This is a genomic window from Streptomyces sp. HUAS CB01, from assembly GCF_030406905.1.
GTDB lineage: Bacteria > Actinomycetota > Actinomycetes > Streptomycetales > Streptomycetaceae > Streptomyces > Streptomyces chengbuensis.
The window spans coordinates 4600225-4826869 of record NZ_CP129137.1; the positions used below are offsets into that span (position 1 = coordinate 4600225).

At 72.0% G+C, this 226645-nt stretch carries 209 protein-coding genes, 4 tRNA genes, 3 pseudogenes and 2 riboswitches (1 of these 218 cut by a window edge); of the genes and pseudogenes, 152 read left to right on the top strand and 64 right to left on the bottom strand.

Annotated features, from left to right (window positions below; genetic code table 11):
- Positions 1-158: 158 nt before the first annotated feature.
- The 13 genes from QRN89_RS20415 to QRN89_RS20475 all read left to right on the top strand — a co-directional run bounded on the left by QRN89_RS20415 (position 159) and on the right by QRN89_RS20475 (position 12804).
- Positions 159-560 carry an NADH-quinone oxidoreductase subunit A gene (locus tag QRN89_RS20415; protein ID WP_290350847.1) on the top strand — a complete coding sequence of 134 codons (402 nt, stop codon included), beginning with the start codon at positions 159-161 and terminating at the stop codon, positions 558-560.
- Positions 551-1255 (top strand): NADH-quinone oxidoreductase subunit B, encoded by a 705-nt coding sequence (locus QRN89_RS20420; protein ID WP_290350848.1) that lies wholly within the window; start codon positions 551-553, stop codon positions 1253-1255. Before QRN89_RS20415 ends, QRN89_RS20420 begins: the two co-directional genes overlap by 10 nt.
- Complete coding sequence (locus QRN89_RS20425) at positions 1252-3057, top strand: NADH-quinone oxidoreductase subunit C (protein ID WP_290350849.1); 1806 nt, start codon at positions 1252-1254, stop codon at positions 3055-3057. The genes QRN89_RS20420 and QRN89_RS20425 overlap by 4 nt, the downstream gene beginning before the upstream one ends.
- Positions 3054-4025 (top strand): complex I subunit 1/NuoH family protein, encoded by a 972-nt coding sequence (locus QRN89_RS20430; protein ID WP_290350850.1) that lies wholly within the window; start codon positions 3054-3056, stop codon positions 4023-4025. The genes QRN89_RS20425 and QRN89_RS20430 overlap by 4 nt, the downstream gene beginning before the upstream one ends.
- The gene (locus QRN89_RS20435; RefSeq protein WP_290350851.1) at positions 4022-4663 is read left to right on the top strand and encodes a NuoI/complex I 23 kDa subunit family protein; all 642 of its coding nucleotides are present in this window, start codon (positions 4022-4024) and stop codon (positions 4661-4663) included. The genes QRN89_RS20430 and QRN89_RS20435 overlap by 4 nt, the downstream gene beginning before the upstream one ends.
- On the top strand, positions 4660-5229 hold the full coding sequence (locus tag QRN89_RS20440) for an NADH-quinone oxidoreductase subunit J family protein (RefSeq protein ID WP_290350852.1): 570 nt from the start codon (positions 4660-4662) through the stop codon (positions 5227-5229). Before QRN89_RS20435 ends, QRN89_RS20440 begins: the two co-directional genes overlap by 4 nt.
- Complete coding sequence (nuoK, locus tag QRN89_RS20445) at positions 5229-5588, top strand: NADH-quinone oxidoreductase subunit NuoK (protein WP_290350853.1); 360 nt, start codon at positions 5229-5231, stop codon at positions 5586-5588. The genes QRN89_RS20440 and nuoK overlap by 1 nt, the downstream gene beginning before the upstream one ends.
- Positions 5585-7576 carry an NADH-quinone oxidoreductase subunit 5 family protein gene (locus QRN89_RS20450; RefSeq protein ID WP_290350854.1) on the top strand — a complete coding sequence of 664 codons (1992 nt, stop codon included), beginning with the start codon at positions 5585-5587 and terminating at the stop codon, positions 7574-7576. Before nuoK ends, QRN89_RS20450 begins: the two co-directional genes overlap by 4 nt.
- Positions 7577-7603: 27 nt before the next feature.
- The gene (locus QRN89_RS20455) at positions 7604-9157 is read left to right on the top strand and encodes an NADH-quinone oxidoreductase subunit M (RefSeq protein ID WP_290353793.1); all 1554 of its coding nucleotides are present in this window, start codon (positions 7604-7606) and stop codon (positions 9155-9157) included.
- Complete coding sequence (locus tag QRN89_RS20460) at positions 9154-10704, top strand: NADH-quinone oxidoreductase subunit N (protein WP_290350855.1); 1551 nt, start codon at positions 9154-9156, stop codon at positions 10702-10704. The genes QRN89_RS20455 and QRN89_RS20460 overlap by 4 nt, the downstream gene beginning before the upstream one ends.
- 225 nt (positions 10705-10929) lie before the next feature.
- Entirely contained in the window at positions 10930-11388 is a 459-nt protein-coding gene (gene mscL, locus QRN89_RS20465; RefSeq protein ID WP_290350856.1) for a large conductance mechanosensitive channel protein MscL, read from the top strand.
- Between the two features lie 163 nt (positions 11389-11551).
- A complete protein-coding gene (gene htpX, locus QRN89_RS20470; RefSeq protein ID WP_290350857.1) occupies positions 11552-12415 on the top strand; it encodes a zinc metalloprotease HtpX in 864 nt (287 codons plus the stop codon).
- The gene (locus QRN89_RS20475) at positions 12412-12804 is read left to right on the top strand and encodes a YccF domain-containing protein (RefSeq protein ID WP_290350858.1); all 393 of its coding nucleotides are present in this window, start codon (positions 12412-12414) and stop codon (positions 12802-12804) included. Before htpX ends, QRN89_RS20475 begins: the two co-directional genes overlap by 4 nt.
- A 189-nt stretch (positions 12805-12993) precedes the next feature.
- Here the strand turns inward: QRN89_RS20475 and QRN89_RS20480 are convergent, their stop codons facing one another.
- Positions 12994-14238, bottom strand: a complete 1245-nt coding sequence (locus QRN89_RS20480; RefSeq protein WP_290350859.1) for an APC family permease — start codon at positions 14236-14238, stop codon at positions 12994-12996.
- A 115-nt stretch (positions 14239-14353) separates the two neighbouring features.
- On the opposite strand from QRN89_RS20480, the gene QRN89_RS20485 reads away from it, so the two are divergent.
- The gene (locus tag QRN89_RS20485; RefSeq protein WP_290350860.1) at positions 14354-14623 is read left to right on the top strand and encodes a GlsB/YeaQ/YmgE family stress response membrane protein; all 270 of its coding nucleotides are present in this window, start codon (positions 14354-14356) and stop codon (positions 14621-14623) included.
- 38 nt (positions 14624-14661) lie between these two features.
- Here QRN89_RS20485 and QRN89_RS20490 read toward each other — a convergent pair whose 3' ends face one another.
- The 3 genes from QRN89_RS20490 to QRN89_RS20500 all read right to left on the bottom strand — a co-directional run bounded on the left by QRN89_RS20490 (position 14662) and on the right by QRN89_RS20500 (position 16510).
- Positions 14662-15318 (bottom strand): alpha-ketoglutarate-dependent dioxygenase AlkB family protein, encoded by a 657-nt coding sequence (locus QRN89_RS20490; protein WP_290350861.1) that lies wholly within the window; start codon positions 15316-15318, stop codon positions 14662-14664.
- A complete protein-coding gene (locus tag QRN89_RS20495) occupies positions 15315-15821 on the bottom strand; it encodes a methylated-DNA--[protein]-cysteine S-methyltransferase (RefSeq protein ID WP_290350862.1) in 507 nt (168 codons plus the stop codon). Before QRN89_RS20495 ends, QRN89_RS20490 begins: the two co-directional genes overlap by 4 nt.
- Positions 15822-16021: 200 nt before the next feature.
- Positions 16022-16510, bottom strand: coding sequence for a YajQ family cyclic di-GMP-binding protein (locus QRN89_RS20500; protein ID WP_093656471.1), 489 nt, complete (start codon positions 16508-16510; stop codon positions 16022-16024).
- A gap of 190 nt (positions 16511-16700) precedes the next feature.
- On the opposite strand from QRN89_RS20500, the gene QRN89_RS20505 reads away from it, so the two are divergent.
- Positions 16701-16782, top strand: a tRNA-Tyr gene (locus tag QRN89_RS20505).
- 290 nt (positions 16783-17072) lie between these two features.
- Here the strand turns inward: QRN89_RS20505 and nadE are convergent.
- The gene (nadE, locus tag QRN89_RS20510) at positions 17073-17903 is read right to left on the bottom strand and encodes an NAD(+) synthase (RefSeq protein ID WP_290350863.1); all 831 of its coding nucleotides are present in this window, start codon (positions 17901-17903) and stop codon (positions 17073-17075) included.
- 243 nt (positions 17904-18146) lie between these two features.
- Between nadE and QRN89_RS20515 the strand changes: the two genes are divergently transcribed.
- A complete protein-coding gene (locus tag QRN89_RS20515; RefSeq protein WP_290350864.1) occupies positions 18147-18506 on the top strand; it encodes a hypothetical protein in 360 nt (119 codons plus the stop codon).
- Between the two features lie 272 nt (positions 18507-18778).
- Here the strand turns inward: QRN89_RS20515 and QRN89_RS20520 are convergent, their stop codons facing one another.
- Positions 18779-20014 carry a cation:proton antiporter domain-containing protein gene (locus QRN89_RS20520; protein ID WP_290350865.1) on the bottom strand — a complete coding sequence of 412 codons (1236 nt, stop codon included), beginning with the start codon at positions 20012-20014 and terminating at the stop codon, positions 18779-18781.
- Positions 20015-20609: 595 nt separating this feature from the next.
- On the opposite strand from QRN89_RS20520, the gene QRN89_RS20525 reads away from it, so the two are divergent.
- Positions 20610-22382 carry an FAD-dependent monooxygenase gene (locus QRN89_RS20525; RefSeq protein ID WP_356948643.1) on the top strand — a complete coding sequence of 591 codons (1773 nt, stop codon included), beginning with the start codon at positions 20610-20612 and terminating at the stop codon, positions 22380-22382.
- Between the two features lie 1094 nt (positions 22383-23476).
- Here QRN89_RS20525 and QRN89_RS20530 read toward each other — a convergent pair.
- From QRN89_RS20530 to QRN89_RS20545, 4 genes are all read right to left on the bottom strand, one after another.
- On the bottom strand, positions 23477-23935 hold the full coding sequence (locus QRN89_RS20530; protein WP_290350867.1) for a transglycosylase SLT domain-containing protein: 459 nt from the start codon (positions 23933-23935) through the stop codon (positions 23477-23479).
- Positions 23936-24476: 541 nt separating this feature from the next.
- Positions 24477-24602, bottom strand: a complete 126-nt coding sequence (locus QRN89_RS20535) for a hypothetical protein (protein ID WP_290350868.1) — start codon at positions 24600-24602, stop codon at positions 24477-24479.
- Positions 24603-24997: 395 nt separating this feature from the next.
- Entirely contained in the window at positions 24998-25654 is a 657-nt protein-coding gene (locus QRN89_RS20540; protein ID WP_290350869.1) for an SDR family oxidoreductase, read from the bottom strand.
- 104 nt (positions 25655-25758) lie between these two features.
- Positions 25759-27006, bottom strand: coding sequence for an amidohydrolase family protein (locus QRN89_RS20545; RefSeq protein ID WP_290350870.1), 1248 nt, complete (start codon positions 27004-27006; stop codon positions 25759-25761).
- A 288-nt stretch (positions 27007-27294) separates the two neighbouring features.
- On the opposite strand from QRN89_RS20545, the gene QRN89_RS20550 reads away from it, so the two are divergent.
- The 6 genes from QRN89_RS20550 (at position 27295) to QRN89_RS20575 (ending at position 30200) form a co-directional block, all read left to right on the top strand.
- Positions 27295-27367 (top strand) — tRNA-Thr (locus QRN89_RS20550).
- 47 nt (positions 27368-27414) lie between these two features.
- Positions 27415-27487, top strand: a tRNA-Met gene (locus QRN89_RS20555).
- 86 nt (positions 27488-27573) lie between these two features.
- Positions 27574-27738 carry a 50S ribosomal protein L33 gene (rpmG, locus tag QRN89_RS20560; RefSeq protein WP_003948671.1) on the top strand — a complete coding sequence of 55 codons (165 nt, stop codon included), beginning with the start codon at positions 27574-27576 and terminating at the stop codon, positions 27736-27738.
- A 120-nt stretch (positions 27739-27858) separates the two neighbouring features.
- The gene (locus tag QRN89_RS20565; protein ID WP_290350871.1) at positions 27859-28311 is read left to right on the top strand and encodes a MaoC family dehydratase N-terminal domain-containing protein; all 453 of its coding nucleotides are present in this window, start codon (positions 27859-27861) and stop codon (positions 28309-28311) included.
- Positions 28312-28315: 4 nt separating this feature from the next.
- Positions 28316-28744 carry a MaoC family dehydratase gene (locus tag QRN89_RS20570; RefSeq protein ID WP_290350872.1) on the top strand — a complete coding sequence of 143 codons (429 nt, stop codon included), beginning with the start codon at positions 28316-28318 and terminating at the stop codon, positions 28742-28744.
- Positions 28745-29144: 400 nt separating this feature from the next.
- On the top strand, positions 29145-30200 hold the full coding sequence (locus QRN89_RS20575) for a UDP-N-acetylmuramate dehydrogenase (protein ID WP_290350873.1): 1056 nt from the start codon (positions 29145-29147) through the stop codon (positions 30198-30200).
- A gap of 126 nt (positions 30201-30326) precedes the next feature.
- Here QRN89_RS20575 and QRN89_RS20580 read toward each other — a convergent pair whose 3' ends face one another.
- Both QRN89_RS20580 and QRN89_RS20585 read right to left on the bottom strand, forming a co-directional pair.
- Positions 30327-31346, bottom strand: a complete 1020-nt coding sequence (locus tag QRN89_RS20580; protein WP_093656445.1) for an adenosine deaminase — start codon at positions 31344-31346, stop codon at positions 30327-30329.
- Between the two features lie 185 nt (positions 31347-31531).
- On the bottom strand, positions 31532-32758 hold the full coding sequence (locus QRN89_RS20585; protein ID WP_290350874.1) for a pyridoxal phosphate-dependent aminotransferase: 1227 nt from the start codon (positions 32756-32758) through the stop codon (positions 31532-31534).
- A gap of 204 nt (positions 32759-32962) precedes the next feature.
- Between QRN89_RS20585 and QRN89_RS20590 the strand changes: the two genes are divergently transcribed.
- The 14 genes from QRN89_RS20590 to tuf all read left to right on the top strand — a co-directional run bounded on the left by QRN89_RS20590 (position 32963) and on the right by tuf (position 51339).
- Positions 32963-33035 (top strand) — tRNA-Trp (locus QRN89_RS20590).
- 106 nt (positions 33036-33141) lie between these two features.
- Positions 33142-33429, top strand: coding sequence for a preprotein translocase subunit SecE (gene secE, locus QRN89_RS20595; RefSeq protein ID WP_093656441.1), 288 nt, complete (start codon positions 33142-33144; stop codon positions 33427-33429).
- A gap of 74 nt (positions 33430-33503) precedes the next feature.
- Positions 33504-34388 carry a transcription termination/antitermination protein NusG gene (gene nusG / locus QRN89_RS20600; RefSeq protein WP_290350875.1) on the top strand — a complete coding sequence of 295 codons (885 nt, stop codon included), beginning with the start codon at positions 33504-33506 and terminating at the stop codon, positions 34386-34388.
- A 175-nt stretch (positions 34389-34563) separates the two neighbouring features.
- Positions 34564-34998 carry a 50S ribosomal protein L11 gene (gene rplK / locus QRN89_RS20605; RefSeq protein WP_031076594.1) on the top strand — a complete coding sequence of 145 codons (435 nt, stop codon included), beginning with the start codon at positions 34564-34566 and terminating at the stop codon, positions 34996-34998.
- 82 nt (positions 34999-35080) lie between these two features.
- On the top strand, positions 35081-35803 hold the full coding sequence (rplA, locus tag QRN89_RS20610) for a 50S ribosomal protein L1 (protein WP_290350876.1): 723 nt from the start codon (positions 35081-35083) through the stop codon (positions 35801-35803).
- 152 nt (positions 35804-35955) lie between these two features.
- Complete coding sequence (locus tag QRN89_RS20615) at positions 35956-36900, top strand: SCO4651 family lipoprotein (RefSeq protein WP_290353794.1); 945 nt, start codon at positions 35956-35958, stop codon at positions 36898-36900.
- A gap of 341 nt (positions 36901-37241) precedes the next feature.
- Entirely contained in the window at positions 37242-37772 is a 531-nt protein-coding gene (gene rplJ / locus QRN89_RS20620) for a 50S ribosomal protein L10 (protein ID WP_269728900.1), read from the top strand.
- A 112-nt stretch (positions 37773-37884) separates the two neighbouring features.
- Positions 37885-38271, top strand: coding sequence for a 50S ribosomal protein L7/L12 (rplL, locus tag QRN89_RS20625; protein WP_290350877.1), 387 nt, complete (start codon positions 37885-37887; stop codon positions 38269-38271).
- A 541-nt stretch (positions 38272-38812) separates the two neighbouring features.
- On the top strand, positions 38813-42298 hold the full coding sequence (gene rpoB / locus QRN89_RS20630; protein ID WP_290350878.1) for a DNA-directed RNA polymerase subunit beta: 3486 nt from the start codon (positions 38813-38815) through the stop codon (positions 42296-42298).
- Positions 42299-42391: 93 nt separating this feature from the next.
- Positions 42392-46303 carry a DNA-directed RNA polymerase subunit beta' gene (locus QRN89_RS20635; RefSeq protein ID WP_290350879.1) on the top strand — a complete coding sequence of 1304 codons (3912 nt, stop codon included), beginning with the start codon at positions 42392-42394 and terminating at the stop codon, positions 46301-46303.
- A gap of 679 nt (positions 46304-46982) precedes the next feature.
- Positions 46983-47354, top strand: a complete 372-nt coding sequence (rpsL, locus tag QRN89_RS20640; protein ID WP_003948652.1) for a 30S ribosomal protein S12 — start codon at positions 46983-46985, stop codon at positions 47352-47354.
- 2 nt (positions 47355-47356) lie between these two features.
- On the top strand, positions 47357-47827 hold the full coding sequence (rpsG, locus tag QRN89_RS20645; protein ID WP_006347241.1) for a 30S ribosomal protein S7: 471 nt from the start codon (positions 47357-47359) through the stop codon (positions 47825-47827).
- Positions 47828-47866: 39 nt separating this feature from the next.
- Complete coding sequence (gene fusA / locus QRN89_RS20650) at positions 47867-49993, top strand: elongation factor G (protein ID WP_290350880.1); 2127 nt, start codon at positions 47867-47869, stop codon at positions 49991-49993.
- Between the two features lie 152 nt (positions 49994-50145).
- A complete protein-coding gene (tuf, locus tag QRN89_RS20655) occupies positions 50146-51339 on the top strand; it encodes an elongation factor Tu (RefSeq protein WP_017949669.1) in 1194 nt (397 codons plus the stop codon).
- Positions 51340-51644: 305 nt separating this feature from the next.
- Here tuf and QRN89_RS20660 read toward each other — a convergent pair whose 3' ends face one another.
- The 3 genes from QRN89_RS20660 to QRN89_RS20670 all read right to left on the bottom strand — a co-directional run bounded on the left by QRN89_RS20660 (position 51645) and on the right by QRN89_RS20670 (position 56950).
- Positions 51645-54611, bottom strand: coding sequence for a poly(A) polymerase (locus tag QRN89_RS20660; RefSeq protein WP_290350881.1), 2967 nt, complete (start codon positions 54609-54611; stop codon positions 51645-51647).
- On the bottom strand, positions 54612-56294 hold the full coding sequence (locus QRN89_RS20665; RefSeq protein WP_290350882.1) for an RNA ligase family protein: 1683 nt from the start codon (positions 56292-56294) through the stop codon (positions 54612-54614). It abuts the gene before it with no gap.
- Positions 56295-56488: 194 nt separating this feature from the next.
- Positions 56489-56950 carry a hypothetical protein gene (locus QRN89_RS20670; RefSeq protein WP_290350883.1) on the bottom strand — a complete coding sequence of 154 codons (462 nt, stop codon included), beginning with the start codon at positions 56948-56950 and terminating at the stop codon, positions 56489-56491.
- A gap of 165 nt (positions 56951-57115) precedes the next feature.
- Here QRN89_RS20670 and QRN89_RS20675 point away from each other — a divergent pair, with 165 nt between their 5' ends.
- From QRN89_RS20675 to truA, 32 genes are all read left to right on the top strand, one after another.
- Positions 57116-58243, top strand: a complete 1128-nt coding sequence (locus QRN89_RS20675) for a serine/threonine-protein kinase (protein ID WP_290350884.1) — start codon at positions 57116-57118, stop codon at positions 58241-58243.
- 606 nt (positions 58244-58849) lie between these two features.
- Positions 58850-59158, top strand: a complete 309-nt coding sequence (gene rpsJ, locus QRN89_RS20680; protein ID WP_003948644.1) for a 30S ribosomal protein S10 — start codon at positions 58850-58852, stop codon at positions 59156-59158.
- Positions 59159-59175: 17 nt separating this feature from the next.
- Positions 59176-59820 carry a 50S ribosomal protein L3 gene (rplC, locus tag QRN89_RS20685; RefSeq protein WP_093656392.1) on the top strand — a complete coding sequence of 215 codons (645 nt, stop codon included), beginning with the start codon at positions 59176-59178 and terminating at the stop codon, positions 59818-59820.
- Between the two features lie 8 nt (positions 59821-59828).
- Entirely contained in the window at positions 59829-60479 is a 651-nt protein-coding gene (rplD, locus tag QRN89_RS20690) for a 50S ribosomal protein L4 (protein ID WP_283296194.1), read from the top strand.
- Positions 60479-60793: a 50S ribosomal protein L23 gene (gene rplW / locus QRN89_RS20695; protein WP_018889347.1), complete on the top strand. Its 315-nt coding sequence runs from the start codon at positions 60479-60481 to the stop codon at positions 60791-60793. Before rplD ends, rplW begins: the two co-directional genes overlap by 1 nt.
- Positions 60794-60830: 37 nt before the next feature.
- On the top strand, positions 60831-61667 hold the full coding sequence (gene rplB, locus QRN89_RS20700; RefSeq protein WP_017949662.1) for a 50S ribosomal protein L2: 837 nt from the start codon (positions 60831-60833) through the stop codon (positions 61665-61667).
- A 12-nt stretch (positions 61668-61679) separates the two neighbouring features.
- A complete protein-coding gene (gene rpsS, locus QRN89_RS20705) occupies positions 61680-61961 on the top strand; it encodes a 30S ribosomal protein S19 (RefSeq protein WP_017949661.1) in 282 nt (93 codons plus the stop codon).
- A 42-nt stretch (positions 61962-62003) separates the two neighbouring features.
- Positions 62004-62351: a 50S ribosomal protein L22 gene (rplV, locus tag QRN89_RS20710; RefSeq protein WP_009327087.1), complete on the top strand. Its 348-nt coding sequence runs from the start codon at positions 62004-62006 to the stop codon at positions 62349-62351.
- Complete coding sequence (rpsC, locus tag QRN89_RS20715) at positions 62351-63187, top strand: 30S ribosomal protein S3 (RefSeq protein ID WP_290350885.1); 837 nt, start codon at positions 62351-62353, stop codon at positions 63185-63187. The genes rplV and rpsC overlap by 1 nt, the downstream gene beginning before the upstream one ends.
- 5 nt (positions 63188-63192) lie before the next feature.
- The gene (gene rplP, locus QRN89_RS20720; protein WP_005313579.1) at positions 63193-63612 is read left to right on the top strand and encodes a 50S ribosomal protein L16; all 420 of its coding nucleotides are present in this window, start codon (positions 63193-63195) and stop codon (positions 63610-63612) included.
- A complete protein-coding gene (gene rpmC / locus QRN89_RS20725; RefSeq protein WP_128985131.1) occupies positions 63612-63836 on the top strand; it encodes a 50S ribosomal protein L29 in 225 nt (74 codons plus the stop codon). The genes rplP and rpmC overlap by 1 nt, the downstream gene beginning before the upstream one ends.
- Positions 63836-64120, top strand: coding sequence for a 30S ribosomal protein S17 (gene rpsQ, locus QRN89_RS20730; protein WP_093656384.1), 285 nt, complete (start codon positions 63836-63838; stop codon positions 64118-64120). The genes rpmC and rpsQ overlap by 1 nt, the downstream gene beginning before the upstream one ends.
- 160 nt (positions 64121-64280) lie before the next feature.
- Positions 64281-64649: a 50S ribosomal protein L14 gene (gene rplN, locus QRN89_RS20735; RefSeq protein WP_003956455.1), complete on the top strand. Its 369-nt coding sequence runs from the start codon at positions 64281-64283 to the stop codon at positions 64647-64649.
- A 2-nt stretch (positions 64650-64651) separates the two neighbouring features.
- Positions 64652-64975, top strand: a complete 324-nt coding sequence (rplX, locus tag QRN89_RS20740) for a 50S ribosomal protein L24 (RefSeq protein WP_017949655.1) — start codon at positions 64652-64654, stop codon at positions 64973-64975.
- Positions 64975-65532: a 50S ribosomal protein L5 gene (gene rplE / locus QRN89_RS20745; RefSeq protein ID WP_019329632.1), complete on the top strand. Its 558-nt coding sequence runs from the start codon at positions 64975-64977 to the stop codon at positions 65530-65532. The genes rplX and rplE overlap by 1 nt, the downstream gene beginning before the upstream one ends.
- Positions 65533-65537: 5 nt before the next feature.
- On the top strand, positions 65538-65723 hold the full coding sequence (locus tag QRN89_RS20750; RefSeq protein WP_003956452.1) for a type Z 30S ribosomal protein S14: 186 nt from the start codon (positions 65538-65540) through the stop codon (positions 65721-65723).
- A gap of 211 nt (positions 65724-65934) precedes the next feature.
- Entirely contained in the window at positions 65935-66333 is a 399-nt protein-coding gene (gene rpsH / locus QRN89_RS20755; protein WP_017949652.1) for a 30S ribosomal protein S8, read from the top strand.
- Between the two features lie 22 nt (positions 66334-66355).
- Positions 66356-66895: a 50S ribosomal protein L6 gene (rplF, locus tag QRN89_RS20760; RefSeq protein WP_093656382.1), complete on the top strand. Its 540-nt coding sequence runs from the start codon at positions 66356-66358 to the stop codon at positions 66893-66895.
- A 3-nt stretch (positions 66896-66898) separates the two neighbouring features.
- Positions 66899-67282 (top strand): 50S ribosomal protein L18, encoded by a 384-nt coding sequence (gene rplR / locus QRN89_RS20765; protein WP_093656380.1) that lies wholly within the window; start codon positions 66899-66901, stop codon positions 67280-67282.
- Between the two features lie 40 nt (positions 67283-67322).
- The gene (gene rpsE / locus QRN89_RS20770) at positions 67323-67934 is read left to right on the top strand and encodes a 30S ribosomal protein S5 (RefSeq protein ID WP_093656378.1); all 612 of its coding nucleotides are present in this window, start codon (positions 67323-67325) and stop codon (positions 67932-67934) included.
- Complete coding sequence (rpmD, locus tag QRN89_RS20775) at positions 67934-68116, top strand: 50S ribosomal protein L30 (protein WP_071273185.1); 183 nt, start codon at positions 67934-67936, stop codon at positions 68114-68116. Before rpsE ends, rpmD begins: the two co-directional genes overlap by 1 nt.
- A 2-nt stretch (positions 68117-68118) precedes the next feature.
- Positions 68119-68574 carry a 50S ribosomal protein L15 gene (gene rplO, locus QRN89_RS20780; protein ID WP_290350886.1) on the top strand — a complete coding sequence of 152 codons (456 nt, stop codon included), beginning with the start codon at positions 68119-68121 and terminating at the stop codon, positions 68572-68574.
- 244 nt (positions 68575-68818) lie between these two features.
- The gene (gene secY / locus QRN89_RS20785; protein WP_093656374.1) at positions 68819-70138 is read left to right on the top strand and encodes a preprotein translocase subunit SecY; all 1320 of its coding nucleotides are present in this window, start codon (positions 68819-68821) and stop codon (positions 70136-70138) included.
- Positions 70138-70803: an adenylate kinase gene (locus tag QRN89_RS20790; protein WP_290350887.1), complete on the top strand. Its 666-nt coding sequence runs from the start codon at positions 70138-70140 to the stop codon at positions 70801-70803. Before secY ends, QRN89_RS20790 begins: the two co-directional genes overlap by 1 nt.
- 121 nt (positions 70804-70924) lie before the next feature.
- Complete coding sequence (gene map / locus QRN89_RS20795) at positions 70925-71761, top strand: type I methionyl aminopeptidase (RefSeq protein WP_290350888.1); 837 nt, start codon at positions 70925-70927, stop codon at positions 71759-71761.
- Positions 71762-71978: 217 nt separating this feature from the next.
- Positions 71979-72200, top strand: a complete 222-nt coding sequence (gene infA / locus QRN89_RS20800; RefSeq protein WP_003956442.1) for a translation initiation factor IF-1 — start codon at positions 71979-71981, stop codon at positions 72198-72200.
- Positions 72201-72258: 58 nt separating this feature from the next.
- Complete coding sequence (rpmJ, locus tag QRN89_RS20805; protein WP_003956441.1) at positions 72259-72372, top strand: 50S ribosomal protein L36; 114 nt, start codon at positions 72259-72261, stop codon at positions 72370-72372.
- A gap of 198 nt (positions 72373-72570) precedes the next feature.
- Positions 72571-72951, top strand: a complete 381-nt coding sequence (gene rpsM / locus QRN89_RS20810; RefSeq protein ID WP_290350889.1) for a 30S ribosomal protein S13 — start codon at positions 72571-72573, stop codon at positions 72949-72951.
- A gap of 65 nt (positions 72952-73016) precedes the next feature.
- On the top strand, positions 73017-73421 hold the full coding sequence (gene rpsK / locus QRN89_RS20815) for a 30S ribosomal protein S11 (RefSeq protein ID WP_017949643.1): 405 nt from the start codon (positions 73017-73019) through the stop codon (positions 73419-73421).
- Positions 73422-73616: 195 nt separating this feature from the next.
- The gene (locus QRN89_RS20820; protein ID WP_003956430.1) at positions 73617-74639 is read left to right on the top strand and encodes a DNA-directed RNA polymerase subunit alpha; all 1023 of its coding nucleotides are present in this window, start codon (positions 73617-73619) and stop codon (positions 74637-74639) included.
- A 332-nt stretch (positions 74640-74971) separates the two neighbouring features.
- Positions 74972-75466: a 50S ribosomal protein L17 gene (gene rplQ / locus QRN89_RS20825; protein WP_290350890.1), complete on the top strand. Its 495-nt coding sequence runs from the start codon at positions 74972-74974 to the stop codon at positions 75464-75466.
- A 99-nt stretch (positions 75467-75565) separates the two neighbouring features.
- Positions 75566-76435 (top strand): tRNA pseudouridine(38-40) synthase TruA, encoded by an 870-nt coding sequence (gene truA / locus QRN89_RS20830; protein ID WP_290350891.1) that lies wholly within the window; start codon positions 75566-75568, stop codon positions 76433-76435.
- Between the two features lie 14 nt (positions 76436-76449).
- Here truA and QRN89_RS20835 read toward each other — a convergent pair whose 3' ends face one another.
- Entirely contained in the window at positions 76450-77292 is an 843-nt protein-coding gene (locus tag QRN89_RS20835; protein ID WP_290350892.1) for a hypothetical protein, read from the bottom strand.
- On the opposite strand from QRN89_RS20835, the gene QRN89_RS20840 reads away from it, so the two are divergent.
- Entirely contained in the window at positions 77228-78151 is a 924-nt protein-coding gene (locus tag QRN89_RS20840) for a C40 family peptidase (RefSeq protein ID WP_290350893.1), read from the top strand. The two genes, QRN89_RS20835 and QRN89_RS20840, sit on opposite strands and share 65 nt — an antisense overlap.
- 93 nt (positions 78152-78244) lie before the next feature.
- Here the strand turns inward: QRN89_RS20840 and QRN89_RS20845 are convergent, their stop codons facing one another.
- Positions 78245-79126, bottom strand: coding sequence for a hypothetical protein (locus QRN89_RS20845; protein ID WP_290350894.1), 882 nt, complete (start codon positions 79124-79126; stop codon positions 78245-78247).
- Between the two features lie 47 nt (positions 79127-79173).
- Between QRN89_RS20845 and QRN89_RS20850 the strand changes: the two genes are divergently transcribed.
- The 5 genes from QRN89_RS20850 (at position 79174) to QRN89_RS20870 (ending at position 85149) form a co-directional block, all read left to right on the top strand.
- On the top strand, positions 79174-80802 hold the full coding sequence (locus QRN89_RS20850) for an ABC-F family ATP-binding cassette domain-containing protein (protein WP_290353795.1): 1629 nt from the start codon (positions 79174-79176) through the stop codon (positions 80800-80802).
- 295 nt (positions 80803-81097) lie between these two features.
- Positions 81098-81541, top strand: a complete 444-nt coding sequence (rplM, locus tag QRN89_RS20855; RefSeq protein WP_017949632.1) for a 50S ribosomal protein L13 — start codon at positions 81098-81100, stop codon at positions 81539-81541.
- Between the two features lie 41 nt (positions 81542-81582).
- The gene (gene rpsI / locus QRN89_RS20860) at positions 81583-82101 is read left to right on the top strand and encodes a 30S ribosomal protein S9 (protein ID WP_290350895.1); all 519 of its coding nucleotides are present in this window, start codon (positions 81583-81585) and stop codon (positions 82099-82101) included.
- A gap of 197 nt (positions 82102-82298) precedes the next feature.
- On the top strand, positions 82299-83657 hold the full coding sequence (gene glmM, locus QRN89_RS20865) for a phosphoglucosamine mutase (RefSeq protein ID WP_290350896.1): 1359 nt from the start codon (positions 82299-82301) through the stop codon (positions 83655-83657).
- A gap of 85 nt (positions 83658-83742) precedes the next feature.
- The gene (locus QRN89_RS20870; RefSeq protein ID WP_290350897.1) at positions 83743-85149 is read left to right on the top strand and encodes an alpha/beta hydrolase family protein; all 1407 of its coding nucleotides are present in this window, start codon (positions 83743-83745) and stop codon (positions 85147-85149) included.
- Positions 85150-85228: 79 nt separating this feature from the next.
- Here QRN89_RS20870 and QRN89_RS20875 read toward each other — a convergent pair whose 3' ends face one another.
- Positions 85229-85426 (bottom strand): hypothetical protein, encoded by a 198-nt coding sequence (locus QRN89_RS20875; RefSeq protein WP_290350898.1) that lies wholly within the window; start codon positions 85424-85426, stop codon positions 85229-85231.
- Positions 85423-85656 (bottom strand): hypothetical protein, encoded by a 234-nt coding sequence (locus QRN89_RS20880; protein ID WP_290350899.1) that lies wholly within the window; start codon positions 85654-85656, stop codon positions 85423-85425. Before QRN89_RS20880 ends, QRN89_RS20875 begins: the two co-directional genes overlap by 4 nt.
- Positions 85657-85831: 175 nt before the next feature.
- On the opposite strand from QRN89_RS20880, the gene QRN89_RS20885 reads away from it, so the two are divergent.
- Positions 85832-86077 carry a GntR family transcriptional regulator gene (locus tag QRN89_RS20885; protein WP_290353796.1) on the top strand — a complete coding sequence of 82 codons (246 nt, stop codon included), beginning with the start codon at positions 85832-85834 and terminating at the stop codon, positions 86075-86077.
- A 3-nt stretch (positions 86078-86080) separates the two neighbouring features.
- Here the strand turns inward: QRN89_RS20885 and QRN89_RS20890 are convergent, their stop codons facing one another.
- Positions 86081-87028, bottom strand: a complete 948-nt coding sequence (locus QRN89_RS20890; RefSeq protein WP_290350900.1) for a DUF389 domain-containing protein — start codon at positions 87026-87028, stop codon at positions 86081-86083.
- Positions 87029-87085: 57 nt separating this feature from the next.
- Positions 87086-88078 carry a type I pantothenate kinase gene (gene coaA, locus QRN89_RS20895; RefSeq protein ID WP_290350901.1) on the bottom strand — a complete coding sequence of 331 codons (993 nt, stop codon included), beginning with the start codon at positions 88076-88078 and terminating at the stop codon, positions 87086-87088.
- A gap of 210 nt (positions 88079-88288) precedes the next feature.
- Here coaA and glmS point away from each other — a divergent pair, with 210 nt between their 5' ends.
- From glmS to QRN89_RS20930, 7 genes are all read left to right on the top strand, one after another.
- Positions 88289-90136 (top strand): glutamine--fructose-6-phosphate transaminase (isomerizing), encoded by a 1848-nt coding sequence (gene glmS, locus QRN89_RS20900; RefSeq protein ID WP_290350902.1) that lies wholly within the window; start codon positions 88289-88291, stop codon positions 90134-90136.
- Positions 90133-90501: a holo-ACP synthase gene (locus QRN89_RS20905; protein ID WP_290350903.1), complete on the top strand. Its 369-nt coding sequence runs from the start codon at positions 90133-90135 to the stop codon at positions 90499-90501. Before glmS ends, QRN89_RS20905 begins: the two co-directional genes overlap by 4 nt.
- 77 nt (positions 90502-90578) lie before the next feature.
- Positions 90579-92012, top strand: coding sequence for an NAD(P)H-hydrate dehydratase (locus tag QRN89_RS20910; protein WP_290350904.1), 1434 nt, complete (start codon positions 90579-90581; stop codon positions 92010-92012).
- Positions 92013-92103: 91 nt separating this feature from the next.
- Positions 92104-93288: an alanine racemase gene (gene alr / locus QRN89_RS20915; protein WP_290350905.1), complete on the top strand. Its 1185-nt coding sequence runs from the start codon at positions 92104-92106 to the stop codon at positions 93286-93288.
- Positions 93289-93312: 24 nt separating this feature from the next.
- Positions 93313-94542, top strand: a complete 1230-nt coding sequence (locus QRN89_RS20920) for an alpha/beta fold hydrolase (protein WP_290350906.1) — start codon at positions 93313-93315, stop codon at positions 94540-94542.
- A complete protein-coding gene (tsaE, locus tag QRN89_RS20925; RefSeq protein WP_290350907.1) occupies positions 94514-95038 on the top strand; it encodes a tRNA (adenosine(37)-N6)-threonylcarbamoyltransferase complex ATPase subunit type 1 TsaE in 525 nt (174 codons plus the stop codon). Before QRN89_RS20920 ends, tsaE begins: the two co-directional genes overlap by 29 nt.
- Positions 95039-95231: 193 nt before the next feature.
- Complete coding sequence (locus tag QRN89_RS20930) at positions 95232-95444, top strand: hypothetical protein (protein ID WP_290350908.1); 213 nt, start codon at positions 95232-95234, stop codon at positions 95442-95444.
- Positions 95445-95520: 76 nt separating this feature from the next.
- On the opposite strand, the gene QRN89_RS20935 is transcribed toward QRN89_RS20930, so the two are convergent.
- Positions 95521-96048: a L,D-transpeptidase gene (locus QRN89_RS20935; RefSeq protein WP_290353797.1), complete on the bottom strand. Its 528-nt coding sequence runs from the start codon at positions 96046-96048 to the stop codon at positions 95521-95523.
- Between the two features lie 126 nt (positions 96049-96174).
- Here QRN89_RS20935 and tsaB point away from each other — a divergent pair, with 126 nt between their 5' ends.
- The 5 genes from tsaB (at position 96175) to QRN89_RS20960 (ending at position 99458) form a co-directional block, all read left to right on the top strand.
- Positions 96175-96828, top strand: coding sequence for a tRNA (adenosine(37)-N6)-threonylcarbamoyltransferase complex dimerization subunit type 1 TsaB (gene tsaB, locus QRN89_RS20940; protein WP_290350909.1), 654 nt, complete (start codon positions 96175-96177; stop codon positions 96826-96828).
- A gap of 20 nt (positions 96829-96848) precedes the next feature.
- The gene (gene rimI / locus QRN89_RS20945; protein WP_290353798.1) at positions 96849-97322 is read left to right on the top strand and encodes a ribosomal protein S18-alanine N-acetyltransferase; all 474 of its coding nucleotides are present in this window, start codon (positions 96849-96851) and stop codon (positions 97320-97322) included.
- Positions 97315-98427 (top strand): tRNA (adenosine(37)-N6)-threonylcarbamoyltransferase complex transferase subunit TsaD, encoded by a 1113-nt coding sequence (gene tsaD / locus QRN89_RS20950; protein WP_290350910.1) that lies wholly within the window; start codon positions 97315-97317, stop codon positions 98425-98427. The genes rimI and tsaD overlap by 8 nt, the downstream gene beginning before the upstream one ends.
- Complete coding sequence (locus tag QRN89_RS20955; protein ID WP_290350911.1) at positions 98424-98708, top strand: hypothetical protein; 285 nt, start codon at positions 98424-98426, stop codon at positions 98706-98708. The genes tsaD and QRN89_RS20955 overlap by 4 nt, the downstream gene beginning before the upstream one ends.
- Before the next feature lie 99 nt (positions 98709-98807).
- Positions 98808-99458 carry a hypothetical protein gene (locus QRN89_RS20960; protein ID WP_290350912.1) on the top strand — a complete coding sequence of 217 codons (651 nt, stop codon included), beginning with the start codon at positions 98808-98810 and terminating at the stop codon, positions 99456-99458.
- A gap of 33 nt (positions 99459-99491) precedes the next feature.
- Here QRN89_RS20960 and QRN89_RS20965 read toward each other — a convergent pair whose 3' ends face one another.
- Entirely contained in the window at positions 99492-100796 is a 1305-nt protein-coding gene (locus tag QRN89_RS20965) for a THUMP-like domain-containing protein (protein ID WP_290350913.1), read from the bottom strand.
- 55 nt (positions 100797-100851) lie between these two features.
- Here QRN89_RS20965 and QRN89_RS20970 point away from each other — a divergent pair, with 55 nt between their 5' ends.
- The 3 genes from QRN89_RS20970 to groL all read left to right on the top strand — a co-directional run bounded on the left by QRN89_RS20970 (position 100852) and on the right by groL (position 104290).
- Positions 100852-101949 (top strand): polysaccharide deacetylase family protein, encoded by a 1098-nt coding sequence (locus tag QRN89_RS20970; protein WP_290350914.1) that lies wholly within the window; start codon positions 100852-100854, stop codon positions 101947-101949.
- A gap of 309 nt (positions 101950-102258) precedes the next feature.
- Positions 102259-102567 carry a co-chaperone GroES gene (gene groES / locus QRN89_RS20975; protein WP_017949608.1) on the top strand — a complete coding sequence of 103 codons (309 nt, stop codon included), beginning with the start codon at positions 102259-102261 and terminating at the stop codon, positions 102565-102567.
- A gap of 100 nt (positions 102568-102667) precedes the next feature.
- Positions 102668-104290, top strand: a complete 1623-nt coding sequence (groL, locus tag QRN89_RS20980; RefSeq protein WP_290350915.1) for a chaperonin GroEL — start codon at positions 102668-102670, stop codon at positions 104288-104290.
- Positions 104291-104413: 123 nt separating this feature from the next.
- Here the strand turns inward: groL and QRN89_RS20985 are convergent, their stop codons facing one another.
- The 3 genes and pseudogenes from QRN89_RS20985 to QRN89_RS20995 all read right to left on the bottom strand — a co-directional run.
- A complete protein-coding gene (locus QRN89_RS20985) occupies positions 104414-105106 on the bottom strand; it encodes an ester cyclase (RefSeq protein ID WP_290350916.1) in 693 nt (230 codons plus the stop codon).
- Between the two features lie 125 nt (positions 105107-105231).
- Positions 105232-106290 (bottom strand): hydroxyacid dehydrogenase, encoded by a 1059-nt coding sequence (locus QRN89_RS20990; RefSeq protein ID WP_390701304.1) that lies wholly within the window; start codon positions 106288-106290, stop codon positions 105232-105234.
- A gap of 24 nt (positions 106291-106314) precedes the next feature.
- Positions 106315-106498: pseudogene (locus QRN89_RS20995) on the bottom strand (hypothetical protein); the annotation flags it as partial.
- Between the two features lie 82 nt (positions 106499-106580).
- Here QRN89_RS20995 and QRN89_RS21000 point away from each other — a divergent pair.
- A complete protein-coding gene (locus tag QRN89_RS21000; RefSeq protein ID WP_290350917.1) occupies positions 106581-106838 on the top strand; it encodes a hypothetical protein in 258 nt (85 codons plus the stop codon).
- Here QRN89_RS21000 and QRN89_RS21005 read toward each other — a convergent pair.
- Entirely contained in the window at positions 106801-107574 is a 774-nt protein-coding gene (locus tag QRN89_RS21005) for an SDR family NAD(P)-dependent oxidoreductase (RefSeq protein WP_290350918.1), read from the bottom strand. The genes QRN89_RS21000 and QRN89_RS21005 overlap by 38 nt on opposite strands.
- A gap of 499 nt (positions 107575-108073) precedes the next feature.
- Entirely contained in the window at positions 108074-108742 is a 669-nt protein-coding gene (locus QRN89_RS21010) for an MOSC domain-containing protein (protein ID WP_290350919.1), read from the bottom strand.
- A gap of 80 nt (positions 108743-108822) precedes the next feature.
- Between QRN89_RS21010 and QRN89_RS21015 the strand changes: the two genes are divergently transcribed.
- Complete coding sequence (locus QRN89_RS21015) at positions 108823-109713, top strand: LysR family transcriptional regulator (RefSeq protein WP_290350920.1); 891 nt, start codon at positions 108823-108825, stop codon at positions 109711-109713.
- A 107-nt stretch (positions 109714-109820) separates the two neighbouring features.
- Here QRN89_RS21015 and QRN89_RS21020 read toward each other — a convergent pair whose 3' ends face one another.
- Positions 109821-110144 (bottom strand): WhiB family transcriptional regulator, encoded by a 324-nt coding sequence (locus QRN89_RS21020; RefSeq protein ID WP_290350921.1) that lies wholly within the window; start codon positions 110142-110144, stop codon positions 109821-109823.
- Positions 110145-110524: 380 nt separating this feature from the next.
- On the opposite strand from QRN89_RS21020, the gene QRN89_RS21025 reads away from it, so the two are divergent.
- From QRN89_RS21025 to QRN89_RS21040, 4 genes are all read left to right on the top strand, one after another.
- Positions 110525-111136 (top strand): response regulator transcription factor, encoded by a 612-nt coding sequence (locus QRN89_RS21025; RefSeq protein ID WP_003948568.1) that lies wholly within the window; start codon positions 110525-110527, stop codon positions 111134-111136.
- A gap of 335 nt (positions 111137-111471) precedes the next feature.
- Entirely contained in the window at positions 111472-112059 is a 588-nt protein-coding gene (locus tag QRN89_RS21030; RefSeq protein WP_290350922.1) for a sigma-70 family RNA polymerase sigma factor, read from the top strand.
- 150 nt (positions 112060-112209) lie between these two features.
- Complete coding sequence (guaB, locus tag QRN89_RS21035) at positions 112210-113712, top strand: IMP dehydrogenase (RefSeq protein ID WP_290350923.1); 1503 nt, start codon at positions 112210-112212, stop codon at positions 113710-113712.
- A 127-nt stretch (positions 113713-113839) separates the two neighbouring features.
- Positions 113840-114964 (top strand): GuaB3 family IMP dehydrogenase-related protein, encoded by a 1125-nt coding sequence (locus QRN89_RS21040; protein WP_290350924.1) that lies wholly within the window; start codon positions 113840-113842, stop codon positions 114962-114964.
- A 118-nt stretch (positions 114965-115082) separates the two neighbouring features.
- Here QRN89_RS21040 and QRN89_RS21045 read toward each other — a convergent pair whose 3' ends face one another.
- Both QRN89_RS21045 and QRN89_RS21050 read right to left on the bottom strand, forming a co-directional pair.
- Complete coding sequence (locus QRN89_RS21045; RefSeq protein WP_290350925.1) at positions 115083-115607, bottom strand: hypothetical protein; 525 nt, start codon at positions 115605-115607, stop codon at positions 115083-115085.
- Positions 115608-115717: 110 nt separating this feature from the next.
- Entirely contained in the window at positions 115718-116959 is a 1242-nt protein-coding gene (locus tag QRN89_RS21050) for a nucleotide sugar dehydrogenase (protein WP_290350926.1), read from the bottom strand.
- A gap of 220 nt (positions 116960-117179) precedes the next feature.
- On the opposite strand from QRN89_RS21050, the gene QRN89_RS21055 reads away from it, so the two are divergent.
- The 7 genes from QRN89_RS21055 (at position 117180) to QRN89_RS21085 (ending at position 132659) form a co-directional block, all read left to right on the top strand.
- Positions 117180-118886: a glycerol-3-phosphate dehydrogenase/oxidase gene (locus tag QRN89_RS21055; protein ID WP_290350927.1), complete on the top strand. Its 1707-nt coding sequence runs from the start codon at positions 117180-117182 to the stop codon at positions 118884-118886.
- Between the two features lie 163 nt (positions 118887-119049).
- On the top strand, positions 119050-121812 hold the full coding sequence (locus QRN89_RS21060; protein ID WP_290350928.1) for a protein kinase domain-containing protein: 2763 nt from the start codon (positions 119050-119052) through the stop codon (positions 121810-121812).
- Positions 121813-122085: 273 nt separating this feature from the next.
- Entirely contained in the window at positions 122086-125400 is a 3315-nt protein-coding gene (locus tag QRN89_RS21065; RefSeq protein ID WP_290350929.1) for a serine/threonine kinase C-terminal domain-containing protein, read from the top strand.
- 146 nt (positions 125401-125546) lie between these two features.
- Positions 125547-127148: a serine/threonine-protein kinase gene (locus QRN89_RS21070; protein ID WP_290350930.1), complete on the top strand. Its 1602-nt coding sequence runs from the start codon at positions 125547-125549 to the stop codon at positions 127146-127148.
- Between the two features lie 70 nt (positions 127149-127218).
- The gene (locus QRN89_RS21075; RefSeq protein WP_290350931.1) at positions 127219-128883 is read left to right on the top strand and encodes a serine/threonine-protein kinase; all 1665 of its coding nucleotides are present in this window, start codon (positions 127219-127221) and stop codon (positions 128881-128883) included.
- 267 nt (positions 128884-129150) lie between these two features.
- Complete coding sequence (locus QRN89_RS21080) at positions 129151-130779, top strand: succinic semialdehyde dehydrogenase (protein WP_290350932.1); 1629 nt, start codon at positions 129151-129153, stop codon at positions 130777-130779.
- Between the two features lie 41 nt (positions 130780-130820).
- Positions 130821-132659, top strand: coding sequence for a GMC family oxidoreductase (locus QRN89_RS21085; RefSeq protein ID WP_290350933.1), 1839 nt, complete (start codon positions 130821-130823; stop codon positions 132657-132659).
- 97 nt (positions 132660-132756) lie between these two features.
- On the opposite strand, the gene QRN89_RS21090 is transcribed toward QRN89_RS21085, so the two are convergent.
- Positions 132757-133878, bottom strand: a complete 1122-nt coding sequence (locus QRN89_RS21090; RefSeq protein WP_290350934.1) for an LPXTG cell wall anchor domain-containing protein — start codon at positions 133876-133878, stop codon at positions 132757-132759.
- 821 nt (positions 133879-134699) lie between these two features.
- Positions 134700-135014 (bottom strand): chorismate mutase, encoded by a 315-nt coding sequence (locus tag QRN89_RS21095; RefSeq protein ID WP_290350935.1) that lies wholly within the window; start codon positions 135012-135014, stop codon positions 134700-134702.
- A 306-nt stretch (positions 135015-135320) separates the two neighbouring features.
- On the opposite strand from QRN89_RS21095, the gene guaA reads away from it, so the two are divergent.
- Complete coding sequence (guaA, locus tag QRN89_RS21100) at positions 135321-136928, top strand: glutamine-hydrolyzing GMP synthase (protein WP_290350936.1); 1608 nt, start codon at positions 135321-135323, stop codon at positions 136926-136928.
- Between the two features lie 113 nt (positions 136929-137041).
- Positions 137042-137623, top strand: coding sequence for a Uma2 family endonuclease (locus QRN89_RS21105; RefSeq protein ID WP_290350937.1), 582 nt, complete (start codon positions 137042-137044; stop codon positions 137621-137623).
- Positions 137624-137657: 34 nt separating this feature from the next.
- On the opposite strand, the gene QRN89_RS21110 is transcribed toward QRN89_RS21105, so the two are convergent.
- Entirely contained in the window at positions 137658-138101 is a 444-nt protein-coding gene (locus tag QRN89_RS21110) for a cupin domain-containing protein (RefSeq protein WP_290350938.1), read from the bottom strand.
- Between the two features lie 79 nt (positions 138102-138180).
- On the opposite strand from QRN89_RS21110, the gene QRN89_RS21115 reads away from it, so the two are divergent.
- From QRN89_RS21115 to QRN89_RS21125, 3 genes are all read left to right on the top strand, one after another.
- Entirely contained in the window at positions 138181-138975 is a 795-nt protein-coding gene (locus QRN89_RS21115) for a class II aldolase/adducin family protein (protein ID WP_290350939.1), read from the top strand.
- Positions 138976-139109: 134 nt separating this feature from the next.
- The gene (locus QRN89_RS21120; protein WP_390701307.1) at positions 139110-140351 is read left to right on the top strand and encodes a hypothetical protein; all 1242 of its coding nucleotides are present in this window, start codon (positions 139110-139112) and stop codon (positions 140349-140351) included.
- A 90-nt stretch (positions 140352-140441) separates the two neighbouring features.
- Complete coding sequence (locus tag QRN89_RS21125) at positions 140442-140960, top strand: DoxX family membrane protein (RefSeq protein WP_290350940.1); 519 nt, start codon at positions 140442-140444, stop codon at positions 140958-140960.
- Here QRN89_RS21125 and QRN89_RS21130 read toward each other — a convergent pair.
- On the bottom strand, positions 140867-141130 hold the full coding sequence (locus QRN89_RS21130; RefSeq protein WP_290350941.1) for a hypothetical protein: 264 nt from the start codon (positions 141128-141130) through the stop codon (positions 140867-140869). The genes QRN89_RS21125 and QRN89_RS21130 overlap by 94 nt on opposite strands.
- Positions 141117-142415, bottom strand: coding sequence for a PspC domain-containing protein (locus QRN89_RS21135; RefSeq protein WP_290350942.1), 1299 nt, complete (start codon positions 142413-142415; stop codon positions 141117-141119). Before QRN89_RS21135 ends, QRN89_RS21130 begins: the two co-directional genes overlap by 14 nt.
- A 151-nt stretch (positions 142416-142566) precedes the next feature.
- Between QRN89_RS21135 and QRN89_RS21140 the strand changes: the two genes are divergently transcribed.
- The 3 genes from QRN89_RS21140 to QRN89_RS21150 all read left to right on the top strand — a co-directional run bounded on the left by QRN89_RS21140 (position 142567) and on the right by QRN89_RS21150 (position 145810).
- The gene (locus QRN89_RS21140; protein ID WP_290350943.1) at positions 142567-143841 is read left to right on the top strand and encodes an ATP-binding protein; all 1275 of its coding nucleotides are present in this window, start codon (positions 142567-142569) and stop codon (positions 143839-143841) included.
- Positions 143838-144533 carry a LuxR C-terminal-related transcriptional regulator gene (locus QRN89_RS21145; protein WP_290350944.1) on the top strand — a complete coding sequence of 232 codons (696 nt, stop codon included), beginning with the start codon at positions 143838-143840 and terminating at the stop codon, positions 144531-144533. Before QRN89_RS21140 ends, QRN89_RS21145 begins: the two co-directional genes overlap by 4 nt.
- Positions 144534-144670: 137 nt before the next feature.
- A complete protein-coding gene (locus QRN89_RS21150) occupies positions 144671-145810 on the top strand; it encodes an alpha/beta hydrolase (protein ID WP_290350945.1) in 1140 nt (379 codons plus the stop codon).
- Positions 145811-145874: 64 nt separating this feature from the next.
- On the opposite strand, the gene QRN89_RS21155 is transcribed toward QRN89_RS21150, so the two are convergent.
- Positions 145875-146924, bottom strand: coding sequence for a C40 family peptidase (locus tag QRN89_RS21155; protein WP_290350946.1), 1050 nt, complete (start codon positions 146922-146924; stop codon positions 145875-145877).
- 250 nt (positions 146925-147174) lie between these two features.
- Between QRN89_RS21155 and QRN89_RS21160 the strand changes: the two genes are divergently transcribed.
- Positions 147175-147528, top strand: a complete 354-nt coding sequence (locus QRN89_RS21160) for a hypothetical protein (protein ID WP_290350947.1) — start codon at positions 147175-147177, stop codon at positions 147526-147528.
- Positions 147529-147752: 224 nt separating this feature from the next.
- On the opposite strand, the gene QRN89_RS21165 is transcribed toward QRN89_RS21160, so the two are convergent.
- Positions 147753-148916, bottom strand: a complete 1164-nt coding sequence (locus QRN89_RS21165) for a C40 family peptidase (protein WP_290350948.1) — start codon at positions 148914-148916, stop codon at positions 147753-147755.
- A gap of 7 nt (positions 148917-148923) precedes the next feature.
- A riboswitch (cyclic di-AMP (ydaO/yuaA leader) is annotated at positions 148924-149092 on the bottom strand.
- A gap of 210 nt (positions 149093-149302) precedes the next feature.
- Between QRN89_RS21165 and pcrA the strand changes: the two genes are divergently transcribed.
- Entirely contained in the window at positions 149303-151750 is a 2448-nt protein-coding gene (gene pcrA, locus QRN89_RS21170) for a DNA helicase PcrA (protein WP_290350949.1), read from the top strand.
- 546 nt (positions 151751-152296) lie between these two features.
- Here the strand turns inward: pcrA and QRN89_RS21175 are convergent.
- The gene (locus QRN89_RS21175) at positions 152297-153913 is read right to left on the bottom strand and encodes a M23 family metallopeptidase (RefSeq protein ID WP_290350950.1); all 1617 of its coding nucleotides are present in this window, start codon (positions 153911-153913) and stop codon (positions 152297-152299) included.
- 211 nt (positions 153914-154124) lie between these two features.
- Entirely contained in the window at positions 154125-155018 is an 894-nt protein-coding gene (locus QRN89_RS21180) for an esterase/lipase family protein (protein ID WP_290350951.1), read from the bottom strand.
- Positions 155019-155428: 410 nt separating this feature from the next.
- On the opposite strand from QRN89_RS21180, the gene icmB reads away from it, so the two are divergent.
- Positions 155429-155836: a coenzyme B12-dependent isobutyryl CoA mutase small subunit gene (icmB, locus tag QRN89_RS21185; RefSeq protein WP_290353801.1), complete on the top strand. Its 408-nt coding sequence runs from the start codon at positions 155429-155431 to the stop codon at positions 155834-155836.
- A 699-nt stretch (positions 155837-156535) separates the two neighbouring features.
- Here the strand turns inward: icmB and QRN89_RS21190 are convergent.
- Together QRN89_RS21190 and QRN89_RS21195 are read right to left on the bottom strand one after the other, a co-directional pair.
- Complete coding sequence (locus QRN89_RS21190; RefSeq protein ID WP_290350952.1) at positions 156536-158158, bottom strand: DUF5691 domain-containing protein; 1623 nt, start codon at positions 158156-158158, stop codon at positions 156536-156538.
- A 19-nt stretch (positions 158159-158177) separates the two neighbouring features.
- Positions 158178-159527, bottom strand: a complete 1350-nt coding sequence (locus QRN89_RS21195; RefSeq protein WP_494478357.1) for an SWIM zinc finger family protein — start codon at positions 159525-159527, stop codon at positions 158178-158180.
- 118 nt (positions 159528-159645) lie between these two features.
- Here QRN89_RS21195 and QRN89_RS21200 point away from each other — a divergent pair, with 118 nt between their 5' ends.
- The 7 genes from QRN89_RS21200 to sucD all read left to right on the top strand — a co-directional run bounded on the left by QRN89_RS21200 (position 159646) and on the right by sucD (position 168967).
- Entirely contained in the window at positions 159646-160758 is a 1113-nt protein-coding gene (locus QRN89_RS21200) for an ATP-binding protein (RefSeq protein WP_290350953.1), read from the top strand.
- Positions 160755-163136: a DUF5682 family protein gene (locus tag QRN89_RS21205; RefSeq protein WP_290350954.1), complete on the top strand. Its 2382-nt coding sequence runs from the start codon at positions 160755-160757 to the stop codon at positions 163134-163136. The genes QRN89_RS21200 and QRN89_RS21205 overlap by 4 nt, the downstream gene beginning before the upstream one ends.
- Positions 163133-164323: a VWA domain-containing protein gene (locus QRN89_RS21210; protein ID WP_290350955.1), complete on the top strand. Its 1191-nt coding sequence runs from the start codon at positions 163133-163135 to the stop codon at positions 164321-164323. Before QRN89_RS21205 ends, QRN89_RS21210 begins: the two co-directional genes overlap by 4 nt.
- Positions 164324-164535: 212 nt before the next feature.
- Positions 164536-165390, top strand: coding sequence for a hypothetical protein (locus tag QRN89_RS21215; RefSeq protein WP_290350956.1), 855 nt, complete (start codon positions 164536-164538; stop codon positions 165388-165390).
- 88 nt (positions 165391-165478) lie between these two features.
- Positions 165479-166441 carry a hypothetical protein gene (locus QRN89_RS21220; RefSeq protein ID WP_290350957.1) on the top strand — a complete coding sequence of 321 codons (963 nt, stop codon included), beginning with the start codon at positions 165479-165481 and terminating at the stop codon, positions 166439-166441.
- Between the two features lie 445 nt (positions 166442-166886).
- Positions 166887-168062 (top strand): ADP-forming succinate--CoA ligase subunit beta, encoded by a 1176-nt coding sequence (sucC, locus tag QRN89_RS21225; protein ID WP_290350958.1) that lies wholly within the window; start codon positions 166887-166889, stop codon positions 168060-168062.
- A 20-nt stretch (positions 168063-168082) separates the two neighbouring features.
- Positions 168083-168967 carry a succinate--CoA ligase subunit alpha gene (gene sucD / locus QRN89_RS21230; protein ID WP_290350959.1) on the top strand — a complete coding sequence of 295 codons (885 nt, stop codon included), beginning with the start codon at positions 168083-168085 and terminating at the stop codon, positions 168965-168967.
- Positions 168968-169089: 122 nt separating this feature from the next.
- Here sucD and QRN89_RS21235 read toward each other — a convergent pair whose 3' ends face one another.
- Positions 169090-170745 carry a helix-turn-helix domain-containing protein gene (locus tag QRN89_RS21235; protein WP_290350960.1) on the bottom strand — a complete coding sequence of 552 codons (1656 nt, stop codon included), beginning with the start codon at positions 170743-170745 and terminating at the stop codon, positions 169090-169092.
- Between the two features lie 116 nt (positions 170746-170861).
- Between QRN89_RS21235 and QRN89_RS21240 the strand changes: the two genes are divergently transcribed.
- Entirely contained in the window at positions 170862-173150 is a 2289-nt protein-coding gene (locus QRN89_RS21240) for a cell division protein PerM (protein WP_290350961.1), read from the top strand.
- 284 nt (positions 173151-173434) lie between these two features.
- On the opposite strand, the gene QRN89_RS21245 is transcribed toward QRN89_RS21240, so the two are convergent.
- Complete coding sequence (locus QRN89_RS21245) at positions 173435-174250, bottom strand: hypothetical protein (RefSeq protein WP_290350962.1); 816 nt, start codon at positions 174248-174250, stop codon at positions 173435-173437.
- A 226-nt stretch (positions 174251-174476) separates the two neighbouring features.
- On the opposite strand from QRN89_RS21245, the gene purN reads away from it, so the two are divergent.
- Both purN and purH read left to right on the top strand, forming a co-directional pair.
- Positions 174477-175094, top strand: a complete 618-nt coding sequence (gene purN, locus QRN89_RS21250) for a phosphoribosylglycinamide formyltransferase (protein WP_290350963.1) — start codon at positions 174477-174479, stop codon at positions 175092-175094.
- Entirely contained in the window at positions 175081-176661 is a 1581-nt protein-coding gene (gene purH, locus QRN89_RS21255; protein ID WP_290350964.1) for a bifunctional phosphoribosylaminoimidazolecarboxamide formyltransferase/IMP cyclohydrolase, read from the top strand. Before purN ends, purH begins: the two co-directional genes overlap by 14 nt.
- 119 nt (positions 176662-176780) lie before the next feature.
- Here purH and QRN89_RS21260 read toward each other — a convergent pair whose 3' ends face one another.
- Entirely contained in the window at positions 176781-177362 is a 582-nt protein-coding gene (locus tag QRN89_RS21260; RefSeq protein ID WP_290350965.1) for a hypothetical protein, read from the bottom strand.
- A 359-nt stretch (positions 177363-177721) separates the two neighbouring features.
- On the opposite strand from QRN89_RS21260, the gene QRN89_RS21265 reads away from it, so the two are divergent.
- From QRN89_RS21265 to QRN89_RS21305, 9 genes are all read left to right on the top strand, one after another.
- Positions 177722-178579 (top strand): bifunctional methylenetetrahydrofolate dehydrogenase/methenyltetrahydrofolate cyclohydrolase, encoded by an 858-nt coding sequence (locus QRN89_RS21265; RefSeq protein WP_290350966.1) that lies wholly within the window; start codon positions 177722-177724, stop codon positions 178577-178579.
- 5 nt (positions 178580-178584) lie between these two features.
- Complete coding sequence (locus tag QRN89_RS21270) at positions 178585-179424, top strand: DUF3017 domain-containing protein (protein WP_290350967.1); 840 nt, start codon at positions 178585-178587, stop codon at positions 179422-179424.
- Positions 179425-180036: 612 nt separating this feature from the next.
- Positions 180037-181065, top strand: coding sequence for an XRE family transcriptional regulator (locus tag QRN89_RS21275; protein WP_290350968.1), 1029 nt, complete (start codon positions 180037-180039; stop codon positions 181063-181065).
- 269 nt (positions 181066-181334) lie between these two features.
- On the top strand, positions 181335-182324 hold the full coding sequence (locus QRN89_RS21280) for a malate dehydrogenase (protein ID WP_290350969.1): 990 nt from the start codon (positions 181335-181337) through the stop codon (positions 182322-182324).
- A 578-nt stretch (positions 182325-182902) separates the two neighbouring features.
- Positions 182903-184384 (top strand): aldehyde dehydrogenase family protein, encoded by a 1482-nt coding sequence (locus tag QRN89_RS21285; RefSeq protein ID WP_290350970.1) that lies wholly within the window; start codon positions 182903-182905, stop codon positions 184382-184384.
- A 27-nt stretch (positions 184385-184411) separates the two neighbouring features.
- Entirely contained in the window at positions 184412-185953 is a 1542-nt protein-coding gene (locus QRN89_RS21290) for a GMC family oxidoreductase (protein ID WP_290350971.1), read from the top strand.
- A complete protein-coding gene (locus QRN89_RS21295; protein ID WP_290350972.1) occupies positions 185950-187071 on the top strand; it encodes a quaternary amine ABC transporter ATP-binding protein in 1122 nt (373 codons plus the stop codon). The genes QRN89_RS21290 and QRN89_RS21295 overlap by 4 nt, the downstream gene beginning before the upstream one ends.
- Before the next feature lie 67 nt (positions 187072-187138).
- A complete protein-coding gene (locus QRN89_RS21300) occupies positions 187139-189106 on the top strand; it encodes an ABC transporter permease (RefSeq protein ID WP_290350973.1) in 1968 nt (655 codons plus the stop codon).
- 32 nt (positions 189107-189138) lie between these two features.
- Entirely contained in the window at positions 189139-190101 is a 963-nt protein-coding gene (locus tag QRN89_RS21305; RefSeq protein WP_290350974.1) for an ABC transporter substrate-binding protein, read from the top strand.
- Between the two features lie 471 nt (positions 190102-190572).
- Here QRN89_RS21305 and QRN89_RS21310 read toward each other — a convergent pair whose 3' ends face one another.
- Both QRN89_RS21310 and QRN89_RS21315 read right to left on the bottom strand, forming a co-directional pair.
- Entirely contained in the window at positions 190573-190890 is a 318-nt protein-coding gene (locus QRN89_RS21310; protein WP_290350975.1) for an isocitrate lyase/phosphoenolpyruvate mutase family protein, read from the bottom strand.
- An 8-nt stretch (positions 190891-190898) separates the two neighbouring features.
- A complete protein-coding gene (locus QRN89_RS21315) occupies positions 190899-191396 on the bottom strand; it encodes a carboxymuconolactone decarboxylase family protein (RefSeq protein WP_290350976.1) in 498 nt (165 codons plus the stop codon).
- A gap of 47 nt (positions 191397-191443) precedes the next feature.
- Here QRN89_RS21315 and pdxR point away from each other — a divergent pair, with 47 nt between their 5' ends.
- On the top strand, positions 191444-192880 hold the full coding sequence (gene pdxR / locus QRN89_RS21320) for a MocR-like pyridoxine biosynthesis transcription factor PdxR (RefSeq protein WP_290350977.1): 1437 nt from the start codon (positions 191444-191446) through the stop codon (positions 192878-192880).
- 317 nt (positions 192881-193197) lie between these two features.
- Here the strand turns inward: pdxR and QRN89_RS21325 are convergent, their stop codons facing one another.
- A complete protein-coding gene (locus QRN89_RS21325) occupies positions 193198-194070 on the bottom strand; it encodes a DMT family protein (RefSeq protein WP_290353803.1) in 873 nt (290 codons plus the stop codon).
- Positions 194071-194206: 136 nt separating this feature from the next.
- Between QRN89_RS21325 and QRN89_RS21330 the strand changes: the two genes are divergently transcribed.
- Entirely contained in the window at positions 194207-194482 is a 276-nt protein-coding gene (locus tag QRN89_RS21330; protein WP_290350978.1) for a hypothetical protein, read from the top strand.
- 13 nt (positions 194483-194495) lie between these two features.
- A complete protein-coding gene (locus tag QRN89_RS21335; protein WP_290350979.1) occupies positions 194496-195704 on the top strand; it encodes a glutathionylspermidine synthase family protein in 1209 nt (402 codons plus the stop codon).
- A gap of 334 nt (positions 195705-196038) precedes the next feature.
- Here QRN89_RS21335 and rocD read toward each other — a convergent pair whose 3' ends face one another.
- Entirely contained in the window at positions 196039-197247 is a 1209-nt protein-coding gene (rocD, locus tag QRN89_RS21340; protein ID WP_290350980.1) for an ornithine--oxo-acid transaminase, read from the bottom strand.
- Between the two features lie 211 nt (positions 197248-197458).
- A riboswitch (ZMP/ZTP riboswitch) is annotated at positions 197459-197549 on the top strand.
- Between the two features lie 30 nt (positions 197550-197579).
- On the opposite strand from rocD, the gene glyA reads away from it, so the two are divergent.
- The gene (gene glyA / locus QRN89_RS21345) at positions 197580-198857 is read left to right on the top strand and encodes a serine hydroxymethyltransferase (RefSeq protein ID WP_290350981.1); all 1278 of its coding nucleotides are present in this window, start codon (positions 197580-197582) and stop codon (positions 198855-198857) included.
- A gap of 661 nt (positions 198858-199518) precedes the next feature.
- On the opposite strand, the pseudogene QRN89_RS21350 reads toward glyA, so the two are convergent.
- Positions 199519-199890, bottom strand: a pseudogene (locus tag QRN89_RS21350) (RNA polymerase sigma factor); the annotation flags it as partial.
- On the opposite strand from QRN89_RS21350, the gene trpS reads away from it, so the two are divergent.
- Positions 199889-200902 (top strand): tryptophan--tRNA ligase, encoded by a 1014-nt coding sequence (gene trpS, locus QRN89_RS21355; protein WP_290350982.1) that lies wholly within the window; start codon positions 199889-199891, stop codon positions 200900-200902. The pseudogene QRN89_RS21350 and the gene trpS overlap by 2 nt on opposite strands.
- Positions 200903-201011: 109 nt before the next feature.
- Positions 201012-201599: a 2'-5' RNA ligase family protein gene (locus QRN89_RS21360; protein ID WP_290350983.1), complete on the top strand. Its 588-nt coding sequence runs from the start codon at positions 201012-201014 to the stop codon at positions 201597-201599.
- Between the two features lie 348 nt (positions 201600-201947).
- On the opposite strand, the gene dprE2 is transcribed toward QRN89_RS21360, so the two are convergent.
- Together dprE2 and dprE1 are read right to left on the bottom strand one after the other, a co-directional pair.
- On the bottom strand, positions 201948-202703 hold the full coding sequence (gene dprE2, locus QRN89_RS21365) for a decaprenylphospho-beta-D-erythro-pentofuranosid-2-ulose 2-reductase (protein WP_290350984.1): 756 nt from the start codon (positions 202701-202703) through the stop codon (positions 201948-201950).
- 42 nt (positions 202704-202745) lie between these two features.
- Positions 202746-204164, bottom strand: coding sequence for a decaprenylphosphoryl-beta-D-ribose oxidase (gene dprE1 / locus QRN89_RS21370; RefSeq protein ID WP_290350985.1), 1419 nt, complete (start codon positions 204162-204164; stop codon positions 202746-202748).
- A 151-nt stretch (positions 204165-204315) separates the two neighbouring features.
- On the opposite strand from dprE1, the gene QRN89_RS21375 reads away from it, so the two are divergent.
- The 4 genes from QRN89_RS21375 to QRN89_RS21390 are packed head-to-tail and all read left to right on the top strand — an operon-like array spanning position 204316 to position 207341.
- On the top strand, positions 204316-204969 hold the full coding sequence (locus QRN89_RS21375) for a phosphatase PAP2 family protein (RefSeq protein WP_290350986.1): 654 nt from the start codon (positions 204316-204318) through the stop codon (positions 204967-204969).
- Positions 204962-205939, top strand: a complete 978-nt coding sequence (locus QRN89_RS21380; RefSeq protein ID WP_290350987.1) for a decaprenyl-phosphate phosphoribosyltransferase — start codon at positions 204962-204964, stop codon at positions 205937-205939. Before QRN89_RS21375 ends, QRN89_RS21380 begins: the two co-directional genes overlap by 8 nt.
- Before the next feature lie 20 nt (positions 205940-205959).
- Positions 205960-206433 carry a GtrA family protein gene (locus QRN89_RS21385; RefSeq protein ID WP_390701409.1) on the top strand — a complete coding sequence of 158 codons (474 nt, stop codon included), beginning with the start codon at positions 205960-205962 and terminating at the stop codon, positions 206431-206433.
- The gene (locus QRN89_RS21390) at positions 206421-207341 is read left to right on the top strand and encodes a YihY/virulence factor BrkB family protein (protein ID WP_290350988.1); all 921 of its coding nucleotides are present in this window, start codon (positions 206421-206423) and stop codon (positions 207339-207341) included. The genes QRN89_RS21385 and QRN89_RS21390 overlap by 13 nt, the downstream gene beginning before the upstream one ends.
- Here the strand turns inward: QRN89_RS21390 and QRN89_RS21395 are convergent.
- Complete coding sequence (locus tag QRN89_RS21395) at positions 207289-208548, bottom strand: D-alanyl-D-alanine carboxypeptidase family protein (protein ID WP_356948644.1); 1260 nt, start codon at positions 208546-208548, stop codon at positions 207289-207291. The genes QRN89_RS21390 and QRN89_RS21395 overlap by 53 nt on opposite strands.
- A gap of 190 nt (positions 208549-208738) precedes the next feature.
- Between QRN89_RS21395 and QRN89_RS21400 the strand changes: the two genes are divergently transcribed.
- The 3 genes from QRN89_RS21400 (at position 208739) to QRN89_RS21410 (ending at position 212094) form a co-directional block, all read left to right on the top strand.
- Positions 208739-208984 carry an SCO4848 family membrane protein gene (locus QRN89_RS21400; protein ID WP_290350990.1) on the top strand — a complete coding sequence of 82 codons (246 nt, stop codon included), beginning with the start codon at positions 208739-208741 and terminating at the stop codon, positions 208982-208984.
- Between the two features lie 11 nt (positions 208985-208995).
- Positions 208996-210444, top strand: a complete 1449-nt coding sequence (locus tag QRN89_RS21405) for a metallophosphoesterase (protein ID WP_290350991.1) — start codon at positions 208996-208998, stop codon at positions 210442-210444.
- A 99-nt stretch (positions 210445-210543) separates the two neighbouring features.
- A complete protein-coding gene (locus QRN89_RS21410; protein WP_290350992.1) occupies positions 210544-212094 on the top strand; it encodes an ABC transporter substrate-binding protein in 1551 nt (516 codons plus the stop codon).
- Between the two features lie 42 nt (positions 212095-212136).
- Here the strand turns inward: QRN89_RS21410 and QRN89_RS21415 are convergent, their stop codons facing one another.
- From QRN89_RS21415 to QRN89_RS21425, 3 genes are read right to left on the bottom strand one after another with little or no spacing between them, the layout of a single operon-like run.
- Positions 212137-212982: a TetR family transcriptional regulator gene (locus QRN89_RS21415; protein WP_290350993.1), complete on the bottom strand. Its 846-nt coding sequence runs from the start codon at positions 212980-212982 to the stop codon at positions 212137-212139.
- Positions 212983-212993: 11 nt separating this feature from the next.
- The gene (locus QRN89_RS21420) at positions 212994-213380 is read right to left on the bottom strand and encodes a thiol-disulfide oxidoreductase DCC family protein (RefSeq protein ID WP_356948645.1); all 387 of its coding nucleotides are present in this window, start codon (positions 213378-213380) and stop codon (positions 212994-212996) included.
- A gap of 18 nt (positions 213381-213398) precedes the next feature.
- Positions 213399-213833, bottom strand: coding sequence for a hypothetical protein (locus tag QRN89_RS21425; RefSeq protein WP_290350995.1), 435 nt, complete (start codon positions 213831-213833; stop codon positions 213399-213401).
- A gap of 135 nt (positions 213834-213968) precedes the next feature.
- On the opposite strand from QRN89_RS21425, the gene QRN89_RS21430 reads away from it, so the two are divergent.
- Positions 213969-214793: an alpha/beta fold hydrolase gene (locus tag QRN89_RS21430; protein ID WP_290350996.1), complete on the top strand. Its 825-nt coding sequence runs from the start codon at positions 213969-213971 to the stop codon at positions 214791-214793.
- A gap of 89 nt (positions 214794-214882) precedes the next feature.
- Here QRN89_RS21430 and QRN89_RS21435 read toward each other — a convergent pair whose 3' ends face one another.
- The 6 genes from QRN89_RS21435 to QRN89_RS21460 form a co-directional block, all read right to left on the bottom strand.
- Complete coding sequence (locus QRN89_RS21435; protein WP_290350997.1) at positions 214883-215353, bottom strand: hypothetical protein; 471 nt, start codon at positions 215351-215353, stop codon at positions 214883-214885.
- Between the two features lie 128 nt (positions 215354-215481).
- Complete coding sequence (locus QRN89_RS21440) at positions 215482-216240, bottom strand: succinate dehydrogenase iron-sulfur subunit (RefSeq protein WP_290350998.1); 759 nt, start codon at positions 216238-216240, stop codon at positions 215482-215484.
- A complete protein-coding gene (gene sdhA / locus QRN89_RS21445; protein WP_290350999.1) occupies positions 216240-217994 on the bottom strand; it encodes a succinate dehydrogenase flavoprotein subunit in 1755 nt (584 codons plus the stop codon). The genes QRN89_RS21440 and sdhA overlap by 1 nt, the downstream gene beginning before the upstream one ends.
- A gap of 23 nt (positions 217995-218017) precedes the next feature.
- Positions 218018-218491, bottom strand: a complete 474-nt coding sequence (locus QRN89_RS21450) for a succinate dehydrogenase hydrophobic membrane anchor subunit (protein WP_138053551.1) — start codon at positions 218489-218491, stop codon at positions 218018-218020.
- An 8-nt stretch (positions 218492-218499) separates the two neighbouring features.
- The gene (gene sdhC / locus QRN89_RS21455; RefSeq protein WP_290351000.1) at positions 218500-218880 is read right to left on the bottom strand and encodes a succinate dehydrogenase, cytochrome b556 subunit; all 381 of its coding nucleotides are present in this window, start codon (positions 218878-218880) and stop codon (positions 218500-218502) included.
- Positions 218881-219034: 154 nt separating this feature from the next.
- On the bottom strand, positions 219035-219631 hold the full coding sequence (locus tag QRN89_RS21460; RefSeq protein ID WP_290351001.1) for a 2-oxo-4-hydroxy-4-carboxy-5-ureidoimidazoline decarboxylase: 597 nt from the start codon (positions 219629-219631) through the stop codon (positions 219035-219037).
- Positions 219632-219904: 273 nt separating this feature from the next.
- On the opposite strand from QRN89_RS21460, the gene QRN89_RS21465 reads away from it, so the two are divergent.
- The 3 genes from QRN89_RS21465 (at position 219905) to QRN89_RS21475 (ending at position 222937) form a co-directional block, all read left to right on the top strand.
- Complete coding sequence (locus QRN89_RS21465) at positions 219905-221491, top strand: beta-N-acetylhexosaminidase (protein WP_290353805.1); 1587 nt, start codon at positions 219905-219907, stop codon at positions 221489-221491.
- A 101-nt stretch (positions 221492-221592) separates the two neighbouring features.
- Entirely contained in the window at positions 221593-222306 is a 714-nt protein-coding gene (locus QRN89_RS21470) for a DUF4328 domain-containing protein (protein WP_290351002.1), read from the top strand.
- Between the two features lie 112 nt (positions 222307-222418).
- On the top strand, positions 222419-222937 hold the full coding sequence (locus QRN89_RS21475) for a hypothetical protein (RefSeq protein WP_290351003.1): 519 nt from the start codon (positions 222419-222421) through the stop codon (positions 222935-222937).
- A 302-nt stretch (positions 222938-223239) separates the two neighbouring features.
- Here QRN89_RS21475 and QRN89_RS21480 read toward each other — a convergent pair whose 3' ends face one another.
- A complete protein-coding gene (locus QRN89_RS21480) occupies positions 223240-224922 on the bottom strand; it encodes an FG-GAP-like repeat-containing protein (protein WP_290351004.1) in 1683 nt (560 codons plus the stop codon).
- A 224-nt stretch (positions 224923-225146) separates the two neighbouring features.
- Between QRN89_RS21480 and QRN89_RS21485 the strand changes: the two are divergent.
- Positions 225147-225747, top strand: a pseudogene (locus tag QRN89_RS21485) (maleylpyruvate isomerase N-terminal domain-containing protein).
- Between the two features lie 89 nt (positions 225748-225836).
- Here the strand turns inward: QRN89_RS21485 and QRN89_RS21490 are convergent.
- Positions 225837-226645: the 3' portion of an FG-GAP-like repeat-containing protein gene (locus QRN89_RS21490; RefSeq protein ID WP_290351005.1), read on the bottom strand. It continues 1906 nt past the right edge of the window; the window shows 809 of its 2715 coding nt (coding positions 1907-2715); its start codon lies off the right edge, out of view; it ends in the stop codon at positions 225837-225839.

Sequence of the window (226645 nt, forward strand, 5' to 3'; positions counted from 1 at the left end):
CGCCATGGGGTGCGTGGGTGGGGACGGAGTGGGGATATCCCCACCGGCGGGATGCCCGTTCCGGTCCGATCGGTGACACAGCTGCTTACCGTCTCTTTAACAGGGCCTAGACTCCCGTGCGTACAGATCGTCGAACGGGCCGGGAGCGAGGGGCGGACGTGCGGACACTTCCCGAATCGACCGTACTCGCGGCTGACTACTTCCAGAGCTACTCCGTCGTCGGGCTGCTCGCCCTCGTCGGTGTGCTGTTCGTCGCCGTGGCGTTCGGCGCCGGCCGGCTGCTGCGGCCGGTCGTGCCGACACCGGAGAAGCTGCTCACGTACGAGTGCGGAGTCGACCCCGTGGGAGAGGGCTGGGCACACACCCAGGTCCGCTACTACGTGTACGCCTTCCTCTACGTGATCTTCGCCGTCGACTCGATCTTCCTCTTCCCTTGGGCCACGGTGTTCGCCGCGCCCGGATACGGCGCGACGACGCTCGTGGAGATGTTCATCTTCCTCGGCTTCCTGGCCGTGGGAATTCTCTATGCATGGAAGAAGGGCGTCCTCACATGGACGTGACCCCGCAGAACCCCGGCTCGGAGGCCGCCGTGCCGGCCCCCGAGCCGGTGACGCTGCCGGAGCCCAGGAGGCTGGGAGTCCTCTCGCGGCTGGCACCCGAACCGATGAAGGTGATCCTCAACTGGGGCCGCCGCTACAGCCTGTGGGTCTTCAACTTCGGCCTTGCCTGTTGCGCGATCGAGTTCATCGCCGCGTCGATGGCCCGTCACGACTTCATCCGCCTCGGCGTGATCCCCTTCGCGCCCGGCCCCCGCCAGGCCGACCTGATGGTCGTGTCGGGCACGGTCACCGACAAGATGGCGCCCGCGGTGAAGCGCCTGTACGAGCAGATGCCGGAACCCAAGTACGTCATCTCCTTCGGCGCCTGCTCGAACTGCGGCGGCCCGTACTGGGACTCGTACTCGGTGACCAAGGGCGTCGACCAGATCATCCCCGTCGACGTGTACGTCCCGGGCTGCCCGCCGCGGCCCGAGGCGCTGCTGCAGGGCATCCTCAAGCTGCAGGAGAAGATCGCGCACGAGTCGCTGGGCGAGCGGTACGCCTCCGCACCCGGTCGGGCCTCCGTGGGCGAGCTCCGCAGCGGGCTCGTGACCCCGCCCGCCCCGGCCGGGGACGCTGCGGACTCCGCGTCCGGCGGCGCGCCCTCGGACGCGGCTCCGTCCGGGCCCGGGCCCGACCGGGGAGCCGCCTCGTGAGCACGTTCGAGACGGAGATCGCGGAACGCTTCGGCCCCGAGGCGACCGCCGAGGCGGCGTACGACCTGCTGACCCTGGACGTCCCGGCCGGCACATGGCTCGACGCGCTGCGCACCGCACGCGACGAGCTCGGCTGCACCTACTTCGACTGGCTCAGCGCCGTCGACGAGCCGGGCACGGGCTTCCGCGTCTGCGCACACGTCGTCGCACTGGAGAAGAGCACCGAGGGAACCGCCGTGCGCCGGCTGATGCTGCGTACGACCGTCCCGCACGACGCACCCGTGCTCCCCACCGCGGTGGAGATCTTCCCGGGTGCGGGCTGGCACGAGCGTGAGACGCACGAGATGTTCGGCGTGGACTTCACCGGCCATCCGCACCTGGTGCCGCTGCTCCTGCCCGACACCTTCGAAGGACACCCGCTGCGCAAGGACTTCGTCCTCGCGGCGCGGGTCGCCAAGGCGTGGCCGGGCGCGAAGGAACCGGGCGAGTCCGAGCACGGCGGGCCGAAGCGACGCCAGATGCTGCCGCCCGGCGTCCCCGACCCGAACGAGTGGGGCCCTCTCAAGGGCCAGCTCCCCCCTGCCCCCGCCCGCCCGGCCCGCACCCCGCGCGCCGCGGGCGAGCGCCCGCCGCGCCGTACCCGCAGCGTCTCGGAGGGCTCGGCCAGTCAGGCTGCTTCGGCGGAGGGCGCGGAGACGGCCGGGGCGGAGGCTCCTCCGGTGCGGCGGTCGCGCAGTGCGGCGGAGGGCTCGGCCAGTCAGTCGGCCGGACGAGCTGCTTCGGCGGAGGGCGCGGAGACGGCCGGGGCGGAGGCTCCTCCGGTGCGGCGGTCGCGCAGTGCGGCGGAAGGTTCGGCGAGTCAGGCGCCGGCCCGCCGCTCGCGGTCGGCGTCCGAGGGCTCGGCGAGTCAGAGCCCGGCGTCGGACGAGGCGGCCGCCGCGCCCCGTCGTACGCGCAGTGCCTCCGCGGACGGGTCGGCGAGCCGGTCGGGCGAGGCCGCAGCCCCGTCCGCCCCTGCCCCGCGCACCCGCAGCACCGACGCCCCCTGGCACCATGCGCGCCCGGCCTTCGACGCGTCGGAGCCGACGAAGCCGCCGACGACGGACCCCGAGGGCCGGCCCGGAGCGGGCGGAGAAGGGACGCCATCGGCGCCCGGCACCGACGCTGCGGACAGGCCCGATCCTGCTGCTGAATCCGCCGAGGCCCGGCCCTCGGACGACGCCGCCGTGCGGCCCCCCACCGAGGCACGGCCCCTGACCGGGCCGGCCTCTCGGACGACCGCGCCCACGGAGGCGAAGCCCGAGGCGGAACCCGGCGCCGGCGCTGAACCCGGCACCGAGACTGCGGGCACGCCCGAGGCGGCATCCGGATCTGAGGACGCCGACGAGTCGGAGCGCGAGGCCGCACGCGAACCCGAGGCCGGGCCTGCGGCTGAGCAGGCCGAGCCTGAGGCAGCGGCTGACCGGCCCGGAACCGAGGGCGAGTCCGGGCAGTCCGGACCCGAGGGCGCAAGGCCCGCGCCTGAGCGCGAGGCCGCACGCGGGCCGGAGTCCGGGCCTGCGGACGGGCCGGTCGGGACCCGGCCCGTGCCCGAGCCGGACGGCGCCGAGCCCGAGGCAGCGGCTGACCGGCCCGGAACCGGGACCGTGCCCCAGCCCGAAGGCCCCGAGCCCGCGCCTGAGCAGGCCGGCCCCGAGCCCGGGCCCGAGTCCGAGAGCACCCCACCCACGACCCCGACCCCCCGGCCCGGCGCCGGCCCCGGGCCGGGGACGGACGACGCCACAGGAGGCGACCGCGCGTGAACGACGCACTCGACGTCGCCCTGCGGCTCCTCGCCGTCTTCGCCGTGTTCCTCGTGCTGCCCCTCGTCATCGGGCAGACCGAGCACAAGGTGATGGCCCATATGCAGGGCCGGCTCGGCCCCATGTACGCCGGCGGCTTCCACGGCTGGGCGCAGCTCGTCGCGGACGGCGTGAAGTTCGCGCAGAAGGAGGACGTGGTCCCGGCCGACGCCGACCGGCGCGTCTTCCAGCTCGCGCCCGCCGTCGCGCTCCTCCCGTACCTGCTCGTGCTGGTCGCGATCCCGATCGGTCCGAGCGAGGGAGCGGTCGGCATCATCGTCGACGCGGGCATCTTCTTCGTGCTCGCCGTGATGGGCGTCGGTGTGCTCGGTTCGCTCATGGCGGGCTGGGCCTCGGCCAACAAGTTCTCGCTCCTGGGCGCCCTGCGCACCGCCGCGCAGCTCCTCGCCTACGAATTGCCGATGCTGCTCGCCGCCGCGTCCGTCGCGATGGCCGCCGGCACCGTCTCCCTCCCCGGCATCCTGAACGCCTTCGAGTGGTGGTGGCTGCCGTGGCAGATCGTGGGCGCCCTGGTCTTCTTCGTCGCCGGTCTCGCCGAACTGCAGCGTCCGCCGTTCGACATGCCGGTCGCCGACTCCGAGATCATCTTCGGCGCGTACACGGAGTACACCGGACTGCGCTTCGCCCTGTTCCTGCTCGCCGAGTACGCGGGCATCGTCGTCCTCTGCGGTCTGACCACCGTCCTCTTCCTCGGCGGCTGGCACGGCCCGTTCGGTGCCGACGGCCTCGGCTGGCTGTGGACCCTGCTGAAGACCGCGGTGCTCGCCTTCGTCGTGATCTGGCTCCGCGTGACCTATCCGCGGCTGCGTGAGGACCAGCTCCAGCGGCTCGCCTGGACGACGCTCGTCCCGCTCGCCCTCGCCCAGATCGCCCTCACCGGCGTCGTCAAGGTGGTGATGCAGTCATGACCGGCTCCCATCCGCCCGCCCGGTCCCGTATCCCCGGATCCGGCCTGGCCAAGGGGCTCGCCGTCACCCTGCGGACGATGACGAGGCGGGCCCACACCGCGCAGTACCCCGACGTGCAGCCCGAACTCCCGCCCCGCTCCCGCGGTGTGATCGGCCTGTTCGAGGAGAACTGCACGGTCTGCATGCTCTGCGCCCGCGAGTGCCCCGACTGGTGCATCTACATCGACTCCCACAAGGAGACCGTCCCGGCTGCCGTGCCCGGTGGACGCGAGCGCAGCCGCAACGTCCTCGACCGGTTCGCCATCGACTTCTCGCTCTGCATGTACTGCGGTATCTGCATCGAGGTGTGTCCTTTCGACGCGCTGTTCTGGTCGCCGGAGTTCGAGTACGCGGAGACCGACATCCGCGATCTGACCCATGAGCGGGACAAGCTCCGCGAGTGGATGTGGACGGTTCCGGCGCCGCCGGCGCTCGACCCCGCCGCCGAGGAACCCAAGGAACTGGCCGCGGCCCGCAAGACCGCGGAGAAGCTCGCCACCGCGCGCGCCGAGGCCGAACGGACCGGGACCGAGCAGGCGTCCGGGGCGCCGGACGCCGCGGACCCGGACACTCCGCCGGCCGAGGGAGGCCAGGCATGACCCTCGCCCACGCCGTCAGCCAGACGGGCAACGGCTTCCTGTCCCCGACGGGCGTCGAGATCGCCTTCCTGATCGTCGGCATCGTCACGCTGGCCGCCGCCGTCCTCACCGTCACGACCCGGCAACTGGTGCACGCCGCTCTGTGGCTGGTCGTCGCGCTGGGCGGGCTGGCCGTCGAGTACCTCCTGCTCACCGCCGAGTTCATCGCCTGGGTGCAGGTGCTGATCTACGTCGGCTCCGTGGTCGTCCTCCTCCTCTTCGGACTGATGCTCACCAAGGCGCCCATCGGCCGGTCCGCCGACGCCGATTCCGCCAACCGGCCCGCCGCGCTCGTCGTGGCCGTCGCCTCCGCCGCCGCCCTGGTGTGGGTGGTCGTCGACGCGTTCCGGACGACGTGGATCGACCTCGAGGGGCCTGCCCAGGGCTCCACCCGCGTCTCCGGCGAGATCCTCTTCCGGCACTGGGTGCTGCCGTTCGAGGCGCTCTCCGTGCTGCTGCTGGCCGCCCTGGTCGGCGCGATCGTCCTGTCCCGCAGGAGCCCCCAGGACGGGGAGGGGAAGAGCTGATGCATCTCGCCTATCCAGCGGTGCTCTCCGTCCTCCTCTTCTGCACGGGGCTGTACGGGGTGCTCGCGCGCCGCAACGCGATCCTGGTCCTGATGTCGGTCGAGCTCATGCTCAACGCCGTCAACCTCAACCTCGTCGCGTTCGACGTCTGGCTGCGCGACGCCCTGCACAGCGGCCAGGCCCTGACCCTGTTCACCATCGCCGTCGCCGCCGCGGAGATCGGGATCGGTCTGGCGATCGTCCTGATGGTGTACCGCAACCGCGGTACCTCGGACATCGACAAACTCCGCGACACCGCCGAGGGCCACGAACCGGCCGACGCCACCGCGCCGGCAGAGAAGGCCGAGGCCACCGCGTGACCACGACGACCCTCGCCGTTCTCGTCCCCCTCCTTCCCTTCCTCGGCGCCGCGGCCGGTCTCCTCCTCGGCCGCTCGACCCCGGGGTTCGTCCGGCCCCTGGCCGTGCTGCCGACACTGGCCGCGACCGTGCTCGCCGCGCTCGTCGCCGTACGCCAGGGCGGCGGGCGGCCCATCAGCGCGTCCACCCAGCTCACCCCCACCGGCTCGGTCCCGATCGACCTCGCCCTGTACCTCGACGGCTTCGCCGTCCTGGTCGCCGTCCTCGTCGGCGTCGTCGCCTCCTGCGTGCAGATCTACTCGACCGCCTATCTGCGCGACGACCCGCGCTACCCCTCCTACGCGGCCCTGGTCTCGCTGTTCACCTCCGCGATGCTGCTCGTCGTCTACTCGGGCGACCTCATGGTGCTGCTGGTCGGCTGGGAGATCATGGGCATCTGCTCGTACTTCCTGGTCGGCCACTACTGGGAGACGCCCGAGGCGCGGGCCGCCTCCCTGAAGGCGTTCCTCGTCACCAAGCTCGGCGACGTGCCCTTCCTGTTCGGTCTGTTCGCGCTGGCCGTGGACGCCGGGACGTTCCGTGTCACCGGCGTCCTCGGGGCCGTCGCGGCGGGTGCGCTCGACCACCCGACCCTGGTGGCGCTCCTGCTGCTCGCGGGCGTCGCGGGCAAGTCCGCCCAGTTCCCGCTGCACACCTGGCTCCCCGACGCCATGGCCGGCCCCACCCCCGTCTCGGCACTGATCCACGCCGCGACGATGGTCGCCGCCGGTGTCTACTTCGTCGCCCGTCTCCTCCCCGTCTTCGCCGCCTCCGCGGCGGCGCTGGTCGTCCTCGCCGTGATGGCCGCGATCACCATGGTCGGCTCCGCGCTCGCCGCCCTCGCCCAGGACGACATCAAACGGGTCCTCGCCTACTCGACGATCGGCCAGCTCGGCTACATGTCGGGCGCCCTCGCCGTCGGGGACCGCGGCGCCGCCGTCTTCCACCTCCTGTCGCACGGTGCGTTCAAGGCGCTGCTCTTCCTCGCGGCCGGCGTGATCATCCATGCCGCAGGCACCAACTCGCTGGCCGCCATGTCGCGGATGAGCGGCCTGACCAAGCGGATCCCCGACGCGTACTGGACGATGACGATCGCCCTGCTGGCGCTCGTCGCCATTCCCCCCTTCGCCGGCTTCTTCTCCAAGGAGGCGGTGCTCGTGGCCGCCGAGCACACCGCGCTCGGCGACTCCGCCGTCGCCCCCGCCGCGGCGGGCTGGGCCGTCCTGGTGTCGGGTCTGGTCACCGCCCTCCTCACCGCGGCGTACGCCACCCGGCTGTGGCTGCTCGCCTTCCGCGGCAGGGGAGCCGAGGTCCCCGACCACGGCTGGCAGCCCCTGGCCATGACCGCCGTCCTCTGGGCGCTGGCCCTGCCGTCGCTCGCCTTCGGCCTGACCGCGGGCTTCATCGACGACTGGTTCGACGGCCGCCCACTGCAGCCGACCCTGACCACGGCCGTGCTGGGCACGGGTGTCGCGCTCGTCGGCGTACTCGTCACCTACGCCACCTGGCGGCACACGACCGCGCTGGCCGCCCGCGTGCCCATGGGGGCCGTCGCCGCACACCCAGAGGCCGAACCGGCCGTCTCCGAGGCCGAGGCGATCACCAGCCACGAACCTGCGTACGGCGACATCGCCGCCGCACCCGACCCGGCCGACCCCGGCCGGCTGCTGCTCGGCCCGCTGCACCGGCCCGCGGCAGCCGGCTTCCACCTCGACGCCGTCTACCACGCCCTGTTCGTCCGCCCGGTCACGGCCGGCGCCGAACTGGTCAGGTTCCTCGACCGGGAGGTCGTCGACACGTACGTGCGCGGCGCGGGCACCGGCACCAACTGGCTCGGGTGGCTCGTCCGCCGCGCCCAGACCGGAAACGTGCAGACCTACCTCAGCGCACTGCTGGCCGGCTCCGTCGTCCTGGCGATCGCCGTCGTACTCGTCGCCGCGGGAGTGTGAGCCGTGATCGATATCAGCGAATCCGTGATGCAGTTCCTTCTCGCGTTCATCGTCGTCGGCCCGCTCATCGGCGCCGCCGCGGCCCTCCTGCCCGCCCCGCCCGGACTGAAGGGGAAGTCACCGGAGCAGGCCGTGCTGCGGCACGGTGTGACCGTCACCGGAGCGGTCCTCGCCGCCGCGATCGTCCTCGCGCTGGGCTTCGACCACGACCAGCCGTCGAAGATGCAGGCCACGACGGACATCAGCTGGATCCCGGCGCTGGACGTCCGGATCCACCTCGGTACCGACGGCATTTCCCTCCCCCTCCTGGTCCTGACCGCGCTGCTGACCTTCCTCTGCGCGCTGTACAGCTACTTCAAGATGCCCGAGGGCCCGTCCCCCAAGGCATTCGTCGCACTGCTCCTCGTGCTCGAGTGCGGCACCCTCGCCACCTTCGCCGTCCTCGACCTGCTGCTGTTCTTCCTCGCCTTCGAGACGGTCCTGATCCCGATGTACTTCCTCATCGCCCGCTGGGGCGGTGCGGGCCGCCGCCCCGCGGCCTGGAAGTTCATCCTCTACACGCTGCTCGGTTCGGTCGTCATGCTGCTCGGCCTGCTCCTCGTGGGACTGAAGGCCGGCACGTTCGACATGCTGGCACTCGCCACTGACAACGGCCGCGGCCTGACCCTGTCCGTGCAGGTCATCGCCGTACTCGCGATCGGGATCGGCCTCGCCGTGAAGACCCCGATGTGGCCGCTGCACAGCTGGCTCCCCGACGCCCACACCGCCGCGCCGACGGTCGGCTCGGTCCTCCTCGCCGGCGTCCTGCTGAAGATGGGCACCTACGGCTTCGTCCGGATCGTCCTGCCCGTCGCACCCGACGGCATGCAGGTCTTCGCCCCGTACCTCGCGGCCTTCGCCGTCGTGGGCGTCATCTACGGGTCCCTCGCCTGCCTGGCGCTCGCCAGGCCCGGCTCCAAGGGCGACCTGAAGCGGCTGATCGCGTACTCCTCCGTCGGCCACATGGGCTTCGTGCTCCTGGGCATCGCGACCATGACCCCGACCGGCGTCAACGGCGCGCTCTTCGCCAACATCGCCCACGGCCTCATCACCGGTCTGCTCTTCTTCCTGGCCGGTGCCGTCAAGGACCGCTACGGGACGGCCGACCTCGACACGCTCGCCGGCGCCACCGGCGCCGCGCTGTACGGCCGCGCGCCCCGTCTCGGCGGACTGCTCGCCTTCGCGGCCGTGGCCTCGCTGGGGCTGCCCGGCCTCGCCGGGTTCTGGGGCGAGATGCTCGCCCTCTTCGGCGCCTTCGACCCCGCCGACGGCCTCAGCCGCCCCGCCTTCCTCACCTTCATGGCGATCGGCGGCCTCGGCACCCTGCTCACCGCCGCGTACCTGCTCGTCGTCGTCCGCCGCGTCTGCATGGGCGGCCCCCGGCCCGCCGACGAGGCGCAGCTCGCCGACGTACAGGGGTACGAGTTCGCCGCCTGGACGCCGCTCGTCGCCCTCACGGTCCTCGCCGGGCTCTGGCCCGCGGTCCTCCTCGGCCTCACCGACCCGGCCGTGCAGAAGCTCCTCGCTGGAGGAAAGGCATGACCCTGGCCGCCGCACCGCAGGCGCTCGCCGCGCCCGTCGTCCAGTCCGTCGACTGGCTCGCGATCGCCCCGCCCACCATCGCCGCGGTGGCCGCCCTGCTCATCCTGGTCGCCGACCTCTTCGTGGCCGAGCGGAAGAAGGCGTTCCTCGGCTACGCGGCCATCGCCTCCCTCGCGGTCGCCGTCGTCTCGCTCCTGCCGCTGCGCAAGGCCGACCGCTCCACGTTCTGCCTGACCACGGCCCCCGACGTGTGCAGCTACACGGCGGACCGGTTCACGCTCGTCATCCAGTTCCTGGTGCTGGGCGGCGCCCTCGTCACCGCCCTGATCTCCGTCACCGAGACCAGGAAACGGCTGCCCGCGGGGGAGTACTGGTTCCTGCTGCTGTCCTCGGCCGCCGGAGCGGCCCTGCTGCCCGCCGCGCGGGACCTGGCCACCCTCGTCGTCGCCCTCGAGGTCGCCTCGCTCCCCGCGTTCGCGCTGGTCGGCCTGCGCCGCGGCGACCGGATGTCCAGCGAGGCCGCGCTCAAGTTCTTCCTGTCGTCGGTCACGGCCACCGCCGTGATGCTGCTGGGCGTCAGCTTCGTGTACGCGACGACCGGCAGCCTGCACCTGACCCGGATCGCGTCCCGCATGGACGACGTCCCCGGCCAGCTCGACACCCTGGCGCAGGCCGGTGTCGCGCTCACCCTCGTCGGCTTCGCCTTCAAGACGGCGGCCGTGCCGTTCCACTTCTGGGTGCCCGACACCTACGTGGGCGCGCCGCTGCCCGTCGCCGCGTACCTCTCCGTCATCGGCAAGGCCGTCGGCTTCTCCGGCCTGATCCTGGTCACCGTCATCGCCTTCCCCGCCCACGCGGACGTGTGGGGCCCGGCCGTCGCCGTGCTCGCGGCCCTCACGATGACCGCGGGCAACGTCGCGGCCGTGCGCCAGTCGCCCACCCGTGCGAACAGCGCCGTACGGCTGCTGGCCTGGTCCTCCGTGGGGCAGGCGGGCTACATCCTGGTCCCGATCGCCGCGGCCGCCTGGTCCGGTGACGTCCGGATCGGCTCCACCGTCGCGTACGCCCTCATGTACGCCGTCGTGAACCTCGGCGCCTTCGCCGTGGTCGCCCTGGTCGCCCGCACCGAGCCGCTGAACCGGATCGCCGACTACCGCGGCCTGTACGCGACCCGCCCCGTGACCGCTCTGGCGCTGGCCTTCTTCCTGCTCTGCCTGGCCGGGCTGCCGCCCGGCGTCATCGGTCTCTTCGCCAAGGTCACGGTGTTCTCGGCCGCGGTCGACGCCGGCCTCGGCTGGCTCGCCGTCGTCATGGCCGTGAACGTGGTGATCGCGCTCTACTACTACCTGCAGTGGACCGCCCAGCTCTTCCGGGCGCCCGAGGGGGCGGCCGAAGGGGCGCCCGAGGCCCTGGAGGGCGCCGCTCCGGCGCGGCGCCGCGCCCCGGCGCTGGTCACCGCCGCCATCGCCCTCACCGCCGCCGCGGGCGTCCTGCTGTCCGGCTGGCCGCAGCTGGTGCTGCGCTTCGCCTCGGTCGACCTGTTCTGACCTCGCCTGCCGCACTGACACGCTCCCGGCAGCCGCGCCCCGCGCCGCGCTCGGCCCCGCCCCCGCCCAGCACCGGAAGGGGAGATTCCTTGCGCCCGTGGACGGCGGGCACCCGGTAGGCGGAACCGGCGGTTCGACAAGCGGTGCCCCGAGCGGGCACGGTGTTGACCGCATTCGGACAAGCAGCAGGAACGACATGGCAGCAGAACACAAGGGAGTACCGCTGTGCTGAGCGGGTTCAAGGACTTCATCCTCCGCGGAAACGTGATCACGATGGCGATCGGCCTCGCCGTCGGCTCCGCCTTCACGGCGGTCGTCACGGGGCTCACCAACGCCTTCATCACCCCGCTGATCGGCGTGGCCACACAGGGCGCCGGCGACTTCAGCAAGGCGGCCTTCACGGTCCAGGGGGTGAAGTTCCCCTACGGCCTCTTCATCAGCGCGAGCATCGCCTTCCTGATCACCGCGGCGGTGCTCTACTTCTGCGTCGTCGTGCCGATGCTGAAGGTGCAGAACCGCTTCACCAAGGAGGAGCCGGCCGGTATCAAGGCGGCGGTGCGCGACTGCCCGCGCTGCTACACCGAGATCCCCGCGATCGCCAGCCGCTGCGGCCACTGCACCAGCGACGTGGAGCCCCTCCCCGAGGCACTGGAGAAGGCCGGCCTGCTCCCGTCCCAGCGCTGAGCCCGCCGGGTCACCCGAACGGCCCAACGGTGCCGGAGCCCCCGCCCGTGGCGGCGGGGGAACCCGCGGCTCCCGCCTGGCGTTGACCAGTACGGGAGGGTCCACTGGAGAGCGGACCACGACCGCAGAGGGTTCCCCTGCCGAACCACTTGGAGGGCGTACCGTGCACCGCCGGCACAACGGACTGAGGACCGCCGTTCTCCTCGGGGGGCTGTCCGCCCTCATCATCGTCATCGGCAGTCTGTTCGGCCGTACGGGTCTGATCGTCGCCGTCGTCGTCGCCCTGGGGACGAACGCGTACGCGTACTGGAACAGCGACAAGCTCGCGCTGCGGGCCATGCGCGCCCGGCCGGTGAGCGAGTTCGAGGCACCCGCGCTGTACCGGATCGTCCGCGAGCTCTCCACCCAGGCGCGTCAGCCCATGCCCCGGCTGTACATCTCGCCGACCCAGGCGCCGAACGCCTTCGCCACGGGCCGCAATCCGCGCAACGCCGCCGTCTGCTGCACCGAGGGCATCCTGCGGATCCTCGACGAGCGGGAGCTGCGGGCCGTCCTCGGCCACGAGCTGAGCCACGTCTACAACCGGGACATCCTCATCTCGTCCGTCGCCGGAGCGCTCGCCTCCGTGATCATGTTCCTGGTGAACTTCGCCTGGCTGATTCCCATAGGCCGCTCGGACGACGACGACGGCCCCGGGCTGCTCGGCCTGCTGCTCATCATGATCCTGGGTCCGCTCGCGGCGTCCGTCATCCAGCTCGCCATCAGCCGTTCCCGCGAGTTCGAGGCCGACGCCGACGGGGCCAGGCTCACGGGCGACCCGCTCGCCCTCGCGAGCGCCCTGCGCAAGCTGGAGCAGGGCACCAAGCAGTTGCCCCTGCCGCCCGAGCCGAAGATCGAGACGGCGAGCCATATGATGATCGCCAATCCGTTCCGGCCGGGGCAGAGCCTCACGAAGCTGTTCAGCACCCACCCGCCGATGGCCGAACGCATCGCCCGTCTCGAACAGATGGCAGGTCACCGCCCATGAAGACAATCCTGAACGTCATCTGGCTCATCCTGTGCGGCTTCTGGATGTTCCTCGGCTATCTGCTGGCCGGCGTCCTGCTCTGCATCACCATCATCGGCATCCCGTTCGGCCTGGCCGCCTTCCGCATCGGCGTCTACGCGCTCTGGCCCTTCGGGCAGACGGTGGTGGAGCGCAGGGACGCCGGGGCGCCCTCCTGCATCGGCAATGTGCTCTGGCTGGTCCTGGCCGGCTGGTGGCTGGCGCTCGGGCACGTCGTCACGGGCATCGCCCTCTGCCTCACCATCATCGGCATCCCGCTGGGTCTCGCGAACTTCAAGCTGATCCCCGTCTCGCTGCTGCCCCTGGGCAAGGAGATCGTGCCGAGCGACCAGCCCTTCGTGGCCAGGTGAAACCGGGCCGGCTGTGCCGGTGCCCATACCGTTGAGACCCGGCACGCCGGGCCGGGCCGCCGATGACGGCGGGTGGTGAAGCCGGCGGCCTTCGTCCGGCTCCTCGTCGACCACGAGGACGACCGTGCCGTCGCGGAGAGCGTCCACGCCGAGAGCCCCTGTGCCTGTGAGCCCTCGCGAACGCCTGCGTCAGGGGCGCCCTCGGCTGACCCGTGCCCGTACCGCGTACGCCACCGCGCCCGCCGCCAGCACCGCCGCGCCCGCCACCACCGACGACAGCGGCAGCGCGAAGGCCAGCACCAGACAGCCCGCCAGCCCGACGACGGTGAGCACCCTCCCCCGTGAACCGAGCGTCCAGGCCGACGCGTTGGCGATGGCGTAGTACACGAGCACACCGAACGAGGAGAAGCCGATCGCTCCCCGCACGTCGGCCGTCGCCGCCACCACGGCCACCACCGCCCCCACCGCGAGCTCCGCATGGTGCGGGACCCGGAAACGGGGGTGGACGGCCGCGAGCGTGCGCGGCAGATGGCCGTCCCGGGCCATCGCCAGCGTCGTCCGGGAGACACCGAGGATCAGCGCCAGCAGCGAGCCGAGCGCGGCCACCGCAGCCCCGGCCCGTACGACGGGTACCAGCCCCTCCGCCCCCGCCGCCCGGACGGCGTCGGCCAGCGGAGCCGTCGCCCCGCCCAGCTCGTCCACGCCCAGCACGGAGAGGACCGCACAGGCCACGCCCACGTACACGGTCAGCGCGATCCCCAGGGCCACCGGGATCGCCCGCGGGATCGTCCGGGCCGGGTCCCGCACCTCCTCGCCGAGCGTCGCGATCCGCGCGTACCCGGCGAACGCGAAGAACAGCAGTCCGGCGGCCTGCAGCACACCCCACGCGCCGCCGCCGGGACCGCCCGACAGCAGAAGCCCGGGGTCCGCGGCCGGGGAGGTGAAGGAGGTGACGACCACCGCCGCCAGGACCGCCAGTACGACCGCGACGATCACCCGGGTCAGCCGGGCGGACTTCTGAACACCGCCGTAGTTCACGGCCGTCAGCGCCACGACCGCGGCCACCGCGACGGCGTGCGCGTGTTCCGGCCGGACGTACGCCCCCACGGTCAGTGCCATGGCCGCGCACGAGGCGGTCTTCCCGACGACGAAGCCCCAGCCCGCGAGATACCCCCAGAACGGGCCCAGCCGCTCCCGCCCGTACACGTACGTCCCGCCCGACGCCGGGTGGCGGGCCGCGAGCCGGGCCGACGCCGTGGCGTTGCAGTACGCCACGACCGCGGCCAGACCCAGCGCCAGGAGCAGCAGCGGCCCGGTCCCGGCCGCGGCAGCCGCGGGTGCCAGGGCGACGAAGACCCCGGCGCCGACCATCGAGCCCAGCCCGATGACAACGGCGTCGGACACGCCCAGCGACCTGCGTAGTTCCTGTGTCATGCGCCGCACCCTACTCATGGCCGCAACCGCAGTCCGCACGCCCGTCGTCTGACATGACAACAGCGCGTTACGGGCAGGAGTCCGGGGAAGCGCACGAGGAGAGGCAGGTCATGGCATGGGCATCGTCAGCTGGATCGTGCTCGGTCTGCTCGCCGGGATCATCGCCAAGATCCTGCTGCCGGGTCGTGACCCGGGCGGACTGATCGGCACCACCGTCATCGGCGTCGCCGGCGCGTTCGTCGGCGGCTGGATGTCGTCCCGTTTCCTGGACCGGCCGATCACCAAGGACTTCTACGACGGTGCCACCTGGGTGTCCGCCATCGGCGGTGCGCTCGTCCTGCTCATCGGGTACCGGATCCTCTTCGGTCACTCGCGGTCCCGCTGACGTCCGGGCCGCGGCACCTCCCCGGCCCGCCGGGGCTCTCAGTCCCGGAGCCCGGTCTCGCGCAGGGTGATGTTCAGCCGGCCCGTCAGCCCCAGCGCGGGGTCGGCCGTGCCCGGCAGGACCCTGGGCACCCCGTGGTACGCGAAGCGGGACGGCCCGCCGAAGACGAACAGGTCCCCGGACGCCAACTCCACGTCCGTGTACGGCCGGCCCCGGTTCTCGGTGTTCCCGAAGCGGAAGACACAGGTGTCGCCGATGCTGAGGGACACCACCGGGGCGCCGGACCGCTCGTCCTTGTCCTGGTGCATGCCCATCCTGGCGGCGCCGTCGTAGAAGTTCACGAGAGCGGTGTCCGGTGCGTACGGCTCGCCGCTCCCGTCGCCGTACGCGGCGGTCAGCGCCGCACGCCCCAACTCCGCGAGCCATCCCGGGAATTCCGCGACCCGGGCACCGTTCACGTCATCCGCCGTCCGCGTGTACCGGTACGGCTGCCAGTGCCAGCCGACGCACACCGTCCGCACGGACATCACCCCGCCCCGAGGCAGCCTCGTGTGCCGGATCGGGACCGGCCCGCGCGCCCACTCCCGGCACACCCCGACGAGTTCGCGCTGCCGGTCCGCGGACAGCCAGCCGGGGACGTGCACCGCGCCCGGCGCGACCTCGGCCCGCTCCCGCGGGAACAGCCCGGCGCTCACGGCACCAGCGCGCCTTCCAGCCCGAGGAGCCGCTCCTTGCTCGGCAGCCCGCCCGCATACCCGCGCAGCGCCCCGTCGGCGCCGATCACCCGGTGGCACGGGCGCACGATCAGCAGCGGATTGCGGCCGATGGCCGTCCCCACGGCCCGTACCCCCGCGCCCGCGGCACCGACCCGCTCGGCGATCCGGCCGTAGCTCACCGTCCGCCCGTACGGAATCTCCTCCACCGCCCGCCACACACGCCGCTGGAAGTCCGTGCCGGCGCCCTGCGCGAACTCGATCGAGAAGCTCCTCAGCTCCCCGGCGAAGTAGGCGCGGAGCTGGGCGGCGATCTCCCCGAACGCCTCCGGGGCGAGCCGCCGGTCCTCCCCGGCCCGTGCGGCGCCCTTCTGACCGGGCAGCGAGAGCGAGAGGAGCGCGGTCCCGCCGACGGCGGTCGCGGACTCCTCGCCGACCAGCAGCAGCTCACCGAGCGGGCTGTCGACCGTCGCGTACACCGTCATGGCTCTCTCCTCTCTGCCAGGGGCCGTCCGTTCGCGGCCCCACGCCTACGAGTCTGCGGCGCGGTCGCCGACCGGACCGGCGGTATTCGGACGTCGCTCCGGGCGGCTCCGGAACGCGAGGCGGGGGTGGTGCGGACCGGGCCGCACCACCCCCGGGTGCCTGTTTCCGCTCGGCCGGACGGCTCGGCGGCGGTCATGGCTCAGCGGTAGTTCACGAACTGGAGGGCGAAGTCGAAGTCCTTGCCCTTCAGCAGCGAGATGACGGCCTGCAGGTCGTCACGGCTCTTCGAGCTGACCCGCAGCTCGTCGCCCTGCACCTGCGCCTTGACGCCCTTGGGGCCCTCGTCGCGGATGGTCTTGGCGACCTTCTTCGCGTTCTCCTGGGAGATGCCCTCCTGGATCGACGCGAAGATCTTGTACTCCTTGCCGGAGAGCTGCGGCTCGCCCGCCTCCAGCGCCTTCAGCGAGATGCCCCGCTTGATCAGCTTGGACTGGAAGATGTCGAGGATCGCCTTGACCCGCTCCTCGCCGCTCGCCTGCATCAGGATCTTCTCGCCGGACCACTCGATGGTCGCGCCGGTGCCCTTGAAGTCGTAGCGCTGCGAGATCTCCTTGGCGGCCTGGTTGAGGGCGTTGTCGACCTCCTGCCGCTCGACCTTCGAGACGATGTCGAAACTGGAGTCGGCCATGTCCTGTGGCTCCTTGTATCGGGTGGGTAGAGGCACGGCCGGATACCCGGACCGCCACCGCAAAGCCTAGCCACCCGCACCCGCCGTAGGCGCTGATCAATCCGGTGGCGGAGCACCCCTGGGGATCAGGTATCGTTTACGTCGTTGCCACGGAGCACCGCGCGAAAGCGGCTCCGGAGCGACATCCCATGGCGGTGTGCCCGAGTGGCCAATGGGAGCGGACTGTAAATCCGTCGGCTTAGCCTACCCAGGTTCGAATCCTGGCGCCGCCACGCTTGAGGAACCCCCCTCTGAACTGCGGAAACGCAGCTTCGAGGGGGGTTCTGCGTTGATCGGCACACGCAGGAGGCCGACGGGTGCGTCAACAGCTCTTGTTGCGAGGGCAACACGCGACGCGGTCGACGAATCGGACGCCGACGGTTTCCATGCCCGTCTCCGTGAGCCGGCGCGGCCGACACCCGCACGCCCGGTCGCCGTGCGGGCCGTTGGGGCCGACCCACTGACGAAGCGGCGTCTCGCCGCCGGAGCCGGCGGGTGCCTCGCCGCTACGGGCCGACCGGCATCAGGGAGCGATGGGCAGCGCGCGCTTGTGGCCGGTGGCGCGGTAGCGGCGGACGATCGTGTCGAAGGCGCGTTCGTCGACCGGCTTGCCTTCCAGGAAGTCGTCGATGTCGTCGTAGGTGACCCCGAGCGCGTCCTCGTCCGCCTTGCCCGGGTCGAGGGTCTCCAGGTCGGCCGTCGGGGTCTTCCACACCAGTTCGGCGGGCGCGCCCAGCGCGTCCGCGAGGGCGCGCACCCGGCGCTTGGTCAGACCGGTCAGCGGGACCAGGTCGGCGGCGCCGTCGCCGAACTTGGTGAAGAAGCCGGAGACAGCCTCGGCGGCGTGGTCGGTGCCGACGACGAGCCCGTCGTGCGCCCCCGCCACCGCGTACTGGGCGATCATGCGCTGCCGGGCCTTGATGTTGCCGTGCACGAAGTCCTGGTGGTGGGCGTCGCGGAAGCTCACCTCGGCGGCCGGCAGGGCGGCGAGCGCGGCATCGCTCGCGGGCTTGATGTCCACGGTCAGCACGTGGTCGGCCCGGATGAAGGAGAGTGCGAGCTGGGCGTCGTGCTCGTCGGCCTGGACTCCGTAGGGCAGCCGCATCGCGTGGAACCGGGCCTCGTGGCCGGCCGCCCGGGCCCGCTCCACGGCGAGCTGGCACAGCCGACCGGTGGTGGTGGAGTCGACGCCGCCGCTGATGCCGAGCACGAGGGAGCGCAGACCGGTGGAGATCAGGCGCTCGGTGAGGAAGGCCACCCGGCGCTCGATCTCGCGCTCCGCGTCGAAGGTCTCGGCGACCTCGAGTTCCCGGGCGATCTCCTGCTGCAGGGCGATGGACGCCGAACCGCTCACGTCTGCTCCTTGCTCCGGTCCACGTGTACTGCTGACGCGCCCACCCTACCCAGGGGGTTACGGCGGAACGGGGCCGGACGGCCGGGGCCGTGAGGGGTCGGGGTCCGCGAAAACGGGTGGGAGGGCGGTGCGCCGCCGTGCATGATGGCCGTATGACCGACAGACGAAAGGCCCATGCCGCGTAGGGCTCCCTCGCAGGTCGCACGGGACCTGCCACGTGCACCGCGGCCGTACGACGGCAGAGTGGTGATACCCGGCCTCTCGGCCAGGGCGCTCGCGGGGATCGCCCGGATCGAGCGGAGCCGTTTCCGGCCCGGCGACGCGCACCGGGCGTGGGCGCGATGGCGGGCGATGGCCTACGAGCCCGGCCCGTGGGTGATGTACGCCGCGCCGGAAGACGACCTCCCCTGCTGCGACCCCTTCACGGGCAGTGACGCCCGGGCGTTCCTGGAGGAGCTGTGCTCCGGCCTCTCCCGGGGGCCGGCACGCGAGCTCCGCGCTCTGCTCGGACCGCTGGACGCGCGCTTCCTCGCCCGTACGCTCAACGACCCGTTCGCCTCGCCCCGCGACCCGTGGTGGGACCGCCGGCTCGAAGCCCCGTGAGGCGGGCACGACCGGGGTACAGGGCGGGCACCCCGCGCCCGTCAGGCCGGGCGCTCCTCCGCGAGGTCGCGGAGTTCGTCGCGGACACGGCTCACGCAGCGGTGCGGTCCGTGCGGTCCGCGTCGGGGACTGCCGGTGCCGTCGAGGAGACGGACGCCGAGCCGCACCTGTCCGGCGAGAACCACACCCCGTCCCCCGTGCCGGGCATGCTCATGCCCGGTGCTGTACCGAGCGAGGCCCCACGAAGCCCGGGGCCGCGTTCCCCGCGGTGCTCAGGGGCGGGTGTCGGCCACCGGAGCGGCCGGGGGCCCGGGCTTCGCGGTCCGCCGGGCGTAGAACCGGGCGATCGGCTCGGCGCTCAGTCCGTGGAGCACGATGCTGAGCATCACGGTGATCACCATCACGCGGGAGACGAAGTCCGCGCTCGGGTCCGGGAGTTCGATGACCGCCAGGGAGCCGAAGACGATGGACGTCACCCCTCTCGGTCCCATCCAGCCCAGGAAGAGCTTGTCCGACCTGCTCATCCCGGCGCCGACGAGGACGAGGAGCACGGGGATCATGCGGACCAGGGTGACGGCGAGGAGCGCGTAGAGAATGACCGTGGCCTGGAACCCGGGCCAGAAGGCGTTGTTGACGATCTGCCCGAAGACGAACCACAGCGCGAGGCTCATGAGCGTGACCACGTCGTCGGTGAGCTCCACGGCCGTCTCCGGCAGCTCCCGCACCGCCGGGCCGAAGACGACGCCGGCGATGAAGGAGGCGACGAATCCGTTCCCTCCGACCGCACTGGAGAAGGTGTACGCCACCAACGGGACGGCCAGCACGCCCAGCCGCATCGCCGACGTCTGCGTCCACCCACGGGCCCACGACTTCCGCAGCAGCCAGCCGGTCGTCCAGCCGACGGCGAGTCCGGTGACGAGCGCCCAGCCGGCCGCATCGACGGCCGTCAGCATCGCCTCGCCGTAGTCGGCGTGCAAGTCGTGCGACTCGACGGCCACCGCGATGCAGAGGAGGAAGACCGGCGAGACGATGCCGTCGTTCAGGCCCCCTTCGACGTTGAGGACCTCACGCAGTCGGGCGGGGATCCGCTGGTCGCGGACGACGGACGCGGTGGGGGCGAGGTCCAGCGGCACGACGACGGTCGCCAGGACCGCGAGCAGCCACCCGGACTGACCGGGGAAGAGGAGGAGTCCGGTCAGGAACGCGGCGCCGAGCGTCAACGGCAGCCCGCCGCCGAGCAGCCGGAGGACGAGCCCCTTCTCACGGCCCAGGATCCTGCCGGGGACCTCGATGGCGTCGACGAACAGCAGCAGGGCCAGGATGACTTCCACCGCGTGCTCGAACACGGTCGTCTCGAGCTCGAAACGCAGCGGAGGGTTCGAGCTGGCGGTGAGGGCGATGCCCGCCGCCATCATCGCGATGGGCGCGGTGATGCTCCAGCGCGAAAGCCTGAGGGCCAACAGCGACCAGATGAAGAGAATTCCCGCGATGACCGTGACGGCAAGCATGCGACCCCCGCTTTCCGTTCTCGACCTCGCGTCGTCGGGTTCGGAAACCGAGCTTAGGCCGATCGCTTTCCGCGGCCACGGCCGACGGCGCCGGGGAATGGGGCCTTTGCGTTCCGCGCGGTGAGGTGAATGTTCGGGATTCGCACGCGCTTGGGTATGAAGTCGTGTGCGTGGAAGAGGAATTGACGGGGGAAAGGGGGAGGGGATTCCCGTGGATGCCGGCGAGCCGGCGGTACTCCGGCGAGTACGGACACTCCGGCGAGTACGGACACTCCTGCGCGTATGGACACCTTGCGCGCACGGATCCCGCGCGAGTTCGGAGACCCCCGCGAGCACGAAGGCGGGCCCGCGTCCGTACGCATGCCCGGAAGCCCTTCGCACGGGCCCGGGACCTCGCGCCGCGGCTGCGTCAGGACGGGGCGCCAGGAGCGCGACACGCTCCGTCCACCGGTGGCCCCGGAGTCGACCCGTACACCGGCAGGAAGCTCCCGACCTGCGCGGACGAGATCTCTCCGCAGGACCGAGTCGCCGGACCCGGCCCGGCGGCCGACCATGGAGGGACAGCGCAGCCGGGGCTCTCGGTGGGGAGACGCCAGTGGTGGACACCGATGTACTGATCGTGGGTGCCGGTCCGGTGGGACTGACCGCGGCGGCGGAACTGCGGCGCCACGGGGCGGACTGCCGCATCATCGACCGGCTCCCGGCCCGGCTTCCGTACGCCAAGGCCGTGGGGATCCAGCCCCGGACGCTGGAGATCTGGGACCGGATGGGCATGGTCCGCGAAGCCATGGACGCCGCCGTGCCGATGCGCGGCCAGCTGGTGTACGCCGACGGCGGCGAGCCGATGCGCATCGACCTGCGGCTCCCGCCGGACGTCCCGTACGGCTTCGCCGCGCTGCCGCAGTACGAGACCGAGCGCGTCATCGAGGAGCACCTCGCCCGGTTCGGCACAGGGATCGAGCGCGGAACGGAGCTGGTCTCGTTCAAGCAGGACACGGACGGGGTCATCAGCCGGATCGTCACGGTCGACGGAGGCGAGGAGGAGGTCCGGTCCCAGTTCCTCGTCGGCTGCGACGGCGCCCACAGCATCGTCCGCAAGACGCTCGGACTGGCCTTCGAAGGAGCGGCCTTCCCGGAGGAGTACATGCTCGCGGACGTGGAGGTCGACTGGGGCCTGCCGCCGGGCTACGGCGTGCGCGCCATGCACCACGGCGACGACGGAGCCGTCGACGACCTGCTCGTCTGCATCCCGCTGCCCGGACGCGGCCGCTACCGCATGTCCATGCTGGTCCCGCCGGAACTCTCCGCCGTCCGGCGGGACGCGGGGGAGCAGGACACCGGGGACGGCGTCGCGCACGGCCTGGAGACCGGGCAGCGGGCGCCCGGCATCGAGCACATCCAGGCCGTCATCGACCGCCTCTCTCCGGAGCCCACCACGGCGTCGGCCATGCGCTGGTCCTCCGTCTTCCGCATCAGCCACCGCCTGGTGGACAAGTACGCGGACGGCCGGGTCTTCATCGCCGGCGACGCCGCGCACATCCACCCGCCGACGGGCGCCCAGGGCATGAACACCGGTATCCAGGACGCCTGCAACCTCGCCTGGAAACTGGCTCTCACCGTGCGGGGCGCCGCGCATCCCCGGCTGCTCGACAGCTACGACGCCGAGCGTCGGCCCATCGGCGAGGAGGTCGTCGGGCGCACGGTCCGGCACGCCTCGGAGGGCGTCCAGGCCGACCCCGACGACTACACGACCGTGATGCTGCGGGAGGCCCAGTTGCTCGTCGCCTACCCGGACAGCCCCGTCGTGGGCCCGCGCACCCCGGGCCTGGAGGGACCTGGCGCCGGCGACCGGGCACCCGACTGCGGCGGCCTCACCGGTGGCATCGCCGCCGTTCCCCTGCGGCTCTACGACCTGCTGCGCGACCGCGGCCATGTGCTCCTGCTCCACGCCGACTCGGCCGCCGCGCTCGGCGTGTGCGGCGAAATCGCCGCCGCCGTACGTCATCTGACGGACGGGCAGGCGGCGGTCCTGGTGGTTCTCGCCCCGGACGCGGGCACGGTGACCGATACGGCGACCGGCGCGGGTACGGACGTGGACGCGGACACCTCCGAGCCCGGGGCCGAGGCGGCCGGCCCCGCCGCCGGTGACGCCACCGAGTCCGTGGCCTACGCGACGGACGGGGACGGGCGGCACCTGCCCGCCTTCCTCGACAGCCGGGACGAGTTCGCCCGCGTGTACCGCACGACGGGCGCGACGGCGTTCCTCGTACGGCCGGACGGCTACCTGGGCGCGCGCGTGGCACCGTTGACCGGTCCCGGCGCGGTCGCCGCGCTGTCCGAGGAGCTGGCGCGGGTCTTCCGGCTGTAGACGCGGACCGACCGCATCACACGCCCACCGCCGGGCCGCACGAGCGGACGACCGGCCAGAACGCGCCCCCGGCTGTCCGGATGAACGCCCCCGGCCGCACGACCGCCCGGCCCCACCCGGCCGCACGACCGCCCCCCGGGCGTTACGACCCTCCCGCCCCGTGCCCGGCCGCCGCGTCCGGCGCCCGGCCCCGCCTGCCCTGGTCCGCTCCCACGTTCGGCGGCGTGGGGATCCGGTTCCCGAAGAAGTCGCGGACGACCCCCTCGGCGACCGGCAGGCCCGCGCCGATCGCGGGCGAGCCCGGGCGCGGCCTGCGGCCCCAGGTGGAGGAGGTGCCGATGGCGGTCCGGTCGACACGGCGACGGCCGAGTCCTCGATCCGTACGCCGTCGAAGCGGGTCGGTACGACGACGGCCGAGCCGGGGAGGAGAGGATGCCGCCGCCGGGGTCGGGGTCCTTGAAGTCGGCACCGTTGACGTCGTGCACGTCCACGCCGGGCACGACGTCGTGCCGGCCGACCCCGTGGTCGGTGCGCCGGACGAGCAGACCCGCGCGCCGGTCGGTGGTGGTCGGCGCGTCGGTGTTGGAGAGGTAGGTCGCGCAGGTCCCAGCCCTCGACGTTGAGCAGCAGCACGGCGGCCCGGGCGCCGCCGCCGTCGGTTCGGGGTTTCGCGCCCCCGCCGTACGCGCCGACCGAGATCGGCCGAGCGGCGGTACCGGAGCCGGTGGGGGCCAGGACCCCGGTGCAGGTCCGGCCGCGCCGCAGCAGGAGCCGGTCACCGGGTCCGCAGGTGCGCGAGGCCTTGGCGAGACTGCGCCGGGGGCGGTCGCCGCTGGTTCCGGGGGACGTGTCGCCGCCTGGAGACGGTCCGGGTAGTAGGTGGTTCCGGACGCCCGCGGGCCGCCGCCGCCGCCGGGAGCGGGACCGTCGCCGTCAGCGACGCCACGTGGGCCGCCGCCGCGGCCGTCTTGGTGCGTGTCAGGGTGAGGGCCATGCCGCGGAGCCGCGGAACGTGGCCATGGCCCCCGTGCGAGCCATGGACATCACTGCGCGGTGCTTGGACCCGGCGAAGCGGAGTCCGCCGGGACGGCGGATCAGTAGGGGCCGTTCACATTGTCGATGGACCCGTAGCGCTTGGCCGCGTAATTGCACGCCGCCGTGATATTCGCAATTGGGTCATAAATGTCCCACGAGGTGCCGTCTACGTGGTATGTCCGAAATGTGGGGTCAATGACCTGCATGAGCCCCTTGGACGGAATGCCCTTTTGGGCATTCGAATCCCAGAGGTTGATCGCGTAGAGATCGCCGCTCGATTCGCGCATCAGGTTGCGGCGGATCCCCTCGTAGCTGCCGGGAATTCCCTTGGCCTTCATGACCATCAGGGAGTGCTTGATCCAGCCGTCGATCCGGTGTGCGCTGGCGGGGGCCGCGGAGGCCTCGGTAGGTGCTACGGCCGTGGTCACACCGGTTGCGACGGTGGCCGCGGCGACGCCGCCCACGAGGTACTTGGCGATCTTGGACGTGGCTCGCCGGGGAAGCAGGGAAAGCTGCATGACGCCGCCCTTTCACATGAATCTTGGGGTTCTGATCCCATGCAAGGCGGTTAATCGGGAATGGGGATTTCCGCCGGGGTTTTCAGCATCCGAGTGAAGGCAGGCGACGGCAAGAGGCATTTCTGTGATTGGCGCCACAAGGGGAATAAATACGGGGTAAAGTGGGATGTGGTTCCCGTCACGTGGCACTTCGGGCGGGGGTGTCGAAGCAGTGACCCGGCCGGTGAGGTTGCCGGTGTGTACGCAGCAATTCCCGCCGCGGGCGGTGCGGCGACGAGGTCGGAATTCCGGAGGTCCGCCGACGGAAGGAGGGGCTCCGGGTCACAACACGCCTTTCGTGTCAGGCTGGTGACGTCACATCAGTGATGCGCCGTCGGATCCGGCCGAACGCATCCGTCCGGCAGGGATCAAGCCGTCTCGGCGGTGATCAAGCGCACCGGGCTGCGATCAAGAACCCAAGCAGTGATCAAGAATCCAAGCGGTGATCCATTGCGGCCGAGATCAAGCGCCTCGGCGGTGACCGACCGCGCTGCCGCGGTGATCAATCGGCCAGGCGGAAGGCCGGCACCGTCTCCCACCTCTCCATGTGCGGCTCGACGCGCGGATCGGTGAGGTACGACGCGATGCGGCAGCCCCAGTGCTCCGCCCCGTCGGGCCCCGGCGTCATGTCCCGCTCCGTGCGTCAGCGTCCCGTAGCGGCCCGCCGGGAGGATGCCGACGGCGATGTCGCCCTCGGGTGCCGGCACGGAGAGCACGGGGACGCCCGTCTCGCCGTTCGACTCGCCGGCCATGTCGACGGTGTGGAAGCGGAAGAACGGGGCCCTGCCGGAGCGGTGCCGTGCGAGGCCGGCCGAAGATCTCGGGCAGGCGTCCGCGATGACGGCGAAGCCGGACGGAACGCCTGACGGCAACGCAGGTCTGCTCGGGCCGTTCCACGACGGTGGGGTGCTGGTGCGCGGTTTCCCTCATGCCACGGCGGACCGCGGCGGCCGGGGTTCAACGGTCCCCGTCATCCGCGGAGCCGTCATCGGCCGCGCCACGTCATCTGCCGTGCCGGCGGGGTCAGTTGCCCGCGACCGCCTTCACCGCCACCGTGACCGGCACGTTGCCGCTGACCAGTTCGAGGACCAGCCCCGCCGTCGCCGACGTCTCCAGCAGTTCCGCGATCACCGCGGCCACGTCGTCCCGGGGGATCGTCCCCCGCCCGGTGTGGGCCTCCAGCCGGACCAGCCCGGTGCCGGCGTCGTTCGTCAGCATGCCGGGGCGCAGGATCGTCCAGTCCAGGGCGTCCTTGCTCCTGATGTAGGCGTCCGCCTCGCCCTTCATCCGCTGGTAGACGTCGAACACGTCGTCGCCCCGGTGCTCGGGGTCGGCGCCCATGGACGAGACGACGATGTGCCGCCGCACACGGGCCCGTTCGGCCGCGTCGGCGAAGAGGACCGCGGCGTCCCGGTCCACCGTCCTCTTCCGTTCGGTACCGCTGCCCGGCCCGGCCCCCGCCGCGAACACCGCGCCGTCCGCGCCCTGGAGCACCGCCGCTACCTCCTCCACCGAGGCGGACTCCAGGTCCAGCAGGCACGGTTCCGCACCGGCCTCCCGCAGGTCGTCCCCGTGCTCCGGTTTCCGGATGACGCCCACCGGCTCGTGCCCGCTCGCCGCGAGCAGCCGCGCCAGGCGCATCGCGATCTGGCCGTGTCCTCCTGCGATGACTATGCGCATGCTCCCGACCGTACGCCCGTCCCCCGTCGGACGCGCGCGACGGCCGTGGGCCCGGGCGCCCTTTTCGGCCACCGCCCGGGCAGGGTTCCGTCCCGCCCCGTCTGTCAGGGCCTCGGGTCGGGCCGCCCCTGCCGGGGCAGCTCCAGCGCCACCGCGGCGGCCGAGTCGCAGTACTCCCGTACCGCGCTGGTCCGGGCCACCACGCGTCCCCGGTGGATGACGATCCGGCTGTACGCCAGGGAGAGGACGCCCGCGAGCCGTTCGCCCCGCACCGCGAGGAGTTCGGCGGGGAAGCCGGCCTCCACCCGTACCTCCGGCAGGCCCATCGCCGCCCGTGCCGCCGCGCTGACCGCGTCGTACGCGTCCGGGACCCGCAGCCCGCCCTGGGAGGCGAGCAGGAAGGCCGCCTCCAGCGGGTCGCCGCGGCCCACCGGATTCGTCACGTCCCGCATCGCGCCGCTGCCCGCCGCGACGGGTACTCCCGCCGCCCGCAGCAGCCGTACGGGAGCGACGCCCCTCAGTTCGGAGCCCGCGCAGCCGCCCTGCGGCAGGCAGACGACCGTGACCCCGGCCGCCGCCAGCTGGTCGGCCGTCCGGGACGCCACGTCGGCGGGCAGCCGGGCCAGTCCGGCGCAGGGACCGATCGACACACCGGGGCGCAGTCCCCCCGCCATGGCGGCGAGCCGGGCCAGCCGCGCCGGATCGTCGCCGTCCGTGTGGAGGTCGACGGGGCAGCCGTGCTCCGCGGCCGCCTCGAGCACCGCCTCCGTGTACCCGGTCGGATCCGGGTCGGCGTCGGGACTGCCGCCCACCACCGACGCGCCCGTCTTCAGCGCGTCCCGCAGCATCGCCAGGCCGTCCGCGCCCGCCACGCCGGTGAGCAGCCGGGGTACGGCGACGGTGGTCACCTCGGCGAGCCCGCGCAGCGCCCGCCGCGCCTCCAGTACGGCCTCCAGCGGGCCGAGCCCCTGCACATCGCCGATGCGCACGTGCGAGCGCAGCGCCGTCGCCCCGTGCCCGAGCTGGAGCAGCGCGGCCTCGGTGGCCCGCCGCTGCACGTCCTCCGTGGCGTACGACACGGGCCCCTCCGGCGCGAGCGCGGTGAGCGCGGTGTCGGCGTGGGCGTGCGGTTCGGCGGGAGCGGGCAGCAGCAGGTAGCCGCCGAGGTCCACGCGGGCGGAGTGGGTCCTCGGTACGGCGCTGAGGCTGCCGGCGGTGCCGACGGCCTCGATGCGCGTGCCGCTCAGCCGCACGTCCACCGTGCGGCCGTCGGTGAGCCGGGCGCCGCACAGGAGCAGCGTGGTGCTGTCTGCGGTGGCGCCGTCGGGCGGCTGCGCCTGGCTGTCGGGCATCGCGCTCCTGAGGGGCGGGGGAGTGGCCTGCGGGCGGCCTGCGGGACGATCAAGATCACCCGGCGTGAGCCGAGCCTAGGGGCGCCCCGACCGCGCATCGAGGAGGAGCGCAATAGTCGTACCGGTGTGACCACGAGTGGCGTACGGCGACGCGCGGGGCGACGGGACCGGTGGCGTCCCGTGAGGCGGCCGGGAGGCGGCTCCGCCGGTACGCGACGAAGGCGGCCAACGTGGCCCGTAAACGGATTTGGGCGATCGGCGGCCGACCGTGTAATGTCTTCATCGCTCGCCCCAATAGCTCAGTCGGCAGAGCGTCTCCATGGTAAGGAGAAGGTCTACGGTTCGATTCCGTATTGGGGCTCTGATGTTGGATGATCCTCGCCCTCGGGCGAGGGGATCCGGCATCGAAGCGGTGTAGCTCAGTCGGTAGAGCAAGCGGCTCATAATCGCTGTGTCACCGGTTCAAGTCCGGTCACCGCTACAGACAGTAGCCGATTGTGGGGTCGGTCCTCCGATCGGCTACTCTTTTCTGCGTTCAATCCGTCCATCCGTCCAAGGAGCACTCACGTGGCTGCCACCGACGTCCGCCCGAAGATCACGCTGGCCTGCGTGGAGTGCAAGGAGCGGAACTACATCACCAAGAAGAACCGGCGCAACAACCCGGACCGTCTTGAGATGAAGAAGCACTGCCCGCGCTGCAACGCGCACACCGCGCACCGCGAGACGCGCTGAATCAGGCTCGTATGCGAGGCCGTCCCCACCCGGGGGCGGCCTCGTGTCGTTTGTCGCGGGGTTACCGGCAAGTGTTCCGGTGGCACCGGCCAGGAATGGAAACCAGGAGGTAGCGAGTCCATGGCGCTCGACCAGTCCTTCGTGGGGCGGACCTATCCGCCCACCGCGCCGTACGAGGTCGGCCGGGAGAAGATCCGGGAGTTCGCGGAGGCGATCGGTGACGCCAACCCCGCCTACACGGACCCCGAAGCCGCGAAGCAGTTCGGCCACTCGGACGTGATCGCCCCGCCGACCTTCGTGTTCGCCATCACGTTCAAGGCGGCGGGACAGGTCGTCGAGGATCCGCAGCTCGGCCTGGACTACAGCCGTGTCGTGCACGGCGACCAGAAGTTCGCGTACACCCGCCCCGTACGGGCGGGGGACCGGCTGACGGTCACCTCCACGATCGAGGCCGTCAAGTCGCTCGCGGGCAACGACATCCTGGACATCCGCGGCGAGGTGCACGACGAGGCCGGGGAGCACGTCGTCACCGCGTGGACCAAGCTGGTGGCGCGAGCCGCCGAGGAGGGCTGATCCGATGGCGGCGAAAATCACATACGAGGACGTCGAGGTCGGCACCGAACTGCCGCCGCAGACCTTCCCGGTGACCCGGGCGACGCTGGTGCGGTACGCGGGCGCCTCCGGGGACTTCAACCCGATCCACTGGAACGAGAAGTTCGCCAAGGAGGTCGGCCTGCCGGACGTGATCGCGCACGGCATGTTCACGATGGCCGAGGCGGCGCGCGTGGTGACCGACTGGACGGGCGACCCGGCCGCGGTCGTCGAGTACGGGGTCCGCTTCACCAAGCCGGTGGTCGTGCCCGACGACGACCGGGGCGCGGTCATCGAGGTCAGCGGCAAGGTCGCGGCCAAGCTGGACGACAACCGGGTGCGCGTGGACCTGACGGCGGTGTCGGCGGGCCAGAAGGTGCTCGGGATGTCCCGGGCGGTCGTCCGCCTCGCCTGAGACCATCGCCCCTGCGCCCCGGAGCTTCCCACGGCTCCGGGGCGCACGTGCTCCGCGACTCCCGCCGCCCGGTGACGCGGCGGCCGGACGGAGTTCCGGCCGCGGCCCGGGACGAGCCGGGTCCGGTCCCGTCTGCCGGCCGCGGCGCTGGAGTGCGCCGGGGCTCCCGGCCTCCCCGTGCGCGGCGGGACCGGCATGCCCGGCCTGACCGGGTGGACGAGAGCGGGACCGGCGTGCACGACGCGGAAGGCGGCGTGAGACCGGACACATCCCGTAGCGCGACCCTTCCCCCTCCCGCGCCGACACATCCGCCGGGCCGCGCCGCGACGCAGTCCCGCCCCCGATCCGGCGGATCCGGCCGCTCCCTGACCGGGACGGCCCGGACCGTACCCTTGTCCCCGTGCTGGAACTCCATGACGCTCCCCTCGCCCCGCTGACCACCTTCCGACTGGGTGGTCCGGCCACCCGTCTCGTCACGGCCACGACCGACGACGAGGTGATCGCCGCCGTCCGCGAGGCGGACGCGGCCGGCACGCCGCTGCTGCTCATCGGCGGCGGCAGCAACCTGGTGATCGGGGACAAGGGGTTCGACGGCACGGCCCTGCGCATCGCCACCACCGGCTTCCGCCTGGAGGGGGAGGAGCTGGAACTCGCCGCGGGCGAGGTGTGGACCGACGCCGTGGCCCGCACCGTCGAGGCCGGACTCGCCGGCCTGGAATGCCTCTCCGGCATCCCCGGCTCGGCAGGCGCCACCCCGATCCAGAACGTCGGGGCGTACGGCCAGGAGGTGTCCAGCACCATCACCGAGGTCGTCGCCTACGACCGGCGCGGCGGCGGGACGGTCACCGTGCCGAACGCCGAATGCGGCTTCTCCTACCGCCACAGCCGCTTCAAGGCCGAGCCCGACCGTTACGTGGTGCTGCGCGTCCGGTTCCGGCTGGAGGACGCGGGCGGTCTGTCCGCACCCATCAGGTACGCCGAGACCGCGCGGGTGCTCGGCGTCGAGCCGGGCGACCGGGTGCCTGCGGCGGCGGCCCGCGAGGCGGTGCTGAAGCTGCGCGCCGGCAAGGGCATGGTGCTGGACCCCGAGGACCACGACACCTGGTCCGCCGGTTCCTTCTTCACCAACCCGATCCTCACGGCCGCCGAGTACGAGACCTTCCTGGACCGGGTGAGGGAACGGCTCGGCGAGGACGTCACCCCGCCCGCCTACCCCGCCGGTGACGGGCACACGAAGACCTCCGCCGCCTGGCTCATCGACAGGGCCGGCTTCACCAAGGGCTACGGCAGCGGCCCCGCCCGGATCTCCACCAAGCACACCCTGGCCCTCACCAACCGCGGCGACGCCACCACCGAGGACCTCCTCGCGCTCGCCCGCGAGGTGGTCGCCGGGGTCCGCGACGCCTTCGGGGTCACCCTCGTCAACGAGCCGGTGACGGTCGGCGTCAGCCTCTGAGAACGCCCGGGGCGGCCCGCTCCCTCCGGAGCGGTCCCGGGGCCGGCCCGCGACCTGCGGCGCCGTCACCCGCGGGCACGGGGACGACGCCACCCGGCGGCCGTCCCCCGCGCCGGGTCCGAGGGCTCAGTCCTTCAGCCACTCGTCGATCCCGGTGAGCAGACCGTCGCGCACGTCCTGCGGCGCCGCCGAGGCCCGCACCGACTGGCGGGCCAGCTCCGCCAGCTCCTCGTCGGTGAAGCCGTGGTGGCGCCGGGCGATCTCGTACTGGGCCGCCAGCCGCGAGCCGAAGAGCAGCGGGTCGTCCGCGCCCAGCGCCATCGGCACACCCGCGTCCCACAGCGTGCGCAGGGGTACGTCCTCGGGCTTCTCGTAGACCCCGAGGGCCACGTTCGACGCGGGGCACACCTCGCAGGTCACACCGCGCTCCGCCAGCTTGCGCAGCAGCCGCGGGTCCTCGGCGGCGCGGACCCCGTGGCCGATCCTGGAGGCGTGGAGATCGTCCAGACAGTCCCGCACGGAGAACGGACCGGTCAGCTCGCCGCCGTGCGGGGCCGCCAGGAGACCGCCGTCACGGGCGATCGCGAACGCGCGGTCGAAGTCCCTCGCCATACCGCGGCGCTCGTCGTTGGACAGACCGAAGCCGACCACCCCGCGGTCGGCGTAGCGCACGGCGAGCCGCGCGAGCGTGCGGGCGTCCAGCGGATGCTTCATCCGGTTGGCGGCGACCACGACGCGCATCCCCAGCCCGGTCTCCCGCGCCGCCTCCTCCACGGAGTCGAGAATGATCTCCAGGGCGGGGATCAGCCCGCCGAGCATCGGGGCGTACGAGGTCGGGTCGACCTGGATCTCCAGCCAGCCGGAACCGTCCCTGACGTCCTCCTGGGCCGTCTCCCGCACCAGCCTCCGGATGTCCTCCGGCTCGCGCAGACAGGACCGCGCCATGTCGTAGAGCCGCTGGAAGCGGAACCAGCCCCGCTCGTCCGTCGCCCGGAGCTTCGGCGGTTCGCCGCCGGTCAGCGCGTCGGGGAGGTGCACGCCGTGCTTGTCGGCGAGCTCCAGCAGGGTGCCGGGCCGCATCGACCCGGTGAAGTGCAGATGCAGATGGGCCTTGGGCAGCAGGCTGAGATCGCGTACTCGCTCCATTGAAGGATCTTGCCGCAGACACCGGCCGTCCGGCAGCCCCTTTCCCCGATCGGGTCCTTGCCCGAACGAAGAAACGTGTCGGAGGGGGCGCGCCCCAGCTGTCCGGACGCCGAGCGGGCCCCGGCCGTCCGGCCGGGGCCCGCCCCTCACTGCGTCCCGTCACTGCGTCCGGCGGGAACGGAACCTCAGTCCCGGGCCTCCGCCAGCAGCTTCTGCATCCGCGAGACGCCCTCGACCAGGTCCTCGTCGCCCAGCGCGTACGACAGCCGCAGGTAACCCGGCGTGCCGAACGCCTCGCCGGGGACGACCGCCACCTCGGCCTCGTCCAGGATCAGCGCCGCGAGCTCCACGGAGGTCCGCGGCCGCTGCCCGCGGATCTCCTTGCCCAGCAGGCCCTTCACCGACGGGTACGCGTAGAAGGCGCCCTCGGGCTCCGGGCAGACCACGCCGTCGATCTCGTTGAGCATCCGCACGATGGTCTGCCGGCGGCGGTCGAACGCCTCACGCATCGTCGCTACGGCGTCCAGGTCGCCGGAGACCGCGGCGAGCGCCGCGACCTGCGCCACGTTCGAGACGTTGGAGGTGGCGTGCGACTGCAGGTTGGTCGCGGCCTTGACGACGTCCTTCGGGCCGACGATCCAGCCCACCCGCCAGCCGGTCATCGCGTACGTCTTCGCCACGCCGTTGACCACGATGCACTTGTCGCGCAGCTCGGGCACGACCGCGGGGATCGAGGTGAACGCGGCGTCGCCGTAGACCAGGTGCTCGTAGATCTCGTCCGTCAGCACCCACAGACCGTGCTCGAGCGCCCAGCGGGCGATCGCCTCGGTGTCCGCCGCGCTGTAGACCGCGCCGGTCGGGTTGGACGGGGAGACGAACAGCACGACCTTCGTCTTCTCCGTGCGGGCCGCCTCCAGCTGCTCCACGGAGACCCGGTAGCCGGTGGTCTCGTCCGCGACGACCTCCACCGGGACACCGCCGGCCAGCCGGATCGACTCCGGGTACGTCGTCCAGTACGGCGCCGGGACGATGACCTCGTCGCCCGGGTCCAGGATCGCCGCGAAAGCCTCGTAGATCGCCTGCTTGCCGCCGTTGGTCACCAGCACCTGCGCCGGATCGACCTCGTAGCCCGAGTCGCGGAGCGTCTTCTCCGCGATCGCCTTCTTCAGCTCCGGCAGACCGCCGGCCGGGGTGTAGCGGTGGTACTTCGGGTTCTTGCAGGCCTCGATCGCGGCCTCGACGATGTAGTCCGGGGTCGGGAAGTCCGGCTCGCCCGCCCCGAAGCCGATCACCGGACGGCCGGCGGCCTTGAGGGCCTTGGCCTTGGCGTCGACGGCGAGGGTCGCGGACTCGGAGATCGCGCCGATACGGGCGGAGACCCGGCGCTCGGTGGGAGGAGTTGCAGCGCTCATACGGCCATCGTCCCAGAACGCGGAGCGCCCGGGCACAGTGGTTTCGCGGGTCGGACGAGTGGCTGACAGGGTCCGGACAGAACGCGGACAGGAACCGCCCCGAAGCTATCTGTTCGACGCACGGCTTCCGACCACGTACACTCACACGTCGTTGGCCCTCACGGACCACCACCGCCGATGCGGTAGGTTTGGGGGGAACCACAAAGGGTCGTAGCTCAATTGGTAGAGCACTGGTCTCCAAAACCAGCGGTTGGGGGTTCAAGTCCCTCCGGCCCTGCTACACACACCTTCGCCAGGATGTGTGCGCATGTACGTACTTCGATGCATAGCCGTGCGGCTCGACCGGGCGCGGCACGGCCACGACCCGGAATCAGGTGAGAGACGTGACGGACGCCGTGGGCTCCATCGACATGCCTGATGCCGAGGACGAGGCGCCCGAGTCCCGTAAGAAGACCCGTAAGGGTGGCAAGCGCGGGAAGAAGGGCCCCTTGGGCCGCCTCGCGCTGTTCTACCGGCAGGTCGTCGCCGAGCTGCGCAAGGTCGTCTGGCCCACGCGCAGCCAGCTGACCACGTACACGACCGTGGTGATCGTCTTCGTCGTCATCATGATCGGTCTTGTGACCGTGATCGACTATGGCTTCCAGGCAGCCGTCAAGTACGTCTTCGGCTGATCCCGCGGAGGGCGCCTGACCGGCGCCTTTTTCGCATGTTCCACCCCATCTGTATCCAGGAAGAAGCAGCCACCGTGTCTGACCCGAACCTGAACGACGCCGTTGAGCCGAGCGACAGCCTCGAGTCCGCTGAGGACGCGCTCGACATCGTCGAGGCGGCGGACTCCGTCGACCCGGACCAGGCGGAAGCTGCTGACGCCGCTGCGGGCGAGCCCGCCGAGCAGGCCGCGATCCACGTGGACGAGGACGCCGAGGCCGTCGCCGAGGTCGACGAGGACGCCGAGGCCGCGGAGGCCGTGGCCGACGAGGAGCCGGCCGAGGAGGCCGAGCCGGAGGCTCCGGTCGACCCCGTCGCCGCGCTCCGCGAGGAGCTGCGCGGGCTGCCCGGCGAGTGGTATGTGATCCACACCTACGCCGGCTACGAGAAGCGCGTGAAGGCCAACCTGGAGCAGCGCGCCGTCTCGCTGAACGTCGAGGACTTCATCTACCAGGCCGAGGTGCCCGAGGAAGAGATCGTCCAGATCAAGAACGGCGAGCGCAAGAACGTCCGGCAGAACAAGCTGCCCGGCTACGTGCTCGTCCGGATGGACCTGACGAACGAGTCCTGGGGCGTCGTCCGCAACACCCCCGGTGTCACCGGCTTCGTCGGCAACGCCTACGACCCGTACCCGCTGACCCTGGACGAGATCGTCAAGATGCTCGCCCCGGAGGCGGAGGAGAAGGCGGCCCGCGAGGCGGCCGAGGCCGAGGGCAAGCCGGCGCCGGCCCGCAAGGTCGAGGTCCAGGTGCTGGACTTCGAGGTCGGCGACTCGGTCACCGTCACCGACGGTCCGTTCGCCACCCTGCAGGCCACGATCAACGAGATCAACCCCGACTCGAAGAAGGTCAAGGGCCTCGTCGAGATCTTCGGCCGCGAGACCCCGGTCGAGCTGAGCTTCGACCAGATCCAGAAGAACTGACGGATCGACCCACAGGTTTCCGACCAGGTCAGAACGGCCCTCGCGGCCGTTCTGACCTGCTCGGTTTTCAGCCGCACAGTGGTACCCGTTATCGTGGTGCGGTATGCCTCCATCCGGATGATCGGGTGGAAGTCATGCAGTTTCAGCAAACTCTCAACTGGACCCGGAGAGAGCAATGCCTCCCAAGAAGAAGAAGGTCACGGGGCTTATCAAGCTCCAGATCCAGGCCGGCGCCGCCAACCCGGCTCCGCCGGTCGGCCCCGCGCTGGGTCAGCACGGCGTCAACATCATGGAGTTCTGCAAGGCCTACAACGCTGCGACAGAGTCGCAGCGTGGCATGGTCGTGCCGGTGGAGATCACGGTCTACGAGGACCGTTCCTTCACCTTCGTCACCAAGACTCCGCCGGCCGCCAAGCTGATCCTCAAGGCCGCGGGCGTGGACAAGGGCTCCGGCGAGCCGCACAAGACCAAGGTCGCCAAGCTGACGCGCGACCAGGTCCGCGAGATCGCCACCACCAAGATGCCCGACCTGAACGCCAACGACCTGGACGCCGCCGAGAAGATCATCGCCGGCACCGCCCGTTCCATGGGCATCACGGTCGAGGGCTGATCAGCTCCCCGAGACCTCAGTGGCAGGGCCAGGCGCTGGCCCGCACCACGAACTCCACGCCTGAAACACCACAGGAGAAGAAGTGAAGCGCAGCAAGGCTCTCCGCAACGCGGACGCCAAGGTCGACCGGGAGCGCAACTACGCCCCGCTCGAGGCCGTCCGTCTTGCGAAGGACACCGCCAGCACCAAGTTCGACGGCACCGTCGAGGTCGCCTTCCGCCTGGGCGTCGACCCGCGCAAGGCCGACCAGATGGTCCGTGGCACCGTGAACCTTCCGCACGGCACCGGCAAGACCGCCCGGGTCCTGGTCTTCGCGACCGGTGACCGTGCTGCGGCCGCGGAGGCCGCTGGCGCCGACATCGTCGGCTCCGACGAACTGATCGACGAGGTCTCGAAGGGCCGTCTGGACTTCGACGCCGTCGTCGCCACCCCGGACCTCATGGGCAAGGTCGGCCGCCTCGGCCGCGTGCTCGGTCCCCGTGGTCTGATGCCGAACCCGAAGACCGGCACCGTCACCATGGACGTCGCCAAGGCCGTCACCGAGATCAAGGGCGGCAAGATCGAGTTCCGAGTGGACAAGCACTCGAACCTGCACTTCATCATCGGCAAGGTCTCCTTCGACGAGACCAAGCTGGTGGAGAACTACGCCGCGGCGCTGGAGGAGATCCTCCGTCTGAAGCCGTCCGCCGCGAAGGGCCGCTACATCAAGAAGGCGACCCTGACCACCACCATGGGCCCCGGCATCCCGCTGGACTCGAACCGCACCCGCAACCTCCTCGTCGAGGAGGACCCGGCCGCGGTCTGAGCCTGACGGCTCGCACACGGTGAACCGGCCCCCGCGCCTCTTCCGAGGCGCGGGGGCCGGTTTTTCGTACGACAGTGTCAGTGCGGTGCGTTACCGTTCAGTTCATTCACGGACGCAACAGAACAGAAAACCAGGGGTGGGGATTCATGAGCATGTCGGCGTGGAAGCGCGCGGGCGTCTCCCTGACGGCCGTCGCCGTCGTCGCGGGTGTCGCGGGCTGTCAGGACGGTGACGGGGGCGGGAAGAAGAAGGCCGCCGACTCGCCGCAGTCCGCCGTCCAGTCGCAGGGCGAGATCACCAAGGTGATCCAGGCCGCCTACAAGAAGACGTCGGACGCCAAGTCCGCCAAGGTCCGCATGACCATGACCATGCCGGCGGGCCTGGAGGGCGGCGGCACCATGGAGATGTCCGGCGTGCAGGGCTGGGACCCCGGTCTGCTGGACGTCACCATGAAGGGCTCCATGCTCACCGCGGGCGACCCGGACGCGCCTTCCCAGGTGCGCATGGTCATGGTGGACGACGCCATGTACATGGAGATGGGTGCCAAGCAGGCCGCCGAGATGGACGGCAAGCGCTGGATGAAGCTGGACCTCAAGGCCGCCGCCGAGGCGAGCGGGGACAAGGCGCTCCAGAAGCAGATGACCGGCAGCCTGGAGAACATGAACCAGGACCCGGCCCAGCAGCTGGGCCTGCTGCTGGGCTCGCCGAACATCAAGCACATCGGCGCGGAGAAGGTCGACGGCGTCGAGGCGCAGCACTACAAGGGCACGCTGACGCTGCAGGAGATGATCGACGCCAACAAGTCCTTCGACGTGCTCTCGGCGGACGAGCGCAAGAAGCTGGTCGCCAACGTCAAGAAGGCCGGCATCACGGGCTACGACACCGAGGTCTGGGTCAACGAGGACGACTACCCGGTCAAGATGGTCGTCGGCATGAAGATGCCGCAGGGCACGATGAACATGACGGCGACCTACTCCGACTACGGCGCCACGGCCACGGTCAAGGCGCCGCCGGCGAAGGAGACCTTCGACCTGTTCAAGATGCTCAAGGAGCTCGAGGGCGCGGGCGCCGAAGGCGGCGCCGGCCTGGACGGCTGAGCGGTCCGGACGCCCCGGGCAGGCGCGGGCCGGCGGATGCCGCCGGCCCGCGCCCGGCCGCGGGCACGGCCCTCCGGCCGCCCGATTTGCTTGACGCCGATCCGTTCGCGTAGTCTTCCCCGGAAGCCAAAGACCGCTGGTCGTTGCCGTGCCCGTCAGGGTTTCGGCGGCCGAAGGATCCGCTAGCTGCGGACGACCCGCGCAGGTGACTGTGGATGAAGCTCCCGGACGTTCGTTCGGTCGAGCCACGCCCCGTGCGCCTGCGCCGGGGCGTTTCGTTTTGCCCAGTCTCCTTCCTTCAGCCCATGCGGTCCGAATCACCCGGAAGGAGGCCGAGGCTCATGGCGAGGCCCGACAAGTCCGCCGCGGTCGCCGAGCTGACGGACAAGTTCCGCAGCTCGAACGCCGCCGTGCTGACCGAGTACCGCGGTCTCACCGTGGCGCAGCTGAAGCAGCTGCGCCGTTCGCTCGGTGAGAACGCCCAGTACGCCGTGGTGAAGAACACGCTGACCAAGATTGCGGCCAACGAGGCCGGGATCACCTCGCTCGACGACCAGTTCGCTGGTCCGACGGCGGTCGCCTTCATCACCGGTGACCCGGTGGAGTCGGCGAAGGGTCTTCGTGACTTCGCCAAGGAGAACCCGAACCTCATCATCAAGGGCGGTGTCCTTGACGGCAAGGCGCTGTCCGCCGATGAGATCAAGAAGCTTGCGGACCTCGAGTCCCGCGAGGTTCTGCTCGCCAAGCTGGCGGGTGCCATGAAGGGCAAGCAGTCCCAGGCTGCCGCGCTCTTCCAGGCGCTCCCGTCGAAGCTCGTCCGCACCGTGGACGCGCTTCGCGCCAAGCAGGCCGAGCAGGGCGGTGCCGAGTAATTCGGCTCGCGCATTGATCCGCGCCGCCTAGCGCGCGGGTCGCAGCGGGCCCAACGTACGCCCGCCGACATGTACACCCGGCACCAGCCGATTTAGTGGAAGGACCGCCATCATGGCGAAGCTGTCTCAGGAAGACCTGCTCGCGCAGTTCGAGGAGATGACCCTCATCGAGCTCTCCGAGTTCGTGAAGGCGTTCGAGGAGAAGTTCGACGTCACCGCTGCCGCCCCGGTCGCCGTTGCCGCCGCCGGTGGCGCCGGTGTCGCTGCCGCCGAGGCCGTCGAGGAGAAGGACGAGTTCGACGTCATCCTCACCGGCGCCGGCGACAAGAAGATCCAGGTCATCAAGGTCGTGCGTGAGCTGACCTCCCTGGGCCTGAAGGAGGCCAAGGACCTCGTCGACGGCACCCCGAAGCCGGTCCTCGAGAAGGTCAACAAGGAGGCCGCCGACAAGGCCGCCGAGGCCCTCAAGGGCGCCGGTGCCGCTGTCGAGGTCAAGTGACCTTGCGAGTCTTCTGACTCTCGCGCTGTAACGCGCACACACTGAAGGGCGATCATCCATTCGGGTGGTCGCCCTTCGGCGTTCCCTCCACCGTCGGGTGGCTCCTTGCGATGTCCGCTGCGGAGAGTAAGGTGATCTTCGCCGTGCGCCAGGTGACGATCCCCGCAGCCAGGATTGGGCTGGGGGGCCTTGACGAACCGCACGCAGCGCGCAATTCTCAGGACGCGTCGTCACAACGGTCCAAGTTCGAGGCATGGATCGGCGACGGAACGGGCAGTATCGGTGTGCGCCTCCCGGCGCACGGCATACCGCGGAGTTGAGAACAACGAGGGTCTCGGTTTACCCGCCCTGGACATCAGTGGGCCAAGTGGCTACACTGACCCTTTGCGCTGCCTGTTAGCTGCCCCCTGCCCGTCACCAGGGGCATCCCCACGCACGAGCATCGTTGACCAGAATACCCCTGACCTGGGATTTCTGTCTTTGTGCCCGGCTTGGGACCGGTACGCGCGTAGTGAGTCCGAGCCCTCGGAAGGACCCCCTCTTGGCCGCCTCGCGCAACGCCTCGACCGCGAATACGAACAACGGCGCAAGCACCGCCCCGCTGCGCATCTCCTTTGCAAAGATCAAGGAGCCCCTCGAGGTTCCGAACCTCCTCGCGCTGCAGACCGAGAGCTTTGACTGGCTGCTCGGCAACGCAGCGTGGAAGGCTCGTGTCGAGGCGGCTCTGGAGTCCGGACAGGACGTCCCCACCAAGTCCGGTCTGGAGGAGATCTTCGAGGAGATCTCCCCGATCGAGGACTTCTCCGGGTCGATGTCGCTGACCTTCCGCGACCACCGCTTCGAGCCTCCGAAGAACTCGATCGACGAGTGCAAGGAGCGCGACTTCACGTACGCCGCCCCGCTCTTCGTCACGGCCGAGTTCACCAACAACGAGACCGGCGAGATCAAGTCCCAGACGGTCTTCATGGGCGACTTCCCGCTCATGACCAACAAGGGCACGTTCGTCATCAACGGCACCGAGCGTGTCGTGGTGTCGCAGCTGGTCCGCTCGCCGGGTGTCTACTTCGACTCCTCCATCGACAAGACGTCCGACAAGGACATCTTCTCCGCCAAGATCATCCCGTCCCGGGGTGCCTGGCTGGAGATGGAGATCGACAAGCGCGACATGGTCGGTGTCCGTATCGACCGCAAGCGCAAGCAGTCCGTCACCGTCCTCCTGAAGGCGCTCGGCTGGACCACCGAGCAGATCCTCGAGGAGTTCGGCGAGTACGAGTCGATGCGCGCCACCCTGGAGAAGGACCACACCCAGGGCCAGGACGACGCGCTGCTCGACATCTACCGCAAGCTGCGCCCGGGCGAGCCCCCGACGCGTGAGGCCGCGCAGACCCTTCTTGAGAACCTGTACTTCAACCCGAAGCGCTACGACCTCGCCAAGGTCGGCCGCTACAAGGTCAACAAGAAGCTCGGCGCGGACGAGCCGCTGGACGCCGGCGTGCTCACCACCGACGACGTCATCGCGACCATCAAGTACCTGGTCAAGCTGCACGCCGGTGAGACCGAGACGGTCGGCGAGAGCGGTACCCAGATCGTCGTCGAGACCGACGACATCGACCACTTCGGCAACCGCCGTCTGCGCAACGTCGGCGAGCTGATCCAGAACCAGGTCCGTACGGGTCTCGCCCGTATGGAGCGCGTCGTGCGCGAGCGCATGACCACCCAGGACGTCGAGGCGATCACGCCGCAGACCCTGATCAACATCCGGCCGGTCGTCGCCTCCATCAAGGAGTTCTTCGGCACCAGCCAGCTGTCCCAGTTCATGGACCAGAACAACCCGCTGTCGGGCCTGACCCACAAGCGCCGTCTGTCGGCGCTGGGCCCCGGCGGTCTGTCCCGTGAGCGGGCGGGCTTCGAGGTCCGAGACGTGCACCCGTCCCACTACGGACGCATGTGCCCGATCGAGACCCCCGAAGGCCCGAACATCGGTCTGATCGGTTCGCTCGCCTCGTACGGCCGCGTCAACGCGTTCGGCTTCGTCGAGACGCCGTACCGCAAGGTCGAGGGCGGCCAGGTCACCGACGAGGTGGACTACCTGACCGCCGACGAGGAGGACCGCTTCGTCATCGCGCAGGCCAACGCCGCGCTCAACGACGACCTGCGCTTCTCCGAGGCCCGCGTGCTCGTCCGCCGCCGTGGCGGCGAGGTCGACTACGTGTCGCCCGAGGACGTGGACTACATGGACGTCTCGCCGCGCCAGATGGTGTCGGTGGCGACCGCCATGATCCCGTTCCTCGAGCACGACGACGCCAACCGCGCCCTCATGGGCGCGAACATGATGCGCCAGGCCGTCCCGCTCATCAAGGCGGAGGCCCCGCTCGTCGGCACCGGCATGGAGTACCGCTGTGCCACCGACGCCGGCGACGTCATCAAGGCGGAGAAGGACGGTGTGATCCAGGAGGTCTCGGCCGACTACATCACCGTCACCAACGACGACGGCACGTACACCACGTACCGCATCGCGAAGTTCTCCCGCTCCAACCAGGGCACCTCGGTCAACCAGAAGGTCGTCGTCTCCGAGGGCGACCGGGTCATCGAGGGCCAGGTCCTCGCCGACGGGCCGGCCACCGAGAACGGTGAGATGGCGCTCGGCAAGAACCTGCTCGTGGCGTTCATGCCGTGGGAGGGTCACAACTACGAGGACGCGATCATCCTGTCGCAGCGCCTCGTGCAGGACGACGTCCTCTCCTCGATCCACATCGAGGAGCACGAGGTCGACGCCCGTGACACCAAGCTCGGCCCGGAGGAGATCACCCGGGACATCCCGAACGTCTCCGAGGAGGTCCTCGCCGACCTCGACGAGCGCGGCATCATCCGGATCGGTGCCGAGGTCGTCGCCGGCGACATCCTGGTCGGCAAGGTCACCCCGAAGGGCGAGACCGAGCTGACCCCGGAGGAGCGCCTGCTCCGCGCGATCTTCGGTGAGAAGGCCCGTGAGGTCCGTGACACCTCGCTGAAGGTGCCGCACGGCGAGACCGGCAAGGTCATCGGCGTCCGCGTCTTCGACCGCGAGGAGGGCGACGAGCTTCCCCCCGGTGTGAACCAGCTGGTGCGCGTGTACGTCGCGCAGAAGCGCAAGATCACCGACGGTGACAAGCTCGCCGGCCGTCACGGCAACAAGGGCGTCATCTCCAAGATCCTGCCGATCGAGGACATGCCGTTCCTGGAGGACGGCACCCCGGTCGACATCATCCTGAACCCGCTCGGCGTCCCGTCCCGAATGAACCCGGGACAGGTCCTGGAGATCCACCTCGGCTGGCTCGCCAGCCAGGGCTGGGACGTCTCCGGTCTCGCCGACGAGTGGGCCCAGCGCCTGCAGGCCATCGGTGCCGACCAGGTCGCCCCCCGCACCAACGTCGCCACCCCGGTCTTCGACGGTGCCCGTGAGGACGAGCTGGCGGGTCTGCTGGAGCACACGATCCCGAACCGCGACGGCGACCGCATGGTCCTCCCGTCCGGCAAGGCGCGCCTGTTCGACGGCCGCTCCGGTGAGCCGTTCCCGGACCCGATCTCGGTCGGGTACATGTACATCCTCAAGCTGCACCACCTGGTCGACGACAAGCTGCACGCGCGCTCGACCGGTCCGTACTCGATGATCACCCAGCAGCCGCTGGGTGGTAAGGCTCAGTTCGGTGGCCAGCGGTTCGGTGAGATGGAGGTGTGGGCGCTCGAGGCATACGGCGCCGCATACGCCCTCCAGGAGCTGCTGACCATCAAGTCCGACGACGTCACCGGCCGCGTGAAGGTCTACGAGGCCATCGTCAAGGGCGAGAACATCCCCGAGCCCGGCATCCCCGAGTCCTTCAAGGTGCTCATCAAGGAGATGCAGTCCCTGTGCCTCAACGTGGAGGTGCTGTCCTCGGACGGCATGTCCATCGAGATGCGCGACACCGACGAGGACGTCTTCCGCGCCGCGGAGGAGCTCGGTATCGACCTGTCCCGGCGCGAGCCGAGCAGCGTCGAAGAGGTCTGACGGGCCTCCCGCCACCCCTCACCCGGGGTGGCGGGCCCCGGGACCCCGTACAGACCATGATTGAGACACGACCCTGAGAGGGATTGACGCATAGTGCTCGACGTCAACTTCTTCGACGAGCTGCGGATCGGCCTGGCCACCGCTGACGACATCCGTCAGTGGTCCCACGGCGAGGTCAAGAAGCCGGAGACCATCAACTACCGCACGCTCAAGCCCGAGAAGGACGGACTCTTCTGCGAGAAGATCTTCGGTCCTACCCGGGACTGGGAGTGCTACTGCGGCAAGTACAAGCGCGTCCGCTTCAAGGGCATCATCTGTGAGCGCTGTGGCGTCGAGGTCACACGCGCCAAGGTGCGCCGCGAGCGGATGGGCCACATCGAGCTGGCCGCTCCCGTCACCCACATCTGGTACTTCAAGGGCGTTCCGTCGCGGCTGGGCTACCTGCTCGACCTCGCCCCGAAGGACCTGGAGAAGGTCATCTACTTCGCCGCGTACATGATCACGTACGTGGACGAGGAGCGCCGCACGCGCGACCTGCCCTCGCTCGAGGCCCACATCTCCGTCGAGCGGCAGCAGATCGAGAACCGCCGCGACGCCGACCTGGAGGCCCGCGCCAAGAAGCTCGAGGCCGACCTGGCCGAGCTCGAGGCCGAGGGTGCCAAGGCCGATGTGCGCCGCAAGGTGCGCGAGGGTGCCGAGCGCGAGATGAAGCAGCTGCGGGACCGTGCCCAGCGCGAGATCGACCGTCTCGACGAGGTGTGGACCCGGTTCAAGAACCTCAAGGTCCAGGACCTCGAGGGCGACGAGCTGCTCTACCGCGAGCTGCGTGACCGCTTCGGCACGTACTTCGACGGTTCGATGGGTGCCGCGGCGCTGCAGAAGCGCCTGGAGTCCTTCGACCTGGAGGAGGAGGCCGAGCGCCTCCGCGAGATCATCCGTACCGGCAAGGGCCAGAAGAAGACCCGTGCGCTCAAGCGCCTCAAGGTCGTCTCCGCCTTCCTGCAGACCAGCAACAGCCCCAAGGGCATGGTGCTGGACTGCGTCCCGGTGATCCCGCCGGACCTGCGTCCGATGGTGCAGCTGGACGGTGGCCGCTTCGCGACCTCCGACCTGAACGACCTGTACCGCCGGGTCATCAACCGGAACAACCGTCTGAAGCGTCTGCTCGACCTCGGTGCCCCCGAGATCATCGTGAACAACGAGAAGCGGATGCTCCAGGAGGCCGTCGACGCGCTGTTCGACAACGGCCGCCGCGGCCGTCCGGTCACCGGCCCGGGCAACCGCCCGCTGAAGTCCCTCAGCGACATGCTGAAGGGCAAGCAGGGCCGCTTCCGTCAGAACCTGCTCGGCAAGCGAGTCGACTACTCGGCGCGTTCCGTCATCGTCGTCGGCCCGCAGCTGAAGCTGCACCAGTGCGGTCTGCCCAAGGCCATGGCGCTGGAGCTCTTCAAGCCGTTCGTGATGAAGCGCCTGGTCGACCTGAACCACGCGCAGAACATCAAGTCGGCCAAGCGCATGGTCGAGCGCGGCCGCACCGTCGTGTACGACGTCCTCGAAGAGGTCATCGCCGAGCACCCGGTGCTGCTGAACCGTGCGCCCACGCTGCACCGCCTCGGCATCCAGGCCTTCGAGCCGCAGCTGGTCGAGGGCAAGGCCATCCAGATCCACCCGCTCGTCTGCACCGCGTTCAACGCGGACTTCGACGGTGACCAGATGGCCGTGCACCTGCCGCTGTCCGCGGAGGCGCAGGCCGAGGCCCGCATCCTGATGCTGTCCTCGAACAACATCCTCAAGCCGGCCGACGGCCGTCCCGTCACCATGCCGACCCAGGACATGGTGCTGGGCCTCTTCTTCCTCACCACGGACGAGGAGGAGCGCGAGGTGCGCGGCGAGGGCCGTGCGTTCAACTCCACCGCCGAGGCGATCATGGCGTTCGACGCCCGGGAGCTCTCGCTCCAGGCGAAGATCGACATCCGCTTCCCGATCGGCACCGTCCCGCCGCGTGGCTGGACCCCGCCGGTGGCGGAGGAGGGCGACGACTCGGGTGCCGCGGAGTGGCAGCAGGGCGACAGCTTCCGGCTGACGACCACCCTGGGCCGCGCGCTCTTCAACGAGCTGCTGCCCGAGGACTACCCGTTCGTCGACTACACGGTCGGCAAGAAGCAGCTCTCCGAGATCGTCAACGACCTCGCCGAGCGCTACCCGAAGGTCATCGTGGCGGCGACGCTCGACAACCTGAAGGCGGCCGGCTTCTACTGGGCGACCCGTTCCGGTGTCACCGTGGCCATCTCCGACGTCGTCGTTCCCGAGGCGAAGAAGGAGATCGTCGCGGGCTACGAGGCGCAGGACGAGAAGGTCCAGAAGCAGTACGAGCGCGGTCTGATCACCAAGGACGAGCGCACGCAGGAGCTCATCGCGATCTGGACCAAGGCGACCAACGAGGTCGCCGAGGCGATGAACGAGAACTTCCCGAAGACCAACCCCATCTTCATGATGGTCAACTCGGGTGCTCGCGGAAACATGATGCAGATGCGTCAGATCGCCGGTATGCGCGGTCTGGTGTCGAACGCCAAGAACGAGACGATCCCGCGTCCGATCAAGGCGTCCTTCCGTGAGGGTCTCTCCGTGCTGGAGTACTTCATCTCCACGCACGGTGCCCGTAAGGGTCTCGCCGACACCGCCCTGCGTACGGCCGACTCGGGTTACCTGACCCGTCGTCTGGTCGACGTCTCGCAGGACGTCATCATCCGCGAGGAGGACTGCGGCACCGACCGCGGTCTGAAGCTGCGGATCGCCGAGCGGGGCGCCGACGGTGTCCTGCGCAAGGCGGAGGACGTCGAGACGTCGGTGTACGCGCGGATGCTCGCAGAGGACGTCGTCGTGGACGGCAAGGTCATCGCGCCGGCCAACGTCGACCTCGGTGACGTGCTGATCGACGCGCTCGTCGCGGCGGGCGTCGAGGAGGTCAAGACCCGCTCGGTCCTGACCTGTGAGTCCGCGGTCGGTACGTGCGCGTACTGCTACGGCCGTTCGCTCGCCACCGGCAAGCTGGTCGACATCGGTGAGGCGGTCGGCATCATCGCCGCCCAGTCCATCGGCGAGCCCGGTACCCAGCTGACGATGCGTACCTTCCACACCGGTGGTGTGGCCGGTGACGACATCACCCAGGGTCTGCCGCGTGTCGTCGAGCTCTTCGAGGCCCGTACCCCGAAGGGTGTCGCCCCGATCTCCGAGGTCGCCGGCATCGTCCGGGTCGAGGAGACCGAGAAGACCAAGAAGATCGTCATCACCCCGGACGACGGCAGCGACGAGGCGGCCTACCCGATCTCGAAGCGCGCCAAGCTCCTGGTGCGGGACGGCGACCACGTGGAGGTGGGCCAGAAGCTCACCTTCGGTGCCACCAACCCGCACGACGTGCTGCGGATCCTCGGCCAGCGCGCTGTCCAGGTCCACCTGGTCGGCGAGGTCCAGAAGGTCTACAACTCGCAGGGTGTGTCGATCCACGACAAGCACATCGAGATCATCATCCGGCAGATGCTGCGCCGTGTGACGATCATCGAGTCCGGCGACGCGGAGCTGCTGCCGGGCGAGCTGGTCGAGCGCTCGAAGTTCGAGCACGAGAACCGTCGTGTGGTCCAGGAAGGCGGCCACCCGGCCTCCGGCCGTCCGCAGCTGATGGGTATCACCAAGGCCTCGCTGGCGACCGAGTCGTGGCTGTCGGCGGCGTCCTTCCAGGAGACGACCAGGGTCCTCACCGACGCGGCGATCAACGCCAAGTCGGACTCCCTGATCGGCCTCAAGGAGAACGTCATCATCGGTAAGCTCATCCCGGCCGGTACGGGCCTCGCCCGCTACCGCAACATCCGGGTCGAGCCGACCGAGGAGGCCAAGGCCGCGATGTACTCGGCCGTCGGCTACGACGACATCGACTACTCGCCGTTCGGCACCGGCTCCGGCCAGGCCGTTCCGCTGGAGGACTACGACTACGGTCCGTACAACCAGTAAGGCGAACGTCTGACGTCAGGGGCGGTCACCCTCCGGGGTGGCCGCCCTTCGGCGTTCGACCGCCGCCCCGGGTGAAGTTCCCCGTGGTGCCGTCCACTGAGGGCGTGTCGCGCACCGGGGTCGCGAGCCGCTCGCGGCCCGCTGACGGGCGCTCGGCGTCGGGGGGCGGGCGCGGCTCAGGTCCGGAGCGTGCGCCGGCGGAGCCTCCCGGTGCGCCTTCGCGGCGCGGTCCTGGGCCGGCACCGAACCGCCGGCGGTTTCGGCCCCGCGCGCCTCCACACCGCTCTCACGTGGGGGTTTCTCCGCCGTCGAGCGGCTGCGCGCGGTGCGCGCGGAGGCCGGGGCGTCGAGCGGGGGGAGAGAAGTTCCAAGGGGCGCGGCACAATGGATTCGAGGGCGCAGGCGGCCCGTGTGGACATCTGGCGAAAGTCCGGAGTGTCGGGCGGGCTCCATTTGTTTTGACCGAAGTCGGTGAGGTAGGTACGCTCAGACCTTGTGCCTGGGGTGTGCCTGGGCTCATGTGCGTGTCCTCAGCCGCACAGCGAGCCAAGACCGGCCACCGTAATCTGCGCCTTTTCCGCCTTCGGCGGGGGTCCGCAGTATTCGACACACCCGACCGCGTGGGTCGGCGACGTTCCAGGTTAGCTTTACTACACGGCACACAGAAACCGGAGAAGTAGTGCCTACGATCCAGCAGCTGGTCCGGAAGGGCCGGCAGGACAAGGTCGAGAAGAACAAGACGCCCGCACTCGAGGGTTCCCCTCAGCGTCGCGGCGTCTGCACGCGTGTGTTCACGACCACCCCGAAGAAGCCGAACTCGGCCCTCCGTAAGGTCGCGCGTGTGCGTCTGACCTCGGGCATCGAGGTCACGGCCTACATTCCGGGTGAGGGACACAACCTGCAGGAGCACTCCATCGTGCTCGTGCGTGGTGGCCGTGTGAAGGACCTGCCGGGTGTTCGCTACAAGATCATCCGCGGTTCCCTCGACACCCAGGGTGTCAAGAACCGCAAGCAGGCCCGCAGCCGCTACGGCGCCAAGAAGGAGAAGTAAGAATGCCTCGTAAGGGCCCCGCCCCGAAGCGCCCGGTCATCATCGACCCGGTCTACGGTTCTCCTCTGGTGACCTCGCTGATCAACAAGATCCTGCTGAACGGCAAGCGTTCCACCGCCGAGCGCATCGTCTACGGCGCCATGGAAGGCCTCCGTGAGAAGACCGGGGCCGACCCGGTCATCACGCTGAAGCGCGCTCTCGAGAACGTCAAGCCGTCCCTCGAGGTCAAGTCCCGCCGTGTCGGTGGCGCCACCTACCAGGTGCCGATCGAGGTCAAGCCCGGTCGCGCCTCCACCCTCGCGCTGCGCTGGGTCGTCGGGTACTCCCGCGCCCGCCGCGAGAAGACCATGACCGAGCGCCTCATGAACGAACTGCTCGACGCCTCGAACGGCCTCGGTGCTTCGGTCAAGAAGCGCGAGGACACGCACAAGATGGCCGAGTCCAACAAGGCCTTCGCGCACTACCGCTGGTAGTCGCTACCCACATCGAGAACCGAGAGAAGACTGAGCCTTATGGCCACCACTTCGCTTGACCTGGCCAAGGTCCGCAACATCGGGATCATGGCCCACATCGACGCGGGCAAGACGACGACCACCGAGCGCATCCTGTTCTACACCGGTGTCTCGTACAAGATCGGTGAGGTCCACGACGGCGCTGCCACGATGGACTGGATGGAGCAGGAGCAGGAGCGCGGCATCACGATCACGTCCGCCGCGACGACCTGTCACTGGCCGCTCGAGGACGTCGACCACACCATCAACATCATCGACACCCCGGGCCACGTCGACTTCACCGTCGAGGTGGAGCGTTCCCTGCGTGTGCTCGACGGTGCCGTGACGGTGTTCGACGGTGTCGCCGGTGTCGAGCCGCAGTCCGAGACCGTGTGGCGTCAGGCCGACCGGTACGGCGTTCCGCGCATCTGCTTCGTGAACAAGCTCGACCGCACCGGTGCCGAGTTCCACCGCTGCGTCGACATGATCAGCGACCGCCTGGGTGCGCAGCCGATCGTCATGCAGCTCCCGATCGGTGCCGAGGCGGACTTCAAGGGCGTCATCGACCTGGTCCGCATGAAGGCCCTGGTCTGGTCCGCCGAGGCCGCCAAGGGCGAGATGTACGACGTCGTCGACATCCCGGACACCCACACCGAGGCTGCCGAGGAGTACCGCGGCAAGCTGCTCGAGGCCGTGGCCGAGAACGACGAAGAGATCATGGAGCTGTACCTCGAGGGCCAGGAGCCCACCGAGGAGCAGCTGTACGCCGCGATCCGTCGTATCACCATCGCCTCCGGCAAGGGCAAGGGCACCACGGTCACCCCGGTGTTCTGCGGCACCGCGTTCAAGAACAAGGGCGTGCAGCCCCTGCTCGACGCGGTCGTCCGTTACCTGCCGTCGCCGCTCGACGTCGAGGCCATCGAGGGCCACGACGTCAAGGACGCCGAGCAGATCGTCCGCCGCAAGCCGTCGGACGACGAGCCGCTGTCGGCGCTGGCGTTCAAGATCATGAGCGACCCGCACCTCGGCAAGCTCACCTTCGTGCGCATCTACTCCGGCCGTCTGGAGTCCGGCACCGCGGTGCTGAACTCCGTGAAGGGCCGCAAGGAGCGCATCGGCAAGATCTACCGCATGCACGCCAACAAGCGTGAGGAGATCGAGTCGGTGGGCGCCGGCGACATCGTCGCCGTCATGGGTCTGAAGCAGACCACCACCGGTGAGACGCTCGCGGACGAGAAGAACCCGGTCATCCTGGAGTCCATGGACTTCCCGGCGCCGGTCATCGAGGTCGCGATCGAGCCCAAGTCCAAGGGCGACCAGGAGAAGCTGGGTGTCGCCATCCAGCGTCTCGCGGAGGAGGACCCCTCCTTCCAGGTGCACACCAACGAGGAGACCGGCCAGACCGTCATCGGCGGTATGGGCGAGCTTCACCTCGAGGTGCTGGTCGACCGGATGAAGCGCGAGTTCCGCGTCGAGGCCAACGTCGGCAAGCCGCAGGTCGCGTACCGCGAGACCATCCGCAAGTCGGTGGACCGCGTGGACTACACCCACAAGAAGCAGACCGGTGGTACCGGTCAGTTCGCCAAGGTGCAGATCGCGATCGAGCCGATCGAGGGTGGCGACGCCGCCTACGAGTTCGTGAACAAGGTCACCGGTGGCCGCATCCCGAAGGAGTACATCCCTTCCGTGGACGCCGGCTGCCAGGAGGCGATGTCGTTCGGCATCCTCGCCGGCTACGAGATGACGGGCGTCCGCGTCATTCTTCTCGACGGTGCCTTCCACGAGGTCGACTCCTCCGAGCTCGCGTTCAAGATCGCCGGTTCGCAGGCCTTCAAGGAGGCCGCGCGCAAGGCGTCCCCGGTTCTCCTCGAGCCGATGATGGCCGTTGAGGTCACCACGCCCGAGGACTACATGGGCGATGTCATCGGTGACATCAACTCCCGCCGTGGCCAGATCCAGGCCATGGAGGAGCGTGCCGGTGCCCGTGTCGTCAAGGGCCTGGTGCCGCTGTCGGAGATGTTCGGCTACGTCGGCGACCTCCGCAGCAAGACCTCGGGTCGCGCAAGCTACTCGATGCAGTTCGACTCCTACGCCGAGGTTCCGCGGAACGTCGCCGAGGAGATCATCGCGAAGGCCAAGGGCGAGTAACTCACCCGAGTACACGCTTTAGGCTTGACGCCGAACCGTCGGGACGTTCCCCGCGAACCCGTGAGGCTCGCCCCGGCGGTCGGCACCACCAGCAAAGATCACCCTGGCGCCGATGAGTAAGGCGTACAGAACCACTCCACAGGAGGACCCCAGTGGCGAAGGCGAAGTTCGAGCGGACTAAGCCGCACGTCAACATCGGCACCATCGGTCACATCGACCACGGTAAGACGACCCTCACGGCCGCCATTACCAAGGTGCTGCACGACGCGTTCCCGGACCTGAACGAGGCCTCGGCGTTCGACCAGATCGACAAGGCTCCTGAGGAGCGCCAGCGCGGTATCACCATCTCCATCGCGCACGTCGAGTACCAGACCGAGTCGCGTCACTACGCCCACGTCGACTGCCCCGGTCACGCGGACTACATCAAGAACATGATCACCGGTGCCGCCCAGATGGACGGCGCCATCCTCGTGGTCGCCGCCACCGACGGCCCGATGCCGCAGACCAAGGAGCACGTGCTCCTGGCCCGCCAGGTCGGCGTTCCGTACATCGTCGTCGCCCTGAACAAGGCCGACATGGTGGACGACGAGGAGATCCTGGAGCTCGTCGAGCTCGAGGTGCGTGAGCTCCTCTCCGAGTACGAGTTCCCGGGCGACGACGTTCCGGTCGTCAAGGTCTCGGCGCTCAAGGCTCTCGAGGGCGACAAGGAGTGGGGCCAGTCGGTCCTGAACCTGATGGCCGCCGTCGACGAGGCGATCCCGCAGCCCGAGCGCGACGTCGACAAGCCGTTCCTGATGCCGATCGAGGACGTCTTCACGATCACCGGTCGTGGCACGGTCGTCACCGGTCGTATCGAGCGTGGTGTCCTGAAGGTCAACGAGACCGTCGACATCGTGGGCATCAAGCAGGAGAAGACCACCACCACGGTCACCGGCATCGAGATGTTCCGCAAGCTGCTCGACGAGGGCCAGGCCGGTGAGAACGTCGGTCTGCTCCTCCGTGGCATCAAGCGCGAGGACGTCGAGCGCGGCCAGGTCATCATCAAGCCCGGTTCGGTCACGCCGCACACCGAGTTCGAGGCCCAGGCCTACATCCTGTCGAAGGACGAGGGCGGTCGTCACACCCCGTTCTTCAACAACTACCGCCCGCAGTTCTACTTCCGTACCACGGACGTGACCGGCGTCGTGACCCTCCCCGAGGGCACCGAGATGGTCATGCCGGGCGACAACACCACCATGTCCGTCCAGCTGATCCAGCCGGTCGCCATGGAGGAGGGCCTGAAGTTCGCCATCCGTGAGGGTGGTCGGACCGTCGGCGCCGGCCAGGTCACCAAGATCGTCAAGTAAGTCCTTGACCGTCTGACCTGGTAGCTCCGCAGCGAGCTGCAAGCGAGAGGCCCCGCACCGTGAGGTGCGGGGCCTCTTCGCGTGTCCGGGCCGCGGGGTTGCGGCGGTCCCTGGACCACCTGCGTCACGGGCCGTACGGCGGAAGGGTGCGGGCGGGGGAGCCGCCGAAGCCTGCGGCGGCTCCCTGAGGGTGTGTCACCGACTGCCGGCCCGTGGGGAGTCGGGCGCCGGCGGCGGGAGCCGGGTCGACCACGGCCGGCCCGTTTTCGCGGGAGCGACCTCACGGCCCGGACCGGCGCCCCGCCTCACGCCCCGTTCGCAGGGCCGGAGGCGGCCCGGAGGGTCGGGACGTGGCCGCAGTCGGCGCGGTGCAGCGAGGTGCCCGGCAGTCCGCGCAGCCAGTGCTCGGCGATCGCCGCGAGGCGGTCGCGGTCCGGGGGAGTGGCGCCGAGCCCGATCGCGTACCGGACCTCGGCCGGGCCGGTGGCGAACGGGTGGGGCCAGGCGTGGACGTCGGAGGTGCCTGTTTCCTCCAGCGCGGTGATCAGGGCGCGCACCCGGCCCCGGACCCTGCCCTCGTCCGGACCGGCGGGCACGGTCAGCACGGCCCAGGCGGCGTGCCGCCGGTGCAGGGGAGGCGGTGACAGCAGCTCGGGCCAGGGGATTCCGGCGGGTACCGTACCCGGCCTGGCGGAGGCGGCCGTGTCGGACACGGCCGCGTCCACGAGCTCCCAGGCCCGGAACAGCTCCTGCGCCAGCAGCTCGCGGAACCCGGGGCCGGCCTGTGCCGTGCAGGAACGGACCGGCTCCGTCGGGGTCAGCACCGCGGGCTCGTTCCAGTCGGCGACCGCCCAGTCCGCGAAGAACCGCCGCAGCAGCTCGGGGGCGGGGAGCCCACCGGCCGCACGCACCGTGCGGGCGGCCAGCAGCGCCCAGGCCAGTCCCGGCAGCCCGCCGTAGGGGGCCGAGTCCAGTCCGCGCGCCCTCGCCCAGGCCTTGACCTCCCGGGCCAGCCGTACGAACGCCTCCCGATGCGGTCCCGCCAGGTCCAGTACGGCGTCGGCGTCGCTGACGGCGCTGAGTGCGACGGCCGCGGCCTCGCCCAGCTCGGCCCGGCGGGCGACCGCCTCCGCCGGGTCCATCGCCCCGGTGGACACCAGGACGAGATCGACGGACAGTCCGCCGACCCGCAGCCGCAGGCCCGGCACCCGCGCCCCCACTACGTCCCGCACGTCCTCCGCCTCCGGCAGGGCCTCGGCGAGCCGCGCCCGTACCTCACCCGGTCCGGTCGACCCCGGCAGGGCGGCGACGAGGTCGAGATCCGCTCCGGGCAGCGCACAGCCCATCCGGCGCGAGCCCACGAGGTGCACCACACCGTCCGCCAGCGCCCCGGACACGCGCCGCACGGTGCGGCCGGCGTGCTCCGCGAGGTCCCGGTTCTCGGCCGCCGGCGCGGTCGCGTCGCCCTCCTCGGGTTCCCAGCGCACCTCACCGGTGCCGAGGGCGACCCGCGCCCGTACCCGCATGGGTTCGTCCCCGCGCCGGGACAGCAGGACGACGTCGTCGACGCGTGCGGTCATGCCGCCCAGCAGCGCCTCGCAGTGGGCGGCGAGTTCTCCGGCACGGCGCGACCTGCCGAGGGACAGATGCGGGGTGAAGCCGTCGGCGCGACCCGCGCAGCGCGGGAAGCGCTCCTCCAGCGCCCCGTACAGCCGTTCCCACGGCTCCGCGCCGGCCGCCGCCGGGTCGAGCCAGACGGTGGAGTCCTCCCGGTGCCGGAAGCTCCGCACCCCTTCGAGGCGTGCCGTGAACGGGGGTGCGTCCGAGACGGCGGCGGACAGCAGCGGTGCCGCCCGCTCGAAGTCGCACTCCGGTACGAAGCCGAAGAGCACGTTCACGTGCGGCGGCCAGCGGCGGATCTGCCGGTCGTGCTCACGCCGGATGTGCTGGATCGGGGGCCACAGCTCGTCCGGCGGGATCCAGGCGACTGCCGTCCGGGGCGTCGCCCGGACGGCGAGCACCTCATCCGGTCCGTCCGCCCCGATGTCCCGGCCGGCCCCGGACCTCGCGACGGGGCCGGGGTCCGACGCCCGAGGCGCGTTCAGGGACGCGGCCCGGCCCGTCGGCGCGGCGGCGGCTGCGTCCCCCGGGCCCCGCGTGCCCGTCGCCGGTTCCCCCGGGCCCAGGTCGACGACGACGCCGAAGTGGTCGGACACGTACAGCCCGTCGGGCGCGGGGGCGTCGCCGAGGAGCGCCGCCGAGTCCACCCGCAGCCCTTCCGCGCGCACCAGCACCCGGTCGAGCCGGGAGGCTCGGCCGCTCCGCGACGAGACCGCGGCCAGCGGATTCACACGCGGGTCGAAGGTCGGGGTGCTGTCGGCGGTTCCGTGTGCCTCGGTCCAGGCGTCGCGCAGCCCGAGTGCCGTCGCGGGCGCGTCCCCGCCGTCGTTGAAGTCCCCCAGGAGCAGTACCGCGCCCTCGACGCCCGCCAGCGCCTCCGCCAGCCGGCCCAGTTCGGCGTCCCGCCTGCCCGGCCCGTCCTCCGAGTGGTCGCTGGTCAGATGGGTCACGGCGACGGTGGCCGGGCCGTTCGCGGTCTCCACCACCACCGCCGTGACGGCCTTGTGCGGGCCGAGGACGTGGAGGGCCGCCTCGCGCACGGGCAGCCGGCTGAGCAGCAGCAGGCCGCATTCGCCGACGTCCTTGCCGCCCGGGTCGGTGCCCAGCGTGTACGACTGCCGCACCCAGGGGGCGCCGAGCAGCATCGTGACCAGCTCCGGCTCCACCTCCTGGAGCGCGATCACGTCGGCGTCGGCGTCGCGCAGCGCCGTCAGCAGCAGCGGTCGGCGCCGGGCGGTGTCGATGCGGTCGCTGTCGTAGCGGTCCCACAGCGTGTTCCAGGTCAGTACGCGCAGCCGCGCGGTGGCCGGTGCGTGCCGCGGCGCACCGGCGGCGGTCCAGCCGAGCGCGGGGTCCCAGGCGTACGGCGTCCGTGCGGCGAAGAACGGGGCGCGCAGTCTGCGGGGGTCCCGGACCCGTCCGGCGCCGGTCGCGTCGATCCGGTCGACGCCCGCGGAGCGGTCCCACACCACTTCGCCGTCCGCCTCGAAGAACACCACCCGGTGCCAGGGGATCTCACCGGAGGGGTCGAAGTCCTCGAGCCGTATCCGCTTCGGTTCGGCGGCGCGCTGGTGGATGCCCATCACGAAGCGGGCCGGGTCGAACCGCGGGTCCCAGCGAACCCGGTGGTAGATCTCCTCGCTCGTGCGCACCTACGCCTCCTCCTCGATCGTGCCGCCCGCGCCGACGTACCAGGTGCGGTGCGCCTGGCCGGGGTACGGAGGCACGAAGCGGCGCAGCTGCGCGGTGAGCACCTCCGCCGGTACCGGGTGCGTGCGCCGTTCGTTGCGCCGGATCAGTTCGTCCTCGTCGACGAGCACCACCGCGTGGGTGACCAGGGCGTCGCGGCGGCGGGCGACCGCGTGCACCAGGGACCGCTGGTGCGGGTTGAGGGATGTGGCGTCCCATACCACCGTCGCACCATCCGCCAGCGCCGTGCCCAGCCGGTCGAGGCCCTGGCGCAGGACCTCGCCGTTGGCGCTCTGGTCCGCGCGGGCACCGCGGGCCCCGCGCAGCGCGTCGAGGGACACGTACGCGTCGACTCCGGACAGCCCTTGGGCGAAGGTGCTCTTGCCGCTGCCGGACGGCCCGACCATGTGGACCAGTCTCGGGAAGTCCCCCGAGCGCCGGCGCCAGGTGGCCGCGACGGCCTCCTCGACGGTCCCGACGCGGCCCAGCGCGTACGCCTCCCGGGCCTCGCCGAGGCAGCGGGCGGCCGCGGCGGGGTCGAGATCAGCGAACGCCTCCCGCAACGGGCCGATCGGCCGGATGTCCTCGGCGTGCAGCGCCGACCACTCGACCTGCTCGCGGGCCGCGGCGTCCGGCGAGGTCGCGGCGGCGACGGCGTGGAGCGTCTCCAGGCCGACGGCGTAGGACATGCGCAGCAGGCCGGTCCGGCGCTGCTCGTCGGGGTAGGGGCGGTGCAGCCCGGTGTGCAGACCGACGAGGTCGGCGACGCGGCGGGCGAGCGGCAGCCCGAGCGGCCGGGCCAGCCGGCCGGCCAGCGTCGCGCGGTGCCGCGTGTGGAGCAGTGCTGCGAGGACGCCCGCGAGGCGTTCGTCCCCCGTGCCGCCGAGACGCGCCGCGGCCTCGGCAGCGGCCGAGGCCGCGGCCGGCGCGTCACCGTCAGGGAGGCCGAGCGCCCGGAGCAGTGCGGCCGGGTCCGGCGCCGCCCCCGACCGCACCGCCCACAGCGCGGCGGCCGGTGCGAGCCCGTTCTCCACGACGGGGGCGTGCATCCAGTGGGTGCCGGTCTGCACGTGCCCGGGCCGGACCCATTTGGCGACGCGGTGCCGGAACTCCTCGGCGGGAAAGCCGTCGGCCGTGCGGACGACGTACCCCTCGCGGCGCTCGGTGTCGACCCCGAGCCGGCGCAGGACCCGCTCGTCGAAGACCCCGCGCCAGAGCACGCGCGGCACGGGGATGCCGAGCCCGCGCAGGAACTCCGCGCCACGGTCCCAGTCCAGGCAGCGGCCGTCGGCGTCCCAGACGGAGAAGCCGTAGAACCAGCTCTCCAGGTCGTCGTAGGCGAGCGAGTGCCGGGCGTACACGTTCTCCCCGCACACCCGCCATCCGGCCGGGATGCCGCCGGCGACGCGGCCGTGGAGTGCCTTCACCCAGGCCCGTGACGGATGGTGCGCGGAGTCGGGCGACCGCGCGTGCAGCCCGTCGCCGTACAGCGTGGTGTTCTCGCCGTCGAGCTTCTCGGTGACGACCACCTCGCGGCCGCGCAGCGCGGCGAGATCGCCGGTCCGTACGTCGTCGCCCGTCGCGCCGGGCGACCACGGCAGATGGGGGGTGCGCGGATAGTGCGTCCGCGCCGGATGCCGGCCCATGGTTCTCGTCCCCCGTCGACGGCCTGCGGTGCCTCGACACTGTAGGCAGGGAGCCCGGCGGTGATCGACCGAATAACCCCGCGGCCGCGCGGACGGTCGCGGCGGCGTGGTCGGCTCGCGGGGGCACCGGCTCGTGGTCCGGTGCCCGGTCCGTCACCTCGTGCGCGCGGCCCGCCGCGGCGCGCTGCCTGCGGTCACTTGACCCTGAACTGGCAGGGCTTGGCGACCTTGCCCTCCTGGTTGTCCGCGACCTTCCTGCCGTCGACCGTGATCACGCACGGGGCCGCCTGGAGGAGCCCGTCGGAGCCCTGGATCGAGCCGGGGACGACGGAGACCAGATGGCCGACCTTCTGCTCGGCCGCGGTGAGCTCGATGGTGGCGGTCTTCTTCCACGGCAGGGTGACCTGCTCGAACTTGCTCGTGTCCAGGTGGTAGGCGACCTGGGCGGTCCCCGTACCGAGCACCTCGAGCGTCACCTCGCGCTTCGCGGTGCCCTTGGCGTCGCCCCCGGCGTCCGGCGTGGCCGTCCGCTGCGTGCCGCCCGCGCGGCCGTCCTCGCCGCTCCTGCCGCCCGAGTGCTTCCCGCTGCCGTCACCGCACCCGGTCAGCAGGACCGCGGCCAGCGCGAGAGCCGTGGCCGTGACTGTCTTGCGCATGTGTTTCCCCCATGGACGAACCCACCCCGGACGTCACTCCCGAGGCCCGAATGATCATAAGGGCGGGGGAGCCTGGGCCGGTACGGAGCGGCTTGTATCCTCCGCCTACTCGTGGAATGTCCACGACACGGGCACACACGTGCCACATACAAGGGGTGGGGGCCAGTGGGGAAGACTGTGCCGGAGGACCGTCCCGGCGACGAGCCGCCCGTCTCGGACGAGGAGTGGGCCGAGTTCCTCCGCAGGGCCGGGGAGGGCGGGCGGGACGCGCCCGTCGAGCCGTCCGCGCGCGCACGCATGGTGGCCGGGCGGCTGCGGGCGGAGGAGAGCGCGGCGGGTCGCGCGTCCCGATGGAGCGAGCGGCCGCGGAAGCGCCGGCGGCTCGGGCCGGTCCTCGCCGGAGTGTCGGTCCTGGCTCTCGCCGTCGTCGCCGTTCGGCCGGAGGCGGTCGTCGACCTGCTGCCGGGCGCCGCGGGCGGTTCCGGCCCGGACACCGCTCCGCTCGCCGCGGAGACCGCGCGCCCCACGGAGGCGCCCTCCGAGGAGCTCTTCCCGGACATGCCGACCGTGAAGGAGCCCTTCCGCGGCTCGCCCGCGGTGGCCTGGGCGGACGGCGCCGCCGGCATCCAGGTGCCCCCGGCCGAGGCGGTCGGCGGAATGAGCGAGGACCAGGTCGCGCACGCCCTGCGCAGCACGAAGGAACTGCTGGTCGCCTCGAACCTCGATCCCGCGACCCTCCGCGGCGGGCACCCGGGAAAGGCGCTCCGGCTGCTGGACCCGCTCCAGAAGGACGGCCACGGCCTGCTGGTGAAGGGGCTGCGGGAGCCCCGCGAGGACCAGGACCCGCTGTGGCTGTTCAGCCGCTTCGACCCGGCCGAGGTGCGCGTGGTGGGTGAGGTGGTGAAGGCCCGCGGCCGGATGACCTTCGGCAAGGGCGACCGTGACGGCTCCGTCGAGGTCAAGGCCGACTACACCTTCGTCTACCCCCTGATCAAGGCCAAGCCGGGTGCGGAGGAGGTCACGCGGACGATCGTGCGCCGGGAGGTGACGGTGACCCTGCACGACCCGGCGAGGACGGTGACCACGCCGGGCAGGCTGGTCGTGGTGGCGTGGAACACGAACACCGGGAACTCCGACTGCGCCAGGGACGGCGACGGATTCCTGCACCCGCAGTTCCAGGAGGACATGACGGGCCTGACCCCCGGCCCCTCCGGCCCGGCAGTCGACCCGTACGACCGCAGCAAGGACCTCGGCGCGCTGCCGCAGGAGTGCGGGACGGTGACGCGTACCTGACGGTTCCGGTTCGCCGGGCGGGGCAGGGCCGCCCCGGCTGGCGCGAGGCGTCCTGCCCCGGAGCCGGCCGGGCGGTGTTCGCGCCACCCGGTCGGGAGGCCGACAAGGCTCGTGCGGGCGGTAGTTGGGTCCGCTCGTCCGTTCGGGCGGGGGAGATGTTCCGGGGACGACCCGGGTTCCGCGGCGGAGGGCGCCCCCCCGTGGACGCGCGTGCCGTGGTTTGACAGGCAAACCCGGCGGGGTAATGTCTTCGGCCCGATTGGCGCCCGTCGCGGCCCGTATGGCAGACTGTCCGGGTTGCTCGGTTGAGTGCCGATGCTGCGCGCCTCCCGCCGGGAGGACCGGAAGCGAGTCCCACAGTACTCGTCACCCCTGATCAGGGGTGGAAGTACGGGAATCTTCCGGGAAGCGTGGGCGGGGCGCCTGCCAGGCACCCGGTGGGTGGTCACCCCCGGCTTCGTGGTCCCAGGGACCGCACCCCTTGGTTGGGAAATCCTTCGGGAGATCTGCGTAGAGGGGATGCGACACGCCCGACCGCGTGGGTCGGAGGAGACGGGAAGCCACCGGGTTCCAGAGCGTTACGAGAGACAGGACTACGAAGTAGCCATGGCGGGACAGAAGATCCGCATCCGGCTCAAGGCCTACGACCACGAGGTCATCGACTCCTCGGCGAAGAAGATCGTCGAGACGGTGACCCGCACTGGTGCGTCGGTCGCGGGCCCGGTGCCGCTGCCCACTGAGAAGAACGTGTACTGCGTCATCAAGTCGCCGCACAAGTACAAGGACTCGCGCGAGCACTTCGAGATGCGCACGCACAAGCGCCTCATCGACATCCTCGACCCGACCCCCAAGACCGTTGACTCTCTGATGCGACTCGACCTTCCGGCCGGTGTCGACATCGAGATCAAGCTCTGAGGCCGGTGATCTGAGAGATGGCTAAGCAGATCAAGGGCATCCTGGGCGAGAAGCTCGGCATGACGCAGGTGTGGGACGAGAACAACCGCGTTGTTCCGGTCACCGTCGTCAAGGCCGGCCCCAACGTCGTCACCCAGGTGCGTACGAACGACGTCGACGGCTACGAGTCGGTCCAGATCGCCTTCGGCGAGATCGACCCGCGCAAGGTGAACAAGCCCCTCAAGGGCCACTTCGCCAAGGCCGACGTCACCCCCCGTCGCCACCTCGTCGAGATCCGCACCGCGGACGCCTCCGAGTACGCGCTCGGCCAGGAGATCACCGCTGAGGTGTTCGAGGCCGGCGTCAAGGTCGACGTGACCGGCAAGAGCAAGGGCAAGGGCTTCGCCGGTGTCATGAAGCGCCACAACTTCCGTGGCCTGGGCGCCGGACACGGCACCCAGCGCAAGCACCGCTCCCCCGGTTCCATCGGTGGCTGCGCCACCCCGGGCCGTGTGTTCAAGGGCCTCCGTATGGCGGGCCGCATGGGCAACGAGCGGGTCACCACCCAGAACCTGACCGTCCACGCCGTTGACGCGGAGAAGGGTCTGCTGCTCATCAAGGGCGCGGTTCCCGGTCCGAACGGCGGCCTCGTCCTGGTCCGTACCGCGGCCAAGGGGGCCTGAGGTAACCGATGAGCACCATTGACATCCTTTCGCCCGCTGGCGACAAGGCCGGTAGCGTCGAGCTCCCCGCGGAGATCTTCGACGCCAAGGTCAGCGTTCCGCTGATCCACCAGGTCGTCGTCGCGCAGCTGGCCGCTGCCCGTCAGGGCACGCACAAGACCAAGACCCGCGGCGAGGTCCGTGGTGGTGGCAAGAAGCCTTACCGCCAGAAGGGCACCGGCCGCGCCCGTCAGGGTTCGACCCGTGCGCCGCAGTTCGCCGGCGGTGGCGTCGTCCACGGCCCCGTGCCGCGCGACTACTCGCAGCGGACCCCGAAGAAGATGAAGGCCGCCGCCCTGCGCGGTGCCCTCACCGACCGGGCCCGCAACTCCCGCATCCACGTCGTCTCCGGCGTGGTCGAGGGCGAGGTCTCCACCAAGGCCGCCAAGACGCTGCTCGGCAAGATCTCGGAGCGCAAGAACCTGCTCCTGGTGGCCGAGCGCACCGACGAGGCCGCGTGGCTGTCCGCCCGCAACCTGCCCCAGGTGCACATCCTGGAGCCGGGCCAGCTGAACACGTACGACGTGCTCGTCTCCGACGACGTGGTCTTCACCCAGGCCGCCTTCGAGTCCTTCGTGTCCGGCCCCAAGGCCAACGACAATGAGGGGAGCGAGGCCTGATGGCCGAGATCACCAGCAAGACCTTCACCGACCCGCGTGACGTTCTCGTCAAGCCGGTTGTCTCGGAGAAGAGCTACGCGCTGCTGGACGAGAACAAGTACACGTTCATCGTCGCGCCCAACGCCAACAAGACCCAGATCAAGCAGGCCGTCGAGGCGGTCTTCTCGGTCAAGGTCACCGGGGTGAACACGATCAACCGCCAGGGCAAGCGCAAGCGCACCCGCACCGGTTTCGGCAAGCGCGCCAACACCAAGCGCGCCATCGTGACCCTCGCCGAGGGCGACCGTATCGACATCTTCGGCCAGGCCTCCTAACGGAGACCTTGGTCCGATATCGGACGAGGACTGAGAAATGGGTATCCGCAAGTACAAGCCGACGACTCCGGGCCGTCGTGGCTCCAGCGTCGCCGACTTCGTCGAGATCACGCGGTCCACGCCGGAGAAGTCGCTGGTCCGCCCCCTGCACAGCAAGGGCGGCCGTAACAACGCCGGTCGTGTGACCGTTCGCCACCAGGGTGGTGGCCACAAGCGCGCCTACCGCGTGATCGACTTCCGTCGTCACGACAAGGACGGCGTGCCGGCCAAGGTCGCGCACATCGAGTACGACCCCAACCGCACCGCGCGCATCGCGCTGCTGCACTACGCGGACGGCGAGAAGCGCTACATCCTCGCCCCGCGCGGTCTGTCGCAGGGTGACCGGATCGAGAACGGCCCCGGTGCCGACATCAAGCCCGGCAACAACCTGGCGCTGCGCAACATCCCCGTCGGTACGACGCTGCACGCCATCGAGCTGCGGCCCGGCGGCGGCGCGAAGTTCGCCCGCTCCGCCGGTGCCTCCGTGCAGCTGCTGGCGAAGGAGGGCTCCATGGCCCACCTGCGCATGCCGTCCGGTGAGATCCGCCTGGTCGACGTCCGCTGCCGCGCCACCGTCGGCGAGGTCGGCAACGCCGAGCAGTCGAACATCAACTGGGGCAAGGCCGGCCGTATGCGCTGGAAGGGCGTCCGCCCGACCGTCCGCGGTGTCGCCATGAACCCGGTCGACCACCCGCACGGTGGTGGTGAGGGCAAGACCTCCGGTGGTCGCCACCCGGTCTCCCCCTGGGGTCAGAAGGAGGGTCGTACTCGTTCTCCCAAGAAGGCGAGCAACAAGTACATCGTCCGCCGCCGCAAGACGAACAAGAAGCGCTAGGAGCGGGTTTAGATGCCGCGCAGTCTCAAGAAGGGGCCCTTCGTCGACGACCACCTGATCAAGAAGGTGGACGCCCAGAACGAAGCAGGCACCAAGAACGTCATCAAGACCTGGTCCCGTCGCTCGATGATCGTCCCGGCCATGCTGGGCCACACGATCGCGGTGCACAACGGCAAGACCCACGTCCCGGTGTTCGTCACCGAGTCCATGGTCGGCCACAAGCTCGGCGAGTTCTCGCCGACTCGCACCTTCCGCGGCCACGTCAAGGACGACCGGAAGTCGAAGCGCCGCTAATCGCGGGGTGGAACGACTATGACTTACACCGAAGGGACAACCATGGAAGCCAGGGCCCAGGCGCGGTACATCCGCGTCACGCCCATGAAGGCCCGCCGCGTGGTGGACCTCATCCGTGGCATGGACGCCACGGAGGCTCAGGCGGTCCTGCGTTTCGCCCCGCAGGCCGCGAGCGTGCCGGTCGGCAAGGTGCTGGACAGCGCCATCGCCAACGCCGCGCACAACTACGACCACACGGACGCCTCCTCGCTGTTCATCAGCGAGGCGTACGTCGACGAGGGCCCGACCCTGAAGCGGTTCCGTCCGCGTGCCCAGGGCCGTGCCTACCGGATCCGCAAGCGGACCAGCCACATCACCGTGGTCGTCAGCAGCAAGGAAGGAACCCGGTAATGGGCCAGAAGGTAAACCCGCACGGGTTCCGGCTCGGTATCACCACGGACTTCAAGTCCCGCTGGTACGCCGACAAGCTGTACAAGGACTACGTCAAGGAAGACGTCGCCATCCGTCGGATGATGACGTCCGGCATGGAGCGCGCCGGCATCTCCAAGGTCGAGATCGAGCGCACCCGTGACCGCGTGCGGGTGGACATCCACACCGCGCGTCCCGGCATCGTCATCGGCCGCCGTGGCGCCGAGGCCGACCGCATCCGCGGCGACCTCGAGAAGCTCACGGGCAAGCAGGTCCAGCTGAACATCCTCGAGGTCAAGAACCCCGAGGTCGACGCTCAGCTCGTGGCCCAGGCCGTTGCCGAGCAGCTGTCCTCCCGCGTCTCCTTCCGTCGGGCCATGCGCAAGAGCATGCAGTCCGCCATGAAGGCCGGCGCCAAGGGCATCAAGATCCAGTGTGGCGGCCGTCTCGGCGGCGCCGAGATGTCCCGCTCGGAGTTCTACCGCGAGGGCCGTGTGCCGCTGCACACGCTCCGCGCGAACGTCGAGTACGGCTTCTTCGAGGCCAAGACGACCTTCGGCCGCATCGGCGTGAAGGTCTGGATCTACAAGGGCGACGTCAAGAACATCGCCGAGGTCCGCGCCGAGAACGCCGCTGCCCGCGCCGGCAACCGCCCGGCCCGTGGTGGCGCTGACCGCCCGGCCCGTGGTGGCCGCGGTGGCGAGCGTGGCGGTCGCGGTCGCAAGCCGCAGCAGCAGTCCGCGCCGGCTGCCGAGGCCCCCAAGGCCGACGCTCCCGCCGCCGCTCCGGCTGCTGAGAGCACCGGAACGGAGGCCTGACCGACATGCTGATCCCCCGCAGGGTCAAGCACCGCAAGCAGCACCACCCCAAGCGCCGCGGTATGGCCAAGGGTGGCACCACGGTTGCGTTCGGCGAGTACGGCATCCAGGCCATGACTCCGGCGTACGTGACCAACCGCCAGATCGAGGCGGCCCGTATCGCGATGACCCGCCACATCAAGCGTGGCGGCAAGGTCTGGATCAACATCTACCCGGACCGTCCGCTGACCAAGAAGCCTGCCGAGACCCGCATGGGTTCCGGTAAGGGTTCCCCGGAGTGGTGGGTCGCGAACGTGCACCCGGGCCGGGTCATGTTCGAGCTGTCCTACCCGAACGAGAAGATTGCGCGTGAGGCTCTCACTCGTGCGGCTCACAAGCTGCCGATGAAGTGCCGGATCGTCAAGCGCGAGGCAGGTGAAGCGTGATGTCGGCCGGTACCAAGGCGTCCGAGCTGCGCGAGCTGGGCAACGAGGAGCTTGTTGCCAAGCTCCGCGAGGCCAAGGAAGAGCTGTTCAACCTCCGCTTCCAGGCGGCGACGGGCCAGCTCGAGAACCACGGTCGGCTCAAGTCCGTCCGTAAGGACATCGCCCGGATCTACACCCTGATGCGTGAGCGCGAGCTGGGCATCGAGACGGTGGAGAACGCCTGATGAGCGAGAGCAACGTGACCGAGAACAAGACCGAGCGCGGCTTCCGCAAGACCCGTGAGGGTCTGGTCGTCAGCGACAAGATGGACAAGACCGTCGTCGTCGCCGTCGAGGACCGCGTCAAGCACGCGCTGTACGGCAAGGTCATCCGCCGTACCAACAAGCTCAAGGCGCACGACGAGCAGAACGCCGCGGGTGTCGGCGACCGCGTCCTCCTGATGGAGACCCGGCCGCTGTCCGCGACCAAGCGCTGGCGCGTCGTCGAGATCCTCGAGAAGGCCAAGTAATTTTGCGGGGGCCTCCCGACGAGGGAGACCCCGCATGCCCCCCGCTGGGGGAACCCCTCCGGGGGCGCTCTCCCAGCACTAAGTTCCGCCAGGCTCGGCGGGGGCTGTCACCTTCGGGACCAGCCCCCGCCGGGAACCGGCAGACGATCAGGAGATAGACGTGATCCAGCAGGAGTCGCGACTTCGCGTCGCCGACAACACTGGTGCCAAGGAGATCCTTTGCATCCGTGTTCTCGGTGGTTCGGGTCGCCGCTACGCGGGCATCGGTGACGTCATCGTCGCCACCGTCAAGGACGCGATCCCCGGTGGCAACGTGAAGAAGGGTGACGTCGTCAAGGCGGTCATCGTTCGCACCGTCAAGGAGCGCCGCCGCCAGGACGGCTCGTACATCCGCTTCGACGAGAACGCCGCCGTCATTCTGAAGAACGACGGCGACCCTCGCGGCACCCGTATCTTCGGCCCCGTGGGCCGTGAGCTGCGCGAGAAGAAGTTCATGAAGATCATCTCGCTCGCGCCGGAGGTGCTGTAAGCATGAAGATCAAGAAGGGCGACCTGGTCCAGGTCATCACCGGCAAGGACAAGGGCAAGCAGGGCAAGGTCATTGCCGCTTTCCCGCGCGACGAGCGCGTCCTGGTCGAGGGTGTCAACCGGGTCAAGAAGCACACGAAGGCCAACCAGCCGGGTCGTGCCTCGCAGGCCGGCGGCATCGTCACCACCGAGGCCCCCATCCACGTCAGCAACGTTCAGCTGGTCGTGGAGAAGGACGGCAAGAAGGTCGTGACCCGCGTCGGTTACCGCTTCGACGACGAGGGCAACAAGATCCGCGTTGCCAAGCGGACGGGTGAGGACATCTGATGGCTACCACCACCACTCCGCGTCTCAAGACGAAGTACCGCGAGGAGATCGCGGGCAAGCTGCGTGAGGAGTTCTCGTACGAGAACGTCATGCAGGTTCCCGGCCTCGTGAAGATCGTGGTCAACATGGGTGTGGGCGACGCCGCCCGCGACTCCAAGCTGATCGAGGGCGCCATCCGCGACCTCACCACGATCACCGGTCAGAAGCCGGCCGTCACCAAGGCCCGCAAGTCCATCGCGCAGTTCAAGCTGCGTGAGGGCCAGCCGATCGGTGCCCACGTCACGCTCCGTGGCGACCGCATGTGGGAGTTCCTGGACCGCACCCTGTCGCTCGCGCTGCCGCGCATCCGCGACTTCCGCGGCCTGTCCCCGAAGCAGTTCGACGGCCGTGGCAACTACACCTTCGGTCTCACGGAGCAGGTCATGTTCCACGAGATCGACCAGGACAAGATCGACCGCGTCCGGGGTATGGACATCACCGTGGTCACCACGGCGACCAACGACGCTGAGGGCCGTGCCCTTCTCCGTCACCTCGGCTTCCCGTTCAAGGAGGCGTAAGCGAGATGGCGAAGAAGGCTCTGATTGCCAAGGCTGCTCGTAAGCCCAAGTTCGGTGTGCGTGCGTACACCCGCTGCCAGCGCTGCGGCCGTCCGCACTCCGTGTACCGCAAGTTCGGCCTCTGCCGCGTGTGCCTTCGTGAGATGGCTCACCGTGGCGAGCTGCCGGGCGTGACCAAGAGCTCCTGGTAGTCCCCGCATTCGCGGGATTACCAGAGGCTCTCGGTAAGCAACGGGTCGGCGGGGCCCTCCCTCACATGCCGTAGGCTTGTGGGGTTGGGCGCCCGCCGCCCTGAACGACTTACTACGCCGTAGGTCCCCGCGCCGCACCCGTCCCGCCCCTGTGCGGGGAGAGGGATGGCGCATACAGGAAACCCCGGCGAGAGAGGCCGAAGGCCAATTCATGACCATGACTGATCCGATCGCGGACATGCTGACCCGTCTGCGTAACGCGAACTCGGCGTACCACGACTCCGTGACGATGCCGCACAGCAAGATCAAGTCGCACATCGCGGAGATCCTCCAGCAGGAGGGCTTCATCACGGGCTGGAAGGTCGAGGACGCCGAGGTCGGCAAGAACCTCGTCCTCGAGCTGAAGTTCGGCCCGAACCGTGAGCGCTCCATCGCGGGCATCAAGCGGATCTCCAAGCCCGGTCTCCGGGTCTACGCGAAGTCCACCAACCTGCCGAAGGTGCTCGGCGGCCTGGGCGTGGCCATCATCTCCACGTCGCACGGGCTCCTCACCGACAAGCAGGCCAGCAAGAAGGGTGTGGGCGGGGAAGTCCTCGCCTACGTCTGGTAGTCGGGAACGGAGGAGAAGAACAATGTCGCGTATCGGCAAGCTCCCCATCTCGGTTCCCGCCGGCGTGGATGTCACCATCGATGGCCGTACGGTCCAGGTGAAGGGTCCCAAGGGCTCCCTGACCCACACCGTTGCCGCGCCGATCGAGATCGCGAAGGGTGAGGACGGCGTCATCAACGTCACCCGCCCCAACGACGAGCGTCAGAACAAGGCCCTGCACGGCCTGTCCCGCACGCTGGTGGCCAACATGATCACCGGTGTGACCCAGGGATACACCAAGGCGCTCGAGATCAGCGGTGTCGGTTACCGCGTTGCCGCGAAGGGCTCCAACCTGGAGTTCCAGCTCGGCTACAGCCACCCGATCCTGGTGGAGGCCCCCGAGGGCATCTCCTTCAAGGTCGAGTCGCCGACCAAGTTCTCGGTCGAGGGCATCGACAAGCAGAAGGTCGGCGAGGTCGCCGCGAACATCCGCAAGCTGCGCAAGCCCGACCCGTACAAGGCCAAGGGCGTGAAGTACGCGGGCGAGGTCATCCGCCGCAAGGTCGGAAAGGCTGGTAAGTAAGCCATGGCATACGGCGTGAAGATTGCCAAGGGCAAGGCCTACAAGGGCGCTTCCCTGAAGCGTCGCCACATCCGCATCCGCAAGAAGATCTCGGGTACGGCGGAGCGTCCGCGTCTCGTCGTCACCCGGTCCAACCGCGGGATCACCGCTCAGGTCATCGACGACCTCAAGGGCCACACCGTGGCGTCGGCGTCCACCCTGGACGCTTCCATCCGCGGCGGCGAGGGCGACAAGTCGGCGAAGGCGAAGCAGGTCGGCCAGCTCGTGGCCGAGCGTGCGAAGGCCGCCGGCGTCGAGGCTGTCGTGTTCGACCGTGGCGGCAACCAGTACGCCGGGCGCATCGCCGCCCTGGCCGACGCCGCCCGCGAAGCCGGGCTCAAGTTCTGAGCCGGTTCCGTAGCTAGCGGAATAGAGAGAGGTAAATCCAATGGCTGGACCCCAGCGCCGCGGCAGCGGTGCCGGTGGCGGCGAGCGGCGGGACCGGAAGGGCCGTGACGGCGGCGCTGCTGCCGCCGAGAAGACCGCGTACGTTGAGCGCGTTGTCGCGATCAACCGCGTCGCCAAGGTTGTGAAGGGTGGTCGTCGCTTCAGCTTCACCGCGCTGGTCGTGGTGGGCGATGGTGACGGCACCGTGGGTGTCGGTTACGGCAAGGCCAAGGAGGTGCCGGCCGCCATCGCCAAGGGCGTTGAGGAGGCCAAGAAGCACTTCTTCAAGGTCCCCCGTATCCAGGGCACCATCCCGCACCCGATCACGGGCGAGAAGGCCGCGGGCGTCGTCCTGCTCAAGCCTGCTTCCCCCGGTACCGGTGTTATCGCCGGTGGCCCGGTGCGTGCCGTGCTCGAGTGCGCCGGCGTTCACGACATCCTGTCGAAGTCGCTCGGCTCGTCCAACGCGATCAACATCGTGCACGCAACGGTGGAGGCCCTGAAGGGTCTGCAGCGTCCCGAGGAGATCGCGGCCCGCCGCGGTCTGCCGCTCGAGGACGTCGCCCCCGCCGCTCTGCTTCGTGCGCGTGCCGGTGCGGGAGCGGGTGCGTAATGGCCCGCCTCAAGATCACGCAGACGAAGTCGTACATCGGCAGCAAGCAGAACCACCGTGACACGCTGCGTTCGCTTGGCCTGAAGAGGGTCAACGACGTGGTCGTCAAGGAGGACCGCCCCGAGTTCCGCGGAATGGTGCACACCGTCCGCCACCTCGTGACGGTCGAGGAGGTCGACTGATCATGGCGGAGCAGAACCCGCTGAAGATCCACAACCTCCGTCCCGCCCCGGGCGCCAAGACCGCCAAGACCCGTGTGGGTCGTGGTGAGGCGTCGAAGGGTAAGACGGCCGGTCGTGGTACCAAGGGCACGAAGGCCCGCTACCAGGTTCCGGAGCGCTTCGAGGGTGGCCAGATGCCGCTCCACATGCGCCTCCCGAAGCTGAAGGGCTTCAAGAACCCGTTCAAGACCGAGTACCAGGTCGTGAACCTGGACAAGCTCGCCGCCCTCTACCCCGAGGGTGGCGAGGTCACGGTCGCCGGTCTGGTCGCCAAGGGCGCGGTTCGCAAGAACCAGCTCGTCAAGGTGCTCGGCCAGGGCGAGGTCTCCGTGGCGCTGCAGGTGACGGTCGACGCCGTCTCCGGCTCCGCCAAGGAGAAGATCACCGCCGCCGGCGGCACCGTCACCGAGCTCGTCTGAGACGAGCCGATGGCCTGAACACCAACCGGGGATGCTCTGAAACGGGGCATCCCCGGTTGGTCGTTCCAAGGGGGGCACACTCGCCGGTAAGGTGGCGTGCGTTGTTGCTGTTATACCCGGGGGGTGACCCCCACGCCGTGACGGAGGCCCAGCGGGCCACCGGAGCGGTTGCTGTCTCATACGAATTCGTCGAACCTCAAGACCGTCACCTCTGACGCTTTGCGCGGGGGTCGCAGGAGGCACCGTGCTCACCGCGTTCGCCCGGGCGTTCAAGACGCCCGACCTGCGCAAGAAGCTGCTCTTCACGCTCGGCATCATCGTGCTGTACCGGCTCGGCGCACACATCCCGGTGCCCGGTGTCAGCTATGAGAACGTCCAGATCTGTGTGGACCAGGCCTCGAAGAACAACAGCAGCCTCTTCGGCCTCGTCAACATGTTCAGCGGCGGAGCCCTGCTGCAGATCACGATCTTCGCGCTCGGCATCATGCCGTACATCACGGCGAGCATCATCCTGCAGCTGCTGACCGTGGTGATCCCGCGTCTGGAGGCCCTCAAGAAGGAGGGTCAGTCCGGGACCGCGAAGATCACGCAGTACACGCGTTACCTCACGGTCGCGCTGGCCGTGCTGCAGGGCACCGGCCTGGTGGCCACGGCCCGCAGCGGTGCGCTGTTCTCCGGCTGCCAGGTGGCCAACGAGATCGTCCCCGATCAGTCGATCTTCGTGACCGCCACGATGGTGATCACCATGACCGCCGGCACGGCCGTGGTCATGTGGCTGGGCGAGCTGATCACGGACCGCGGCATCGGCAACGGCATGTCCATCCTGATGTTCATCTCCATCGCCGCCGGCTTCCCCGGCGCGCTGTGGGCCATCAAGGAGAGCGGCAAGCTCGCCAAGGGCTGGATCGAGTTCGGCACGGTCATCCTGATCGGCTTCGTGATGGTGGCGCTCGTCGTCTTCGTCGAGCAGGCCCAGCGCCGCATCCCGGTCCAGTACGCGAAGCGCATGATCGGCCGCAGGTCGTACGGCGGTACGTCCACATACATCCCGCTCAAGGTGAACCAGGCGGGTGTGATTCCCGTCATCTTCGCCTCGTCGCTGCTCTACATCCCGGCGTTGATCGCGCAGTTCTCGAACTCGAACGCCGGATGGAAAACCTGGATCGAAGCGCACTTCGTCAAGGGTGACCACCCCTACTACATCGCGACGTACTTCCTTCTGATCGTGTTCTTCGCCTTCTTCTACGTGGCGATCTCGTTCAACCCCGAGGAAGTCGCGGACAACATGAAGAAGTATGGTGGCTTCATCCCGGGTATCCGGGCTGGTCGACCTACCGCCGAGTACCTGAGCTACGTGCTCAACCGGATCACCTGGCCGGGCTCGCTGTATCTGGGTCTGATCGCTCTTGTGCCGACGATGGCGTTGGCCGGCTTCGGTGGTGCCAACCAGAACTTCCCGTTCGGTGGCACCAGCATCCTCATCATCGTGGGTGTCGGTCTCGAGACCGTGAAGCAGATCGAGAGCCAGCTCCAGCAGCGCAACTACGAAGGGTTCCTCCGCTGATGCGAATCGTCCTCGTCGGGCCGCCCGGTGCGGGCAAGGGAACGCAGGCCGCGTTCCTTGCCAAGAACCTGTCGATCCCGCACATCTCCACGGGCGACCTGTTCCGGGCCAACATCAGCAAGGGCACGGACCTGGGCAAGCAGGCCAAGGCGTACATGGACGCCGGCAACCTGGTGCCGGACGAGGTCACCATCGGGATGGCCCGGGACCGGATGGCACAGCCGGACGCCCAGAACGGTTTCCTGCTGGACGGCTTCCCGCGGAACGTGTCGCAGGCCGAGGCGCTCGACGCGGCGCTGGCGTCGGACGGTGTGAAGCTGGACGCCGTGCTGGACCTGGAGGTCCCCGAGGACGAGGTCGTCAAGCGGATCGCGGGCCGCCGCATCTGCCGGAACGACAGCGCACACGTCTTCCACGTCACCTACAGCGCCCCGAGGACCGAGGGTGTCTGCGACGTCTGCGGCGGCGACCTGTACCAGCGCGACGACGACTCCGAGGAGACCGTGCGCAAGCGGCTCGAGGTCTACCACACGCAGACCGAGCCGATCATCGACCACTACCGGGCCCAGGGCCTGCTGGTGACCATCTCCGCGCTCGGCAAGGTCGACGAGGTGACCGAGCGCGCGATGGAGGCTCTGCAGAAGGACCGGGCCGCCCAGGCCTGACCCGCAGTACCTCCGACCGGATCGCATACGGCCGCGGTGTCCCCAGGACGCCGCGGCCGTATCGTTGATTACCCAGGCATCACGCCGAACCACTCTCCGACTCTGAAAGGCGCCGGCCCCCATGGTGCAGATCAAGACCCCCGAGCAGATCGCGAAGATGCGTGAGGCGGGGCTGGTCGTCGCCGCCATCCACGCGGCGACCCGTGAGGCGGCGGTCCCCGGCGCCACGACGAAGGACCTGGACGAGGTCGCCCGCCAGGTGATCGCCGACCACGGGGCCAAGTCGAACTTCCTGGGGTACGGCGGTTTCCCCGCCACCATCTGCACCTCGGTGAACGAAGTGGTCGTCCACGGCATCCCGGACGGGAAGACGGTTCTCAAGGACGGGGACGTCATCTCGATCGACGCCGGGGCGATCGTCGACGGCTGGCACGGCGACGCGGCGTTCACCGCCTTCGTCGGCGGCGGTCACGCCCCGGAGCTGATCGAGCTCTCCCGGGTGACCGAGGAGTCCATGTGGGCCGGTATCGCCGCCATGAAGAGCGGCAACCGGCTGGTCGACGTCTCCCGGGCGATCGAGACCTACATCCGCCGCCAGCCGAAGCCGGGCGGCGGCCGGTACGGGATCATCGAGGACTACGGCGGCCACGGCATCGGCACCGAGATGCACATGGACCCGCACCTGCTGAACTACGTCAGCCGCAAGCGCGGCAAGGGCCCGAAGCTGGTCCCCGGCTTCTGCCTGGCGATCGAGCCGATGGTGTCGCTCGGCACCCCGCACACCGAGGTGCTCTCCGACGACTGGACCGTGATCACCACGGACGGCACCTGGTCCTCGCACTGGGAGCACTCGGTGGCGCTGACGGAGGAGGGCCCGCTGGTGCTCACGGCCGTCGACGGCGGCCGGGCGAAGCTGGCGGAGCTGGGCGTCACGGCCGCGCCGGACCCCCTGGCCTGATCCGGGGCGCGCGGGCACACCCGAGGGCGGGGGCTGCGGGGGAGACCCGGCGGCCCCCGTCCTGCTTAAGGATCTCTCACCTTGGGCAAACTCCCCGGATTCGTCTTTTCCAGGGGCCTGACGTAGACTGATGCGTCGGCTCGCGTGTACCCGTATGTCCGCTTGCGGTCGAAGGGCGACAAGAGCCGATCAAGGTAGCCGATTCGAAGGGCGAAGCGTGGCCAAGAAGCAAGGTGCCATCGAGATCGAGGGCACCGTGATCGAGTCCCTGCCGAACGCCATGTTCAAGGTGGAGCTCCAGAACGGTCACAAGGTCCTCGCGCACATCTCCGGCAAGATGCGGATGCACTACATCCGAATCCTTCCGGACGACCGGGTCGTCGTGGAGCTCTCTCCGTACGACCTGACGCGTGGGCGGATCGTCTACCGCTACAAGTAGATCTTGCCCTCACCCCCTCCCGGGGGTGCTGGCACTGACCCGGAGAACCTCACATCCCATGAAGGTCAAGCCGAGCGTCAAGAAGATCTGCGACAAGTGCAAGGTGATCCGCCGCCACGGCCGGGTCATGGTCATCTGCGACAACCTGCGCCACAAGCAGCGCCAGGGCTGACGCACGCCGACCTGCACCTCGCAGATCCTCGCGCGACGCGAGCAACACACGTTCACCAGCAGGGCCCGCCCAGTCCGCAAGGACCGGCGGCACCTCCGGCGGGGGCCGGGGACCGGGACGTACCACCTCTCCTTCGGGAGGGGTCGGCGGCCCGGGACGGTTCTGCTGCAGACCCCCGAACACCACAGGAGCCATTGAATGGCACGCGTTTCCGGTGTTGACATCCCGCGCGACAAGCGCGTGGAGGTCGCACTCACCTACGTCTTCGGCATCGGCCGCACCCTGGCGAAGGAGACCCTCGCCGCGGCCGGTGTGAACCCGAACACCCGCGTTCGTGACCTGGCCGAAGAGGACCTCGTCAAGATCCGCGAGTACGTGGACGCCAACCTCAAGACCGAGGGTGACCTCCGTCGCGAGATCCAGGCCGACATCCGCCGCAAGGTCGAGATCGGCTGCTACCAGGGTCTGCGTCACCGCCGCGGTCTGCCGGTCCACGGCCAGCGCACCAGCACGAACGCCCGTACCCGCAAGGGTCCGCGTCGCGCCATCGCCGGCAAGAAGAAGCCGGGCAAGAAGTAGTCCTCAGCAGGACGCTCTACCAGCGGTCTTCGCTGTAGGACCGACCACCTCCACGGGAGAAATACATGCCCCCCAAGGGACGCCAGGGCGCCGTCAAGAAGGTGCGCCGCAAGGAAAAGAAGAACGTCGCTCACGGCCACGCGCACATCAAGAGCACGTTCAACAACACGATCGTCTCGATCACGGACCCCAGCGGCAACGTGATCTCCTGGGCCTCCGCCGGCCACGTCGGCTTCAAGGGCTCGCGCAAGTCCACCCCCTTCGCCGCGCAGATGGCCGCCGAGTCGGCCGCCCGCCGCGCGCAGGAGCACGGCATGCGCAAGGTCGACGTGTTCGTCAAGGGTCCGGGCTCCGGCCGTGAGACCGCGATCCGTTCCCTCCAGGCCACCGGCCTCGAGGTCGGCTCCATCCAGGACGTCACCCCGACGCCGCACAACGGCTGCCGTCCCCCCAAGCGCCGCCGCGTCTGACGCGTCGCCGCTGCACGGCTGACCCCGAGCGCGACGCGTCCCGCGCGTCACGCCCGGTCCGAGGCTTCGGGCGGTACGGCCCCTCGTGGGACGTACCGCCCGTACCCTTGCAGTACGCAGTATTCGAAAGCCGGGCCTGGGCCCGGTCGAGTCGGGCGTCAAATAGCGGGCGCCCATGACTGAAGGATCACAGACATGCTGATCGCTCAGCGTCCCTCGCTGACCGAAGAGGTCGTCGACGAGTACCGCTCCCGGTTCGTGATCGAGCCGCTGGAGCCGGGCTTCGGCTACACCCTCGGCAACTCCCTCCGCCGTACGCTCCTCTCCTCGATCCCGGGCGCGGCCGTCACGTCCATCCGGATCGACGGCGTCCTGCACGAGTTCACCACCGTGCCGGGTGTCAAGGAGGACGTCACCGACCTCATCCTGAACATCAAGCAGCTGGTCGTCTCCTCGGAGCACGACGAGCCGGTCGTGATGTACCTGCGCAAGCAGGGTCCGGGTCTGGTCACCGCCGCCGACATCGCGCCCCCGGCCGGTGTCGAGGTCCACAACCCCGACCTGGTCCTGGCCACGCTGAACGGCAAGGGCAAGCTGGAGATGGAGCTGACCGTCGAGCGCGGTCGCGGCTACGTCTCCGCCGTGCAGAACAAGCAGGTGGGCCAGGAGATCGGCCGGATCCCGGTCGACTCCATCTACTCGCCGGTGCTGAAGGTCACGTACAAGGTCGAGGCGACCCGTGTCGAGCAGCGCACCGACTTCGACAAGCTGATCGTCGACGTCGAGACCAAGCAGGCCATGCGCCCGCGCGACGCCATGGCGTCGGCCGGAAAGACCCTGGTCGAGCTGTTCGGCCTGGCCCGCGAGCTCAACATCGACGCCGAGGGCATCGACATGGGTCCGTCCCCGACGGACGCCGCCCTGGCCGCCGACCTGGCGCTGCCGATCGAGGAGCTGGAGCTCACGGTCCGCTCCTACAACTGCCTCAAGCGCGAGGGCATCCACTCCGTGGGTGAGCTCGTCGCCCGCTCCGAGGCCGACCTCCTCGACATCCGCAACTTCGGTGCGAAGTCGATCGACGAGGTCAAGGCGAAGCTGGCCGGCATGGGCCTGGCCCTCAAGGACAGCCCGCCCGGATTCGACCCGACCGCCGCCGCCGACGCCTTCGGCGCCGACGACGACGCGGACGCCGGTTTCGTCGAGACCGAGCAGTACTAGTCGCCTCCGGCGGGGACGGGTGCGGGCGAGGCCCGTTCCCCGTCCCCGCCGGAACGACGGCTCCCCGGCCCCGGGCCCGCGGATCCCTGCTCCGGCCGGGACCGGCGGGCCTCCCGGGTGCCCGGGCGGCACACGGTGCGGAGCTTCCTCGCACCACAGGCTCCGTCCAGGGGCCGGAACGCTGGACCCCGGGTGCGCCCGGACAGCGGGCGGAAGCCCGCGCGACACCGACTTCCCCCGGGACCCCCGGGGGTGCGCGAGGGGCGGGAGCCCGTCGCACAGGCTGACACCGGTACCTGATACGGCCGGTGCAGATCATGAGGAGAAACACCATGCCGAAGCCCGCCAAGGGTGCCCGTCTGGGCGGCAGCGCCGCGCACGAGAAGCTGCTGCTCGCGAACCTCGCGAAGTCGCTCTTCGAGCACGGCCGCATCACCACGACCGAGGCCAAGGCCCGCCGCCTGCGTCCGGTCGCGGAGCGTCTGATCACGAAGGCGAAGAAGGGCGACATCCACAACCGTCGCCTGGTGCTGCAGACGATCACGGACAAGGGCATCGTCCACACGCTCTTCACCGAGATCGCCCCGCGCTACGCCGAGCGTCCGGGTGGCTACACCCGGATCACCAAGATCGGCAACCGTCGTGGTGACAACGCCCCGATGGCCGTGATCGAGCTCGTCGAGGGCGAGATCGCGAAGAAGGCCACCGTCGCCGAGGCCGAGGCCGCCACCAAGCGTGCGGTCAAGGAAGCCGACGAGGCCAAGGCCGAGGAGACCAAGGCCGAGGACGCCGCCGAGGCTCCGGCCGAGGAGTCGAAGGACGCCTGAGGCGTTCCGAGACGGCTTTACGGCTGACGGACGGGCCCGTCCCCCTTTGCTGGGGGCCGGGCCCGTCCCGTTGACAGGACCTGAGAGGCAGAACGAGACGTGAGCGATGACGTGAGGCCCGGCTTCGTCCGGGTACGGCTGGATCTGTCCTACGACGGCAGGGACTTCTCGGGCTGGGCCAAGCAGACGCGTGGGCAGCGGACGGTCCAGGGCGAGATCGAGGACGCGATCCGTACGGTCACGCGTTCGCAGGACACCTACGAGCTGACCGTCGCCGGCCGCACGGACGCCGGTGTGCACGCCCGCGGCCAGGTCGCGCACGTCGACCTGCCGCAGGACCTCTGGGCCGAGCACCGGGAGAAGCTGTTGCGGCGGCTGGCGGGCCGGCTGCCCCACGACGTCCGGGTGTGGAAGGCCGAGGAGGCTCCCGCCGGCTTCAACGCCCGCTTCTCGGCGATCTGGCGGCGCTACGCCTACCGCGTCACCGACCACCCGGCCGGCGTCGACCCGCTGTTGCGCGGTCATGTGCTGTGGCACGACTGGCCGTTGGACCTGGACGCCATGAACGCGGCGGCCGAACGGCTCCTCGGGGAGCACGACTTCGCCGCGTACTGCAAGAAGCGCGAGGGCGCCACCACCATCCGGACGCTCCAGGAGCTGCGCTGGGAGCGCGACGCGTCCGGGATCCTGACCGCGACCGTGAAGGCCGACGCCTTCTGCCACAACATGGTCCGGTCGCTCGTCGGCGCGATGCTCTTCGTCGGTGACGGACACCGGCCGGCGGACTGGCCGGCGAAGGTCCTGGCCGCCGGGGTCCGCGACTCCGCGGTCCACGTCGTACGGCCGCACGGGCTGACGCTGGAGGAAGTCGGCTACCCCGCCGACGAACTGCTGGCAGCCCGGAACCTGGAGGCACGGAACCGGCGCACGCTCCCGGCCCGTGGCGCGGGGGCGGCCGGCTGCTGCTGAGCCGGGACTGCCGCTCAGTCCTTCGCCCACGTCCCGAGGAGGCCCGACAGGGCCTTCGCCGCCTCCTTCGCCTCGGGGCCGCCGCCTCTGGCGTCGGGAGCGAGTTCCACATGGACGAACGTGGTGTGCCGGCGCTGGGCCTCCCTGCCCTGGACGTTCGTGGTGCCCTCCAGGGGACACCGCGCGGACCAGCCACGGCAGACGCGGAGTCCCTCCGCCGCCATGCGGTCGGCCAGGGCCGCGACCTCGCCGGGCGCGCTCTCCGCGGCGCCGGTGGAGATCACGGCGTCGTAGGGGCGATCGGACGACTCGGCGAAGCCGTGCAACTGGACGCCGGGCACACCGCGTTCCTGGAGTTCCCGGACGATGGTGTGGAAGGCGCTGTCCTCGCGGTGCGCGACGTCCGCCGCGTCCCCGCGGCCCGCTTCGCGGTGGGCGCCGGCCAGCACCAGGGCGCCGCCGGGAGTGTCCTCCAGCAGTCGTACCCCGAGCGATTCGGTGTCCCGGTCGGCCACCGGGTGCGGCACCTGCGCACTCCAGCGGACGCCGGAGTCGGCGCTGACGTAGAGGCGGCCCCAGCGGGCGCTCCTGCCCGGGCGGAGAGCGGCGACCTCGTCGTATCGCCGACCGGAGTCGGTGTCCGTCAGGCGGGTGATGCCCAGGCCGATGGGAGCGAGCAGCCGCTCGGCCTCCCTCGCGTCGCCCGCGAGAAGACGGCCGACGCCCTTGGCCAGCTGTTCGCGCTGCCGCTCGTCGGGAGCCGCGTACGGCGTGTCTGGACCGAACTCCGCCGTGTGGGAGAGCGAGGAGCTGCTGGAGTACCTGGCCGAGCTTCCGGCGGACGAGAGCGACGTCACTTCCGGGGCGGAGGCACCGCACCCGGTCTCGGCCGCGGTTCACCAGCCCGCGCGCCTGGACCCGTTCGCCCCGTACCCCGCGGCCTACGAGGAGCGCTATCAGGCCTCCCAGACGCAGGAGATCCCGGTGGTCAGGATTCCGGCACAGCCGTCCGGGCCCTACGCCGGCGAGAAGGAGAAGTGGTTCAAGGACTGGTACGCCGAGAACAGGGACAGCAAGGAGGACGACGTCTTCGCCTTCGCCTTCCAGTACGTGGCCGGCGCACCCCAGAAGAAGGACGGGCAGGGCATCGCCTTCCGCGGTGACGCGAACTTCGGTCCGCTGAACACCTCGGGCGCCGAGGGCGGCGATCTGCGCCTGGAGCAGTCCGACTTCTACGACTACCTCGGCGTCCCGTACCCCTTCCGGGACGGCGCCACCGGCTCGCCGGAGGCCATGCGTGCGCGCTCCCTGGACTGCTCGGGATACCTGCGCATGGTGCTGGGCTACCGGGCGCGCTATCCGCTGATGTCCTCCGACAAGTCCGGCGACGGTCTCCCGCGCACCGCCAACGACATGGCCCGCTCGAAGCGGGGTGTCGACGTGCTGCCCCTCACCGGAGTGTCGGTGAAGGACCGCCCGTCGGCCATCGACCAGCTCCAGCCGGGCGACCTCGTCTTCTTCAAGCTCGACGCGCGCACCAACGAGCGACTGGACCACGTGGGCATGGTGCTCGGCTACGACACCGAGGGCCACCTGATCTTCGTCTCCAGCCGCGAGGAGGTCAACGGGCCCACCATCGGCGACATCGGCGGCGCCTCCCGTCTGGACGGCAACGGCTACTACGCGAAGACGCTGCGCAGCGCCAAGCGCCTGTGACGTGACACGGGCCGGGGCGGCGCGCCCGTGCCGGCCCCGTGTCGCGGGGCGTCAGCCGACACTCGGGGCGGCGCCCCGGGAGCGGCCCTGTCGTCAGCCCGCCGGGGCGGTGGCCGCCGCGGACGCCTGCAGCTCGCCGCGGCGCACGATCTGGCGGAACGTGAACTCCGCGAGGTCGTCGCCCGGCTGGAACGCCTTGGTGTCGCCCTTGGTGACGGACTTTCCGCTGAGGTAGCCGGTGGCGGTGAAGTAGGCGTACCGGCCGTAGGAGTTGCCCACGAAGCGGCACACCGGCCCGCCCTTGCAGAAGGCGGCGACGCCCGAGCCGGCGAGCGGGGCGATGCTGCGGGCCGACTGCTTCACGGCCGCCTGCGCCTGCGCCTCGGTGGGGAAGACGGCCACGCCGATGGTGACGGCCACGCCGTCCTTCGTGTAGGTGGCGCGGATGACCTGGTCGCAGCCGTGCGAGCGGAGCGCCGCGCCCAGCGACGCCTGGGTCGCGGAGGCGCAGTTCGTGGTGCGGGCCGTGGGGCCCTTGGCGTAGACCCGGTCGCCCATCGTGAGCTTCTTCCCCGGGAAGAGGGTGTCGGCGCTCAGTGGCGCGGTGTCCTTCTTCGCGCTGGAGATGAAGTCCTTGGGGTCGGGCGGCGGCGGGGGCGCGACCGTGGAGAACGACGGCTCCGGCTGCGTGGTCTGGTTCGGCAGCTCGGGAGCCGTCGGCAGGTCACTGGCGTTCTTGCCGGAGGGGGCCGCGTCGTTGGTGAAGACCACGGCCGTGGCCACGATCGCGGCGACGGCCGCGGTCGCGACACCGCCCGCCCCGATCAGCAGCCACCTCTTGCGCCGCGCCCGCGCGGCGGAGGCATCCGCCAGCGCCGCCCAGTCGGGTGTCGACGACGACGACGCCGGTGGCTCTCCGTACGACTGGTACGGCTGCCGCGGCTCCTGCGGCCACTGCGATCCCCCAAAGCTCATGCCGCGCATCCTAAACCTGTTGGGCGTGAGCATGCCCTGCGGTGACAATGCCCACCATGGGACATCTCGAGGCCGCGCATCTGGAGTACTTCCTCCCGGACGGGAGGGTGCTGCTCGGCGACGTGTCGTTCCGGGTGGGCGAGGGTTCGGTCGTCGCCCTGGTCGGGGCGAACGGCGCGGGCAAGACGACGCTCCTGCGGCTGCTGTCCGGTGAGCTGAGGCCGCACGGCGGCACGGTGTCGGTGAGCGGCGGCCTCGGAGTGATGCCGCAGTTCGTGGGTTCGGTGAGGGACGAGCGCACGGTCCGGGACCTGCTGGTCTCGGTGGCGCCGCCCAGGATCAGGGACGCGGCCCGGGCGGTCGACGAGGCCGAGCACCTGATCATGACCGTCGACGACGAGGCCGCGCAGATGCGGTACGCGCAGGCGCTCAGCGACTGGGCCGAGGTGCAGGGGTACGAGGCCGAGACGGTATGGGACATGTGCACCACGGCCGCGCTGGGCGTCCCCTACGAGAAGGCCCAGTGGCGCCTGGTGCGCACGCTGTCCGGCGGCGAGCAGAAGCGGCTGGTGCTGGAGGCGCTGCTGCGCGGCCCGGACGCGGTGCTGCTGCTCGACGAGCCGGACAACTATCTGGACGTACCTGGCAAGCGCTGGCTGGAGGACCGGCTGCGGGAGACCCGCAAGACCGTGCTCTTCGTCTCGCACGACCGGGAGCTGCTGGCCAGGGCCGCCCAGAAGATCGTGGCCGTGGAGCCGGGCCCCGCGGGCAGCGACGTCTGGGTCCACGGCGGCGGTTTCGGCACCTTCCACGAGGCGCGGCGGGAGCGGTTCGCGCGCTTCGAGGAGCTGAAGCGGCGCTGGGAGGAGGAGCACGCCCGGTTGAAGGCGCTGGTCCACAAGCTGCGGCAGCAGGCGGCGATCAGCCCCGACATGGCGTCGCGGTACCGGGCGATGCAGACGCGGTTCAGGAAGTTCGAGGAGGCCGGGCCGCCGCCGGAGCCGCCGCGCGAGCAGGACATCCGGATGCGGCTGCGCGGCGGCCGAACCGGGGTGCGGGCCCTGACCTGCGAGAACCTGGAGCTGACGGGGTTGATGAAGCCCTTCTCGCTGGAGGTCTTCTACGGCGAGCGGGTCGCGGTGCTCGGCTCGAACGGCTCGGGCAAGTCGCATTTCCTGCGGCTGCTCGCGGGCGAGGACGTGGCCCACACGGGGACGTGGAAGCTGGGCGCCCGGGTGGTGCCCGGCCACTTCGCCCAGACGCACGCCCACCCGGAGCTGCTCGGGCGCACGCTCGTCGACATCCTGTGGACCGAGCACGCCAAGGACCGCGGCGGCGCGATGAGCGCCCTGCGCCGCTACGAGCTGGAGCGCCAGGGAGACCAGACCTTCGACCGGCTCTCGGGAGGGCAGCAGGCCCGCTTCCAGATCCTGCTGCTGGAGCTGCGGGGCACGACCGCGCTGCTGCTGGACGAGCCGACCGACAACCTGGACCTGGAGTCCGCGGAGGCGCTGCAGGAGGGCCTGGAGGCGTACGAGGGCACGGTGCTCGCGGTGACGCACGACCGCTGGTTCGCCCGTTCCTTCGACCGCTTCCTCGTCTTCGGCTCGGACGGAGTGGTCAGGGAGGCGCCGGAGCCGGTCTGGGACGAGCGCAGAGTGGTCCGGGCGCGGTAGGGCGGGGCCCCGGCCGCCGTGGCCGGGCCGCGCCGACCGGGCCGGGGGCGTTTTGACCCGTGCGGGGGAGCACGGGTATTCTGCTGGTTCGTTATGCGTATTGGCTTGCTCTATCTCACGTGAGGGGCCCTTACGCCGGTTCACCGGGCCGATGACCAGCGGCATGCACTCGGGTTGCGTCCCCGATGTGCGGCCAGGGCTGTCGTGATCGTCCGGGTGGCCTTGTCAGGACCCCGTCCTCTGTGCTTTCACGAGCCGGAGGATCCCCATCACTGAAGAAGCGAAGGCTACGACCGTGCGTACGTACAGCCCCAAGCCCGGCGATGTGACGCGCCAGTGGCACGTCATCGACGCCCAGGACGTCGTCCTGGGTCGTCTGGCCACCACCGCTGCCACCCTCCTGCGGGGCAAGCACAAGCCGATCTACGCGCCCCACGTCGACGCTGGTGACTTCGTCATCATCATCAACGCCGACAAGGTGCACCTGTCCGGCAACAAGCGGACCCAGAAGATGGCGTACCGCCACTCCGGCTACCCGGGTGGCCTGCGCTCCGTCCGCTACGACGAGCTGCTCGACAAGAACCCCGAGAAGGCCGTCGAGAAGGCCGTCAAGGGCATGCTGCCCAAGAACTCCCTGGGCCGTCAGATGCTCTCGAAGCTGAAGGTCTACGCGGGCGAGAACCACCCGCACGCTGCCCAGCAGCCGGTCCCGTTCGAGATCACCCAGGTCGCGCAGTAAGTCCGGCCACCCCCTAAGACGAACAGAATCTGAGGAGCATCGTGGCCGAGACCACCACCGAGACCCCGCTCGAGGGCGAAGAGACCTACGCCGAGGTCACCACCTTCGAGTCCGAGACCCCCGTCGAGGGCGAGTACACGAGCGAGTCGCTCGCGTCCCGCTTCGGCGAGCCCCAGCCGGCCGCCGGCCTGGGCCGCCGCAAGAACGCCATCGCCCGCGTCCGCATCGTGCCGGGCACCGGCAAGTGGACGATCAACGGTCGCACCCTCGAGGACTACTTCCCGAACAAGGTGCACCAGCAGGAAGTCAACGAGCCCTTCAAGGTGCTCGAGCTCGACGACCGCTACGACGTCATCGCCCGCATCGCGGGTGGCGGCGTGTCCGGCCAGGCCGGCGCCCTGCGCCTCGGCGTGGCCCGCGCGCTGAACGAGGCGGACGTGGAGAACAACCGCGGCGCGCTGAAGAAGGCCGGCTTCCTGCGCCGCGACGACCGTGCGGTCGAGCGGAAGAAGGCCGGTCTGAAGAAGGCCCGCAAGGCCCCGCAGTACAGCAAGCGCTAATCGCCTGCTCGCCTGTACGGCTACGTTCGCCCCGGCGGCACTCGGTGCCGCCGGGGCGTTCCGTATATCGGCCCCGGGGCGACCCCCCGGGGTGACACGGCCCCGTACCCCCGGCGTATAACGGCACGGGGGACCCCGCACCCTTGCGCAGGTACACCACGGGGCTTGCGTTTTCGGAGCACAATCGGAGGACACCAGTGGGACGACTCTTCGGCACGGACGGTGTGCGCGGTGTCGCGAACGCGGATCTGACGGCGGAGCTGGCGCTCGGTCTGTCGGTCGCGGCGGCGCACGTGCTCGCCGAGGCGGGCACGTTCGAGGGCCATCGGCCGACGGCGGTGGTCGGGCGTGATCCCCGCGCGTCCGGGGAGTTCCTGGAATCCGCCGTGGTGGCGGGCCTGGCGAGCGCGGGCGTGGACGTCCTGCGGGTCGGTGTGCTGCCCACCCCGGCGGTGGCGTACCTCACCGGCGTGCTCGGCGCCGACCTCGGCGTGATGCTCTCGGCGAGCCACAACGCCATGCCGGACAACGGCATCAAGTTCTTCGCGCGCGGCGGTCACAAGCTCGCCGACGAGCTGGAGGACCGCATCGAGGCCGTGTACGAGGAGCACCGCACGGGTGCGCCGTGGGACCGCCCGACCGGCGCCGGCGTGGGTCGCGTCCGGGACTACGACGAGGGCTTCGACAAGTACGTCGCCCACCTCATCGGCGTGCTGCCGAACCGGCTGGACGGGCTGAAGGTCGTTCTCGACGAGGCGCACGGCGCCGCGGCCCGGGTCTCTCCCGAGGCGTTCGCGCGGGCCGGTGCCGAGGTCGTCACGATCGGCGCCGAGCCGGACGGCCTCAACATCAACGACAACTGCGGTTCGACCCACCTCGGCCTGCTGAAGGCCGCCGTCGTCGACCACGGGGCCGACTTCGGCATCGCCCACGACGGCGACGCCGACCGCTGCCTCGCCGTGGACGCCGAGGGCAACGAGGTCGACGGCGACCAGATCCTCGCGGTGCTGGCGCTCGCCATGCGCGAGGCGGGCACGCTGCGCGGCAACACCGTCGTCGCCACCGTGATGTCGAACCTGGGCTTCAAGCTGGCGATGGAGCGCGAGGGCGTCGAGCTGGTGCAGACGGCCGTCGGCGACCGCTACGTGCTGGAGTCGATGAAGGAGCACGGCTACGCCCTGGGCGGCGAGCAGTCCGGCCACGTCATCGTCCTCGACCACGCCACCACCGGCGACGGCACGCTCACCGGACTGATGCTGGCGGCCCGCGTCGCCGCGACCGGCCGTTCCCTGGCCGAGCTGGTCCGTGTCATGGACCGCCTTCCGCAGGTCCTGGTCAACGTCCCGGACGTCGACAAGTCGCGTGTCTCGTCGTCGGCCGAGCTGGCCGCCGCGGTCACCGACGCCGAGCGGGAGCTCGGCACCACCGGCCGGGTGCTGCTGCGCCCCTCCGGCACCGAACCGCTGGTCCGGGTCATGGTCGAGGCCGCGGACATCGAGCAGGCCCGCTCGGTGGCCGGCCGGCTGGCCGACGCGGTCAAGTCCGCACTCGGCTGACGCGGGACTCCCCGGCCCGCCGTTCGGGGGAACGGCGGGTGTCGTGGCCCGGGGCCCGGAGGCGCGGCTCGTACGTTCGGCTGGCATGACGTACGGATCAGCTGACCGCGTGTCCGGGCCCAGCCGTCGCGCCGCACTGGCCGGGCTCGTCGGCGGGGCCGGGGCGGCCGTCCTGGCCGGGTGCACCTCGCCGGGGGCGAAACCCGCGAACGCGCCCACGCCGAGCGGGGCCCGGTCGCCCCAGGCGCCGGCGGACGACCCGACGCCCGGGGCGATGACCCTGTTCAAGGACCCGGCCTTCAACTTCAACGGTCTCCTGGCGCTCGGCGGGTCCGGCGCCGGCAGCGCGGAGGTGGGCGAAGTCCTCACCGCCGTGAACGCCATCAACAAGGCGGGCCTCTCCTCGCAGACGTACGTCGAGACCTTCCGCAAGCTCGGCGACCAGCTGATGGAGCCGCCGGAGGGCAGCAAGCCCGACGACCAGACCACCCGCTTCCGCGCGCTACGGGCCGCGCAGTACTACGGCCAGGCGCTGTTCTTCGTGCTGGGCTCGGACGACCCGGGCAGCGAGGAGGACCTGTACAAGGCGGGGCGCGGCGCCTGGGACAAGTTCTGCGATCTGTGCGACCCGGCGCCGGTGAAGGCGAACGTCCCGTACGGCAAGACCCCGCTGCCGGTCTGGTTCTTCCGGCCGGACCCGTCGAACACCCGCCGGCCGACCGTGATCCTCACCAACGGCAGCGACGGACAGAACGTCGACATGTGGACCTACGGCGTCCCGGCCGCCCTGGAACGCGGCTGGAACGCCCTCGTCTACGACGGCCCGGGCCAGGGCCAGTTGCTCTTCGTGGACCAGGTGGTCTTCACCCCGACCTGGGAGAAGGTCGTCGGGCCCCTCGTCGACTGGCTGTCGAAGCGTTCCGACGTGGACGCGTCCAAGATCGGCCTCACGGGGCTGAGCATGGCGGGCGATCTGGCGCCGCGGGCCGCGGCCTTCGAGGACCGTATCGCCGCGCTGGTCGCGATGCCGGGCTGTGTGGATCCGTGGCTGGGCTTCCCCGCGGAGATCCGGCAGATCCTCACCCCGACCAAGGAGGAGACCAACGAGATCTGGAACAAGGAGGTCGTCCCCCAACTGCCCCCGGACGCAGCCGCGACGATGAAGAAGCGCATCGAGCCCTTCTCGATCCCGGCGATGCTCGCGGCCCGCGAGGGCAAGATGTTCACCGACTTCTACACGCCCGCCAAGCGGATCCAGTCGCTGAAGATCACGGACGTCGTGCCGCGCATCAAGATGCCGACGCTCGTGCTCGACTACGAGGACGAGCAGTTCTACCCCGGCCAGCCCCAGCAGATGTTCGACGCCCTGACCGCGCCCAAGGACTATGTGAAGCTCACCGCGGCCCAGGGAGCGCAGCTCCACTGCTCCCCGATGGCGCCGCAGCTGCACTGCGAGGTCGTCTTCGACTGGCTGCAGGGAACACTGGGGTAGTTCCGTCCGGAGTCTCCGGGGCGGGCACGGCACGAGGCCTGGCCCGCCCCCTCGTCGTTCCGGGCTCGGCAGCCCCGGTTCAGTCGCCCCGCAGCAGGTCGAACACGTCGACGGGCGGCGGGAATCGAGGGGCGCAGCCGCGGCAGGCGTAGACGTTCCAGCCGGGGCCGCTCGCGCTGTGGACCTCGTGCACCAGCACGGGCTCGTCCGTGACCTGCTGGCAACGCACGCACATGCGCACGGGCGACGACCGGTCCGGAGAGGTGCCGCCGCTCATACGGCCACCTCGCGGGCGAGGGTGTCACCGAGGTAGGGCCGTACCAGCGCGCTCACGTCCCCGGCGAGCGGACCGTCGAGGCCGTAGGGGCTGCGGTGTGCGGGGAGGGGCGGCGCCGGGCGCGCGACCGGCGCGGGCGGGGGAGCGGGCTCGGGGCCCGCACCCGGGGGGAAGTGCCGGTCCAGCCAACTCCGCAGCCGTGCGGCGAGGCGGGGGATAAGGTCGGTCACGTCATCGGCTCCTTTGGTTCCCTTGTCGGTTGATGGCCACGCCCCGGGACGGCTGCATCCGTCGCCGGGGTGCCTTGTACAGACGCTAGGCAGGACGTTCATAGATGTCTATAGAGAACATGTGATGTAGGTATCTGTGTTCGGACAGCCGTGACTGTGTACGGTCACCGGCGTGATGGAGTACGACCCGACCCGCCCCAAGTGGGTGCAGATCGCCGACGTGATCCGAGAGCGCATCGCCACCGGCGAGTACGCGCCGCGCCATCGCCTCTCGGAGATGCAGATGGAGGAGGAGTTCGGCGTCGCCCGGATCACGGTCCGCAAGGCGACCGCCGCCCTCCGGGACGAGGGGCTGATCACCACGGCCCATGGCATGGGCTCGTTCGTCACGGACCAGGGCGCTGCCGACGAGTCCGACTGACGCTCAGGCTCCCGCCGGCTTCCGCATCGCCCGGCGCTGGCGCGTCCACAGCCACTTCTGGACGAACAGCGTCAGCGTCCCCGCGATGATGATCCCGACCAGGTTCACCACCAGCTGAAGGCTGGAGCCCCACGCCTGACCGTAGTCGCCGTAGCTGAGCGCCACCGCGGCGTTGGAGGCCGCCGGGACCGTCGTCACCGAGATCGCGACGCCGACGAGGGCACCGGACTTGGCGGACGTCAGCGACAGGGTGCCGGCGACACCGGCGAGGACCGCGACGACGAACGAGAAGGCGTCCGGGGCGTAGATGAAGGCCGTGTTCGGACGGTCCCCCTCCAGCATCGAGAACGTGAACAGGCCGACGCCGTGCATGAAGAGGCTGAAGGCGACCGTCACCGCCATGGCCACGGCGAACCCGACCACCAGCGCCACCAGCGAGCGCACGGCGAGGCGGGGAAGCCGCTGCACCACGGCCGTGCTGAAGCCGGCGAGCGGTCCGAACTCCGGGCCGACGGCCATCGCGCCCACGATGAGGATCGCGTTGTCCAGGACCACACCGCACGCGGCGATCATCGTGGCCAGCGTCAGGAACGCCAGATAGGTGACGGAGAGGGTCGACTCCTCGTGGGTCGCGTCGGTCAGCTGCTCCCAGAGGACCGCGTCCGCGGGCTCGCCCGGCGCCTCCTCCTCGGCCTCGTCGGCGCGTTTCGACAGCGACAGGTCGATGGTCTCCACGGAGATCGAACCGTCACGGTCGAGGCCCAGGTCCCGCAGGTGTCCGATCAGCTCGTCGCCGGCCTCGCGGGCGACATCGCACATGACCAGGTCCCCGGACGGATGGCGCGCGGCACCGGCCAGCACCACGAGGTGCGTCGTGCCGACCGTCTCCTCGATGGTGTCGACGACCCGCTCGGTGCGGTCGGGCGGGACGATCAGACGCAGGTGCAGCACGCGGACGGCTCCTCGGCGTTGGTCCGGCCGGTCCGGCCGGGTCGGCAGGCGGCGGGCTCAGAGCTTGCGCAGGGACAGCCGCTGGACCTTGTGGTCGGGGCCCTTGCGCAGGACCAGGGTGGCACGCCCGCGCGTCGGAGCCACGTTCTCCTGCAGATTGACGCCGTTGATCGTGCGCCACATCGTCCGCGCGTAGTCCAGCGCCTCGTCCTCGGAGACCTGGGTGTACTTGCGGAAGTACGAGGACGGGTCCTGGAACGCGGTCTCGCGCAGCTTGCGGAAGCGGTTGAGGTACCAGCGCTCGATGTCCTCCGGCCGCGCGTCCACGTACACGGAGAAGTCGAAGTAGTCGGCCAGACCGACCCGGGTACGCCCGTCCTTGCCGGGCAGGGCCGGCTGGAGGACGTTGAGGCCCTCGACGATCAGGATGTCGGGACGGCGCACGGTCAGCCGCTCACCCGGGACGATGTCGTAGATGAGGTGCGAGTAGACGGGCGCGGACACCTCGTCCTTGCCGGCCTTGATGTCGGCGACGAAACGGGTCAGGGCGCGGCGGTCGTACGACTCGGGGAACCCCTTCCGCGACATCAGCCCCCGGTCCTGGAGTTCCTTCATCGGGTACAGGAACCCGTCGGTGGTGACCAGCTCGACGCGCGGGTGCTCGGGCCAGCGGGCGAGCAGCGCCTGCAGCAGCCGGGCCACCGTCGACTTGCCGACGGCCACGGAGCCCGCGACGCCTATGACGAACGGGGTCCCGCGCTGGGTGCCGTGGCCGTTGCCCGCCTCGCCCAGGAAGGTGTTGAGGGCGCCGCGGAGGTTGGCGGTGGCCCCGACGTACAGGTTGAGCAGCCGCGACAGGGGCAGATAGATGTCCCGTACCTCGTCGAGGTCGATGACGTCTCCGAGGCCGCGGAGCTGCTCGACCTCGGCGGCGGTCAGCGGCAGCGGAGTCCTCTCCCGGAGGGCGCTCCACTCCTCGCGGGTCAGGTCGACATACGGGGACGCCTCGGTCCGGTCGGCCCTGCGGCTTCGTGGCGGCGAAGTGATCACATGCTCATTGTCGGGGCTGAGGGCGGGTCGTGGGGGGTGGGCTCGGTCACGCGGGGGCCGCGGCCCGGCTCCGGACGATCACGCGGGCGCCACGGTTCGGGCGCCGGGGCGTCCTGCACGAGCGCCCCTACCGCCACGATGGCCTCGGTCTCCTCCCACACGCGGCCCGCGACCGAGGCGGGCGGGCCGCCGGAGTCGTAGGCTGCCGCCATGTGCGGAATCGTGGGTTACGTGGGAGCGCAGTCCGCGCTCGATGTGGTCATCGCCGGGCTCAAGCGGCTCGAGTACCGAGGCTACGACTCGGCAGGTGTGGCCGTGCTCTCCGACGGAGGGCTGGCCGCGGCCAAGAAGGCCGGAAAGCTGCTCAACCTGGAGAAGGAGCTCACCGACCGCCCGCTGCCGAGCGGCTCCACGGGCATCGGGCACACGCGCTGGGCCACCCACGGCGGCCCCACCGACTCCAACGCCCATCCGCACCTGGACAACGCCGGCCGGGTCGCCGTCGTCCACAACGGCATCATCGAGAACTTCGCCGCGCTGCGGGCCGAACTCGCCGAGCGCGGCCACGACCTGGCCTCCGAGACGGACACGGAGGTCGTCGCCCATCTGCTCGCCGAGGAGTTCTCGTCGTGCGGTGAACTCGCCGAGGCCATGCGGCTGGTGTGCCGGCGGCTGGACGGCGCGTTCACGCTGGTCGCCGTCCACGCCGACGAGCCGGACGTCGTCGTCGGCGCGCGGCGCAACTCTCCGCTCGTCGTCGGCGTCGGCGACGGCGAGGCGTTCCTGGCCTCGGACGTCGCCGCGTTCATCGCCCACACGCGCTCGGCCGTCGAACTGGGGCAGGACCAGGTGGTCGAACTCCGGCGCGACGGCGTCACGGTGACCGACTTCGACGGGGCGCCCGCGGAAGTGCGCTCCTACCACGTGGACTGGGACGCCTCCGCCGCCGAGAAGGGCGGCTACGACTACTTCATGCTCAAGGAGATCGCCGAGCAGCCGAAGGCCGTCGCCGACACGCTCCTCGGGCGGATCGACGCGGAGGGCTCACTCACGCTCGACGAGGTGCGGATCCCCGCCGCGGTGCTGCGGGAGGCGCACAAGGTCGTGATCGTGGCGTGCGGTACGGCGTTCCACGCCGGACTGATCGCCAAGTACGCCATCGAGCACTGGACGCGGATCCCGTGCGAGGTGGAGCTGGCGAGCGAGTTCCGCTACCGCGACCCGATCCTCGACCAGCGGACGCTCGTCGTCGCCATCTCGCAGTCCGGCGAGACCATGGACACGCTCATGGCACTGCGCCACGCCCGCGAGCAGGGCGCGAAGGTCCTCGCCATCTGCAACACCAACGGCTCCACGATCCCCCGCGAGTCGGACGCCGTGCTCTACACGCACGCAGGCCCGGAGGTCGCGGTCGCCTCGACCAAGGCGTTCCTGACCCAGCTGGTGGCCTGCTACCTGGTGGCGCTGTACCTCGGGCAGGTCCGCGGCACCAAGTGGGGCGACGAGATCCGGGCCGTCATCCGGGACCTCTCGCAGATCGCCACCCAGGTGGACCAGGTCCTGGAGACCATGGAACCGGTGCGTGCGCTGGCCCGCTCGCTGGCCCGCAAGAACACCGTGCTCTTCCTCGGCCGGCACGTCGGCTACCCGGTGGCCCTGGAGGGCGCACTGAAGCTCAAGGAACTCGCCTACATGCACGCCGAGGGCTTCGCGGCCGGGGAGCTCAAGCACGGGCCGATCGCCCTGATCGAGAACGATCTGCCCGTGGTCATCGTCGTCCCGTCGCCGCGCAGCCGCTCCGTACTGCACGACAAGATCGTGTCCAACATCCAGGAGATCCGGGCCCGCGGGGCGCGGACCATCGTCATCGCCGAGGAGGGCGACGAGGCGGTCGAGGCGTACGCCGACCACCTGATCCGCATCCCGCAGACCCCCGCCCTGCTCCAGCCGATGGTGGCGACCGTCCCCCTCCAGGTCTTCGCCTGCGAACTCGCCACGGCCCGGGGCAACGAGGTGGACCAGCCGCGCAACCTGGCGAAGTCGGTCACCGTCGAATGATCATCGGGGTGGGGATCGACGTCGCCGAGATCGACCGCTTCGAGGAGGCGCTGCGCCGGACGCCGGCGATGGCGGACCGTCTCTTCCTCCGGAGCGAGCTGCTCCTCCCGAGCGGCGAACGGCGCGGAATCGCCTCCCTCGCGGCGCGCTTCGCCGCGAAGGAGGCGGTCGCCAAGGCGCTGGGCGCGCCGGCCGGGCTGCTCTGGACGGACTGCGAGGTCTACGTCGAGGACTCCGGCCGGCCGCGCCTCCGTGTCACCGGCACGGTGGCGTCGGCGGCGCGGGAGCGGGGCGTGCGGTCGTGGCACATCTCGCTGAGCCATGACGCGGGGGTGGCGTCGGCCATGGTGATCGCGGAGGGGTAGGGCGATCGTCGCCTTCCGCGCCGCGAGACGTCGCGCTCCGCAAGCGCCGCGCACGCCCGCACGGCATGCTTCTGAGCATGCGTCATGCCTACTGCGTCGACACCGTAAGGGCCGCCGAGGCCGAACTGATGGCCGAACTGCCGGAGGGTGCGCTCATGCAGCGGGCCGCCGCCGGGCTCGCCGCGGCGGTCGCCGGCCTGCTGCCCCGCGTCTCCGGCGCCCGCGTCGTCCTGCTCGTCGGCAGCGGCGACAACGGCGGCGACGCCCTCTACGCCGGCGCGCGGCTGGCGCGCCGGGGCGCCGGGGTGAGCGCGGTGCTGCTCGCCCCGGACCGCGCGCACCAGGGCGGGCTCGCGGCGCTGCGGACCGCCGGGGGCCGGGTCGCCGAGGACCCGTTCGGCGCGCTCGCCGTCGCCGACGTCGTGCTGGACGGCATCACGGGCATCGGCGGCCACGGCGGTCTGCGCCCGGACGCCGTCCCGGTCGCCCGGGCTGCGCGCGGATCCGGCGCGACGGTCGTCGCCGTCGATCTGCCGAGCGGCGTCGAGGCCGACACGGGCGAGGTGAAGGGCGAGGCGGTGCGGGCCGACGCCACCGTCACCTTCGGTACGTACAAGCCGGGCCTGCTCATCGACCCGGCGCACGAATACGCCGGGGCCGTGCGGCTCGTCGACATCGGTCTCGGCCCCCGGCTGCCGTCCGTACCGGATCTGGAGGCACTGCAACACGCGGACGTGGCCCGGCTGTTGCCGGTGCCCGCCGCGGAGAGCGACAAGTACCGGCGCGGGGTCGTCGGCGTCGTGGCCGGATCGGCCCGCTACCCGGGCGCCGCGGTGCTCGCCGTGTCGGGCGCGGTGCACGGAGGCGCCGGGGCCGTGCGGTACGTCGGGCCGGGGGCGGACGCCGTGATCACCCGGTTCCCGGAGGTGCTGGTGCACGGCTGGCCGCCCTCCCGCGCGGGCCGGGTGCAGGCGTGGGTCGTCGGACCGGGCCTCGGCGACGGACCGGGGGTGGCGGAGGTGCTGGAGTCCGACGTCCCGGTCCTGGTCGACGCCGACGGCCTGCGGAGCCTGGACCCGGAGGCGGTGCGTGCCCGCAGCGCCCCGACACTGCTCACTCCGCACGCGGGCGAGGCGGCCGCGCTGCTCGGGGTGGACCGCGGCGAGGTGGAGGCCGCCCGGCTCGGCTCCGTACGGGCACTGGCCGCCAAGTACGGCGCCACGGTGCTGCTGAAGGGTTCCACGACGCTCGTGGCCGACGCGGACTCCCGCCGTCCGGTCCGGGTGAACCCCACCGGCACCTCCTGGCTCGCCACCGCCGGCAGCGGCGACGTGCTGTCGGGCCTCGCCGGTTCGCTCCTCGCCGCCGGCCTCGAACCGCTGGACGCCGGGTCCGCGGCCGCGTATCTCCACGGCCTGGCGGCGCGCCTCGCCTCGCAGGGTGCCCCGGTGACCGCGCAGGACGTGGCGGGGGCGATCCCGCGGGCCTGGCGGGATACGCGGACCCCCTGACGTGTCGCAGGTCACAGCAGGCGGGTGACCAGGACCACTCGTGGTCGTTGCCGTACGAACAGAGCTGCGGGCCTCTGAGAGACTGAGCGCGATGACTCAGAACGCACCTTTCCGGGCCCGTGCCGAGATCGACCTCGCCGCGCTGCGCGCCAACGTCCGCGCACTGCGTGCGCGGGCGCCCCGTGCCGCCCTCATGGCCGTCGTCAAGTCGGACGCGTACGGACACGGGATGGTGCCCTGCGCCAGGGCCGCCCTGGCCGCGGGCGCGGACTGGCTGGGGACCGCGACGCCGGAGGAGGCGCTCGGACTGCGGGCGGCCGGGATCGGCGGCCGGGTGCTGTGCTGGCTGTGGACGCCCGGGGGCCCCTGGCGCGAGGCGGTGGAGGCGGACCTGGACGTGTCGGTCAGCGGCATGTGGGCGATGCGCGAGGTGACGCGTGCGGCCGAGGAGGCGGGCCGCCCCGCGCGGGTCCAGCTCAAGGCGGACACCGGCCTCGGGCGCAACGGCTGCCAGCCCGCCGACTGGGCCGAACTGGTCGCCGCGGCCCGCGCGGCCGAGGAGGCGGGCACCGTCAGGGTCACCGGTCTGTGGTCGCACTTCGCCTGCGCCGACGAGCCCGGGCACCCGTCCGTCCCCGCGCAGCTGTCCGTCTTCAGGGACCTGGTGGCCTACGCCGAGAAGGAGGGCATCGAGCCGGAGGTGCGGCACATCGCCAACTCCCCGGCCACGCTGATTCTTCCGGAGAGCCACTTCGACCTGGTGCGCACGGGCATCGCGGTGTACGGCATCTCGCCGAGCCCGGAGCTGGGCACGCCCGCGGACTTCGGGCTGCGCCCGGTGATGACGCTGAAGGCGTCGTTGGCGCTGGTGAAGCGCGTTCCCGCCGGACACGGCGTCAGTTACGGGCACCACTACGTGACCGGCGACGAAACCACCCTTGGCCTGGTGCCGGTGGGGTACGCGGACGGCATCCCGAGGCATGCCTCCGGCCGCGGTCCGGTCCTGGTCGGCGGCGAGTGGCGGCGGGTGGCCGGCCGGGTGGCGATGGACCAGTTCGTCGTCGACCTCGGCCCCGAGGGGGAATCGGTCGAGGAGGGCACGGAGGCGGTGCTGTTCGGCCCCGGCGACCGGGGCGAGCCGACCGCCCAGGACTGGGCGGAGGCGGCGGACACGATCGCCTACGAGATCGTGACCCGGATCGGGGCGCGCGTCCCGCGCGTCCATCTCCACGAGGAGGACGGCTCGGCACCCGGCGAGGGACCGGACGACCACTAGACGACCACCAGTAGGAGCGGCACGGTGAGCGAGAACAGCGCGGGGGACGTGGCGGCGGCGGTGACCGACGCCGCCACGGGCAACTGGCGCCGGGCGGGTGTCGCCGGCGCCGCCATAGGAGTGATCGCCGCCGGTGCGGCGGCGGGCGTCGCGATAGAGCGGATGACCGTTGGCCGCGGCATGCGCCGGAAGGCCCGGCTCGCCCTCGACGCCTCCGGGCCGTACGGGGCGCTGCGCGGCACCCCGGGCCGGGCCGTCGCCGACGACGGCACGGCCCTGTACTTCGAGACGGACGAGGTGGACCCGGAGACGGGCGGGGCCGCCCCGCGTCGGCGCAGGCTGTTCGGCCGCAAGTCCCCCGCACCCGTGACCGTCGTCTTCAGCCACGGCTACTGCCTCAACCAGGACTCCTGGCACTTCCAGCGGGCCGCGCTGCGCGGGCTGGTCCGTACGGTCCACTGGGACCAGCGCAGCCACGGCCGGTCGGGCCGGGGCGCCGCCCAGACCGGACCCGAGGGGGTGCCGGTCTCCATCGACCAGCTGGGCCGCGATCTGAAGGCGGTCGTCGACGAGGCCGCCCCGGAGGGGCCGTTGGTGCTGGTGGGCCATTCGATGGGCGGCATGACGCTGATGGCGCTGGCCGCCGGGTACCCGGAGCTGATCCGGGAGCGGGTCGTGGGAGCGGCGTTCGTCGGCACCTCGGCCGGCGGGCTCGGCGAGGTGAACTACGGGCTGCCCGTGGCGGGCGTGAACGTGGTGCGCCGGGTGCTGCCGGGCGTCCTCAAGGCGCTCGGCTCCCAGGCGGAGCTCGTCGAGCGCGGCCGCAGGGCGACGGCGGACCTCTTCGCGGGACTGATCAAGCGCTACTCGTTCAGCTCCAGGGACGTGGACCCGGCGGTGGCCAGGTTCGCCGAGCGGATGATCGAGGGCACGCCGATCGACGTGGTCGCCGAGTTCTACCCGGCGTTCGCCGAGCACGACAAGGCGGCGGCGCTGGACGTCTTCCGGGAGGTCCCGGTGCTGGTGCTGGCCGGGGACCGCGACCTGGTCACCCCCAGCTCGCACAGTGAGGCGATCGCGGATCTGCTGCCGGACGGGGAACTGGTCATCGTGCCGGACGCGGGGCACCTGGTGATGCTGGAGCACCCCGAGGTGGTCACCGACCGGCTGGCGGACCTGCTGGTGCGGGTCGGCGCGGTCCCGGCAGCGGCTAACGTTGGCACGTATGGAAGCACCGCACAGCCCGGCGGCTGAGACCGCTCACCCGTCCGCCGTCCGTCTCACCCTCACCTCGCCGGAGCAGACGCAGGAGCTGGGCCGCCGGCTCGCGAAGCTGCTGCGCCCCGGTGATCTCGTGCTGCTCACCGGCGAGCTCGGCGCCGGCAAGACGACCCTGACGCGCGGGCTCGGCGAGGGCCTGGGCGTGCGCGGTGCCGTCACCTCCCCGACCTTCGTGATCGCCCGGGTGCATCCGTCCCTGGTGGGCGGCCCCGCGCTGGTCCACGTGGACGCCTACCGGCTGGGCGGCGGGCTGGACGAGATGGAGGACCTCGACCTCGACGTGTCGCTGCCGGAGTCGGTGGTGGTCGTGGAATGGGGCGACGGCAAGGTCGAGGAGCTGTCGGAGGACCGGCTGCACGTGGTCATCCACCGGGTCGTGGGCAACACGGACGACGACCGCCGCCGCGTCACGCTCACCGGCGTGGGTCCGCGCTGGGCGGACGCGGGACTGGCGGGACTCACCGCCTGAGGCGTCCCCGCGACCGGGAGGGCTGCCGGAGGCCCGGAGTCCGGCCGAACGCCGCCGCATCCGCCCGTGTGTACGTTCCGACAAGACGTCGGCAAGGTGTTGCATCCGCCGCTGCGGGCATGGTCACATGGAGGACAGTACGTGGTTAGGTCTGCCTAACCGCGCCTGCCCCCCGGAGCACCAGGAGGCATCCATGCCGGCGTCCGAGAACGAAACGCAGTCGCGGCCGAAGCCGTCGCCCCGCCCGTCGCCGGCGTTCTCCATGCGCGATCTGCTGGCGTCGTGCGCGGCGGCCAGTGCGGTGTCCACCCCGCCGCGCGACCGGGGCGGGGCCGTCCCGACCGGTGAGGTCCCAGAGGTCGCAGAGGTCGGGGGAGAGCAGGAGTCCCGCCGCGACGCGGCGTAGTCCGTTCGAGTGAAATTACGGTGCGCGTGCGCGCCTTCCGGTCGCGGCGCTCCGGCACCGGTACTCCGCCACGGGGCTACGGGACGACGACGACCTTCGAGCCGATCGTCGCGAACGTCCACATGGCGTCGCCGTCCGCCCGCTTCATCCGTACGCCGCCGGTCTTACGGCCCGGGGCGGGGCTCGTCATCGACCCGTCCACGGCGGCGCTGAATCCGATCGACACGTCGTCGACCTTGGCGAACCGCACGACGTGCTCGATCTCCACCCCGTCCGAGCCCTCGATCCGGCCGCTGCGCGACGTCACCTCGTACGTGCCGGGCCGCGGGCTGAGCGTGCTGGGCACGACGGGGAACGTCTGGGTGAGCTGCCCCGCGCCGACCAGCCAGACCCGGCGCTCGGACAGCGAGTAGACGACCCGCACGCCCTTTCCGGACCCCGTGGGGACGGCCAGCGGGTCCTTCCGCGGTCCCTTGGCGGCCTCCGAGGGGCGCGGGCTGGGGGCGGCCGCGGCGGGCTTCTCCAGGTTCGCCGGCACGTTCGCGGAAGCCTGGTAGGCGAGGAACGCGACGACGGCGAGGGCCGCAGCGGTGAGCCCGGCCACCGTTCCCGAGCTGCTCCTTGCCACGCCTGCTCCCCTCGCTCGCACACCTGCCTGAGTGACGGTAGCAGCAGGGGAGCGGCGGGACGGGAAGCCGTGCCTCCCCCGCGGTGGCCGTAGGCTGTTTGCGTGCTCTTGCTCGCCGTTGATACCGCCACGCCCGCCGTCACCGTCGCCCTCCACGACGGCGACTCCGTCGTCGCCGAGTCCACCCAGGTCGACGCCCGCCGGCACGGGGAGTTGCTGCTGCCCTCCGTCGACCGGGTCCTCGCCTCCGCCGGGCTGAAACTCGACGCGGTCACCGGAGTCGTCGTCGGCGTCGGGCCCGGCCCGTACACCGGACTGCGCGTGGGGCTGGTCACCGCCGCCACCTTCGGCTCGGCGCTCGGGATCCCGGTCCACGGACTGTGCACGCTGGACGGGCTCGCGTACGCCTCCGGGCTGGAGGAGCCGTTCGTCGTGGCCACGGACGCGCGGCGCAAGGAGGTCTACTGGGCGCGGTACGACGGCTCCCGCACGAGGACCGGCGAGCCCGCGGTCGACCGGCCCGCCGAGATCGCCGAGCAGGTCGCGGGGCTCCCCGCGGTCGGCGCCGGCGCCGTGCTGTACCCAGAGGTCTTCACGGACGCCCGCGGCCCCGAGCACCAGTCGGCGGCCGCCCTCGCCGCGCTGGCCGCCGAGCGGCTGGCCGCCGGCGAGGAACTCCTGCCGCCGCGGCCGCTGTACCTGCGCCGCCCGGACGCCCAGGTGCCCAAGAACTACAAGGTGGTCACACCGCAGTGAGCACCCCCTTCCTGCGCGAGATGCGCTGGTGGGACATCGCGCCGGTGCTGGACCTCGAGCACGAGCTGTTCCCGGAGGACGCCTGGTCCCCGGGCATGTTCTGGTCCGAGCTGGCGCACGCGCGCGGTCCGCAGGCCACGCGCCGCTACGTGGTCGCCCAGGACCCGGCGGAGGGACGGATCGTCGGCTACGCGGGCCTCGCGGCCGCCGGCGGGCTCGGGGACGTCCAGACCATCGCCGTCGCGCGCGACCAGTGGGGCACGGGCCTCGGCGCCCGGCTCCTCACCGACCTGCTGCAGCACGCGACCGCGTTCGAGTGCGACGAGGTCCTGCTCGAAGTGCGGGTGGACAACACCCGGGCCCAGAAGCTGTACGAGCGCTTCGGCTTCGAGCCGATCGGCTTCCGCCGCGGCTACTACCAGCCCGGCAACATCGACGCCCTCGTGATGCGGCTGCACGTACACGACGCACAAGGAACCGGAAACCATGGCTGACGAACCCCTCGTACTCGGCATCGAGACGTCCTGCGACGAGACCGGTGTCGGCATCGTCCGCGGGACGACGCTCCTCGCCGATGCCATCGCCTCGAGCGTCGACGAGCACGCGCGCTTCGGCGGGGTCGTGCCCGAGGTCGCGTCCCGCGCCCATCTGGAGGCGATGGTCCCGACCGTCGAACGCGCCCTGAAGGAGGCCGGGGTCTCGGCCAGGGACCTGGACGGCATCGCGGTCACGGCCGGCCCCGGCCTCGCGGGCGCGCTGCTCGTGGGCGTCTCCGCCGCCAAGGCGTACGCGTACGCCCTGGGCAAGCCGCTGTACGGCGTGAACCACCTCGCCTCGCACATCTGCGTCGACCAGCTGGAGCACGGTCCGCTGCCCGAGCCGACGATGGCCCTGCTGGTCTCCGGCGGCCACTCGTCGCTGCTGCTCGCGCCGGACATCACCACCGACGTACGCCCCATGGGGGCGACGATCGACGACGCGGCGGGCGAGGCGTTCGACAAGATCGCCCGGGTGCTGAACCTCGGCTTTCCCGGCGGCCCGGTCATCGACCGGCTCGCGAAGGAGGGCGACCCGGAGGCGATCGCGTTCCCGCGCGGGCTGACCGGTCCCCGCGACCCCGCGTACGACTTCTCCTTCTCCGGGCTGAAGACGGCCGTGGCCCGCTGGATCGAGGCCAAGCGCAACGCGGGCGAGGAGGTCCCCGTGCGGGACGTCGCCGCGTCCTTCCAGGAGGCCGTGGTCGACGTACTGACCCGGAAGGCCGTGCGCGCCTGCAAGGACGAGGGTGTCGACCACCTGATGATCGGCGGCGGAGTCGCCGCGAACTCCCGGCTGCGCGCGATGGCCGAGGAGCGCTGCGAGCGCGCCGGGATCCGGCTCCGTGTGCCCCGGCCGAAGCTGTGCACGGACAACGGGGCCATGGTCGCCGCTCTCGGCGCGGAGATGGTCGCCAGGAACCGGCCCGCCTCGGACTGGGAGCTGTCCGCGGACTCCTCGCTGCCGGTGACGGACCCGCACGTGCCGGGCGAGCACCACCACGGCCATGTGCACGACCACGACCACGTGCACGAGATCAGCAAGGACAACCTGTACTCATGACCGTCGTCACCCTGATGTGGGAGGCCAGGGCGGCCTCCGGACGGGGCGGGGAACTGCTGGAGTGGGCTCGCGCCCGGACCCTCGGCGCGACCCCGCTGCGCCGGGAGACCTTCCGGGCACCGGGCGACCGGGTGCTGGTGCTGACCTGGTGGGAGACGGACGGGCCCGACGACGAACTCCCCGAGCTGCCGGACCCGGACCCGGAGCTGATCGGCAGGCCGGTGCACCGCTGGCGCTTCCAGTCGCTCGACTTCTCCGGGGCGGACTTCACCGGGGGCTGAACCCTCGTCGGGGTGGCCCGGGCGGGGCGTCAACTCCCCTTTCCGGACGCCGTGTCAGGGCCGGAAGCCGTCCGCGGTCCGGGCGATAGCCTCGTACACATGTCTCGACGCACGCCTCTTCCGCCACCGCCGCCTCCCGCGGAGATCCGCACCTGGCCGGACCGCGAGGCGATGCTCGCCGATCGTGCCGGGGTGCTCCAGGGGCTGACGGGACAACTGCTCGGCGTGCCCCGACTGCTGCTGTTCCTGCTGCAGCTGGCGGGGCTTCAGCTCGGCTGGGGTCTGGTGGGGGCGGGTCTGGCCGGCTTCGACCGCCTCGATCCGCTGAGCGCCGTCCTCCTCGGCGTCTGCGTCGCGCTCGGCCTCGCCGTGCTGGTGCCGCTCGGGCTCCTGGCCGGCTTCGGCGTCCGGCGGGACCTCAGGATCCGCAGGCTGCTCGCGCAGTGGTCCGCGCTCGACCTCGACCCGGCCCGCGACTCCCGGCTCGGCGCCCCCGGCCGGAGCCTTGCGTGGTTGCTGGTGTCGTTCCTGCTCGCCGCGTTCGGGCTGTGGGTGTCCTTCGCGGCCCCGGCCGCCGCGCGTCCCGGGAGCTGGACCTACGGGGAGGTCGCGTACTTCATGGGCGTGGGCGTGCTGTGCTGGGTCGCGGGCCTGACCGGTGTCGCCAAGGCCGTGGCGCACTACCGCTGGGCGGCGCGGCTGACCTCCGTGGTCCCCGCGGCGGTGGCGCCCGGGGAGGCGCGCGGCTGAGGGGCGGCCGGGTGCACGGCCGCCCGCGTCCCGTCAGACGCCCGCCGGGGCTCCGATGAGCACGGTGGGCGCGCCGGCCACCCGGGTCAGGAAGACCGTGGCCGCGTTCGGCCCGCTCGGCTTCACCTTGCGGCGCAGCTCCTCGGGTTCGACCGCCGATCCGCGCTTCTTCACGGTGAGCGTGCCGACCTCCCGTTCGCGCAGCAGGGCCTTCAGCTTCTTGAGGTTGAACGGGAGTTCGTCGGTGATCTCGTACGCCGTCGCGTACGGCGTCGGGCGCAGTTCGTCGGCCGTGATGTAGGCGATCGTCCCGTCGAGCAGACCGCCGTCGAGCTCCTCGGCGACCTCCGCGACGAGATGGGCGCGGATGACGGCGCCGTCGGGCTCGTAGAGGTAGCGGCCGGTCTTCCGTACGCGGGGGTCCGGCAGCCCGCGCCCGACCAGCGCGGCGCCGGACGGCAGGAGAGTGGCGCGGCGGGCGCCGGGCGCGGTGCCGAACCAGAGCACGGCCTCCTTCACGTCCCCGTGGTCGGAGATCCACTCGGCCTCGGCGTCCTCGGGAATCGCCTCGTGCGGGACCCCCGGCGCGATCTTGAGCGCCGCGAACCGGGCCGTGCGGGCGGCGCCGACGGCCCAGGACAGCGGCGGGGAGTAGGCCTCCGGGTCGAAGATCCGGCCACTGCCGCCCTTCGGCCCTCGCCCGCCCCGGCCGGCGCGGCGGGCGGGGTCGACGAAGACGGCGTCGTGGGAGGAGGTGTCGACCTCGGTGACATCGGTCCGGCGGACCTCGATCAGCGGGTCCAGCCCCAGCGCCTCGGCGTTGGCGCGGGCGACGTCGGCGGTGAACGGGTCGCGGTCCACGGCCAGTACGGAGATCCCGGCACGGGCGAGCGCGATCGCGTCCCCGCCGATCCCGCAGCAGAGATCCGCCACACTCCGTACGCCGAGTTCCGCGAACCGGGCGGCGCGGTGGGCGGCGACGGACGCCCTCGTCGACTGCTCCACGCCGTTGGGCGTGAAGTACATCCGGTACGCGTCCTCCGCGCCGAACTTCGCCACCGCCCGCTGTCTCAGCCGCGCCTGCGTCAGTGCCGCCGAGACCAGCTCGGCCGGATGGTCGCGGCGCAGCCGGGTGGCGACGCCCAGCTCCTGTCCCGGGTCGTAGTCGCGCAGGGCGGCGAGGAGGGACTGCCCCTCGGGGGTGAGCAGAGGGGCGAGCGGGGAGGGCGAGCCGGTGTCGTTCACCCGGCCATTGTCGGCCGCCCGGGGGATGGTGTGCGGCCGGGCGGCGCTGTCGGGCGTTCCGGGGCGTGTGGCGCTGACAGGATGCGACGCCATGCAGCAAGTACGACAAAACGAAAAGAAGCCAGCAATTCGGCGCAGGCGTATGTGGATGTGCGTGCTGCTCGTCATGGCCGTCGGCTCGGGCTGTGCCGCCGAGCCCGGGCAGGGCGGCGGCGCGCCGAAGGCCACGGGGAAGACGGGCGCCTCCGCCGCCGCTCCCGCACACGGCCAGGAGCCGGCGTCGCCGGGACGGGGTGAGCGGGGGGACCGGAAGGGCGGAGCGGACGGCGAGCGGCCGGACGGGGGCGCCGGGTCCCGCAAGGAGGAGGGCCGGGAGAAGGGCCGCGAGGACGCCCGGAAGGACTCCGGCGAGGAGGGCGGCGAGCGGGCGAAGGGTGAGCGCGGCGAGGACCGGGAGCGGGCGGGCGAGAAGGCCGCCGCCGGACCGGCCGAGGCGCTCGCCGCGTACGCGAAGCGGATGAAGAAGATCCAGGCCGCCCGGGCGGCCGCGGCCAGGCGCTGGGGCCTTCGGCAGACCCCGCTGCCCCCGCCCCCGCCGCCCGACGAGAAGCCGAGGATCACCACGCGCAAGGGCTTCGAGGTCGACCGCCCCAAGGGCCTGCCGCCCGTCTTCACCACCGTGCCCACGAAGCAGAAGGTCGTCTTCCTGACGATCGACGACGGTGCGGAGAAGGACCCGAAGCTGCTGCGGATGATGAGCGAGCTGCGGATCCCGTACAGCGCCTTCCTCAGCGACTACGTCGTGAGGGACGACTACGGCTACTTCGGGAGGATGCAGGACCGCGGAGTCTCCCTGCACAACCACACGCTCACCCACCCGTATCTGCCGGCGCTGTCGTACGCGAAGCAGAAGGCGGAGATCTGCGGGCAGCAGGCCAGGATCGAGAAGCGGTTCGGCAAGCGGCCGCGCCTCTTCCGGCCGCCGTACGGCAGCTACAACCGGGACACGCTGCGCGCCGCCAAGTCGTGCGGTGTGAAGGCCGTGCCGCTGTGGGCGGCGGAGGCGTTCCCGGACCACATGGAGTGGCGCGAGTGGGACCGGGACCTGCACCCCGGCGACATCATCCTCACGCACTTCCGCGGCAAGGCGGAGTGGAAGGGCAGCATGCCGGACATGATCCGCAACGTGATGAAGGTCGTCACGGCGAAGGGCTACGCGGTGGCGAGGCTGGAGGACTACGTCTGAGGCGCCGGCCGCCCGCCCGCGCGCGACGGGCCGCGGCGGCCGCCGACGCGGTCGTCCCCGGCGGCCCGTCGTCGCCGCCGCTCCCGGCGAAGCGCCCCGGACGGCCCGGCGGGAACCGGCCGAACACGCAGTGGATTGGCACTCCGCTTGACCGAGTGCTAATCCCGGTCATAGTCTCGGCTCTGGCACTCCCCACCGGAGAGTGCCAACACAGCGACGGGCAGGTCCGGCACCCGCGACGACGGATCCACCTGGTCGCCACCTCAGACAGATGAACCCCGTGAGATCTCCGAAGGGGGAGGTCGGATCGTGACGACCACCAGCTCCAAGGTTGCCATCAAGCCGCTCGAGGACCGCATCGTGGTCCAGCCGCTCGACGCCGAGCAGACCACCGCCTCTGGCCTGGTCATTCCGGACACCGCCAAGGAGAAGCCCCAGGAGGGCGTCGTCCTGGCCGTCGGCCCGGGCCGCTTCGAGAACGGCGAGCGCCTGCCGCTCGACGTCAAGACCGGCGATGTCGTGCTCTACAGCAAGTACGGCGGCACCGAGGTGAAGTACAGCGGCGAGGAGTACCTCGTCCTCTCGGCCCGCGACGTGCTCGCGATCGTCGAGAAGTAATTCACCGCAGATTTGCTCAGAGCCGCGCCCCTGGCCCCCGCTGATGATGAAGCCGGGCGGCGAGGGGCGCGGTTCGCTTTGAGAGGACTTGAGAAGCTCCATGGCGAAGATCCTGAAGTTCGACGAGGACGCCCGTCGCGCCCTTGAGCGCGGCGTCAACAAGCTCGCCGACACGGTCAAGGTGACGATCGGCCCCAAGGGCCGCAACGTCGTGATCGACAAGAAGTTCGGTGCCCCCACCATCACCAACGACGGTGTCACGATCGCCCGTGAGGTCGAGATCGAGGACCCGTACGAGAACCTCGGTGCCCAGCTGGTGAAGGAGGTGGCGACGAAGACCAACGACATCGCGGGTGACGGCACCACCACCGCCACCGTGCTGGCCCAGGCGCTGGTGCGCGAGGGACTGCGCAACGTCGCCGCCGGTGCCTCCCCGGCCGCCCTGAAGAAGGGCATCGACGCCGCGGTCAAGGCCGTCTCCGACGAGCTGATCGCCACCGCGCGCCCGATCGAGGAGAAGTCCGACATCGCCGCCGTCGCCGCGCTGTCCGCCCAGGACCAGCAGGTCGGCGAGCTCATCGCCGAGGCGATGGACAAGGTCGGCAAGGACGGCGTCATCACCGTCGAGGAGTCCAACACCTTCGGTCTGGAGCTGGACTTCACCGAGGGCATGGCCTTCGACAAGGGTTACCTGTCGCCGTACATGGTGACCGACCAGGAGCGTATGGAGGCCGTCCTCGACGACCCGTACATCCTGATCAACCAGGGCAAGATCTCCTCGATCCAGGACCTGCTCCCGCTGCTGGAGAAGGTCATCCAGGCCGGCGCCTCGAAGCCGCTGCTGATCATCGCCGAGGACGTCGAGGGCGAGGCCCTGTCCACCCTCGTCGTGAACAAGATCCGCGGCACCTTCAACGCGGTCGCGGTCAAGGCCCCCGGCTTCGGTGACCGCCGCAAGGCGATGCTCCAGGACATGGCCACCCTCACCGGTGCCACCGTCATCGCCGAGGAGGTCGGCCTCAAGCTCGACCAGGCCGGTCTGGACGTGCTGGGCTCCGCCCGCCGCGTCACCGTCACCAAGGACGACACCACGATCGTCGACGGCGGCGGCAGCAGCGCGGACGTGGCCGGCCGCGTCAACCAGATCAAGGCCGAGATCGAGGCCACGGACTCCGACTGGGACCGCGAGAAGCTCCAGGAGCGCCTCGCGAAGCTGGCCGGCGGCGTGTGCGTGATCAAGGTCGGCGCCGCCACCGAGGTGGAGCTGAAGGAGAAGAAGCACCGTCTGGAGGACGCCATCTCCGCGACCCGCGCCGCGGTCGAGGAGGGCATCGTCTCCGGTGGTGGCTCCGCCCTGGTCCACGCCGTCAAGGTGCTGGACGGCAACCTCGGCAAGGACGGCGACGAGGCCACCGGTGTCGCGGTCGTGCGCCGTGCCGCCGTCGAGCCGCTGCGCTGGATCGCCGAGAACGCCGGCCTCGAGGGCTACGTCATCACCGCGAAGGTGGCGGAGCTGGAGAAGGGCAACGGCTTCAACGCCGCGACCGGCGAGTACGGCGACCTGGTGAAGGCCGGCGTCATCGACCCGGTCAAGGTCACCCGCTCCGCCCTGGAGAACGCCGCGTCGATCGCCTCCCTGCTGCTCACCACCGAGACCCTCGTGGTGGAGAAGAAGGAGGAGGAGCCGGCGGACGCGGGCCACGGCCACGGCCACGCCCACTGACCGTACCGGTCTCCCGTCCGCCCAGGACGTACGAAGGCCCCCGCTCCCGGGAGGGAGCGGGGGCCTTCCCCTTTGAGCGCGGGGCGGGCGCCGCGGCCGGGGCTCGCGGCCGTCGGGCCGGGGCTACATCTCCAGTGCCCCGAGCCGGCCCATCAGCCCGAGCCGGTCGTACTGCCACCAGCCCTCGCAGATCAGGCCCTCGTGGAGCCGGTGGACGGTCGTCCCGGTCATCGACACCTGCCTGCCGGTGGGCGCGAGGCCCAGGAACTCGCCCTTGTGGGTGCCCTCCCACGTCCAGCGGGTGCAGACCCGGTCTCCCTCGGCGATCTGGTCCTCGAGGGTGAAGGCGAAGTCGAAGGCGTCGCGCCACATCGCGACCTCGCGGCGGAGGGCCTCGACGCCGATCACGTCCGGGGAGTTGGCCGGGTCGTGATCGTGGTAGTCCCGGGTGAGCAGTCCGTCGAGGAGCCCGGGGTCACCGGGAAGGGCCTCGGTGAAGAACCGGGCGCACGTGTCCTTGTGCAACTGCTCGTCGCGGACGACCTCCAGGTCCGTGAAGGTCGGCATGCCGTCGCACAGCGCGACCATCTCCTGGAAGATCCGGTCGGTCTCGGGGAGGTTCGAGTTCCGCATGGCGTCCTCGTAGGAGGGGAACTCGACGATCTCCACCACATGGGTCCCGTCGGAGCGGTCCTGTGCGAGGAGGCTGTGGGTGGCGGTGCGCCTGCCCCTGGTCTGTTCGACCCAGGTGTCCAGGAGCTGGTTGAGCTCGTCGACGCGATCCGTTTTGCAATCGATCATCTGTACGAATGTCATGGCGTCTCCCGGCAGATGGGGCACTGCGTCGGATGCCACCATTCTAGTGAAATCGTCATGTTCTGCCTTGGTTTGCCTAGTTCGGTGGGTGGTCGGACGGTTTCGACCGGGCCGCAAGGGTCCGGCTACGCCGAGCGGTCCAGCACCGCGGGGACGACCGGCTCGGTGAAGGGCCGGCCCCGCACGTACCGCTCCACCTCGTCCAGTGCCAGATCGGCCATCCGGTGCAGCTCCCGGCCGAGGGAGCCCGCGACGTGCGGGGTCAGCAGGACGTTCGGGAGGTCGTAGAGCGGCGAGTCGGCGGGCGGCACCTCGGGCTCGGTGACGTCCAGCACCGCGCACAGGCGGCCGGACAGCAGTTCCGGGAGCAGTGCGTCCGTGTCGACCAGAGAGCCCCGAGCGGTGTTGATCAAGGTCGCGCCGTCCGGCATCAGGGACAGCCGGCGGGCGTCGACCATGTGGCGGGTGGCCGGGATCTCCGGGGCGTGGACGGTGACGATGTCACTGCGCCGACAGAGGTCGTCCAGCGGCACCGGCTCCGCCCCCAGCCGGGCGGCCTCGTCGGCGTCCGTGTACGGGTCGTACAGCAGCACCCGCAGGTCGAAGGGGCGCAGCAGTTCGATCACCCGCCGCCCGATCCGGGACGCGCCGACGACGCCGACCGTACGGCCGTAGTTGCCCGCGCCGTCCAGTTCCCGGCGCCAGTCGTGCCCCGCGCGCAGCTCCCGGTAGCGATGACGGCTGTGCAGTACGCGCTTGTTGGCGAAGAGGATCGCGGCGAGCGTGTACTCGGCCACGGGCAACGCGTTCGCCGCGGCGGCGGAGGCGACGAGGACGCCGCGGTCCCAGCACGCCTGCGTGATGTGGTGTTTCACCGAACCCGCCGCGTGGACGACGGCCCGCAGTCGCGGCGCCGCGTCCAGGACGCGCTCGTCGAGAGGTGTCGCGCCCCAGCAGGTGAGCAGCACCTCCGCCTCGGTGAGTGCGGCCGCGACGGCGGGCGGGGGATCGGCCAGGTCGTGGGCGACGAGGTACGGGTCGGTCCGGGCCAGGGAGCCGAGACGGGCCCGGTGGGCGTCGGTGAACAGGCGTTCCGCGATACCGGGCCCCATGGCGAGCAGCAGGGCCGGTCCGCCGCCGCTGCCGTCGGCCTCGGCGGTGGCGTTGTCAGTGGCGTGGTGCATGGTGGAAGTCCGACTCCTCGGTGGTCACTTGGGGCAAACCGGCGGGCGGCCAGGGGGGCACGCGCGGGGCCACTCGACGCTCCCGGCGGTCAGGCCCCGCCTTCCAGTGCCGCTGCAGGGAGACGAAGGCGACGACGAGGGGGATGACGGCGAGCAGGGAGCCGGTGACGACGAGGGGGTAGAACTCCGGCTCGCCGTGGGTGCTGGTGACGGGGGCGCCCGAGGGCACCCCCGTCCGGCGACCGGCTGGGCCGTCGCACCCGGCGGCCCCCACCGCCCAACTCCAGCCGGTGCACGGCTACACGGTGCGCACGGCGTCCGCGTCCGGCCCCACCCTCCAGGGCCCGCTCACCCGCACCGCCGCCCTGCACGGCACGACCGGACCGGGACCGGACACGCTCTTCGTCGCACTCGCCTCGCTCACGGCCGAGCCCGACCCCGAACCCGTCACCGCCCTCGCCGAGGTCGGGATCAGCGGCCGCACCCTCACGGTGACCTGGCAGGACGGGACTACCGCGGTCCGTACTTCCGGCCCGCCCTGGAGCTGACCCCGCCCAGCAGACCCCGCGGGGCCAGCTTCACCACACCCATCAGCGCCTTGTAGCGCGGGTCGGGAACCGACAGCGTCCTGCCGCGCGCCAGATCGGCGAGCGCCGACGACACCAGTTTGTCGGCGTCCAGCCACATCCAGCCGGGGATGTTGTCCGTGCCCATCCCGGCCCGCTCGTGGAACTCGGTGCGCACGAACCCCGGGCAGAGCGCCATCAGCCGCACGCCCGTGCCCGCCAGGTCCCGGGCCGCGCCCTGGGTGAACTGCACGACCCACGCCTTCGACGCCCCGTACGTGCCGCGCGGCACGAACGCGGCGACCGACGCCACGTTCACCACCCCGCCTCGGCCCCGGTCGCGCATGGGCGCGGTGGCGGCGGCCGTCAGCCGCAGCACCGCTTCGCAGTGCACCTTGAGCATCCGCAGCTCGTCGGCCATGGAGACCTCGAGGAAGCGCCCCTTGTTGCCGAACCCCGCGTTGTTGACGAGCAGGTCCACCGGCCGTCTGCGGTCGTCGAGCCGCTTCTCCACGGAGGAGATGCCGTCGTCCTCGGCCAGGTCGGCGGTCAGCACCTCCGCCTCGATGCCGTGCCGGTCGTGGAGCTCGGTGGCCTGCTCCTGGAGGCGCCTGGTGTCCCGGGCCACCAGGACCAGATCGTGCCCGTCCGCCGCGAGCCGCCGCGCGAACGCGGCCCCGATGCCCGCGGTCGAGCCCGTGATGAGTGCTGTCGTCATAGGGGCACGTTAGTGCGCCGCGTGCACGCGCGCCGTGCGAGCCGGGCCATGGTGCCGGGCGTCACCCGGTGCGGCGCGGGGCAGCTGGCGGGGCGTCACCGGGCCCGGCGGGGAAGGGCGTCCGCCGGCCCCGTCGCCCGCCCGGCCGCCGCCGTCGGCACCGCGCCCTCGGGCACGGCCCCGGCGGGTCCGTGCCGATGACGGCCCCGCCCGTGCCGTCGCCGGGTTCCCGCAGAGCCGGCTGTGCGCCGCGTACGTCCGCATCCCCCGGTTCCCGCCCGCGCCTGCGCCTGCGCCTGCTCCGTGCCGACGTGAGCTGCGTGCATCGGCGTCGTACGGCTCCTCACCAGCGTCGCCGCGCCGGAGGTCTCTTCCTGGGCCACGTCTCCGCCGCCGCCGGGTTCCCGCCGGGGCCTGCTCCGACCCGACGTCAGGTCCGCGCCGCCGCCCCGCCCGCGTCGTGGCAGGGGCTCCTGCCCGGCCGGGCGCGCCGGAGCAGTCAGCTCCCGTGCTTCTCCGTGTACTCCCGGGCGGTCTCCAGCAGCGCGGACTCCATCCACGGCGCCGCGACGAGCGTGCGCGGCAGCAACTTCCGTTCCAGGGTGGCCGCCTTGAACAGCAGCGCGACGGTGATGTCGTGGTCCGGCCGGTGCACCACCCGCACCGGATCGCCCGCCCGGAGCGTCCCCGGCTCGATCACCCGCAGCAGGGCGCCCGGTTGCCCCGCCCGGGTGAACCGCCTGACCCAGCCCTTCTCCCCGACGTGCCCCTGGAAGGTGCTGCAGGGCACCCGGCCGCCCGTGACCTCCAGGACCACACCGGAGCCGATGCGCCAGCGCTCCCCGATCAGTGCCCCGTTCACATCGAGACCGCTGGTCGTCAGGTTCTCCCCGAACGCCCCGTCCGCGAGCGGCCGGCCCAGCTCCCGCTCCCAGAGGTCGAGGTCCTCCCGGGCGTACGCGGTGACGGCCCGGTCGTCGCCCCCGTGGAAGCGGAGGTCGCCGATCTCGTCCCCCTCCACCCCGCTCGCGCCGGCGCCCTGCGGACCGGGGGCGAAGACCCGCACCGGGCCAGGGACGGGCCGTTTGTCCACGCCGCTGAGCCCGGAGACCGCGGAGGTGTGCTCGACGGCCCTGAGCCGTCCCACGTTCACGGAGAGAAGTTCCATGCCCCGAAGCTAGTCCGAGGCTCCCCAAAGCCTCCATCGAATAATTCGAGTCAGGCCCAAGTGTCTCTTATGATAGAGGGGTGATCGAAGCCCGCCACCTCCGCGTCCTGCGTGCCGTGGCCGCCACCGGATCCTTCTCCGCGGCGGCCCGTGAACTGGGCTGCACCCAGCCCGCCGTCAGTCAGCAGATGAAGGCCCTCGAGGCGTCCGCGGGGACCCCGTTGCTGGTCCGCACCGGCCGGGAGATGCGCCTCACGCAGGCCGGGGAGGCGCTCGTGCGCCATGCGGCGGGCATTCTCGCCGGGCTCACCGCCGCCGAGGAGGAGGTCGCCGCGATCGCCGGACTGCGAGCCGGCCGGGTCCGGCTGGTGTCGTTCTCCAGCGGCAGTTCCACGCTGGTGCCGACGGCCCTGGCCTCCCTGCGCGCCGCGCACCCGGGTACGCGTGTCTCGCTCGTCGAGGCCGAGCCGCCCCGCTCGGAGGAGATGCTGCGTGAGGGGGACTGCGACGTGGCCCTGGCGTTCCGGTACGGCGCCGGGGGAGCGGAGTGGGCGGACCTCGTCGTACGGCCGCTGCTCAGTGACCGGCTCGTGGGCCTGGTGCCCGAGGGGCACCGCCTCGCCGAGGCGGGATCAGTCTCCATCGCGGACCTGGCGGACGAGCCGTGGATCGCCGGGTGCCCCCGCTGCCGCCGTCAGCTGGTCGCGGTCTGCGAGGAGTCGGGCTTCACTCCGAGGATCGACTTCGCCACGGACGACTACCCGGCCGTGGTCGGACTCGTCGGCGCCGGTCTCGGCGTCGCGGTCCTGCCGGAACTCGCGCTGGAGTCCGTACTGCCCAAGGGCGCCAGGACGGTGGCGGTGGAGCCCTCCGTCCACCGCGAGATCGTCGCCCTGACCCTGCCCGATCTGGCTCAGGTGCCGGCGGTCGCGGCCACCCTGGACCGGCTGGCCCTGGCCGCCGCCCGCTGACACGCCGAAGGGCGTCCCCCGAGGCGGTCCGTTCCGGACACGGATGGCTCCGGATACGGCCCGGACAGCTGCAGGAACGTTTCTTCTCGGATGGTGAAGGCTGCGGGTCAGCCGTGCGGCGCGCCGCCCGGGCCACCCGCCGGGATCAGTCGGTGCCGGGCCCGCCCCATGAGCTCCTCGCGTTCGTCCTCCGTCAGTCCGCCCCACACCCCGTAGGGCTCCCGGACCGCGAGCGCGTGCGCCGCGCACTCCGCGCGTACCGGGCACCTCATGCAGACCTCTTTCGCCGAGTTCTCGCGCGCACTCCTTGCCGCGCCGCGTTCCCCCTCGGGATGGAAGAAGAGCGAGCTGTCTACCCCACGGCATGCTGCGAGCAGCTGCCAGTCCCACAGATCGGCGTTCGGTCCGGGAAGGCGGGAGAAATCTGCCATAGCGCATGTCCCCTTGGTAGCCGTGCTGAGTGGTTCTGAGCTCCGACCGTACATCTACGGTGTAAGTAGATGTAAATATGACTCATTGCGAATCTAGTCGCAGACACCAGCAAATGGGAAGAAATGCAGCTAAATGGGGCATTGCGGCCATCTGACATGCAGTTGAGCTGTGTCGCTCTCCTCCGTTCACGGGTCCTCACGTAGAGTGCCGAAGGTGCCCGGCCCACCCGTAACTCTTTCGAGTGACCGTCGTTGAGAGGGCGGAGGCGGTTGAGAGAACAAGCGCTCGGGCAGGTGTCCGGGGGCGTCAACCGCACAGGTGACGATACGTAACCAGCCTGGAGGCTCAAGGTGACGCGCATCAGCTGCGGAGGGCGGCCATGACATCCGTCCTCGTCTGCGACGACTCCCCGCTCGCCCGAGAGGCGCTCCGCCGCGCGGTGGCAACCGTGCCCGGCGTCGAGCGCGTGACGACCGCGGCCAACGGCGAGGAAGTCCTCCGCCGCTGGGGGGCCGACCGCTCGGATCTGATTCTGATGGACGTACGCATGCCCGGACTGGGCGGCGTCGAGACGGTCCGCCGGCTTCTCTCCGCCGACCCCGGCGCCCGGATCATCATGCTCACGGTCGCGGAGGACCTGGACGGCGTCGCACTCGCCGTCGCCGCCGGTGCCCGTGGATACCTGCACAAGGACGCCTCGCGCGCCGAGCTGCGGGCCACGGTCACCCAGGCCCTCGCCGACCCGACCTGGCGGCTCGCCCCGCGCCGGCTGCGCTCGGCCGAGATGGGTGCCGCGCCGACCCTCACCGCCCGGGAGATCCAGGTGCTCGAGGGCATGAGTCACGGCAGGTCCAACGCCGAGATCGGGCGTGAGCTGTTCCTCTCCGAGGACACGGTGAAGACGCACGCGAGGCGGCTGTTCAAGAAGCTGGGTGCCTCGGACCGAGCGCACGCCGTCGCGCTCGGATTCCGCTGGGGCCTGGTCCGCTGAGCGGTGCCGGGCGAAGCCGGGACCGGTCCCGGCGGTCGAACCGGAGGGGCGCGCGGCCGTCGTGCACGAGACGCGCGCCCGGGGCCCCGTCACACAGGCCCCGCAGGCATCGTGAGTCCCGCCCGTCATGCGGTGGGCGGGGCGGCGGACGACGGCGGGCACACGTTTCCCGCGCGATGCCGCATCCTTGAGTTGTGGAGTTCCTCGGGGACGAGTCGGTCGAGCGCAAGGGGAGGGCGCAGGAGATGAGTTCCGGCGCACCTGCTCATAACGCTTCGGTGCACAACTACGGACGCGGTGCCACGGACCAGCGGCAGCCAAGGCACCATGGACCGATGCGCGACGACGAGGCGGCGACTGCCCAGGGGGCCATCGGTGCCCTCGTCCAGCGTGCCGTCGACGGCGACGACCAGGCCACACACGATCTGCTGGCCAGGGTCCACCCGCTCGCGCTGCGGTACTGCCGCACCCGGCTGAGCCGGCTTCCCGGTGACGCCCGTCACTTCGTCGAGGACCTCGCGCAGGAAGTCTGCGTCGCGGTCCTGATGGCGCTGCCGCGCTACAAGGACACCGGGCGCCCCTTCGAGGCGTTCGTCTTCGCGATCGCGGCGCACAAGGTCGCCGATCTGCAGCGGGCCGCCATGCGGCATCCCGGGTCCACCGCGGTGCCGTCCGACGAGATGCCGGAGCGGCCCGACGACTCGCTGGGCCCCGAGGAGCGCGCGCTGCTCAGCGACGACGCGGAGTGGGCCAAGAGGCTCCTCGCCAGCCTGCCCGAGAACCAGCGCGAGCTGCTGGTGCTGCGGGTCGCCGTCGGGCTCACCGCGGAGGAGACCGGACAGATGCTCGGCATGTCGCCGGGCGCGGTCCGCGTCGCCCAGCACCGGGCCCTCAGCAGACTGCGGGCGCTCGCGGAGCAGTAGCGTGGAGGACGGCGGCTGAACCGCACCAGCGCCGCGTCCGTACGTACGAACGTACAAAGCTACTCGGTGATCTTGATCGTGGAATGAGACACCCTCGGATCCCGTTAGCATGGACATCCGCACCGATCAAGGCCATTTGGGGAAGGTGTCATGACTGCCAACGTCGACGGAGTGCCCGAGAAATTCGCGACACTCGGGCTGACCTACGACGACGTGCTGCTGCTGCCGGGCGCGTCCGACATGGCGCCCGACCAGATCGACGCCTCCTCGCTCGTCTCGAAGAACGTGCGGGTGAACATCCCCCTGCTGTCCGCCGCCATGGACAAGGTGACCGAGTCCCGCATGGCCATCGCCATGGCCCGCCAGGGCGGCGTCGGCGTGCTGCACCGCAACCTCTCCATCGCCGACCAGGCGAACCAGGTCGACCTGGTGAAGCGCTCCGAGTCCGGCATGGTCACCGACCCGATCACGGTGCACCCCGACGCCACGCTCGCCGAGGCGGACGCGATCTGCGCCAAGTTCCGGATCAGCGGTGTCCCCGTCACCGACGCGGCCGGCAAGCTGCTCGGCATCGTCACCAACCGCGACATGGCCTTCGAAACGGACCGCTCGCAGCAGGTGCGCGACGTCATGACCCCGATGCCGCTGGTGACCGGCAAGGTCGGCATCTCGGGCGTCGACGCCATGGAGCTGCTGCGCCGCCACAAGATCGAGAAGCTTCCGCTGGTCGACGACGGGGGCATCCTCAAGGGCCTCATCACCGTCAAGGACTTCGTCAAGGCGGAGAAGTACCCGAACGCCGCCAAGGACAAGAACGGCCGGCTCATCGTCGGCGCCGCCGTCGGTGTCGCCGGTGACGCGTTCGAGCGCGCCCAGGCCCTCATCGAGGCCGGTGTCGACTTCATCGTCGTCGACACCGCCCACGGCCACTCCAAGCTGGTCGGCGACATGGTCGCCAAGATCAAGTCCAATGCCCCCGTCGACGTCGTCGGCGGCAACGTCGCGACCCGCGACGGTGCCCAGGCGCTCATCGACGCCGGCGTGGACGGCATCAAGGTCGGCGTCGGCCCCGGCTCCATCTGCACGACCCGCGTCGTCGCCGGCATCGGCGTCCCGCAGGTCACCGCGATCTACGAGGCGTCACTGGCCGCCAAGGCGGCGGGGGTGCCGGTCATCGGCGACGGCGGCCTCCAGTACAGCGGCGACATCGCGAAGGCCCTGGTCGCGGGAGCCGACACGGTGATGCTCGGCTCTCTGCTCGCCGGCTGCGAGGAGTCCCCGGGCGAACTGCTCTTCATCAACGGCAAGCAGTTCAAGTCGTACCGCGGCATGGGCTCGCTCGGCGCGATGCAGTCCCGTGGCGACCAGCGCTCCTTCTCCAAGGACCGCTACTTCCAGGAGGGCGTCGCCTCCGACGAGAAGCTCGTCCCCGAGGGCATCGAGGGCCAGGTGCCCTACCGCGGCCCGCTCTCCGCCGTCGTCCACCAGCTCGTGGGCGGTCTGCGCCAGTCGATGTTCTACGTCGGCGGCCGCACCGTGCCGGAACTGCAGGACCGCGGCCGGTTCGTCCGGATCACCTCGGCGGGTCTCAAGGAGAGCCACCCGCACGACATCCAGATGACGGTCGAGGCGCCGAACTACAGCAGGAAGTAGCGCGGACCGCGGCAGACGGCGCCGCGGGTGTTTCCGCAGGGGCGGTTCCGGGGATTCCCGGGACCGCCCCTGGCATGTGTGTCGGGGATACTGGTAGGCGCAGACGTAGAGGGAAAGGCCACACATCGTGACTGAGATCGAGATCGGGCGCGGCAAGCGCGGCCGCAGGGCGTACGCGTTCGACGACATCGCCGTCGTACCGAGCCGGCGCACCCGGGACCCGAAGGAGGTCTCGATCGCGTGGCAGATCGACGCCTACCGCTTCGAGCTGCCGTTCCTGGCCGCTCCCATGGACTCCGTCGTCTCCCCGCAGACCGCGATCCGCATCGGTGAGCTGGGCGGACTGGGCGTGCTGAACCTCGAGGGACTGTGGACCCGGTACGAGGACCCGCAGCCGCTGCTCGACGAGATCGCCGAGCTGCCCGCCGAGAGCGCGACCCGCCGCCTGCAGGAGATCTACGCCGCCCCGATCAAGGAGGAGCTGATCGGGCAGCGGCTGAAGGAGGTGCGCGACTCCGGCGTCGTCACGGCCGCCGCCCTGTCGCCGCAGCGCACCGCGCAGTTCTCCAAGACCGTCGTCGACGCGGGCGTGGACATCTTCGTCATCCGCGGTACGACCGTCTCGGCCGAACACGTGTCCGGCGCGGCCGAGCCGTTGAACCTGAAGCAGTTCATCTACGAGCTCGACGTCCCCGTCATCGTCGGCGGCTGCGCCACCTACACGGCGGCGCTGCACCTGATGCGCACCGGCGCGGCGGGTGTCCTCGTCGGCTTCGGCGGCGGCGCCGCCCACACCACCCGCAATGTGCTGGGCATCCAGGTCCCGATGGCGACGGCCGTCGCGGACGTCGCCGCGGCCCGCCGCGACTACATGGACGAGTCGGGCGGCCGGTACGTCCACGTCATCGCCGACGGCGGTGTGGGCTGGTCGGGCGACCTCCCGAAGGCCATCGCCTGCGGCGCGGACGCCGTGATGATGGGCTCCCCGCTGGCCCGTGCGACGGACGCGCCCGGCCGCGGCCACCACTGGGGCATGGAGGCCGTCCACGAGGACGTGCCGCGCGGCAAGCTCGTCGACCTGGGCATCGTCGGCACCACGGAGGAGATCCTCACCGGTCCCTCGCACACCCCGGACGGTTCGATGAACCTGTTCGGCGCCCTCAAGCGCGCCATGGCGACGACGGGCTACAGCGAGCTGAAGGAGTTCCAGCGCGTCGAGGTGACCGTCGCGGACTCCCAGCACAAGCGCTGACGGCTGCCCGGACCGAACGCACGGCAGGGGCCCGGCACCGTCTCGGCCGAGACGGTGCCGGGCCCCTGCCGTTTCCGCGTGGCCGGTCAGGCCGGACGCCGGCAGCGGCGGCGGACGGTCACTCGGTCGCCTTCCTGGCTCCGGCGAAAGCGGCGAAGGCGGCCAGGGCGAAGAAGACGAACGTCATGAAGTCCTTGCTCGCGCTCCAGGCGTCCGTCATCAGACCGAAGTTGTCGAAGAACATCTCGGACGCGGACACCTTCAGCTCCTTGCCGGCGATGACCGCGATGGCGAGGAGCTGGCCGAGGTAGACGGCGCCGAGCGAGAGCAGGGCGCTGACGACGGGCAGGACCGGGTTGCGGCCGCCGAGCTTGCCGGCGGCGAATCCGACGAGGAAGCCGACGCCGATGGCGGCCCAGCCGATCTCCCGCTCGATCGCGCCGGCGACACCGCCGTAGACGCCGCCCGCGACGAGTGCCGAGACCAGGGCTGCGACCAGGCCGAGGGCGACGTTGCCGCGCGCGGGGGCGGGCGCCGGGACGTCCGCGCCGAGGACCGGTGCGGGCGCCGGTGCGGTGCCGTCGGGGAACGGAGCGCCGGACGGAGGCGTGGACTGCTCGGACGGCGGAGTGGACTGGGACATGCTGGTGTTCCCCCCATGGAACGCTGAAGCGCACGAGTGTGCGACGAGTGGCGCTGGAGGCTAGCACCCCGGTCCGACACCGCACACGCGGAATTCCGGCGCCCGCGGATTCACAGGCGGTGCGCCGCCCCTGCCGGGGAGGCACCCCTGGTGTCCAGGAAGATCTGCGCCTTGACCGCCAGCCCCTGCAGGTCGTACGTGCGGTGGTGCTGGAGCAGCACGGTGAGGTCGGCGGTGGCCGCGGCCTCGTAGAGGGAGTCGGCGCGGGGTACGGGCCGGTCGTTCACCCGCCAGTCCGTCACATAGGGGTCGTGGTAGCCGACCGAGGCGCCCAGTTCCATCAGCCGGCTCGCGATCTCCGGCGCGGGGGAGCCCTGCCGGTCGGCGAGGTCCGGCTTGTACGTGATGCCGAGGAGGAGGATCCGGGCCGCGCGGGCCGACTTGCCGTGCTCGTTCAGCAGGGTCGCGCAGCGCTGGACGACGTACTGCGGCATGCGTTCGTTGATCTGGCCCGCGACCTCGACGAGCCGCAGGGAGCGGTGGGGGCCGACCGTGTCGACGGGGACGCCGTGCCCGCCCACGCCGGGGCCGGGGCGGAAGGCCTGGAACCCGAACGGCTTGGTCTCGGCGCAGCGGATGACGTCCCAGAGATCGACGCCGAGGTCGTGGCAGAGCACCGCCATCTCGTTGACCAGGGCGATGTTGACGTGCCGGAAGTTGGTCTCCAGGAGCTTGACGGCCTCCGCCTCGCGCAGTCCGCGGGCGCGCACCACCTTGTCGCTGAGGCGGCTGTAGAAGGCCGCCGCCGACTCGGTGCAGGCGGGGGTCAGCCCCCCGATCACCTGAGGGGTGTTGGCGTGGCGGTGGGCGCGGTTGCCGGGGTCGAGCCGGCTGGGGGAGTACGCCAGATGGAAGTCGGCGCCCGCACGCAGCCCCGAGCCCTCCTCGAGGATCGGCCGGAGGTAGCCCTCCGTGGTGCCCGGTTCCACCGGGGACTCGAGCAGCACGGTGGTGTGCGGGCGCAGCCGCGCGGCCAGGGCCCGGGCGGCCGCGCCGACCGCGGTGAGGTCGAGCCCGCGGTCGGGGCCGAGTGGGGTCGGGGCGCAGATGACGGCGGTGCGCACCCGGCCCAGCTCGGCGGGGTCGGTGGTCGGCCGGAAGCCCCCCGAGAGCATCCGGCGGATCTCCGACGCGCTGAGGGAACCGTCCACGGGCGGACGTCCCGCGGCGAGTTCGGCGGCGGGGCGGGGATCGGGGTCGTAGCCGATGGTCTTGATGCCCGCGGCTGCGGCGGCCTGGGCGAGGGGCAGTCCGAGGTGGCCGAGTCCGATGACGGCGAGATCTGCGGGCATGGCGGTGAGCCGTCCTTCCCAATAGCCGAAGGTCACGTGACGCGCAAGTCCTGTGGACAGAACGAGCAGGAGCAATGTCAGACTAGGAGTAAATATGACCGATATGCGGTATTGCGCGCGTCAGGTCGCCCGAGTGTTGTCCACAGGCGGTGGCTGAAGTCCGGGAGTGCGGACAGAATCAAGTGTGTGGGCCCGACCAATGGGGGCGACGGGAGGCACCGTGAGGACAGCGACAATGGGGCCGGCGCAGCGCGACGAGGCCCTGGCCGCGATGGCAGAGCACGAGCTGGACGTACTGGTGGTCGGTGGCGGAGTGGTCGGAGCGGGGACCGCGCTGGACGCGGTGACGCGCGGGCTGTCCACCGGGATCGTCGAGGCGCGTGACTGGGCGTCGGGCACCTCGAGCAGATCGAGCAAGCTGGTCCACGGCGGGCTGCGTTATCTGGAGATGCTGGACTTCGCGCTGGTGCGCGAAGCGCTCAAGGAGCGCGGGCTGCTGCTGGAGCGGATCGCCCCGCATCTCGTCAAGCCCGTGCCCTTCCTCTATCCGCTGCAGCACAAGGGCTGGGAGCGGGTCTACGCCGGAGCGGGAGTCGCGCTGTACGACACGATGTCCGTGTCCTCGGGCCACGGCCGCGGTCTGCCCGTCCATCGCCATCTCACCCGCAGGCACGCCCTCCAGGTGGCCCCCTGCCTGCGGAGGGACGCCCTGGTCGGCGCCCTCCAGTACTACGACGCCCAGATGGACGACGCCCGTTATGTGGCGACCCTGGTGCGCACGGCCGCCTCCTACGGCGCGCGCGCCGCCAGCAGGGCACCGGTCATCGGCTTCCTGCGCGAGGGGGAGCGGGTCGTCGGCGCCCGGGTGAAGGACATCGAGACCGGCGGGGAGTACGAGATCAGGGCGAAGCAGATCGTGAACGCCACCGGTGTCTGGACCGACGACACCCAGGCCATGATCGGCGAGCGCGGCCAGTTCCACGTCCGGGCCTCCAAGGGCATCCATCTCGTCGTGCCCAAGGACCGGATCCACTCGACCAGCGGCATCATCCTGCGCACCGAGAAGTCCGTGCTCTTCGTCATCCCCTGGGGGCGGCACTGGATCCTGGGCACCACGGACACCGAGTGGGACCTGGACAAGGCGCACCCGGCCGCCTCCAGCGCCGACATCGACTACCTGCTGGCGCACGTGAATTCGGTGCTCGCCGTCCCGCTCACCCGTGACGACGTCGAGGGGGTGTTCGCGGGACTGCGCCCGCTGCTCGCCGGGGAGTCGGACGCGACGAGCAAGCTCAGCCGCGAGCACACGGTGGCGCACCCGGTGCCGGGTCTGGTCGTCGTCGCCGGCGGCAAGTACACGACGTACCGGGTGATGGCGAAGGACGCCGTGGACGAGGCGGTGCACGGGCTGGACCGCCGGGTCGCGGAGTGCGTCACGGAGGACGTGCCGCTGCTGGGCGCCGAGGGGTACCGCGCCCTGTGGAACGCCCGGGCGAGGATCGCCGAGAGGACGGGCCTCCATGTGGCCCGCGTCGAGCACCTGCTGAACCGGTACGGGTCGATGACCGAGGAACTGCTGGAGCTCGTCACGGCCGATCCGGGCCTCGGCCGGCCGCTGGCCGGAGCGGACGACTACCTGCGGGCCGAAGTCGTCTACGCCGCCTCCCACGAGGGGGCACGGCACCTCGACGACGTGCTCACCCGGCGGACCCGCATCTCCATCGAGACGTTCGACCGGGGTACGCGGAGCGCGCGGGAGTGTGCCGAGCTGATGGCCCCGGTACTCGGCTGGGACAAGGAGCAGATCGAGAAGGAAGTCGAGCACTACGAGAAGCGGGTGGAGGCCGAGCGCGAGTCGCAGCTGCAGCCGGACGACCTGACGGCCGACGCGGCGCGGCTGGGCGCCCCCGACATCGTCCCGATCTAGGATCCTGCGGAATCCCTTTCTCCGGAGCCTTCCTGACGCTCGGTGGACCCGGGATCTCCACCGGTCCTGGAGTGAGAGAGAATGGGGGCTCTTCCAGGGCGGGTTACCGCATCGCGCGGGAGCGGCGGGCGCGGGCGAGGATCAGGGATCGCAGAGGGGACGCATGTCGGAGGCGGAGCAGTCGCGGGACACGACACGGGAACCTCTTCGGGACGCACAGCGGGAGGGCGAGCGCCCCACCGGCGCGGACTCCGCGGCGAGTTCGGCCGGGACACCGGCAGGGCGTTCGGACGCGGGCCCCGGCTCCCGTGACGGCGGTTCGGGTGGGGCCGCGGACAAGGGCACGGCACGGGACACCGCGCGCGGTGCGTCGGACGACGACGCCCGCCGGGGCGGCGAGGACGGCGGCGCCGACGCGGTGAACGCGTCCGAGGACGCGGCCGGGGACGCGAAGCCGGCCGCCGGGCGTACCCCGGCCCGGCCCGGCCCCGTCGGCGCGAACGCGTCCGCGGACGACGGCGGTACGCGTGCGAAGCCGGCGGCGGGGCAGGCGGACCTGATGAAGGACGGTGGGCCACAGAGCACGGACCGGCGACCGGATTCCGACCAGGCCGCTCCGGCGGCCGCTTCGGGACCCGGGCCGGTGCCGGACCGGGCGGACCCGGCCGAGCGCGGTGCGGCGGATGCCGCGGGCCGTCGGCCGGCCGGCGCTCCCGCGGACGGTGCCGCGCCGGACGCCGGCCGCGGTGCCGCGCCGGGCGCGAGCAAGGACGCCCGGCCCGATCCGCGGTTGCCCGGCGCCGGCGACGCCGTGGGCAAGGCAACGCCCGGCGCGGCGAAGGAGTCCGGGGGCCAGGGGGTTTCCGGGCGTGGGGAGGCGAAGGCGGCCAAGGCCGCGGACGCGGGTTCCGGGTCGGCCGGTCGGTCCGGCGCGGCGAAGGAGTCCGGGGGCCAGGGGGTTTCCGGGCGTGGGGAGGCGGAGGCGGCCAAGGCCGCGGACGCGGGCCGCGGGCCGTCCGGACGGCCGGGCGACGCGAAGGCCGCGGCGGCCCCGTCGCGACGCGGACAGAGCGCCGAGGGACGGCTGTTGGCCGGCCGTTACCGGCTCGGAGGCGTGCTCGGGCGCGGTGGCATGGGCACCGTCTGGCGCGCCGACGACGAGACGCTCGGCCGCACCGTCGCCGTGAAGGAACTGCGCTTCCCGAGCAGCATCGACGAGGACGAGAAGCGCCGGCTCATCACCCGTACCCTGCGCGAGGCGAAGGCCATCGCGCGGATCCGCAACACCGGCGCCGTCACGGTCTACGACGTCGTCGACGAGGACGACCGCCCGTGGATCGTGATGGAGCTCATCGAGGGCAAGTCCCTCGCCGAGGCCATCCGTGAGGACGGTCTTCTGACGCCCCGCCGGGCCGCCGAGGTAGGTCTCGCCGTCCTCGACGTGCTGCGCTCCGCGCACCGGGAGGGCATCCTGCACCGCGATGTGAAGCCGTCCAACGTGCTCATCTCGTCGGACGGCCGGGTCGTGCTCACCGACTTCGGCATCGCCCAGGTCGAGGGCGACCCCTCGATCACCTCCACCGGCATGCTCGTCGGCGCGCCGTCGTACATCTCCCCGGAGCGCGCCCGGGGCCACAAGCCGGGTCCGGCCGCCGACCTCTGGTCGCTGGGCGGGCTGCTGTACGCGAGCGTGGAGGGCTGCCCCCCGTACGACAAGGGCTCCGCCATCGCGACGCTGACCGCCGTGATGACCGAGCCGCTCGATCCCCCGAAGAACGCCGGGCCGCTGGAGGAGGTCATCTACGGCCTGCTCGCCAAGGACCCGGCGCAGCGGCTCGACGACGCGGGTGCCCGTGCGCTGCTGCGGCAGGTGATCGACACCCCCGAGCGCCCGGCGCAGCCGGAGCCCTCGCCGGAGGCGACCCGGGTGGTCGCCCTGCCGCCCGTTCCGCCCGAGCCGGCCCTCCCCACCAGGGACCGGGCCAAGGAGGCCGCCGACGCGGCGGCCGAACGGGTCCGTGGAGCGCTGCGTTCCGTGCGGAACGCGGCGAAGAGCGAGGCCGGGGGCAAGGACGGCGCCCCCAAGCCCTCGACGGCGCCCGCGGCCATCCGGACCACGCCCGTGCGGGCGCCGCTCACCGACGTGGTGCCGCGGCGCACGCTGGTGGTCATCGCGCTCGTCGCCGCGCTCGCGGTCCTCACCACCGTGCTCGTCGTCACGCTGGGCGGGGACGGGGACAAGGGCGGGCAGAACAAGCCGAAGAGCGACACCTCCGCAGGGACCACCGCGGGCGGCGAGGCCAAGGACACCGGCGGCGCCACGGGCGACGGCGGCAGCGGCCGCGACGACCAGGGCAAGGGCGACGGCCAGGCCACGGGCGGCACCGGCAAGGACACCGGGAGCACGGGCACGGGCGGTGAGCAGCCGTCCGGTGGCAAGGACCCCGGAGCCCCCGCCGGGGGCGCTCTCCCCGCCGGGTACGCGATGGTGTCGAACGACCAGTTCCGCTTCACCATGGCGATGCCGGCGTCCTTCCGCCGCACCGGCACCGCCGGCCAGAACTCGGGCGCGATCTTCAGCGCGAACGGCGGCTTCCCGCGTGTCCAGGTCGACTTCACCGACAGCCCCAAGGGCGACGCCGCGGCCGCCTGGAACGCCGCGCGGTTCGCGGTGAGTGGCAGCAGCAGCGGCTACAAGCACCTCGGGATCAAGGCCGTCGAGTACAAGGGCTATCCGACGGTCGCCGACTGGAGCTTCGAGCGGAACCAGGGCGGCCAGCGGGTGCGGGTGCTCAACCGCGGTTTCAAGGTCGACGCCCGGCACGGCTACTCGATCATGATCAGCTGCAAGGCGAGCGAGTGGGACGGCGCGGAGTGCAGCACGCTGCGCAAAACCGCGTTCGCGACGTTCGCCCCGAAGGACTGAGAGGATCGTCCCCAAGGGCGAGGATCGCCCCCAAGGACAGGGCAGGCCACGTATCGTGAGAGGTCGTGGACCGTACGCAGCCGCAAGAGGCCGGTGAGCGACCGGAATTGACGGATTCGTGCGGTCCCCGGGAACGGGGGCGGGCTCTGGCGACCAGGGCCGCGCACACGACCGACCGCGGCACCGGTTCGAGCACCCCGGGTGGGGAAACCCCCACCGTCGGGGCAGGGGGAGAACCGGGCCGGGAAAGCTGCACGCTGGTGGGGAGGCGTCTTGGACGACTACGCGGGAAGGGTGCTGGCCGACCGCTACCGGCTTCCCCTGCCGCCCTCCGACGAGTACGAACTCGTCGAGACTCGCGCCTTCGACACCTACAGCGGCCAGGAAGTCCTCGTCCGGCAGGTTCCGTTGCCGGAGGTCGTCGAGGCGGAGGTGGTCGACGACCACGGCGGGGGCGGCGTTCCCGCCCCGCGCCGGGCTGCGGGGCGCACCACTCGCCGGCCGACCGACCCGGCGGTGCGGCGGGCCGTCGAGGCCGCCCAGGCCGCCGCGCAGATCCCCGACCATCCGCGGCTCGACCAGGTCTTCGACGTGTTCGCCGAGGACGGGTCGCTGTGGATAGTGAGCGAACTGGTCGCCGCGAGGCCCCTCGCCGCGCTGCTGGCGGAGAAGCCGCTGAACCCGTACCGGGCGGCCGAGATCGGCTCGGACGTGCTGACGGCCCTGCGCGCGCTCCACGCGCACGGCTGGACCCACCGGAACATCACCGTCCGCACGGTGCTCGTGTGCGACGACGGCCGCGTCGTGCTGACCGGCCTCGCCGCGGGCGCGGCGGAGGAGGCCCTGTGCGGGTACGCACCGGTCCCGGACCCGGCGGCCGAAGTCGAGGAGGCCGAGCCGGTGGACCCGCCCTACGGCACGGCGTACGCACCGTACGCGCCGCCGTATTCGGCCGGGCCGGCTCCGCTGAGCACCGGCGGGCAGGAGTCCCGCGAGCCGGGAGCGGCCGCGAGGGACCCCCGCTGGGCGCGGCCTTCCTACGAGCAGATCCCCCCGCCCGCGTCCCCGCCGGACCAGGCGCCCGGACCCCTCGTCCCCGGCCCCGGTGGCGCGGGCGACCGGTACACCCCTCCCGCCTACGGCTACGGATTCGGCGGCGTCCCGGGCGATGAGCGCGCGGCGCGTGCCGGCGCCATCGCCGCCTACCGGGCGGGGGCCCGCGCCGCGGCGCGGCTCAGCGAGGAGAGCCGACAGGGACCGGCCGACGGCGAGGACGAGCAGGACCGGCCCGGGGACGGCGCCCGCGCGACCGGCGCCGGCGGCCCGGGCGCGAGCCTTCACGGCGGTGCCCGGCGAGCCCTGCCCGGCAGTGGTGATTCCGGTTCCGCCGGCGGTTCCGGTGGCGGTGGTTGGGGTGCCGAGGGTTCGTTCGGCAGCGGTGGCGCCGGATCGGCGGGCGGCTCCGGCGGTGCCGGGCGAGCCCTGTCCGGCAGTGGTGATTCCGGTTCCGCCGGCGGTTCCGGTGGCGGTGACTGGAGTACCGCGGAGGAGGAGGAGGGTCCCTTCGGCACGGGGGACGCCGTCCGGCCGCACGGCCATGCCGAGACCGGTCCCGCGTACGGCGATCCCGCCGGCACCGGCCGCGCGACCGGCGACGACGATCTGTCCGGTCACGACGACCGGACCCGTGACGACGACCGGACGGGCGGCGAGAGCCGGACCGCCGGGCGCGGTCCCGACGAGCGCGTTCATGGCGACGGCGGTCACGAGGGCCGCGGTCCCGACGAGCTCGGCGGTCCGGCTGCCCTGCCGCCCGCGGGTCGGGGGACGGACGGCATCGGCCGGCTGCACCACCCGGGCGTACGGGACGAGCGGGCCGCACCTGAGGGCTCCGGGGCGGCCCCGGGCACCGTCGCACCCCCGCCCCGCCCCGGAACCGCCCTGCCCGCACCGCGCGCCGGGCTGCCCGCGCCCCAGTGGTGGTCACGGCCCGCGGACGCCGACGAGGCCGACGACGCCGACGAGCACGACGACCCGGACGACGGACCCCACGGCGGCCCCCGCCAGGACCCGCCCGGCGGTCCCCGCCGCGTCGAACTCGCCGGTGTCTGGCGCGACGGGCCCGGCCCCGCCTCGGACGGTCCCCTCCCGCTTCCGGCCGGCGGCGGTGCCGCCCGGTACGGGGGCGGTGCCCGTGACGCCCTGCGTGCCGACGCCCAGCGGGGTACGGACGCGGACGCCGGCGCGCGGCCCGTCCCCGCCGGCGGACGCTGGGACGAGATCGTCGCCGCCGGGGCGCCCGCTGCGGCCTACCGCGGCCCCACGACGCCCCTCGCGGCCGAGCGCGCCCGGCAGACCCGGATCGCGGTCGTCGGCGCGGTCACCGAGCGCTGGGCACCCGAGCAGGCGGGCCCGGTCCACGAGAACTGGCAGCTGGCCCCGCCCATCGGCCCGGCCACCGACCTCTGGGCGTTGGGCGCACTGCTCTACCGCGCGGTGCAGGGCCATGCCCCGTACCCGGAGGAGAACGCGGTCGAGCTGGTCCAGCTCGTCTGCGCCGAGCCGCCCGCGTTCGCCGAGGAATGCGGTCCGCTGCGTCCGGTCGTGGAGTCGCTGCTGCGTCAGGACCCCACCGAACGGCCGGACTTCGAGGAACTGCGGGGCTGGTTGCGTTCGCTGGTCCGCTCCGCCCCCGAGCCCGACGCGGGCACCGAGGTGGTGCCGCTGCCCTCCGTCGACGGCACCCGCCTCCCCGTCGTACGGCGCAGGGGAGAGCTGGTCCGCAGGCGCCGCGGCGGCGCCGAACTCCGGGGCCGGCACCGCCACAGGAAGGTCAGGGAGCCCCGTCCGCCCCGTGAACCCCGCGGGCGCCGTGACCCCCGCGAGCGCCCGGAGCGCAGCCCTCGCTCGCTGGGCCGGACGCTGCTCTTCCTGATCCTGCTCGTGCTCGCCGCGGCCATCGCCTACGCCGTGCTGTTCATGCCGAAGGCCGGTCCCGGCTCGGCGCCACGGTCCTCACCGGCGTCGTCCTCGTCCCAGGGTCCGGACCGGCAGGGGGCCCCGGCCGGAGAGGCCGGCGGCGACCCGTCGCCGGACGGCACGGGTCCGCAGACCTCCGCGCCCGCCGTCGACCTCGCCGACGGCTATGTCGTCCGCGTGGACCCGGAGGGCTTCCGGATCGGCGTCGACAAGACCTGGCAGCGCAGACCCGTCAACGACAGCGGCCAGGTCCGCTACGTCGGCGGCGACTTCACGCTCATCGTCGTCCCCGGCCGGGACACCGTCGCGGCGAACGGCTCCGACCCGATGGCGTACCAGCGTGACAAGGAGCGTGAACTCCAGCCCTTCCGCGACTCCTCCTGGTCCACCGCCTCCGGGCTGCGCCGGATCGACGTGGGCAAGCAGGCCATGGCGGAAGGCCAGTTCACGTGGCAGGACAGCACCGGACGCGAGGTGTACGTGCGCAACCTCGCCATGATCGTCGGCGGGGGTTACCACGTACTGCAGGTGATCGGACCCGAGGACCAGCGGGACAAGGTCACCGAGATCTACCAGCAGGCCACGGCCGCCTACCGCGCGGGGAGTTGAGGCCGGCGGGCCCGACCCGCCGTCCCCTCCGCCCCCGACCGCGCGCCGCAACCGGCACATCACGGTGCGAGTTACTGAGCCGCCCCAGGTTCCGTGCACGTACCTCCCCTCCGTAACCTGGGAATCCAAGGAACGGGGCGGAACACGTGGAACACGCACAGAGCGCGAGTACGGCAGCGGGACTTCTCCTGGCCGGCCGGTACCGGCTGACCGAGAGCATCGGCCGCGGAGGCATGGGCAAGGTCTGGCGGGCGCAGGACGAAGTCCTCCACCGGACGGTCGCGGTCAAGGAACTCACCGCCGGTCTCTACGTGTCCGAGGCAGACCGCACGGTGCTGCACGCGCGCACCCAGAAGGAGGCCCGCGCGGCCGCCCGGATCAGCCACCCCAACGTTGTCACCGTCCACGACGTGCTGGAGTACGACGGCCGGCCGTGGATCGTGATGCAGTACGTCGACGGGCCGTCACTCGCCGACGCGGCAAAGGAGTCCGGGCGCATCGAGCCGGCCGAGGCCGCCCGTATCGGGCTGCACGTCCTCGGCGCCCTGCGTGCCGCGCACGCCGCCGGCGTGCTGCACCGCGACGTCAAGCCCGGCAACGTGCTGCTGGCCTCCGACGGACGGGTCCTCCTCACCGACTTCGGGATCGCCGCGATCGAGGGCGACTCGACCATCACCAGGACCGGGGAACTCGTCGGCTCCATCGACTACCTGGCCCCCGAGCGGGTCCGGGGCGGCGATCCCGGGCCGGCCTCCGACCTGTGGTCCCTGGGCGCCACCCTCTACACGGCGGTGGAGGGGACGTCGCCCTTCCGGCGCACGTCACCGTTGTCCACGATGCAGGCCGTGGTGACCGAGGAGCATCCGCCCGCCCCGCACGCGGCGGCGCTGGAGCCCGTCATCTCCGCTCTGTTGCGCAAGGAGCCCGAGCAGCGGCCACCGGCCGACGAGGCCGAACGGATGCTGCTGGAGGCGATGGAGGGGAGGCGGCCCAGAGCGGCGCAGGCGTACGTGCCGACACAGACCGTGGATCCGGAGGAGCGGCGTGCGGCGACCGCGCTGCTCACCGGCCGGACTGCGGCCCCCGTGACCACCACGCCCGCGCCGAAACGTTCCGGCGGCTGGCGCCGGGCGCTGGTCGTGGCCGTCCTCGCGGCCGTGGTCGGAGGCACCGCCGGGTTCCTCGCCCTCCGGTACGGGAGCGGCGGCGGGAGCCCCGCCCCCCACGACGCCGGACCCTCCGCCTCGTCCGGCACCACGTCCGGTGCCTCGGGCGCGGCCGCGAAGCCCGCGGACGGGGAGAAGTGGCAGCGGGTGCGGGACCCGGAGGGCTTCAGCCTGCTCGTACCGGAGGGCTGGACCCGTCAGAAGGACGGCGACCAGATCGACTACACACCCGACAACGGCCGCCGGCTCATCCGCATCAGCATCGACCCGACGCCCGACTTCGAGAACCCGTACATGCACATGCTCGACGTCGAGAAGACGGTCAGGAAGCGGCTGCCGAAGTACGAGCGGGTGCGGCTCGACCAGAACACCTTCCGGGACCAGGAGAACTCCGCGCTGTGGGAGTTCACCTGGACCGAGACCAAGAACAACGCGGGTGAGCGGCGCGCCATCGACCAGGTCTACTTCGGCGGGGACGGGACCGAGTACGCGCTCTACATGTCGAGTCCGGCGGAGGAATGGGCGACGACCCGGCAGCGCTTCGACAAAATGGTGCAGAGCTTCCAGCCCTCGGCGGGGTGACTCGGTCACGGCTCTGCATCGCTCAACTCCGCCGGTGGCGACGGCAAACGCTCTTCGCCAGGATATGACCATGACGAACGACGGGGGACGGGCGAACGAGCCCACCAGCTACGCACTCCGGCCGCCGCAGGTGCCGCCTCCTGCCGTGCCGCCGCAGCCCGGATCCGCCGCGCCGCAGCCGGCGCCGACCCGGCAGGTGGCCGGCGCACCGGCCGTGCCTGCCGACGACCCGCAGACGGGACGCGTCATCGGCGGGCGCTACCGGCTCGTCTCGCGCCTCGGGCACGGCGGCATGGGCACCGTCTGGCGCGCCCACGACGAGGTCGTCGACCGGGACGTGGCGGTCAAGGAGCCCCGGGTCCCGGAGCACCTGGGCGAGCGGGAGCGCGAGAACGTCCATCTGCGCATGCAACGCGAGGCCCGTGCCGCCGCCCGCATCGACCACCCTTCCGTCGTCACGATGCACGACGTCGTCATGGAGGACGGCAAGCCGTGGATCGTGATGGAGTTGGTGCGCGGCCAGTCCCTCGGGGACCGGCTCCAGGAGGGCACGCTGGACGTGCGCGAGGCCGCGAGGATCGGCCTCGCCGTCCTCGGCGCGCTGTCCGCCGCGCACGAGGCGGGTGTGCTCCACCGTGACGTGAAGCCGGACAACGTCCTGCTGGGGCGCGGCGACCGGGTCGTGCTCACCGACTTCGGCATCGCGCAGGTCGAGGGCGAGCAGGGCCTCACCGAAACCGGTGCGTTCGTCGGCTCGCCCGAGTACATCGCCCCGGAACGGGTGCTGGGTCAGCGCCCCGGCCCGGAGTCGGACCTGTGGTCCCTCGGCGTGGTGCTGTACGCGGCCGTCGAGGGCGTGTCCCCGTACCGGCGCTCGCACACCCCCGCCACGCTCCAGGCCGTGCTCTCCTCGGAGCCCCAGATCCCGGCGCGCGGTTCGGGGGCCTTCGGCACGCTGGTGATGCAGCTGCTGCGCAAGGACCCGGCGGCCCGGCCGGACGCCGCCGAGATCCGCTCCACGCTGGAGGCCGTGGCCCGTCCGTCCCAGCCCTCCCTCGACACGGCGCGTGTGTACGGCCCCGCGGCCGCCGGCCCGGGCGGCGGCTCCCGCTGGCTGCCGCCGGTGCTGCACCGCAACCGTCCCGCCCAGTGGGGACTCCTCGGCGGCCTCCTCGCGGTGGCGCTCGCCGCCACCGCCGTCGTCGTCGACCCCTTCGGCGGCGACGAACTGCCCGAGGGGTGGAAGGTGCGTCCCGAGAGCGAGATCCTCGCGGCGGACGTGGCCGTGCCGGAGGAGTACGAACGGTCGGAGTCCGACGACGGCTTCGCCGTGGACTACCGCGACCCCAGCGGGGTGTTCTGGATCCACCTGGAGCGCGTCGCGCCCGGTGCCGAGAAGACCACCGCGGACGTCCTCGAGCCGAGGAAGGACGTCTGGAAGAACTGGTACGCGAAGGGCGGCAGGAACGGCACGGAGATCAAGGACGCCGACGTCGGCACCAGGGACGTCACGCACCAGGGCGCGAAGTCCTTCGAGACGACGGTCGACTTCCTGTTCTACGGGGACGACGAAGAGGACGCCGTGCGCCACCGCTGGCACGAACTGGTCGTGCCGGGCAAGGACAAGGTGCACTGGCGGCTGAGGGTGCAGATGCCCTCGGAGGGCGCCGCACGGCAGGACGGGGAGCAGATCTTCACGAACGTCGTGAAGCACCTGCAGATCCAGGGCCTGTGAGCCGCGCGGTCCGGGCGGCCGGTCAGCGCGGCGCGCGGGGACCGGACCGCCGCGCAGGGGTGGCCGGGAGGCGGCCGGAGCCGTCGGCCACCCCCGTCGCAGTGCGGTGCCGCAAAGTCGGAAAAGTGACGACGAGGACGGCTCGCGCCGCCACAAGCCCCTGATCAGGGGTTATCTGCCAGTGATCACTGGCACGATGTGCGGGCCTGGCGAAAAGCTGTTACCGACGGGTACCCAAAGCCTTGATTGCGTCATACTCTCGCCCCCATGACGGACTCGCAGGCCCCCGCCGCCCAGCACACCGGCGCCCTCGGCACCAACCCCACCGCCGCCGCCCCGGCCGGCGTGCGCACCGCCGCCGACGTGGTCACACCCGAGGTGGTCGCCCAGCTCACCCGAGGCGTCGTCGGCTCCGGCCGTACCGCCAACCACACCCCGTTCACCGGGGAGAAGCTGGCGGACCTGCCCGAGTCCACCCCCGAGGACGTGGCCGAGGCCTTCGCCCGCGCCCGGGCCGCCCAGCCCGCCTGGGCCGCGACCTCCCCGCGCACCCGCGCCGCCGTGCTGCTGCGCTTCCACGACCTGGTCCTGGAGCGCCAGGCCGAGGTGCTGGACCTCATCCAGCTGGAGACCGGCAAGGCCCGGCTGCACGCCCACGAGGAGGTCCTGGCCGTCGCGGTCGCCGCCCGCCACTACGGCCGGAAGGCGCCCTCCTACCTGAGGCCCAAGCGGCACACCGGTGTCGTCCCGGTCCTCACCAAGACCACCGAACTGCGCCAGCCGCGCGGAGTCGTCGGCCAGATCGCGCCCTGGAACTACCCGTTGGAGCTGTCGGTCGGCGACGCGCTCCCCGCGTTCGTCTCCGGCAACGCCGTCGTGATGAAGCCCGACACCGAGACCGCGCTGACCGCGCTCTGGGCCCGTGACCTGCTCATCGAGGCAGGGCTCCCGGCGGGCGTCTTCCAGGTCGTCCTCGGCGACGGCCCGGTCGTCGGCCCCGAGGTCGTACGGCACGCCGACTACGTCTCGTTCACGGGCTCCACCCGCACGGGCCGAGAGGTCGCCCAGGGCGCCGCCGCCCGCCTCGTCGGCGTCTCCCTCGAACTCGGCGGCAAGAACGCCATGCTGGTGCTGCACGACGCCGACATCGACAAGGCCGCGGCCGGTGCCGTACGGGCCTGCTTCTCCTCCGCCGGGCAGCTCTGCATCTCCATCGAGCGGCTGTACGTGCACGAGTCGGTCGCCGACGCGTTCGTGGAGCGCTTCGCGGCCCGTACGAAGGCCATGCGGCTCGGCAGCGCCCTCGCGTACGGCGCCGACATGGGCTCCCTGGTGGGCGAGCGCCAGCTGGAGACGGTGAAGCGGCATGTCGAGGAGGCCGTCGCCAAGGGCGCCACCCTCGTCGCGGGCGGCGTCCACCGCACCGACATCGGCCCCCTGTTCTACGAGCCGACGATCCTCGACGGGGTCGAGGCGCCGATGTCCGTGTGCACCGAGGAGACGTTCGGACCGGTCGTCTCCGTCTACCGGTTCACGGACGAGGACGACGTCGTCGAGCAGGCCAACTCCACCCCGTACGGCCTCAACTCCAGCGTCTGGACCAAGGACGGCAGGCGCGGCCACGCGGTCGCTGCCCGGCTGCGCACCGGCACCGTCAACATCAACGAGGGCTACGCGCCCGCCTACGGCAGTGTGCAGTCGCCGATGGGCGGCATGAAGGACTCCGGTCTGAGCCGGCGCCACGGCTCCGAGGGCATCCTCAAGTACACCGAGGCCCAGACCGTGGCGCAGCAGCGGCTGATCCCGCTCGCCCCGTCCTTCGGCATGGACGACGAGAAGTACGCGGCGTTCATGAGCACGTCCCTGAAGGTGATGAAGGCCCTGCGGCTGCGCTAGCAGCACCCCGGCACCCGCACGTTTTTTCCACGAGGAGAGCCATGTCCGAGGACTTCCCTGCCCAAGAACCGGGTGACCAGGGCGAGAGCGACGCGGATTCCGCGTACGACTACGACGTCGTCGTCGTCGGCTCGGGCTTCGGCGGCTCGGTCTCCGCGCTCCGTCTCACCGAGAAGGGCTACCGCGTCGGCGTCCTGGAGGCCGGCCGCCGCTTCACCCGCGAGAGCCTGCCCAAGAACTCCTGGGACCTGCGCAACTACCTGTGGGCCCCGGCGCTCGGCCTCTTCGGCATCCAGCGCATCCATCTGCTGGGGAACGTGATGGTGCTGGCCGGCGCCGGTGTCGGCGGCGGTTCCCTCAACTACGCCAACACGCTCTACGTTCCGCCCGCGCCGTTCTTCAACGACCCGCAGTGGAAGGACATCACGGACTGGCAGGAGGAGCTGAGGCCGTACTACGACCAGGCCAAGCGCATGCTCGGGGTACGCCTCAACCCGACCATGACGCCGTCGGACGTCCATCTGAAGGCCACTGCGCAGGCGATGGGCGTCGGCGACACCTTCCACATGGCTCCGGTCGGCGTCTTCTTCGGCGACGGCGGGGACGCGGTGGGCGAGGACGGCACCGGCACGGCGAAGGCCGAGCCCGGGGCCGAGGTCCCGGACCCGTACTTCGGCGGTGCCGGGCCCTCGCGCCGCGCCTGCACCGAGTGCGGCGAGTGCATGACGGGCTGCCGCCACGGAGCCAAGAACACGCTGAACGAGAACTACCTCTACCTCGCCGAGAAGGCGGGAGCGGTCATCCACCCCATGACGTCGGTGGTCTCCGTGCGCGAGGACACCCGCGGCGGCTTCGAGGTCAGGACCGTTCCCAGCGACAACCGGCGCAAGGGCGGCGGCCGTACCTTCACGGCCCGGCGGGTCGTCGTCGCCGCCGGTACGTACGGCACCCAGACCCTCCTGCACCGGATGAAGGACGAGGGGCTGCTGCCGCGCATCTCCTCCCGGCTCGGCGAGCTGACCCGCACCAACTCCGAGGCCATCGTCGGTGCGCAGACGGACAACCGGCGCTACCGCAAGCGCCACGGCAAGGACAGGGTGGACTTCACCAAGGGCGTCGCGATCACGTCCTCCATCCACCCGGACGCCAGCACCCACATCGAGCCGGTCCGCTACGGCAAGGGCTCCAACGCCATGGGCGGGATGACCGTCCTCCAGGTCCCCTACAGCTCGCGGCGCGTCCTGGCGTGGCTCGCCAACTGCGCCCGGCACCCGTGGCTCACCGTCCGGGCGCTGTCCAACCGCCGCTGGTCCGAGCGGACCATCATCGGCCTCGTCATGCAGTCCCTGGACAACTCGCTGACGACCTACCGCAAGCCGAAGGGCGTCGGCAAGGGCCTGCTCACCGCGCGTCAGGGCCACGGTGCGCCGAACCCCGGGCAGATCCCCGAGGCCACGCGCGCCGCGACGCTCCTCGCCGAGGAGATCAACGGCTTCGCCGGATCCAACGTCGGCGAGCTGATCGGCACCCCGCTCACGGCCCACTTCCTGGGCGGCTGCCCCATCGGCGCCTCCGAGGAGACCGGCGTCATCGACGCGTACCACCGCCTGTACGGCCACCCGGGCATCTCGGTCGTCGACGGCGCCTCGGTGTCCGCGAACCTGGGCGTGAACCCGTCCCTGACGATCACGGCCCAGGCGGAGCGCGCGATGTCGTTCTGGCCCAACAAGGGCGAGACGGACCCGCGCCCCGAGCAGGGCGTCGCCTACGAACGCCTGGCGCCGGTGGCGCCCAAGGCTCCGGCCGTCCCCGCGGACGCCTTCGGAGCCCTGAACCTCCCGTTCCTCGGCATCCCGGCCGTCCCGCCGAAGTCCTCCTGAGCCCGGCCGGGGTCCCTGCCCCGGATCCGGGACCGGACACGAGAGAGGCGCTGCACCCCCCTCCGAGTGCAGCGCCTCTCCAGCTTGTTGCGGTGTGTTACGCGGTCGCGTCGCCCTTGCGGCGCTTCATCGCGAAGACGACACCGGCGCCGGCGACGACGGCGACACCGCCGGCGATCCCGATGGCCGGGAGCGCCGAGGTGGAGCCGGTCTCGGCGAGGCTGCCGCTGACGATCTGGCTCGACGTGTTGGCCGCGGGCTCCTCGCTCGGAACGGGAGCCTTGCCGCCTTCCTGCGGCTCGGTGCCGTCGGTGTCCGTGCCGCCGGCGACGATCTGGAACTTGTAGGCGACGTCGCTGAATCCGAGGCAGTCCTCGTCGCCGATGTAGAGGCCGGCGCCCAGTGTGAAGCCGGTGCCGACGGGGGCGTTGGCCTTCACGTTGATCCGGAGCGGGATGTCCACCTCGTAGCCGGGCTTGATCTCGTTGGACTGGCCGACGTAGCCGACGGCCTCGCCGCCCTCGCTCAGGTCGTCCCAGCCCTTGGTCTCCTCGTTGTAGACCTGCAGGGCGACCTGCTTGCTCTTGAAGAGCTCCATGCCGTCCTTGTCGGGGGAGGCTCCCGCGAAGTAGTCGATCTCCTTGAGGATCATGTCCGACTTGTTGAAGGCGTTCAGGTGGAACTTGTGCCACCCGCTGCCTGCGGCGATCTTGCCGGGGAGGCCCTTGATGGAGAGCTCGAAGTCGTCGGTCTCGCAGATCTGGGGCTCGCCGGGCTCCTCCTCGTCACCCTCGCCGGGCTCCTCGCCGCCGGTCTCGCCGGTGGTGCCGGTCTCACCCGTGGTGCCGGTCTCGCCGGTCGTACCGGTCTCGCCCGTGGTGGCGCCGGGCTCCTCGCCGCCGGTCTCGCCGGTGGTGCCCGTCTCGCCGGTGGTGCCGGTCTCGCCGGTCGTACCGGTCTCGCCCGTGGTGGCGCCGGGCTCCTCGCCGCCGGTCTCGCCGGTGGTGCCCGTCTCGCCGGTGGTGCCGGTCTCGCCGGTGGTGCCGGTCTCACCCGTGGAACCGGTCTCACCCGTGGTGCCCGTCTCCCCGGTGGTACCGGCGGAAGCCGTGCTGTCGGTGCCGCCTGTCGTTGCGTAGGCGGCCGGCGCCGCCAGGAAGGCGGCGGGGGCTATGACAGCGGTCGCGGCGGCGACAGCCATGGCGCGGCGAAGCTTCATGAAGACCTCAGCGAAGTCCGGCGTACCGCAGCGTGCGGCACGGAGTCTGTGGGGCCTTCCCGGCTATGGGGGTACGGGTGTGGCCGTTGGTTCCGCATGCATGACCTGTGGCCAGTGCAATTGGTTGCATCGGAACTCACACAGAATTTATGTGACGCCCGACACACGGCTCGGGGTGTCCCTGCCCGAGGACGTCCCTGCTCCCCGCCCCGGCGCCCACTGTCTCCCCCGCCCCCACAGGAAGGGCCCCGCGGAAGCGTTTCCGCGGGGCCCTTGGCTGTCGGTACCGGCGTCAGGGCCGCGCCGGTGCCGAGAGGCGGCGCCCGGGGGGTGGGGCGCCGCTGGACTGGGTGCCGGGTGTCGCATCGCCCGGTCCGGTGGTGGCCGGACGCCGGGGGCGCGGTCCCGTGGCGGTGGTGGTGCGCTGTGCCGGGGGCGGGACGGGTGCGAGCGGAAGGTCGCGGGCGAACCGCGCCGAGCGCAGAACCGTTTCGGCCTGATGCGGCCGGATCCGGGCGTCCCCGGATCCGGCCGCCTGGGGTGACCGGGCTGCTGTCCCCTGCCGACCGGTCACGCGCGCCGGGGCGAGGTCCCACGACGTACCTGCGGTACGTCACACGCCCCGGCGGAGCCACGCGTGGTTCTTTCCTTCGGGGCCCGCCCCTGGCTGGCACGGACATCGGTACCAACGAAGCGCCCCGGCACCGGTCACGGGCCGGACGGGTGAGAGCGCGCCCGTACAGATGTCCGTACAGCGGGCGGCAGGACGTCCGGGCGGCGGCGCGGCCGGACACGGCGCACCGCCCGGAGGCGGTCACCGCTCAGATGCGGCCGCGGCACAGCTCGAGCAGCGTCATCGCCAGGGCCGTCCCCGGCTTGCCGAGCGCGTCCCTGTAGTGGCCGAGCACCTCCATCTCGCGCGACAGGTTCACCCGGCGGCCGCCGGACGTGATCCGGGCCTCCTGGATGACGGCCGAGACGGCCATCCGTTCCTGGATCAGCCCGATGATCCGGTCGTCGAGGGCGTCGATGCGTTCACGGGCGCCGTGGATCAGGTCCGCTGCGTCGTCGGTACGGGCGCCGGTGTCGGTGCGGGGTGCGGTGTCGGTGCGGGGTGCGGTGTCGGTGGCGGGCACGGGGGCTCCTTGGGTGCGGGCCCCGTACCGACCGGACCCGGAAACGACAGGACGCCCCGGGCCTTGTCGGCCCGGGGCGCCTGGGAAGTCGCTTGTCAGTTGCTCAAGCAGCACGACCATGGCAGCCGGCGAGCCGGGTGCCATAGGTAAAGACGAAGGTCGAGTGCTTGCGCATGGGGGTCAGTATGGCCCCCGTGCCCCCGCCGGGGCCAATACGGGTTCGGATGGTGAGACGAGGAGCGGTACCGCGGCGCCGGTAGAATCGACTACAGAGCCCCCTCCTCCCACCGCCGGAAGGCCGCCGTAGTGTCATCTGCGTCCCCCGCTGCCGCGCCCGACGTCACCAACCCGGACGTGGTCCTCGTTGTCGACTTCGGCGCGCAGTACGCCCAGCTCATCGCCCGCCGCGTCCGTGAGGCGCGCGTCTACAGCGAGATCGTCCCGTCCACCATGCCGGTGCAGGAGATGCTGGCCAGGAAGCCGGCGGCGATCATCCTCTCCGGCGGTCCGTCCTCCGTGTACGCGGAGGGCGCCCCGCGCCTCGACCGTGCGCTGTTCGAGGCCGGCGTCCCCGTCTTCGGCATGTGCTACGGGTTCCAGCTGATGGCGCAGACGCTCGGCGGCACCGTCGACAACTCCGGCGCCCGCGAGTACGGCCGCACCGACCTGCACGTCAGCAAGTCCGGCTCCACCCTCTTCGAGGGCACCCCCGTCGAGCAGCAGGTCTGGATGTCGCACGGCGACGCCTGCTCCGCGGCCCCCGAGGGCTTCACCGTCACCGCCTCCACGGCCGTCGTGCCCGTGGCCGCGTTCGAGAACGACGAGAAGAAGCTCTACGGCGTCCAGCACCACCCCGAGGTGATGCACTCGACGTACGGTCAGCAGGTCCTGGAGCACTTCCTCTACCGCGGCGCCGGCATCGAGCCGACGTGGACGACCGGAAACGTGATCGAGGAGCAGGTCGCCGCGATCCGTGAGCAGGTCGGCGACAAGCGCGCCATCTGCGGACTGTCCGGCGGTGTCGACTCCGCCGTCGCGGCCGCGCTCGTGCAGAAGGCCATCGGCTCGCAGCTGACCTGCGTGTACGTCGACCACGGTCTGATGCGCAAGGGCGAGACCGAGCAGGTCGAGAAGGACTTCGTCGCCGCGACCGGCGTCTCCCTGAAGGTCGTCGACGCCGAGCAGCGCTTCCTGGACGCGCTCGCCGGGGTCTCCGACCCCGAGGAGAAGCGGAAGATCATCGGCCGGGAGTTCATCCGGGTCTTCGAGCAGGCCCAGGCCGAGATCGTCGCCGAGGCGGCGGGCGAGCACGGCGAGCAGCCGGTGCAGTTCCTGGTGCAGGGCACGCTCTACCCGGACGTGGTGGAGTCCGGCGGCGGCACGGGCACGGCGAACATCAAGTCGCACCACAACGTCGGCGGCCTCCCCGAGGACCTCGAGTTCGAGCTGATCGAGCCGCTGCGGAAGCTGTTCAAGGACGAGGTCCGGATGGTCGGCCAGGAACTGGGCCTGCCCGAGGAGATCGTCCAGCGCCAGCCGTTCCCCGGCCCCGGCCTCGGCATCCGCATCGTCGGCGAGGTCACCAAGGAGCGCCTGGACCTGCTGCGCGAGGCCGACGCCATCGCCCGCGAGGAGCTGACCGCCGCCGGTCTCGACCGTGACATCTGGCAGTGCCCGGTGGTCCTCCTCGCCGACGTCCGCTCCGTCGGCGTCCAGGGCGACGGCCGCACCTACGGCCACCCGATCGTGCTCCGCCCGGTCTCGTCGGAGGACGCGATGACGGCGGACTGGACGCGCATGCCGTACGACGTGCTGGCGAAGATCTCGACCCGCATCACCAACGAGGTCGCCGACGTGAACCGCGTCGTCCTCGACGTGACGTCGAAGCCGCCGGGCACCATCGAGTGGGAGTGAACCCTCTCACGAGTCAACGCCGACGCCGTCGCTCATTCGTTTGAGCGGCGGCGTCGCCGTTCACGGTGGGTAGTCTGATCGTACGTACCAGACTCACGTCCATGGGAGCACTCATGAGCGCAGAGATCTCGCACCACTGGCCGGTGCCGCCGCGAGAGGGCTACACCGTGGAGGACCTGCTCACCCTGCCCGATCTCCCGCCGCACACCGAGCTGATCGACGGGAGCCTGGTCTTCGTGAGTCCGCAGCGCTATTTCCACAGCATTGCGGTCGACCTGCTGGTGCAAGGGCTGCGGAGCACGGCGCCCCCCGAACTGAAAGTCGTCCGGGAGATGACCGTCGTGCTCGACAAGCGCAACGGTCCCGAGCCGGACGTCTCGGTCGTCCGTGCCGCCGCCGCGCGGAGCCGGGAACAGACCTACTTCCAGGTCAGGGACGTCCTGCTGGCGGTCGAGGTGGTCTCGCCGGATTCCGAGGCGCGCGACACCGACACCAAGCCGCACAAGTACGCGGGCGCGGGCATCCCGTACTTCTGGCGTGTCGAGATGGCCGGTGACGAGCAGCCGGTCGTCCATGTCTTCGAGCTCGACAAGGAATCGCGCGTCTATGTGCCGGGCGGCACGTTCCGCGACCGGCTCAAGGTCTCCGTCCCCTTCGACATCGACATCGACCTGGCCGGCATCGACCGGCTCTGAGCCCGGACTTCACCCCGCGGCCCGCGCCCGCCCCTCACCCCTCTTCCAGCGCGAAGTCCTCGTAGTGGAAGCCCGGCGCCACCACGCAGGTCACCAGCACCGGTTCGTCGCCCGCCGGCTCGGCGGACTGCCAGGTGCCCGCCGGGACGAGGAGCTGGGGCCGCTCGCCCGACTCGACGGAGGGGCCCAGGACCAGGGTCGTCGCGGTGCCGTCCGGCTTGTCGCCGGTGCCGGCCAGGTGCAGCCGCAGCGGGCCGCCGCGGTGCCAGAGCCACACCTCGTCGGAGCGGACCCGGTGCGGGCGCGAGCGTTCGCCGGGGTGGAGCAGGAAGTAGATCCCGGTGGCGTAGGCGCGCTCGCCGGGATAGCCGGGCGGAGCGGTCGAGCCCGCCGTGCGCCACGTCTCGCGGAACCACCCGCCTTCGACGTGCGGTTCCAGCCCGAGGAGCTCGACGAGTGGGGAAGCCGGTGCGGTCATGTGCCCATTGTCGTCCGGTCCCGCGCAAGGTGCGCGCCGTATATGGCCAGTTGGCGCAGCCGGAGGTACCTTCCGCGCCATGACCGACATGCCGGTGCCGGAGCCGATACCCGTCGAGCGGCTGCACTTCGCGATGCCGCCGGTGCACGAGTCCGTGGTGGACGAGCGCGTGTACCGGAAGCAGCGGCTGGCCGGCGCGCTGCGGCTGTTCGCCCGCCTCGGGTACGAGGAGGGCGTCGCCGGGCACATCAGCGTGCGGGACCCGGAGGTGCCGGACTGCTTCTGGGTCAACCCGTTCGGGGAACCGTTCGCCACGATGACCGCGGGCAGTCTGGTCCTGGTCAACGGCGACGGCCAGGTCGTCCTCGGCACCCGGCACGTCAACCAGGCCGCGTTCGCCGTGCACGCCGCGGTCCACCGGGCCCGGCCCGGGGCCGTCGCCGTCGTGCACACCCACTCCGTCCACGGCCGGGCACTGGCCGCGCTCGGCGAGCTGCTGGACCCGATCACCCAGGAGGCGTGCGCCTTCTACGAGGACCACGCGCTGTACGACGCCTGCACGGGCGTGACCGTCGACGTCGAGGAGGGCGGGCGTGTCGCGGCCGCTCTCGGCCACCACAAGGCCGTCGTCCTGCGCAACCACGGGCTCCTCACGGTCGGGGACTCGGTGGACGCGGCCGCCTGGTGGTTCGTCTCCATGGAACGCTGCGCGCAGGTGCAGCTGACCGCCCGGGCCGCCGGGAAGCCGGTGCTCATCGACCACCGCCAGGCGGTCGCGATCCGTGAACAGCTCGGCGGCGATCTCGTCGCCTGGATCAACTACCAGCCCCTGTGGCGTCGGATCGCCGCCGAGGAACCCGAACTCATGTCGTAGTACGTCAATTCGATCGTGCGCAAATCACCCTCGCGTCGGCTTCCCGGTGCGTGCGGACCCCTTCCCGTACGGCACAATTCCTTGGAATCACGGGGTAGTTGCCGAAGCTGCCTACCGGGGAAGGGTGCGTCGCCGTGGCGGTGCAGGAAGCGGGACAGAGCGTGCACGGCGGTGGCTGCACCTGCGGCGACTGCCCGCACGGCAGACGTGAGGGACACCGGAGGGCCGTCGCCCGGTTCCTGGCCAGGCGCGACGAACTCGCCGGGGGGCGAGGGCTGCCCGCCCAGGTCGCCGCCTCCGCGGGCGGCACCCGCCAGTGGATCTCCGACGAGCTGACCGAGTCGGCCCGCGCCGTCGCCGAGCGCAGCCGCGCCGCCGGTGAGTCATGGCTCACCCTCGTCCGGCGGCGCACCCTGGTGGTGGTCTGGGGTTCGGTCGTGCTGCTGCTCCTCGTCCAGTCCGTGACCGCGATCGGCTCCGGCTGGACCGTGGCGCGCACGGCCGGCCTCGCCGCCGCGGCCTGTCTCGCCGGGCTGCTCACCGCGGCGGCCTGGCTCCACCGGGCGCACGGCGGACTGCTCGCACCGCTCGTCGGCGAGGACAACCGGCTGTCGACTTCACGGGCCGTGGCCGCCGTGTGGGTGCTGTTCGCCGCCTATGCCGTGCTGTTCCTGGCGTTCCGGATCGCCGCGTCGGTCCCCGCCGGACTCGGCCTCGCCCGGAGCGCCGGACTGCTCACGATCGTGGCGGCCGTCTCCCTGGTCGCCGTCGTCGTACGCCGTGTGGTCACCGTGCGCGTCATCACCCAGCGGCTGCAGAAGGTGGAGGCGGACCGGCCCCGCCCCGCGGACCTGGTGTGCGACGACGCGGGCCGCGGCAGCTTCTCCGACGCGCAGTACGTCCTCGTCGGGGCGGTCGCCCTCGTGTGCTCGGCCGTGCTGTTCGCCCGCCGGCCCGACCGGCTGCCGGAGCTGCCGTGGGGCCTGACCGTGCTGGTCCTGGTCTCGGCGGCGGTCTACCTCGCCGGGAAGTACGCCGAGGGCGGCCGCCCGGTCGTCCTGTCCGTCGTCCGCGCCCGCGAGCCCGGCGGCCTCGACGGCCCCGTCCGTATCGGCGACGACATCGAGATCCGGGGCGCCGGGTTCGTGCCGCCGGGCGCCGGGAGCCCCGAGCGGCTCGCCCTGATGACCGTCCGGATCGGAGCGGTCCACGTCCATGTGCCGCTGGTCCCGGTGCCCGGCGGATTCACCAGCCCCAGTGATACGAGCATCACGGTCCCGGTGCCGGCCGAGGTCGAGCCCGGCAGGGTCGACGTGCAGGTCGTGACGGCGGCGGGCGCGGAGTCGAACCGGGTGACCGTCGACGTCGTCGACTGAACGGGCTGAGCCGTACGGCCGTCGCCCCCGTATGCACGAGGGCGGGACGTGGGGAGAATCGTCCCAGCCGGGTGAGACACGGAGGCGACGATGACGCATGTGTACCGGACGACGGCGACGTACGCGGCCGACGGCGCGAGCACCAACTGGAAGGAGCGCGCGGCACGCTACTCGCTGCTGCCGCTGCGGCTGTTCCTGGGAGCGACCTTCGTCTACGCAGGACTGGACAAGCTCTTCGACAGCGCGTTCCTGTCCGCGAGCGGGACCGGTTCCATCGGCGCGCTGATGGAGAACGTGCGGAACAGCTCCGCCGTGCCCGCACTCGTGGACGTCGCCCTGAAGAACCCCGAGGGCTTCGGCTACGCGATGGCCTTCGGGGAACTGGCCGTCGGCATCGGCACCCTGCTGGGGCTGCTCGCACGGCTGGCCGCCCTCGGCGGGGCGCTGATCTCGCTGAGTCTGTGGCTGACCGTCAGCTGGCAGACCGAGCCGTACTACTACGGGAACGACCTGGCCTACCTGATGGCCTGGCTGCCGCTGGTGCTCGCCGGCGCCTCCGTGTTCTCGCTGGACGCGGCCATCGCGGAACGGCGCCGGCGCAACCGGTAGTGGACGAAGGTGACGACGGCGGCCAGGATCAGGCCGCCGGACATCACCGGGACGGCCGTGAACCACGGGGTCCGCCAGGCCCCGGTCGCGTCGCCCAGATAGGCAGCGGCGGTCCCCAGGGCCGCCGCGCCCGCGATCAGCCTGCCCGGACGGAACTCATGACGCAGCACGGGTGACCTCCACCTGTCCGAGCGCGACCGCCAGATCGAGGTCGAGCGTGCCCGCGGGCTTCGCGCCGGCGGGCGGAGCGAGCGTACGCGTACGGTCCCGGTCCGGGGCGACGTCCACGTCGTTCACCGGATCCCCCGGCAGCCGCACGTCGCCGACGCCCGCGCGCGCCCGGATCCGCACCGTGGCGTCCTCGGGCACCACGACCCGCAGCCGGCCCGCGCCGACCTCCGCGACGGTGCTCACCGTCTTCTCCGGCGGCACGGCCACCCGGCTGAGGTCGAGCGTGGCCATGCCGGAGCCCAGCCGGTACTGCGGCGCGACGGCCGCGGCGGTCGCGGGCCGCCACTCGGTCCGCATCCACTGCGTGCTGATCTCCTTGGGCAGCACGGAGGCGCCCACCAGCAGCACGGACGTGACCACGGTCAGCAGGATCGTGCCCCCGCCGATCCGGCCGAGGAGACTGCCGACGACCAGGCCCAGCCCGAACACGGCCAGCGCGCAGGCGAGCCCGGTCTGCAGGCTCGTGCCCAGCGGCTGGGACTCCCAGGACAGCCCGGTGCCCAGCCCGCCCGCCACCAGAGCCAGCAGGAGGACGAACCCGGCGATGCCGCGCGGCCCTCGGGGGCGCCGGGCCGGGGCGGCGCCGCGCCGGTCGCGGGGGAGGGCCGCGGCACCGGGCGACGCGTCGGGCGGCCCCCACAGATAGCCGGTCGCCACAGGTCCCGTGGTGCCGTCCTTGACGATCGGGTCCCGCCACCAGGAGGGGCTGTCGGGCGTCGGGGGCGCCTTGGCCTCCGGAGGGGCCTCCGCCACGGCGTGCGCGGTCGCCGCATCCCGGGGGCCGCCGTCCGGGGCCGCCGCCGTACGCCGCCGCGACCACACGGCGGCACCCCCGACGGCGAGCGACAGCAGTGCGGAGAACGCGAGCGTCCCGTCGTTGCCCAGCATCGACAGGAACAGCCCGCAGCCGAGAAGCGCCAGCAGCACGGCGGCCAGGGCGGCCCCGTCGACCCGGCCGGACAGGGCCCGCCGCGCCTCGTTCTCCTCCTCACCCTCCAGCGGGATCAGCAGCCAGGCGAAGCCGTAGAAGATCAGACCGATGCCGCCGGTCACCGACAGCACACCCATGGCGATGCGGAAGATCACCGGGTCGACGTCGCAGTACCGGCCGAGGCCGCCGCAGACCCCGCCGACGACCTTGTGCCGCGCGGTCCGGCGCAGCAGCACGGGCGGGAACCGGTGCTCCGGCGGCGGCGCGGTGTGTGGGGCGGTCGGCTGTGTCATGCCTCCATGGTGACGGGCCGCCACCTCGGGCGGCAGCCGTCCCGACCCTGGCCCTTCCCTGATATTGCACCCCCGGGGCCCCCGAGGTTCAGGGTCTCTCTCAGGGACGGCCCTGATGCCCGCGCCGCCGGGCGCGTGTGACCATCGGGGCATGCCCGTCGCCGCCGCCCGTCCGCCCGAGACCGAGGAGCCCGCCGCCCGCAGGCTGTACCGCAGCGCGGAGGGCCGCTGGCTGGGCGGTGTGGCACGCGGGCTGGCAGGCCACCTCGGCCTGCCCGTGATCTGGGTCCGGCTCGTGTTCCTCGGGCTCTTCATGGCGGACGGCCTCGGCGCGCTGCTCTACGCGGTGTTCTGGATCGCCGTGCCCCTCGGCGTCGGCGGCAGGTCGGCCGAGCCCAAGCCGGTCTTCGAGACCGCGCCCGACGGCAGACGGCGGCTGCGCAAGCCCGACAAGGGTCAGCTGTTCGCGCTGGTCGCCCTGCTGATCGGCGCGGTCGTCTTCGTCACCAACATCGATCTCGGCGGCCCCGCGAACCGGTACGTCTGGCCGGTGCTGCTGACGGGCGCCGGTGTCGTGCTGGTGTGGCGGCAGGCGGACAACGCCCGCCGGGCGCAGTGGACCGGCGACGACCGGCGCCGCAGGCTGCTGCAGCTGGCGCGCGGTCTGGCGGGCGTCGCGCTGGTCGGCATGGGCCTCACGGTCTTCGTGGTCGTCCGGGGCTCCGCCGCGCAGCTCGGGAACGTCCTGACCGCCGCCCTGGCCGTGATCGTCGGTGTCGCCCTGCTGGCCGGCCCGTGGCTGGTGCGCATGACGCAGGACCTCTCCGAGGAGCGCCTCATGCGCATCCGCGCCCAGGAGCGCGCCGAGGTCGCCGCCCACGTCCACGACTCCGTACTGCACACCCTCACCCTGATCCAGCGGAACGCGGACGACGCGGGCGAGGTGCGCCGGCTCGCCCGCGCCCAGGAGCGCGAGCTGCGCAACTGGCTGTACCGGCCGGAGGGCACCGGCAAGGAGGAGGACGAGGAGCCCACCACGCTCGCGGACGCGGTGAAGCGCGCCGCGGCGGAGGTCGAGGACAAGCACGGGGTCCCGCTGGAGGTCGTGGTCGTCGGGGACTGCCCGCTCGACGAGAAGCTGACGGCGCAGATGCAGGCCGCGCGCGAAGCGATGGTCAACGCCGCGAAGTACGGTGGCGAGGGAGGTGCCGTCCAGGTGTACGCGGAGGTCGAGGGCCGTACGGTGTTCGTCTCGGTGCGCGACCGGGGACCGGGGTTCGATCCCGACGCGGTACCTGAGGACCGCATGGGCGTACGAGAATCGATCGTCGGCCGTATGCAGCGCAACGGAGGGACGGCGCGGTTGCGGTCCGTGCCCGGCGGGGGCACCGAAGTGGAGCTGGAGATGGAGAGGGCGGACGGATGACCGAGCAGACCGACGCAGCCGAGGGGACGGAGCGCCGGGTACGGGTCGTACTCGTCGACGACCACCGGATGTTCCGCGCGGGGGTGCAGGCCGAGATCGGCAGGACCGCCGAGACCGGCGTCGAGGTCGTCGGCGAGGCGGCCGACGTCGACCAGGCCGTCACGGTGATCACGGCGACCCGGCCCGAGGTGGTGCTCCTCGACGTGCATCTGCCCGGCGGCGGAGGCGTGGAGGTGCTGCGCCGCTGTGCCGGACTGGTGGCGGCCTCCGAGCACCCCGTCCGGTTCCTGGCCCTGTCCGTCTCGGACGCGGCCGAGGACGTCATCGGGGTGATCCGCGGCGGTGCCCGCGGCTATGTGACCAAGACGATCACCGGTGCCGATCTGGTCGACTCGATCTTCCGGGTCCAGGAGGGCGACGCGGTGTTCTCGCCGAGGCTGGCCGGATTCGTCCTCGACGCGTTCGCGTCCACGGACGCGCCTCCCGTGGACGAGGACCTGGACCGCCTCACCCAGCGCGAGCGCGAGGTGCTGCGCCTGATCGCCCGGGGCTATGCGTACAAGGAGATCGCCAAGCAGCTCTTCATCTCGGTGAAGACGGTGGAGTCGCACGTGTCGGCGGTGCTGAGGAAGCTGCAGCTGTCGAACCGGCACGAACTGACGCGCTGGGCGACGGCTCGCCGGCTGGTCTGAGCACGGCGGACGGCGGCCGTCGGGGGTGGTGACGGCCGCGGCCGTCGGCCGCGAACGCGGCATGACGCGGATGTGTGACGAAACCGCCGCGCACACGCGGCAACCGGGACGGGTCCGGCCCCCTCTAACCGTCCGTGATGAGCCTGACCGGTACTCCCTTCTTCGTGACCTCGATCGTGCTGGCCGTGGTGGCGGTACTGCTGCCCCTCGCACTGTGGAGCAGGGTGCGCGGCCCGGCCCTGGTGCGGGGCGCCGTCCGGCTGGTGATGCTCGGCTTCGCCCAGGCGACCGCGCTCGTGGTCGTGTTCGTCGCCGTCAACAACAGCAATGGCCTGTACGGCAGCTGGGAGGACCTGCTCGGCACCGGCGACCACGTCGAGGCCGCGGCCGACCTGGGCAGGGACGGACTGGGCGGGGTGCGCTTCGCCGACCTCCCGAAGAGCAAGGCCACGTTCCGGCGTGCGACCGACCCGCTCCTGGGCGAGGGCGTCCGGGTCACCGACCTCACGGGGCAGGTGTCGGGCGTCCGCGGCGAGGTGTACGTCTGGCTGCCCCCGCAGTACGACGAACCCGCCTACCGCAACACGAAGTTCCCCGTCGTCGAACTGCTGCCGGGCTACCCGGGTTCGGCGAAGGCGTGGTTCGCCACGCTGAAGGTGCAGGAGCAGCTGCGGCCGAAGATGGAGAGCGGCGAGATCGCCCCGTTCATCCTCGTCGCCCCGCGCACGACCCTGCTCGGCCGGGTCGACACCGGCTGCGCCAACATCCCGGGCCGGATCAACGCCGACAGCTGGCTGAGCGTCGACGTCCGCAAGATGGTGATGGACAACTTCCGCGCCATGCACCGTGCGGAGGGCTGGGCCGTGGCGGGTTACTCCGCGGGCGGCCACTGCGCGGCGAAGCTCGCCGTGGCGCACCCGGACCGCTACCGCGCCGGGGTGAGCCTGTCCGGCTACAACGACCCCGCCGCCGAGAAGGCCTCGCTCGCCGGCCGGGACGGGGAACTGCGCCGCGCCAACGACCCGCTGAGCATTCTGCGCTCCGCGTCGACGCCTCCGCGGACCGCCCTGTTCGTCTCCGGCGCACGCGGCGACGGCTTCGAGTCCGGCCTGGCCCTGCGCTCCGCCGCCAGGACCCCGACGACGGTCGACGTGGTCGAGATCGGCGGCGCGCACGACACCGGTGAATGGCGGAGGCAGGTTCCCGACGTGTTCTTCTGGCTGACCCGCCAGCTCGGCTACGAGCGCGGTACGACGCCGTCAGCGGCCGGCCGCTGACGGCGGCCCGCGGTCCTGCCGGGGGTGAGGCGGGCCGGGCGGACCCCGGCTGCGACGCCGTCCGCTACGCGACCCGCGTCGCTCCGGCGTACGGCATCTGGTCGATCGGCGCGATCCGTACCGGTGCTCCCGGACGGGGGGCGTGGATCATCCGGCCGCCCCCGATGTACAGCCCCACATGCGAGACGCCGGAGTAGAAGAACACCAGGTCCCCCGGTGCGAGCCGGGACCGCGGCACCCGCTGGCCCGCGTTGATCTGGGTGTACGTGGTGCGCGGCAGGGCGACCCCCGCGGAGCGCCAGGCGGCCTGCGTCAGCCCCGAGCAGTCGAAGGCGGACGGGCCCGTCGCACCCCAGACGTACGGCTTGCCGAGGGCCCCGTAGGCGTAGGCGACGGCCTGTGCGGCACGGGGGTTGGGCGCGGCGACGGCGGGCGCGGTGCGGACGGTGTCGCGGTCCGCACGGCCCGCGGCGACGCCGTCCCGTCCGTCGTAGGCGGCGCGCTGACCGGCGGTGAGCCGTGCCAGCAGGGCCTCGGCCGCGGCCAGCTTCTTCCGTACCGCCGCGCGGTGGCGGGCCACTTGCGCCCGCTGCTCCTCCAGCTCGGCCAGCCGCTCGCCGGCCTCGGCGCGCACCTGGTCGAGTTCGCGCATCTGCCGGCGGACCGCGGCGAGCGCCGCGGCCTGACGGTCCCCGACCCGCTCGGTCAGCTCGGCGCCCGCGAGGTACCGGGCCGGGTCGGAGTCGAGGACGAGCCGCAGGGCGGGGTCGAGGCCGCCCGCCCGGTACTGCGCCGCCGCGAAGGAACCCAGGGCGTTGCGTGAGGCGTTCAGGCGCTCGGTGCGCCGCGCGGCCTCGTCGCGGAGTTCCTCGGCCTCCTTCCGTGCCGTCCCGGCCTTCTCCTTCGCCCCGTTGTACTTCTCGGTCTCCGCCTCCGCCTCCTGGTACAGCCGGTCGGCCCTGGCACGGATCTCGTCCGCGGTGGGCACCGGCTCGGCGTGCCCGGCGCCCTCGAAGGCGGTGGCGGTGGCCGCACCGGCGAGCGCGAGGGTGGCGGAGAAGCGAGCGGCGGTGCCGGGAAGCGTGCGCTGCCTCGGCTTGCGGTGCGCTGCCACGGGGGCCAGTCCTTCCGTCGGGGCCCGCCGGTTCGGGTACCGGTGGCGGACCGCACAGGGGGAGCGCTCCACCACCGGCTCCTCCGGCGGGGGCGGCCGGCAGCCGTCCGGGTGCGGACGGTGGTGGAGCCGGCCACCTGGGGGAGGACGCTAAGCCTCGGGGTCACGGCGAAGTGGCGTCATGAACGGAATTGGCAGGAGAAGGACCGCCGGGGTTCGCTTTGCGACCGTACGGCTAGGCTCCGTTGCCATGGACGTACTCATCAATGTCTTCGTCGCCCTGCACATCATCGGTATCGCGGCACTGCTCGGCGGCTTCCTCACCCAGATGAAGGCGATGGGGGCGGGCACGGCTCGCTTCACGCCCGGGATGCTGCACGGTGCGCTGACGATGCTCGTGACGGGTGTGGCACTGGTGGGACTGAACCAGGCGGACGGCCGGCCCGTGAACAACCTCAAGATCGGCATCAAGCTGGCCGTGCTGGTGGTGATCCTGGCGCTGGTCTACGTCAAGCGGGACGAGGAGACGGTGGACAAGCGCGTGTTCGGGGCGGTCGGCGGCCTGACCCTGGCGAACGTCTTCATCGCGACCCTGTGGAGCTGAGCGGTCCGGAAGCGGGGACCTGAGCGGCCCGCGGCCCCGCACGGCGTTCCCTGCCCGCCGAAGTCGGGGCGGCGCCCCCGGGGGGGCCGCGAGGACTCCGTCCGGCGAGGCCCTCCGGGGGCCTGGACGCCCGCCCCTCCCCCTGCGCGGCTCACGCCGCAACCCCCTCTGCCAGGGGCCGTTGCGGCGTGAGCGCGGAACGGGCCGTCCGCGGCGCGTGACCGCTACGCGGGGCGGACGCTGCTGTGGATCGGCATGTAGTAGATCGACTCCTCGCGGACGTTCGCGCCCGGCTTGGGGGCGTGGATCATCTTCCCGTCGCCGATGTAGATCCCGACGTGGCTGATGTCGTCGTAGAAGAAGACCAGGTCACCGGGGAGGAGATCGGCCGTCGCCACGCTCTGCCCGGCCTTCACCTGGTCCCAGGTGGTGCGGGGCAGATCGACGCCCGCCGCCCGCCAGGCCGCCTGGGTGAGTCCGGAGCAGTCGTACGAGCTCGGGCCCGTCGCGCCCCAGACGTACGGCTTGCCGATCTGGGCGCGCGCGAAGGACAGCACCTTCTCGGCCTTGGCCGCGTACGTGCCGCCCGCGGTTCCGGAGCCCGAGCCGGTTCCCGCCCCGGCGCCGGTCTCCGTGCCGGTGCCCGTCTGCTCCTGCGCCTGCCGTTCACGCTCCTGGCGCTGCCGCTCGGCCTCGGCCTCGGCCTCCGCCTTGGCCCGGGCCTCGGCCTTCCGGCGGGCCTCCTCCTCCTTCTTCCGCTCGAGTTCGGCGAGCCGCGCACGCTCCTCGGCGGTCAGCTGCGAGAGCAGTTCCCTCGCCTCCGCGAGCTTCTTCTGGACGGCCTGCTTCCTGGCGCGCAGCGACTCCTGGGAATCCGTGAGTGTCTCCAGGCTCTTGGTGGCCTGTGCGCGCTGCTCGGCGGCCTCGGCCCGCTGGGTCTCGTAGTCCGCGATGGCGCTGCGCTGCTGCTCGGTGAGCCGGTCCATCAGCTGCGTCTGGTCGGCGTAGGACTGCGGGTTGTCCGCGAAGAGCAGCGCGGCGGTCGGGGTGACGGCGCCGGTGCGGTACTGGGCCGCCGCGTAGCTGCCGAGGGCCCGGCGGGACTCGTTGAGCGCCTCGGTGCGCTCGGCGGCCTCGTCGAGGGCCCGGTCCACCGTGCGGCGCTGCTGCTCGGTGGACTCCTTCGCCTTGTTGTACTCCTGGGTCGACGAACCCGCCTGCCGGTAGAGGTCGTCGACCTTCTTCTGGACTTCCTCGATGCTGGGCTTCGGGTCGGCTGTCGCATTCTGGGCCGAGAGGAGCGAGACCCCCGCTATGGCGGCCGTCGTGAACCCGACGGCGGGTGTGTTCGTACGAGTGCGGCTGCGCGGCTTGCGGTGCGACGCCAAGGCCGGCATCTCCTTCCGTGGAACGCCTACCGGGTTAGCTGTCGGGTTCGGACGGAACGGAAGGTTTGCCCTACGGGCCCGTGGAAAAGCGGCCCGATTCACCCCAGTTGTGCTGTTGAGTGGGTCCCCGGTTCCGAACTCCTCTGCGAGGGGCACGGATTCGGCGCGGCTGCCCGGCCGGCGTGGTTCGCCGAAGGGGGTACGGGCTGCCTGGGCGAGCACGCTAGCCAAAGTGTGGTGCTGCTGTGAAGGAGAGTGGTCGATATGCCCGATACATTTTCGTGACCTTGGCGCTGTGTGTCCGTGTCATGACCGGAGGTGTCCGGTGGTGATTCCCGCGAAGGCGGCGGCGGGCTGTCGGTGGGGCCGCCTAGACTCGGAGAGCGATGAGCAGCCTCTTTGACGACAGCTTCCTGGCGGACCTCCAGCGCACCTCGGCCCCGGAGGAGCCCCCGCCGCCGGAGGGCGACGAGCACCCGCCCGCGGAGGAGGTCCCGCACGACCTCTTCCAGGGCAGGTTCGACGTGCCTCCGTCCGGGGACGCCTACTACCGGGACGGCGCCCCGCGTCCCGTCATCGACCCGGCGGCCCTTCTCGACGGGCTGAACGAGCAGCAGCGCGCCGCCGTCGTCCACACGGGGTCGCCGCTCCTCATCGTCGCCGGTGCCGGCTCCGGCAAGACCCGGGTGCTGACCCACCGGATCGCCCATCTGCTGGCGACCCGCGACGTCCACCCCGGCCAGATACTGGCGATCACGTTCACCAACAAGGCCGCGGGCGAGATGAAGGAGCGCGTCGAGCAGCTCGTCGGCCCGCGCGCCCGCGCCATGTGGGTCTCCACGTTCCACAGCGCCTGTGTCCGCATACTGCGCCGGGAGAGCAAGAAGCTCGGCTTCACGTCGTCCTTCTCGATCTACGACGCCGCGGACTCCAAGCGGCTGATGGCCCTGGTCTGCCGCGACCTGGACCTCGACCCGAAGCGGTACCCGCCGAAGTCGTTCAGCGCCAAGGTCTCCAACCTGAAGAACGAGCTGATCGACGAGGAGACCTTCGCCGACCAGGCCGCCGACGGTTTCGAGAAGACGCTGGCCGAGGCGTACCGGATGTACCAGGCGCGGCTCCGCGAGGCCAACGCCCTGGACTTCGACGACATCATCATGACCACGGTCCACCTGCTCCAGGCGTTCCCGGACGTCGCCGAGCACTACCGCCGCCGGTTCCGCCACGTCCTGGTCGACGAGTACCAGGACACCAACCACGCCCAGTACACGCTCGTGCGCGAGCTGGTGGGCACGGGTTACGAGGACCTCGGCCCCGCCGAGCTGTGCGTGGTGGGCGACGCCGACCAGTCGATCTACGCGTTCCGCGGTGCCACGATCCGCAACATCCTCCAGTTCGAGGAGGACTACCCGGACGCGACCACGATCCTGCTCGAGCAGAACTACCGCTCGTCCCAGACGATCCTCTCGGCGGCCAACGCCGTGATCGAGCGGAACGAGAGCCGCCGTCCCAAGAACCTGTGGACGAACGCCGGCGCCGGTGCGCAGATCACCGGCTACGTCGCGGACACCGAGCACGACGAGGCCCAGTTCGTCGCGGACGAGATCGACCGGCTGACGGACGCGGGCGAGGCCAAGGCCGGCGATGTGGCGGTCTTCTACCGGACCAACGCCCAGTCCCGCGTCTTCGAGGAGATCTTCATCCGCGTCGGCCTGCCCTACAAGGTCGTCGGCGGTGTGCGCTTCTACGAGCGCAAGGAGGTCCGGGACGTCCTGGCGTACCTGCGGGTCCTCGCCAACCCCGAGGACAACGTGCCGCTGAGGCGCATCCTGAACGTCCCCAAGCGCGGCATCGGCGAACGCGCGGAGGCGATGATCGACGCCCTCGCCCTGCGGGAGAGGATCACGTTCCCGCAGGCGCTGCGCCGCGTCGACGAGGCGTACGGCATGGCGGCCCGCTCCGCCAACGCCGTGAAGCGCTTCAACACGCTCATGGAGGAGCTGCGCACGATCGTCGACTCGGGCGCGGGCCCCGCGGTGGTGCTGGAGGCCGTGCTGGAGCGCACGGGCTATCTCGCCGAGCTGCAGGCGTCCACCGACCCCCAGGACGAGACCCGCATCGAGAACCTCCAGGAACTCGCTGCGGTGGCCCTGGAGTTCGAGCAGGAGCGCGGCGCCGAGGAGGGAACGGGCACGCTCGCCGAGTTCCTGGAGCAGGTCGCGCTCGTCGCCGACTCCGACCAGATCCCCGACGAGGACGAGGAGGGCAGCGGCGTCATCACGCTGATGACCCTGCACACGGCGAAGGGCCTGGAGTTCCCGGTCGTGTTCCTCACCGGCATGGAGGACGGCGTCTTCCCGCACATGCGGGCGCTGGGCCAGACCAAGGAGCTGGAGGAGGAGCGCCGCCTGGCGTACGTGGGGATCACGCGTGCCCGCGAGCGCCTCTACCTGACGCGGTCCTCGATGCGCAGCGCCTGGGGCCAGCCCGCCTACAACCCACCCTCGCGCTTCCTGGAGGAGATCCCGGACGCGCACCTGCAGTGGAAGAGGACAGGTCCGATGGCGGCGCCCGCCGGGCCGACCTCCGGCATCGCGTCGGCGCTCTCGTCGTCCCGCTCCCGCTCCGGCCCCTCGGGCTTCGCGACGCGGCGGACGACGGACAAGCCGGTGATCGCCCTCGCCGTCGGGGACCGGGTCACCCACGACCAGTTCGGGCTGGGCACGGTGATGGCGGTGACGGGCTCGGGCGCGGACGCGCAGGCGACGATCGATTTCGGCGACACCAAGCCGAAGCGGCTGCTGCTGCGGTACGCGCCCGTCGAGAAGCTCTGACCGGCTGACGGCCGGCCCACCGGCCGGGGTGCCGGGCTGACCGGTTGCCCGGCCGGTTGTCAGGCTGACGGCCGAGGAGAGCCGCCGTCGCGGAAGCCCTCGGTTCCGGCAGGTCCGCACGGCGGGCCCTGCGGATGCACCGTCCCGTCCGTGGCGTGGCGTCGCCGCACGCGCTCAGGAAGCGGTGGACCGAGCCCGCTCCGGTCGGCTGGTGAGGCAGGGGAGGGTGCGGCGTCGGCCCACGTGTTCCTGCGTGGCCGACGGGACCGGATCATGCCGGGGGACAGGAGCAGAGCCGGTGGGTCAGGCTCGGCGGCGGCGTGGGTCAGGTCCGGCGGTGGCGGTTCAGCCGGGACCGAGCGGGGGTGCGGGACCCGGTGGATCGGGCCGGGCACGCGGGTGGAGTCCGGCGGGTCCGACCCGCCATCGGTGCGGAGCGCTGCAGGATCCGGGCCGCTTCCCGGTACGGAGTCGACGGGACCAGGTCCCGGGGCACGGGCGGAGCCGGCGGGACCAGGTCCCGGGGCACGGGCGGAGCCGGCGGGATCAGGTCGGGCTGAGACCGTGGCTGCGCAGCCACGCCAGCGGGTCGATCGCGGAACCGCCGCCGGGTCGCACCTCGAAGTGCAGATGCGGGCCGGTGGAGTTGCCCGAGTTGCCCGAGTAGGCAATGACTTCGCCGGCCTTGACCTTGCCGGAGCGGATCTTGGTGCTGCTCAGATGGCAGTACCAGGTCTCCGTGCCGTCGGCGGCCGTGACGATGGCCATGTTGCCGTAGGCGCTGTTCCACTGCGTCCGCACGGTGCCGTCGGTCGCTGCCATCACCGGCGTCCCGTACGAGACCGGGAAGTCGATGCCGGTGTGCATGGACATCCAGTTGACGCCGGCCTGCCCGTAGTAGGCGCTGAGGCCGTGCTGGGCGACGGGGAGGGCGAACTTCGGCCGCAGCCGCTCGCGGAGGGCGGCCTCCTCCTCGCGCTTCTTGCGCTCTGCCTCCTGGCGCGCCTTGAGATCGATGCGCTCCTGGGTCCGGCTCGCGCGGTCGCCGAAGTCGCGGGCGTCGGCGCTGAGCGCGGCGAGCTGCGTGTCGAGCGCGTTGTTCGCGGCGACGGGTTTCACGGACGACGGATCGGCGGCGGTGACCGCGGTGTTGTCGTCCTTCTGCTGCTCGCCGTCGGTGAGCCCGCCGACCGAGGCGGCCGCGACACCGGCGACGCCCATCACGCAGACGGACGGCACGGCGACGGTGAGGAGCGCGGAACGCTTGGCGGGGGTGCGGCGGCGGCCGCGGCCGCCGCCGGCCCTGCGCACGGGGCGGGCCGAGGCGGCGGAGGCGAGAGTGACGGCAGGTGCCGAGACGGTGGCGGCGTCGGCGATCAGTTCGGCGTCGGAGTTCCCGCCGGGCTCCGGTTCCCCGTCGTGGGCGTCCGCCGCCGACGACCCCTCCGGCTCGTACGGGGCGTACTCCGCGTACTCCCCGGCGGTGTCGAACTCGGTCTCGGTGCCGTAGGCGGGCTCGGTGCCGAATGCGGGCGGCTCGGTGTCGAGGCCGGCTTCGGTGTCGTAGCCGCTGCCGGTCTGCGTCTCGTGCGAGGCGCCGAACTCGGTCGTGGGGGAGAACTGTTCGGGGACGAAGACCCCGGTGGGGTCATGCTGCTCCTCGTACAACGCGTACGCGGTGTGCTCGGATCCCTGCGTCTGCCCGGTGTGCTCGCCGTACTGCGGGTGGACGGCCGTGGCGTCCGTGCCGGCGGAGTTCCACGCGGTGGCGTCGTAGGCGCCCGTCTCGTACGACGTCGCCGTGCCGTAGCCGGTCGTGGTCCACTGGCCGGTCGTGTCGTAGGCCTGCGCCGTGGTGTCGAACTGCGGGGTCGTGAACTGCCCTGCCTCGTTCCAGGCGTTGGCGTCCCACTGGCCGGTCTGGTCGTACTGCGCCGCGTCGAAATGCGTTGCGTCGTACTGCTGGCCGTACGCATGCTGGGGGTTGCCGTAGGCGTCGTAGCCCGTCGGGGAACCGGTGGTCCACTGCGTCGCGTCGTACTGGCCGCTGTGGCCGACCTGACCGTCCTCGTAACTGCCGGGCATGGCACCGAAGAGCGGGTCGGCGTCGAAGCTGCCGGTGGCGTACGCGTCGTACCCGGCGTGGGGGTGCTGGTCGTTCACCAACTTCTCTCTCGCCTCGGCAGCAGGACCAGGGTCTGGGGGCACCCCGCCGCGGGGGGTCCCAGAGGCAACGCAGTGGCGCGACTGTACCCGGCGGTATGCGACGCCGACAATCTTCGGCAGGTTTTGGGAAAGCGGGAAACGGGCATTCGGCCGTGTTTCGGCGGACTGCGGGCAGAGCTTTGGCCTTACGTTCGAGTGTTGTTCGACTTCATGCCACCGAAACGGCACCGGACGAGTCGGCTTCCGCGCCGGACGCCTCGAGCGCCTCGCGAATGCCCGCCGCGACGGCCGGATGGACGGGCAGTGCGAGATGGCCGATGCCGCTCACGCGGACGTTCCGCACGATCAGATCCGGATGATCCAGCCGTGCGGTCTCCAGCGGCACCATGATCTGGTCCAGATCGCTCCAGAAGCTGACGAACCGGGTCCGGCAGCCGGGCGCGGGCAGCCGGAGTTCCTCGATCACGGCGGAGCCCGGGCGCATCTGGCGCACGATGGGGTGCGCGCTGGCGAGCGGGGCGACGCTGGTGCCGGCGTGGGGCGTGCCGAGTGTGACGAGCGTCCGGACGCGGTGGTCACCTCCCAGCCGCTGGACGTAGTAGCGCGCGATCAGCCCGCCGAGGCTGTGGCCGACGATGTCGACCCGCTGCCGGCCGGTGCGCGCGCAGATCTCCTCGACATGGCGGCCCAGCAGTTCGGCGGCGGTTCGGATGTCGCAGGTCAGCGGTGAGTAGTTGAGCGACTCCACATGGCGCCCGCTCTGGCGGACCAGGGACCTGCGCAGCAGGACGAACACGGACCGGTTGTCCACGAAGCCGTGGAGCAGGACGGCGGGCGGATGCGACGACCGCGTCGGAAGGGCCTGGGGCTCGGGGGAGCCGAGGGAGCCGAGGGAGCCGGCGAAGCCCGAGGTCTCCTGGGGATTGGGGGGCTCCGGGTACTCCGGGGGCGGTGATCCGCAGGCGGGTCCGGCAGGGCGGCGTTCCGGGATCAGGCCGGACGGGTAAACGATCATATGGGCGGTGAGGATGGCCAGTTCCAGGGCCGTGGCGCGCAGCAGGGCGATCGACATCCTCATCCGCAAGAGCGGCAGGAACCCCATGGCCCGACCTCCCGACTGGCGCACGGGGTCGCGGCTCCGTCCCCCGTGTGCCCTCATGGGGCTGCCCGCGGCGACGACCGCCGGGCCGCGCGACAGGCGGCACGGCGATCACGGCGACCGCTCAGCGGCTCCCTCGCGGCGTCCCGACCGTGGCGCGAGGCCTCCGGCGGATACGGCGCGTAGCGAATATGTCCCATGTGTGATTTCCCCCTCGCTGTCCACCGCGAAACGGAGGCTTGCGGGATGCTGTAGATCTGTAGATAACGTTCGTTCACCTCCCGGGCCCGCGTCGGCACGGGGCGCGGCACGGGATCCGTGCCAGGGGGCGCACAGCGCGCGTCGGTCGGCGCGCCTGGGCGCCAATGAGGGCACAGTGCCAATGGCGGCACAGTCGGTATGTGGAGGCAGTGATGGGTGTGACCGGTCCGATCCGCGTGGTGGTGGCCAAGCCGGGTCTCGACGGCCACGATCGCGGCGCGAAGGTGATCGCACGAGCCCTGCGGGACGCCGGCATGGAGGTCATCTACACCGGGCTCCACCAGACCCCCGAGCAGATCGTGGACACCGCGATCCAGGAGGACGCCGACGCGATCGGCCTCTCGATCCTCTCCGGCGCCCACAACACGCTCTTCGCGAAGGTGATCGAGCTTCTGAAGGAGCGCGACGCGGAGGACATCAAGGTCTTCGGCGGCGGGATCATCCCCGAGGCGGACATTCCTCCGCTGAAGGAGAAGGGTGTCGCGGAGATCTTCACCCCGGGAGCGACGACGGCGTCGATCGTCGACTGGGTCAACGCGAACGTCCGCCAGGCGGCGTAGCGCCGCGGGGCCGCGACGCGGGCGACACCGGGGTCACAGCGACGGCCCGGTGGTCGCACGGGGCGGTGACAAAGGGCTCGCGGTGTGCTTTGGCGTGGCACGGACGGGCCGCGACGGTGCGCTGACACAGGGCTCGCGGTGCCCTTTGGCGTGGGTCCTCGAGGGGCGGGGCGACCGTGGGGCACGGGCTGCCATGGGGCGGTGACACAGGGCTCGCGGTGTGCTTTGCCGTGGCCCGCGTGACCTGGAGGCCTTCACGGACGGCGACACGGCGGTCCCGGCGGCGCCAGGCGGTCGCTCTGAGCTCTGGTGCGGGTCCTCGCGGGGCGGGTCGTCCGTGGGGCGCGGGCTGCGACGGAGCGATACACAGAGCTTGCGGTGCGCTCTGGTGCGGGTCCTCGCGGGACAGGCCGTCCGTGGGGCGCGGGCCGCGACGGGGCGGTGACGCAGGTGACCCGGCGATGGCGACACAGGGTCGCGCTGTGCTCTGGTGCGGGTCCTCGAGGGGCGGGTCGCACGGACGGCCTCGTACGGAAGCGCGGCGCATGAACGCTTGGTGACGTCCCGCCTCCCCATGACGTCCCGCCGCTCCATGACGTCCTGCCTCCTCGTGACGTCCCGCGCGGTGCCGCCCCGGTACCGACGTGCGTACCGAACCGCGTCGTGCGGAGACGCGGTGACCGGCGCCGCCGTCGCGGGTCACGATCCGTGTGGCTGCGCCGAGAGCTCGGCGTGCATCTCAGCGCGCAGTCTGAGTGTCGAGACCAGCCGCTGGAAGGCTTCGGACCAGTAGCTTCCCGCCCCCGGCGACGCCCCTTCGGGTTCGTCGGGGGTTGCGGTGAGGAGCTCGAGGCGGCTCGCCTCGGCGGGATCGAGACAGCGCTCCGCCAGGCCCATGACGCCACTGAAGCTCCACGGGTAGCTCCCCGCGTCCCGTGCGATGTCGAGCGCGTCGACGACGGCCCGGCCGAGCGGGCCCGCCCACGGCACCGCGCAGACGCCGAGCAACTGGAACGCCTCGGACAGGCCGTGTGCGGAGATGAACCCGGCGACCCACTCCGCTCGTTCCTCCGCCCGGAGCGTCGCGAGCAGGCTCGCCCTCTCGGCGAGCGAGGACGTCCCCGGGCCCGTCGCCGGAGGCTGGGAGGGTGCTCCCAGCAGGGCACGGGCCCACTCCGCGTCGTGCTGCCGCACCGCCGCCCTGCACCAGGCGGCGTGCAGTTCGTCGCGCCAGTCGTCGGCGACCGGCAGGGAGACGATCTCCTCCGGCGTCCGGCCGCCCAGCCGCCCCGGCCAGGTGGCCAGCGGCGTCGCCTCCACCAGCTGGCCGAGCCACCAGGACCGTTCGCCGCGCCCCGAGGGGGCGGTCGGGACGACGCCGTCACGCTCCATCCCGGCGTCGCACTCGTGCGGAGCCTCCACGGCGATCGTCGCGACGGCCGCCGTACGGTCCAGGCCGACGCACACGGCCGCGCGCGCAGCCATCCGTCCCGCGAGCGCGGAACCCGGCAGCGCCGAGAGCAACTCGGCCGCCGTCGCCCGGACGTTGCGGCTGCGGTCGGACAGGGCCTGGTCCAGGAAGGGCTCGTCCGCGTCGGACAGTCCCGTGCGCAGCGAATCCAGGAACATCAGCCGGTCCTCCGCGCGCTCGGTCGGCCAGGTCCCCGCCAGCAGGGCCGTCGCCGCTGCCGGGTCGTGCGCGCGCACCGACGCGAGCAGGGCCACCCGCTCCGCGAACAGGCCCTCCTCCCACAGCCGGCGGACGGCTTCCCCGTCCTCGGGCGCCGGCAGGGCCGTGCCGGCCGTCGTGCCGCGCAGGGCGAACTTCCACTCGGCGTTGAGACCGGCGAGCCAGACCCCGCGCGGCCCGGCGAAGCGCAGCGCCGGCGGCCGCAGATCGGTGCGGGCGCGGGCGGCGTCGAGCAGCGACGGCAGCAGGGACGCCGGAGCGCGGTAGCCGCGCTCGTTGGCGGCGGCGAGCCACTGCGGAAGGAGCTCCGTCAGGTCCGGCGCGGTGCCCCGCCGCCCTCCGGAGCCCGCGGGCGCGGCCCGGTCGGCCAGGAGCACGGCCAGCCGCCGCCGGGCCGGCTCGGGCAGTTCCCTCCGGTCGTCCGGCGGTGCGGGCTCCGGCCGGGGCCGGGCCGCCGCGGGGAGCAGTCCCGCCCGCCGTCGCACCGTGTGCACCGCGGCGGCGTCGAGCAGCGCGACGGGCGTCTCGAGGCCCGGTACCAGGACGTCGGCCGGCGGGGTGCGCCGGTCGGTGCCGAGCAGCGCGGACGTGACGAGCTCGTCCCAGGCGCTCGTGCGGGTGGTGCTGGACATCGGGTCCTCCGGAGTGCGTTCAGGTGAGGGTGACCGTCTCGGGGCTGTCGTCGGACCAGGCCGCCAGCGGGGCGAAACCGCGGTGGCCGCACTCGCCGAAGACCGTGACCGGGCGGCCGCCGGAGAGCGCGACGAGCCGCCACAGCCCGGGCCGGGACGGCGCGGCGGGATCCACCGGCAGCGCCTGCGGCCCATCGGCGTCGGCCAGCTGCCAGCCGTCGTCCGAGGGGACCGGTACGACGGCCTGCAGAGTGACGGGCCACGCGTCCAGCCAGGGGTCGTCGCGCAGCGCCCCGCCGTACCGGGCGAGCGCGTCCTCCGCGGAACCGCCCGGCGGTGGCGCCTTGATGGGCACCGGAGCGCCGAACTGCTCGCGCAGCTCCGCCCGCAGCTGTCCCGCGCCGCCGTACGGCACGATCTCGGCGTCGATCATCAGCCCCGGGGGGAGGGCGAGCTGAGGCGCCCGCCCCACCGCGCCGAAGGAGAGCAGCAGGGCGGTGCGGCCCGTGTCCCGGCCGTGCAGCCAGATCCGGCGGGTGGTCAGTTTGCCGTCCGCGGAGTCGTACTGCGCGAGGACCAGCCAGTCGTCCCGGACAGCCGGGCCCTCGGCGGGGGCGGTCAGGCCGACCCTGGTGCGCACGGTGGCGGCGAGGGGCTCCGGCAGCCGGTCGATCTCCAGCCAGGCGCGGTCGAGGAGGTGCACCAGCGCGGACTCCTCCAGCAGCCGCACCGGCCAGCCCCGGCCGGAGCCCGGTATCGCACCCAACTCCCGCACCCGCGCCGCCAGTCCGGGAGCCTGGGCGTCGACCATGCGCGCGGCCGTCTCCTCCCACAGCCCGTACCCGGACCGATCCGCGGCGGCCAGCCCGCCGCGCAGCAGGTCCGCGAGCCGCTGCTCCAGCTCCGTCGCACCGGCGGTGATCCGGGCCGCCCTGCGCTCCGCCCGGCGCCGGGCCGCCTCCGGGTCGGCGGTCCTCGCGGACGGCCCGCCGTCCGCCGCCCGGTCCTCCTGCCGCCGGTCGCGCGCGTGCCGCCCCGCCAGCCACTCCTCGGCCCAGCCGGGCGCCTCGGCGGCCGGTACCGACGCCTCGTCCCCGGCCCAGAGCAGCAGCAGCCCCAGTGCGTGCTTGCACGGGAACTTCCGGCTCGGGCAACTGCACTTGTACGCCGGACCGGACGTGTCGACGACCGTCCGGTACGGCGTGCTGCCGCTGCCCCTGCACAGACCCCAGACGACCCCCGCGCCGCTGCCGCCCGTCCCCGACCACGGGCCGGCCGTGCCGAGTCGGCTTCCCGCCTTGCGTGACGGCATGTCAGGAGCCAGGGCCAGCACCTGTTCGGCCGTCCAGCGCACCCCCTGCTGATTCATGGTGAAGACGCTACGGGCGGGCACTGACAATCGGCCCCGACCTGCGACGACGGGGCGTTGTCAGTGGCGTGGTGCACGGTGGGGACCACATCCGGCCGACCGATCTGGAGGGGGACCCATGACCGTGCCCGAAACCGGGGCCGACACCGGCGCCGAGGTCCTGCGCCCGCATGCCGAGGACGCGTTCGCCGACGAGCTCCGGGCACTGGCCGCGGCCGACGACCGGCCGCGGCCGGCCCGATGGCGGCTCTCTCCGTGGGCGGTGGCCACCTATCTGCTCGGCGGCACGCTGGCCGACGGCACGGTGATCACCCCGAAGTACGTGGGCCCGCGCCGGATCGTCGAGGTCGCCGTCACGACGCTCGCCACCGACCGGGCGCTGCTGCTCCTCGGTGTGCCCGGCACGGCCAAGACGTGGGTGTCCGAGCACCTGGCCGCGGCGGTCAGCGGGGACTCCACCCTGCTGGTGCAGGGCACGGCCGGCACGCCCGAGGAGGCGATCCGGTACGGGTGGAACTACGCGCGGCTGCTCGCCCACGGCCCCAGCCGCGACGCTCTGGTGCCCGGTCCGGTGATGCGGGCGATGGCCGACGGCATGACCGCGCGGGTCGAGGAGCTCACCCGCATCCCGGCGGACGTGCAGGACACGCTCATCACGATCCTGTCGGAGAAGACCCTCCCGATCCCGGAGCTGGGGCAAGAGGTACAGGCCGTCCGCGGCTTCAACCTCATCGCCACCGCCAACGACCGCGACCGCGGCGTCAACGATCTCTCCAGCGCGCTGCGCCGCCGGTTCAACACCGTGGTCCTGCCGCTGCCCGCGACGGCCGACGCGGAGGTCGACATCGTGTCCCGGCGGGTGGACCAGACAGGACGTTCGCTGGATCTTCCCGCGGCGCCCGAGGGCATCGACGAGATACGCCGGGTCGTCACGGTCTTCCGTGAACTGCGCGACGGCGTCACGACGGACGGCCGCACCAGGCTCAAGTCCCCGTCGGGGACGCTCTCCACGGCCGAGGCCATCTCCGTCGTCACCAACGGTCTGGCGCTGGCGGCGCACTTCGGCGACGGAGTGCTGCGGCCAGGGGACGTGGCGGCGGGCATCCTCGGGGCCGTCGTCCGCGACCCGGCCGCGGACCGGGTGGTCTGGCAGGAGTACCTGGAGACGGTGGTCCGCGAGCGGGACGGCTGGAAGGACTTCTACCGGGCCTGCCGGGAGGTGAGCGCATGACGACGCCGACGGCGGCGCCGTCCCCGGCGGCCGCGGGTGCCGACCTCCGGGAGAGGGGGTGGCCCTGTGACGGGCCGATGCTGCTCGGGGTGCGGCACCACGGTCCGGGGTCCGCGAGGGCGGTGCTGGCCGCCCTGGACGCGGCGGAGCCGAGGGCCGTGCTGATCGAAGGGCCCCCGGAGGGAGACGCGTTGCTGCCGCTCGCCGCCGACGAGGGGATGGTGCCGCCCGTGGCACTGCTCGCCCACGCCGTGGACGACCCGGGGCGGGCCGCCTTCTGGCCGTTCGCGGAGTTCTCCCCCGAGTGGGTGGCGATCCGCTGGGCGCTGGGACACGACGTGCCCGTGCGGTTCGTCGACCTGCCCGCCGCGCACTCCCTGGCGGCCGACCCCTCCTGGGGCGACGAGGAGGACGTCGTGGACGGTGAGGATCCGGCGCTCCGCGTGGACCCGATCGGCGCGCTCGCCGAGGCGGCCGGGTACGACGACCCGGAGCGCTGGTGGGAGGACGTCGTCGAGCACCGCGGCGGCCCGGACCCGGCGGGCCGGGCGAGACCGGCGGACGCCGCTCTCGCGCCGTTCGCCGCGGTCGGCGAGGCGATGGCCGCCCTCCGCGAGCGGTACGGCCACGGGGGGCATCCCCGCGACCTCGTCCGGGAGGCCCACATGCGGATCCGGCTGCGGGCGGCACGCCGCGAGTTCCGGGACGAGGTGGCCGTCGTCTGCGGTGCCTGGCACGTGCCCGCGCTGACGGCCCGGTCGACCGCCACCGCCGACCGTGCCCTGCTGAAGGGCCTGCCGAAGGTCAGGACCGAGACGACCTGGGTGCCCTGGACCCACCGCCGGCTCGCCCGCCTGGCGGCACCTCCCGGGCGGGGCTCCGGGGGAGGATACGGCGCTGGCGTCGAATCGCCCGGCTGGTACGCCCATCTGTTCCGCGCCCCGGACCGTCCCGTGGAGCGCTGGATGACCAAGGTGGCCGGGCTGCTCAGGGAAGAGGACCGGATGGTGTCCTCCGCCCATGTCATCGAGGCGGTCCGGCTCGCCGGGACGCTCGCGGCCGTGCGCGACCGCCCGCTGGCCGGGCTGAGCGAGACGACCGACGCGATCCGGGCCGTGATGTGCGACGGCTCGGACGTGCCCCTCGCGCTGATCCGGGACAGGCTGACGGTGGGGGACGTCCTCGGTGAGGTCCCGGAGACGGCCCCCGCCGTCCCGCTGCAGCGCGATCTGGCCCGCCTCCAGCGGAGCCTGCGGCTCAAAGCGGAACCGGTCGAGCGGGAGCTGGAGCTGGATCTCCGCAAGGACAACGACGCCGCGCGCAGCCGGCTGCTGCACCGGTTGCGGCTCCTCGGCGTCGGCTGGGGCAGCCCGGAGGCGGGCCGCCGCTCGACCGGAACCTTCCGTGAGACCTGGCGGTTGCGCTGGGAGCCCGAGCTGTACGTCAGGGTCGCCGAAGCGGGTGCGTGGGGGACCACGGTGCTCTCCGCGGCCACGGCCAGGGCCGAGTCGGAGGCGGTCTCGGCGACGGCGCTGGCCGATGTCACGTCCCTGGCCGAGCATTGTCTGCTCGCCGAACTCCCCGACGCACTCCCGGTGGTGATGAGGGCGCTCGCCGACCGGGCGGCGCTGGACGCGGACGTGGGCCATCTCGCCGACGCCCTGCCGGCGCTCGCGCGCTCCCTGCGGTACGGGGACGTGCGGGCGACGGACGCCGCCGCACTCGGCGAGGTGGCCGCCGGACTGGCCGAACGCGTCTGTGTCGGGCTTCCGCCCGCGTGCGCCGGACTCGACGACGACGCTGCGGCCGGGATGCGCGGCCGACTCGACGCGGTCCACTCCGCGATCGGACTGCTCCCACAGGCGGCGGAGTTGGCCGGCCGCTGGGCGGACGTGCTGCGCAGGATCGTGCTCCGGGACGCCGTACCAGGGCTGATACGGGGGCGCGCGACCCGGCTGCTGCTGGACGACGACCGGCTCGCCGAGGGGGAGGCCGCCCGGCTGATGGGCCTCGCCCTGTCGCCCGGCACCCCGCCCGCCGAGGCCGCCGCCTGGATCGAGGGCTTCGTCGGCGGCACGTCGGGCGGCGGGATGCTCCTCGTTCACGACGAGCGTCTCCTCGGCCTCGTCGACGCCTGGCTGACGTCGGTCCCGGGGGACGCCTTCACGGACGTCCTCCCCCTGCTGCGGCGCACGTTCTCGGCGTACGAGCCCGGTGTGCGCCGCACGCTCGGCGAGCTGGCGCGGCGGGGGCCCGCGGCCGGCGGGCCGGTGCGCGCGGAGACCGGGGTGCCCGGGTACGGGGCCGGGCTCGACGAGCAGCGGGCCGACGCGGTGCTGTCCGTACTGCGGCTGATTCTGGAGGGGGAGCGGGTATGAGCGCGACGGACGCGACGGCGGGCCCCGCGGTGGCGGGGCCGGCGCCCGACGAGAGGCTGCGGCGCTGGCGGCTGGTGCTGGGCGGGGGACCGGCTGACGGCACGGGCCGCGCCCTGACGGGGACCGACGCGGCCATGGACGGCGCGCTGACCTCGCTCTACGGAAGCAACGACGGCAAGGGGACACGCACCGGCGGGCGTTCGGCCGGACTGGAAGGCTCCGCACCCTCGGTCGCGCGCTGGCTCGGTGACATCCGCACCTACTTCCCCGGTTCCGTCGTCCAGGTCATGCAGCGCGACGCCATCGACCGGCTCGGCCTGTCCGCGCTGCTGCTGGAGCCGGAGATGCTGGAAGCCGTGGAGGCGGACGTCCATCTCGTCGGCACGCTGCTGTCGCTCAGCAAGGCGATGCCGGAGACGACGCGGGAGACCGCCCGCGCGGTCGTCCGGAAGGTCGTCGAGGACCTGGAGAAGCGGCTGGCGACACGCACCCGCGCCACCCTCGCCGGCGCGCTCGACCGCAGCGCGCGCGTCAGCCGGCCCCGGCACCGGGACATCGACTGGGACCGCACGATCCGGGCGAACCTCGCGAACTACCTGCCCGAGTACGGCACGGTGGTGCCCGAGCGGCTCGTCGGCCACGGCCGAGCCTCCCGGTCCGTGAAGAAGGACGTCGTCCTGTGCATCGACCAGTCCGGCTCGATGGCGGCGTCCGTCGTCCACGCCTCGGTGTTCGGCGCCGTGCTCGCCTCCATGCGGTCGGTCGCGACCCGGCTCGTCGTCTTCGACACGGCGGTCGTCGATCTGACGGACCAGTTGGACGATCCCGTGGACGTCCTGTTCGGCACCCGGCTCGGCGGCGGCACCGACATCAACCGTGCGCTCGCGTACTGCCAGTCGCAGATCACCCGTCCCGCCGACACCGTCGTCGTGCTCATCAGCGACCTCTACGAGGGAGGCATACGCGACGAGATGCTGAAGCGGGTCGCGTCGATGAAGGCGTCGGGGGTGCAGTTCGTCGCCCTGCTCGCCCTCTCCGACGAGGGGGCGCCGGCCTACGACCGCGAGCACGCGGCGGCTCTCGCGGCCCTGGGCGCACCGGCGTTCGCGTGCACGCCGGACCTGTTCCCCGAGGTCATGGCGGCCGCGATCGAGAAACGGCCGCTTCCGGTGCCGGCCGGCACATGAGATCAGACACCGGGTCACCAGGCATACCGGACAAGGCGACTCATCGGTAACAAGGGACTTGCGTAACCCGGGGAGGCTCGTGCGAGCATCGTCACCGTTGCCCCCGGAGGGCCACGTTCCGCGACTGGGAGGGTCGCCCCATTTCGACTGTCACCGCTGCCCAGACCCTTGCCGCCGAGCGCCCTGCGCGCCGCGCGGCCGGGCGGCATGCGGTGCGCGCCGTCAAGGCGTTGCTGTTCGTCGGCGGGCTCGTGGTGCTGGGGTTCGTCCTCGGCGGCCAGGCGCATGCCGAGGAGCGGCCCGGGGTGTCCACGGCGACCTCGAAGGCCGGTTCCACCGGTCCGGTCCGCCAACTCCGCGACGACACCGCTCCCGTTGCCGGGGCAGTGGTGAACCGGGCGGTGCGCCCGGTCACGGAGCGCGTGGCGCGCGACGTGGTGCGCCCGGTCGCCGAGCCCGTGGTGGACCAGGCGGTCCGCCCCGTGTCGGAGACCGTCGAGGACACGGTCACGGAGGCGACGGAGCCCGTCGGCGACGTGGTCGGCCGGGTGGTCGAAGACGCGGCCGCGCGACCCTGGCCCGGGCCCGGGTGGCCGGGTGAGGAGCCCCGGCCCCTGGCCGGACTGGGACTGCCCGATGGGGGTGCGCAGCACGGACCCGGGACCGGTGTCCCCGCCGGCCCGCGGCCCGCCGCTTCCCTCGTGGAGCAGCCCGCGGCCGAGCCGTCCGCCGGCGCTGCGGAGCGCTCCGCCCCCGGCGGCGTCCAGCAGTTCCGTTCCGGGAACCCTGCGCCTGGCGACGCCGCCCACGGCGATCGTCCGTTGCTGCTGGACTCCGGCCTCGGCGACGGGCCGTTCCCGCGCCACCCGGGCCGTTCCCCGGCAGCGCCGCACGGCGCCGCCGTGCTGCAGACCGCCGGCGACAGCCACACACCGCGCCCCGGCGACCAGCCCGCAGCCTGGTTCAGGGGCGCGTCGGCATCCGCACTCCTGCCCGGCTCCGGGCAGCCCGAGGCCGCTTCCGGCCCACGCGAACGCGGTCGCGAGATTCCCGAGTTCCCCGGATAGGGCAGGCCGTTCCCCCTGCCCGAGACCTGCCGCGCGGGGGCGGAGCAGGTCTGCCCTATCCCTCGGAACTCGAAGGAATCTCCCGATCATGAACAAGAACATCCGCCGCTCCATAGCCGTCGCCGCCGGTGCCGCGGGCATGTGGGCCGTCGGCACCGCCGCCGCGGGCGCCGAGGAACTCCCCTCGCTGTCCCTCTCCACCGCCGACCAGGCCGCCGACTCCGTCGAGGACACGGTCGGCGAGGCCACCGAGGCGCCGGCCGTCGGCGCCGTCACCGGCGAGGCGAAGGCCGCGGCCGCCACCACGGCAGGCACCGCGGGCACCGCCGCCGGTCACGCGGAGGGCGCGGTGCGCGAGGCCGCCCAGGCCCCGGCCGCCTCCACCGCGGACCAGGCCCGTCAGTACGCCGAGAGCGAGGTGGCCGACGCCGGCGCCGAGATCGACTACCTCTTCGGCCCGCTGTCCTCCTTCGCCCCCGAACTGGTGGACCGGGCGCCGGCCGCCGCCCAGGGCCACGCCCAGGACGCCGTGGCGCACGCCGCCCCGATCGCCGACGAGGCGGCGCAGGACGTGCTGCCCCCCATCGCCGGCCGTGCGGTCGACGGCGTGCTCCCCGTCGCCGGTCAGGCGGTCGGCGACGCAGGGGGTCTGGCCACGGGTGTCGTCGGCGACGTGACGCCGTTCGCCGGTGGTGTGGTCTCCGGGGTCCAGCCCCTCGCGGCCGGCCTCGCCGGCGAGGTCCAGCCCTTCGCGGGCGGCGTCGTCGGCTCCGTCCAGCCGTTCGTCGAGACCGTCGTGGACCACGTCAGCCCCGTCACCCAGGGGATCGGCGGCAGCGCGGGCAACCTCGCCCACGGGGTCGTCGGCGACGTGACGCCGTTCGCCGGCGGAGTGGTCTCCGAGGTCCAGCCGTTCGGGCAGGACGTGTACGGCACCGTCGCCGCCTCGCCGGTCGCCGGCAACGCCGTCACCGGAGCGCAGGCCGCTGCGGACGCGATCACCCCGGGGTACGTCGACTCCCTCGGCGGCTACGCGACCCAGGGCTTCTGAGCCGGCGCAGCGCGCCCGGTGACCGGCGGGTCACGCACGACGACGGGCGGTCCCCATTGGGGTGGGGGCCGCCCGTTCCCCTGTCCGGACGAGGCCAAGGCCGCGGCCGGCCGGGCGCCCGCGCAGGTCCCCTCCGGTCGTGTCCGCGGGGCCGTCGCCCTGCCGGATGCACCCGGTGCCGGACCGTGCTCGGCGCGTGGCCGTCCCGTAACCCGGGGTTCCGCAGTGCACGCGATCTGTGACCGGTATCACCGCTCGGTTGTGATCTGCGATTTAGGGACCCACGGCCCACGGGGATAACCTGCGAGACGGACATGCCGCGTGCCGGACACCGTGTACGCCTCCCTAGTGACTGCGCAGTCACGTTGCCCTTCGCGGCACGCCCACGCAGACAACGAACCGCGAATCACTACTGCGACGATTAGAAGCAAAGGGACGGACGCGCGTGGACCTGTTCGAGTACCAGGCGAGGGACCTCTTCGCCAAGCACGGTGTACCGGTGCTGGCCGGTGAAGTCATCGACACGCCTGAGGCGGCGCGCGAGGCGACCGAGCGACTGGGCGGCCGTTCGGTCGTCAAGGCGCAGGTGAAGGTCGGCGGCCGCGGCAAGGCCGGCGGCGTCAAGCTGGCCGCCACGCCGGACGAGGCCGTCGCCCGTGCGACGGACATCCTCGGCATGGACATCAAGGGCCACACGGTCCACAAGGTGATGATCGCCGAGACGGCTCCCGAGATCGCCGAGGAGTACTACGTCTCCTACCTCCTCGACCGCACCAACCGCACCTTCCTGGCCATGGCCTCGGTCGCGGGCGGCATGGACATCGAGGAGGTCGCCGCGACGACCCCCGAGAAGCTCGCCAAGATCCCGGTGGACGCGAACGACGGCGTCACCGCGGAGAAGGCCCGCGAGATCGTCGAGGCCGCCCAGTTCCCGGCCGAGGTCGCCGAGCAGGTCGCCGAGATCCTCGTGACCCTGTGGAAGACCTTCGTCGCGGAGGACGCCCTCCTCGTCGAGGTGAACCCGCTCGCGAAGGTCGCCGACGGCCGTGTCATCGCCCTGGACGGCAAGGTGTCGCTCGACGCCAACGCCGAGTTCCGCCAGCCGGAGCACGAGGCGCTCGAGGACAAGGCGTCGGCCAACCCGCTCGAGGCCGCCGCCAAGGCCAAGGGCCTCAACTACGTCAAGCTCGACGGCGAGGTCGGCATCATCGGCAACGGCGCGGGTCTGGTCATGTCGACCCTCGACGTCGTCGCGTACGCCGGTGAGAAGCACAACGGCGTCAAGCCCGCCAACTTCCTCGACATCGGTGGCGGTGCCTCCGCCGAGGTCATGGCGAACGGCCTGGAGATCATCCTCGGCGACCCGGACGTCAAGTCCGTCTTCGTCAACGTCTTCGGCGGCATCACCGCGTGCGACGCGGTCGCCAACGGCATCGTGCAGGCCCTGGAGCTCCTCGAGTCCAAGGGCGAGGCCGTGACGAAGCCGCTGGTCGTGCGCCTCGACGGCAACAACGCGGAGCTGGGTCGCCAGATCCTCGCGGACCGCAACCACCCGCTCGTCGAGCGTGTGGACACCATGGACGGTGCGGCCGACAAGGCCGCCGAGCTGGCTGCGAAGTAAGGGACGAGGGACACCACACCATGGCTATCTTCCTCACCAAGGAATCCAAGGTCATCGTCCAGGGCATGACCGGCTCCGAGGGCCAGAAGCACACCAGGCGCATGCTGGCCTCCGGCACGAACGTCGTCGGTGGCGTGAACCCGCGCAAGGCGGGCACGACCGTCGACTTCGACGGGACCGAGGTCCCGGTCTTCGGCTCCGTCGCCGACGCCATCAAGGAGACCGGCGCCGACGTCACGGTCATCTTCGTCCCGGAGAAGTTCACCAAGGACGCGGTCATCGAGGCGATCGACGCCGAGATCGGCCTCGCCGTCGTGATCACCGAGGGCGTCGCGGTCCACGACACCGCTCAGTTCTGGGCGTACGCCGGTGCCAAGGGCAACAAGACCCGCATCATCGGCCCCAACTGCCCGGGTCTGATCACCCCCGGCCAGTCGAACGCCGGCATCATCCCGGCCGACATCACCAAGCCCGGCCGCATCGGTCTCGTGTCCAAGTCCGGCACGCTGACCTACCAGATGATGTACGAGCTCCGTGACATCGGCTTCAGCTCCTGCGTCGGCATCGGCGGTGACCCGATCATCGGCACCACCCACATCGACGCCCTGGCCGCCTTCGAGGCCGACCCGGACACCGACCTGATCGTGATGATCGGCGAGATCGGCGGCGACGCCGAGGAGCGCGCGGCCGACTTCATCAAGGCCAACGTGACCAAGCCGGTCGTCGGTTACGTCGCGGGCTTCACCGCCCCCGAGGGCAAGACCATGGGCCACGCCGGCGCCATCGTCTCCGGCTCCTCCGGCACCGCACAGGCCAAGAAGGAGGCCCTGGAGGCCGCGGGCGTGAAGGTCGGCAAGACCCCGACCGAGACCGCCAAGCTGGCGCGGGAGATCCTGCTCGGCTGATTCCCCCGTGCGCGGCCGCGACGGCCGCTCCCTGGGAGGACATGCCGCTGGGCCCGCACCCCGGACTTCCGGGGTGCGGGTCCAGCGGCGTTCCGCGGCGCGGGCGCCCGGGACGGTGGCGGTCAGCGGGCCAGCGGGACGAGGCGCGCCGGACCGGCGCCGGGATGCGAACGGAGCTGGACCCGCAGCCGGTAGTCCTCCTTCGACCAGGGCTCGGGACCGCTCCGCGGCGGCACGCCGCCCACCCGCTCGCCGGGTGCCTGCGGCGGCTCGTAGTGGTCCTCGGTGACGGCCATGGTCACGGCTGCTGCGCCGAGGATCAGGACGGTGAGCCCGATCGCGGCGCGCGTCCAGAGCTCGGCCCGGCGCTCGCTGCCGCCGCGCACCGAGCGGGCCGAGGCGAGCCTCGGCGCCGACAGGTTGGCCACCAGATCGCTCAGCTCGTGCTGGAGTGCGTCGGGCTCGGCCAGTTCGGGGATCTGCTCGGCGACGGCCGCCCGGGCGTGCAACAGCCGGTGTGCGGCGGCCGGCGTGCTCGCCTCGGTCTCGGCAGCGGTATCGGGAAGGTCGAGGCCCAGGCCGTCGTACAGGAGCAGCGTGCGGCGGTACGACGGCGGCAGCCCGAGCAGTGCCTCGCGGAGCGTGCGCCCGCCGGGGTACGCGGCGGCGGCCGGACGGGCCGACGCGACGGGGTCGGCGCGGCGGTGGGCGCGGCGCAGACGGTGCCAGGGCGACATGGCGTACTCGTACGCGGCCGCCCGTACCCAGCCCGACGGATCCCGGTCCACGGCGACCTCGGGCCAGCGCTGCCAGGCCAGGTGGAAGGCGCGCTCGACGGCCTCCCGGGACAGCGACTGCCGCCCGGTGAGCAGCAGGGTCTGACGGACGAGATCGGGGGCCGTACGGGCGTACAGCTCGTCGAAGGCCTGCTCCGCGGTCAGCGCGGCCCCGTCCGCGTCCGGGACGGGTGGCCGCCCGGAGGGTTCCGCGGGGCGGGCGGCGCCGATGGTCTCCTCCCCCAGGGAGGCTTCCTGCCGGGTGGTCCCCGAGGCTTCGGGGTGCTCGGCGGAGGTCCGGACGGGGGCCGTCTTGGGATACGGGCGCGGGGGGTCGGGCGGCGGAGGTGGCGCGGAGGCACCGGGCCGGGCCGCGGCCGCCTTCCGGTACCCGGCGGCGGGGCTCGCGGCCGGGTACCCGGAGGCACCACCGGTGGTGGAGCGCGTGGGGGCGGGGCTCCCGGTCTTCGCGGCGGTGGGGCTCGCGACGGAGCTGCCGGTCGTGGGTGTTGCGACGGTGGTGGGGGGCGCGGCGGAGCTGCCGGTCGTGGAGCGCGTGGGAGCGCGGCTCCCGGCGGCGGGACTTTCGGTGGGGGTGTCACGGCCTTCCCTGGTGGGAGCGGCATCCCCGGAACTCTCCGTCCCCCCGGTGCGCCCGCCGTCAGCACGGCGCCGGTCCGGAGCGGGCGAAGGGCTTCCGGGCCGCTCCTCGCCGGTGGCGGCCGCCGCAGGTCCGGCCTCCTCGCCGGCCTCGGGCAGGGACTCCCGGGCCGAGAGCTCGGCCTCGTACGCGGCGAGCAGCTTCGCGTACGCCTCACGCTTGCGCCCGCGGGGGTCGCTGCGGCCGGTCTCCCAGGCCCTGACCGTCGCCCTGGTGACGCCCAGGGCCTCCGCCAACTGCTCCTCGGACAGCGCCTTGGCCTCACGCAGCCTGCGGCGTTCCTTGGGCGAGGGCAACGGAGGCGCGGCCGCTTCGGTGCTGTCCGCGGCGCTCTTCGTCATGAAGACCTCCCCGGGAGGGCGTACTGGGCCGAAAAGTACATAAGCGTATTTTTAGCGACACAGCGAGCAATCTCTCGTTACGCGGATAAAGCGCGTGTCGTTGGCAGCATGGCCGCGTGACCCAGACGACCGATCGTGGCCCCGCGGGCGTGGCCGTGCAGGGCGGCCGGTCCGCGGCCGCGCTGACGATGTCCCTGATGCGCGGGGCGATCGCGGCGGGCCTCGGGCTCGGCGCACTCGCCGCGCTCGTGACGGTGATGTGGATCAGCTCCCCGTACCCGGACAGCGGACCCGACGGAGCACTCCACGCCGCTGCCGGCATGTGGCTGCTCGCCCACGGCACGGAGCTGATCAGATCCGAGACGCTCTCCGAGGTGCCCGCCCCGGTGGGTCTGGTCCCGCTGCTGCTCACGGCACTGCCGGTGTTCCTGGTGTACCGGGCCGCGCGCGACGCCGTCGAGACGGCGGAAGGGCTGCGACAGCCGTCGGCGAGCACGGCGGTCATCGGAGTGAGCTGCGGATATCTGCTCGTGGCGGTCGGCGCGGTGCTCTACTCCAGGGGCGGCGAACTCGCCGCCGAACCCCTCAGCGCGCTGCTGCACGTACCCGTGCTGGTGGCGATCGCGGCAGCGGCGGGCGTGTGGACGGCCTGCGGACGCCCGCACGGGCCGCTGCCCGGTTGGGTCCCGGAGGCCGCGCGGATCGCCCTGGCCCGCTCATGGGTGATCGTGGGGTTCCGTGCCGCTGGACTCGCGATCGCGGTGCTGGTCGGAGGTGGAGCGCTGATCGTCGGTGCCTCACTGGTGGCGCACGCGGGCGCGGCACAGGAGGTGTTCGTCCAGCTCGCGCACGACTGGCAGGGCAGATTCGCGCTGCTGCTGCTCGTGCTGGCGCTGATGCCGAACGCCGCGGTCTGGGCGGCCGCCTACGGGCTGGGGCCGGGGTTCGTGCTCGGCGCGGGCGCGACGGCCACGCCGCTGGGCCTCGCGGGAACCCCGGCGCTGCCGCCCTTCCCGCTGCTCGCCGCGGTGCCGCTCGACAGGGCGGGCATGCCGCTGGGTCTGGCCGCGGCGGTCGTCCCCGTCGCGGCCGGGCTCGTGGTGGCCTGGTGCGCGGCGCCACGGGCGGGGTCGCCGGAGGCGGAGGCGCGGGGCGGGAAGGACCGGGGCACGGAGAGCGGCCCGGGAAACGGCACGATCGCCGCGCCGGCACCCGTGAGCCGAGGCGGGACCGCGCTCACCGCGCTGCTCGCGGCCGCCGTGTGCGGGGCGCTCATGGCCGTCCTCTCGGCGGCGGCCGGCGGGGCGCTCGGCACGGGCGTCCTGGCCTCCTTCGGCCCGGTCTGGTGGCTCACGGGCCCGGCCGCGTTCCTCTGGGCCGCCGCGGTGGGGGTGCCCGTGGCCCTGGCGCTCCATGCCTGGCGCTTCCGCGACGCCGACCGCCGACTGCGCGTTCCGCGCTGGGAGGCCATCAAGCAGGCGTCGGGCGGCCTGATGGCGGCGATCCCGTTCCCGTCACCGGCCTCGCCGACGTCACCGGCCGATGCCGGCCCGCCGGCTTCCCCGTCCTCGTCGGCCTCCCCGGCTTCCCCGGCTTCCCCGGCTTCCCCGGCTTCCCCGGCTTCCCCGTCCTCGTCGGCTTCCGTGGACCGCGACGGTCAGTGGGCACCCGAGGCACCTGCCGGAGCCGGGCCCGGAGCCGATGTCCTCCCCGGCGCGACGGGCCCGACCGGCGCGAGGCATCCCACTGCCCCGATGGCCCCGATGGCCCCGATGGCCGCGACCGGTCCGGCAGGGCCGGGGCCGGATGTGCCGCCGGTACCGGGCAGGGATCCGGTTCCCCGGCTCGCGATGCCTGTCGGAGGCCCCGGGATCAACGGGGGTGTCCGGGGCGAACTCCCGCCCGTCCGCGCGCTGCCCGGCTCCGCACCCACCGACCCCGGTTCCGCACGGAGGCCAAGGCCCGCCGCCGCGGATCCCGCCCCCGGCTCCGCGTCCCGGTCACTGTCCGCCTGTACAGGTCCCGTGCCGGGCTCCGTGCCGGGCGCGTCCGTGCCAGCCGGCCCCGGCCCCGGCCTCGCGCCCCCCGGCCCCGGCGCCTCGCCGAAGTCACCGTCCGCCGGTACCGGTACGGGCCCCGGCCCCGGTCCCGCGCCGGGCGCCCCCGCCCCCACGCCCAGCCCCCGAGGAGCCGGGCCCGCCGGAGCCGGACCTGTCCCCCGTGACGGCGGCCCGGCAGCCGGTCGTTCGCGTGCGGGTGGCCCGGTGGGCCCGGTCGGGGGCAGTGGGCTCGGCAGCTGGCCGGGCCTGTCCGGCGGGCAGGCGCAGGGCTCCGAGCACTCACCAGCCGCCGGGGACCCGCGCCCCGGGCCGAAGCCCGCGCACGGTGACTGCGCCACCCCGTGACCGGACGCACAGAACGACGGCCGCCCGCACGTTTCCGTACGGGCGGCCGTGTCACGCTCTCCGGCCGATCCGCGTCCGAGGCGACCGGCGGCGGCGACCGATCCCGGCGGTGGGTGTGCGCGGTGCCGAACGCGACCGGCGGCGACCGATTCCCGGCCGGTGCGGGTGCGCGGTGCCGAACGCGGCCGGTGCGGGTGCGCGGTGCCGAACGCGACCGGCGGCGGTGACCGATCCCGGCGGTGCGTGTGCGCCGCACCGGGTGGCCGTCGCTCGCCGCGGTCCGGCTACTCCTTGACGCCGATGACCCCGCGCAGCGGTTCCGGCAGCAGGGTGTTGCAGGAGATCTGGCCGGTCTTCGTCAGCGAGTCGGACACGCACGTGTAGAAGTCCCGGTACACCAGCTGCATCGTGAACGTCATCGCCACGATGGTGAGGGCGATCCCGGCCATCACGAGTCCGCTCACCGCCGCCGTCACCTGCGGACGGCCCGAGGGCTGTCCCGGCGCCTGGGGGGAGGGGGCCGCCGCGGACGTCGCGTCGCCCGGCGTCGTCCGGCGGGACTTGGCGCGAAGCGAGCTGCCGCCCCAGTAGATCGCGAGGGCCCCGAGGAGGAGGGCGATCTCGGGGAAGTCGAACAGGGCGAAGAAGAACGCCCACATACCGCCGAGGAGTGCGTACCGGGCCCGGCGCTGGACCGGATCCGTCGGGTCCCAGCGCAGACCGGTTCCCTGGCCGGGGCCGCCCTCCGGGCCGCCCTGGCCGCCGCCGCTTCCGCCTTCCTTGCCCGGTCGGCCGCCGAAGCCGCCCGAGGAACGGCCCGGCTGGCGGTTGCTCCACTGGCTGCCCCAGGGTGTCCGCCCGTCCTCCCCCTCACCGTCCTCACCGGAACCACGCCGGTCCCGGCCCGAGGAGTCGTCATCCGACCCGTGCCGAGGCTGCCACGGCTGGTCCGGCGAGCCCGCCGGCGGAGGCGCGAACGGATTGCTCTCGTCCTTGGGCGGCTCCGTGGGCTCCGTGGACTGGCGTTCCCGCAGCAGCAGGGAGCCCCGCTCGGCGGAGAGCGGGAGGCGGAGTGCCGTGCGGCGGCATCGGTCCGGCATGGTGGTGAACGTCTTCCCCTCGTGTACCTCTGTACGCGGGTACTCCGTCTGGGACGGGCCCTGCCCCCAGACGCTACCTCCCGGCCCAGCCCCCGTCCCGCGGGGGCCGCTCGGTGTGCCGGTATCGTTGCTGACGGTCGACGGCTTCGTAGAGTTCCCCTATCGCCGGGCTCGTTTCGTTCGTACGACCATACAAATACGAACCGCAACGCGAAAAGAGTCCCTTGTGGCTGCCGCCCGCCTCGTCGTCCTGGTCTCCGGATCCGGCACCAACTTCCAGGCGCTGCTCGACGCCATCGGCGACGATCCCGAGGGCTTCGGCGCCCGGATCGTCGCCGTGGGCGCGGACCGGGACGGCATCGCCGGTCTCGAGCGGGCCCGGGCCGCCGGCATTCCCACCTTCGTGTGCAAGGTCCGGGACCACGCCACCCGCGAGGAGTGGGACCGCGCCCTGACCGCGGCCACGGCCGCGTACGAGCCCGATCTCGTCGTCTCGGCCGGCTTCATGAAGATCGTCGGCAAGGACTTCCTCGCCCGCTTCGGCGGCCGGTTCGTGAACACGCACCCCGCGCTGCTGCCCAGCTTTCCCGGTGCCCACGGAGTGCGTGACGCGCTCGCCTACGGGGTGAAGGTCACCGGTTGCACCGTCCACTTCGTCGACGACGGCGTCGACACGGGCCCGATCATCGCCCAGGGCGTGGTCGAGGTCCGCAACGAGGACGACGAAGCCGCTCTGCACGAGCGCATCAAGGAAGTCGAGCGCCAGCTGCTCGTCGAGGTCGTGGGGCGTCTGGCCCGTAACGGCTACCGCATTGAGGGACGAAAGGTTCATGTCGGTGAATAAGCCCATCCGTCGCGCGTTGATCAGTGTCTACGACAAGACGGGGCTGGAAGTGCTCGCCCGAGGGCTCCACGAGGCCGGCGTCGAGCTCGTCTCCACGGGTTCCACCGCGGGGAGGATCGCCGCGGCCGGTGTCCCGGTGACCAAGGTCGAGGAGCTGACCGGCTTCCCCGAGTGCCTGGACGGCCGCGTCAAGACGCTGCACCCGCGGGTGCACGCCGGAATCCTCGCCGACCTCCGCCTCGACGCGCACCGCGAGCAGCTCGCCGAGCTCGGGGTGGAGCCGTTCGACCTCGTGGTCGTGAACCTGTACCCCTTCCGGGAGACCGTGGCCTCGGGCGCGAGCCCCGACGAGTGCGTCGAGCAGATCGACATCGGCGGCCCGTCGATGGTCCGCGCCGCCGCCAAGAACCACCCCTCGGTGGCGGTCGTCACCAGCCCGGCGCGCTACGCCGACGTGCTCACCGCGGCCTCCTCCGGCGGCTTCGACCTCGCCGCCCGCAAGCGCCTGGCCGCCGAGGCGTTCCAGCACACCGCCGCGTACGACGTGGCGGTCGCATCCTGGTTCGCCTCCTCGTACGCCCCGGCCGACGCCGCCTCCGACAGCGGCTCCGCCGCAGGCGCGTTCCCCGACTTCCTCGGCGCCACGTACCACCGCTCGAACGTCCTGCGCTACGGCGAGAACCCGCACCAGGGCGCCGCGCTGTACGTCACGGAGGAGGGCGGCGGGCTCGCCCAGGCCGAGCAGTTGCACGGCAAGGAGATGTCGTTCAACAACTACACGGACACGGAGGCGGCCCGCCGTGCCGCGTACGACCACGCCGAGCCGTGCGTGGCCATCATCAAGCACGCGAACCCGTGCGGCATCGCGATCGGCGCCGACGTCGCCGAGGCGCACCGCAAGGCCCACGCCTGCGACCCGCTGTCGGCGTTCGGCGGCGTGATCGCGGTCAACCGCCCGGTGTCGGTGGCGATGGCCGAGCAGGTTGCCGAGATCTTCACCGAGGTCATCGTGGCCCCGGACTACGAGGACGGCGCCGTCGAGGTGCTGGCGCGCAAGAAGAACATCCGTGTGCTGCGCTGCCCCGACGCCCCGTCAGCGCCGGTGGAGGTCAAGCCGATCGACGGGGGCGCGCTGCTCCAGGTCACCGACCGCCTCCAGGCCGGGGGCGACGACCCGGCCGCGTGGACCCTCGCCACCGGTGAGGCGCTGTCCGCGGAGGAGCTGGCCGAACTCGCCTTCGCCTGGCGGGCCTGCCGTGCCGTCAAGTCCAACGCGATCCTCCTCGCCAAGGACGGCGCGAGCGTGGGTGTCGGCATGGGCCAGGTCAACCGGGTCGACTCCGCCAAGCTCGCCGTCGAGCGCGCGGGCGAGGAGCGGGCGGCCGGGGCCTATGCCGCCTCCGACGCGTTCTTCCCGTTCCCCGACGGGTTGGAGATCCTGACCGCTGCCGGCGTCAAGGCCGTGGTCCAGCCGGGCGGTTCGGTCCGTGACGAGCAGGTCGTCGAGGCGGCGCGCAAGGCCGGCGTGACGATGTACTTCACCGGCACGCGTCACTTCTTCCACTGACGCGCACCGGCGCCCGACAGGCCGAAGGCCGTAACGCCCGCTCGTCGGCGGGGGTTACGGCCTTCGTGCCTGCCTGGCGCGCCGGGGACGGACCGGCTCGGCCGTCCGGGGCGGAAGGGTCAGTAGCGCGGGCGGTTGAACCACGCGGAGGCGCTGCTGTTGACCATCGCGGCGAGGATGATGCCGCCGATGGCCAGCCCGATGACGCCGCCGACCGCCGAGCTCGCCTCGCCGGCCGCGAAGTTGGTGAGGCTGCCCAGGATGAACAGGGAGGCGTAGACGATCGTCGTCACCCGCACGCCGTTGCCGCCCTTGGCGAACTTGACACCCAGGACGATCGCCCAGGCGGCGAAGGCCAGGAGGATGAGGACGACGGCGAATCCGAGACCGGCGAGCGGACCGGTCTGCTCACCCGCGCCCACGGAGTCGGCCACGTCCTGGGCCGCGGCGATCGCGAAGGCGGCGATGATGCCGAGGATGATCTGCAGGCCGCCGACGATGAAGAGCAGGACGCGGGCGGTCTGCATCAGGCCGGGCATCGACATGGGGGTGCCGGGATAGCCGCCACCGTACGGCTGGACGGGCGGGGCCTGGGGGTAGCCGTAGCCGGGCTGGGGCGGCTGCTGCTGGCCCTGCGGGTAGCCGTAGCCCGGCTGGCCCTGCTGCTGGCCGTACGGGTTGTTCGGGTCGCCGAAGCTCATGGCGGGATTCCTCCGTCGGGTTCTGCGGGGACGACGCGGCCCTGACGGAGGAACGTCATATGTGACTTAGCGGTCTGCCCCCCGACACTGCCCGCGACACTGCGCGGCTCATCGTCGTATTACCGCCGACTTCTTGTCCAGTCGATATGCCAATGTGTTGTGCAAGTGCAACCTCGTGTACCGCTCAGCGAACCGTGCAGGGGCATGCCGCAAGGATCCCGGGGGTGGCCGGTGCGAACTCCTCCGGGGTGGCGGGCGGTGGAACGCCGCCGGGACCGGGTGGCCCGAGCCGGACCCGAGAGCGGCCCGAGCCGAACCTGATTGGAACCGGGACGGGGTCATCCGCGAGGATGGGGGGCATGACCGCCCAGATTCTCGATGGCAAGGCCACCGCGGCCGAGATCAAGTCCGAACTGGCCGCCCGTGTGGCGGCGCTCAAGGCCAGGGGATTCACGCCCGGCCTCGGGACCGTCCTGGTCGGTGACGACGTCGGCAGCCGGAAGTACGTGGCCGGCAAGCACCGCGACTGCGCGGAGGTGGGCATCGCCTCCATCCAGCGCGAACTGCCGGAGACCGCCACGCAGGAGGAGATCGAGGCGGTCGTCCGCGAGCTGAACGAGAACCCGGACTGCACCGGATACATCGTGCAGCTGCCGCTCCCGAAGGGCGTCGACGAGAACCGCGTGCTGGAGCTGATCGACCCGTCGAAGGACGCGGACGGCCTGCACCCGACGAACCTCGGCCGTCTCGTACTGAACGAGCCCGCCCCGCTGCCGTGCACGCCGAACGGTGTGATCCGGTTGCTGCGCCGGTACGAGGTGGAACTGAAGGGCGCGCACGTCGTCGTCGTGGGCCGCGGCACCACCATCGGACGCTCCCTGCCGCTGATGCTGACCCGCCGCAGCGAGAACTCGACGGTCACCCAGTGCCACACCGGTACGCGGGACCTCTCCTCGCATCTGCGCCAGGCCGACATCATCGTGGCCGCGGCGGGCTCGGCCCACCTGGTCCGTCCCGAGGACGTCAAGCCGGGCGCCGCGGTGCTGGACGTCGGCGTCAGCCGGGACGGCAACGGGAAGATCGTCGGCGACGTCCACCCGGACGTCGCGCAGGTCGCCGGCTGGCTCTCGCCCAACCCGGGCGGCGTCGGCCCGATGACCCGCGCCATGCTCCTCGTCAACGTCGTCGAGGCGGCCGAGCTCGCAGCCGCGGACTGAGATCCATGGACATCCCGGACAACCACGCCGAGTCCGCGGCCGGCCGCCGGCCGGCCCGGGCGAGCGGTGCGTCCCGCGGCCCGCAGGGCGAGCCGGCGGGCACCCCGGGCACGCCCGGCACGTCCCCGTCCGTGAACGGGGCCGACGGTGCGGACCGGGCGGCGGGGCACGCGAACGGCAGCCGGCCCGAAGCGTCCGGCGAGCCCGCCGCGCGGAACGGAGCGGGCCCCGTCGGGCGCGAAGCCGGTACGGCGGGCGTCTCCGCCCCCGCCGCGGACCGCACGGTGTCGGACGGCTCCGCGGAACGTGCGGCGACGAACAGCTCCGCGGACGACGCGGACCGTGCGGCGACGACCGTTGGCGCGGCCGCTGCCGCCGAGGAGGCGGAGCCCGGTTCCCCTCCCGGGCCGGCGGAGGACCGGACCGACACCGCCGAGCGGGCCGCGAGCAGGTCGCGGCGCCCGCCCGCCGTCACCCGTGACACCGCGCGTCCCGAGGGCGGCGGACGTGCCGCGCCCGGTGACGCTCCGGCGCCCGCGCGCCAGTGGCCGCTGCTCACGGTCCTCGGGCTCGCGGCGCTCGGTCTGCTGATCGTCGGCGTGGACCCGTTCGACCAGGCGTTCAGGGTCGGCACGATGCTCGTCGGCCTCGCGCTGCTCACCGGCGCCGCGCTGCGCCGGGCGCTGCCGTCCGTGGGCATGCTGGCGGTGCGCTCGCGTTTCACCGACATGGTCACGTACGGGCTGCTCGGCACCGTCATCGTGCTGCTCGCCCTGATGGTCCAGCCGCAGCCGTGGCTGGAGATCCCGTTCCTGGAGGAAGCGGTCCGCTTCACCGTGCGTTAGGCCGTGACGGAACGCTCCACCGGCTCGCGACGCCCCGAGCGGCACTCCGCCCGCGTACCGCCGGCCGGGCCGGACCTCCCGTCCGTTCCCCCGCATCTGACGGCGCCGTTCCTCTTGTCGCCGCGCGGGCGGATGCGGCCGGCGGCGGGTCACGGGGCAAGGCCCCGGGCTGAAGCCCGGCCGGAGCCCCCGGTGGGGCCGGGCGCCTCGGCTGCGGGCGGGCTCGTGCGCCCGCCCGCAGCCAGGTACCCCCGTGGCCGGCGGCGGCCGTCCCCTCCCCCGAGGAGGACGGACGCCGTCGCGTGATTCAGGGTCATGCACGCGCCAAACAGCGACAAGGGACGGCCGGGGCCTGTGGCACGGAGGTGACCGTTCCGCCATGGTGTGATCGTCGGGCAACGGATGCGAGACTGAGCCCGGCTTTCGGAACGGCGGCGCACGCGGGGTACGGCATCGTCCCGAATGCCCCCGTGCGCCCCGGCGCCAGGAACTGTCATCCTGGCTTCGCGCATCCCTCCGGGTAGTCCGTCACGACGCGGACCCGGAGGCGTGGCGGGGGGCACCACGGCGCGGGGCACATCAGGCACGTATTCGGGGGACAAGGGGGAGGCAATGCCTCGTTGGAAGGCGCTACCGGAAGAACTCGACCCGCAGGTGAGGGAGTTCGCGAGCCAGCTGCGCCGGCTCGTCGACCGCAGCGGGCTCAGCATCGCCGCCGTCGCGGACCGCACCGGATACAGCAAGACGTCGTGGGAGCGCTTTCTCAACGGACGGCTGCTCGCACCCAAGGGCGCGATCGTCGCGCTCGCCGAGGTGACCGGCACCAATCCCGTCCACCTCACGACCATGTGGGAGCTGGCCGAGCGCGCCTGGAGCCGCGCCGAGATGCGCCACGACATGACGATGGAGGCCATCCGGATATCCCAGGCGCGGGCCGCGCTGGGTGAGTTCGGGCCGAACGGGCCCACGGCCCCGGCCGGCCGCTCCGGCGGACTGACCACCGCCGCGCCGGACGGCGAGGGCCCGCGCGACCGGCCGCACGTGCCCGCCCAGCCCCGCAGCGGATCGGGACGGCCCGGGAAGCCGTCGGGGCCCTCGTACGCCGGTGCCCCCGCCTCGCCCGGCGGTCCGGGCCAGGGGCGCGGGCGGCGCAGGACGACGGTGTTCCTGGCGGGTCTCGTCGGTGCGCTGCTGGTGATCGCGGCCGCGGTGCTGCTGACCGACCTCGGCGGTGGCGGCGACGAGCCGGGCACGGTGGCCAAGTCGCCCTCCGCGGCGCCGACGACCAGCGCACCGGAGCTGCCCGCGGGCGTGAAGTGCTTCGGCGCCGACTGCACGGGCCAGGACCCCGAGAACATGGGGTGCGGCGGACAGCTCGCGACGACCGCCTCCCGGACGAACGTCGGCACCGCCGTCGTCGAGGTGCGCTACAGCAAGACCTGCGGGGCCGCATGGGCGCGGATCACCCAGGCCACGCCGGGCGACAAGGTGCAGATAAGCGCCGACGGCGAGAGCGAGAACGGTCTCGTCAACGCGGACAAGGACGCCTACACCCCGATGGTCGCCGTGGCCGCGGAGTCGGAGGCCGAAGCGTGCGCCACGCTGACGACCGGCACCGAGGGCTGCACGACGGAGCAGTAGTGCGCTCCCGTGAGCCGCACCACAAGGGGCCGGGGGTTCCGGGGGGTCCGGGTCGGATAGCCTGACCGCTGGATATCTCTTCACGTCGAGAGATCGATCACCGCGATCGGTGCCGTCGGTGCCGATCGGCGCGGACCGTGCCGAACCGGCGCCGCCGTACGCGTCGATCACGCCGATCACGCCGATCACGGCGGTGCCGATCACTACGGTGGAGATGTCCAGCACCAGGGGCAGGGACCCCCACCGCCAGCTGTCTTACGGAGATCGCCATGACCCGCACTCCCGTGAATGTCACCGTCACCGGCGCCGCCGGCCAGATCGGCTACGCGCTGCTCTTCCGCATCGCCTCGGGCCAACTGCTCGGCGCGGACGTGCCGGTCAGGCTCCGCCTCCTCGAGATCCCGCAGGGCCTGAAGGCCGCCGAGGGCACCGCGATGGAGCTCGACGACTGCGCCTTCCCGCTGCTCCAGGGCATCGACATCACCGACGACCCGAACGTCGCCTTCGACGGCGCCAACGTCGCGCTGCTCGTCGGCGCCCGCCCGCGCACCAAGGGGATGGAGCGCGGCGACCTGCTGGAGGCCAACGGCGGCATCTTCAAGCCGCAGGGCAAGGCCATCAACGACCGCGCCGCTGACGACATCAGGGTCCTCGTCGTGGGCAACCCGGCCAACACGAACGCGCTCATCGCGCAGGCCGCCGCCCCGGACGTACCGGCCGAGCGCTTCACCGCGATGACCCGCCTCGACCACAACCGCGCGCTGTCGCAGCTGGCCGCCAAGACCGGCGCCCCGGTCTCCGAGATCAAGCGCCTCACCATCTGGGGCAACCACTCCGCGACCCAGTACCCGGACGTCTTCCACGCGGAGATCGCGGGCAAGAACGCCGCGGAGGTCGTCAACGACCAGGCGTGGCTGGCGGACACCTTCATCCCGACCGTCGCCAAGCGCGGCGCCGCGATCATCGAGGCCCGCGGTGCCTCCTCGGCCGCCTCGGCCGCGAACGCCGCGATCGACCACATCCACACCTGGGTCAACGGCACCGCCGAGGGCGACTGGACCTCCATGGGCATCCCGTCGGACGGCTCCTACGGCGTCCCGGAGGGCCTGATCTCCTCCTTCCCGGTCACCTGCAAGGGCGGCGCGTACGAGATCGTCCAGGGCCTGGACATCAACGAGTTCTCCCGCACCCGCATCGACGCGTCGGTGAAGGAGCTCGAGGAGGAGCGCGAGGCGGTCCGCGGCCTCGGCCTCATCTGACGACCGGGTGACCGGTGAGCGCCTGTGGGGCGCCGCGCGAACGCGCGGCGCCCCACAGGCGTTTCCGTATCGCTGATCGCCCCGGAACAGCCGGGGAAGGTCCCCGGAACAGTCCCCGGAAACAAAACAGTCCCCGGTGGTCCGGGCGAATTCCTGCGCGCCGGTCGTCGCCGATCGCGCTGGTCCTCGCTCTTCTCGCCGGGGGCCTAGCCAGAGCCGAGGGGGTCACGCCCTCCGGCAAGACGTCTCTTCCGAGGGAGTGCGGCTCTCTGCGGTTTTCTGGTGTAAATACCAGTTTCCTCCCGATTCGACGGAAGTCAAGAGGCCCCGTCCGGGGCCCCGCGAGCCCGTCCTCGCCACCGCCCGGCGCCGTACGGTCCGCCCCCCGGCCTTCGCCGAACGCCGTCCGACGGTGCGGGCTCACCGTCCGTGACGAGCCGGACGACGACTTCCCCGGAGAGTGACACGCGTTACTTCCGGCCACCCGTCACGCATGCTTTCCGTCCCGCGGGGCAGGCGACCCGCTCGCCAGTCCTTGCTGGTGAGAGACATAACGGGAACGGAAGGCCAAACGCGACGTGTCGGCACAACTGACCATCCACGTGGCCGGAGAATGGCGCAAAGCCGTCTCCGGCGCCACGCGCGAGATCCTCGACCCCGCTGACGCCACCCCCTTCGCGGTCGTGGCGGAGGGCGGGGCCGAGGACACCGACGCCGCGATCGCCGCCGCGCGCAAGGCGTTCGACGAGGGGGAGTGGCCCCGTACACCGGTGGCCGAGCGGGCGGCGCTGCTGCGCCGGGTCGCCGGGCTGCTGGAGCGGGACCGCGAGGAACTCGGGCGCCTGGAGAGCCGCGACGCCGGAAAGACCGTGGAGGAGGGCCGCGTCGACGTCGACTGCGTCACCGACGCCTTCCGCTACTTCGCCGACCTCGTCGTCAACGAGAACGGACGCGTCGTGGACGCCGGCTCGCCGGACATCCACAGCGTGGTCGTGCACGAGCCGGTCGGCGTGTGCGGTCTGATCACCCCGTGGAACTACCCGCTGCTGCAGGCGAGCTGGAAGATCGCGCCGGCCCTCGCGGCGGGCAACACCTTCGTCGTCAAGCCGAGCGAGATCACCCCGCTCAGTACCGTCGCCCTGATCCGCCTGCTGTCGGAGGCAGGGCTCCCGGACGGTGTCGCCAACCTCGTCACCGGCCCCGGCGACCCGGTGGGCGCCCGCCTCGCCGAGCACCCCGACGTCGACCTCGTCTCCTTCACCGGCGGGCTCGCCAGCGGCACCAAGGTCATGCGGGCCGCCGCCGACAGCGTCAAGAAGGTCGCCCTGGAGCTCGGCGGCAAGAACCCCAATGTCGTGTTCGCCGACGCCTGCAGGGACGACGAGAGCTTCGACACCGCCGTCGACCAGGCGCTGAACGCCGCCTTCATCCACAGCGGCCAGGTCTGCTCCGCCGGCTCCCGCCTCATCGTCGAGGAATCCCTGCGCGAGCGGTTCGTCGCCGAACTCGCCCGCCGCGCCGAGCTGATCCGGCTCGGCCGCGGCACGGACGACGGCGTCGAGTGCGGACCGCTCGTCTCCGCCCAGCAGTTGGCGAAGACCGAGGAGTACGTGTCCTCCGCCCTCGCCGAGGGCGCGGTGCTGCGCGCCGGCGGCAAGCGGCCCGACGGGCCCGGGTACTTCTACCGGCCGACCGTCCTCGACCGGTGCGACCGCACCATGCGCGTCGTGCGCGAAGAGGTCTTCGGCCCGGTGCTCACCGTCGAGACCTTCCGCACCGAGGACGAGGCCGTCGCGCTCGCCAACGACACCGAGTACGGCCTCGCGGGCGGCGTCTGGAGCAGCGACCCCGGGCGGGCCCGGCGGGTCGCGGCGCGGCTGCGCCACGGCACCGTCTGGATCAACGACTTCCACCCGTACCTGCCTCAGGCGGAGTGGGGCGGTTTCGGCAAGTCCGGCATCGGCCGGGAGCTCGGTCCCGCCGGGCTCGCCGAGTACCGCGAGACCAAGCACATCTATCAGAACCTCGCCCCGCGCCCCGTGCGCTGGTTCGCGGGCTGATCACGGGGAGCAGGAGCAACCACCACCATGACCGAGCACGACTATGCCTACGACTACGTCGTCGTCGGGGGCGGCACCGCCGGATCGGTGATCGCCTCCCGCCTGACCGAGGACCCCGACGTCACCGTGGCCGTCATCGAGGGCGGCCCGAGCGACGTGGACCGCGAGGACGTCCTCACCCTGCGCCGCTGGATGGGCCTCCTGGGCGGGGAACTCGACTACGACTACCCCACCACCGAACAGCCGCGCGGCAACTCCCACATCCGGCACAGCCGCGCCCGGGTGCTCGGCGGCTGCTCCTCGCACAACACGCTCATCGCGTTCAAGCCGCTGCCGTCCGACTGGGACGAATGGGCCGAGGCGGGGGCCGACGGCTGGGACGCCGCCGCCATGGACCCGTACTTCGGCAAGCTGCTCAACAACGTCGTCCCGGTCGACGAGGCCGACCGCAACGCCATCGCCCGGGACTTCGTCGAGGCCGCCGGGTCGGCGCTCGGCGTGCCGCGCGTCGAGGGCTTCAACAAGAAGCCGTTCCACGAGGGCGTCGGCTTCTTCGACCTCGCGTACCACCCCGAGAACAACAAGCGCTCCTCGGCGTCGGTGGCCTACCTCCACCCCGTGATGGACGAACGGGCCAACCTCACCGTGCTGCTGGAGACCTGGGCGTACCGGCTGGAGCTGGACGGCACCCGGGCCCGCGGCGTGCACGTCCGCTCGAAGGACGGGGAGGAGCGGCTGCTCCGGGCGCGACGCGAGGTGATCGTCTGCGCCGGGGCCGTGGACACGCCGCGGCTGCTGATGCACTCCGGCATCGGGCCCAAGGGCGACCTGGAGGCCCTCGGCATCCCCGTGGTCCACGATCTGCCGGGCGTCGGCGAGAACCTGCTGGACCACCCCGAGTCGGTGATCGTCTGGGAGACCCACGGGCCGATCCCGGAGAACTCGGCGATGGACTCCGACGCCGGTCTGTTCGTGCGCCGCGACGACACCGAGCGCGGCCCCGACCTGATGTTCCACTTCTACCAGATCCCGTTCACGGACAATCCGGAGCGGCTGGGCTACGAACGGCCCGCGCACGGCGTGTCGATGACGCCGAACATCCCCAAGCCGCGCAGCCGTGGCCGCCTCTACCTGACCAGCGCGGACCCCGAGGTCAAGCCCGCCCTGGACTTCCGCTACTTCACCGACGAGGACGACTACGACGGCCGGACGCTCGTCGACGGCATCCGGATCGCCCGGGAGATCGCGAAGTCCGAACCGCTGGCCGGCTGGCTGAAGCGGGAGGTCTGCCCGGGGCCGGAGATCACCGGCGACGAGGAGCTGAGCGAGTACGCGCGCAAGGTCGCCCACACGGTCTACCACCCGGCCGGCACCTGCCGAATGGGCTCCTCCGCCGATGAACTGGCCGTGGTCGACCCGGATCTGAAAATCCGGGGGCTCGAAGGAATCCGGATCGCCGACGCGTCCGTCTTCCCGACGATGCCGGCCGTCAACCCGATGATCGGAGTGCTGATGGTCGGCGAGAAATGTGCGGATCTGCTGACGCTGACGGGAAATGAGGCGCGATGAACGGCGACACCAGGGAAACGATCGACATCGACACCAAGGCCCCCGGTACGGCCGGCGACGCCACCGGGAACGGGGAACCGCCCGTGTTCGCGGTGCGCGACCTGTGGAAGGTGTTCGGGCCCCGGGCGGACCGTGTGCCCGGCTCGGCCGAACTCGCGGCGCTGGGCCCCGCTGAGCTGCGCGAGCGCACCGGCTGCACGGCCGCCGTGCGCAACGTCAGCTTCGACGTGCGCAGGGGCGAGGTCTTCGTCGTCATGGGGCTCTCCGGCTCCGGCAAGTCCACGCTCGTGCGCACGCTGACCCGGCTGATCGAACCGACCTCCGGCTCGATCGCCATCGACGGCGAGGACGTGCTCTCGATGGACAAGGCCCGCCTGCGCGAGCTGCGCCGGCACCGGGCCGCCATGGTCTTCCAGCACTTCGGTCTGCTGCCGCACCGCACCGTCCTCGACAACGTCGCCTACGGGCTGGAGATCCAGGGCGTGGGCAGGGCGGAACGGCGCGCCAGGGCCGCGGAGGTCGTCGCCAAGGTCGGCCTCGACGGACTGGAGGAGCGCCGTCCGGGTCAGCTCTCCGGCGGTCAGCAGCAGCGCGTCGGCCTCGCCCGGGCCCTCGCCGTCGACCCCGAAGTGCTGCTCTTCGACGAGCCGTTCAGCGCGCTCGACCCGCTGATCCGCCGTGACATGCAGGAGGAGGTGATCCGGCTGCACCGCGAGGAGGGCCGCACGATGGTCTTCATCACCCACGACCTGAACGAGGCGCTGCGCCTCGGCGACCGGATCGCCCTGATGCGGGACGGGCGCATCGTCCAGCTCGGCACCCCGGAGGAGATCGTCGGCTCACCCGCCGACGACTACGTACGGGACTTCGTCCGCGACGTGCCGCGTGAGCAGGTCATGACCGTCCGCACGGCCATGCGCCCCGCCGGTGACGCGGCCGAGGCCGAGAACGGCCCCGCGGTCGCCCCCGGCGCGACGGTCTCCGAGGCGATCGAGGCGGTCGCCCGCTCCGGCGGCCCCGTGCGCGTCGTCGAGGGCGGACGCTGCCTGGGCGTCGTGGACCACGCCGCGCTCCTCGCGGTCGTGGCGGGCGTCCCGGCGCAGGGGGTGGCGGCATGAGAAGGGCCGTCCCCCTGGGGTGCCGCCCCACGCGCGAACCGGCCGCCGGCACCCGGAGGTGGGGCCGATGAGCGCCACCGTCACCACCGTCGCCAAGACCGGGACCACCGCGGGCGAAGCCCGGGCCGAGGACTCCGGCAGCCTGCGCGACGCCGTACGGCGCCGCCGGAAGCTGCTCGCGGGCGGCGGTGTGCTCGCCGCGCTCCTCGTGCTCGGCGCACTCCTGCTCGGCGGAGGCGGCTGGCCCGCCGGGCTGACCGCGGACATATCGGGGCCGCTCGACGCGGCCAACGAATGGGTCGTCGACAACCGCGACACCCACCCGCTCTTCCTGTACTTCCTGCTGCACCTGTCCAACACCGCCACGGACGGCGTCGACGCCGTGTACCAGGGGCTCGACGCGCTCGGCTGGCTCGGTGTCGTGGCCGCCGCCGTGCTCGTCGCCTGGCGCGCCGCCGGACTGGGGCGGCGCGGGCTGCGGGTCGCGCTGACGGCGCTCGGCGCGTTCGCCGTCTGCGGACTGCTCGGGATGTGGGACGCCACGCTGCTCACCATCGCGCTGATGGTGGTGTCCGTCGCGGTCGCCGCCCTGCTCGGCGCGCTGATCGGTCTCGCCGCGGGGATCTCCGACCGGGTGGACCGGGCACTGCGCCCGGTGCTCGACACCATGCAGGTGATGCCGGCCTTCGCGTACCTCCTGCCGTTCGTGCTGGTCTTCGGCACGGGAACGCCCGCCGCGCTGTTCTGCACCGTCATCTACGCCGCTCCGCCGATGGCCCGGCTCACCGCGCTCGGACTGCGCGGTGCTGACCCGGCGGCACTGGAGGCGTCCGCGTCGCTCGGCGCGAGCGGCTGGCAGCGGCTCTGGACCGCCCGGCTGCCCCTCGCCCGGAGGCAGATGCTCCTCGGCCTCAACCAGACGATCATGATGGCGCTGTCCATGGTGGTCATCGCCGCGCTGGTCGGCGCCGGCGGCCTCGGCGAGGAGGTGTACTCGGCGCTGTCGACCACGGACGTCGGCAAGGCGTTCGCCGCGGGTCTCCCGATCGTGCTCATCGCGGTCTGGCTGGACCGCACGACGGCGGCCGCGGGCGACGCCTCCGGCACGCCGGCGCCCGCCGGGAGCTGGCTGCACGGAGGCCGCGCATGGGCGCTGGTGGCCGCCGCGGTGGCCGCAGCGGCGGCCGTGCGCACCACGACCTGGCCCGACGCCTGGACGTACGACATCTCCACGCCGGTCAACAAGGCACAGGAGTGGATCACCGAGAACCTGACCTTCACCGAGGTCTGGGCGCGCGAGTTCACGCTGTGGGTGCTGAATCCGCTGCGGGACGTGCTGATGTGGCTGCCCTGGTGGTCCGTGCTGTTGCTGGTCGCCGCCGCGGCCTGGCTCGTCGGCAACTGGGTCTCCGCGGTCACGGCGACCGCTGCGATGGCGGCGATCGGCGTGCTCGGGGTGTGGGCCAAGTCCCTGGACACGCTCTCCCAGGTGCTCGCGGCACTGGTGCTCACGCTGGTGCTCGGCTTCCTCGCGGGCGTGCTGTGCGCCCGCGCCGGACGTCTCGAACGGTGGGTGCGGCCGCTGCTGGACGCCATGCAGACGATGCCGCAGTTCGTGTACCTCATCCCGGTCGTCGCGCTCTTCGGAGCCACCCGTACCTCGGCGATCGTGGCGGCCGTCGTGTACGCGCTGCCCGCGGTCGTGCGCATCACCACCCAGGGCCTGCGCGAGGTGGACCCGGCGGCCGTGGAGGCGTCCCGTTCGCTCGGCGCCTCAACGCGCCAGCAGCTCCTCGGCGTCCAGCTGCCGCTGGCCCGTCCGGCACTGCAGCTCGCCGTCAACCAGGGCGTGGTGCTGGTGCTCGCCGTGGTCGTGGTCGGCGGTCTCGTCGGCGGAGGCGCGCTCGGCTACGACGTGATCAAGGGCCTGTCCCGGGGCGAGATGGGCCTCGGCATGACGGCCGGGATCGCGATCGTCTGCCTCGGGCTCGTCCTGGACCGCGTCACCCAGCGGACCTCCCGCACCCCCCGCTGACCCACCTTTCCGGATCTCTCGACAGGAGCACCATGCGCACCGCCCGTACCCTCCGTACCGCCGTGGCCGTAGCCGGAGCCCTCGGCGTCCTCTCCCTCACCGCCTGCGGAGCCGCCGACACCGGCAAGAGCAACGACGTCGGCGGCGACAAGACCGTCAAGCTGACCGTCCCGTCCTGGGTCGGCGCCCAGGCGAACGTCGCCGTGGCCAAGCAGATCCTCGAGAAGGAGCTCGGCTACAAGGTCAAGACCCAGCAGATGGGCGAGGTCCTGGCCTGGGACGCGCTGTCCAAGGGCGACATCGACGCGATCCTCGAGGACTGGGGCCACCCCAAGGAGGAGAAGCAGTACGTCGACACCAAGAAGACCGTCGTCAAGGGCGGCGACCTCGGTGTCACCGGGCACATCGGCTGGTACGTCCCGAAGTACTTCGCGGACAAGCACCCCGATGTGACGGACTGGAAGAACCTCAACAAGTACGCCAAGGAGTTCAGGACCGCGGAGAGCGGTGACAAGGGCGAACTGCTGGAGGGCTCGCCCGACTACGTCACCAACGACGACGCGATCATCAGCAATCTGAAGCTGGACCTGAAGACCAACTACGCGGGCTCCGAGGCCGCGCAGATCACGGCCATCAAGAAGTACGCGAAGGACAAGAAGCCCTTCCTGACGTACTGGTGGACCCCGCAGTGGCTGAACGCCCAGATCGACATGGTCGAGGTCAAGCTGCCGGAGTACAAGGAGGGCTGCGACGCCGACCCGAAGAAGGTCGCGTGCGCCTACCCGCACACCCCGCTGCAGAAGTTCCTCAACGCGGACTTCGCGAAGGAGGGCGGCGAGGCCGCCGAGTTCCTGAAGAACTTCAGGTGGACGACCGAGCAGCAGAACGAGGTCGCGCTGATGATCGCCGGCGAGAAGATGTCGCCGGAGGCCGCGGCCGAGAAGTGGGTGAAGGAGAACGAGGCGACCTGGAAGGCGTGGCTGCCCAAGAAGTGACGGAGGGCTGACGGGCCTCCGGGCCCCGTCGGGGCCCCTGCCCTTGCGCGGTGCGCGACCCCTGTGCGTCAGGGCCGCGCCCCGCGCCCGGGCGCTTCTTGGGCGCCGGGGGTCGCGCACGTACGGACCGGGTGCGTCGCGGGGCGGGCGTCTTCTTGGGGCGCCGGGTGTCCCGCGCGTACGGACCGGGTGCGTCGCGGGGCGGGCGCTTCTTGGGCGCCGGGGGGCGCGCACGTACGGACCGGGTGCGTCGCGGGGCGGGCGTCTTCTTGGGGCGCCGGGTGTCCCGCGCGTACGGACCGGGTGCGTCGCGGGGCCACGGGGCGCCGGTCCCGGAGCCGTTCGCGCCGGGCCCCGCCCCGGTCCCGGAGCCGGGTCAGCGGTGCGGGTCGGCGCGGCCGCCGGCTCCGCATGCCCCGGCCGGCGGCTGCCGCCGAGGCGGTGGTGCCCGCCGGACCGGTGCGCCCGCGGTCAGCCGCGCAGCCTCGTCGACCACTCGCGGAGCGCGTCGAGCGTGTGCAGCAGCAGGCCCGGGCCGAAGGTGACGCGGGTGGCGCCGAGGCGGCCCAGGGCCGGGACGTCCGGGGCGCCGGGGCAGCCCACGGCGTTGATCGGGCCCGTGACCTCCCGGCGCAGTCGCGGCAGCGCGTCCGCCGGAGCGTCGATCGGGTGCACGCGGTCCGCGCCCGCCGCCACGTACAGCCGCGCCCGGTCGATCGCGGCAGCACCGGGGTCGGACACCCCGCGCAGGAACGTGTCGACGCGCGCGTTGAAGTCCTGCGCGGACATCGCGGCCCTCAGTGCTTGTACTGGCCGGGCGTGTAGTGGCCGGGCACCATCCGCGTCGTCACGCCGAAGCGGTTCCACGCGTTGATGACGGCGATCGCCGCGATCAGCTGCGCCAGCTCCGCCTCCTCGAAGTGCTTCGCGGCCTTCTCGTACACCTCGTCCGGGACGAAACCGTCCGTCAGTACCGTCACGGCGTCCGTCAGCTCGATCGCCGCGATCTCCCGGGCCGTGTAGAAGTGCTGCGACTCCTCCCAGGCGCTCAGCTGGATGATCCGGTCGACCGACTCGCCGGCCGCCAGCGCGTCCTTGGTGTGCATGTCGAGGCAGAAGGCGCAGTGGTTGAGCTGGGAGGCGCGGATCTTGACCAGCTCCAGCAGCGTGGGGTCGACCCCCTGCTGGGCGGCCGCGTCCAGCTTGACCATGGCCCTGTACACCTCGGGGGCGTGCTTGGCCCACTGCATACGGGGGCTGTGCTCGTGGTTGAAGTCGTTACGGGTCTCAGACATGTCTTCGACCGTACGCGGCACATGGCACATAGGTATGGTCCATTTCCATGACGAACGACTGGGCCACTTTCCGAGCCGGCGCCGGCGCCGACCTCCATGTGGAGCTGCGCGGCACCGGCCTGCGCACCGGGCTTACGGACGCGCTGCGGGACGCGGTCCGCAGCGGCAGGCTCGCCCCCGGCACCCGGCTGCCCTCCTCGCGGACGCTCGCCGCCGATCTCGGCATCGCCCGCAACACCGTCGCCGACGCGTACGGCGAACTCGTCGCGGAGGGGTGGCTCACCGCACGGCAGGGCTCGGGTACCCGGGTCGCCCGGCGCGCCGTGCCTCGCCGGCCGGTCCCGTCCCCGCCGCGCCCCAGCCAGGCGCGCGGCCGCCCGGCGTACAGCCTGATGCCCGGCTCACCCGATCTGGCGTCGTTCCCGCGCGCCGAGTGGCTCAGGGCGGCACGGCGCGCGGTGACCGCCGCCCCGCACGAGGCGTTCGGCTACGGCGATCCGCGCGGGCGGCCGGAGCTTCGCACCGCGCTCGCCGACTACCTGGCCCGGGCCCGTGGGGTGTACACCGACCCCGACCGGATCGTGATCTGCTCGGGCTACGTCCACGGGCTGATGCTGCTCGCCGCGGTGCTGCGGGCCGGGGCGCCGTCGTCGGGGCTCAGGGGCCGCGTACGGGAGGTGGCGGTCGAGGCGTACGGGCTCGACGTGCACTGGAAGCGGCTGACCGACGCCGGGCTGCGGCTGTCGGCGCTGCGCTTCGACGCACGCGGCACCCGTACCGGCGACCTCGTTGCGTCCAAGGCCGCGGGCGCGGTGCTGCTGACGCCCGCCCACCAGTTCCCGATGGGGGTCGCGCTCCCCCCGGACCGGCGTACCGCCGCGGTCGACTGGGCCCGCAGCACGGGCGGACTGATCCTGGAGGACGACTACGACGGCGAGTTCCGGTACGACCGGCAGCCCGTCGGCGCGCTCCAGGGGCTGGACCCCGAGCGGGTCGTCTACCTCGGCACGGCGAGCAAGTCCCTCGCCCCCGGGCTGCGGCTGGGGTGGATGGTCCTCCCGGAGGCGCTGGTGGACGACGTAGCCGCTGCGAAGGGGGAGTCGGACTGGTCCTCGGGCGCGCTGGACCAGCTGACCCTGGCCGAGTTCATCTCCTCCGGCGCCTACGACCGCCATGTGCGGGCCATGCGGCTGCGCTACCGCCGCCGGCGCGACCAGCTCGTCGAGGCGCTCGCCGAACGTGCCCCCGCTGTCCGGGTGAGCGGCATCGCGGCCGGGATGCACGCGGTGCTCGAGCTCCCGACGGGGACCGAACGCGCGATCGTCCGGGCCGCGGCCTGGCAGGGCCTCGCCGTCGCGGGCCTCGGCCGGTTCCACCACCCCTCCACGCCGCCGGGCCCGGACGCCCTCGTCGTCGGCTACGGCACCCCCGCGGACAGCGCCTGGTCGGGAGCGCTGGACGCACTGTGCCGGGTGCTTCCCTGAGCCGGTGCGGGTGCGGGTGCGGGTGCGGGTGCCGGTACGGGGCGCGGGCGTACGGGGGCGCCCGCATCGAGCGCCGACCACCTGCGACGGGCGGCGAGCGCGACGGGCGCGGACTGCGCAGCCGCCGTGGGCTCGGGCGGACGCCGAGGACGCTGGTCGGTGGTGGCACCGGTGCTGAGCCTGCCGGCCGGGTGGGGCGCCCGCGCTGAGCCCGCTGGTCCGTCACTTGCCCGGTGATCCGCCGGTCGTTCGCCGGAGTGCCGTCGGCCAGAGCGCCCACGGCCGGGGCGCCGGGCGCCGGCCCGCACCCTGCCGGGTCAGCGGCGGTCCCGGTCACCCGGCGTGTCTCCGGCGGGGCGGGACGGTGACGCCGCGGCCGGGATCTCGCCGAAACGTGCGAGCGCCAGCGCCCCGCCCACGGAGACGGCGAAGCCGAGGACCGCGAGCCAGGCCAGGCCCTCGCGGGTGCGGTCGCCCAACCAGACCACGCCCACGGCCGCCGGGGCGATGGTCTCCGCGAGGACCATGCCCGCCGTGGCCGTCGTGACGGAGCCGTGCGCGAACGCCGAAGTGAGCAGCAGGAACGCCGCCGCACCGCCCAGCAGCAGTGCGTACAGCGCCGGATCGGTCAGCGAGGGCCGGTCCAGCAGCCTCACCGCCACCTCCGGCAGCCCGAAGCCGAGCCCGGCGCACAGGCCCAGCACCAGGGCACGCGAGCGTCCGGGCAGCCGGCCTGCGGCCGCACCGCCCAGCAGCACGACGACGGCCGTGCCGAGCAGCGCCCATTCCAGCCACGGCGGTGCGGACGCCCTGCCTTCCGGCCCCGAGGCGAGCCCCAGCATCGCGAGGCCCGCGCAGACCACGCCGACCGCCGTCCATTCCGTCCGGCTCAACCGCACCGCCAGCACGCGCGTCGCCAGTACCGCGGTCACGGCCAGACTCGCCGCCAGCGCCGCCCCGACCGCGTAGATCGGGATCAGCCGCAGCGCCACGACCTGCAGGACGAACCCCGCGCCGTCGAGGGCGAGTCCGAGGAGGTAGCGCCACTGGCGCACCGCGCGCACGAACAGCGCGGCGTCCACCCCCGAGCGCGACGCCGCCCGGTCCTGTCCGACGGCCGCCCGTGCGGCGACGGCCTGGAAGACGGTGGCCGTGCCGTAGCAGACCGACGCACCCAGCGCGCAGAGCATCCCAAAGATCACAAAACGACTCTAGACGGGGAGGGTTTGTGGACCGGGTTACGGATGTCCGCAGGCGCGATCTAGTCTGTCCGGCGGCCGATCGATCGGCCGGCAATGTCCGTACGCCGAGGGGGAGGCCCGGAGGATGGCACGTCGCAGGCTGAGGTCGAGCACGGTGGTGCTCGGCGGTATGGGGGTGCTCGCGGCGGCGATCACGTCGTGCGGCTCGGAGCCCGACAGACGCTGCGTCGACCGGGACACGCGCGAGGTGCTGCCGAGCTACGAGTGCGACGACGACAGGGGCAGCGGCGCGTACTACTACGGCGGCAGCAAGTCGAGCGGCAAGGTCTCGGGCGGCAGCTTCGACAAGGCCGCCGTGGAGCGCGGCGGCTTCGGCTGCTCCGGCTCCGGCGGCGGCTGAGCGGCCCGGCGGCATGAAGCGGCTCACCATCGAACCCCGCCCCGGCTGGCAGCGGATCGTCGAGGAGCAGGGTCTCGTCTATCCCCTCACCCGCTACCCGGACGGTTCCCTGCGGCCGTACTGGGACGAGAGCGCCTACTACGCGTTCTCGCTGCCCGAGGTCGAGGCGCTGGAGGAGGTGGTCGAGGAACTGCACGCCATGTGCCTCGCCGCGGCGGCCCACATCGTCGAGCACGACCGCTTCGCGGACCTCGGCATCACCGACCCCCGGCTCGCGGGCCTCGTCGCCCGGTCCTGGCAGCGGCGCGCCGAACTCCCCTCCCTGTACGGGCGGTTCGACCTGCGCTACGACGGCGCCGGACCGGCCAAGATGCTGGAGTACAACGCCGACACCCCCACGTCGCTGGTGGAGGCGGCCAGCCCCCAGTGGTTCTGGATGGAGGACCGCTTCCCGGGTGCCGACCAGTGGAACTCGCTGCACGAGCGCCTGGTCGACGCCTGGAAGCGGCAGGCCCCGCTGCTGCCGCCCGGCCCACTGCACTTCGTGCACTCCGACGGCGACGAGCTGGGCGAGGACCTGATGACGGTCGCGTATCTGCGCGAGACCGCCCAGCAGGCCGGGCTGACCACCGAGGCGCTGTCCGTGGAACGGATCGGCTGGGACCGGCTGTCGGGTCGATTCGTGGACGAACGGCTCCGCTTCATCCGCAGCTGCTTCAAGCTGTACCCGTGGGAATGGCTGACGACGGACCGCTTCGGCCCGTACGTCCTGGACACCCTGGACAACGGCGGCGGCACCGGCAGCACCTGCTGGATCGAGCCCGCCTGGAAGATGCTGCTCTCCAACAAGGCGCTGCTCGCGGTGCTGTGGGAGCTCTACCCCGGTCATCCGAACCTGCTGCCCGCCTATCTCGACGGCCCGCGTGAACTCGCCGCCTCCACCGGCTGGGTCGCCAAACCGCTTCTGGGCCGGGAGGGCTCGGGCATCACGGTCCACGAGCCGGGAACGGCGCCCGAGGTGCGCGACGAGCCCTGCTGCTACCAGCAGTTGGCGCCGCTCCCCGATCTGACGTCGCCCGGGGGCGAAGGCTCCGACGGGGGGAACCGCGTGGTGCTCGGCGCCTGGGTCGTCGAGAACGAGGCGGCCGGGCTCGGCATCCGCGAATCCTCGGGACTGATCACGGACGAGTACGCAAGGTTCCTGCCACACGTGATCCTCTGACGGGAGGGACACCCGATGGCAGGACGCAGCACGGAAGCGGAGGACAGGCTCCCGGCGCGGGCGAGCCACGGGGTCCCGACCGGCCGGGTCCCGCTGCGGTCCCCGTCCGGCAACGTCCGATGTACGGGATCCCTGACGGGCAGGGTCCAGGACGGGCAGGGTCCAGGACGGGCAGGGTCCAGGACGGGGAGGCGACGGGGCTCGGGCGGCGAGGCTCGGGCTGCGGCCGGACGCGGCGGTGGTCCGGGCCCGGACGAGCCGGCCCGGACCACCGTCCGTCGTGCGTGCCCCGGTCAGGTCATGCCCTCTCCCGGACCTCGCTCCCGCTCCCCGCTCAGCCGCCCGTCAGCACCGCGCGCAGCTGGTCGAGGCCCCAGTCCAGGTCCTCCTTGCTGATCACCAGCGGCGGCGCGATCCGGATCGTCGAGCCGTGCGTGTCCTTGACCAGGACACCGCGGTCCATGAGCTTCTCGGAGATCTCCCGGCCCGTGCCGTGCGAGGGAGAGATGTCGACGCCGGCCCACAGCCCGCGGCCGCGTACCGCGTCCACCGCGCCGCCGCCGACCAGCAGCCCGAGTTCATGGTGGAGATGGTCACCCAGCTCGCTCGCCCGCTGCTGGAACTCGCCGGTGCGCAGCATCGCGACGACCTCCAGTGCCACGGCGCAGGCCAGCGGGTTGCCGCCGAACGTCGAGCCGTGCTCGCCCGGCCGGTAGACCCCCAGGACCTCGGAGGAGGACACCACCGCGGACACCGGGACGACACCGCCCCCGAGGGCCTTGCCGAGGATGTACATGTCGGGGACGACGCCCTCGTGCTCACAGGCGAAGGTGCGTCCGGTGCGGCCCAGGCCGGACTGGATCTCGTCGGCGATGAACAGGATGTTCCGCTCGCGGGTCAGTTCCCGGACCCCGGCGAGATAGCCGGCCGGCGGCACCAGGACCCCGGCCTCGCCCTGGATCGGCTCCAGCAGCACCGCCACCGTGTTCGCGCTGCACGCGGCCTGCAGGGCGGTGAGATCGCCGTACGGCACGATCTCGAAGCCCGGCGTGTACGGACCGAAGTCGGCCCGCGCCTCCGCGTCCGTGGAGAAGCTGACGATCGTCGTCGTCCGGCCGTGGAAGTTGTTCGCCGCGACGACGATCTTCGCCTGCCCGGGCGGGACGCCCTTGACCTTGTAGCCCCACTTGCGGGCGGTCTTCACGGCGGTCTCCACCGCTTCCGCCCCGGTGTTCATCGGCAGCACCATCTCCATGCCGCACAGCTCGGCGAGCTGGGTGCAGAAGTCGGCGAACCGGTCGTGGTGGAACGCCCGCGAGGTCAGCGTCACCCGCTCCAGCTGGGCCTTGGCGGCGTCGATCAGGCGCCGGTTGCCATGGCCGAAGTTGAGCGCCGAGTACCCGGCGAGCATGTCGAGGAAGCGGCGCCCCTCGACGTCCGTCATCCACGCGCCGTCCGCCGTCGCGATGACGACGGGCAGCGGGTGGTAGTTGTGGGCGCTGTGCGCCTCCGCGGAGGCGATGGCTCTCTCCGTTGCAGACACGGGGTCTCCGTTCGTACTGCGGCGTGGGTCCACTGCGGCGTGGGTCGCCCCGATCGGCCCAGGGCCGGGGTGCGTGCCCCTTTCTATCGTCGCTCGGTCACCGGATGAAGAAACATTGGGCTTCCGATCGCCGTTCGCCGGAGACCTTCCCGTTTCCTCGCCGTTCGCGCACCCGTGGCCGGGCCCGGGGGCCACCACCACTAGGGTGGGCGGTACGCACGGCGACTGGCGTACGCGGAACGAACCGCGGGGGAGCCGTGTGCGGCAGAACCTGCGAGGTGCCGCCCGCCTGGGCACCCGGGACGCACCCGCCATCTGCCCCGGAGGACGCCATGACCGTTCCCGCCACGCCCGCCCGCCATCCCGCGCTCACCGCCGCCGATCCCGAACTGGCCGCGCTCGTGGGTGCCGAGGAGCGGCTGCAGTCCGACACCCTGCGGCTGATCCCCAGCGAGAACTACGTGTCCCAGGCCGTGCTGGAGGCCTCCGGCACCGTCCTGCAGAACAAGTACAGCGAGGGCTACCCCGGGCGGCGCTACTACGAGGGCCAGCAGAACATCGACCAGGTCGAACGGCTCGCCGTCGCCCGCGCGAAGTCCCTCTTCGGAGTCGAGCACGCCAACGTCCAGCCCTACTCCGGGTCCCCGGCCAATCTGGCCGTCTACCTCGCCTTCGCCGAGCCCGGCGACACCGTGATGGGCATGGCCCTCCCCATGGGCGGCCATCTCACCCACGGCTGGGGCGTCTCGGCCACCGGAAAGTGGTTCCGCGGCGTCCAGTACGGCGTCCGGGAGGACACCGGTCGCATCGACTTCGACGAGGTGCGTGAACTCGCCCTCAAGGAGCGGCCGAAGGTCATCTTCTGCGGCGGCACCGCACTGCCGCGCACCATCGACTTCGCCGCGTTCGGGGAGATCGCCCGTGAGGCCGGGGCCGTGCTCGTCGCCGACGTCGCGCACATCGCCGGTCTGATCGCCGGCGGTGCCCACCCCTCGCCGGTCCCGCACGCGGACGTGATCTCCACGACCACCCACAAGACGCTGCGCGGTCCGCGGGGCGCCATGCTGATGTCCCGCGAGGAGCATGCCAAGGCCATCGACAAGGCCGTCTTCCCCGGCCTCCAGGGCGGACCGCACAACCAGACCACGGCCGCCATCGCCGTCGCCCTGCACGAGGCGGCCCAGCAGTCCTTCCGCGACTACGCCCGCGCCGTCGTCGCCAACGCCCGCGCCCTCGCCGAGGCCCTGCTCGCCCGCGGCTTCGAGCTGGTCTCCGGCGGCACCGACAACCACCTGGTGCTGATGGACCTCACGTCCAAGCAGGTCCCGGGCAAGGTCGCGGCACAGGCCCTGGACCGGGCGGGGATCGTGGTCAACTACAACACCGTCCCCTACGACCCGCGGAAGCCCTTCGACCCCTCCGGTATCCGCATCGGCACCCCCTCCCTGACCTCCCGCGGCCTCACGACGGAGCACATGCCGGCCGTCGCCGAGTGGATCGACCGGGGTGTGGCGGCCGCCCGCAAGGGCGACGAGGACGCACTGGGCGCGGTCCGGGCCGAGGTCGGCGATCTGATGTCCGCCTTCCCGGCCCCGGGCCTGCCGGCCTGACCCGGCGGCGGACCCCCACGCCCTCGTCGCCCTCCCGTCCGGCTCGTCCGCGGTCGTCGCCGCGGCCGCTTCCGTGCGGTCGTCCCCGAGGGGGGCGTGCGGCGCGGTGGTGCCGGGCTGCTCCGGCTCCACCCGCAGGCGGATTCCGGTCCGTCGGTCGGCCCGCCCCGTTCCCGTGCCGTCCGGCTTGCCGTGACCCCGTGCCGTCCCGCTCGTCCGCCGGGCCGCCCCGGCCCTGCCCGTCCCCGTGCCGTCCGGCTCGACCCGGTCGGCGCCGGGGCGGGGGGACCGCATGATCCGGTGACGTCTCCGCCCAACAGATCCAGGAGCTGCCGCCGTGGGCCCGTGTCCCGTGCCCCGGACCTGCCCCGGCCGACGCGGCGGGCCCAGCGGGCGGCGACGGGCCGCGGAAGGGCGCCGAGAACCACCCCGACGGCGACCCCCGGTACGGCCCGGTACGGCCCACCACCATCCTCCGGGGCCGCCGGGGCTCGCCCGCCACGTCCTGCGGGGCTGCGGCGGTGGTGCCGTCGCCGTCCCGCGGCGGCCCGGGCGGGACGCCGACGCCACGTGCTCCACCGCTCTTCTCGCCCATCACCCCGAGCTTCCGCAGCAGCGCCGTCAGCTCGGCCGGGGTCGCCGCTCTGTGCCACATCCCGTCGGCCGACCGCACTGTGTTCCTCGTCTCATTGACGACGATCCGCAGCAGCCACGGCCGGAAGGCCGCGCCGTCCCGGAACCGTCCCAGCGACCGGTACGCCTTGAAGAAGGCGGACTGCACCACGTCCTCCGCGTCGGAGCCGGCACCGCAGGCCACCGCCGCCCGCAGCGCCACCGGTGTGTACGCGCGCACCAGCTCCGCATACGCCTCGGGCTCCCCGGAACGTACGCGCGCGATCACCGCTGCCTCGTCCACGACGGTCGGAGTGCGGCCCCCTCCAGGGTCCCCTCCCGCATGCTCACACCGTTGATGCACCGCGCGTCGCCGATCGGTTCCCGACCTGTCGGCGCCACCTGAGAGAATGCTGAGCATGGCCTCTGAACGTCCTCGTGTGCTCTCGGGAATCCAGCCGACCGCCGGCTCGTTCCACCTCGGCAACTACCTCGGCGCGGTCCGCCAGTGGGTCGCCCTCCAGGAGACCCACGACGCCTTCTACATGGTGGTCGACCTGCACGCGATCACGGTCCCGCAGGACCCGGCGGAGCTGCGCGCCAACACCCGCCTGGCCGCCGCCCAGCTGCTCGCCGCGGGCCTCGACCCGGAGCGCTGCACGCTGTTCGTCCAGAGCCATGTGCCGGAGCACGCCCAGCTCGGCTGGGTCATGAACTGCCTCACCGGCTTCGGCGAGGCCTCGCGCATGACGCAGTTCAAGGACAAGTCCGCCAAGCAGGGCGCCGACCGGGCCACCGTCGGGCTCTTCACGTACCCGATCCTCCAGGTCGCCGACATCCTGCTCTACCAGGCCGACCAGGTGCCGGTCGGCGAGGACCAGCGGCAGCACATCGAGCTCACCCGTGATCTCGCCGAGCGCTTCAACGGACGCTTCGGCCGGACGTTCACGCTCCCCGCGCCGTACATCCTGAAGGAGACGGCGAAGATCTACGACCTGCAGGACCCGCAGATCAAGATGAGCAAGTCGGCGTCCACCCCCAAGGGCCTGATCAATCTGCTCGACGAGCCGAAGGCGACCGCGAAGAAGGTCAAGAGCGCCGTCACCGACACCGACACGGTCATCCGCTTCGACGCGGTGGAGAAGCCGGGTGTGAGCAATCTGCTCACGATCCTTTCCACCCTCACCGGCACGGGCATCGCCGAACTCGAGCAGAGGTACGAGGGCAAGGGGTACGGCGCGCTCAAGACCGATCTCGCCGAGGTCATGGTCGACTTCGTCACCCCGTTCCGGGCGCGCACCCAGGAGTTCCTGGACGATCCGGAGACACTGGACTCCCTGCTGGCCAAGGGTGCGGAGAAGGCCCGCGCCGTTGCCGCGGAGACCCTCGCACAGACGTACGACCGGGTGGGATTCCTGCCCGCCAAGCACTGAGGCCGGGTGTTCCGCCGGGTCCGGGGAAAAGGGCCCTGGCGGGACCACGGCCGCAGGCGTCACACTGGCGCCTGCGCAGACCACCGAGAACCCGGATGAGGAGAACGACGTGGGGACCGTAACGCTCGGCGTTTCGATCGCGGTCCCGGAGCCCTTCGGCAGCCTGCTCCAGGAGCGGCGCGCGGGCTTCGGGGATCCCGCCGCCCACGGCATCCCCACGCACGTGACCCTGCTCCCGCCCACCGAGGCGGACGAGTCGGTCCTGCCCGAGGTCGAGGCGCATCTGACGAGGGTCGCGGCCGCGGGCCGGTCGTTCCCCATGCGGCTCTCCGGCACCGGTACGTTCCGCCCGCTGTCGCCCGTGGTGTTCGTCAAGGTGGTCGAGGGCGCGGCGGCCTGCACCCAGCTCCAGCAGCGGGTGCGGGACGAGTCGGGGCCGCTCGTGCGTGAGCTGCAGTGGCCGTACCACCCGCATGTGACCGTCGCGCACGGCATCGCCGAGGAGGCGATGGACCGGGCGTACGAGGAGCTGGCCGACTACGAGGCCGCCTGGACCTGCACCTCCTTCGCCCTCTACGAACAGGGCGCGGACGGGGTGTGGCGCAAGCTGCGCGAGTACGCGTTCGGCGGCGCTGCCGTGCCGAACGTCCCGCCGCAGAGCACGCCGGTCGACGAACCGGCCCCCACGCACCACTGATCCCGGGGCCGCCGGGCATCACCGACCCGGATCCGCCAGGCACCAGCCCGCCCGGTGATCCCCGGGCCGCCACGCGCCACCCCGCCCGGTGCGGCTGCCCGGGGCCCGTCGCCCGGGACGGGGACGGCCCGGCCCGGAGACGGCCCGGGGACGGCCCGGGACGGGCCCGCCCGGGGCAGGCGCCGCGGACGGTGCGCCGCGCCGGGCGGGGCGCCGTGGGACCGCCCGCCGGCCGAGCCCGCGTGTGCCGTTCGCACTGCCCGGAGGCTCCGCCCGGCCCCCGTCACGTTGGCCCGCCCCCGTGGACGAACGGCGGGCCCTTACGGGCCCACGGCCGCAGACACGCCGTCAGACCGGCAGACGACGGAACAACGGCCGCGGGACGTGCCGCAGCGCCGACATCACCACCCGCAGCACCCCGGGGACCCACACGGTCTCGGAGCGCCGCCGCAGCCCCTTCTCGACGGCCTGCGCCACCTGGTCGGGCGTCGTCGCCAGGGGCGCCTCGACCAGCCCCGCCGTCATCCTCGACCGCACGAACCCCGGCCGGACGACCATCACGTGCACCCCCGTGCCGTGCAGGGCGTCGCCCAGCCCCTGGGCGAAGGCGTCCAGCCCCGCCTTGCTGGAGCCGTAGATGAAATTGGCCCGCCGGGCCCGCTCGCCCGCCACCGAGGACAGCACGACGAGCGAGCCGTGCCCCTGCGCCTGCAGGGCGCCCGCGCAGATCAGCCCGGAGGACACCGCTCCGGTGTAGTTGGTCTGGGCGACGCGGACCGCCGCGAGCGGCCTGGCCTCGTCGTGCGCCTGATCGCCCAGCACGCCGAAGGCGAGCAGCACCATGTCGATGTCGCCCTCGGCGAAGACCTTGCCGAGGACCTCCTCGTGCCCGGCGGGATCCAGGGCGTCGAAGGCCACAGTGCGTACGTCGGCGCCGAGTTCGCGCAGTCCGTCGGCGGCGGAGTCCAGCGCGGGGGAGGGGCGGCCGGCCAGCCAGACCGTACGGGTGCGGCGGGCCACCAGCCGGCGCGCCGTGGCCAGGCCGATCTCCGACGTGCCGCCGAGGACGAGCAGGGTCTGGGGAGTGCCGAAAGCGTCCTTCATGGTGCGTGCTCCTTCGTCACATGCGTACAGGGGCCGGCCGGTTCACAGGGACAGCCGGCGGGACAGGTCGGACACGAACACCCCGCGCGGGTCGAGCCGTGCGCGCAGCGCCCGGAAGCGGTCGAGGCCCGGGTACATCACGGTCAGCAGCTCCGGCCGCAGCCGGGAGTCCTTGGCCAGGTAGACCCGCCCGCCGGCGTCGGCGACGACCTGGTCGAGCCCGTCCAGGAACGCGCCGAGACCCGGCAGTCCGGCCGGCACGTCCAGGGCGAGCGTCCAGCCGGGCATCGGGAACGACAGCCAGCCCGGGTCGCCCTCGCCGAACCTCTTCAGCACGGCGAGGAACGACGGGCACCCGTGCCGGGCGACGCGCCGCACCACCTGGCGCAGCGCCTCCTCCTGCCCGTGGCCGACCACGAACTGGTACTGGACGAAGCCGCTCCGGCCGTAGACGCGGTTCCAGTGGGGAACGCCGTCGAGCGGATGGAAGAAGGCCGGGATGCTCTGCAGCTGCCCGCGGCGTGCGCGGGGAGCGCGGCGGTACCAGAGCTCGTTGAAGAGGGACACGGAGACGCGGCCGAGCAGCCCTTCGGGGACGAAGGAGGGTGCGGAGGGGAGCTGCCGGGGGCGGAACTCCAGCGGCCGGCGTCGTGCGCGCGCCGGGAGCGCGTCCAGCGGGGCGTGCTCACCGCGGGTGAGTACCGCGCGGCCGGTCGCCGCCCCGCGCGCGAGCAGGTCGATCCACGCGACCGAATAGCGGTAGCGGTCGTCACCGGCGGTCAGACGGGCCATCAGGTCGTCGAGGTCGACGGCACGTTCGGTGTCCACCGCCATCAGCGACGTCGCGACGGGGTGCAGCCGGATCGTGGCGGAGAGCACGACGCCGGTCAGGCCCATGCCGCCCGCGGTCGCGTCGAAGAGCTCCGTGCCGGGGACCACCGTGCGCACCTCGCCGTCCGCGGTCAGCAGCTCCAGCGAGAGCACGTGGCGGGAGAACGAGCCCGACACATGGTGGTTCTTGCCGTGGATGTCCGCGCCGATGGCGCCGCCGACCGTGACGTAGCGGGTCCCGGGCGTGACCGGCACGAACCAGCCCAGCGGCAGCAGCACCTCCATCAGCCGGTGGAGGCTGACTCCCGCGTCGCAGACCACGACGCCGCCCTCGGCGTCGATCGTGCGGACGCGGTCCAGGCCCGTCATGTCGAGGACGGCCCCGCCCGCGTTCTGTGCCGCGTCGCCGTAGGCCCGGCCCAGCCCGCGGGCGATCGTGCCGCGGCTGCCGCAGTGGTGCACGGCCGCCACGGCCTCCTCGTGCGTACGGGGGCGGACCAGCAGGGCCGCGGAGGGTGCGGTCCGCCCCCAGCCGGTCACCGGCACCGGCAGATCGTCGTCCCGGCCGGCTGGGGGCGCGGTCGGGGCGGGGTGCTCGGCGGGGGCGACGGGAGCGCACTCGGCAGACATGCGCGCGACGGTATCGCCGACTACGAGCTATTTGTGCTCAATGTCCCTGACTCGCCGAAACGGGTGATTAAACGAGTGTCACAAAATATGACCGCACATTTCGGTCTCATGTTGAGAAGAGTCGCTCCTGGTTCATCGAAAGGGGCGGCAGATGCGAGACGCCGACGGCACACCCCGGCGGGACCCGCGGGACCCGTGCGAACGGCACGGTCCGCAGGATCCGTGTGACCCGCAGGATCCGGGGCGCTGGCAGGGCCGCGCGGGCTGGACCGCCACCGAGCGGCGGCTGCTGGCCGTGCTGCGTGGCTGCGGCGACGAGCCCCGGGTGGCCGCGGCGGCCCGCGCGCTCTCGCACAGTGGCGAGCACGCCGCGCTCTGGCTCGCGGCCGGCCTGGTCTGCGCGGCCGCCGACCGCGAGCGGCGCGACGGCTGGCTGCGCGGCACCGCGCTGATCGCCGCCGCCCATCTGGCCAGCATGGGCGTCAAACGGGTGGTGCGCCGCCCCCGGCCCCTGCCGGTCACGGGCGAGCCGCTCGTGCGTACCGCGGGGCGGCACTCCTTCCCCAGTTCGCACGCCACGTCGGCCGTCGCCGCCGCGGTGGCCTTCGGGGTGCTGCGCCCGGCCGGCCGCGTGGTGGCCCCGCCCGTCGCCGCCGCCATGTGCGTCTCCCGCCTGGTCGCCGGGGTCCACTACCCCAGCGACGTGGCCGCGGGCGCGCTGCTCGGCGGACTGCTGGCACGCGGCGGGGCGGCGTGGCTGCGGGCCGGGGGCGGGTCCGGGACCGGCGGGGGGCGCCGTGTCTGAGCGCAGCACGGCACTGCTCGAACAGCCGGGAGACCCCGAGCGGCCGCCGCGGCGGCCCGGCGGGGGCGCCCGCGCCCACCGGCGTCCGCTGCGTCTGCCGATCGGCCTGGTCAGGACCGCCAGACCCCGCCAGTGGATCAAGAACGTGCTGGTCGGGGCGGCCCCGGCGGCGGCAGGGGAACTGGTGTCCCGGCAGACCGCGGTCCAACTCGGCCTCGTCTTCGTGCTGTTCACGGCCGCCGCCTCCGCCGTGTACCTGATCAACGACGCGCTGGACGCGGAGGCGGACCGGGCACACCCCGAGAAGTGCCGGCGTCCGGTGGCCCGCGGGGACGTGCCCGTGCCCGTCGCCTACACCACCGGGGCGCTGCTCGCCGCCGCCTCGACCGCCGCCGCGGTCGTGCTCTGCAACGTCATGACCGCCGCGCTGCTGACGGCCTACCTGGTGATGCAGATCGCCTACTGCGTCCGGCTCAAGCACGTCCTCGTGGTCGATCTGGCCATCGTCACCACGGGGTTCCTGATGCGCGCCGTGATCGGCGGGGTGGCGCTGTCCATTCCGCTCTCCCGCTGGTTCCTGATCACCACCGGCTTCGGGGCGCTCTTCATGGTCGCGGCCAAGCGCTACTCGGAGGCCGTCGAGATGGAGGGCTCCGACGGGGCGACCCGGGCCCTGCTCACCTCGTACACGGTCGGCTATCTGCGCTTCGTCTGGCAGCTCGCGGCCGGCGTCGCGGTCCTCGGCTACTGCCTCTGGGCGCTGGAGAGCGGCGGGGCCGCCGACGGCTCGCTGCTGCCGTGGCGTCAGCTCTCGATGATCGCGTTCATCCTGGCGGTCCTGCGGTACGCGGTGTTCGCCGACCGGGGGGCCGCGGGTGCCCCCGAGGACGTCGTCCTGCGCGACCGCCCGCTCGCCGTCATCGGGCTGGCCTGGCTGGCGATCTACGGAATGGCGGTCGCGGGCCTGTGACCGAGCCGCTGCACCGGCCCCTGCTCCGTCCGACGGCCGGGACGGCGGGCCGCCCGGACGGGCGGGAGATCGTCTCGTTCCTGCTGGTCGGATGCTGCGCCTACGCCGTCGACCTCGTGATCTTCCTGCTGCTGCGCGGCCCGCTCGGCTGGGAGCCGCTGACGGCCAAGACCCTGGCCTTCCTCGCCGGCTCGACCGTCGCCTACCTGGGCAACGCGCTCGGGACCTACGGCGCCCGCGACCGGGCGCGGCGGGTCTCCTGGCGGGACGGCGCCGCCTTCTTCGGCGTCAACGCGGCCGGCGCCCTCGTCCAACTGCTCTGCCTCGCCGTCTCGCACCACGTCCTCGGCTTCACCTCCGCCCGTGCCGACACCGTGTCAGGGCTGGGCGTCGGCATGGTCCTCGCGACCTGTCTGCGCTTCTGGGGGACGCGGACGCTCGTCTTCGGATCAACGGCGCCGGTCGGGGTAAGGCGTACCCCATGGACTGGCTGACCCGTCTCCCCGTCGTCGGACCGCTCGTGCGGCGGCTGATGCGGACGCACGCATGGCGCTCGTACGAGAAGCTCGACGAGGCGCGCTGGACCCGGCTGGCCGCGGCGATCACGTTCATCAGCTTCCTCGCGCTGTTCCCGCTGATCACCGTCGCCGCCGCGATCGGTGCCACGCTGGTCGGCAAGGAACGGCTGAAGTCGCTGGAGGGCAAGCTGACCGAGCAGGTGCCGGGCATCTCCGACCAGCTCGATCTCGGCGCGCTGGTGGACAACGCCGGCACCGTCGGACTGATCGCCGGAGCGCTGCTGCTGCTCACCGGCATGGGCTGGGTCGGCTCGATGCGGGAGTGCCTGCGGGTCGTCTGGGGCCTCGACGACAAGGAGGACGGCAACCCGGTCGTCCGCAAGGGCAAGGACGCGGTGGTCCTCCTCGGGCTCGGGGCGGTCGTGCTGGCCTCGTTCGCCGCCTCGGCGCTCGGGTCCAGTGCCGTCGGCTGGACCGCGGACCAGATCGGCATCGACCGCGACGGGGCCGGCGGCGCGCTGCTGCAGACCGCCGCCCTCGCCGTCGCGGTCGTCGCCGACTTCCTGATGCTGCTGTACGTGCTGACCCTGCTGCCCGGCGTCCATCCCCCGCGCCGCCGGCTCATGGTGGCGGCGCTGATCGGGGCGATCGGCTTCGAACTGCTGAAGCTGCTGCTCAGCGGCTACATCTCCGGTGTGGCGGCGAACTCGATGTACGGCGCGTTCGGGGTGCCGGTCGCCCTGCTGCTGTGGATCAACTTCACGGCGAAGCTGCTGCTGTACTGCGCCGCGTGGACGGCGACCGACAGCGGCTCCGACGCGGAGGAACCCGTCAGCGGCGAGGCAGACGGCGGACCAGATCGGGCAGCGGCCAGCGCCGGTTGACCAGGAACCCGGCGACGGCGAGCAGCACCAGCGCGACGATGGCCACTGAGACGGCCACACCGACGCCGGTGGACCCCGTGTTGCCGGCGGCTGACGCCTTGTCCGGGCCGTGCTGGTTCTTCTTGCCCTCCTCGCCGGCGGGCGAGGTGCCGCCGGACTCGCCCGACGAGCCGGTGTCCGCCGACCTGGGGGGCACGAGCTCGCCGACCGGCTCCACCTTCCCGGCCGCAGCGAAGCCCCAGTCGAGCAGCCGGGCGGTCTCCTTGTAGACCGCGTGGCTCTCCTTCGAGGACGGGTTCATCACCGTCACCAGCAGCACCTTGCCGTTGCGCTCGGCCACCCCGGTGAAGGTGGAACCGGCGAGGGTGGTGCTGCCGTTCTTCACCCCCGCGATGCCCTGGTACGGGGCGACGCCGAAGTCACCGGTGAGCAGCCGGTTGGTGTTCTGGATCTGGAACGACTCGCGCTTCTTGCCCGGCTTCTGCTCGCCCGGGAACTGGGCGCGGGCGGTCGCGCAGTACTCCCGGAAGTCCTTCTTCTGCAGACCGCTCCGGGCGATGAGGGTCAGGTCGTACGCGCTCGACACCTGGCCCTTCTCGTCGTACCCGTCCGGGGTGACGACGTGGGTGTCGAGGGCCTGCAGCTCCTCCGCGTGCTCCTGCATCTCCTGCACGGTCCGGGGGATGCCGCCGTTCATCTCGGACAGCACGTGGACCGCGTCGTTCCCCGAGCGGAGGAAGACCCCGAGCCACAGGTCGTGCACGGAGTACGTCTGCTTCTCCTTGATACCGACGAGACTGCTGCCCACGCCGACCCCGTCGAGCTCGCCGCGGGTGACCGTGTGCTTCTGGTCCTTGGACAGCTTCGGCAGCACCGTGTCCGCGAACAGCATCTTCAGCGTCGAGGCGGGGGGCAGGCGCCAGTGCGCGTTGTGCGCCGCCAGCACCTCACCGCTCTCGGCGTCGGCGACGATCCAGGAACGGCCCGTCACGCCCTTGGGGAGGACGGGGACGCCCGCGGCCGGCTTGACCTGGGTGCCGGGCCTGCCGAGCTGCGCGCCGCCGACGGTCGACATCACCGAGGGGGGGTTGGGGGCCTTCTCGTCCTGGGTGTCGGCTCGGGCCGCGGCGCTCGCGGGTACGGCGGTGAGCGCGGGCAGCAACGCGGCGGCGGCGATCGTCAGTGCGGTTTTCCTCAGAGCAGACACGGACGAGAACGTACATGGACACGACGACCGCCTCGACACCGGCCGGGTGACCCGCCGCCGGGTCCGCCGGTACAGCCCAGCTCGCCCCGTGGCGGACCCCGCCGTTCCGGTTTCCGCGGGCCCGGCTCCCGTGTCCGGCGTCACCGGACCCCGCCGCTCCGGGGCACGGGACTGCGGCGATACTGAGTCCATGAAGCTCAGTCGCCCCGTCTCCTGGTTCCTGCTCGCGTTCGGGGTGTGGAGCTGGGTCATCTGGGTCACTTTCGTCAGGAACCTGTGGCAGGACGCCAGCGGGCTCGCCTTCGACGACGCCGGTGACCCGACTGCGTACTTCTGGGTCCATCTGCTGCTCGCCGTCACGTCCTTGCTCCTGGGGACGGCCGTCGGGGTCATCGGGTTGCGTGGCGTTCGCGCATTGCGCCGCGACCGCGAATAGGGGAACGTGCCGTGCTCGTCGTCCTGCTTGTGATCGCTGTCGTCGTCACCCTCCTGGTGACGGTGCACTGGTACGTCTGGCGTCGTCTGGTCCGCGACACGACGGCCGGTCCCGGCGCGGCCCGCCGCGCGGGCACGGCGGCCGTGGTCGTGCTGCCGCTGCTCACCGTCGGCGCGTTCGTCTCCAGCCGGGCCGACGCGCCCTTCTGGCTCCAGCAGACCTTCGCGTGGCCGGGCTACCTCTGGCTCGCCGTGCTCCTCTACCTGACGCTCGCCCTGGTCGCCGGCGAGGCCGTCCGCCCGCTGCTGCGCCGAGCCCTGGACCGCCGCGCGGCCGCCCGTGCCCCCAGGGGCCCGGCCTCAGCCGACAGGGTGACGGACGCCTCCCCGGCGTCCGGGGCCCCCGCGGACGCGGCTCCGGACGCGAACGGGAAGCCGGCCGGGGGCATCACGCCCGGCGGCGCGGCCGCCGCCGCGAGCCCCGCGACGGCCGCCGGCCCGGGGGCCACGACGACCGCCGTCGCCGTCCCGGGCGAGGAGGCCCCTGGCGGCACCGCCCGCACGGACGGCGTTGCGGTCCCCGACGCGCCCCCGGCCCCCGGAGCCCCGCCCGCGGGTGAGCGCCCCTCCGGCGGGATGTCGCGCCGGCTGTTCGTGTCGCGGATCGTCGGCGGGGCGGCCGCCGCCGCGGCCGCGGGCACCGTCGGCCACGGGACGTACGGGGTCCTCCGCGGACCGAGCGTCAAGCGCGTCACGGTGCCGCTCGCGAAGCTCGCGCGCGGCGCGCACGGCTACCGGATCGCGGTCGTCAGCGACATCCACCTCGGCCCCGTCCTGGGCCGCGCCCACACCCAGCGGATCGTGGACGCGATCAACGCCACCCAGCCCGACCTCGTCGCCGTCGTCGGCGACCTCGTCGACGGCAGCGTCGCCGACCTCGGCAGCGCCGCCGAACCCCTCGCCCGGCTCCGGGCGCGCGACGGCTCGTTCTTCGTCACCGGCAACCACGAGTACTTCTCGGGAGCCGACGCCTGGGTGGACCACGTGCGCGAACTCGGCCTGACCCCGCTGCGCAACGACCGCGTCGAGATCGCCGGCTTCGACCTGGCCGGGGTCGACGACGTCGCGGGCGAACGCGAGGGCCAGGGACCGGACTTCGCCAGGGCCCTCGGCGACCGCGACCGCAGCCGTGCCGCCGTCCTCCTCGCCCACCAGCCGGTCGTCATCCACGAGGCCGTGCGGCACGGAGTGGACCTCCAGCTGTCCGGCCACACCCACGGGGGCCAGTTGTGGCCCGCCAACTACATCGCGGACATGGCCAATCCGACCCTCGCGGGTCTGGAACGGTACGGCGACACCCAGCTCTTCGTCTCGCGCGGCGCCGGGGCCTGGGGCCCACCGGTGCGCGTCGGCGCCCCGTCCGACATCACCGTGGTGGAACTCGCCTCCCGCGACACCTGACGGTCACCGGAAGTTGGGGGAATTCCCCTTCGGTCGTGCACCCCCTGTGATTGGCTGATCGCATCACGAACAGGGGTGGGCGTGAAGGGGATTCGGGCGATGCCTTCGATCCGGCTGCGGATTTTCGTGTCGTGTCTCGTCCTGGCGGTCGCCGGAATCGGCGCCTGGCGGCTGCTTCCGTCGGAGGACCGGCGTACGCCGGTCACCGTGGGGACGACCGACGAGGTCACGTCCCTGGATCCGGCGGGGGCGTACGACGCCGGGTCCTGGGCGCTGTACAGCAACGTCTTCCAGTCGCTGCTGACCTTCCGGCCCGGCTCGGCCACACCCGTGCCGGACGCCGCGGAGAGCTGCGCCTTCACCGGGCTGAGCCTGCAGACGTACCGCTGCGAGCTCCGCGAGGACCTCACGTTCGGCAACGGCCGCCGGATCACGGCGCAGGACGTCAAACACTCCTTCGACCGGGTGCTGCGGATCAAGTCGGACGTCGGTCCGGGGACGCTGTTCACGACGCTCAGGTCCGTCACCACCACGGGCCGGAGTGTGATCTTCAACCTCGGTTCCCGTGACGCGACCTTCCCGCACAAGATCGCCACGGGCGCCGGCTCGATCGTGGACCGCACGGTGTATCCGGCCGACTCCCTCCGCGAGGGCGGCACCGTCGACGGGTCCGGCCCCTATCTCCTCGGGGAGTACCGCCCCGGCGTCAGTGCCACGCTGAAGCCCAACCCCGCCTACCGGGGCGCCGTCACCAAGCGGGGCGGCCCGGTCGTGATCCGCTACTTCGAGGGGTCGGAGCAGCTCGCGGCGGCCTGGAAGGGCCGGAGCGTCGACGTCACCCACCGCCAGTTGCCGCCCTCGGTGATCGCCGGCCTGGAGAGCAGCAAGGAACGGGTACGCATCGACGAGGCCGACAGTTCCGAGATCCGCAACCTCGTCTTCAACGTCCGCGAGGGCGAACCCTTCGCGAAGAGGTCCGTGCGGCGGGCCGTCGCCGCCGTCGTCGACCGAGCCGCCATCGCGACCGGGGTGCACAAGGCCACCGTCGAACCGCTCCACTCCCTCGTCCCGCAGGGCATCAGCGGGCACAGCACGTCGTTCTTCGACGTCTACCCCCAGCCGGACCCGGAGCTCGCCCGGGAACTGCTGGAGAAGGCCGGTGTGAAGACTCCGGTGCGCTTCACCCTCGCCCACCGGGAGGACACCGCCGCGGCCGCGGAGGCCGCCGAGCTGCGCCGTCAGCTGGAGAGCACGGGGCTGTTCGAGGTGCGGGTCACCGCCGCCGAGTGGCAGACGTTCCAGCAGGGATACGCGGCCGGGAGGTACGACGCGTACACAGTCGGCTGGCTGCCGGACTTCCCGGACCCGGACAACTTCGTCCAGCCGCTGGTCGGCCGGGACTCCACGCTGCGCTCCGGCTACCGGAGCGCGCAGGTCGACCGGCTGATCCAGTCCACGCAGCAGTACGGCGACCGGGGCCGGGCCTCGCGGGACTTCCGGTCCATCCAGGACGCGGTCGCGGAGGACGTCCCGCTCGTACCGCTGTGGCAGAAGAAGGACTACGTCCTCAGCGTCGAGGACGTCTCCGGTTCCCAGTACCTGTCGGACGGCACCGGGATCTGGCGGCTGTGGGAGCTCGGCTGGCTCTGAGCCCGGTGGCCCGTAGGGACCGCGCCAGCCGCCCGGCCGGGGTCAGGCCGTCGTCCCGCGCCCCCGGCGGCCGCCCCGGCCCCCGCCCTCCCGGCCGCCGCCCCGGCCGCCGTCCGTGGCGCCGTCCGTGGTGGAGGACTTCCGGCCCGCCGACCGCTCGGGCCTGCCCGAGGCGGCCATCCCCGCGGCCGTCGGCATGAAGTCCCGCAGCAGCTCGTGGGTCTCCTGCACGAGGGGGCGCAGGACACGGAACCGGGAGAGCGAGATGGCCCGCGCGGTGACCGGTGAGAGCCGCTCGACCAGGCGGCGGCTGTTGGCGCAGCCCTCGGAGCGGTCGTACACCCAGAACAGCACCAGCCCCATCTGCTGGAGCCAGAGCAACCGCGGGAGCGCGTCGGCCAGTTCGGGGTCGACCTTGACCGAGGCCCCCGACAGCACCCGCCGGTGGACGTCGATGGCCGCTTCCCGCGGTCCCTCCGACTCCGGGGAGAAGGGGCTGAGCGGACTGTCCGGGTCGGCCGCGTTCTTGAAGAACTGGGCGGCGAACTCGTGGTACGGCTCGGCGATGTCCAGCCAGCCGAGCAGGACCCCCCGGATGCGTGCCGCGAGGTCCTTCTCGCCGCCGTCCAGGACCTCCGCGACGGCCGCCTGGTGCTGCTCGGCGATCCGGTCGTAGAAGCCCTGGACGAGGTGTTCCTTGGAGGAGAAGTAGTAGTAGGCGTTGCCGACGGAGACTCCGGCCTCCTGGGCGATGGCCCGCATCGTCGTCTTGTCGTAGCCGCGTTCCTGGAAGAGCCGGAGGGCGGTCTCGAGGATGAGGGTGCGGGTCTGCTCGCTCTTCGCTGGCTTTCCGGCCTGGTCCTGCTTCTCGTCCGTCACGTCGTTCACGGTGAGTGAGCCTAGCCGGGCGCGACCGGGAGCTCGCACCGCCCTTCGCAGGAGGCGGCCGTGATCTCGCGGTACTTGGCGGCGGCGAGGACCGTCACCTTGGCGAAGGGCTGCCCGGCGGGGGTGCTCAGCCAGTGGGCCCTGGGCCGGTACTCGGCCAGCGCCCAGAGGCAGACGATCCAGGCTGCGGTGGACCGGTACACCTGGCCCCGGTCGCCGATCACCGTGATCTCCCGCAGGGTGCTCTCGTGGTCCAGGGCCGGGAAGCGGCGCCTGGCCTCCTCCGACGCCGCCGGGACGAGCTCCAGCGGGACGAGCTGCCGCTGCCGCAGCAGCCAGTGGCGCAGATGGACGCAGAGCGGGCACTGTGCGTCGTACAGCACGGTCAGCCGTTGCACGGGGACTCCCACGGCCGCTCACGCATCCGCGACGGGCGTGGCCCAGGGGCCCTTGTCGCCGGGCGGGGTCCAGCCCTGCGGCGGGACCGGCGGCGTCTGCTCGCGCTCCATCACGCCGCGACGGCGGATCTTGTTGAGCACGTAGACGTTGGCGAGGTGCATCACCCCGAGGACGAGCAGCACGACTCCCAGCTTCACCGAGAGGGCCTCGAACAGCCGGCGGGCGTCGGCCACGGCGTCGTCCTGGCTCAGGTAGAGGGCGACGAATCCGAAGTTGACGAGGTAGAAGCCCACCACCAGCAGGTGGTTGACGGCTTCCGCCAGCCTCTCGTTCCCGTGCAGGACGTCGGAGAGGAAGATCCGTCCGTTCCGGCTGAGCGTACGGGCCACCCAGATGGTGAGCGCGACGCTGATCAGCAGGTAGACGACGTACGCGGCAACAGTGAGGTCCATTGCCCCACCCTCCTTTGAACGCGTTCAAAAGGTCTTGTCCAGGACTGTAGTCCTCTTCTTGAACGTGTTCAAGTCGTTTCCGGCGGGGCGGAAAACGGCGCGCGCCGCACGCGCGCGGCCCGTAGGGTCGGCGGGATGACGATTGCTCACGATGTGGCGGGGGACGGCCCCGCGGTGGTGCTCCTGCATTCCTCGGTCTGCGACCGCCGGATGTGGGACGAACAGCGGGACGCCCTGACCGGCTCGGGGTACCGGGTGGTGCGCCCCGACTTCCGGGGCTTCGGCGGCACCCCTGCCGAGGCCGTGCGCCCGTACAGCGACGCGGACGACGTCCTCGCGCTCCTGGACGCGCTCGGGATCGAACGCGCGGCCCTCGTCGGGGCCTCGTACGGCGGCGGTGTCGCCGTCCGGATCGCCGCGACGCGACCCGAGCGGGTGACGGCGCTCGCCCTGCTCTGCTCCGGGCTGCCCGGTCATGAACCGGGCCCCGGCCTGCTGGACTTCGACCGCCGGGAGGACGAACTCGTGGCCGCGGGCGACCTCGACGCCGCCGTGGAGCTGAACGTGGCCACCTGGCTGGGCCCGGAGGCCGGCGAGACCGTGCGCCGGCGCGTACGGGCCATGCAGCGGCACGCCTTCGACGTGCAGCTCGCTGCGGACGCCGAGGCGGAGAAGGCCGGCCTGGAGCCGGCGGACTGCGAGGAGCCGCGGATCGACCCGGGCGCGGTCACGGCCCCCGCCCTCGTGGTGTCGGGCGCTCACGACCTCGACGACTTCAGGGCCATGTCCGTGCGGCTCGCCGAGCTGATCCCCGGGGCGCGGTCCGTCGAGCTTCCGTGGGCCGGTCACCTCCCCTCGCTGGAGCGGCCGGCCGAAGTGACGGACCTGCTCCGGGACTTCCTGCGGGACAGCGGCCTCCACCGGGACGGCGCCGCCGCACCCGTGTCACCCACCGCCTGACGGCCCCGGGCCCCGGTCCGCCCCGCCGCGGACGCCCGTCGTGGCCGTCCCGGGCCGGGCCCGTCCTCGCGTACGGCGCCGGGGCCGGGTCAGGCGCTCAGTGCCCGGGCGTGGTTGATCCGGTCCATGACCCAGTACAGGGTGTCCGGGCCGGTCGCCGGGACGAGCGTCGTGTGATGGCGGCCGCCGCTGGTGACGCCGACGTGGACGCAGCCCGTCGTCCGCCGTTCCTTCATGAGCAGGAAGAGCAGACCGAGAAGGCAGAAGACCGCGAAGACGACCGCGAGCACGACGCCGACGGTCGGGATCCGCTCCTCGGTCCGGGACATGTCCGTCACGTTCCACACCGCGCCCTTGAGTGGCAGCGTCCCGTTCGGGGTCACGATGGAGTCCTGGAGGACGACGATGTCGCCGATCGCCAGCAGCGGGACGCCCGGGCCGCCCGCGTGGGCGAGCGGCGCCGGGGCGAAGCCGCCGTGGCCGTACTCGGGTGCGCCCGGCGGGTCCGCCGGGCCCCACTGGTAGTCGCCGCCGTCCTGGTAGGGGTTCGGCTGGTTCATCGGTCCCCGCTCTCGCATGACAGAAGCTGGCTCGGCAGTAGCACGCGCGACGGAACACAGGGTGAGGGCCCGGTTCCGTACGGTGAGCGTACAGAAACGGGCCCTCGGTGGAGCGTCTGACCCCGCGCTCAGAAGCGGCGGGTGATCAGCGCGCGCTTGACCTCCTGGATCGCCTTCGTGACCTCGATGCCACGCGGGCAGGCGTCCGTGCAGTTGAACGTCGTGCGGCAACGCCACACGCCGTCCTTGTCGTTGAGGATCTCCAGGCGCTGCTCGCCCGCCTCGTCACGCGAGTCGAAGATGAAGCGGTGCGCGTTGACGATCGCCGCCGGGCCGAAGTACTGCCCGTCGTTCCAGAACACCGGGCAGGACGAGGTGCACGCGGCGCACAGGATGCACTTGGTGGTGTCGTCGAAGCGCTCGCGGTCCTCGGCCGACTGCAGCCGCTCGCGCGTGGGCTCGTTGCCCTTGGTGACCAGGAACGGCATGACGTCCCGGTACGCCTGGAAGAACGGCTCCATGTCCACGACCAGGTCCTTGAGGACCGTCAGGCCCTTGATGGCCTCGATCGTGATGGGCTTCTCCGGGTTGATGTCCTTGATCAGCGTCTTGCAGGCGAGCCTGTTCTTGCCGTTGATCCGCATCGCGTCGGAGCCGCAGATGCCGTGCGCGCAGGAGCGACGGAAGGTCAGCGTGCCGTCGACGTCCCACTTGATCTTGTGGAGACCGTCGAGCACGCGCTCCTTCGGGTCGATCTCGATCTGGAAGTCCTCCCAGACCGCCGCGTCCGAGATCTCGGGGTTGAAGCGGCGGATCCGGAAGGTGACCGTGATGTACGGGGAGGAGACGGCCTCCGCCTCCACCTTGTCCATGGTCGGGGTAGCCATCAGTACTTACGCTCCATCGGCTGGTAGCGGGTCTGGACGACGGGCTTGTAGTCGAGACGCACGGTCTCGGTGCCGTCGGCGCCGACCTCGCGGTACGCCATGGTGTGGCGCATGAAGTTGACGTCGTCGCGGTTCGGGAAGTCCTCGCGGTAGTGACCGCCGCGGGACTCCTTGCGGGCCAGGGCGGAGACGGCCATGACCTCGGCGAGGTCGAGCAGGTTGCCCAGCTCGACGGCCTCCAGCAGATCCGTGTTGAACCGCTTGCCCTTGTCCTGGACGGACACGTTCTTGTAGCGCTCGCGCAGCTCGGCGATCTTCTCGACGGCCGTCTTGATGGTCTGCTCCGTGCGGAACACCATCACGTTGGCGTCCATCGTCTCCTGCAGCTCACGCCGCAGTTCGGCGACCCGCTCGCCGCCGGTGGAGTTGCGCAGGCGCTCGACCTGCTCCTCCACGAGGGAGGCCGGGTTCTCCGGCAGGTCGACCCAGTCGGCCTTCGCGGAGTACTCGGCGGCGGCGATGCCGGCGCGCTTGCCGAAGACGTTGATGTCGAGGAGCGAGTTGGTGCCGAGGCGGTTGGCGCCGTGCACCGACACACAGGCGACCTCACCCGCGGCGTACAGGCCCGGTACGACGGTGGTGTTGTCCGCCAGGACCTCACCCTCGACGTTGGTCGGGATTCCGCCCATCGCGTAGTGCGCGGTCGGCTGGATCGGGATCGGGTCCGTGTAGGGCTCGATGCCGAGGTACGTCCGCGCGAACTCGGTGATGTCCGGCAGCTTGGCGTCCAGCTGCTCCGGCGGGAGGTGCGTCAGGTCCAGGTAGACGTGGTCGCCCTCGGGACCGCAGCCGCGGCCCTCGCGGATCTCCGTGTAGATGGAGCGGGAGACGACGTCACGGGAGGCGAGGTCCTTCATGACGGGCGCGTACTTCTCCATGAAGCGCTCGCCGTCCTTGTTGCGGAGGATGCCGCCCTCGCCGCGGGCGCCCTCGGTGAGGAGGATGCCCATGCGCCAGATGCCCGTCGGGTGGAACTGGAAGAACTCCATGTCCTCCAGCGGCAGGCCGCGCCGGTAGCAGGCCGCCTGGCCGTCACCGGTGAGGGTGTGCGCGTTGGAGGTCACCTTGAAGAACTTGCCGGTGCCGCCGGAGGCGTAGATGACGGCCTTCGCCTGGAAGACGTGGATCTCGCCGGTGGCCAGCTCGTAGGCGACCACGCCGGCCGACTTCCTGACGCCGTCCACCTCGGTGATCAGCTGGTCCAGGACGTAGAACTCGTTGAAGAACTCCACGCCCTCCTTGACGCAGTTCTGGTACAGCGTCTGGAGGATCATGTGGCCCGTGCGGTCCGCGGCGTAGCAGGACCGGCGGACGGGGGCCTCGCCGTGGTTGCGGGAGTGGCCGCCGAAGCGGCGCTGGTCGATGGTGCCCTGCGGCGTCCGGTTGAACGGCAGGCCCATCTTCTCCAGGTCGAGGACGGCGTCGATGGCCTCCTTCGCCAGGATCTCGGCGGCGTCCTGGTCGACCAGGTAGTCACCGCCCTTGACCGTGTCGAAGGTGTGCCACTCCCAGTTGTCCTCCTCCACGTTCGCCAGCGCGGCGGCCATGCCGCCCTGCGCGGCGCCCGTGTGGGAGCGGGTGGGGTACAGCTTCGTCAGCACGGCGGTACGGCTGCGCTTCGTCGACTCGATCGCGGCGCGCATGCCGGCGCCGCCGGCGCCGACGATGACGGTGTCGTACTTGTGAATCTTCATGGTGTGGAACCTCAGCCCCGTGCCTAGCGGATGTTCGGGTCGAAGGTGAAGATCACCAGCGTGCCCAGAAGGATGGTGAACACCGTGGCGGTGTACAGCAGGCCCTTGAGCCACAGACGCGTGTTGGGCCGCTCGGCGTAGTCGTTGATGACGGTACGCAGGCCGTTGGCGCCGTGCAGCATCGCCAGCCACAGCATCAGCAGGTCCCAGACCTGCCAGAACGGGTTCGCCCAGCGGCCCGCGACGAACGCGAAGCCGATCTTGGAGACACCGCCGTCCAGGACGAGCTGGATCAGCAGGTGGCCGATGACCAGGACGACGAGGACCACGCCCGAGAGGCGCATGAAGAGCCACGCGGCCATCTCGAAGTTGCCGCGGGTCGAACGCGGGGTCCGGCCCGTCCGCTTGCGCGGCGGCTCGATGTACGGCGCGGGGTTGTCGGGGCCGTAGGAGGCGCCTTCGACGGCGCCGATCGCGGAAGAGGTCTCAGCGGACATGTCTGGCGTCAGCTCCCGAACAGTTCACGTGCGGCGTGGCCGAGCACCGGGTAGATGGCACCGGCCATCAGGACGACCCAGATGCCCATCACGGTCCAGAGCATCTGCTTCTGGTAGCGAGGGCCCTTGGACCAGAAGTCCACGGCGATGACGCGAAGGCCGTTCAGCGCGTGGAAGAGGATGGCGGCCACCAGGCCGTACTCCAGCAGCGCGACGATCGGCGTCTTGTACGTCGCGACGACCTCGTCGTACGCCTCGGGGGAGACGCGGACGAGAGCGGTGTCCAGCACGTGTACGAACAGGAAGAAGAAGATGAGGACGCCGGTGACTCGATGAGCCACCCAGGACCACATACCTTCCCGGCCGCGGTACAGCGTTCCAGCCGGCACGGAAAAACCCTCCGGGAGCGGGGATTGGAGCCGGCCGCCAGCGTCCTACCAAGGTGACAGCTCTGTCGGTCTGGCCCGGCCGGGTACGGTCCACCGGCCCTCGCCATCGTAGCGACGACTTGTCGGATCCCTCGCCCGGGGTCCGGTGGTGTGATCAAACAGGCACGGACGGGCTATCGGGGCGGCCTCCGGGGCGGCCGTAATCGGGGTGTCCGGGATGATTGGCCACTACATGTGCCAGTCGGGCCCGGGCGAGCCGGCGGAGCTCGTCCGCCGCGACCACGCGCTCCTCGTCCGGATCGTTGGCGAGTCGCGAGCGGATCCCGGCGAGTACCTGGTCGGGCTGCTCGTCGGCCGGGCAGCCGTCCAGGCAGATGACGAAGGCGTGGCCGAAACTCGCCTCGTACGCGGCGTGGGCGGCGCGCAGGGCGGTGTGTGCCGCCGGCGGGGCGGTGGGGTGCAGCCCGGAAGAGGACTCCGCGGTCAGCGCCTCGTCCAGGTCGGCGGAGGCCAGGTCGTAGCTGGCCTCGTCGGCGGCGGCGAGGAGGGCGCCGAGGTCGGGGTAGGGGCGGTGGGCGGCGACCCGGCGGGCCCAGCGGCGGCTCCCGCAGCAGCTGAGGAGGGACGTGGTGGCGGCGGCCGCCGGGGCGGTGTTGAAGCGCTCCAGGCCGGGCAGGCGGCCCCCGGCGGCCTGGCGCGGCCCGGGGGCGGACGCCGGGGAGGCGGGCCCGGCGGGGGCCGGGATCCGCACGGCCGGGGGGAGCGTGGGCGGTCGCTGCGGGAGGCCGGTGTGCGATTCGCTGGACAGCGTGGGCTCCGGTGCGACTGGGAAGCGTGGGGTGGTTGAGCTGCAACGCTATCGAGGCGCGCCAGAAGGTGTCCGAAGGATGCGCGAATTTCACCCGGACGGGAGAGTTTCGGTGTGCACCGTGGACGGCCGTGGAGTAAATCACCCGATTAGGCTTTGTTCGTCATACTTCTTCATGAGGTGGAGGCTCTTTTCGTGATCTGGCACTTCCGGCGTGTGCGGCGCTCGGCCCCGGCCGTCGCGGCCGCCGTGGCCCTGTCGGCGGCCGTCTCCTGTTCCGCCGGCGGCTCCGCCGGTGCCGAGCGGGCCCAGGGGACTCCGAGGGCGGAGGCCGCTCCGACGCCGACGCCGACCCCCTCCCCGACGAAGACGTATCCGCTCTCGACCGCGCCCAGGACCATTCCCTCCGTGCGCGCCCACGAGGCCGCCCGCGGCCCCGGCTGGCGCCCGGTGGCGGGCAGTGCCGTCGTCGTCGCCAAGGGGAGCGAGGCGCTCGCCGACGAGGGACGGCTGCTGGCGGGGGAGCTGAAGACGGGCTTCCGCGACAGCGGGCCCGCCAGGGCGGGCGACATCGAGCTGGCGCTCGGCCCCGCCGGAGGGGGCGCGCCCGAGTCGTACACCCTCACCACGCGCGACGGCCGTGTCCGGATCACCGGTCCGGACGAGGCCGGCGTCTTCTACGGCACCCGCACCCTGAAGCAGGCCGTCCGTTCCGGCGGCGCGATGCCCGAGGGCGTCGTCCGCGACCGGCCCGACCGTCCCCAGCGCGGCCTGAACGTCGACATCGCGCGCAAGCACTTCACCCCCGGCTGGATCGAGGCGCGGCTGCGCGAGATGGCCGACCTGAAGCTCAACGTGCTCGGACTGCACTTCTCCGACGACCAGGGCTTCCGGATCGCCTCCGACAGCCATCCCGAGGTCGTCTCCCGGGAGCACCTCGGCAAGGCGGAGGTCCGCCGGATCCTCGCCCTCGCGCGGAGCCTCCACATCACCGTCGTGCCCGAGATCGACTCGCCCGGACACCTGGGCGCGGTCATGAAGGCGCACCCCCGGCTGCAGCTGCGCAATGTCAACGGGGTGCCCCGGCAGGGTGCCATCGACATCTCCGATCCGGAGTCCGCGCGGATCGTCGACGACCTGCTGCGCGAGTACGCCCAGCTCTTCCCCGGCCGCTGGTTCCACGTCGGCGCCGACGAGTACCAGGCCCTGACCGTGCGCGACCCGCAGGCGTCGTACCCGCAGCTCGCCCGGGCCGCCGAGCGGAAGTACGGACCGAACGCCACGGTGCAGGACCTGGCGACCGGCTGGCTGAACGACCGGGCCGCGGTGGTGCGCGCCGCGCAGAAGCAGCCCAAGGCCTGGAACGACGGCTTCTTCCGCGGCGGTGTCGTCTCGCCCGACAAGGACATCGAGGTCGAGTACTGGACGGGCAAGGAGAACGGCGCCCGGCCGCCGGCCGAGTACCTGGCGGAGGGCCGCAAGGTCGTCAACCTCAACGACGAGTACCTCTACTACGTGCTCGGCGAGCCCAACGAGTTCACGTACCCGACCGGCCGGCGCATCTACGAGCAGTGGACGCCGCTCGTGCTGCGCGGCACGACCCCCGTCCCCGAACGCTACTCGGGCCAGATCCTCGGCGGCCGCCTCGCCATCTGGGGCGACCTCGCCCGGGCGCAGACCCAGGACCAGGTGGCGGCGGGCATCCGCATGCCGCTGCGCGCGGTGTCCCAGAAGCTGTGGACCCCGGGGCGGCCCGCGCTCTCGTGGGCGGAGTTCAACGCGCTGGCGGACCGGCTCGGCTGAGGTTAGGGTCCGGAGACCGACCGCTCTCGTACGGTTGTTCGCCGCGCTGCCCTGGGGAGGGGCGCGCACCCGTCTCCGTGTCCCGTGGGGGGATCCCTTTCATGACGCATGCACCCATGCCCGTGCCCGTACCGCCCGTGCAGGCGGCGCCCGGCCGCGTGCTCCGCTCGCCCGTCGGGCTCTCGTACGCCGTCACCGCGCTGCTCGGTGTCGTCATCGTCGTCGATCTCCTGATCGTCGCGGCCTCGTTCACCATGCGCTCGTTCCTGAGCGGTGTCGTCACGGGCGCGGGCGACTTCGACGAGGACGAGGCGAGGCGCGCCGACTGGGCGATGGCCGGATCGAGTGTGCTGTACGTCGTCGCCCTGCTGGCCGCGGGCACGCTCTTCGTCATCTGGTTCCACCGGGTCCGGCAGAACGCGGAGGTCTTCGCGCCCGGCACCCAGCGCAGGACCCCGGGCTGGGCGATCGGCGCCTGGTTCATCCCGATCGCCCACCTGTGGATCCCGCGGGGCATCGCCGCCGATGTGCTGCGGGCGAGCGGCACCGACCCCCACGGCGGCGGGTCGGCCGGACGGGGCCTCCTCAATGCCTGGTGGGGCGCCTGGGTCTGGGCGGTGCTCTTCGACCGGTACGCGAGCAGGACGTACGACAAGGCCCAGGACGCCGACGCGATCCATCACGCGGCGGGTCTGGTGATGACCGGTGCCGTGTTCGACATGGTCGCCGCCGTCCTCGCCGTCCTCTTCGTCCGCAGGCTGACCGCGATGCAGCACGCCAAGGCCGTCGCGGGCCCGGCCGTGCCACAGGTTTGATACGCGGGCGAAACCGGATCATCCCGACAGTTCCCCGATCGGCGGGGTGACGATTTTCGGCCACTCGGCGCTGTAAGTGACGTACTGCGAACGCACAGTCGGGGAGGCGTCGATGGGCCTGGTGCAACTGATCGCGGAGGCGGACGAGCGGAGCCTGGCCGCGAGCGGCCTCGCGTGTCTGGATCGCTGCCAGCCCCTGCTCGACGAGGAGCCCGACGTGCTGCGCCCCCTGTGGGCGGGCATCGCCGAGGGCGAGGAGGGCTGGGCCGGCCAGCTGGCCGCCGCGAGGGCGGCACTCGACGAGACGCCCGTCGACGACGCGTCGAGCGACGCCTGGGCGCCGGTGCGGAAGATGATCGCGGCCGCCCCGTCCGAGTGGGCCACCGGGCCGCTCGGCGAATGGGCGACGGCGTGCTCCGCCCTGGCGCTCGAACTGCACCGGGAACTCGACCCGGTCGGAGGCGCCGGCGGTCCGCTCGTCACGGGCGAGGAGCGCCGCCAGATCCAGATCCTGGAGACCCTCGCGGCGAGTCCGGACGGCGCCGCGCTCCGCCGCGCCCTGGACCTCTCGACGGAGGGCCGGCGCGTGCTGCGCGCGGCCCTGTCCCGACGGGCGAGGTCCCAGGGCTGACCCGCGGCCGGGCCCGTACCAGGCCCTCGGCGGGCATGCCTGGGCCGTGCCCGGAACCGGCCGAGGCGGACGTGCCCGTGCCCGGCCTTCGGTGGGCGTGCCGGGGTGTCCGTGCCCGAACGGGCCGAGGCGGACGCGCCCGTGCCCGCTGCGACGGGGCGACGGGGTCGGTCTGCGCCCGCTGCCCGGGCCGATGGGGCGGGCTCGTACCCGACCCGGCCTCGGCGGACGCGCCCGTGCCCGCGGCCGGGCCGTTGGGGCCGGCCCGCGACTCCGCCTGCCGGCGGGCCGGCCCGTGCCCGCTATCCCGCCGACGTGGCCGGCTCGTCCTCGGGCGCGGTGAGTCCCAGCGGTCCGCCGCTCGCGACCACCTCCGGGCCGGCGAGGAGATCCGCGTAGCCGTCGCCGTCCAGGTCCTGCGCGGTCAGCGCCTCGGCGTCCGCGCCCACCGCGAGTGCGGGCGCGCCGGCCGTGCTCAGACCGACGGGCGAACCGTGGTATGTGACGATCCCCCGCGTGGTGGACACGGCCAGATCGTCGTACCCGTCGCCGTTCATGTCGCCCGAGGCGAGGGCGGACCCGCCGGCGCCCATCAGGACGGTCGGCGAGGCCGTACGGCGTCCGTGCTCGGGACCGCTCAGCACGACGAGCGGGGCGGCACCGTCCGGCGTGCGGTAGGCGACCGCCAGGTCCCGGTCGCCGTCCCCGTCGAAGTCGCCGCCGACGGAGTCCTGCTCCTCGGCGCCGTCCGGGACGACGGCCGCGGTCTCGGACCCGGGGTCCTGGGGCCAGGGCGCCCCGGCGGTCTCCGGATCGCCGGCCCCCGCCCCGTCGGCCCGGGCCGCGGACAGCCGGATCGCGGGCAGGTCGGCGTAGAGATGGCCGCCGGGGCACTCGGTCGGGTACGCGTCGCGGTGTCCCGGCAGCCGCGGGAGGGTGACGCGCTCCCCGCGCCGGAACCTGCCGTTGTCCACGGACGCCGTGATGGTCGTGCTTCCGCCGACGGCGAGCCCGTACAGGCCGAGTTTCCAGGAGGCGACCTTCGTGACGGCGTCGCGCACCGCGGGCGTGGTCGTGGCGGTGCTGTAGTCGCCGATCACCGAGACGCTGCTCGTGTCGACGTTGAAGCCGTACGTGTGCGCGCCCTGCACCGGGCGGTCGATGCCGCCGGCCCGGCCCTCGAAGATCCTTCCGCACTTGTCGACGAGGAAGTGGTAGCCGATGTCGTTCCAGCCCTGGCCCTCCACGTGGTACGTGAAGATGGCCCGGACGATCGCGGGCGAGTCGGCGCACCGGTACGTGTTCGAACCGGCGGTGTGGTGGACGAAGACCGCCTTGGTGGTGGAGTTGTACGTGGGCGGCCCGCCGACCTTGGACTCGTCCGCGCCCCAGCCCGCGCGCATGGTCATCGGCGGCGCGCCTGCCGGAGCCTCGGTGCGGGCGGCGGACGGGGGCGCCGGGGCGCCGCCCTGGGGGTCCACGAGTTCGACCCGCAGCCCACGCGGCAGCGCCTGTCCCTCGGCCCTCAGCTGAACGCCGTCCGACGGTCCGGTCCACAGCGGCCGGCTGCCCGCCCGCAGTCCCGCGGAGGCCTGGCCGGGGCCCGTCTCGGGTTTCCGTACGTCCATGTCGAGTTCGTGCCAGGACGACCACACACCCGTACGGCTGTCCCGGGTGCGGACCTCGACAGTGCCGCCGAGCTGTGCGTCCGGGTCGTCCCAGGTGACGCCGATCAGGCTGAACCGGGCGGTGGCGCGCGCCGGGAGCGCACGCTGCGTCGGGTCGGTGCCGGGCACGGACACGCTGTGGACCTCGCCGGCGCCGGGCGCGGCCGCCGAGTCCGGACCGTCCGCCGTGGAAGCGGGGGAACGGAGGGGGGAGGCCGACGGGGAGACGGGCGCCGAGGGCGGCGCGGCGGCCGTGAGGCCGGTGAGACAGACGGCGGCGGTGCACGCGGCCGCGAAGGCCACAGGGCGGCATCTCATGGGGCGGGAGCATAGGGAAGCAGCGGGCATATGGTGTGCAATGACGCTACGGCCGGGACGGTGACGCCCGTAATGAACGGGTGATTGACGGGCTGTCCGAAAATGATGGACCCGAACTCCCGTTCCCCGGTCATTGGTACGGTCCGGTCATGGCCGTTGATCACGTGTCCGGTGTGTCAGACGCATCAGACGAACCGACGAGAACGCCCGTCACCGCCGACGACGTGCAGCACGCCGTCCGGCTGGCGCTGACCACCCTGCGGGCCGGCCTCGGCGCCGACTGGGACGCCAGGGCGGGAGCCCTGGAGTGGACCTGCTGGGAGACCGTCGAGCATCTCGCCGACGACCTCTTCGCCTACGCCGCCCAGCTCGGCCCCGAGTCCCCGCCGCTCGACAACGATGTCCCCTTCGACTGGATCACGCGCCGGGACGGCGGACCGGCGAACGTCACCTTCGCCGACCGGGCCGCCGGTCCCAGGGGACTGCTCCAGATGCTCGACGCCTGCGGCGGCCTGCTCACGGCGATGGTCCGCACGGCTCCCGGGGAGGCACGGGCGTACCACACCTTCGGGACGTCCGACGCCGAGGGCTTCGCGGCCATGGGCGTGGTCGAGACCCTCGTCCACACCCACGACGTGGCCCAGGGCCTGGGCCTCACGTTCCCCTCCGGCGGGCCTCTGCGACCGGGTCCTCGTCCGCCTCTTCCCCTACGCACCGACGGACACGGACCGCTGGGACACCCTTCTGTGGGCGACGGGCCGTGGCGAACTGCCCGGCCGCAAGCGCCTGGAGTCCTGGCGGTGGCACGGGGCCACGCGGGACTGACGCGGACCGGAAGGCGAGCGGCCGGGACCCCTTTCTCCTCGGGTCCCGGCCGCTGCCGTTCGGCGGTGGCGCTGTGGTGTGGTCCGGTGTTACGGGGTGATGAGACGCCCGATGCCCAGGCCCGAGGGCGCGGCCAGGGTGTTGACGCCGTAGAAGACGCCGGAGGAGGGCACGACACCTGACGTGCTGCTGTTGTCGAGCTGGAGGATCGTGCCGTTGCCGGCGTCCGTCCCGTCCGCGCCGAGGGCGAGATCGGCACGGCCGTAGCCGGACAGGTCGGTCAGGCTCACGGCGGTGCCGAGGCGCTCGTTCGGCGCGGTCGTACCGGGGACACCGGCGGTGTCCAGGTGGTACGCGACCGAACCGGTGGCGGTCATGCCGGTGGCGGAGCCGCGGATCAGGAGGGCCTGGCCCGCGTTGGCCTGGTTGGCGCCGTCGCGCGTGAGGTCCTCGCCGGGCAGGCCGACGAGGACGTCGGCGTAACCGTCGAGGTTGACGTCTCCGACGGAGACCGAGGCGCCCATGGTGTCGCCGGACTCGTCGCTGTCGGGGATCCCGGTGCTGTTCTGGCTGAAGGTGGCACGGCCGTCCTTGGTCAGGCCCGTGGGCGAGCCGAGCACCTGGGCGACCGCGCCGCCCGTCGCGAGGTGGCCGGACTCCGTGGAGTTCGGCTGGCCGATCGCCAGGTCGTCGTAGCCGTCGCCGTTGATGTCGCCCACGGCGAGCGAGCGGCCGCCGCGCGGGTAGAGGACGCCGACCCGCTCCAGGCCGTTGGCCGTGCCCTTGAGCGCGAGGATCCTGCCCACACCCGACGAGTCGCGGTAGGTGATGGCGGCGTCGGCGTAGCCGTCGCCGTTGAAGTCGCCGCTTCCGGCGGAGGCGAAGGAGACCACCGAGG

Bases quoted from the DNA above. Each gene is read 5' to 3' on its own strand.
- QRN89_RS20420 (WP_290350848.1), top strand. From the start codon at position 551: ATGGACGTGACCCCGCAGAACCCCGGCTCGGAGGCCGCCGTGCCGGCC.
- QRN89_RS20435 (WP_290350851.1), top strand. From the start codon at position 4,022: ATGACCGGCTCCCATCCGCCCGCCCGGTCCCGTATCCCCGGATCCGGC.
- QRN89_RS20440 (WP_290350852.1), top strand. From the start codon at position 4,660: ATGACCCTCGCCCACGCCGTCAGCCAGACGGGCAACGGCTTCCTGTCC.
- nuoK (WP_290350853.1), top strand. From the start codon at position 5,229: ATGCATCTCGCCTATCCAGCGGTGCTCTCCGTCCTCCTCTTCTGCACG.
- QRN89_RS20455 (WP_290353793.1), top strand. From the start codon at position 7,604: ATGCAGTTCCTTCTCGCGTTCATCGTCGTCGGCCCGCTCATCGGCGCC.
- QRN89_RS20460 (WP_290350855.1), top strand. From the start codon at position 9,154: ATGACCCTGGCCGCCGCACCGCAGGCGCTCGCCGCGCCCGTCGTCCAG.
- QRN89_RS20475 (WP_290350858.1), top strand. From the start codon at position 12,412: ATGAAGACAATCCTGAACGTCATCTGGCTCATCCTGTGCGGCTTCTGG.
- QRN89_RS20480 (WP_290350859.1), bottom strand. From the start codon at position 14,238: ATGACACAGGAACTACGCAGGTCGCTGGGCGTGTCCGACGCCGTTGTC.
- QRN89_RS20485 (WP_290350860.1), top strand. From the start codon at position 14,354: ATGGGCATCGTCAGCTGGATCGTGCTCGGTCTGCTCGCCGGGATCATC.
- QRN89_RS20495 (WP_290350862.1), bottom strand. From the start codon at position 15,821: ATGACGGTGTACGCGACGGTCGACAGCCCGCTCGGTGAGCTGCTGCTG.
- QRN89_RS20500 (WP_093656471.1), bottom strand. From the start codon at position 16,510: ATGGCCGACTCCAGTTTCGACATCGTCTCGAAGGTCGAGCGGCAGGAG.
- QRN89_RS20520 (WP_290350865.1), bottom strand. From the start codon at position 20,014: ATGCTTGCCGTCACGGTCATCGCGGGAATTCTCTTCATCTGGTCGCTG.
- QRN89_RS20530 (WP_290350867.1), bottom strand. From the start codon at position 23,935: ATGCAGCTTTCCCTGCTTCCCCGGCGAGCCACGTCCAAGATCGCCAAG.
- QRN89_RS20535 (WP_290350868.1), bottom strand. From the start codon at position 24,602: ATGACGCCGGGGCCCGACGGGGCGGAGCACTGGGGCTGCCGCATCGCG.
- QRN89_RS20540 (WP_290350869.1), bottom strand. From the start codon at position 25,654: ATGCGCATAGTCATCGCAGGAGGACACGGCCAGATCGCGATGCGCCTG.
- QRN89_RS20545 (WP_290350870.1), bottom strand. From the start codon at position 27,006: ATGCCCGACAGCCAGGCGCAGCCGCCCGACGGCGCCACCGCAGACAGC.
- QRN89_RS20565 (WP_290350871.1), top strand. From the start codon at position 27,859: ATGGCGCTCGACCAGTCCTTCGTGGGGCGGACCTATCCGCCCACCGCG.
- QRN89_RS20570 (WP_290350872.1), top strand. From the start codon at position 28,316: ATGGCGGCGAAAATCACATACGAGGACGTCGAGGTCGGCACCGAACTG.
- QRN89_RS20580 (WP_093656445.1), bottom strand. From the start codon at position 31,346: ATGGAGCGAGTACGCGATCTCAGCCTGCTGCCCAAGGCCCATCTGCAT.
- QRN89_RS20585 (WP_290350874.1), bottom strand. From the start codon at position 32,758: ATGAGCGCTGCAACTCCTCCCACCGAGCGCCGGGTCTCCGCCCGTATC.
- rplK (WP_031076594.1), top strand. From the start codon at position 34,564: ATGCCTCCCAAGAAGAAGAAGGTCACGGGGCTTATCAAGCTCCAGATC.
- QRN89_RS20615 (WP_290353794.1), top strand. From the start codon at position 35,956: ATGTCGGCGTGGAAGCGCGCGGGCGTCTCCCTGACGGCCGTCGCCGTC.
- rplJ (WP_269728900.1), top strand. From the start codon at position 37,242: ATGGCGAGGCCCGACAAGTCCGCCGCGGTCGCCGAGCTGACGGACAAG.
- rplL (WP_290350877.1), top strand. From the start codon at position 37,885: ATGGCGAAGCTGTCTCAGGAAGACCTGCTCGCGCAGTTCGAGGAGATG.
- rpsG (WP_006347241.1), top strand. From the start codon at position 47,357: ATGCCTCGTAAGGGCCCCGCCCCGAAGCGCCCGGTCATCATCGACCCG.
- fusA (WP_290350880.1), top strand. From the start codon at position 47,867: ATGGCCACCACTTCGCTTGACCTGGCCAAGGTCCGCAACATCGGGATC.
- QRN89_RS20665 (WP_290350882.1), bottom strand. From the start codon at position 56,294: ATGGGCCGGCATCCGGCGCGGACGCACTATCCGCGCACCCCCCATCTG.
- QRN89_RS20670 (WP_290350883.1), bottom strand. From the start codon at position 56,950: ATGCGCAAGACAGTCACGGCCACGGCTCTCGCGCTGGCCGCGGTCCTG.
- rpsJ (WP_003948644.1), top strand. From the start codon at position 58,850: ATGGCGGGACAGAAGATCCGCATCCGGCTCAAGGCCTACGACCACGAG.
- rplC (WP_093656392.1), top strand. From the start codon at position 59,176: ATGGCTAAGCAGATCAAGGGCATCCTGGGCGAGAAGCTCGGCATGACG.
- rplD (WP_283296194.1), top strand. From the start codon at position 59,829: ATGAGCACCATTGACATCCTTTCGCCCGCTGGCGACAAGGCCGGTAGC.
- rplW (WP_018889347.1), top strand. From the start codon at position 60,479: ATGGCCGAGATCACCAGCAAGACCTTCACCGACCCGCGTGACGTTCTC.
- rplB (WP_017949662.1), top strand. From the start codon at position 60,831: ATGGGTATCCGCAAGTACAAGCCGACGACTCCGGGCCGTCGTGGCTCC.
- rpsS (WP_017949661.1), top strand. From the start codon at position 61,680: ATGCCGCGCAGTCTCAAGAAGGGGCCCTTCGTCGACGACCACCTGATC.
- rplV (WP_009327087.1), top strand. From the start codon at position 62,004: ATGGAAGCCAGGGCCCAGGCGCGGTACATCCGCGTCACGCCCATGAAG.
- rpsC (WP_290350885.1), top strand. From the start codon at position 62,351: ATGGGCCAGAAGGTAAACCCGCACGGGTTCCGGCTCGGTATCACCACG.
- rplP (WP_005313579.1), top strand. From the start codon at position 63,193: ATGCTGATCCCCCGCAGGGTCAAGCACCGCAAGCAGCACCACCCCAAG.
- rpmC (WP_128985131.1), top strand. From the start codon at position 63,612: ATGTCGGCCGGTACCAAGGCGTCCGAGCTGCGCGAGCTGGGCAACGAG.
- rpsQ (WP_093656384.1), top strand. From the start codon at position 63,836: ATGAGCGAGAGCAACGTGACCGAGAACAAGACCGAGCGCGGCTTCCGC.
- rplX (WP_017949655.1), top strand. From the start codon at position 64,652: ATGAAGATCAAGAAGGGCGACCTGGTCCAGGTCATCACCGGCAAGGAC.
- rplE (WP_019329632.1), top strand. From the start codon at position 64,975: ATGGCTACCACCACCACTCCGCGTCTCAAGACGAAGTACCGCGAGGAG.
- QRN89_RS20750 (WP_003956452.1), top strand. From the start codon at position 65,538: ATGGCGAAGAAGGCTCTGATTGCCAAGGCTGCTCGTAAGCCCAAGTTC.
- rpsH (WP_017949652.1), top strand. From the start codon at position 65,935: ATGACCATGACTGATCCGATCGCGGACATGCTGACCCGTCTGCGTAAC.
- rplF (WP_093656382.1), top strand. From the start codon at position 66,356: ATGTCGCGTATCGGCAAGCTCCCCATCTCGGTTCCCGCCGGCGTGGAT.
- rplR (WP_093656380.1), top strand. From the start codon at position 66,899: ATGGCATACGGCGTGAAGATTGCCAAGGGCAAGGCCTACAAGGGCGCT.
- rpsE (WP_093656378.1), top strand. From the start codon at position 67,323: ATGGCTGGACCCCAGCGCCGCGGCAGCGGTGCCGGTGGCGGCGAGCGG.
- rpmD (WP_071273185.1), top strand. From the start codon at position 67,934: ATGGCCCGCCTCAAGATCACGCAGACGAAGTCGTACATCGGCAGCAAG.
- rplO (WP_290350886.1), top strand. From the start codon at position 68,119: ATGGCGGAGCAGAACCCGCTGAAGATCCACAACCTCCGTCCCGCCCCG.
- QRN89_RS20790 (WP_290350887.1), top strand. From the start codon at position 70,138: ATGCGAATCGTCCTCGTCGGGCCGCCCGGTGCGGGCAAGGGAACGCAG.
- map (WP_290350888.1), top strand. From the start codon at position 70,925: ATGGTGCAGATCAAGACCCCCGAGCAGATCGCGAAGATGCGTGAGGCG.
- rpmJ (WP_003956441.1), top strand. From the start codon at position 72,259: ATGAAGGTCAAGCCGAGCGTCAAGAAGATCTGCGACAAGTGCAAGGTG.
- rpsM (WP_290350889.1), top strand. From the start codon at position 72,571: ATGGCACGCGTTTCCGGTGTTGACATCCCGCGCGACAAGCGCGTGGAG.
- rpsK (WP_017949643.1), top strand. From the start codon at position 73,017: ATGCCCCCCAAGGGACGCCAGGGCGCCGTCAAGAAGGTGCGCCGCAAG.
- QRN89_RS20820 (WP_003956430.1), top strand. From the start codon at position 73,617: ATGCTGATCGCTCAGCGTCCCTCGCTGACCGAAGAGGTCGTCGACGAG.
- rplQ (WP_290350890.1), top strand. From the start codon at position 74,972: ATGCCGAAGCCCGCCAAGGGTGCCCGTCTGGGCGGCAGCGCCGCGCAC.
- QRN89_RS20845 (WP_290350894.1), bottom strand. From the start codon at position 79,126: ATGAGCTTTGGGGGATCGCAGTGGCCGCAGGAGCCGCGGCAGCCGTAC.
- QRN89_RS20850 (WP_290353795.1), top strand. From the start codon at position 79,174: ATGCCCACCATGGGACATCTCGAGGCCGCGCATCTGGAGTACTTCCTC.
- QRN89_RS20870 (WP_290350897.1), top strand. From the start codon at position 83,743: ATGACGTACGGATCAGCTGACCGCGTGTCCGGGCCCAGCCGTCGCGCC.
- QRN89_RS20875 (WP_290350898.1), bottom strand. From the start codon at position 85,426: ATGAGCGGCGGCACCTCTCCGGACCGGTCGTCGCCCGTGCGCATGTGC.
- QRN89_RS20885 (WP_290353796.1), top strand. From the start codon at position 85,832: ATGGAGTACGACCCGACCCGCCCCAAGTGGGTGCAGATCGCCGACGTG.
- glmS (WP_290350902.1), top strand. From the start codon at position 88,289: ATGTGCGGAATCGTGGGTTACGTGGGAGCGCAGTCCGCGCTCGATGTG.
- QRN89_RS20905 (WP_290350903.1), top strand. From the start codon at position 90,133: ATGATCATCGGGGTGGGGATCGACGTCGCCGAGATCGACCGCTTCGAG.
- QRN89_RS20910 (WP_290350904.1), top strand. From the start codon at position 90,579: ATGCGTCATGCCTACTGCGTCGACACCGTAAGGGCCGCCGAGGCCGAA.
- alr (WP_290350905.1), top strand. From the start codon at position 92,104: ATGACTCAGAACGCACCTTTCCGGGCCCGTGCCGAGATCGACCTCGCC.
- tsaE (WP_290350907.1), top strand. From the start codon at position 94,514: ATGGAAGCACCGCACAGCCCGGCGGCTGAGACCGCTCACCCGTCCGCC.
- QRN89_RS20930 (WP_290350908.1), top strand. From the start codon at position 95,232: ATGCCGGCGTCCGAGAACGAAACGCAGTCGCGGCCGAAGCCGTCGCCC.
- rimI (WP_290353798.1), top strand. From the start codon at position 96,849: ATGCGCTGGTGGGACATCGCGCCGGTGCTGGACCTCGAGCACGAGCTG.
- tsaD (WP_290350910.1), top strand. From the start codon at position 97,315: ATGGCTGACGAACCCCTCGTACTCGGCATCGAGACGTCCTGCGACGAG.
- QRN89_RS20955 (WP_290350911.1), top strand. From the start codon at position 98,424: ATGACCGTCGTCACCCTGATGTGGGAGGCCAGGGCGGCCTCCGGACGG.
- QRN89_RS20960 (WP_290350912.1), top strand. From the start codon at position 98,808: ATGTCTCGACGCACGCCTCTTCCGCCACCGCCGCCTCCCGCGGAGATC.
- QRN89_RS20965 (WP_290350913.1), bottom strand. From the start codon at position 100,796: ATGGCGTCGCATCCTGTCAGCGCCACACGCCCCGGAACGCCCGACAGC.
- QRN89_RS20970 (WP_290350914.1), top strand. From the start codon at position 100,852: ATGTGCGTGCTGCTCGTCATGGCCGTCGGCTCGGGCTGTGCCGCCGAG.
- groL (WP_290350915.1), top strand. From the start codon at position 102,668: ATGGCGAAGATCCTGAAGTTCGACGAGGACGCCCGTCGCGCCCTTGAG.
- QRN89_RS20985 (WP_290350916.1), bottom strand. From the start codon at position 105,106: ATGACATTCGTACAGATGATCGATTGCAAAACGGATCGCGTCGACGAG.
- QRN89_RS20990 (WP_390701304.1), bottom strand. From the start codon at position 106,290: ATGCACCACGCCACTGACAACGCCACCGCCGAGGCCGACGGCAGCGGC.
- QRN89_RS21005 (WP_290350918.1), bottom strand. From the start codon at position 107,574: ATGACGACAGCACTCATCACGGGCTCGACCGCGGGCATCGGGGCCGCG.
- QRN89_RS21010 (WP_290350919.1), bottom strand. From the start codon at position 108,742: ATGGAACTTCTCTCCGTGAACGTGGGACGGCTCAGGGCCGTCGAGCAC.
- QRN89_RS21020 (WP_290350921.1), bottom strand. From the start codon at position 110,144: ATGGCAGATTTCTCCCGCCTTCCCGGACCGAACGCCGATCTGTGGGAC.
- QRN89_RS21025 (WP_003948568.1), top strand. From the start codon at position 110,525: ATGACATCCGTCCTCGTCTGCGACGACTCCCCGCTCGCCCGAGAGGCG.
- QRN89_RS21030 (WP_290350922.1), top strand. From the start codon at position 111,472: ATGCGCGACGACGAGGCGGCGACTGCCCAGGGGGCCATCGGTGCCCTC.
- guaB (WP_290350923.1), top strand. From the start codon at position 112,210: ATGACTGCCAACGTCGACGGAGTGCCCGAGAAATTCGCGACACTCGGG.
- QRN89_RS21045 (WP_290350925.1), bottom strand. From the start codon at position 115,607: ATGTCCCAGTCCACTCCGCCGTCCGAGCAGTCCACGCCTCCGTCCGGC.
- QRN89_RS21050 (WP_290350926.1), bottom strand. From the start codon at position 116,959: ATGCCCGCAGATCTCGCCGTCATCGGACTCGGCCACCTCGGACTGCCC.
- QRN89_RS21060 (WP_290350928.1), top strand. From the start codon at position 119,050: ATGTCGGAGGCGGAGCAGTCGCGGGACACGACACGGGAACCTCTTCGG.
- QRN89_RS21075 (WP_290350931.1), top strand. From the start codon at position 127,219: ATGACGAACGACGGGGGACGGGCGAACGAGCCCACCAGCTACGCACTC.
- QRN89_RS21080 (WP_290350932.1), top strand. From the start codon at position 129,151: ATGACGGACTCGCAGGCCCCCGCCGCCCAGCACACCGGCGCCCTCGGC.
- QRN89_RS21085 (WP_290350933.1), top strand. From the start codon at position 130,821: ATGTCCGAGGACTTCCCTGCCCAAGAACCGGGTGACCAGGGCGAGAGC.
- QRN89_RS21090 (WP_290350934.1), bottom strand. From the start codon at position 133,878: ATGAAGCTTCGCCGCGCCATGGCTGTCGCCGCCGCGACCGCTGTCATA.
- QRN89_RS21105 (WP_290350937.1), top strand. From the start codon at position 137,042: ATGAGCGCAGAGATCTCGCACCACTGGCCGGTGCCGCCGCGAGAGGGC.
- QRN89_RS21110 (WP_290350938.1), bottom strand. From the start codon at position 138,101: ATGACCGCACCGGCTTCCCCACTCGTCGAGCTCCTCGGGCTGGAACCG.
- QRN89_RS21115 (WP_290350939.1), top strand. From the start codon at position 138,181: ATGACCGACATGCCGGTGCCGGAGCCGATACCCGTCGAGCGGCTGCAC.
- QRN89_RS21125 (WP_290350940.1), top strand. From the start codon at position 140,442: ATGACGCATGTGTACCGGACGACGGCGACGTACGCGGCCGACGGCGCG.
- QRN89_RS21135 (WP_290350942.1), bottom strand. From the start codon at position 142,415: ATGACACAGCCGACCGCCCCACACACCGCGCCGCCGCCGGAGCACCGG.
- QRN89_RS21140 (WP_290350943.1), top strand. From the start codon at position 142,567: ATGCCCGTCGCCGCCGCCCGTCCGCCCGAGACCGAGGAGCCCGCCGCC.
- QRN89_RS21145 (WP_290350944.1), top strand. From the start codon at position 143,838: ATGACCGAGCAGACCGACGCAGCCGAGGGGACGGAGCGCCGGGTACGG.
- QRN89_RS21150 (WP_290350945.1), top strand. From the start codon at position 144,671: ATGAGCCTGACCGGTACTCCCTTCTTCGTGACCTCGATCGTGCTGGCC.
- QRN89_RS21160 (WP_290350947.1), top strand. From the start codon at position 147,175: ATGGACGTACTCATCAATGTCTTCGTCGCCCTGCACATCATCGGTATC.
- pcrA (WP_290350949.1), top strand. From the start codon at position 149,303: ATGAGCAGCCTCTTTGACGACAGCTTCCTGGCGGACCTCCAGCGCACC.
- QRN89_RS21180 (WP_290350951.1), bottom strand. From the start codon at position 155,018: ATGGGGTTCCTGCCGCTCTTGCGGATGAGGATGTCGATCGCCCTGCTG.
- icmB (WP_290353801.1), top strand. From the start codon at position 155,429: ATGGGTGTGACCGGTCCGATCCGCGTGGTGGTGGCCAAGCCGGGTCTC.
- QRN89_RS21190 (WP_290350952.1), bottom strand. From the start codon at position 158,158: ATGTCCAGCACCACCCGCACGAGCGCCTGGGACGAGCTCGTCACGTCC.
- QRN89_RS21195 (WP_494478357.1), bottom strand. From the start codon at position 159,527: ATGAATCAGCAGGGGGTGCGCTGGACGGCCGAACAGGTGCTGGCCCTG.
- QRN89_RS21200 (WP_290350953.1), top strand. From the start codon at position 159,646: ATGACCGTGCCCGAAACCGGGGCCGACACCGGCGCCGAGGTCCTGCGC.
- QRN89_RS21205 (WP_290350954.1), top strand. From the start codon at position 160,755: ATGACGACGCCGACGGCGGCGCCGTCCCCGGCGGCCGCGGGTGCCGAC.
- QRN89_RS21210 (WP_290350955.1), top strand. From the start codon at position 163,133: ATGAGCGCGACGGACGCGACGGCGGGCCCCGCGGTGGCGGGGCCGGCG.
- QRN89_RS21220 (WP_290350957.1), top strand. From the start codon at position 165,479: ATGAACAAGAACATCCGCCGCTCCATAGCCGTCGCCGCCGGTGCCGCG.
- sucD (WP_290350959.1), top strand. From the start codon at position 168,083: ATGGCTATCTTCCTCACCAAGGAATCCAAGGTCATCGTCCAGGGCATG.
- QRN89_RS21235 (WP_290350960.1), bottom strand. From the start codon at position 170,745: ATGACGAAGAGCGCCGCGGACAGCACCGAAGCGGCCGCGCCTCCGTTG.
- QRN89_RS21245 (WP_290350962.1), bottom strand. From the start codon at position 174,250: ATGCCGGACCGATGCCGCCGCACGGCACTCCGCCTCCCGCTCTCCGCC.
- purH (WP_290350964.1), top strand. From the start codon at position 175,081: ATGTCGGTGAATAAGCCCATCCGTCGCGCGTTGATCAGTGTCTACGAC.
- QRN89_RS21260 (WP_290350965.1), bottom strand. From the start codon at position 177,362: ATGAGCTTCGGCGACCCGAACAACCCGTACGGCCAGCAGCAGGGCCAG.
- QRN89_RS21265 (WP_290350966.1), top strand. From the start codon at position 177,722: ATGACCGCCCAGATTCTCGATGGCAAGGCCACCGCGGCCGAGATCAAG.
- QRN89_RS21270 (WP_290350967.1), top strand. From the start codon at position 178,585: ATGGACATCCCGGACAACCACGCCGAGTCCGCGGCCGGCCGCCGGCCG.
- QRN89_RS21275 (WP_290350968.1), top strand. From the start codon at position 180,037: ATGCCTCGTTGGAAGGCGCTACCGGAAGAACTCGACCCGCAGGTGAGG.
- QRN89_RS21280 (WP_290350969.1), top strand. From the start codon at position 181,335: ATGACCCGCACTCCCGTGAATGTCACCGTCACCGGCGCCGCCGGCCAG.
- QRN89_RS21290 (WP_290350971.1), top strand. From the start codon at position 184,412: ATGACCGAGCACGACTATGCCTACGACTACGTCGTCGTCGGGGGCGGC.
- QRN89_RS21295 (WP_290350972.1), top strand. From the start codon at position 185,950: ATGAACGGCGACACCAGGGAAACGATCGACATCGACACCAAGGCCCCC.
- QRN89_RS21300 (WP_290350973.1), top strand. From the start codon at position 187,139: ATGAGCGCCACCGTCACCACCGTCGCCAAGACCGGGACCACCGCGGGC.
- QRN89_RS21305 (WP_290350974.1), top strand. From the start codon at position 189,139: ATGCGCACCGCCCGTACCCTCCGTACCGCCGTGGCCGTAGCCGGAGCC.
- QRN89_RS21310 (WP_290350975.1), bottom strand. From the start codon at position 190,890: ATGTCCGCGCAGGACTTCAACGCGCGCGTCGACACGTTCCTGCGCGGG.
- QRN89_RS21315 (WP_290350976.1), bottom strand. From the start codon at position 191,396: ATGTCTGAGACCCGTAACGACTTCAACCACGAGCACAGCCCCCGTATG.
- pdxR (WP_290350977.1), top strand. From the start codon at position 191,444: ATGACGAACGACTGGGCCACTTTCCGAGCCGGCGCCGGCGCCGACCTC.
- QRN89_RS21325 (WP_290353803.1), bottom strand. From the start codon at position 194,070: ATGCTCTGCGCGCTGGGTGCGTCGGTCTGCTACGGCACGGCCACCGTC.
- QRN89_RS21330 (WP_290350978.1), top strand. From the start codon at position 194,207: ATGGCACGTCGCAGGCTGAGGTCGAGCACGGTGGTGCTCGGCGGTATG.
- QRN89_RS21335 (WP_290350979.1), top strand. From the start codon at position 194,496: ATGAAGCGGCTCACCATCGAACCCCGCCCCGGCTGGCAGCGGATCGTC.
- glyA (WP_290350981.1), top strand. From the start codon at position 197,580: ATGACCGTTCCCGCCACGCCCGCCCGCCATCCCGCGCTCACCGCCGCC.
- trpS (WP_290350982.1), top strand. From the start codon at position 199,889: ATGGCCTCTGAACGTCCTCGTGTGCTCTCGGGAATCCAGCCGACCGCC.
- dprE2 (WP_290350984.1), bottom strand. From the start codon at position 202,703: ATGAAGGACGCTTTCGGCACTCCCCAGACCCTGCTCGTCCTCGGCGGC.
- dprE1 (WP_290350985.1), bottom strand. From the start codon at position 204,164: ATGTCTGCCGAGTGCGCTCCCGTCGCCCCCGCCGAGCACCCCGCCCCG.
- QRN89_RS21375 (WP_290350986.1), top strand. From the start codon at position 204,316: ATGCGAGACGCCGACGGCACACCCCGGCGGGACCCGCGGGACCCGTGC.
- QRN89_RS21390 (WP_290350988.1), top strand. From the start codon at position 206,421: ATGGACTGGCTGACCCGTCTCCCCGTCGTCGGACCGCTCGTGCGGCGG.
- QRN89_RS21400 (WP_290350990.1), top strand. From the start codon at position 208,739: ATGAAGCTCAGTCGCCCCGTCTCCTGGTTCCTGCTCGCGTTCGGGGTG.
- QRN89_RS21410 (WP_290350992.1), top strand. From the start codon at position 210,544: ATGCCTTCGATCCGGCTGCGGATTTTCGTGTCGTGTCTCGTCCTGGCG.
- QRN89_RS21425 (WP_290350995.1), bottom strand. From the start codon at position 213,833: ATGGACCTCACTGTTGCCGCGTACGTCGTCTACCTGCTGATCAGCGTC.
- QRN89_RS21430 (WP_290350996.1), top strand. From the start codon at position 213,969: ATGACGATTGCTCACGATGTGGCGGGGGACGGCCCCGCGGTGGTGCTC.
- QRN89_RS21435 (WP_290350997.1), bottom strand. From the start codon at position 215,353: ATGAACCAGCCGAACCCCTACCAGGACGGCGGCGACTACCAGTGGGGC.
- QRN89_RS21440 (WP_290350998.1), bottom strand. From the start codon at position 216,240: ATGGCTACCCCGACCATGGACAAGGTGGAGGCGGAGGCCGTCTCCTCC.
- sdhA (WP_290350999.1), bottom strand. From the start codon at position 217,994: ATGAAGATTCACAAGTACGACACCGTCATCGTCGGCGCCGGCGGCGCC.
- QRN89_RS21450 (WP_138053551.1), bottom strand. From the start codon at position 218,491: ATGTCCGCTGAGACCTCTTCCGCGATCGGCGCCGTCGAAGGCGCCTCC.
- QRN89_RS21470 (WP_290351002.1), top strand. From the start codon at position 221,593: ATGACGCATGCACCCATGCCCGTGCCCGTACCGCCCGTGCAGGCGGCG.
- QRN89_RS21475 (WP_290351003.1), top strand. From the start codon at position 222,419: ATGGGCCTGGTGCAACTGATCGCGGAGGCGGACGAGCGGAGCCTGGCC.
- QRN89_RS21480 (WP_290351004.1), bottom strand. From the start codon at position 224,922: ATGAGATGCCGCCCTGTGGCCTTCGCGGCCGCGTGCACCGCCGCCGTC.